This window comes from Burkholderia sp. WSM2230, from assembly GCF_000472445.1.
In the GTDB taxonomy this organism is placed as follows: Bacteria; Pseudomonadota; Gammaproteobacteria; order Burkholderiales; family Burkholderiaceae; genus Paraburkholderia.
In genome coordinates, this window is record NZ_AXAJ01000003.1 from 115,344 (window position 1) to 346,029 (window position 230,686).

186 protein-coding genes and 6 pseudogenes (2 of these 192 only partly in view) are annotated in these 230,686 nt (G+C 63.9%); 117 read left to right on the top strand and 75 right to left on the bottom strand.

What is annotated here, in order from left to right; genetic code table 11:
* Both A3AC_RS0108940 and A3AC_RS0108945 read left to right on the top strand, forming a co-directional pair.
* A protein-coding gene (locus A3AC_RS0108940; RefSeq protein WP_035474958.1) for a YncE family protein crosses the window boundary here: on the top strand, positions 1–447 show its 3' end. Its footprint begins 765 nt before the window's first position; the window shows 447 of its 1,212 coding nt (coding positions 766–1,212); the start codon falls outside the window, past its left edge; its stop codon occupies positions 445–447.
* Positions 448–492: 45 nt separating this feature from the next.
* Positions 493–1,695: a hypothetical protein gene (locus A3AC_RS0108945; RefSeq protein WP_232231916.1), complete on the top strand. Its 1,203-nt coding sequence runs from the start codon at positions 493–495 to the stop codon at positions 1,693–1,695.
* Between the two features lie 200 nt (positions 1,696–1,895).
* Here the strand turns inward: A3AC_RS0108945 and A3AC_RS0108950 are convergent, their stop codons facing one another.
* Both A3AC_RS0108950 and A3AC_RS0108955 read right to left on the bottom strand, forming a co-directional pair.
* Entirely contained in the window at positions 1,896–2,999 is a 1,104-nt protein-coding gene (locus A3AC_RS0108950) for an extracellular catalytic domain type 1 short-chain-length polyhydroxyalkanoate depolymerase (RefSeq protein ID WP_025598444.1), read from the bottom strand.
* Between the two features lie 33 nt (positions 3,000–3,032).
* Positions 3,033–3,449 carry a CopG family transcriptional regulator gene (locus A3AC_RS0108955; protein ID WP_025598445.1) on the bottom strand — a complete coding sequence of 139 codons (417 nt, stop codon included), beginning with the start codon at positions 3,447–3,449 and terminating at the stop codon, positions 3,033–3,035.
* A 254-nt stretch (positions 3,450–3,703) separates the two neighbouring features.
* Here A3AC_RS0108955 and A3AC_RS0108960 point away from each other — a divergent pair, with 254 nt between their 5' ends.
* Complete coding sequence (locus A3AC_RS0108960) at positions 3,704–6,106, top strand: two-partner secretion domain-containing protein (protein ID WP_025598446.1); 2,403 nt, start codon at positions 3,704–3,706, stop codon at positions 6,104–6,106.
* 217 nt (positions 6,107–6,323) lie between these two features.
* Here the strand turns inward: A3AC_RS0108960 and A3AC_RS0108965 are convergent, their stop codons facing one another.
* Positions 6,324–8,192: an alkaline phosphatase family protein gene (locus A3AC_RS0108965; RefSeq protein WP_232231921.1), complete on the bottom strand. Its 1,869-nt coding sequence runs from the start codon at positions 8,190–8,192 to the stop codon at positions 6,324–6,326.
* 481 nt (positions 8,193–8,673) lie between these two features.
* A complete protein-coding gene (locus A3AC_RS0108970; RefSeq protein WP_025598449.1) occupies positions 8,674–8,958 on the bottom strand; it encodes a DUF4148 domain-containing protein in 285 nt (94 codons plus the stop codon).
* A gap of 300 nt (positions 8,959–9,258) precedes the next feature.
* Between A3AC_RS0108970 and A3AC_RS0108975 the strand changes: the two genes are divergently transcribed.
* The 3 genes from A3AC_RS0108975 to A3AC_RS29120 all read left to right on the top strand — a co-directional run bounded on the left by A3AC_RS0108975 (position 9,259) and on the right by A3AC_RS29120 (position 15,237).
* Complete coding sequence (locus tag A3AC_RS0108975; RefSeq protein ID WP_025598450.1) at positions 9,259–12,501, top strand: efflux RND transporter permease subunit; 3,243 nt, start codon at positions 9,259–9,261, stop codon at positions 12,499–12,501.
* 31 nt (positions 12,502–12,532) lie between these two features.
* A complete protein-coding gene (locus tag A3AC_RS29115; protein ID WP_051361602.1) occupies positions 12,533–13,729 on the top strand; it encodes an efflux RND transporter periplasmic adaptor subunit in 1,197 nt (398 codons plus the stop codon).
* A 62-nt stretch (positions 13,730–13,791) separates the two neighbouring features.
* Positions 13,792–15,237 (top strand): efflux transporter outer membrane subunit, encoded by a 1,446-nt coding sequence (locus A3AC_RS29120; RefSeq protein WP_035474988.1) that lies wholly within the window; start codon positions 13,792–13,794, stop codon positions 15,235–15,237.
* On the opposite strand, the gene A3AC_RS0108990 is transcribed toward A3AC_RS29120, so the two are convergent.
* The 4 genes from A3AC_RS0108990 to A3AC_RS0109005 all read right to left on the bottom strand — a co-directional run bounded on the left by A3AC_RS0108990 (position 15,212) and on the right by A3AC_RS0109005 (position 19,934).
* Entirely contained in the window at positions 15,212–16,699 is a 1,488-nt protein-coding gene (locus A3AC_RS0108990; RefSeq protein WP_025598451.1) for a heavy metal sensor histidine kinase, read from the bottom strand. The genes A3AC_RS29120 and A3AC_RS0108990 overlap by 26 nt on opposite strands.
* Positions 16,699–17,376, bottom strand: coding sequence for a heavy metal response regulator transcription factor (locus A3AC_RS0108995; RefSeq protein ID WP_025598452.1), 678 nt, complete (start codon positions 17,374–17,376; stop codon positions 16,699–16,701). Before A3AC_RS0108995 ends, A3AC_RS0108990 begins: the two co-directional genes overlap by 1 nt.
* Before the next feature lie 180 nt (positions 17,377–17,556).
* Entirely contained in the window at positions 17,557–18,996 is a 1,440-nt protein-coding gene (locus tag A3AC_RS0109000; RefSeq protein ID WP_025598454.1) for an aldehyde dehydrogenase family protein, read from the bottom strand.
* Entirely contained in the window at positions 18,993–19,934 is a 942-nt protein-coding gene (locus A3AC_RS0109005) for a LysR family transcriptional regulator (RefSeq protein WP_025598455.1), read from the bottom strand. The genes A3AC_RS0109000 and A3AC_RS0109005 overlap by 4 nt, the downstream gene beginning before the upstream one ends.
* Positions 19,935–20,224: 290 nt before the next feature.
* On the opposite strand from A3AC_RS0109005, the gene A3AC_RS0109010 reads away from it, so the two are divergent.
* The 10 genes from A3AC_RS0109010 to A3AC_RS0109055 all read left to right on the top strand — a co-directional run bounded on the left by A3AC_RS0109010 (position 20,225) and on the right by A3AC_RS0109055 (position 33,139).
* Positions 20,225–21,718 (top strand): UbiD family decarboxylase, encoded by a 1,494-nt coding sequence (locus A3AC_RS0109010; protein WP_025598457.1) that lies wholly within the window; start codon positions 20,225–20,227, stop codon positions 21,716–21,718.
* Positions 21,711–22,334, top strand: a complete 624-nt coding sequence (locus A3AC_RS0109015) for a UbiX family flavin prenyltransferase (RefSeq protein WP_025598458.1) — start codon at positions 21,711–21,713, stop codon at positions 22,332–22,334. The genes A3AC_RS0109010 and A3AC_RS0109015 overlap by 8 nt, the downstream gene beginning before the upstream one ends.
* Positions 22,331–25,360, top strand: a complete 3,030-nt coding sequence (locus tag A3AC_RS0109020) for a xanthine dehydrogenase family protein molybdopterin-binding subunit (RefSeq protein ID WP_025598459.1) — start codon at positions 22,331–22,333, stop codon at positions 25,358–25,360. Before A3AC_RS0109015 ends, A3AC_RS0109020 begins: the two co-directional genes overlap by 4 nt.
* Positions 25,357–26,178, top strand: a complete 822-nt coding sequence (locus A3AC_RS0109025) for an FAD binding domain-containing protein (protein WP_025598460.1) — start codon at positions 25,357–25,359, stop codon at positions 26,176–26,178. Before A3AC_RS0109020 ends, A3AC_RS0109025 begins: the two co-directional genes overlap by 4 nt.
* Positions 26,151–26,717 carry a (2Fe-2S)-binding protein gene (locus A3AC_RS0109030; protein WP_051361603.1) on the top strand — a complete coding sequence of 189 codons (567 nt, stop codon included), beginning with the start codon at positions 26,151–26,153 and terminating at the stop codon, positions 26,715–26,717. Before A3AC_RS0109025 ends, A3AC_RS0109030 begins: the two co-directional genes overlap by 28 nt.
* Positions 26,710–28,272: an AMP-binding protein gene (locus A3AC_RS0109035; RefSeq protein WP_025598463.1), complete on the top strand. Its 1,563-nt coding sequence runs from the start codon at positions 26,710–26,712 to the stop codon at positions 28,270–28,272. Before A3AC_RS0109030 ends, A3AC_RS0109035 begins: the two co-directional genes overlap by 8 nt.
* Before the next feature lie 6 nt (positions 28,273–28,278).
* On the top strand, positions 28,279–29,085 hold the full coding sequence (locus A3AC_RS0109040; RefSeq protein WP_025598464.1) for an enoyl-CoA hydratase/isomerase family protein: 807 nt from the start codon (positions 28,279–28,281) through the stop codon (positions 29,083–29,085).
* A gap of 33 nt (positions 29,086–29,118) precedes the next feature.
* A complete protein-coding gene (locus A3AC_RS0109045) occupies positions 29,119–30,885 on the top strand; it encodes a GMC family oxidoreductase (protein ID WP_025598465.1) in 1,767 nt (588 codons plus the stop codon).
* 97 nt (positions 30,886–30,982) lie between these two features.
* Positions 30,983–32,359 carry an MFS transporter gene (locus tag A3AC_RS0109050; protein ID WP_025598466.1) on the top strand — a complete coding sequence of 459 codons (1,377 nt, stop codon included), beginning with the start codon at positions 30,983–30,985 and terminating at the stop codon, positions 32,357–32,359.
* A gap of 75 nt (positions 32,360–32,434) precedes the next feature.
* Entirely contained in the window at positions 32,435–33,139 is a 705-nt protein-coding gene (locus A3AC_RS0109055) for a sterol desaturase family protein (RefSeq protein WP_025598467.1), read from the top strand.
* Positions 33,140–33,143: 4 nt separating this feature from the next.
* On the opposite strand, the gene A3AC_RS0109060 is transcribed toward A3AC_RS0109055, so the two are convergent.
* From A3AC_RS0109060 to A3AC_RS0109095, 8 genes are all read right to left on the bottom strand, one after another.
* Positions 33,144–34,055 carry a LysR family transcriptional regulator gene (locus A3AC_RS0109060; RefSeq protein WP_025598468.1) on the bottom strand — a complete coding sequence of 304 codons (912 nt, stop codon included), beginning with the start codon at positions 34,053–34,055 and terminating at the stop codon, positions 33,144–33,146.
* A gap of 117 nt (positions 34,056–34,172) precedes the next feature.
* Complete coding sequence (locus A3AC_RS0109065; protein WP_025598469.1) at positions 34,173–34,634, bottom strand: MEKHLA domain-containing protein; 462 nt, start codon at positions 34,632–34,634, stop codon at positions 34,173–34,175.
* Between the two features lie 29 nt (positions 34,635–34,663).
* A complete protein-coding gene (locus tag A3AC_RS0109070; protein WP_025598470.1) occupies positions 34,664–35,083 on the bottom strand; it encodes a cupin domain-containing protein in 420 nt (139 codons plus the stop codon).
* A gap of 1,160 nt (positions 35,084–36,243) precedes the next feature.
* The gene (locus tag A3AC_RS0109075; protein ID WP_025598471.1) at positions 36,244–37,029 is read right to left on the bottom strand and encodes an alpha/beta hydrolase; all 786 of its coding nucleotides are present in this window, start codon (positions 37,027–37,029) and stop codon (positions 36,244–36,246) included.
* A gap of 431 nt (positions 37,030–37,460) precedes the next feature.
* Positions 37,461–39,566 carry a haloacid dehalogenase gene (locus tag A3AC_RS0109080; protein ID WP_025598472.1) on the bottom strand — a complete coding sequence of 702 codons (2,106 nt, stop codon included), beginning with the start codon at positions 39,564–39,566 and terminating at the stop codon, positions 37,461–37,463.
* A 182-nt stretch (positions 39,567–39,748) separates the two neighbouring features.
* The gene (locus A3AC_RS0109085) at positions 39,749–40,831 is read right to left on the bottom strand and encodes a glycosyltransferase family 2 protein (RefSeq protein ID WP_025598474.1); all 1,083 of its coding nucleotides are present in this window, start codon (positions 40,829–40,831) and stop codon (positions 39,749–39,751) included.
* A gap of 177 nt (positions 40,832–41,008) precedes the next feature.
* Positions 41,009–42,013 carry a glycosyltransferase family A protein gene (locus tag A3AC_RS0109090; protein ID WP_025598475.1) on the bottom strand — a complete coding sequence of 335 codons (1,005 nt, stop codon included), beginning with the start codon at positions 42,011–42,013 and terminating at the stop codon, positions 41,009–41,011.
* Positions 42,014–42,063: 50 nt separating this feature from the next.
* Positions 42,064–43,107, bottom strand: coding sequence for a glycosyltransferase family 2 protein (locus A3AC_RS0109095; RefSeq protein ID WP_025598476.1), 1,044 nt, complete (start codon positions 43,105–43,107; stop codon positions 42,064–42,066).
* A gap of 717 nt (positions 43,108–43,824) precedes the next feature.
* Between A3AC_RS0109095 and A3AC_RS0109100 the strand changes: the two genes are divergently transcribed.
* The gene (locus tag A3AC_RS0109100; protein ID WP_025598477.1) at positions 43,825–44,301 is read left to right on the top strand and encodes a hypothetical protein; all 477 of its coding nucleotides are present in this window, start codon (positions 43,825–43,827) and stop codon (positions 44,299–44,301) included.
* Positions 44,302–44,406: 105 nt separating this feature from the next.
* On the opposite strand, the gene A3AC_RS0109105 is transcribed toward A3AC_RS0109100, so the two are convergent.
* The 3 genes and pseudogenes from A3AC_RS0109105 to A3AC_RS0109115 all read right to left on the bottom strand — a co-directional run.
* Entirely contained in the window at positions 44,407–44,823 is a 417-nt protein-coding gene (locus A3AC_RS0109105) for an organic hydroperoxide resistance protein (RefSeq protein ID WP_025598478.1), read from the bottom strand.
* Positions 44,824–45,002: 179 nt separating this feature from the next.
* On the bottom strand, positions 45,003–46,346 hold the full coding sequence (locus tag A3AC_RS0109110; protein ID WP_025598479.1) for an epoxide hydrolase family protein: 1,344 nt from the start codon (positions 46,344–46,346) through the stop codon (positions 45,003–45,005).
* Positions 46,347–46,487: 141 nt separating this feature from the next.
* Positions 46,488–46,835: pseudogene (locus tag A3AC_RS0109115) on the bottom strand (SDR family NAD(P)-dependent oxidoreductase); the annotation flags it as partial.
* Between the two features lie 121 nt (positions 46,836–46,956).
* On the opposite strand from A3AC_RS0109115, the pseudogene A3AC_RS30960 reads away from it, so the two are divergent.
* Positions 46,957–47,071, top strand: a pseudogene (locus tag A3AC_RS30960) (GlxA family transcriptional regulator); the annotation flags it as partial.
* Positions 47,072–47,131: 60 nt separating this feature from the next.
* Here the strand turns inward: A3AC_RS30960 and A3AC_RS0109120 are convergent.
* Positions 47,132–47,560, bottom strand: a complete 429-nt coding sequence (locus tag A3AC_RS0109120) for a hypothetical protein (protein WP_232231917.1) — start codon at positions 47,558–47,560, stop codon at positions 47,132–47,134.
* An 81-nt stretch (positions 47,561–47,641) separates the two neighbouring features.
* Between A3AC_RS0109120 and imuA the strand changes: the two genes are divergently transcribed.
* From imuA to A3AC_RS0109135, 3 genes are read left to right on the top strand one after another with little or no spacing between them, the layout of a single operon-like run.
* The gene (imuA, locus tag A3AC_RS0109125) at positions 47,642–48,349 is read left to right on the top strand and encodes a translesion DNA synthesis-associated protein ImuA (RefSeq protein WP_025598482.1); all 708 of its coding nucleotides are present in this window, start codon (positions 47,642–47,644) and stop codon (positions 48,347–48,349) included.
* Positions 48,279–49,760: a Y-family DNA polymerase gene (locus A3AC_RS0109130; protein ID WP_198017979.1), complete on the top strand. Its 1,482-nt coding sequence runs from the start codon at positions 48,279–48,281 to the stop codon at positions 49,758–49,760. The genes imuA and A3AC_RS0109130 overlap by 71 nt, the downstream gene beginning before the upstream one ends.
* A gap of 6 nt (positions 49,761–49,766) precedes the next feature.
* Entirely contained in the window at positions 49,767–52,916 is a 3,150-nt protein-coding gene (locus tag A3AC_RS0109135) for an error-prone DNA polymerase (RefSeq protein WP_025598485.1), read from the top strand.
* A 71-nt stretch (positions 52,917–52,987) separates the two neighbouring features.
* On the opposite strand, the gene A3AC_RS29880 is transcribed toward A3AC_RS0109135, so the two are convergent.
* Entirely contained in the window at positions 52,988–53,203 is a 216-nt protein-coding gene (locus tag A3AC_RS29880) for a hypothetical protein (RefSeq protein ID WP_025598486.1), read from the bottom strand.
* Positions 53,204–53,460: 257 nt separating this feature from the next.
* Between A3AC_RS29880 and A3AC_RS0109145 the strand changes: the two genes are divergently transcribed.
* The gene (locus A3AC_RS0109145) at positions 53,461–53,733 is read left to right on the top strand and encodes a hypothetical protein (protein WP_025598487.1); all 273 of its coding nucleotides are present in this window, start codon (positions 53,461–53,463) and stop codon (positions 53,731–53,733) included.
* Between the two features lie 39 nt (positions 53,734–53,772).
* On the opposite strand, the gene A3AC_RS0109150 is transcribed toward A3AC_RS0109145, so the two are convergent.
* Positions 53,773–54,225 (bottom strand): DUF3597 domain-containing protein, encoded by a 453-nt coding sequence (locus A3AC_RS0109150; RefSeq protein ID WP_025598488.1) that lies wholly within the window; start codon positions 54,223–54,225, stop codon positions 53,773–53,775.
* Between the two features lie 189 nt (positions 54,226–54,414).
* Here A3AC_RS0109150 and A3AC_RS0109155 point away from each other — a divergent pair, with 189 nt between their 5' ends.
* Positions 54,415–54,690: a DUF883 family protein gene (locus A3AC_RS0109155; RefSeq protein WP_025598489.1), complete on the top strand. Its 276-nt coding sequence runs from the start codon at positions 54,415–54,417 to the stop codon at positions 54,688–54,690.
* A gap of 120 nt (positions 54,691–54,810) precedes the next feature.
* Here A3AC_RS0109155 and A3AC_RS0109160 read toward each other — a convergent pair whose 3' ends face one another.
* The 3 genes from A3AC_RS0109160 to A3AC_RS0109170 form a co-directional block, all read right to left on the bottom strand.
* Positions 54,811–55,284 carry a PRC-barrel domain-containing protein gene (locus A3AC_RS0109160; RefSeq protein ID WP_025598490.1) on the bottom strand — a complete coding sequence of 158 codons (474 nt, stop codon included), beginning with the start codon at positions 55,282–55,284 and terminating at the stop codon, positions 54,811–54,813.
* A 200-nt stretch (positions 55,285–55,484) separates the two neighbouring features.
* Positions 55,485–55,865 carry a fluoride efflux transporter CrcB gene (crcB, locus tag A3AC_RS0109165; protein WP_025598491.1) on the bottom strand — a complete coding sequence of 127 codons (381 nt, stop codon included), beginning with the start codon at positions 55,863–55,865 and terminating at the stop codon, positions 55,485–55,487.
* Positions 55,866–56,136: 271 nt separating this feature from the next.
* A complete protein-coding gene (locus A3AC_RS0109170) occupies positions 56,137–57,339 on the bottom strand; it encodes an ammonium transporter (RefSeq protein ID WP_025598492.1) in 1,203 nt (400 codons plus the stop codon).
* Between the two features lie 403 nt (positions 57,340–57,742).
* Between A3AC_RS0109170 and A3AC_RS0109175 the strand changes: the two genes are divergently transcribed.
* Positions 57,743–59,458, top strand: a complete 1,716-nt coding sequence (locus A3AC_RS0109175) for a sensor histidine kinase (RefSeq protein WP_025598494.1) — start codon at positions 57,743–57,745, stop codon at positions 59,456–59,458.
* Positions 59,459–59,527: 69 nt separating this feature from the next.
* Here A3AC_RS0109175 and A3AC_RS0109180 read toward each other — a convergent pair whose 3' ends face one another.
* Positions 59,528–59,854, bottom strand: a complete 327-nt coding sequence (locus A3AC_RS0109180) for a hypothetical protein (protein ID WP_025598495.1) — start codon at positions 59,852–59,854, stop codon at positions 59,528–59,530.
* Between the two features lie 116 nt (positions 59,855–59,970).
* Positions 59,971–60,552, bottom strand: coding sequence for a DJ-1/PfpI family protein (locus A3AC_RS0109185; RefSeq protein WP_025598496.1), 582 nt, complete (start codon positions 60,550–60,552; stop codon positions 59,971–59,973).
* A gap of 211 nt (positions 60,553–60,763) precedes the next feature.
* On the opposite strand from A3AC_RS0109185, the gene A3AC_RS0109190 reads away from it, so the two are divergent.
* The 4 genes and pseudogenes from A3AC_RS0109190 (at position 60,764) to A3AC_RS0109205 (ending at position 65,473) form a co-directional block, all read left to right on the top strand.
* Positions 60,764–61,240, top strand: a complete 477-nt coding sequence (locus A3AC_RS0109190; protein WP_025598497.1) for a hypothetical protein — start codon at positions 60,764–60,766, stop codon at positions 61,238–61,240.
* Positions 61,241–61,361: 121 nt separating this feature from the next.
* Positions 61,362–61,817 (top strand): Rrf2 family transcriptional regulator, encoded by a 456-nt coding sequence (locus A3AC_RS0109195; RefSeq protein WP_025598499.1) that lies wholly within the window; start codon positions 61,362–61,364, stop codon positions 61,815–61,817.
* A gap of 153 nt (positions 61,818–61,970) precedes the next feature.
* Positions 61,971–62,618: pseudogene (locus tag A3AC_RS29125) on the top strand (NAD(P)-dependent oxidoreductase).
* 185 nt (positions 62,619–62,803) lie between these two features.
* Positions 62,804–65,473 carry a mechanosensitive ion channel family protein gene (locus tag A3AC_RS0109205; protein WP_025598500.1) on the top strand — a complete coding sequence of 890 codons (2,670 nt, stop codon included), beginning with the start codon at positions 62,804–62,806 and terminating at the stop codon, positions 65,471–65,473.
* 68 nt (positions 65,474–65,541) lie between these two features.
* On the opposite strand, the gene A3AC_RS0109210 is transcribed toward A3AC_RS0109205, so the two are convergent.
* Positions 65,542–66,174 (bottom strand): cysteine dioxygenase, encoded by a 633-nt coding sequence (locus A3AC_RS0109210; protein ID WP_025598501.1) that lies wholly within the window; start codon positions 66,172–66,174, stop codon positions 65,542–65,544.
* 129 nt (positions 66,175–66,303) lie between these two features.
* On the opposite strand from A3AC_RS0109210, the gene A3AC_RS0109215 reads away from it, so the two are divergent.
* Both A3AC_RS0109215 and A3AC_RS0109220 read left to right on the top strand, forming a co-directional pair.
* A complete protein-coding gene (locus tag A3AC_RS0109215) occupies positions 66,304–66,771 on the top strand; it encodes an Lrp/AsnC family transcriptional regulator (protein WP_025598502.1) in 468 nt (155 codons plus the stop codon).
* Positions 66,772–66,898: 127 nt separating this feature from the next.
* Entirely contained in the window at positions 66,899–67,126 is a 228-nt protein-coding gene (locus A3AC_RS0109220) for a hypothetical protein (protein WP_025598503.1), read from the top strand.
* Positions 67,127–67,230: 104 nt separating this feature from the next.
* On the opposite strand, the gene A3AC_RS0109225 is transcribed toward A3AC_RS0109220, so the two are convergent.
* A complete protein-coding gene (locus A3AC_RS0109225) occupies positions 67,231–69,699 on the bottom strand; it encodes an FUSC family protein (protein ID WP_025598504.1) in 2,469 nt (822 codons plus the stop codon).
* Between the two features lie 224 nt (positions 69,700–69,923).
* Between A3AC_RS0109225 and recC the strand changes: the two genes are divergently transcribed.
* Genes recC through A3AC_RS0109240 form a run of 3 tightly spaced genes read left to right on the top strand, consistent with a single transcriptional unit; the run spans position 69,924 to position 79,416 of the window.
* Positions 69,924–73,301: an exodeoxyribonuclease V subunit gamma gene (recC, locus tag A3AC_RS0109230; protein WP_025598505.1), complete on the top strand. Its 3,378-nt coding sequence runs from the start codon at positions 69,924–69,926 to the stop codon at positions 73,299–73,301.
* Entirely contained in the window at positions 73,298–76,996 is a 3,699-nt protein-coding gene (gene recB / locus A3AC_RS0109235) for an exodeoxyribonuclease V subunit beta (protein ID WP_025598506.1), read from the top strand. Before recC ends, recB begins: the two co-directional genes overlap by 4 nt.
* Positions 76,993–79,416 carry an AAA family ATPase gene (locus tag A3AC_RS0109240; protein WP_025598507.1) on the top strand — a complete coding sequence of 808 codons (2,424 nt, stop codon included), beginning with the start codon at positions 76,993–76,995 and terminating at the stop codon, positions 79,414–79,416. Before recB ends, A3AC_RS0109240 begins: the two co-directional genes overlap by 4 nt.
* Positions 79,417–79,611: 195 nt before the next feature.
* Here A3AC_RS0109240 and A3AC_RS0109245 read toward each other — a convergent pair whose 3' ends face one another.
* Positions 79,612–80,253, bottom strand: coding sequence for a VC0807 family protein (locus A3AC_RS0109245; RefSeq protein WP_025598508.1), 642 nt, complete (start codon positions 80,251–80,253; stop codon positions 79,612–79,614).
* A 129-nt stretch (positions 80,254–80,382) separates the two neighbouring features.
* Here A3AC_RS0109245 and arfB point away from each other — a divergent pair, with 129 nt between their 5' ends.
* On the top strand, positions 80,383–80,787 hold the full coding sequence (gene arfB / locus A3AC_RS0109250) for an alternative ribosome rescue aminoacyl-tRNA hydrolase ArfB (protein WP_025598509.1): 405 nt from the start codon (positions 80,383–80,385) through the stop codon (positions 80,785–80,787).
* Here the strand turns inward: arfB and A3AC_RS0109255 are convergent.
* Entirely contained in the window at positions 80,784–82,118 is a 1,335-nt protein-coding gene (locus tag A3AC_RS0109255) for an EAL domain-containing protein (RefSeq protein ID WP_232231918.1), read from the bottom strand. The two genes, arfB and A3AC_RS0109255, sit on opposite strands and share 4 nt — an antisense overlap.
* Positions 82,119–82,668: 550 nt before the next feature.
* On the opposite strand from A3AC_RS0109255, the gene A3AC_RS0109260 reads away from it, so the two are divergent.
* Complete coding sequence (locus tag A3AC_RS0109260; protein ID WP_025598511.1) at positions 82,669–82,959, top strand: putative quinol monooxygenase; 291 nt, start codon at positions 82,669–82,671, stop codon at positions 82,957–82,959.
* Positions 82,960–83,131: 172 nt separating this feature from the next.
* Here the strand turns inward: A3AC_RS0109260 and A3AC_RS0109265 are convergent, their stop codons facing one another.
* The 3 genes from A3AC_RS0109265 to A3AC_RS0109275 all read right to left on the bottom strand — a co-directional run bounded on the left by A3AC_RS0109265 (position 83,132) and on the right by A3AC_RS0109275 (position 84,847).
* Entirely contained in the window at positions 83,132–83,389 is a 258-nt protein-coding gene (locus A3AC_RS0109265; protein WP_013339576.1) for a hypothetical protein, read from the bottom strand.
* A gap of 234 nt (positions 83,390–83,623) precedes the next feature.
* On the bottom strand, positions 83,624–83,869 hold the full coding sequence (locus A3AC_RS0109270; protein WP_025598512.1) for a hypothetical protein: 246 nt from the start codon (positions 83,867–83,869) through the stop codon (positions 83,624–83,626).
* 258 nt (positions 83,870–84,127) lie between these two features.
* Complete coding sequence (locus A3AC_RS0109275; RefSeq protein ID WP_198017980.1) at positions 84,128–84,847, bottom strand: YdcF family protein; 720 nt, start codon at positions 84,845–84,847, stop codon at positions 84,128–84,130.
* A 267-nt stretch (positions 84,848–85,114) separates the two neighbouring features.
* Here A3AC_RS0109275 and A3AC_RS0109280 point away from each other — a divergent pair, with 267 nt between their 5' ends.
* The gene (locus A3AC_RS0109280; protein WP_025598514.1) at positions 85,115–85,438 is read left to right on the top strand and encodes a hypothetical protein; all 324 of its coding nucleotides are present in this window, start codon (positions 85,115–85,117) and stop codon (positions 85,436–85,438) included.
* A gap of 284 nt (positions 85,439–85,722) precedes the next feature.
* Here the strand turns inward: A3AC_RS0109280 and A3AC_RS0109285 are convergent, their stop codons facing one another.
* Positions 85,723–85,977: a hypothetical protein gene (locus A3AC_RS0109285; RefSeq protein ID WP_025598515.1), complete on the bottom strand. Its 255-nt coding sequence runs from the start codon at positions 85,975–85,977 to the stop codon at positions 85,723–85,725.
* Positions 85,978–86,283: 306 nt separating this feature from the next.
* Positions 86,284–86,679: pseudogene (locus A3AC_RS0109290) on the bottom strand (transposase); the annotation flags it as partial.
* Positions 86,680–87,086: 407 nt separating this feature from the next.
* Between A3AC_RS0109290 and A3AC_RS0109295 the strand changes: the two are divergent.
* From A3AC_RS0109295 to truB, 9 genes are all read left to right on the top strand, one after another.
* Complete coding sequence (locus tag A3AC_RS0109295) at positions 87,087–87,989, top strand: LysR family transcriptional regulator (RefSeq protein WP_025598516.1); 903 nt, start codon at positions 87,087–87,089, stop codon at positions 87,987–87,989.
* Between the two features lie 203 nt (positions 87,990–88,192).
* The gene (locus A3AC_RS0109300; protein WP_025598517.1) at positions 88,193–89,419 is read left to right on the top strand and encodes a pyridoxal phosphate-dependent aminotransferase; all 1,227 of its coding nucleotides are present in this window, start codon (positions 88,193–88,195) and stop codon (positions 89,417–89,419) included.
* A gap of 351 nt (positions 89,420–89,770) precedes the next feature.
* The gene (scpB, locus tag A3AC_RS0109305; RefSeq protein WP_025598518.1) at positions 89,771–90,880 is read left to right on the top strand and encodes an SMC-Scp complex subunit ScpB; all 1,110 of its coding nucleotides are present in this window, start codon (positions 89,771–89,773) and stop codon (positions 90,878–90,880) included.
* Between the two features lie 64 nt (positions 90,881–90,944).
* Entirely contained in the window at positions 90,945–92,792 is a 1,848-nt protein-coding gene (rluB, locus tag A3AC_RS0109310; protein ID WP_025598519.1) for a 23S rRNA pseudouridine(2605) synthase RluB, read from the top strand.
* Positions 92,793–93,301: 509 nt separating this feature from the next.
* The gene (gene rimP / locus A3AC_RS0109315) at positions 93,302–93,760 is read left to right on the top strand and encodes a ribosome maturation factor RimP (protein ID WP_006052964.1); all 459 of its coding nucleotides are present in this window, start codon (positions 93,302–93,304) and stop codon (positions 93,758–93,760) included.
* Positions 93,757–95,232, top strand: a complete 1,476-nt coding sequence (nusA, locus tag A3AC_RS0109320) for a transcription termination factor NusA (RefSeq protein ID WP_025598520.1) — start codon at positions 93,757–93,759, stop codon at positions 95,230–95,232. Before rimP ends, nusA begins: the two co-directional genes overlap by 4 nt.
* Before the next feature lie 94 nt (positions 95,233–95,326).
* Positions 95,327–98,269 (top strand): translation initiation factor IF-2, encoded by a 2,943-nt coding sequence (gene infB, locus A3AC_RS0109325; RefSeq protein WP_025598521.1) that lies wholly within the window; start codon positions 95,327–95,329, stop codon positions 98,267–98,269.
* 173 nt (positions 98,270–98,442) lie between these two features.
* Positions 98,443–98,808, top strand: a complete 366-nt coding sequence (rbfA, locus tag A3AC_RS0109330) for a 30S ribosome-binding factor RbfA (protein ID WP_025598522.1) — start codon at positions 98,443–98,445, stop codon at positions 98,806–98,808.
* Positions 98,809–98,909: 101 nt separating this feature from the next.
* On the top strand, positions 98,910–99,848 hold the full coding sequence (gene truB / locus A3AC_RS0109340; RefSeq protein WP_025598523.1) for a tRNA pseudouridine(55) synthase TruB: 939 nt from the start codon (positions 98,910–98,912) through the stop codon (positions 99,846–99,848).
* 159 nt (positions 99,849–100,007) lie between these two features.
* Here the strand turns inward: truB and A3AC_RS0109345 are convergent.
* From A3AC_RS0109345 to A3AC_RS0109360, 4 genes and pseudogenes are all read right to left on the bottom strand, one after another.
* Positions 100,008–101,579, bottom strand: a pseudogene (locus A3AC_RS0109345) (DHA2 family efflux MFS transporter permease subunit); the annotation flags it as partial.
* 22 nt (positions 101,580–101,601) lie between these two features.
* Entirely contained in the window at positions 101,602–102,858 is a 1,257-nt protein-coding gene (locus A3AC_RS0109350; protein WP_025598525.1) for an EmrA/EmrK family multidrug efflux transporter periplasmic adaptor subunit, read from the bottom strand.
* 90 nt (positions 102,859–102,948) lie between these two features.
* On the bottom strand, positions 102,949–104,481 hold the full coding sequence (locus A3AC_RS0109355) for an efflux transporter outer membrane subunit (RefSeq protein ID WP_025598526.1): 1,533 nt from the start codon (positions 104,479–104,481) through the stop codon (positions 102,949–102,951).
* A 49-nt stretch (positions 104,482–104,530) separates the two neighbouring features.
* Positions 104,531–105,046 (bottom strand): MarR family winged helix-turn-helix transcriptional regulator, encoded by a 516-nt coding sequence (locus A3AC_RS0109360; protein WP_025598527.1) that lies wholly within the window; start codon positions 105,044–105,046, stop codon positions 104,531–104,533.
* A gap of 357 nt (positions 105,047–105,403) precedes the next feature.
* Between A3AC_RS0109360 and typA the strand changes: the two genes are divergently transcribed.
* The 6 genes from typA to A3AC_RS0109390 all read left to right on the top strand — a co-directional run bounded on the left by typA (position 105,404) and on the right by A3AC_RS0109390 (position 115,349).
* Positions 105,404–107,230 carry a translational GTPase TypA gene (gene typA / locus A3AC_RS0109365; RefSeq protein WP_013588059.1) on the top strand — a complete coding sequence of 609 codons (1,827 nt, stop codon included), beginning with the start codon at positions 105,404–105,406 and terminating at the stop codon, positions 107,228–107,230.
* Between the two features lie 422 nt (positions 107,231–107,652).
* Positions 107,653–110,514: a 2-oxoglutarate dehydrogenase E1 component gene (locus A3AC_RS0109370; protein ID WP_025598528.1), complete on the top strand. Its 2,862-nt coding sequence runs from the start codon at positions 107,653–107,655 to the stop codon at positions 110,512–110,514.
* Positions 110,515–110,659: 145 nt separating this feature from the next.
* Positions 110,660–111,943, top strand: coding sequence for a 2-oxoglutarate dehydrogenase complex dihydrolipoyllysine-residue succinyltransferase (gene odhB, locus A3AC_RS0109375; RefSeq protein WP_025598529.1), 1,284 nt, complete (start codon positions 110,660–110,662; stop codon positions 111,941–111,943).
* A gap of 152 nt (positions 111,944–112,095) precedes the next feature.
* Positions 112,096–113,526 carry a dihydrolipoyl dehydrogenase gene (gene lpdA, locus A3AC_RS0109380; RefSeq protein WP_025598530.1) on the top strand — a complete coding sequence of 477 codons (1,431 nt, stop codon included), beginning with the start codon at positions 112,096–112,098 and terminating at the stop codon, positions 113,524–113,526.
* Between the two features lie 91 nt (positions 113,527–113,617).
* A complete protein-coding gene (gene zapE / locus A3AC_RS0109385) occupies positions 113,618–114,715 on the top strand; it encodes a cell division protein ZapE (RefSeq protein ID WP_025598532.1) in 1,098 nt (365 codons plus the stop codon).
* A gap of 178 nt (positions 114,716–114,893) precedes the next feature.
* A complete protein-coding gene (locus A3AC_RS0109390; protein WP_025598533.1) occupies positions 114,894–115,349 on the top strand; it encodes a transposase in 456 nt (151 codons plus the stop codon).
* A gap of 98 nt (positions 115,350–115,447) precedes the next feature.
* Here the strand turns inward: A3AC_RS0109390 and A3AC_RS0109395 are convergent, their stop codons facing one another.
* The 4 genes from A3AC_RS0109395 to A3AC_RS0109410 all read right to left on the bottom strand — a co-directional run bounded on the left by A3AC_RS0109395 (position 115,448) and on the right by A3AC_RS0109410 (position 121,359).
* The gene (locus tag A3AC_RS0109395; RefSeq protein WP_025598534.1) at positions 115,448–115,933 is read right to left on the bottom strand and encodes a DUF2147 domain-containing protein; all 486 of its coding nucleotides are present in this window, start codon (positions 115,931–115,933) and stop codon (positions 115,448–115,450) included.
* A 271-nt stretch (positions 115,934–116,204) separates the two neighbouring features.
* A complete protein-coding gene (locus A3AC_RS0109400) occupies positions 116,205–117,911 on the bottom strand; it encodes a ShlB/FhaC/HecB family hemolysin secretion/activation protein (RefSeq protein WP_025598535.1) in 1,707 nt (568 codons plus the stop codon).
* Between the two features lie 295 nt (positions 117,912–118,206).
* Entirely contained in the window at positions 118,207–119,589 is a 1,383-nt protein-coding gene (locus A3AC_RS0109405; RefSeq protein WP_025598536.1) for a collagen-like triple helix repeat-containing protein, read from the bottom strand.
* A gap of 264 nt (positions 119,590–119,853) precedes the next feature.
* Complete coding sequence (locus tag A3AC_RS0109410) at positions 119,854–121,359, bottom strand: collagen-like triple helix repeat-containing protein (protein ID WP_025598537.1); 1,506 nt, start codon at positions 121,357–121,359, stop codon at positions 119,854–119,856.
* 648 nt (positions 121,360–122,007) lie between these two features.
* On the opposite strand from A3AC_RS0109410, the gene A3AC_RS0109415 reads away from it, so the two are divergent.
* The 14 genes from A3AC_RS0109415 (at position 122,008) to A3AC_RS0109480 (ending at position 136,234) form a co-directional block, all read left to right on the top strand.
* On the top strand, positions 122,008–122,184 hold the full coding sequence (locus A3AC_RS0109415) for a Flp family type IVb pilin (RefSeq protein WP_025598538.1): 177 nt from the start codon (positions 122,008–122,010) through the stop codon (positions 122,182–122,184).
* 174 nt (positions 122,185–122,358) lie between these two features.
* Complete coding sequence (locus A3AC_RS0109420) at positions 122,359–122,829, top strand: prepilin peptidase (RefSeq protein ID WP_084515429.1); 471 nt, start codon at positions 122,359–122,361, stop codon at positions 122,827–122,829.
* Positions 122,826–123,269 carry a TadE/TadG family type IV pilus assembly protein gene (locus tag A3AC_RS0109425; RefSeq protein WP_025598540.1) on the top strand — a complete coding sequence of 148 codons (444 nt, stop codon included), beginning with the start codon at positions 122,826–122,828 and terminating at the stop codon, positions 123,267–123,269. The genes A3AC_RS0109420 and A3AC_RS0109425 overlap by 4 nt, the downstream gene beginning before the upstream one ends.
* A gap of 91 nt (positions 123,270–123,360) precedes the next feature.
* Positions 123,361–124,311, top strand: coding sequence for a Flp pilus assembly protein CpaB (cpaB, locus tag A3AC_RS0109430; RefSeq protein ID WP_025598541.1), 951 nt, complete (start codon positions 123,361–123,363; stop codon positions 124,309–124,311).
* A gap of 40 nt (positions 124,312–124,351) precedes the next feature.
* Positions 124,352–125,806, top strand: coding sequence for a type II and III secretion system protein family protein (locus A3AC_RS0109435; RefSeq protein WP_025598542.1), 1,455 nt, complete (start codon positions 124,352–124,354; stop codon positions 125,804–125,806).
* Between the two features lie 144 nt (positions 125,807–125,950).
* Positions 125,951–127,192, top strand: a complete 1,242-nt coding sequence (locus A3AC_RS0109440) for a fimbrial protein (RefSeq protein WP_025598543.1) — start codon at positions 125,951–125,953, stop codon at positions 127,190–127,192.
* A 3-nt stretch (positions 127,193–127,195) separates the two neighbouring features.
* Entirely contained in the window at positions 127,196–128,563 is a 1,368-nt protein-coding gene (locus tag A3AC_RS0109445) for a CpaF family protein (RefSeq protein WP_025598544.1), read from the top strand.
* Positions 128,556–129,707 (top strand): type II secretion system F family protein, encoded by a 1,152-nt coding sequence (locus A3AC_RS0109450; RefSeq protein ID WP_025598545.1) that lies wholly within the window; start codon positions 128,556–128,558, stop codon positions 129,705–129,707. Before A3AC_RS0109445 ends, A3AC_RS0109450 begins: the two co-directional genes overlap by 8 nt.
* Before the next feature lie 2 nt (positions 129,708–129,709).
* Positions 129,710–130,999: a type II secretion system F family protein gene (locus A3AC_RS0109455; RefSeq protein WP_025598546.1), complete on the top strand. Its 1,290-nt coding sequence runs from the start codon at positions 129,710–129,712 to the stop codon at positions 130,997–130,999.
* A gap of 10 nt (positions 131,000–131,009) precedes the next feature.
* Entirely contained in the window at positions 131,010–131,870 is an 861-nt protein-coding gene (locus A3AC_RS0109460; protein WP_025598547.1) for a pilus assembly protein, read from the top strand.
* Between the two features lie 26 nt (positions 131,871–131,896).
* Positions 131,897–132,250, top strand: a complete 354-nt coding sequence (locus A3AC_RS0109465; protein WP_025598548.1) for a DUF3613 domain-containing protein — start codon at positions 131,897–131,899, stop codon at positions 132,248–132,250.
* Positions 132,251–132,299: 49 nt separating this feature from the next.
* Positions 132,300–134,060, top strand: a complete 1,761-nt coding sequence (locus tag A3AC_RS0109470) for a TadG family pilus assembly protein (protein ID WP_232231919.1) — start codon at positions 132,300–132,302, stop codon at positions 134,058–134,060.
* 10 nt (positions 134,061–134,070) lie between these two features.
* Complete coding sequence (locus tag A3AC_RS0109475; RefSeq protein WP_025598550.1) at positions 134,071–135,462, top strand: sigma 54-interacting transcriptional regulator; 1,392 nt, start codon at positions 134,071–134,073, stop codon at positions 135,460–135,462.
* A gap of 49 nt (positions 135,463–135,511) precedes the next feature.
* Positions 135,512–136,234: a DUF2968 domain-containing protein gene (locus tag A3AC_RS0109480; protein ID WP_025598551.1), complete on the top strand. Its 723-nt coding sequence runs from the start codon at positions 135,512–135,514 to the stop codon at positions 136,232–136,234.
* Between the two features lie 158 nt (positions 136,235–136,392).
* On the opposite strand, the gene A3AC_RS0109485 is transcribed toward A3AC_RS0109480, so the two are convergent.
* Positions 136,393–136,602 carry a hypothetical protein gene (locus A3AC_RS0109485; RefSeq protein WP_025598552.1) on the bottom strand — a complete coding sequence of 70 codons (210 nt, stop codon included), beginning with the start codon at positions 136,600–136,602 and terminating at the stop codon, positions 136,393–136,395.
* A gap of 402 nt (positions 136,603–137,004) precedes the next feature.
* On the opposite strand from A3AC_RS0109485, the gene A3AC_RS0109490 reads away from it, so the two are divergent.
* Positions 137,005–137,229 carry a hypothetical protein gene (locus A3AC_RS0109490; protein WP_025598553.1) on the top strand — a complete coding sequence of 75 codons (225 nt, stop codon included), beginning with the start codon at positions 137,005–137,007 and terminating at the stop codon, positions 137,227–137,229.
* Between the two features lie 38 nt (positions 137,230–137,267).
* Here the strand turns inward: A3AC_RS0109490 and hfq are convergent, their stop codons facing one another.
* Positions 137,268–137,750 carry an RNA chaperone Hfq gene (gene hfq / locus A3AC_RS0109495; protein ID WP_025598554.1) on the bottom strand — a complete coding sequence of 161 codons (483 nt, stop codon included), beginning with the start codon at positions 137,748–137,750 and terminating at the stop codon, positions 137,268–137,270.
* A gap of 318 nt (positions 137,751–138,068) precedes the next feature.
* Between hfq and A3AC_RS30640 the strand changes: the two genes are divergently transcribed.
* The 5 genes from A3AC_RS30640 (at position 138,069) to A3AC_RS0109520 (ending at position 141,818) form a co-directional block, all read left to right on the top strand.
* Positions 138,069–138,221, top strand: a complete 153-nt coding sequence (locus tag A3AC_RS30640) for a hypothetical protein (protein ID WP_198017981.1) — start codon at positions 138,069–138,071, stop codon at positions 138,219–138,221.
* Positions 138,222–138,236: 15 nt separating this feature from the next.
* Positions 138,237–138,788 (top strand): RNA polymerase sigma factor, encoded by a 552-nt coding sequence (locus A3AC_RS0109505; protein WP_025598555.1) that lies wholly within the window; start codon positions 138,237–138,239, stop codon positions 138,786–138,788.
* Positions 138,785–139,654, top strand: coding sequence for an anti-sigma factor family protein (locus tag A3AC_RS0109510; RefSeq protein WP_025598556.1), 870 nt, complete (start codon positions 138,785–138,787; stop codon positions 139,652–139,654). The genes A3AC_RS0109505 and A3AC_RS0109510 overlap by 4 nt, the downstream gene beginning before the upstream one ends.
* A 46-nt stretch (positions 139,655–139,700) precedes the next feature.
* A complete protein-coding gene (locus tag A3AC_RS0109515) occupies positions 139,701–141,278 on the top strand; it encodes an FAD-binding protein (RefSeq protein ID WP_025598557.1) in 1,578 nt (525 codons plus the stop codon).
* A 141-nt stretch (positions 141,279–141,419) separates the two neighbouring features.
* Positions 141,420–141,818 (top strand): hypothetical protein, encoded by a 399-nt coding sequence (locus A3AC_RS0109520; protein ID WP_025598558.1) that lies wholly within the window; start codon positions 141,420–141,422, stop codon positions 141,816–141,818.
* Here the strand turns inward: A3AC_RS0109520 and A3AC_RS0109525 are convergent, their stop codons facing one another.
* The 8 genes from A3AC_RS0109525 to A3AC_RS0109560 form a co-directional block, all read right to left on the bottom strand.
* Complete coding sequence (locus A3AC_RS0109525; protein WP_442856487.1) at positions 141,819–142,847, bottom strand: DUF1571 domain-containing protein; 1,029 nt, start codon at positions 142,845–142,847, stop codon at positions 141,819–141,821.
* Between the two features lie 109 nt (positions 142,848–142,956).
* Positions 142,957–144,762, bottom strand: a complete 1,806-nt coding sequence (locus A3AC_RS0109530; RefSeq protein WP_025598560.1) for an AMP-binding protein — start codon at positions 144,760–144,762, stop codon at positions 142,957–142,959.
* A 111-nt stretch (positions 144,763–144,873) separates the two neighbouring features.
* Positions 144,874–146,175 carry an acetyl-CoA C-acetyltransferase gene (locus A3AC_RS0109535; protein WP_025598562.1) on the bottom strand — a complete coding sequence of 434 codons (1,302 nt, stop codon included), beginning with the start codon at positions 146,173–146,175 and terminating at the stop codon, positions 144,874–144,876.
* 23 nt (positions 146,176–146,198) lie between these two features.
* Positions 146,199–147,134: a MaoC/PaaZ C-terminal domain-containing protein gene (locus tag A3AC_RS0109540; RefSeq protein WP_025598563.1), complete on the bottom strand. Its 936-nt coding sequence runs from the start codon at positions 147,132–147,134 to the stop codon at positions 146,199–146,201.
* Between the two features lie 2 nt (positions 147,135–147,136).
* The gene (locus tag A3AC_RS0109545) at positions 147,137–148,579 is read right to left on the bottom strand and encodes a 3-oxoacyl-ACP reductase (protein WP_025598564.1); all 1,443 of its coding nucleotides are present in this window, start codon (positions 148,577–148,579) and stop codon (positions 147,137–147,139) included.
* Positions 148,580–148,697: 118 nt separating this feature from the next.
* Entirely contained in the window at positions 148,698–151,196 is a 2,499-nt protein-coding gene (locus A3AC_RS0109550; RefSeq protein WP_025598566.1) for an acyl-CoA dehydrogenase, read from the bottom strand.
* A gap of 65 nt (positions 151,197–151,261) precedes the next feature.
* Positions 151,262–152,089 (bottom strand): TetR/AcrR family transcriptional regulator, encoded by an 828-nt coding sequence (locus A3AC_RS0109555; protein WP_025598567.1) that lies wholly within the window; start codon positions 152,087–152,089, stop codon positions 151,262–151,264.
* Between the two features lie 372 nt (positions 152,090–152,461).
* Positions 152,462–153,697: an MFS transporter gene (locus A3AC_RS0109560; protein ID WP_025598568.1), complete on the bottom strand. Its 1,236-nt coding sequence runs from the start codon at positions 153,695–153,697 to the stop codon at positions 152,462–152,464.
* A gap of 401 nt (positions 153,698–154,098) precedes the next feature.
* Between A3AC_RS0109560 and A3AC_RS0109565 the strand changes: the two genes are divergently transcribed.
* Positions 154,099–155,295: a hybrid sensor histidine kinase/response regulator gene (locus A3AC_RS0109565; protein WP_025598569.1), complete on the top strand. Its 1,197-nt coding sequence runs from the start codon at positions 154,099–154,101 to the stop codon at positions 155,293–155,295.
* Positions 155,296–155,324: 29 nt separating this feature from the next.
* On the opposite strand, the gene A3AC_RS0109570 is transcribed toward A3AC_RS0109565, so the two are convergent.
* Both A3AC_RS0109570 and A3AC_RS0109575 read right to left on the bottom strand, forming a co-directional pair.
* On the bottom strand, positions 155,325–158,000 hold the full coding sequence (locus A3AC_RS0109570; RefSeq protein WP_025598570.1) for an ATP-binding response regulator: 2,676 nt from the start codon (positions 157,998–158,000) through the stop codon (positions 155,325–155,327).
* Between the two features lie 28 nt (positions 158,001–158,028).
* Complete coding sequence (locus tag A3AC_RS0109575) at positions 158,029–159,243, bottom strand: hypothetical protein (protein ID WP_025598572.1); 1,215 nt, start codon at positions 159,241–159,243, stop codon at positions 158,029–158,031.
* A 278-nt stretch (positions 159,244–159,521) separates the two neighbouring features.
* On the opposite strand from A3AC_RS0109575, the gene A3AC_RS0109580 reads away from it, so the two are divergent.
* The 3 genes from A3AC_RS0109580 to A3AC_RS0109590 all read left to right on the top strand — a co-directional run bounded on the left by A3AC_RS0109580 (position 159,522) and on the right by A3AC_RS0109590 (position 161,685).
* Complete coding sequence (locus A3AC_RS0109580) at positions 159,522–160,115, top strand: cytochrome b/b6 domain-containing protein (protein ID WP_025598573.1); 594 nt, start codon at positions 159,522–159,524, stop codon at positions 160,113–160,115.
* A gap of 2 nt (positions 160,116–160,117) precedes the next feature.
* Entirely contained in the window at positions 160,118–160,909 is a 792-nt protein-coding gene (locus tag A3AC_RS0109585) for a molybdopterin-dependent oxidoreductase (RefSeq protein ID WP_025598575.1), read from the top strand.
* Positions 160,910–161,070: 161 nt separating this feature from the next.
* The gene (locus A3AC_RS0109590; protein WP_025598577.1) at positions 161,071–161,685 is read left to right on the top strand and encodes a hypothetical protein; all 615 of its coding nucleotides are present in this window, start codon (positions 161,071–161,073) and stop codon (positions 161,683–161,685) included.
* Here the strand turns inward: A3AC_RS0109590 and A3AC_RS30965 are convergent.
* A pseudogene (locus A3AC_RS30965) lies at positions 161,683–161,851 on the bottom strand (EamA family transporter); the annotation flags it as partial. The gene A3AC_RS0109590 and the pseudogene A3AC_RS30965 overlap by 3 nt on opposite strands.
* A gap of 206 nt (positions 161,852–162,057) precedes the next feature.
* Between A3AC_RS30965 and A3AC_RS0109595 the strand changes: the two are divergent.
* Positions 162,058–163,626 (top strand): methyl-accepting chemotaxis protein, encoded by a 1,569-nt coding sequence (locus A3AC_RS0109595; RefSeq protein ID WP_025598578.1) that lies wholly within the window; start codon positions 162,058–162,060, stop codon positions 163,624–163,626.
* A gap of 50 nt (positions 163,627–163,676) precedes the next feature.
* Here A3AC_RS0109595 and A3AC_RS0109600 read toward each other — a convergent pair whose 3' ends face one another.
* Entirely contained in the window at positions 163,677–164,180 is a 504-nt protein-coding gene (locus A3AC_RS0109600; protein WP_025598579.1) for a low affinity iron permease family protein, read from the bottom strand.
* A 235-nt stretch (positions 164,181–164,415) separates the two neighbouring features.
* Here A3AC_RS0109600 and A3AC_RS0109605 point away from each other — a divergent pair, with 235 nt between their 5' ends.
* The 12 genes from A3AC_RS0109605 to A3AC_RS0109660 all read left to right on the top strand — a co-directional run bounded on the left by A3AC_RS0109605 (position 164,416) and on the right by A3AC_RS0109660 (position 175,994).
* The gene (locus A3AC_RS0109605) at positions 164,416–165,276 is read left to right on the top strand and encodes a class I SAM-dependent methyltransferase (RefSeq protein WP_025598580.1); all 861 of its coding nucleotides are present in this window, start codon (positions 164,416–164,418) and stop codon (positions 165,274–165,276) included.
* A 327-nt stretch (positions 165,277–165,603) separates the two neighbouring features.
* Positions 165,604–166,209, top strand: a complete 606-nt coding sequence (locus A3AC_RS0109610; protein ID WP_025598581.1) for a 2'-5' RNA ligase family protein — start codon at positions 165,604–165,606, stop codon at positions 166,207–166,209.
* Between the two features lie 360 nt (positions 166,210–166,569).
* Positions 166,570–167,016 (top strand): DnaJ family domain-containing protein, encoded by a 447-nt coding sequence (locus A3AC_RS0109615; RefSeq protein WP_025598582.1) that lies wholly within the window; start codon positions 166,570–166,572, stop codon positions 167,014–167,016.
* Between the two features lie 266 nt (positions 167,017–167,282).
* Entirely contained in the window at positions 167,283–167,861 is a 579-nt protein-coding gene (gene tadA / locus A3AC_RS0109620) for a tRNA adenosine(34) deaminase TadA (RefSeq protein ID WP_156924596.1), read from the top strand.
* A gap of 49 nt (positions 167,862–167,910) precedes the next feature.
* The gene (ldcA, locus tag A3AC_RS0109625; RefSeq protein WP_025598584.1) at positions 167,911–168,837 is read left to right on the top strand and encodes a muramoyltetrapeptide carboxypeptidase; all 927 of its coding nucleotides are present in this window, start codon (positions 167,911–167,913) and stop codon (positions 168,835–168,837) included.
* Positions 168,838–169,146: 309 nt separating this feature from the next.
* A complete protein-coding gene (locus A3AC_RS0109630) occupies positions 169,147–169,995 on the top strand; it encodes a GntR family transcriptional regulator (protein WP_025598585.1) in 849 nt (282 codons plus the stop codon).
* Positions 169,996–170,351: 356 nt separating this feature from the next.
* A complete protein-coding gene (locus A3AC_RS0109635; protein ID WP_025598586.1) occupies positions 170,352–171,833 on the top strand; it encodes an NCS1 family nucleobase:cation symporter-1 in 1,482 nt (493 codons plus the stop codon).
* A 62-nt stretch (positions 171,834–171,895) separates the two neighbouring features.
* A complete protein-coding gene (locus A3AC_RS0109640) occupies positions 171,896–172,723 on the top strand; it encodes an aspartate/glutamate racemase family protein (protein ID WP_025598588.1) in 828 nt (275 codons plus the stop codon).
* Positions 172,724–172,916: 193 nt separating this feature from the next.
* Complete coding sequence (gene puuE / locus A3AC_RS0109645; RefSeq protein ID WP_025598589.1) at positions 172,917–173,867, top strand: allantoinase PuuE; 951 nt, start codon at positions 172,917–172,919, stop codon at positions 173,865–173,867.
* Positions 173,864–174,385, top strand: coding sequence for a 2-oxo-4-hydroxy-4-carboxy-5-ureidoimidazoline decarboxylase (gene uraD, locus A3AC_RS0109650; RefSeq protein ID WP_025598590.1), 522 nt, complete (start codon positions 173,864–173,866; stop codon positions 174,383–174,385). The genes puuE and uraD overlap by 4 nt, the downstream gene beginning before the upstream one ends.
* 86 nt (positions 174,386–174,471) lie before the next feature.
* Entirely contained in the window at positions 174,472–175,485 is a 1,014-nt protein-coding gene (gene alc, locus A3AC_RS0109655) for an allantoicase (protein ID WP_025598592.1), read from the top strand.
* Positions 175,482–175,994 carry an ureidoglycolate lyase gene (locus tag A3AC_RS0109660; protein ID WP_025598593.1) on the top strand — a complete coding sequence of 171 codons (513 nt, stop codon included), beginning with the start codon at positions 175,482–175,484 and terminating at the stop codon, positions 175,992–175,994. Before alc ends, A3AC_RS0109660 begins: the two co-directional genes overlap by 4 nt.
* Positions 175,995–176,471: 477 nt before the next feature.
* Here the strand turns inward: A3AC_RS0109660 and A3AC_RS0109665 are convergent, their stop codons facing one another.
* Together A3AC_RS0109665 and uraH are read right to left on the bottom strand one after the other, a co-directional pair.
* Positions 176,472–177,665, bottom strand: a complete 1,194-nt coding sequence (locus tag A3AC_RS0109665; RefSeq protein ID WP_025598594.1) for a urate hydroxylase PuuD — start codon at positions 177,663–177,665, stop codon at positions 176,472–176,474.
* Between the two features lie 231 nt (positions 177,666–177,896).
* Positions 177,897–178,250, bottom strand: a complete 354-nt coding sequence (uraH, locus tag A3AC_RS0109675) for a hydroxyisourate hydrolase (protein WP_025598595.1) — start codon at positions 178,248–178,250, stop codon at positions 177,897–177,899.
* A gap of 276 nt (positions 178,251–178,526) precedes the next feature.
* Between uraH and A3AC_RS0109680 the strand changes: the two genes are divergently transcribed.
* Complete coding sequence (locus A3AC_RS0109680; RefSeq protein WP_025598596.1) at positions 178,527–178,742, top strand: hypothetical protein; 216 nt, start codon at positions 178,527–178,529, stop codon at positions 178,740–178,742.
* Between the two features lie 62 nt (positions 178,743–178,804).
* Positions 178,805–180,202, top strand: coding sequence for an 8-oxoguanine deaminase (locus A3AC_RS0109685; protein ID WP_025598597.1), 1,398 nt, complete (start codon positions 178,805–178,807; stop codon positions 180,200–180,202).
* Between the two features lie 78 nt (positions 180,203–180,280).
* Here A3AC_RS0109685 and A3AC_RS0109690 read toward each other — a convergent pair whose 3' ends face one another.
* Positions 180,281–181,213, bottom strand: coding sequence for a LysR substrate-binding domain-containing protein (locus tag A3AC_RS0109690; protein ID WP_025598598.1), 933 nt, complete (start codon positions 181,211–181,213; stop codon positions 180,281–180,283).
* Between the two features lie 249 nt (positions 181,214–181,462).
* On the opposite strand from A3AC_RS0109690, the gene A3AC_RS0109695 reads away from it, so the two are divergent.
* The 4 genes from A3AC_RS0109695 (at position 181,463) to A3AC_RS0109710 (ending at position 186,390) form a co-directional block, all read left to right on the top strand.
* A complete protein-coding gene (locus A3AC_RS0109695; RefSeq protein ID WP_025598599.1) occupies positions 181,463–183,079 on the top strand; it encodes an ABC transporter ATP-binding protein in 1,617 nt (538 codons plus the stop codon).
* 73 nt (positions 183,080–183,152) lie between these two features.
* Complete coding sequence (locus tag A3AC_RS0109700; RefSeq protein WP_025598600.1) at positions 183,153–184,259, top strand: ABC transporter permease; 1,107 nt, start codon at positions 183,153–183,155, stop codon at positions 184,257–184,259.
* Positions 184,260–184,297: 38 nt separating this feature from the next.
* The gene (locus tag A3AC_RS0109705) at positions 184,298–185,227 is read left to right on the top strand and encodes an ABC transporter permease (protein ID WP_025598601.1); all 930 of its coding nucleotides are present in this window, start codon (positions 184,298–184,300) and stop codon (positions 185,225–185,227) included.
* Between the two features lie 56 nt (positions 185,228–185,283).
* Positions 185,284–186,390, top strand: a complete 1,107-nt coding sequence (locus tag A3AC_RS0109710; RefSeq protein ID WP_025598602.1) for a BMP family ABC transporter substrate-binding protein — start codon at positions 185,284–185,286, stop codon at positions 186,388–186,390.
* Between the two features lie 136 nt (positions 186,391–186,526).
* Here A3AC_RS0109710 and A3AC_RS0109715 read toward each other — a convergent pair whose 3' ends face one another.
* A complete protein-coding gene (locus A3AC_RS0109715) occupies positions 186,527–186,736 on the bottom strand; it encodes a dodecin (protein WP_025598604.1) in 210 nt (69 codons plus the stop codon).
* A 272-nt stretch (positions 186,737–187,008) separates the two neighbouring features.
* Between A3AC_RS0109715 and A3AC_RS0109720 the strand changes: the two genes are divergently transcribed.
* The 12 genes from A3AC_RS0109720 (at position 187,009) to A3AC_RS30370 (ending at position 199,980) form a co-directional block, all read left to right on the top strand.
* Complete coding sequence (locus A3AC_RS0109720; RefSeq protein WP_035474970.1) at positions 187,009–188,187, top strand: NAD(P)-dependent oxidoreductase; 1,179 nt, start codon at positions 187,009–187,011, stop codon at positions 188,185–188,187.
* 171 nt (positions 188,188–188,358) lie between these two features.
* A complete protein-coding gene (locus tag A3AC_RS0109725) occupies positions 188,359–189,951 on the top strand; it encodes an ABC-F family ATPase (protein WP_025598606.1) in 1,593 nt (530 codons plus the stop codon).
* A 394-nt stretch (positions 189,952–190,345) separates the two neighbouring features.
* A complete protein-coding gene (locus A3AC_RS0109730) occupies positions 190,346–191,227 on the top strand; it encodes a ParA family protein (protein WP_025598607.1) in 882 nt (293 codons plus the stop codon).
* Positions 191,228–191,718: 491 nt separating this feature from the next.
* A complete protein-coding gene (locus A3AC_RS0109735) occupies positions 191,719–192,417 on the top strand; it encodes a hypothetical protein (protein WP_025598609.1) in 699 nt (232 codons plus the stop codon).
* A 957-nt stretch (positions 192,418–193,374) separates the two neighbouring features.
* On the top strand, positions 193,375–193,998 hold the full coding sequence (locus tag A3AC_RS0109740; RefSeq protein WP_025598610.1) for a recombinase family protein: 624 nt from the start codon (positions 193,375–193,377) through the stop codon (positions 193,996–193,998).
* A gap of 106 nt (positions 193,999–194,104) precedes the next feature.
* Positions 194,105–194,683, top strand: a complete 579-nt coding sequence (locus tag A3AC_RS0109745) for a hypothetical protein (RefSeq protein ID WP_025598611.1) — start codon at positions 194,105–194,107, stop codon at positions 194,681–194,683.
* A gap of 491 nt (positions 194,684–195,174) precedes the next feature.
* Positions 195,175–196,092: a hypothetical protein gene (locus A3AC_RS0109750; RefSeq protein ID WP_025598612.1), complete on the top strand. Its 918-nt coding sequence runs from the start codon at positions 195,175–195,177 to the stop codon at positions 196,090–196,092.
* A 177-nt stretch (positions 196,093–196,269) separates the two neighbouring features.
* The gene (locus tag A3AC_RS30365) at positions 196,270–196,476 is read left to right on the top strand and encodes a hypothetical protein (protein WP_156924591.1); all 207 of its coding nucleotides are present in this window, start codon (positions 196,270–196,272) and stop codon (positions 196,474–196,476) included.
* Positions 196,477–196,506: 30 nt separating this feature from the next.
* The gene (locus A3AC_RS0109760) at positions 196,507–196,701 is read left to right on the top strand and encodes a hypothetical protein (RefSeq protein WP_025598615.1); all 195 of its coding nucleotides are present in this window, start codon (positions 196,507–196,509) and stop codon (positions 196,699–196,701) included.
* A 360-nt stretch (positions 196,702–197,061) separates the two neighbouring features.
* Positions 197,062–197,631 carry a hypothetical protein gene (locus A3AC_RS0109765; protein WP_025598616.1) on the top strand — a complete coding sequence of 190 codons (570 nt, stop codon included), beginning with the start codon at positions 197,062–197,064 and terminating at the stop codon, positions 197,629–197,631.
* Positions 197,632–197,655: 24 nt separating this feature from the next.
* Positions 197,656–199,782 (top strand): hypothetical protein, encoded by a 2,127-nt coding sequence (locus A3AC_RS29130; RefSeq protein ID WP_051361604.1) that lies wholly within the window; start codon positions 197,656–197,658, stop codon positions 199,780–199,782.
* Between the two features lie 27 nt (positions 199,783–199,809).
* On the top strand, positions 199,810–199,980 hold the full coding sequence (locus A3AC_RS30370) for a hypothetical protein (RefSeq protein WP_156924592.1): 171 nt from the start codon (positions 199,810–199,812) through the stop codon (positions 199,978–199,980).
* Between the two features lie 61 nt (positions 199,981–200,041).
* Here the strand turns inward: A3AC_RS30370 and A3AC_RS0109775 are convergent, their stop codons facing one another.
* Positions 200,042–201,079 carry an integrase gene (locus A3AC_RS0109775; protein WP_025598618.1) on the bottom strand — a complete coding sequence of 346 codons (1,038 nt, stop codon included), beginning with the start codon at positions 201,077–201,079 and terminating at the stop codon, positions 200,042–200,044.
* Between the two features lie 514 nt (positions 201,080–201,593).
* The gene (locus A3AC_RS0109785; protein ID WP_025598620.1) at positions 201,594–202,544 is read right to left on the bottom strand and encodes a site-specific integrase; all 951 of its coding nucleotides are present in this window, start codon (positions 202,542–202,544) and stop codon (positions 201,594–201,596) included.
* Positions 202,545–202,577: 33 nt separating this feature from the next.
* Here A3AC_RS0109785 and A3AC_RS31165 point away from each other — a divergent pair, with 33 nt between their 5' ends.
* The 4 genes from A3AC_RS31165 to A3AC_RS0109805 all read left to right on the top strand — a co-directional run bounded on the left by A3AC_RS31165 (position 202,578) and on the right by A3AC_RS0109805 (position 206,349).
* Entirely contained in the window at positions 202,578–202,712 is a 135-nt protein-coding gene (locus A3AC_RS31165) for an ABC transporter ATPase (protein ID WP_025598622.1), read from the top strand.
* A gap of 163 nt (positions 202,713–202,875) precedes the next feature.
* On the top strand, positions 202,876–204,300 hold the full coding sequence (locus A3AC_RS0109795) for an aldehyde dehydrogenase family protein (RefSeq protein WP_025598623.1): 1,425 nt from the start codon (positions 202,876–202,878) through the stop codon (positions 204,298–204,300).
* Between the two features lie 129 nt (positions 204,301–204,429).
* The gene (locus A3AC_RS0109800) at positions 204,430–205,620 is read left to right on the top strand and encodes an NAD(P)H-dependent flavin oxidoreductase (RefSeq protein WP_025598625.1); all 1,191 of its coding nucleotides are present in this window, start codon (positions 204,430–204,432) and stop codon (positions 205,618–205,620) included.
* Between the two features lie 72 nt (positions 205,621–205,692).
* Positions 205,693–206,349 carry an OmpW/AlkL family protein gene (locus A3AC_RS0109805; protein WP_025598627.1) on the top strand — a complete coding sequence of 219 codons (657 nt, stop codon included), beginning with the start codon at positions 205,693–205,695 and terminating at the stop codon, positions 206,347–206,349.
* 67 nt (positions 206,350–206,416) lie between these two features.
* Here A3AC_RS0109805 and A3AC_RS0109810 read toward each other — a convergent pair whose 3' ends face one another.
* The 3 genes from A3AC_RS0109810 to A3AC_RS0109820 all read right to left on the bottom strand — a co-directional run bounded on the left by A3AC_RS0109810 (position 206,417) and on the right by A3AC_RS0109820 (position 209,724).
* Positions 206,417–206,620, bottom strand: coding sequence for a DUF1289 domain-containing protein (locus A3AC_RS0109810; RefSeq protein ID WP_025598629.1), 204 nt, complete (start codon positions 206,618–206,620; stop codon positions 206,417–206,419).
* 131 nt (positions 206,621–206,751) lie between these two features.
* Positions 206,752–208,128 carry a phospholipase A gene (locus A3AC_RS0109815; protein ID WP_025598631.1) on the bottom strand — a complete coding sequence of 459 codons (1,377 nt, stop codon included), beginning with the start codon at positions 208,126–208,128 and terminating at the stop codon, positions 206,752–206,754.
* A 300-nt stretch (positions 208,129–208,428) separates the two neighbouring features.
* Positions 208,429–209,724 (bottom strand): Nramp family divalent metal transporter, encoded by a 1,296-nt coding sequence (locus A3AC_RS0109820; protein WP_025598632.1) that lies wholly within the window; start codon positions 209,722–209,724, stop codon positions 208,429–208,431.
* An 890-nt stretch (positions 209,725–210,614) separates the two neighbouring features.
* Here A3AC_RS0109820 and A3AC_RS0109830 point away from each other — a divergent pair.
* The 4 genes from A3AC_RS0109830 (at position 210,615) to A3AC_RS0109845 (ending at position 214,716) form a co-directional block, all read left to right on the top strand.
* Complete coding sequence (locus tag A3AC_RS0109830; protein ID WP_025598633.1) at positions 210,615–211,715, top strand: polyamine ABC transporter substrate-binding protein; 1,101 nt, start codon at positions 210,615–210,617, stop codon at positions 211,713–211,715.
* Between the two features lie 93 nt (positions 211,716–211,808).
* Positions 211,809–212,975, top strand: coding sequence for an ABC transporter ATP-binding protein (locus tag A3AC_RS0109835; RefSeq protein ID WP_025598634.1), 1,167 nt, complete (start codon positions 211,809–211,811; stop codon positions 212,973–212,975).
* Positions 212,972–213,901 carry an ABC transporter permease subunit gene (locus A3AC_RS0109840; protein ID WP_025598635.1) on the top strand — a complete coding sequence of 310 codons (930 nt, stop codon included), beginning with the start codon at positions 212,972–212,974 and terminating at the stop codon, positions 213,899–213,901. The genes A3AC_RS0109835 and A3AC_RS0109840 overlap by 4 nt, the downstream gene beginning before the upstream one ends.
* Complete coding sequence (locus tag A3AC_RS0109845; protein WP_025598636.1) at positions 213,901–214,716, top strand: ABC transporter permease subunit; 816 nt, start codon at positions 213,901–213,903, stop codon at positions 214,714–214,716. The genes A3AC_RS0109840 and A3AC_RS0109845 overlap by 1 nt, the downstream gene beginning before the upstream one ends.
* Positions 214,717–214,747: 31 nt before the next feature.
* Here the strand turns inward: A3AC_RS0109845 and A3AC_RS0109850 are convergent, their stop codons facing one another.
* From A3AC_RS0109850 to A3AC_RS0109865, 3 genes are all read right to left on the bottom strand, one after another.
* Complete coding sequence (locus tag A3AC_RS0109850; protein WP_025598637.1) at positions 214,748–216,151, bottom strand: methyl-accepting chemotaxis protein; 1,404 nt, start codon at positions 216,149–216,151, stop codon at positions 214,748–214,750.
* Positions 216,152–216,501: 350 nt separating this feature from the next.
* Positions 216,502–217,518, bottom strand: coding sequence for an alpha/beta fold hydrolase (locus tag A3AC_RS0109860; protein WP_025598638.1), 1,017 nt, complete (start codon positions 217,516–217,518; stop codon positions 216,502–216,504).
* Positions 217,519–217,576: 58 nt separating this feature from the next.
* Entirely contained in the window at positions 217,577–219,076 is a 1,500-nt protein-coding gene (locus tag A3AC_RS0109865; protein WP_025598640.1) for a flavin-containing monooxygenase, read from the bottom strand.
* 225 nt (positions 219,077–219,301) lie between these two features.
* Between A3AC_RS0109865 and A3AC_RS0109870 the strand changes: the two genes are divergently transcribed.
* Positions 219,302–219,991, top strand: coding sequence for a TetR family transcriptional regulator (locus tag A3AC_RS0109870; RefSeq protein WP_025598641.1), 690 nt, complete (start codon positions 219,302–219,304; stop codon positions 219,989–219,991).
* 106 nt (positions 219,992–220,097) lie between these two features.
* On the opposite strand, the gene A3AC_RS0109875 is transcribed toward A3AC_RS0109870, so the two are convergent.
* The 3 genes from A3AC_RS0109875 to A3AC_RS0109890 all read right to left on the bottom strand — a co-directional run bounded on the left by A3AC_RS0109875 (position 220,098) and on the right by A3AC_RS0109890 (position 223,290).
* The gene (locus tag A3AC_RS0109875) at positions 220,098–221,312 is read right to left on the bottom strand and encodes a tetratricopeptide repeat protein (protein WP_025598643.1); all 1,215 of its coding nucleotides are present in this window, start codon (positions 221,310–221,312) and stop codon (positions 220,098–220,100) included.
* A 157-nt stretch (positions 221,313–221,469) separates the two neighbouring features.
* Positions 221,470–222,150 (bottom strand): PspA/IM30 family protein, encoded by a 681-nt coding sequence (locus A3AC_RS0109880; RefSeq protein ID WP_025598644.1) that lies wholly within the window; start codon positions 222,148–222,150, stop codon positions 221,470–221,472.
* Positions 222,151–222,597: 447 nt separating this feature from the next.
* The gene (locus tag A3AC_RS0109890) at positions 222,598–223,290 is read right to left on the bottom strand and encodes a plasmid mobilization protein (protein WP_025598645.1); all 693 of its coding nucleotides are present in this window, start codon (positions 223,288–223,290) and stop codon (positions 222,598–222,600) included.
* 507 nt (positions 223,291–223,797) lie between these two features.
* Here A3AC_RS0109890 and A3AC_RS0109895 point away from each other — a divergent pair.
* Both A3AC_RS0109895 and A3AC_RS0109900 read left to right on the top strand, forming a co-directional pair.
* Positions 223,798–226,299: a penicillin-binding protein 1A gene (locus A3AC_RS0109895; protein ID WP_025598646.1), complete on the top strand. Its 2,502-nt coding sequence runs from the start codon at positions 223,798–223,800 to the stop codon at positions 226,297–226,299.
* Between the two features lie 329 nt (positions 226,300–226,628).
* A complete protein-coding gene (locus A3AC_RS0109900; protein ID WP_025598648.1) occupies positions 226,629–227,507 on the top strand; it encodes a lipid A biosynthesis lauroyl acyltransferase in 879 nt (292 codons plus the stop codon).
* 482 nt (positions 227,508–227,989) lie between these two features.
* Here A3AC_RS0109900 and A3AC_RS0109905 read toward each other — a convergent pair whose 3' ends face one another.
* Positions 227,990–229,531 (bottom strand): efflux transporter outer membrane subunit, encoded by a 1,542-nt coding sequence (locus A3AC_RS0109905; RefSeq protein WP_025598649.1) that lies wholly within the window; start codon positions 229,529–229,531, stop codon positions 227,990–227,992.
* Positions 229,532–229,533: 2 nt separating this feature from the next.
* Positions 229,534–230,686: the end of an efflux RND transporter permease subunit gene (locus A3AC_RS0109910; protein WP_025598651.1), read on the bottom strand. The gene runs 1,976 nt beyond the window's last position; 1,153 of the gene's 3,129 nt are visible here — the last part of the coding sequence; the start codon falls outside the window, past its right edge; it ends in the stop codon at positions 229,534–229,536.

Sequence of the window (230,686 nt, forward strand, 5' to 3'; positions counted from 1 at the left end):
CTCGCTCTCGGGCCGGGTACCGACATCGCTGTGGGTTGCAGGGAGGCGACTACGGGTGCGCCGCTGCTGCTGCAGATCTTCAACCGGACGAGCGGCGCGCTGGTCGCCTCGCTCAATGCGGGCGGCGGAGACCAACTCGAATATGACGCCCCGACCAACCGGTATTACAACGCAGCGAGCCGCTGGACAGCATCTGGCAATGCGTCGGCAAATGGAGCGTGCACGGCGGCCTCGCCTTGCACGCCGGTGCTAACGATCATTGATGCCGGTACGCGAAGCGTCGTGACCCGTTTGAATACCGGCAACAACGCACATTCGGTCGCAATCGATCCGGCAACGGGGCTCGTTTTTGTTCCCTACTCGTCCGCCACCGCGCCGGCCGGGTGCCCCAGCTGTGCGGCTAACGGTTTCGTCAACGGTGGAGTGTCGGTGTTTGCCGCGCGATAACCCGGCGTCGTCCGCATCGGCTCCTGCGGTCCTCCCGTCCCGCGCATGTTATCTATCGCACGGTTGTTGGCAGACGAACGGCCTAATGTTTCTCCGCACAGCGCCTCGGTTACTTCGCGACGCATTGTAAAACTACAACAACGTGGGGGAACAACAATGAAGACCTATCTCGTGATACTTGCCGCCGCTTCACTGGCTGCTTGCGGCGGCGGCGGCGGCAGCAGCACGTCAGCCGCGTCAGCTGCTCCGACAACCAGCCAGGCCTGCTCAGGCGGTCCGTACACAACGGACGCCACAAAAGTTTGCACGGATGCGGGCGGTCATCTCGTCACGGCATATGTGTACGCAATGCCTACGACCGTGATCCCGGATGGGACCATCATCTCCTCTGACACTACCTGGGCGCCTGGAGGATCGCCGTACCTTATCGCAGGCAAGGTACAGATCGCCAAGGGCGTCACCCTGACGGTCCCGGACAACACTATCGTTGAAGCGCTTAGACGGGTGCCTTGCAAGGCCGATTGCATCGGTACACCGCCAACTACGGGCATTATCAATGTAGCCGGCACGCTCGCTGTTGGCGGCACCAACACCACGCAGTTGCTGGGCGTGACGGTCAGCAACATTAGCCCCGATACCAGCGGCGGCACCGTCAACATTCAGCATACGGTGCTTCAGGACGCGTTTATCCAACTGAGTCGCGATGCCTCGTTTTCGATGACCTACAGCCAGGCTTTGCATCTGAATGTTTCGCCGATTGTCCGCGCCGGCGTCACCACCTATGAGGCGGGCACTAACGGCTATCCTAGCTTCAGGAATTCGACAATCAAGTACAACTCGTTCATCGATTCAGCGTCTTTTGCATTCGACCCATCCGTAGTTATGCAGAACAATCTGTTCGTCAACATGGTTGATCCACTGGTGCTGATCAACGACTTCCCGACGAACGGGCAAGCGCCGGCGGGCATCGCGCGAAACAATTCATTCCTCTTCAAGAAGGATTCGCCCAATCCGAATCGCATGGTGATCGAGTCGCACGGTACGTACGATGCGTCCGCGGTGCACACGTTGGACTTCTCGAACAACTTCTGGGGCGTGACAGACAACACGACGATCCAGTCGCGCATCCAGGACAGCACGAACACGAGCAATCCGCGGCTGCCTAATGTGATCAACTATGCACCGCCCGCAACGGCGGCTGATCCAGCCACGCCGGCCGATCCGCAAATCGGTACGCCGAACATATAGGCGAGAGCGCGTCAAGGCCGCACATCGCAGAGGAATACTGCGGTTGCGGCCGCGCACAGGTGAGGCGCGAAGCGGCGAGGGGCAGGCATGGCTGGCGATAAAGGTCACAGATCCACGACATCGCGAGTGGCTCGTGCCGATGTCGGGAGAAGGCCATGCATCGCGTGGCCTCCGGAGACCGCAGCGCAGCGCCTGGACGCTCAGTGACGACGCGGATGCTCAAGGAAAAACCGCACCATCTCCGCACTGGCGTTGGGGCCGGATGGATCGGTATAGCTGCCGCTTGAAGAGCCCCCGGCCCACGCATGAGGCGCGCCGTGGATGATCCATAGTTCGGCATCTATCCCGTCTCGTGACGTCATGTGTTGGACCGTATGCTTGCGCGCGTGGCCACTAGCGCCCGACGCACGAGCGCGTGTCGCTTCACTCGCGCAGAATCCGTGTACCAATCCGTTGGCGTTGGCAGGGTGCACTGTCGCATCCGCATCGCCGTGAAAGACGATGAGCGGGCATTGAGACGCCTGTCCGCCGTGAGTGTCCGCCCGGCCAGGTTTCTGCGCTCTCGATCTGCCCTTGCCGCCGCGCATCGCCGCCAGCGCGGATGGCAAGTCGTGCGCGCATCCGACGGGCAGGCCCGAATGGACACCCGCTGCTGCGTACAGATCGGGATAGGCTTGCGCTACGATCGCCGCCATCGCGCCGCCGGCCGAAAGACCCGCCACGAAGACGCGCTTCGGATCGACGTTGTAATTTGCCATGACGTCGCGCGTGATGCCCGCGATCAGCGACGGCTCACCCTGGTCGCGCTGCTGATCGGCAGGCCTGAACCAGTTCCAGCATTTCGAGGCATTTGCGCCTTGGGGCTGGGTCGGATAAGCGACGATAAAGCGGTGCGTTTCCGCGAGTGCGTTCATCCGCGTGCCGGCTGCGAAATCGTCGGCGTCCTGCGTGCAGCCGTGCAGCATGACGATGAGGGGCAGGGGATCACCGCGATAATGACTCGGGACGTAGACCTTGTAATTACGCTGGCCCGCGGCGTTGACGTAGCGCCGCATGCTGAAGTGCCCGCGATCCTGCACATCCGGTTCGCTCTGCGCCGTATGGGCATGATGCGGGCGTTGCAGAAGGTCGGCGACGCGCGTTGTCGTCGTGTTGTCATGCCGGTCTGCATACACGGCTGCCACGTCCGTCGGCTCACCACGCATGGCGCGCTTGACGATCTGCGCGGCCGCAGCGGGGTCGTTGTTGCGAAAGAGTGCGAACGCCTCTTTCATCGAATCCAGAAAGCCTTCGTTAAGTTTCATGTTTTTTCCGTTAGCGGGAAAGAGTCAGGGGCGTCAGCGGATTCGATCCGCCAGCGCCGCCTTGACCGCCGGTGAAGCATGGAGCGCGCCTCGAACCAGAATCGAGTCGATCGCTGCCAGCGCAAGCTCGGGTGAGACGTCCGTGGCAATGCTTGCCAATCCCAGCACCTGAATTCGGAGCCGCTGATTTGCCGCGCGCGCTGCCTCAAGGTCCTGTTTCGAGAAATGCTGAAGACCCAGTACCAACTCACGGCGCGTCACTGTTTCTTTAACGGCCGGAGCATGAATCGACAGCTGATTGCGGATGGCGGTACGGATCAGATCAGTGCGGTTCGAGTAAAAGCCCTCTTCAACCAGCAGATCGATTTGCCCCAGGTCGACTGGGCCAAGGTTGATCGTTATTTTCTCGGTCTCGCTGCCTCGTGAGCGATCCGGCACTTCTTTCGCCATGTGGGAATATCCTCCGCTTGCCATCCATATGGATGGTTATAGGCTGTTTTTCTGTCGGTGTCAACGCATCCCGCGGTAATGATCCTCGCAGACGAGAACCGCGGTTGTGCTCCGGTAAGAAGGCGGAAAACGCAGAAGGATCGGCATGCGTCCGCGACCTCAATGGCTATTCTTCAGACGTCGCGACCAACGCCTGCCCGGTCGGTTTTGCGGGTCGTGGCAGCCATTCTGCGACTGCGCGGAAAGGGGGATGTATGAAACTTTCCAGATCAACTCGGTCCGCGCGACGCACATTGCGTCGTCGAGAGTCGAACGGAACCTTCTGGCTCGTTATTGGCATTTCGCTTACGGGCCTCTGCTTTGCGCATGCGACGCTTGCGGCGGGCCCACTTCCACAAGGCGGCACATACGTGGCCGGCATGGGCGCGATAGCAAGCCAGGGCAACGGCCTCCTGATCACGCAACCGGGTTCGACGCGCGGCGTGATCGACTGGAACAGCTTTTCGATCGGCAGGAACAACAGCGTCACGTTCGACAACGGCTCGGGCGCCACGCTGAACCGCGTGACCGGCGGCTCGCCGTCCGCGATCTTCGGCAGGCTAAGTGCAACGGGCAGCCTGTACGTGATCAATCCGCAAGGCATTGTCGTGGGGCCATCAGGCGTGATCAGCACGGGTGGCCGCTTTGTCGCGTCCACGCTCGACGTCTGTAACTGCGCGTTCATGCGGGGCGGTGACACACTCACGCTGTCGGGCGGCTCGGACGCAAGCGTGATCAACCTCGGCAGGATCAGCTCGAGCGGCGGCGACGTCTTCCTGATTGCACGGCGCACCGTCATCAACGCGGGCGCCGTCGCTGCACCCAACGGTACGGCAGAACTGGCCGCCGGCGCAAAGATCCTGTTGCAGGACTCGAACAGCAGCAGGCAGGTATTCGTGCAGACCGGCAGTCAGGGCAGCGTTGTCAACAGAGGGCAGATCGAGGCGGCGCAAATCAGCTTGCAAGCTGTCGATGGGAACGTCTACGCGCTTGCTGGCGGCGGCACGCGCATCCGCGCGACGGGCACGGCGAATCGGGAAGGTCATGTGTGGCTCGTCGCCGATGGTGGGCGTGTCGCGCAGTACGGCAGGATCGACGCAAGCAACGCGGACGGCAGCGGCGGAACCGTCGATACGCAAGCGGCACAACTGGCGTTCGGCGAGCATGCAGCGGTTCACGCAGGCCAATGGAATCTTTCGACGCCCACCTTCACGATCGATGACGCCGCGGCCCGCGCGTTGCAGCGCAGCCTGAATGCAGGCACCTCGGTCGATGTGACCACGACGGGCGCCAACGGCGCGACGGGCGACCTGGGCGTCGCGTCGCGCCTGAACTGGAGCGGTTCGGCTTCGCTTACGCTCGCCGCCTATCACAACGTCTTGCTGACGACGGGCACGACCGTCGCGAACAACGGCGTGGGCAGTCTGACCTTGCGCGCCGACGCATCCGGCATCGACAACGGCGGCAGCGTCATCAACAACGGCACCATCGACTGGTCGAAAAGTACTGGCACCGTCAGCGCACTTTACGATATGAACGGCAGTTACAGCCCCGGCACGCTGGCGGGCAATCCGGCCTGGAGCGCACCACTGTACAGCGGACTTGTGGAGCAGATAACTGCCTACCAGCTCGTCAATTCGATCGCGGACCTGCAGAACGTCGCGAACAATCTCGCAGGCATCTATGCGCTCGGCAAGGATATCGACGCAAGCGCGACGAGTACTTCGGTCTCCTTCGTTTCGATCGGCAGCGCGAGCGCGCCTTTCACCGGGCAACTGGATGGCATGGGCCATGTCATCGACCAGTTTAATCAACGTGACCAGAGCTCGTCTTCGCTTGCGGCCGGACTATTTGGCGTGATCGGTCCCGCGGGGGTCATTCGCAATGTGGGCATGACGAACGCCAGTGTCGCGACGAATGTCTATTTTCCGGCCGGAATACCCTTCGGAATACTGGCCGGGCAAAACCAGGGCTTGATTACATATGCTCATACCAGTGGCTCCCGGAGCGCCGGCTCGTTTGAGGGTGCGGCGGTCGGAGGTCTGGTGGGGCGCAACGATGGTCTGATCGAGCGCTCGTCGAGCAGTGCGGTGCTCAGCAACGGTGGTTTGCTCGGCGGACTCGTCGGCGCTAATTTCGGCACCATCAGCCAATCGTATATAAACGGGGACGTCGGTCCGAATGTGCATGGTAACGGGGGTGGCCTCGTGGGCCACAACGGGGGAACCGTGTCACAGTCGTACGCGACTGGTTCGACCTTCGGCCTTTTTTCGGCTGGTGGACTGGTTTACTCGAATGGCGGCGTGATCGAGCAGTCGTTCGCCTCCGGCCCGGTTCAAGGCCCCTCGTATCAAGGTCCGGCTTACGGCACTTATGGCGCAATCGCAGCGTCCAACGGCGGGACCATCGCAACCAACGTCTACTGGAACAAAGAGACAACGACACGAACGGTAAGCACAGGGGCTGGTACGCAACTGCCCGCGGCGAACGGCCTGACAACCGCGCAGATGAGCAACCCGGCCAGCTTCGACGCATCGTGGGACTTCAGTGCGACGGGGGCGTGGGTCATACCGGCGGGCGCGACTCACCCGATTCTCCGCTGGCAACTGGCGCAATAGAAGCTGTAGACAACTGGGGCGCGCACGCACAAATGGCTGCGCCGCCGCGCGTCGCCTTGCCTTGCCGCGCTCGCGTCGGACAACTGCCACAGCCTCAAAGAGTCGGCGAGCTGATGTCCGACGCGTGAGCGGAGTAGACGCGGAGTGGACCTTGCGGTCCTGATCGCGTCTGCTCCACCTCGCGCGACGATATGCGTTTGGGCTGCCTGGGGCGTCGTTAGAAAGGCCACCAGCCTTTGCCACCGCTGTCCCCGTCGTTGTCGCCGGGCCGTCGCCTGTCGCCGTCATGATCGCCAGCCTGCCGCCGCTGGAAGTCGAAGAGGTCGAAAAGATCGCCGATGGCCGGCGCATTGACTGGTACATACGGCTGGTCGCTGCGCTGGACAGGATTGGGCAGATTGTCCCGGCTGCGGCCGGTAATCGGCGGCAGGCCCCAGTTGCGCTCGATGAACTTCACCAACGAAGCGTGATCGGCGTAGCCATGCGAAATGCGCCCTCCAGCGGAATACTTTGACACCGCGATCAGTGGAATGCGCGAGCCATCGCCGAAGAAGTCGATGGGCTGAATGTAGCCAGAATCATAGTAGCCGCCTCCCTCGTCGGTGGTGATGAAGATCGCCGTACTGGCCCACAACTTCGGATCGCTCTTCACGGCATCCACGAGCTTCCTGACAAATGCCTCGTACAGACCAAACTTCGAGGACGTCGGATGCCCGTCAAGTAGTCCGCCTGGCTTCACGAACGATACCGCGGGCAGATTGCCGGAACTGATGTCAGCATACAGGTCCGGCAAGTCCGCAAGGTGCGTCTCGCGGACCTGCTGATTCGTCATGATCGACGTCTCATACAGAAACGGATTGCAGATGTTGCAATAGACGCTTTTCGACGGATCGCTGACGAAGCTGCGCCAGCCTTCGCCGTAGTATTTCCACGGGATACTGCGATCGAGCAGCGTGTCGCCGATGGTGCGCACCGGTGAGGGCGGGATCGTGAACGGCGACTTTGTCCTGTCGAGCACCGTACCATCGCCGTTGTAGCCAGGGTTGTAGTTGTTGAGCAGGTAGTAATGCGTAGGTGCACAGTTCGGCTTCGGGCTGTACGGCAGCGATTTCAGATATTGGCGGATCGGGCCGACACCGGGCTGGCTCGGATCCGAACAGTTGCTGTAGCTGCCGCCCGAGTAGCCGTCCTGCGTGTACCAGTTGTTGGTGCCAGCCAATGGGTTGGGGTTTTCGATCTGGTCCGATGGCGGCGTTGCCGCGTGGCCGTTGCCGTCGGTGTAGTAGTAGGCATCGGCCGCGCCGATCATGATGCTGTTCGCCCCGGTGCCGCCCATCACCGGTTGATGGTAGTTGTCGCTCATTGCGTACTGCTGAGCCAACTGGGTGAAGTACGGCATATCGCCGTTATTTACGTTGTAGAAGCCGAGCGCGTTCGAGCCTTCGCCAGTGGTCTGGTCGGTGAAAGGTGCAGGTTGCGGCTTGCCGTTGCTGCCCGCGCCGATGCTGGTTTCGACCCATGCAAAGAGATCGCCCAGACAACCGCTCGGATTCTGGCGGCTCGCATGGGCCACTGCACAATCCGACTGCTGCCACGCCTGATAGAAGCGGTGCACCGGACCGCCCATGTACGCATCATAGAGAGGCGGCTGCAGCAGGTAGGGGCCGTTTAGCAGCGAGTTGTAGTTGGCCACTCGCGAATCCTTGACGCCCGTCGGCAGCCCGGACGCGCCGGTCAGCAACTGGTCGATGTCGGATGCCTCGAGCGCTCCGCCTTCAATCTGCGCGGCCGCATTGTGCGAGGCGAAAGGGGGCGGGTTCGTGTCGCTGGCCGCGGTGGACGTTCCGCCCGTATTCGGTGCGGGCAACGTTCCGTACGCGGTCTTGTTCGAAGGGGCGATCGAGAATTCCGCAGGTCCGATAAGTTGTCCTTCGTATTGCTGCGCCTTCTTGAAGTTCGGGCCAGGCGAGCCGTCTGCATTCACGATGCCTTGCGAAAGCAGGTTCCATACCGATTGCCCATTCTTCGGTTTGTACGTGCCGAACACGTGATCGAACGTGCGGTTTTCACCCACGACCACGATCACATGTTTGATGGGAGTACGCGTGTCGGAATCGTGGTCATCGCCGGCTGCGGCAACCGCTGCGGGCAGCGTTGCAAATGCAAGTGCGGCTGCTCCTGCACAGGCAGCCAGAGAAAGTCTTAAGTACGCCTTATTGCATCGTTGTGACATGTGGGGAACCTGCATCTTCCGTCTCCTTACCGTTGGTTACAACGATGGGACCTTACGGGGCGTCCATGAACAATGCGCGTCGGCGGAATTACAGTTGCCTGTCGTGACACGGCCCGTACCGGTTTGAGCGGGAGGCCCGACAGTCAGTCACTAACATTTGTCCGGAAACGGCGAGCCACAAGCAACCGGCGTGATGGTTTGCCGCTATTCATACTGGCGGTCGGCCTGGAAGACGTCTACATGCAGGCCAACCGGGCTCGCACTTGCGTGGACGGGTTTTCTTCTCGTGCATGAAACCCGCCACGCGCGAGCGTGCGGACCAGCTTTACATGCATCACTCAGAAGCTGCGCTCGACCCAACCGGCTTGGCGGCCGACGCAACTGCGCCGCCGGAGCCGTTCTGATGCTGGATTGCGTAGATTTCCTTGTTGCGGGCAATCGTTGCATCGGAAGGCGGATAGTCGTTCCTGGGCGCCGGCACGAGCCCCTCGGCTTGCGCCTGCTCCAATTGCGCACGCACGTCGGCACGCGTCAGCGCCGGCGTGGTGGTCTGTGCGAAAGCGCTTGCACCGAAAACCAGGCCGAGCGCGGTGACTGCAACAGAGGTCAGCAACTTCATGGTGTCTCTCCAGAACGTTTATAAAAGGGCGGATGGGGGTCCACGTGCTTCATTCTGGTGATTCGACCTGTCCCGACTCTGACCAGCGGATTACCGTTCGGTTATCTCTTCTCGAGTGCAGTGGCTGTCCTGCACCTCCCACGTGTTTCGGCTGTTGAAGCAGATAACCGACTTGTAATGTGCAGGACCGGAAGCAGTAAGCACCGTGTCCGCATACTTTCGCCGAACACTGGCCTTGCAGTGCGTGAGCCCGCGACCCATGCACTGGGCACTTCTCTGCCTTTCTATCGGGAATTCGTTATGTGGATTGTCAGGCTCGCCCTGCGGCGACCGTATACGTTCGTCGTGCTCGCCGTATTGATCCTGATTGTCGGGCCGATGTCGATCATGCGCACGCCCACCGACATCTTTCCGAACATCGATATTCCAGTAGTCAGCATCGTCTGGACGTTTAACGGCTTCTCCGCGCAGGACATGGCGAGCCGTATCACGTCGAGCTACGAGCGCGCGCTCACGTCCGACGTCGACGACATCGAGCACATCGAGTCGCAGTCGCTGAACGGCGTGTCGGTCGTGAAGATATTTTTTCATCAGGGCGCGGACATCAATCGCGCGATTGCTGAGGCGGCGTCAAACTCAGCGTCGATCCTACGTATTCTGCCGCCGGGCACACTGCCGCCGAACATCATCACGTACAACGCGTCGACGGTTCCGATTCTGCAGCTTGGGCTGTCGAGCCCCACGTTGTCCGAGCAGCAGCTGTACGACCTCGGCAACAGCTTCATCCGCACGCAGCTTGCGACGGTGCAGGGCGCATCGGTGCCGTTGCCGTTCGGCGGCAAGGTGCGGCAGATCATGGTGGACATCGATCCGCGTGCGCTGCAGGCCAAAGGGCTTGCACCGATCGACGTTGTCAACGCGGTCAACGCGCAAAACCTGATCCTGCCGGGCGGCACCGCGAAGATCGGCACGCGCGAATACAACGTGCAGATGAACGGCAGCACCGATACCGTCGCCGCTTTGAACGACCTGCCGGTGAAGACCGCGGGCGGCAGCGTGATCTATGTACGCGACGTGGCGCACGTGCGCGACGGCTACGCTCCGCAGACCAATATCGTGCGCAGCGACGGCAAGCGTGCTGCTTTGTTGACTGTCGAGAAATCGGGCAACACCTCGACGCTCACCATCATTCAGCAAGTGAAGGCGATGCTGCCGAAGATCGCGGCCGGATTGCCGAGCGCGCTGCATATCACGGCGCTGTCGGACCAGTCCGTGTTCGTCAAGTCCGCGATCATGGGTGTGGCGCGCGAGGCGGTGATCGCCGCGTGCCTGACCGCGGTGATGATCCTGCTGTTTCTGGGCAGCTGGCGCGCAACGCTGATCATTGCGGTGTCGATTCCGCTCGCGGTGCTGACCTCGCTGATCGCACTGTCGGCGCTGGGGCAGACCATCAACATCATGACGCTCGGCGGGCTCGCGCTCGCCGTCGGCATTCTGGTCGACGACGCCACTGTCGCGATCGAGAACATCACGCATCACCTCGAGAACGGCGAGTCGCTGCACGACGCCATTCTGACCGGCTCGGGCGAGATCGCCGTGCCGACGTTCGTGTCGACGCTGTCCATCTGCATTGTGTTCGTGCCGATGTTCATGCTGTCCGGCGTCGCACGTTATTTATTTGTGCCGCTCGCGGAAGCGGTGGTCTTCGCGATGTGCGCGTCGTATTTCTTCTCGCGCACGCTGGTGCCGACGCTCGCGATGTACCTGATGCGCGCGCGCAGCGGGGAGCCTGCGACAGGCTCCGGGCCGCTCGCGCGCCTCGTGCGTTTCCAGGCGGCATTCGAATCGCGCTTCGAGCGTCTGCGTGAGCGCTATCGCGCCGCCCTTGCTCGTGGGATCGACCGGCCGGGGCGCTTCATCGCGGGCTTTCTGATCGTGTGCATGGCGTCCGCCTCGTTGCTCGCGTTCGCCGGCCGCGACTTCTTTCCGTCAGTCGACACCGGCGAGATCCGGCTTCATCTGCGCGCACCGACCGGCACGCGAATCGAGGAAACCGCGCGAATCACGGACCAAGTCGAAGCGCGCATCCGCAGCGTGATTCCGCCGAAGCAGATCACCACCATCCTCGACAACATCGGCGTGCCGGTGAGCGGCATCAATCTGACCTACGACTCGTCGGACCCGATCGGCACGGAAGACGCGGACGTGATGATCACGCTCGCCTCGGGACACAGGCCAACCGCGCAATACGTGGCCGCGCTGCGTGACGAGCTCACGCGTGCGTTTCCGGGCGTGACGTTCTCGTTCCTGCCGGCCGACATCGTGAGTCAGATCCTGAACTTCGGCTTGCCCGCGCCGATCGACATCCAGATCGTCGGCAACCGGCTCGCCGCGAACCGCGTCGTTGCGGACCGTCTGCTCGCGAAACTGCGCGGCGTGCGCGGGCTCGTCGACGCGCGCATCCAGCAGCCCGGCGACGAACCCGCGATCAACGTGAATGTCGATCGCACCCGCGCGATACAGGCAGGTCTGCAGCAGCGCGACGTTTCGCAGAACCTGCTGATTGCGCTCTCCGGCAGTTCGCAAACATCGCCGAACTTCTGGATGGACCCGCACAACGGCGTGAGCTATCCGCTGATGACGATGATGCCGCAGTACGACGTCGGTTCGCTGCAGTCGCTTGCCAACGTGCCGGTCGCGCCGGGCGCTGCCGCGCCGGCCGCGAAGAGCGCCGCCGCTAATGTGTCGGCAGGTCCGCAGCCGCAGAATCTGCTCGGCGCGCTTGGCACGCTTTCGCGCGGCAACCAGGAAGCGGTAGTCTCGCACTACAACGTGCAGCCCGTGCTCGACATTTTCGCGTCGGCGCAGGGTAGGGACCTTGGCGGTGTGGCCACCGACGTGACGAAGCTCGTCGACGAGGCGCGCACGCAATTGCCGCCTGGCGCTTCGATCGTCGTACGCGGCCAGGTGCAGGCGATGCAGGATTCGTTCTCCGGCCTGGCCGGCGGTCTGGTGTTCGCGATCGCGCTGGTGTATCTGCTGATGGTCGTGAACTTCCAGTCGTGGCTCGATCCGCTGATCATCATCAGCGGTTTGCCGGGCTCGCTCGCGGGCATTGCGTGGATGCTGTTCGCGACCAATACGCGGCTCAGTGTGCCGGCGTTGACGGGCACGATCCTCTGCATCGGCATTGCGACCGCGAACAGCATTCTGGTGATCAACGCGGCGCGCGAGCTGCATCGCGGCGGCATGCCGCCGCTGCGGGCAGCGCTCGAAGCGGGCTTCAGCCGCTTCCGCCCGGTCGTGATGACCGCGCTCGCAATGCTGATCGGAATGCTGCCGATGGCGCTTGGCCTCGGCGACGGCGGCGAACAGAACGCGCCGCTCGGCCGTGCGGTGATCGGCGGGCTCGCGTTCGGCACGATCTCGACGCTGCTGTTCGTGCCGGTTGTTTACGGCATCGCGCATGCGACGCTCGAGCGACGCCGCGCGGCACGCGGCCGCCGGACTGATGCCGCCGATACCACTGCCTCCGCCCCCTGATTTCGATTCCGACTTCGATGAGAACTCGCTCATGACCGATTCATCCACTCCGCCGGATTCCGTCGACAACGGCGCGCGCCGCGTTGCGCCGCGCCGTCACGCGATGCCGTTCGTTGTCGCGGCACTGGCGCTCGCGCTGCTTGCAGCAGGCATCGCGCCGCGATTGCATGCGAGCGCCGCGCTCGCGCGGCAGGCCGCCGCGCAAACCGCGGTGAGCGTATCGGTGATCGCGCCGCAGCCGGCGCCAGCCGTGCAGGAGCTGCTGCTTCCCGGTGCAGTGACGCCGTTCGCCGACGCGTCGATCTACGCACGCACGAGTGGCTATCTCGCGCACTGGAGCACCGACATCGGCGCGCATGTGAAGGCCGGCGAAACGCTCGCCGTGATCGATGCGCCGGACCTCGACGCGCAATATCGCCAGGTGCGCGCAGACGAGGCGACCGCACAGGCCAACTTCGACTACGCGAAGGCGACCGCGCAGCGCTGGCAGGACATGCTGAAAACGCAGTCAGTCGCGCAGCAGGACGCGGACACGAAAATGAACGACATGGAAGCACGCCGCGCGATGCTCGCGTCCGCACACGCAAACGCCGCGCATCTGCGCGAACTGGTCTCGTACGAGAAGATCGTCGCGCCATTCGACGGGATCGTCACCGCGCGCAACGTCGATGTCGGCGCGCTCGTGACCGCGGGCGGGACGCCCGGCGCGGCGGGCATGTCCGGCGAGCTGTTCCACGTCGAGCAGACCGGCACGCTGCGCGTGTTCGTCGACGTGCCAGAGGACGATGCGCCATACGTGACGGCATCCACGGGCGTCTATCTGACGGCGCCTCAGTACCCTGGCCGGCAAATAGCGGGGCGTGTCGCGCGCACGACCGGCGCGATCGACCCGGCGAGCCGGACCCTGCGCGTGGAAGTCGACGTCGACAATCCCGACGGCGCGCTGATGCCCGGCGCCTACGTGCAGGTGCATTTGCAGTTGCGTGCGGCCTCCGTGGCGCTCGACGTGCCCGTCAGTACGCTGATGTTCCGTCCCGGCGGCACGATGGTCGCGGTCGTCGATGCGAGCGGCCGCGCTGCGCTGAAAACCGTGCACCTCGGCCGCGACTTCGGCACGCGTGTCGAGATCACGTCGGGCCTCGCGACCACGGACCGGGTCATCGACAATCCGGGCGATTCGCTAGGCGCGGGCCAGCCGGTCAGCATCGTTTCGGGAGGACACAACTGATGTCGCGACCAGTGCTTTCCGCTTCGAGTGGTCCGCATATACCTCGCGTGAAACCGCTTGCCATGACCGCGCTGGCTGTCGCCATGCTGTCGGCCTGCACGACGCTGCCGGCCTACCATGCGCCGTCGGCCGAGGTGCCGGCGCATTACGCGGGTGCGCCGCTTGCCGCTGCGGCGAACTGGGCGCCGGCGGCGCCCGCGGACGGCACGCCGCGTGGCTCCTGGTGGACAGTATTCGACGATCCGGAGTTGAACCGCCTGGAAGCGCGCGTCGACATTTCGAACCAGACCGTCGGCAAGGCAGTCGCGCAGTTGCAGCAGGCGCGCGCGATGGTGGACTACCAGCGCGCAGGCTTTTTTCCGACCGTCACCGCGGGCCTTGCGGCGGACCGTTTTCGTACGTCGCAGAACGTGCAGGGCCGCTCGCTCGCGGGCAAGACCGTGCCCGACTATACGGCGGGGCTGACGGCGACCTGGGAGCCGGATCTGTTCGGCCGCGTGCGTGATGCGACGCAAGCCGCGCGTGCCAGCGCGCAGGCGAGCGCCGCCGATCTCGAAGCGGTGCGTCTGTCGGTCAGTGCGGATCTCGCGCTGGACTACTTCGCGTTGCGTGCGCTCGACAGGCAGAAGCAGTTGCTCGACCGTACCGTCACTGCTTATGCGGCGGCACTGCAACTGCTGCAGCAGCAGTTGCGCGACGGCGCGATCGACGCGTCCGCGGTCGCTCAGGCGACCACGCAGCTTGAATCCACACGCACGCAGGACAGCGACATCGACGTATCTCGCGACCAGTTGCAGCACGCGATCGCCACGCTGGTCGGCGAACCCGCGTCGACATTCTCGCTGCCGCCGCGCGTCGCTTCGTCGGCATCGTCGACGCTGCCCGCGATTCCCGCAGGGCTGCCTTCGCAACTGCTCGAACGGCGGCCCGACATAGCCGCCGCCGAGCGGCGCGTGGCCGCGGCCAACGCACAGATCGGCGAAGCGCATGCGGCGTTCTTTCCGGATCTGCTGCTCTCGGCGAGCGCGGGACTGGAGAGTACGTTTTTCAGCCCCTGGCTCACAGCGCCTGGTCTCTTCTGGTCGCTCGGCCCGCAACTGGCAGGCACATTGTTCGACGGCGGCCGCCGCAAAGCGACGCTGCGCAGCGCTACCGCGCAGTACGACGGGACCGTGGCGGATTACCGGCAATCGGTGCTGCTCGCGTTACAGCAGGTCGAGGACAACCTGTCCGCGCTGCGCACGCTCGCGGACGAAGCGGTCAGCCAGCACCGCGCGAGCGCCGCGGCGGACCTGTCGCTACGCCTCACGACGAACCGCTATCAGGCCGGCGCTGTCAGTTATCTGGACGTCGTCACCGCGCAGACCATTGCGCTCACGAACGAACGCAATGACGAGCAGATCGACGCTCGCCGTTTCGCCGCGAGCGTAGCGCTGCTAAAGGCGCTGGGCGGACCGTGGAGCGAGCCTGCTGCGGGGCCGGTCAGCCGCCCGGAAAGCTCAGGATGAAGCGGGTGCCGGATGCGTCGCTCGCGGCGCGCACCGTGCCGTTGTGCAGTTCCATGATGGTCCGCACGATTGCAAGGCCGAGCCCGGCCGAACCCGTTGCTTCGCGCGTGGCGCCCGATGGGCGAAGCGTGCTGCGCGACGGGTCGACACGGTAGAAACGATCGAAGATCCGTTCGAGATGTTCGGGCGCGACCGGCTCGCCCTCGTTTGCGACGACGATCTGCATTCGCCGCTCGCCTGCCTGCGCGTCGAGGGTGATGCGTCCGCGCGGCGGTGTATAACGGATCGCGTTCACCAGCAGATTGTTGACCGCGCGGCGGAACAGTTCGAGGTCGGCCGTCAGCATCCCGTGGCCGGTGACCTTCACCGTCACGTTCGCTTCGTCGGCGACGCCTTCGAAGTATTCGGCGATGTGCGTGAGCTCCTGCACGACATCGAAGCTGCGCATGTGCTTGACGAATTGCGGATGCTCGGCGCGCGCGAGAAACAGCACGTTTTCGATCATTCTCGACAACCGGTCGCACTCTTCGAGGTTCGATGCGAGGAGCGCCTCGTATTCTTCAAGGGAGCGCGGCCGCGCGAGTGCGACTTCGGTCGCGCCGCGCATGTTGCCAAGCGGTGTGCGCATGTCGTGCGCCAGATCTGCGGTGAAGCGCGACTGGCGCTGGAAGCCATCTTCCATGCGCTGCAGCATCGCGTTGAGCGACGCGACCAGCGTTTCAAGCTCGAGCGGCACGTGCGCGACCGATATGCGCGTGTGCAGCCGGTCGACGGTGACGCTGCCCGCGCTCGCGGCGATGTCGCGCAGCGGCCGCAGCGCCGCGCGGATCAGCAGATAGCCAAGCATGAACGCGAGCACGACGCCGGCAGCACCGGCCAGATGAAGCTTGTCGCGGTAGCGGTCGAGCAACAGCCAGCGGTCGGTCATGTTCCGCGCGATCAGCAGGTTCGCGATCTCGCCATTGCGCAGCTGAGCTGCGGCGACAATGCCGCGTATCGGTGCGCCGGCGCTGTCGCGCCAGTCGGCGATCGACGCCTCGGTGATGCGGGCGCCCGCCGGCACCGGCGCCACGCGGGGCAACGGCGCGGCGCCCGCTGCGGACAGGCCCGCGGCCGCTGAACCAGCTGAGCTCGCTGAAGCAGCGGACCCGGTGGGCGCGTTCGCGAGATTGTGCGAGATCAGTACATTGCCTTGCCGGTCGGTGACTACCATCGACATCGCCTCGTTGCCGAGCACTGTGCTCACCAGGCGGTCGCCGTGTTCGCGTATGCCGCCCAGTGCCTCAAGTTCTTCCGCGAGCCGCCTCGCGTGGCGCGTGGCGAGCACGATGTCGAGATCGTCCTGGGCCTTGATCTGATGGTCCAGCGCCAGATACACAAAACTGCCTACCAGCGCGAACACCGCGAGCGTCGTACCGCCGAAGGCAAGAGCAAGCGTGGCGGTCAGCGACCGGCCGCGCATCAGGCGACGTCCTTTACGTCGAGCACATAGCCTACCCCGCGCACCGTGTGGATCAGTTTGACGGGGAAATCGTCGTCGATCTTCGTGCGCAACCGCCGGATTGCAACTTCGACGACATTGGTGTCGCTGTCGAAGTTCATGTCCCACACATACGACGCGATCTGTGTGCGGCTCATCACTTCGCCGTGACGACGTGCGAGCAGTTGCAGCAGCGAGAATTCGCGGGGCGTCAGATCGATGCGCGTGGTACCACGCTTGACGCGCCGCCGGTTCACGTCAATCTCGAGGTCGCCGACGTTAATCAGCTCGCTCTCGCGCGGTGGCCCGCGACGCGCTAGCGTGCGCACACGCGCGAGCAGTTCGACGAACGCGAACGGTTTGACGAGGTAGTCGTCCGCGCCGAGTTCGAGGCCGCGTACCCGGTCGCTGACGTCGTCCCGGGCCGTCAGGAAGAGCACCGGTGTAGTGCGGGTGCTACGCAGCGTCTTGACGACAGTCCAGCCGTCCATGCCGGGCAGCATCACGTCGAGCACGATTACGTCGTATTGTTCTTCCTGCGCGAGGATCAGCCCTTGGGGGCCGTCGTTCGCGACGTCGACCGCATAGCCTGATTCCTCAAGGCCCTTTTTGAGGTACGCCCCGGTCTTTACCTCGTCTTCGACGATCAGGATTCGCATCATTGGGCTCCCGGCCAGAGTGATTTTCGAATCATACCGATCCGCGATCCGGCACGTGATTACAATCCGGTAATCTTGCCTTCGAGGCCGGACGTCTCTGTACGCGTTCCCGGTCCGGCGCCGGCTGTGCCGGCGTCATTACGTTGGACAGCAGACGGAGTTCCCCGTCCGCTCACCCCCTCATCGCAGCGGTGTCACGCCATCGGCGACGCCTGCCGGCATGCAGATGTGCTTGATTTCCGTGAAGTCGGCGAGCGCATCGTAACCATGCAAACGCCCGAGCCCGCTCTGCCGGTAGCCGCCCGTCTCCGCTTCCGCGAACAGCTTGTTGTGATCGTTGATCCACACCGTCCCGTTGCGCAGCGCTCGCGCGGTGCGCCACGCCCGCGCGCCGTCGTGCGTCCACACGCTGGCGGACAGTCCGAAGACCGTATCGTTGGCCTTTTTAAACGCTTCCTGCTCGCTTTCGAAAACTTCGAGCGTGACGAACGGCCCGAAAATCTCGTCCTGACAGAAGAACGCTTTCGGATCGCTGTGTTCGACAAGCGTCGGCGACAGAAACGCATGGCCGGAGCCCGCGCCGCGCAGCAATACGCGGTCTGCCATGTCGCACGCGCGATTGATGGTGCGCTCGACGGCATCGCGCGTCGAAGCGTCGATGAGCGCCCCAATATCCGTCGTTGGATCGATGCCCGGCCCGACCTTCAGCTTAGCCAGCGCCCCCGCAAGGTACTCGCGCATTTGCGCGGCACGTGACGCATGAACCAGCACGCGGCGTGCGGCCGTACATTGCTGCCCCGAGATGATCGTCGCGGCTCGCGCGAGGCGCGGTGCGATGGTCGCGATATCGGCATCGTCAAATACCACGCAGCAGGACTTGCCGCCAAGTTCGAGCGACAGCTTCTTCATGCTGTCAGCCGCCGCGGCCATGATCTTCTTGCCTGTCGCCGTCGATCCCGTGAAGCTGACCACATCCACGCCGTGCGAATCGGCCAGCCGCTGGCTCACGGCGTGTCCTTGCTCGTTGACGAGATTCACCGCGCCCTTGGGCAGCGCCGTGTGCTCGAAGCAGCGCAGCATCGCGGCGGTCAGCAGCGATGTCTGTGCGGCGGGCTTCACGACCGCCGTGCAGCCCGCAGCGAGCGCGGGCGAAAGCGAGCGCACCAGCAGCACCGCCGGCGCGTTCCACGGCACGATGATCGCGGCGACGCCCGCGGCTTCGCGCAGCATCGCCGAAATGGTGCCCGGCTCCGGCTCCAGCACATGACCGGCGATATGCCGCGCGAGGCCCGCGTAATAACGCACTTCGGAAATCGCGGCCGCTATCTCTGCGCGCGACTGTGCAATCGCCTTGCCGTTCTCGCGTGTGAGCAGCGTCGCGAGCGTTTCGCGTTCGTTGTCGAGCGCCGCCGCCCAGCCGAGCAGCACGTCCTGACGCAGACGTGCGTCCTGCGCCCACGTAGTGCGGTCGAACACATGGCGCGCGGCCGCTATGGCGGTATCGGCCTCGGGCGCGCCGCCGTCGGCGAAGCGGCCGATGGCCTCGCCTGTGGCGGGATCGATGCTGTCGAGGGTAGGCGTGCCTGTCCATTCGCCGGCAATCCAGTGCGATGCATTCATGTGGAGCGGTCCTTTAAAGAATGGGATGGTTCGTTCGACGAAATATTCGACGCTTGATGTAGCTCGTCGCCGATGATGGCGATCAGCGCTTCGGCCGCGGCGCTCAACGGCCTTCGCGGATGGCTCACACAGACGATATGCCGCACGATGCGCGGCGCGAGAATCGGGCACGCGCGCAAAGTGCCATGCCGCGCCGCGCGCTCGACCACGATGCGCGGCAGGATCGTCGCAAAACGCGTGTTTTCGACAAGCTTCAGGATGGTCGAGAGGACGTCGATTTCAAAGCGCGGCGCGAGCAGCACGTCTTCATGCTGCGCAGCACTGTCGAGCACGCCGCGCAGGCCATGGCGCTTGGTCGGCAGCACCAGTTCAAGCTCGGGCAGCTGCGCGAGTTCAATGGCGTGCGGCAGATCGGGGCCGTGCGCGGCGCTGGTTGCGAGCACCATCTCTTCGTCGAGCAGCGCGCGGGAGTCGAGCGACAGACGCGCACGCGGCTTGTTGATGATCGCCGCATCCAGCTGACCGCCCGCCACCCAGTCGATGAAAGTTGCGCTGTAGCCGTCGGCGACCGTGACTTCGACATCGGGATATTGCGCATGAAAGCGCGAGAGTGAATCCGCGAGCACGCTTTCCGTGACGGACGCAATCAGCCCGATGTTGACGTGTCCCGTCACGACTTCGTCGCGCTGAACGAGTTGCTGCCGCGCGTGTGCGAGGTCGCGCGTGATCGGCAGAAACAGGCGGTACATCAGCCGCCCGGCCGCGGTCGGCGCCATGCCGTGCGCGCCGCGCTCAAAGAGCTGCTGATTCAATTCGTCCTCGAGCTTCGCGATCTGCATGCTGAGCGCGGGCTGCACGATATTCAGGCGCTTTGCCGCCCGCGTCACCGAGCCGTCCTCGAACAGCGCGATGAAGTACTGGATTTGCTTGAGGTCCATCTCGCCCTTTTTCGTATCAGCAGCACTAATAGCTGCCCACAGCGATATCACGGTCGACGCTGCGTGCCTGTTGCGCGCCGTTGCCGCGTACGGCCGCCCATGCACGCTGCGAGACCGGTCTATTGATACGCAACTATCAGAAAGCTGTCATTGGGGCTAACACCGATATAAGAGCGAATGATCTGCCGCATCAAAAAACGGTATTAGAAGTTATGGCGCGATCTCGTTACGCTTCAGCCATCGCTCGCTACCGCGTCACTTAGCGAGGCACAGCAAAGATGGAGACGTCGATGAATATTCGCGATGCCGCAAAGCACGGCATTTCCTCATTGTCGTGGGCCCCTGAAAGCCCGGACGCAGGCTCGCTCTCACTGCGCGACTGGCTCGCGCATCTCGCGAAGACGGGACGCCTCGCGACCATCGAGAAGCCGGTTGCGCTCGAACACGAACTCGCAGCTGTCGCGAAGCGACTCGACGGCACGCAGGCGGCGTTTTTCACGCGCCCCGGCGGCCATGCGGTTCCTGTCGTGAGCGGATTCATGTCGAAGCGGGGCTGGATTGCGGAAGCGATGGGCGTCGACGAAGCCGCTTTGCTCGCACGTTTTTCCGCCGCTGCCGCCGAGCCGCTAGCGTCGAAACTCGTTGCGCGCGAGGACGCGCCGTGCCAGCAAGTGGTACATACGAGCGGAATCGATTTGCACGCGCTTCTGCCTATTCCCACGCACAGCGAGCATGACAACGGCCCATACATCACCGCGGGTCTCGTGATTGCGCGCAACCCGCGCACCGGCGTGCAGAACGTGTCGATCAACCGCATACAGGTGCATGGTCGCGATCGCATGGCGATTCTGCTGCTGCCGCGCCATCTGTACGCGTTCCAGCGCAGCGCCGAGGAAGCGGGCGATGCGCTCGACGTGGCCGTCGCGATTGGCGTCGATCCGCTGACGATGCTCGCCTCGCAAGCGATCACACCGATCGACAACGACGAGCTCGAAATCGCCGGCGCGCTGCACGGCGCGCCGCTGCCGGTCGCGCAATGCGTGACGAGCGGTGTGCATGTGCCCGCGTTCGCGGAGATCGTCATAGAAGGGCGCATTTTGCCGAACGTGCGCGAGCCGGAAGGTCCGTTCGGCGAGTTCCCGAAGTACTACAGCGCGAAAGAAGCCCGCGAAGTGATAGAAGTTACGGCGGTGACGCATCGGCGCAACCCGATTTTTCATACGATCGTGCCGGCCGAAATGGAGCATCTGCTGCTCGGAGCGATTCCGCGCGAAGCGACGCTCCTTGCGCATCTGCAGCGTAGCCATCCGGCGGTGAACGACGTGCATCTGTCGGTGGGCGGCGTGTGCCGCTATCACCTGTGGGTGCAGTTCGACAAGAAACGCGAAGGCGAAGCGAAGAACGTGATTCTGTGCGCGTTCGGCGCGCACTACGACATCAAGCAGGTCGTCGTGGTGGACATGGACGTGAACGTGCACGATCCAGCGGAAATCGAATGGGCGATCGCGACGCGCTTCCAGGCCGACCGCGATCTGGTCGTCATCGCGGGCGCGCAAGGCTCGCCGCTCGATCCCTCGACCACGGTCGGCCAACCGGACGACGCCCCCCCGCATCTGCAAGGCGTCAGCGCGAAGATGGGACTCGACGCGACGCGCCCGGTCGTCTATCCAGCGCATGTGTTCACACGCGTGCGCATCCCGGGTCAGGACACGGCAAATCTGACCGCGCTCGTTGCCGCTGACAACAGCGCGCTCGACGCCTACCTGGCGCGCGATCATGGCTGAGCGGAACAAGCGCATCGTCGTGGGCATATCGGGCGCAAGCGGCGCGGTCATCGGCGTGCGGCTCCTCGCTGCGCTGCGGCGCCTCGGCACACACGAGACGCATCTGATCGTGTCTGCGTCGGGTGCGGTGACGGCGGCGCAGGAGCTCGGCATCGCGCGCGGCGACGTCGATCGACTCGCGGACGTCGTGCATAACGTGCGTGATATCGGCGCGGCTGTGGCGAGCGGTTCGTTCCTCAGCGAAGGCATGGTGATTGCGCCGTGTTCGATGAAAACACTCGCCGGTGTCGCGAACGGCTTTGCGGACAATCTGCTGACCCGCGCCGCCGACGTGATGCTCAAGGAGCGCCGCCGCCTCGTGCTGGTCGCGCGCGAGACGCCGCTCAATCTCGCGCATCTGCGCAACATGACGCTGGCGACCGAAATGGGCGCCATCGTCATGCCGCCGGTGCCGGCGTTCTATGCGCATCCAAAGACCATCGACGATGTCGTCGATCACACAGTCGGGCGCATTCTGGATCTGTTCGGTATGGAGCACGGCGAGATTGCGCGTCGCTGGAGCGGTCTCGCCGTCGAATTCGGCGGCCGCGGTGAAGATCAAGGAGTGACGCCATGAACCAGCGCGAAAGCGGATTTGCGGATCTCAACGCGCGCGTGGCCGACGGCGATGCCGCTACGCCGCAGCCCTACGTTGGCCGGCCCATGCAGCGCCTCGAAGACCCCGCGATTCTCACGGGCCGCGGCCGCTACAGCGACGATATCGCCGTGAAGCCAGGCACGCTGCACGCAGCGATTCTGCGCTCGCCACATGCGCATGCGGAACTCGTGTCCATCGATACGGACGCAGCATCGAAGCTGCACGGCGTGCGCGGCGTGCTCACGCGCGACGATTTACCCGCGTGGTCGCGACCGTTCGTCGTCGGCGTGAAGTCACCCATGGAGCAGTGGGCGCTCGCGATGGACCGCGTGCGCTACGTCGGCGAGCCGGTCGCGGTCGTAATGGCGGAATCGCGCGCGCTAGCGGAAGACGCGCTCGAACTCATCAAGGTCGAATACGCGATGCTCGATCCGGTCACGTCCATCGAACAGTCTGTGCGAGACGATGCGCCGGTGTTGCACGAGCGCGTCGGCAGCAACGTAATCAGCGATCGGCATTTCCGTTATGGCGAACCGGAAGACGCGTTCGAAAACGCGCCGCATCGCGTGAAGCTCGTCGCGCACTATCCGCGCAATACGTGCGCGCCGATCGAATGCGGCGTGGTGATCGCCGAGTATCTGTCGGGCGACGAAGGCTATGACGTCACCTCCAATTTCATGGGACCGTTCTCGCTGCATGCCGTCATGGCGATGGCGCTCAACGTTCCCGCGAACCGTCTGCGTCATAAGGCCCCGCGCGATTCCGGCGGCAGCTTCGGCGTCAAGCAGGCGGTGTTTCCCTACGTCGTGCTGATGTGCCTCGCGTCGCGCAAGGCCGGCGCGCCGGTGAAGTGGGTCGAGGACCGGCTGGAACACCTGAGCGCGGCGACTTCGGCGACCGCGCGTCTTTCGACCATCGAAGCGGCCGTTGAAAGCGATGGCCGCATCGTCGCGCTTTCCTATGACCAACTCGAAGACGTCGGCGGCTACGTGCGCGCGCCCGAACCCGCGACCTTCTACCGGATGCACGGCTGCCTGACGGGCGCATATGCCATTGCTAATCTCGTCGTGCGCAACCGCGTCGTGCTGACGAACAAGACGCCGACCGGACTCGTACGCGGCTTCGGCGGACCGCAGGTCTACTTCGCGCTGGAACGGCTCATTCAGCGTATCGCCGTCGAACTGAATCTCGATGTGCTCGATGTATACCGCCGCAACTTTGTTCCCGCCGATGCCTTTCCGTATCGCGCGACGGCGGGCGCGCTGCTCGACTCCGGCAACTATCAGGAAGCGCTGCGCCGCGCGATGATCGAAGGCGGCTACGACGAACTCGTCGCGCGGCGCGATGCGGCCCGCAAGGCTGGGCGTCTTTATGGCATCGGCTTCGCGGCGATCGTGGAGCCGTCGGTTTCGAACATGGGATACATCACGACTGTGATGCCGCCCGACGCCCGCAAGAAAGCCGGGCCGAAGAACGGCGCGATCGCCAGCGCGACAGTGAGCGTCGATCTGCTCGGCGGCGTGGTCGTCACCATCGCGTCGACGCCGGCGGGCCAGGGCCACATGACGGTGTGCGCGCAGGTCGTCGCAGATGTGCTCGGGCTCGACCCGAAGGACATCGTCGTCAACGTCGAATTCGATACGCACAAGGATGCGTGGTCCGTCGCGGCGGGAAATTATTCGAGCCGATTCGCGGGCGCGGTGGCCGGCACGGTGCATCTGGCCGCGACCCGCGTGCGCGACAAGCTCGCACGCATTCTCGCGAAGCAGTTCGGATGCGCGCCCGGCGACGTGCGCTTCGAAGGCGCGCGCGTTTTTCCGAACGGAGCCGAAGACCGCGCGTTGCCGTTCGCGCGCGCCGCGAGCAATGCGCCGCACTGGGCGCCCGCGCTGTTACCGGAAGGCGAGGAGCCGGGTCTGCGCGAGAGCGTTTTCTGGTCGCCGCCGCACATGGACGCTCCCGACGAGCAGGATCGCATCAACACGTCGGCGGCGTATGGCTTCGCGTTCGACATGTGCGCCGTCGAAGTAGATCGCGTGACGGGGCGCGTGCGCATCGACCGTTACGTGACGACGCACGACGCCGGCACGCTGCTCAATCCCGCACTTGCCGATGGCCAGATTCGCGGCGCGTTCGCCCAAGGCGTCGGCGCGGCGCTGATGGAAGAGTTCCGCTACGGCGCGGACGGCAGCTTCCAGTCCGGCACGCTCGCCGACTATCTGATGCCGACGACCTGCGAAGTGCCCGATCCGGTAATCGTGCATCTGGAGACGCCGTCGCCCTTCACACCGCTCGGCGCGAAAGGGCTTGGCGAAGGCAACAACATGAGCACGCCGCCGTGCATCGCGAATGCGGTGGCCGATGCCCTCGGCGTCGACGATATTCGCCTGCCGCTCACGCCGCCCAAAGTGATGGCGCTGATCGGCATCGACGATCCCGAACCGTCGCGGCCCGAACTGCGCGAAGCACCGGCTGCGAAGCCGGCGGCGCCGGGCGGCAAGGCGCTGACGGCGCGCGGCACGGTCGATCTGCCCGCGACGCCCGAGGCAGTCTTCGGCGTGCTGCTCAACCCCAAGGCGCTCGCGAAGGTGATCCCCGGCTGCCATGCGCTCGAGGAGACCGCGCGGAACCAGTATCGCGCGGACGTGACGGTGGGCGTCGGCATGATCAAGGCGCGTTTCGAGGCGCGCATCGGCTTGTCGGAGATCGACGCGCCGCGCCGGCTGCGGCTCGCGGGTGCGGGCATTTCGCCGCTCGGCAGCGCGCGCGGCAACGGTCTCGTCGAACTGACGCCACAGGGAACCGGCACGCGCCTCACTTACGACTATGAGGCGCAGGTGTCTGGCAAGGTGGCGGCAGTGGGCGGACGCATGCTCGAAGGCGCGGCAAAGGTCGTGTTGAAGCAATTGTTCGAATCGCTCGGACGGCAGGCGGCGGGCCAGCCCGTTCAAGAGCGAAAGTCGTGGATCGCCCGGCTTCCCGGCCGTTTCTGGAGGCAAACATGAAGCCCGCTCCGTTCGATTACTTGCGCGCGATGACGACGCAAGACGCACTCGACGCCCTCGCGCAAACCGGCGACGACGCGCGCGTGCTGGCAGGCGGTCAATCGCTGATGGCGGTGCTCAACATGCGGCTCGCGCAGCCGCGCGTGCTGGTCGATATCTCGCGCACGGCCGAACTCGACGCCGTGCGCGTGGATGACAAAGCGGGCCAGCTTGTCGTGAGCGCGGCGGCGACGCAGGGCAGCGTTGAATGGCGTTCCACGCTGCGCGACGAAGTGCCGATGCTCGCGATGGCGTTCCCGCATATCTCGCATTTTCAGATCCGCAATCGCGGGACGGTGTGTGGCTCCGTCGCGCATGCGGACCCGAGCGCAGAACTGCCGCTCGTGCTGGCCGCGCTCGGCGGCGACGTGATGCTGCGCTCGAAAAAGAAGCGCCGCACGCTCGTCGCGCAGGACTTTTTTCAAGGAATGCTGATGACCGCACGCGAGCCGGACGAACTCGTGGAAGCGGTGCGCTTTCCGCTCAGGAAGCCCGGCGAGCGCTATGCGTTCACCGAGTTCTCGGTGCGGCACGGCGATTTCGCGATCGTTGCGTGCGCGGCGGTGGTGACCCAGGAGTCGATCCGTATCGCGGTCGGCGGCGTCGCGGACCGGCCGGTGGCGGAAAGCTGGCCGCGTCTGACAGGCGACGATCTGCGCGGCGCATTGAACGACCTCAGCTGGAAACTGAACGCCCAGGACGACGCGCACATCAGCGCGAAATATCGACGCAATCTCGTCCGGCAACTGGGATGGCGCGTGATAGAGGAGGCTACGTGAGCAGCAACATATCGGAGAACATCATGCGGCAGGGGGAGCAGCGGCGCATCACGCTGACGCTCAACGGCCGCGAACGCAGCGGCCATTGCGAGCTGCGCGAACTGCTGTCGGATTTCATCCGTCACGAACTGGGCGCGACCGGCACGCATGTCGGCTGCGAGCATGGCGTGTGCGGCGCATGCACGGTGCAGGTGGATGGCGTCGCGGCGCGCTCATGCCTGATGCTCGCGGTGCAGGCCGAGGGGCGGCGCATCGACACAGTGGAAGGTCTTGCGCCCGAGCAGACGCTCGGCGATTTGCAGCAGGCGTTCCAGCGCCATCACGCGCTGCAATGCGGCTTTTGCACGGCGGGCATTCTGATGTCGTGCGCGGACTATCTGCAACGCGTGCCGAACCCGACCGAGGAACAGGTGCGCGACATGCTGTCGGGCCATATCTGCCGCTGTACCGGCTACACGCCGATCGTCACGGCCGTGCTCGATGTCGCAGCGCGTCGTCAGGCCGAGGCTCGCGGCGAGAAGGAGGCCGGACATGCTTGATCTCGGCCGCACGTTTGTGCAAAGCGTCGAGCGCAGCCCGAACGCGCTGGCGCTCGTCGATGGCGAGCTGCAACTGACGTATGCGCAGTGGCATCGCATGATTCTGAATGTCGCCGATGCCCTTCGCGAACTCGGACTGCAACGCGGCGACCGGTTGCTCGTCGTGTTGCAAAACCGCTGGGAAATGGCCACGGTGCACTGGGCGGGGCAATTCTCGGGCATCGTGATCGTGCCGCTGAACTGGCGCGCGAAGCCGGACGAGCTCGAGTACTGCGTGACGGATGCGGGTGTGAAGGCGATAGTCTACGAACCCGTTTGCGCCGATGCCGTCGTGAAAAGCGCCGCCGCGCAGCATGTGCCGCGCATCGGTCTGGACGACGCTGCGGGCCGCACGATCGCCTTCGACGCGCTGTTAGTCGAAGGCGAACGGGCGCACACCGGCGAGACCACTCACGCCAGCGCCGACGATATCTCGCTGATCCTCTACACATCCGGCACGACGGGCAAGCCGAAGGGTGTGCCGCGCCGCCATCGGCATGAACGCGCGGGCGCGCTTGCGCACGTCGCGCAGAACCTGTACCGCCGCGGCGAACGCACGCTCGGCGTCATGCCGCTTTATCACACGATGGGCGTGCGCTCGCTGCTTTCGATGGCGCTCGTCGACGGCGTGTTCGTCTGCGTGCGTCGCTGGAACGCGAAACTCGCGCTCGAATCCATCGCGAAGTATCGGCTCACGTGCCTCTATCTCGTGCCGACGCTTTATCACGATCTGCTGGCGGACAGCGCGTTCGCCAACACCGATACTTCGTCGGTCAGAAAGCTGGGTTTCGCCGGTGCGCCGATGAACGATGGTTTGCTCAAGCGCCTGTCGGCAGCGTTCAAGCCGGAACTCTTCGTCAACCACTACGGTTCGTCCGAGGTGTACACGGTCAGCATCGATCAGGACGCGACGCGCAAGCCGGGCAGCGCCGGGCGCGCGGGACTGAACACGCGGCTGCGCGTCGTGAAGCTCGACGCCGTGTCGCCCGATGACATCGCACCGGCCGGCGAGGAAGGCCAGATCATTGCGGACCTGCTCGGCGACGAGGCATTCGAAGGCTACTGGAACCGCCCGGACGCGAACGCGAAGTCGCTGCGCGAGGGCTGGTATTTCACCGGCGACACGGGCTATTTCGACCGCGACGGCGATTTGTACGTGACCGGCCGCGTCGACGACATGATCATCAGCGGCGGCGAAAACATCTCGCCGGTGGATATCGAATCGGTGCTCTCGCTGCATCCGGCCGTCGATGAAGTCGCGGTTGCGGGCGTGAAGGACGAGCGCTGGGGCCAGCGCGTGGTCGCGTTCATCAAGCGCCGCGATTACGTCGACGCCGAGGCGCTCGACGCCTGGTGCCGCCAGTCCGATCTCGTCAATTTCAAGCGCCCGCGCGACTACGTGTTCGTCGACGATATTCCGAAGTCCCCGGTCGGCAAGATTCTGCGCCGCAAGCTATCTGCGGGCGAGTACTCATCCGACGGTAACGCTCAACCTGCACAGACCACAAAGGAGTAACCCGATATGAGCGATTTGAACCATCGCGGCCAGACGCTGCTGCAAGACCTCGACGGCTTCTCGGTCGAGATCGACGCCGAACGCGAGCGCGCCGACATTATCCTGCATCGGCCGCCGTTCAATGTCATTTCGATGCACGCGCGCGACCAGTTGCGCACCGTCTTCGAAGCGCTGGACGACGACGAGCGCGTGCGCGTGATCGTGGTGCGCGCGACGGGCGAGCACTTTTCGAGTGGCGGTGACATCAAGGGCTTTCTGGAAGCTTCGCCGGAGCACGTGTCGAAGCTCGCGTGGAATATCGCGGCGCCCGCCCGTTGCTCCAAGCCGGTGATCGCGGCCAATCGCGGCTTCTGCTTCGGCGTGGGGTTCGAGCTGTCGCTCGCTTGCGATTTCCGCATCGTCACCGACACGACCTTCTACGCGCTGCCGGAGCAGAAGCTCGGGCAGATTCCCGGCTCGGGCGGCTCGGCGCGTCTTCAGGCGATGGTCGGCATCGGCCGGACCAAGGACATCGTGATGCGCTCGCGCCGCATTCCGGGCAAACAGGCTTACGAGTGGGGCATCGCGGTCGACTGCGTGGCCGACACGGAACTGGAAACCGCCACCGACGCGCTCGTCGACGAACTGCGCGTGTTTTCGCCGCTCGCGCAGCGCACGGCGAAGAAGCTGCTGAACGATTCGGAAGACGCGCCGCTTTCCATTGCTATTGAACTGGAAGGGCATTGCTATAGCCGGCTGCGCAGCTCTGACGATTTTCGCGAAGGCGTCGAGGCTTTCCATGGCAAGCGCAAGCCGGTGTTTCGCGGAAGTTGATAAGCAGCATCACAAAACAACAGGAGACAGAGGATGGAGCGCTTCGATTACGTGATCGTAGGCGGCGGCTCGGCGGGATGCGTGTTGGCGCATCGGCTGTCGGCCGTGGCGTCGCTGCGCGTCGCGCTGATCGAAGCAGGCGCCGATACGCCGCCGGGCGCGGTGCCTGCAGTCATTCTCGACAGCTATCCGATGCCCGTCTTCTGTGGCGACACTTATATCTGGCCGGACCTGAAGGCGAAAGCCACCAGGGACGCCGCGCCGCGTGTCTACGAGCAAGGCCGCGTGATGGGCGGCGGGTCGAGCATCAACGTGCAGTCGGCTAATCGGGGCCTGCCGCGCGACTACGACGAGTGGGCCGCGAACGGCGCCGATGGCTGGGCATGGCGCGACGTACTGCCGTACTTTCGCAAGCTCGAACGCGACGTCAACTTTCCAGGCGGCGAACTGCACGGCAGCGACGGCCCGGTACCGATTCGCCGCATCATGCCGAACGACTGGCCTCCATTCTGCGATGCGTTCGCGAAGGGCCTGCGCGCAAACGGCGTCGCGCAATTGCAGGATCAGAACGGCGAGTTCGGCGACGGCTTTTTCCCCGGCGCGTTCTCGAATATCGACGACAAGCGCGTGTCCACAGCCATCGCCTATCTTGACGAAGCCACGCGCAAGCGCCCGAATCTCACGGTGTATTCGAATCTTCGCGTCGAGCGGATCGTGATGGTAGGGGCGGCGGCGCGCGGCGTGATCGCAGTGGCGCAAAGCGGCGAGCGCGTGGGTTTCGAAGCGGGCGAAGTCGTGCTGAGCGCGGGCGCGCTTCAGTCGCCCGCGCTACTGATGCGCGCCGGAATCGGCGACGCGCGCGACCTCGCGGCGCTCGGCATCGCGTGTACGGTGGATCGGCCGGGCGTCGGGCGCAATCTGCAGGATCACCCGTCACTCACGTTCTGTCATTTTCTCGAACCGCGCTTTCGCATGCCGCTCGCGCAGCGCCGCGCCAGCATGATGGCCGCGCGCATGAGTTCGGGCGTCGCGGGCTGCGACGAGTCGGACCTGTATCTGTCGAGCGCGACCCGCGCGGCTTGGCACAAGCTGGGCAACCGGCTCGGCCTTTTCTTCCTGTGGTGCAACCGGCCGTACTCGCGCGGCCGCGTGCAGCTCGTATCCGCCGATACCGCCGCTGCGCCGCGCATCGACCTGAATCTGCTCGACGACGAACGCGATCTGCAACGGCTCGCCGCCGGCGTGCGGAGGCTGGCGCGCGTGGTCGAGGCGTCGGGGCTCGGGCGCGATTCGCGCGATTTTTTTCCAGCGGCGTTTTCTCCGCGCGTCAAGGCGTTGAGCCGGGTCGGCGAGCGCAACGCGCTTCTTACTGCGATGCTCGGCACGCTGCTCGACACGCCCGCGCCGCTGCGTCGTTTGCTGATCGACCGCTTTTTCACGCGCGGGTTGAATATGGCCGCGCTTCTCGCTGACGATCGCGCGCTTGCAGATTTCATCTGCGCGAACGTGTTCGGCGTGTGGCATGCGAGCGGCACGTGCCGCATGGGCGGTGCGCACGATCGCGACGCCGTCACGGATGCCGAAGGGCGCGTGCATGGCGCGCGGGGACTGCGCGTGGTCGATGCATCGCTGATGCCCAGACTGCCATCGGCCAATACGAACATACCGACCATCATGATCGCCGAGAAGATCGCCGACGCGATGGTCGCCGCGCGACGCGCGAGCGTGGCATCGGGCACATCGAGCGCCTGCAGCGCCTCGAGTGCCTCCGATCCGCCGCCGCTCGCCGCCGCGCACTGACGATTTTTTTAACCTCGACAAGAGCACGCAAAAGATCAACGTGCCTACGACACCGGCGCGCTCGTAAGACGGCCCGGTGACATACAAGGAGATTGAAATGTCCGTAGCAGCGCAAGAAGGCGTCGCCGCGCTTCCCGTCAACCAGCGGCAAGTCATGGGTGCAGTCCTGGCCTCGTGCATGGGTTGGGCGCTCGATCTGTTCGATCTGTTCGTCCTGTTGTACGTCGCGCCCGTAGTTGGGCGTCTGTTCTTCCCATCCCAACACGCGATGCTTTCGCTCGCGGCGGTCTACGCGTCCTTCGCGGTGACGCTGTTGATGCGCCCGCTCGGTTCCGCGCTTTTCGGCTCCTACGCGGACCGTCATGGCCGCAAAGGGGCGATGATCATCGCGGTCGTGGGCGTCGGCCTCTCGACGGCGGCCTTCGGCGTGCTGCCGACCGTCGCGCAGGTGGGCCTCGTTGCGCCGATCGTGTTTCTCCTGCTGCGGCTCGTGCAGGGCGTATTCGTCGGCGGCGTGGTGGCGTCCACGCATACCATCGGCACGGAGTCGGTCGCGCCCAAGTATCGCGGCGCGGTGTCGGGGCTGATCGGCGGTGGCGGCGCGGGCTTTGGCGCATTGCTCGCGTCGCTCACGTATCTCGCGATGTCGGCGCTTTTCCCCGGCGATCTTTTCGACGTCTGGGGCTGGCGCTGCATGTTCTTCACCGGCATCCTGAGTTCGGTGCTCGGCCTCTTCGTATTCAATAGCCTCGAAGAATCGCCGCTCTGGAAGAAGCTCGCCGCCGAGAAGGCCGCCAGGGCCGCCGCGCAGGTCAGGAGCGGCAAGGTCGAAGTGGTGCGCTCGCCGGTCCGGACGCTGTTTTCGCGGGACTATCGCAAGGTGCTGTTCGTGAACCTGCTGCTGACCATCGGCGGCGGCAGCGGCTATTACCTCACGTCGGGCTATCTGCCGACCTTCCTCAAGGTCGTGAGCCACGCGCCCAACGGCGCGGCCGCCGCCATCCTGATGATCTGCAGCGTGGCGGTGGTCGTCGCCTCCGTGGCGGCGGGGCATCTGAGCACGTTCATCGGACGCAAGAGCGCGTTTTTGTGGCTCGGCATCATCCGGCTGATCGCGCTGCCCGCGCTCTTCGTGCTGCTGCCGGGCGCCCAGAGCATCACGATGGTCGGCGTGTATGCGGTGCTGCTTTCCGCGCTCGGCAGCGCGGGCTATGCGCCGATCCTGATCTTCCTGAACGAGCGCTTTCCAACTGCGATCCGCGCGACCGGTACAGGTCTTTCATGGAACATCGGCTTCGCCATCGGCGGGATGATGCCGACTTTCGTCTCGCTCGTCGCGAAGGATGCGAGCCAGTTGCCGTCGACGCTCGCGATTTTCGTTGGCGCGATCAGCGTGATCTTCCTGATTGGCGCGTTCGTCGTGCCCGAGACGCTCGGCAAGCTCGAAAACGGAGCGACGGGCAATCCGTCCTGAAGCATGCAAGCATCGGCGGGCGCGCTGAAGAGCGCGCCCGCGCAGTGTCCGATACAAAAATGGAGACGCTTCATCATGAAGTATGACGACGACGTTCGCGCGCGATCCTACAAGTTTCGCGACGAATATGTGCAGGCGACGCCGTGGTGGTATCGCGGAGAGATGCATCTCGGTTTCACGCTCATTTTCACCACGGCGGTGATCGTCTATTGCGCCGCGCAGCTTCATGCGCCGACGTTCGCGGAATGGCTCGCGGTCGTGCCGCTCTTTCTGTTCGGCAACTGGGCGGAGTGGGCCGCGCACCGCTATGTGCTGCATCGGCCGACCCGATATTTCAGCATGATCTACAAGCGCCATTGCGCGGTTCATCACCGCTTTTTCACGCATGTGACGCTGGAGTACAAGGGCCACAGGCATTGGCGCGCGTTGCTGTTTCCGCCGTTTGCGCCCGTCGCATTCGTGCTCGCGGCCACGCCGCTCGCGCTGGTGATCGGCTTTGCGTTCTCACGTAACGCTGGCTATATCGCGCTTCTGACAATGGCCGCGTACTATCTGATGTACGAAGGGCTGCACACACTTTCGCATGTGACCGACAGCCCGTTTCTCGACCGCGTGCCGCTCATCAACACGGTCCGGCGCCTGCACGTCTCGCATCACGATCCCGAACTCATGGCGACGCAGAACTTCAACCTCACGTTCCCGATCTGCGACACGCTGTTCGGCACGCGCAGCGATGCGTCGCGCAGCGCGCGTGAGCCGATGAGCCCGAGCGGCGGTTGAGTTTTCACCAAGCCCGTGCGCCAGTGGTCACGCGACGAATCTCCTCGGTGATGATCGCGATCAGCGCTTGCGAGGCCGGCCCGATGGGCCGCTTGGGATGCGTGACCTGGATGATGTGACGAACGATGGGCGGCGAGACGATCGTGCGCGCCTCCAGCAGACCTTCGTCCACCTTCGCCTGCACCACGACGCGCGGCAGGATGGTCGCGATACTGCTCTGCTCGACGAACTGCACGATAGTGCTGAGCAGATCGATCTCGAACTTCGGCTGAATGACGACGTCGGCGGCCATCAGAGCGGCATCGAGCGCGCCGCGCAGACCGTTGCGGCGCGTGGGGAGTACAAACTCGATACCGGACTGCGTGACGAGATCGATCGTCTCCGGCAGATCCGGCCCGTGAGTCGCGCTCGTCACCAGCACCATTTCTTCCACGAGCAGCGGCTCCACGTCGAGCGTGAGCCGCCCCCGCGGCTTGTTGATGATCGCGGCATCGAGCCGGCCCGCTTCGACGGCGTCGATGAGTTGCGCGCTGAAGCCGTCCGCGACGGACACTTCGACTTGCGGAAAAAGGGCGTCGAACCGCGCGAGCGATTCGGGCAGCACGCTTTGCGCTTCCGACGACACCATCCCGAGCGACACGCGCCCGGTCACGATGACATCGCGCCGGCTCAGATGCTCGCGGGCGTGTTCGATGTCGCGCATGATCGGCGTGTAGAGGCGGTACATGAGCCGCGCTGCTTCGGTCGGGGCCATGCCGTGCGGGCCGCGCGCGAAGAGCGTCTGCCGCACTTCGGTTTCGAGCTTCGAAATCTGCATGCTGAGCGCGGGCTGCGCGATGTTCAGCCGCTTGGCCGCGCGGGTCACGGTGCCCTCCTCGAAGAGAGCGATGAAATACTGGATCTGCTTCAGTTCCATAGGGCGGCGCTCAGGCGGAAGGATCGGCTGTCGGTTCAAAGCAGATATCGTAACGCCGGGCCGACCGCGCGGGGCGAGTCGCGCTGAAGCAGGGGCCCACACCCGAGACCTCACAACTTAGGACTCGAGGTCGCGCGATTCGGGAATCATGGCCGCCTGGCCACGATGCGTGCCTTTGTCGTCGTAAAGCTGCCAGACCGTCGCGTTCTCGATCCAGAAGCGTTTGCCGGACTTCGTCACCCGGATTCCGCGATAGCCCTGGACGTAGCCATCTCGTTCGACCTGCTGCAGAAACGCTTGCCGTTCGTCGCGGTTCGGTGCGTCGGCCGACAGCCTGGACGGCAGTCCGACGATCTCGTCCCACGCGTACTCGAAGCGTCGCTGCGCGGCGCGATTGCCGTAGACGAAGAGCGGATCGGGCGACGTGTCGTGAGCCAGAACGGCGAATGGTGCCTCGTCGTAGAGCCAGCGGGCAGCATTACCGATGCCAGAACCCACCGGTACAAGCGGGCGTTTTAGCAGGCGCTCGTAGCTGCTGGCGAGCAGTTGGAAGAATGCAGGATCGGTGCTCGGGTGCATTGTTAAAGGCTCTGTGTTGTGCAGTTCTTTCAGGGGTGGATCGAATCCAGGTGTGGGAGCAGCGTCACGCTTTCCTGCTCGTTGGCATCCGTGCGCGCAATGACACTCACGCAGTTTTCGCAATCGCTCGGATTGTAGGGCACGTGCGGCATGTTAGCCGGAATGTAGAGGAATTCGCCGGCATTCACGAACGCATGTCGCTCCAGCTCCTCGCCGAACCAGACCCCCGAGCGCCCGCTCATCACGTAGATGGCCGTTTCGTGGGCGACATGCTTGTGAGCCTTGGCGCGCGCGAGCGGCGGGAGGGTCGCGAGCTGCATGTGGATGCCCGTTGCGCCAACGCTATCGGCGGAAACGCCGGGCTCGTACAACAGTGCCTGCTTGCCCTGATAACTGTCACCGGGGCGCACCACCTGGCAAGTGGGGTTGGCTTGTTTGCTGGACGGCATGGATTCTTCTCCTTGCTGCGTTTTAAGGACGCCTCTCGCCGCATAAAGTCGGGAGGGGCGAGGCTTACGGGTCAGATAAAACGCTTGCGTGCGCGACCTTATTCCGCCAAGGCTTATCGGCACTCTTCACTCGGCTTGCTTCATTCCCACTGTCGGGGATATGGCTCCTGATCGTTATCCGGCGCGGCGGTGTGCCATCGTGAGGGCGATCGGCGCAAGTTGCGTCGCGTAATGCCGCACAAAGCGATCGCGACAATCAACAGGAAGGCGACAAAGTACAAGAGAGCTGTGAACACGATCGGTCCAGAAAATAAAGAGGAGTCGAACTGCGTTATTGGAACGGGAACGCCTCGGACGTTGGCCTTGAAACGCTCATTCGTCGCGACCAAGCCATGGATTCATTTGGCTATGTCGTTGGACAATGGCATGCAGACGCGCGCGAGTGAACGTACCTGTAGACGATGCAGGCGGTGTATTGGAGTCCGAATTGCCGCCACGCGCGGCGAGACCGACTGCCGAAACTGCTGCAATCGAAAGCGCGGTTGCAAGTGTACGCATGTTTATTCCTGAGTTAGATGAACTGCATTTCAGTGCCGGACGACAGGACTGGCATCGCACGGGGCTTCAGTAGTGTTCTGAACGAGCACGAGAACCCACCGCGGCGTCGGGCGTCAATGTGCTCGCGACGGTCGCGTCCTCAGTTCGTGATTGCCTACACAGAACGCTCCGTCTTTTGTGTTTATTCCGAGCACAACAGCAAATGCTCAGCCGTCGCTTTCCAGCCGAAGGCACAGAGAGTCCGTACACATCTGTGGGATGCCGGACCTCGGGGCATCACGTGAGTGAAAAATTGGCGGGCTGCGGATCGCAGGAATCGTTGGAACAGAAAGAACCGCGGAAGTACTTTTAAAGAAACGTCGCCTTACTTGAGTACATATCAGTAAGGATGTCGAATTGATTTAATCGATTTTGCTATGTTCACGAAGGCGCCGATGCAAGTGGCGTTTGAGTGCGTCACCTGCAACCTGTCCGCTTCCTGTGCGGGCGATTCTCGTCATTGCGCGCGCCGTAGCCTCGTCCGCATGTCGGGAGCAACGGATGCCGCTGTTGGAGCGAAATGAGAGCGGCCTCCCATGCGTGCTGCGGTCACACGCAACCGGTTATTGGGCCGGACGTCCCGCCGCCGTGAGAATGAGGTTTGCGACCTCTTCAGGATGGGAGAGAAGCGAAACATGACTCGAAGCGATATCGACCGTATGGGCTTTCATCCGGTTTGCCATGAACCGCTCGAGATCGGGATTGATGGTCCGATCTTCGGTCGATACGGCGTACCACGTCGGCTTGTCATGCCATGCAGCGATCGTCGTTTTTGCTGAGGTGATCGCCTTGCCCATCGGCTGCTGTACTGCATAGTACGCTTGCGCTTGCGCAGCGGGCAGGTCGCCCGCGAAGTCCTTCACAAATGCACTTTCAGAGAGCTTTCCGTACCCGTCGGAAGACCACTGCAGCCCGGCTGCGGCGGGCGCGGCGGGGAACTTGTGGGTTAGTGCAGGATAGTCCTCGCCAGCCTCCGGCGCGCGTGCCGCGATGTAGACGAGCCCCGTAACCTTGGGGTCGTCACCGGCCTGACTGATTACCATGCCTCCATACGAGTGCGCTACAAGCACCGTGGGGCCATCTTGCTGGGCCAATGCCCGCTTCACGGCATCGACGTCTGCGTCGAGCGATGTGGTCGGGTTCTGCACCGACGTCACATGCAGGCCCGCGGCCTGCAGTAGAGGAATCACTTTCTCCCAACTCGAACCGTCGGCATATAAGCCATGCACCAGCACGACATTGGTCACGGGCGCCGGGTGCGTCGCTGGGCTGGATTGCGCCCACGCCGCATTTCCGGTCGACATGATGGACAGGATGACGAGAGCACCGCTAAACAGGCGAAAATTCATTTAAATCTCCTTGTTGATGAATGAAAGGTCCGGTTGCACTCAGGCAAACAACGACAGGATCCGGTTATTCCACCAGGCATGTGAAAAAAGACCGGCGCGTCGATGCGGCAGGACAATGCCCAACAGGAGAAATGGGCTGTAGGGATGTGGCGTGATGGGACCATCAGGCCGTCGCATGTTTTGCTGATGGAATGCGATGCGTGGATTGTCGGGGAACGGCGATAGGGTAGCCCGACCAGCGCCTGCAACGCTGTCCGAACGTCGGGGAGGGCGGGCTGTGGCTCTGTATCACATCTCAGTGGATGCGGAAACCGGCGACTCTTATACTTGACGCGGATGTCAACAGGGAAACATCTGCGTCGGCTAAACCACACCCGCTCAAAATGATTCCGTCCGCCCGGTACGTTGTCGCCCTGGCCGTCAACGTGGCACTACCCGCCGTTACGGGTCATCAGGCGCGTGCGCAACCATCTCGCCACGCCAAGACTACCCAGCATCATGCCGGCTCCAAGAGGAGGGACCGCCCGAACCACGCTTGCCTCAGGCCATTCAGAAATCAGAGGTTTCCCGTCCCGGTCTCCGAGTCTCGATATCCACTCCCGGGCACTGAGGGGCAGGGCAGGCGCGACCTCCTCGAACACTCTATGCAACTGATCACTCGCATGCGGAAAGGAGCCTAGCGCACTCGCTTCACTCCTGGAGGGCGAGCCTATCACCAGTCTGGTTACGATGGCCGCTGCCTGCGTCACCCCTTGCAAGGAATCCAGTATGTCGATACCGGCCTCGGTGAGAACCGCCAACACATCGTCGACATAGGCATTGATCACATCGTGTTGAAGTTTCAGGCCCCATGCCAGCGCCTGCGGATTGTCCTGAGTGAGGAGTTCCGGATAGACAAGGCCGTCGGCAGCACGTTTGTAACCAGTCGTCGTGCCGTGGTCCGCCGCGCAAAGGGCCTCGAATATCGGCCCTCGAACGAACGGCCGTATAGGCTCGGCAACGGACTCGCTCAGATAATCGTCGAGGCTGCCGCAGTTCTCCGGGCGACGATAAAGCCCGAAGTAAAAGCCCGACAGGCGCTGGTCGAAATTGGCTTCGCGGCTGCACGCGACCTTCGCCAGCGACCGCTGCAGATTTCCGCGCCATCCGATATCGACGACACCGATGTTCCCGTCGGCGAGGAATCCTTTCTGATCCAGATAGTCGAGCAGTAGTTGTCGCGCCGATGAGGCGGTTGTATTGATGAGATTGCCCACTTCATCGTCTGTCTGGATCTGCTGGATCAATTGTTGCATTTCCGAGGAGTTCATTGGGCTATGCGGGGAACGAATACGAAGGCGTTCCTGCAAGCGGGCGATGACCGGATGATCGATACCCAGGTTGAATTTTTCAAATACCTCAGACAGCGAAATGCCACTCGTAAGGCCCAAATGATTCAGATCGCTCTCAGATACGTTGAAGAGCGCAGGCAAGTGAAGCGATTGGCGGGATACATGAAGATAGTGCAAATCGATCTGCATTCCATATGAATCCACTATCTTCTTCGCAATGGATAAGAGAATCTGGCCGTCACGCGCGAGAAAGAATAACTGATCGATTTTCCTGTGTCGGGCCTGTTTCAGGATCCACACCACGAACGCAAGGAGCAACGGGCCCGTGAAACCTGACGATATTCCGGCAAGCGCCTGGTCATGGCCGGTGACCGCCTTGAAACGCAGACGCGCCGAGCGCGCGCTTCCCGACAGAGCAGATCTGAGCAGCGGCGGCTCGATCGCACCCTTGCCGAGTTCTCGCTCCAATCGAGTGGGCGACCCGATGAAGAACGGTGCTGCGCGACCGCCTGCGCGCCGCGCTTGAAACACGTCTGAAAATGCGCTGTCGCCAACATGGAGATGACCTACGCAACCGCCTTTCGCAATTGAAAAGAGAGACCCGGTCCTCTTCGCACAACCCCTTTCACATGAAATGAACAGTTCGGCGCGGTTCACCCGCACGCCGCAACCGCGAAGCATGGTTTCCAGATCTTGCGCAGAAAAGTAGGTATCCGAAATAATTGCCGTTCTTCCCAAAGCCGAGAAGCGATTGAAAGTCTCGACCATACCGGCTATGGGTCGCAGCAAGCGCTTCTCGAGCCCGACTTCGATGGCCTGCGCCGCCGCGAGAAATTCACGAGGCAAGTCCGCCGACGCTGCAATTTCCGTGTAGATATCATTGAGCGTCACTTCACGCTCAATTCGCGCCTTGCGTGCCCTGGCTTCCGCCGATTGCCGAATGAACAGCCATTCGTCGGGCTCAACGAGCGAGCCGAATTCGCGTTGCAGTCGATACCCCGTGAGCAGGAACATATCGGATGGCCTCTGCAAAGGCCTGGTTATCAAGGTATCGAAGACGTCAAAGGACACTAAACCATTGCCGGTCCATATCTCTTTCGCATCCACCTCTTGCAGGCGTGGTGTAGCTGCAAAAAACTGCTGGATGCCAGCTGACACGAATCGTTGGTTAAAAATCCGTTCGAGCGCAAGGTTCGTCGCATTCATCAGTTTCTTCCGCCTTTCGAAAAGGAGAGGGTTTTCGCCGACGCCGCTGTCATACCGCCTCATTTCGCATTGCCAGGTTGCTTACCGTTGTAATTTCGGTCGCTACCGGGACTTCCGTGAAAGCTTGCGGCCGATTATTCGGGCGATGGAGCACACGTCTATGCGCTGTCGCGGCACTTCGTTCATAGCCCGAATGTTTTGGCGCGGCGCTTGTTTCTGAATAAGAGTACGGAAAACCGCTTCTTGAAGAATTGCATCGCACAACCCAGAACGCGAGGATGATCGATTACGTGCCTGACGGCTGTCACAAAGCGCCTTTCACGAACCGCCTCGGTCACATCGACCCAATGAAGCGAGGCCTTGAGCGATCGATGGCGGCGCGCGCACGCGGCGGCCAAGCTTCCAGAAAGTGCGTACGACGTGCGGAAACACGTATTAGCGTCGAGCATGCCTCGTAGCGCCTGCCGATCCGCTGACCTGTTGGTGGAGAGCGAACCACCACGCCGCCGGTAGTGGTAACCCATAGCCGGATAGACGCCTATTTGTGCATCGTGCCTGGCCAGCAAACGCAACAGCAGATCGAAGTCTTCGCCGGAACGAAGTCGCTCGTCATACCGAAGCCCCTCCACCAGTGCGGCGTTGATCATAGGCTTGAGATAGGCGAGGCGTGGCGCCCGGACAAGCGAAACGGCATCGAAAGTTCTGAACCTTTCAAGGCCAAGCAGCGAATGTCCAGTGAGCGAGCCGTTCTCGTCCATGATGAGCAAATCATCCGCTACCACGCCTGCGCCGTACGTTTGCGCGTTTTCCAGCAACGACTTCAGGCGTCCTTCCTCGAAGAGGTCGTCGCTGTCGAGGAATGTGATCCAGCGCCCCCGCGCGCGCGCCAGCGCAGAATTGCGCGCAGCCGATGGCCCCGCGTTGGACGACGACGTGAGGAGCACAATCCGGGAGTCGTTATCGGCAAACGCGCGGACGATTTCCACACTAGCGTCAGTGGAAGCATCGTCCGCAACGATCAGTTCCCAGTCTTTCAGGCTCTGTCTCTGGACAGACTGAATGGCTTCGCCGATCCAATGTTCGCCGTTGAAATTTGCCATTACGACAGTGACAGATGGTTGCGCCGCATGATCCGACATCTTCGCGGCGCGCTCTTCGGTATGGGCGCAATCGCTCACGGGTCCCACCAGGGACGGGTCTTGGCCCGTTACGCACTCGTTGCCGTACGACAAGCCGACGGTTGACTTTGATTGATGATGCTGCATTTCTGCGCCGTTCAAAGTTAAAGAAGCCTGCTAGTGGATAGAGGAATGCTCAGAGTCGGTTGCCTTCGTTGTACGCGAGTCTGGCGTCCTCGGCGTGATATCGAGTCGAAGCCATTGAACCTGCCGGATCGGGCAACGACTCTTGTCATTGCTACGAATGCAACATGGATCTCTTTCCTAACGGGCGGTACGACGAGCTAGCGGATTGCAGATATAGCGAACCGCGTAGTCTGCGATAGGTGAATACGGAACAAGACATAGGCTGGAAAGCACGAGCGTTCCCACCTTTTTCTTCAGACTCCAGAAGGGATTCGCCACGATCGCATGCAGATACCGGTGAGAATCCCTTAACATCCAGTGCCATCGGGTCATTAACGGCGCGTGATAGACATTCGAATAGAAATAGGCCCTTTCATACGCGAAGTCATGGAAGTCGGCCGGCAATTGCATTCCCAGGCGGCGCAATGCCAGTTCGCGGAGGGTTAGCCAACGGGACGTGAATGCTTTGGGTGCCTTTCCAGTTTGATCGGAGTTGGCAAATGACACGTCTCGCCCTGCTCCAGCAGATATCCGGTATCCGCCGAGCGACAATGGGATGCTCGATACGGGTCCGACCAGGGCCGCCCCATAGATTGCATAAAAGTCCGCGCCATATCGGTCCTTTAGCGTTTCCGGCACAGGAAAGATCTTCCTGAGCGCACTGACGCTATATGCGTTTCCAGACGCAGGCGGTGACGGGTAGAGCCACCCGTCCAGCAGAAGCTTGCGACAGTCACCGTCAATTCGGGAGTGGGGCACATAAGCGCCCATACGCTCGCTCATGTGGTCAATGACGTCTAGCCGGAACTGCACTTTTGCCAGGTTATCGCTGGCAAAGCGCTGCATCACTTCTGTCACGGCGCCCTGATAGAGCAGGTCATCAGCGTCGAGGAACAGCACGTAGTCGGTTTTAGCCAGATGAAGCCCCAGATTGTAGGCGGACACCTGTCCGCCGTTGTCTTTGAAAACGGACGTGATGCGGTTGCCGTAGCCTTCGATGATTGCACGCGACCCGTCTGTCGACCCGTCGTCGATCACCATGACGTGAGTGCTCATGTAGTCCTGCGCGAGCGCCGAATCGATGGCCTCTGCCAGAAACTGTTCGTAGTTATGGTTGCAGATTACAACCGTCATTTCCTTCATGGTCACTCACGCGCAGGAATAGAAAGTGCCCTGATGGACTGCGAAATATTTCATATGAATCGGCGACGAATGAGCGTGCTGGCGATGTTCTTCGGCGCGAGCAAGGTGGCAATGCTCCATCCAGCGATGAGACACCGGAAGACGGGGCGCTCGAAACTTGCGCGGAAGGGAATGGAGAAGGCATCTCGCAGGGCCCGGACCCGGCTGTCGCCGGGCAGCGGATGTTGTCCCGGTGTGAGCCGCAAAGAGGCAACCCGCAATTGAAGCAAGTGGGGCGCAAAGAACAGGGTGCTAAGCGGCGGCGCCGGCCGGCCGGTCATTGCGCAGGCCTTGCAGGCGGCGCTGTGACGCTTGAGCGCACGCGCGATCTCGCGGCCGAAGTTGCTGGTGCTCGCACTCATGGCGCTATCATTTGAGCCATGCATGCGATAAAGCACCAAAGGCGCGGCGATCGTCTCCACGTCGCCCATGAAGGGGGCCATGGCGATGCAGGTTGAATCCGTGAATGAATCGTAAGTCCCATCCAGTGGAAAGATTTTTTCCAGGAAGCTGCGGGCGTAGGCGTTTCCCGAGCCCGGCGGCGTAGGATATTCGGAAGTCTCATAAGCCCAGTGACGGATGGCCTCGGAGGACAGTCCTGGTGGAATCTTTGGAATTACGTTTCGGATCTTGGGGACTACGTTTTGTATCGGACGGCCCTGAGCGTCGACGCGCTCCATCAATACCTGCACCTTGCTGAGACCGGTTCGCCATACCGAGGCAATAGAGCGCAGCGCGCCGGGTACCAGAACATCGTCAGCATCGAGGAAGATGACGATGTCGCCCGCGCTTCGCTCAAAGCCCACGTTGTTGGCTTCCCGCTGGCCACCGTTCTCCTTGAATATGGCGGTGATCTTTTCGCCAAACGAATGGATGACTTCCGCCGAGTCGTCCGTCGAACCATCATCCACGACGATGATCTCGAGGTTACGCCAGTCTTGCGTCAGGGCGCTTTCAATGGCCTGACGAATAAAACGCCCGTAATTGTAGTTGGCTATGACGATCGAAAAAAACAGATCTTCATTTGCTACACGTCCGCTGCGTCCTATGTTCATCTACTACCTCCGGCTTCTCTCATCAACCAGGCGCCCTGGAACCAGCGGGCATGCGCTGCACCGGCCAGCAGCCGCGAAGAAACGGCTGATATTGCCGTCACGGTCCGCGGCTTGCAGTGCGCTATGGATTAGTAGTTCACCTGATCGAATGTAGGGTAGCCGTTTAGTTGATCAGGTACTTGCGGCCTAAAATCGGTCGATAAAGGCGCAAAATGTTGAACAGCCGCACATTCCGCCGGGCAGTTTCTTAATCTGCGAAGGAAAATCGTCGATGAGCGCGCGATATCGTAATAAGAAAGTGGCGTGCCGCGATTACATAGGACTTGGGCATGGGAACCGCTTGCGCGATACGCTATTTGCGAAGCAAATCTCACAGCGCGCAAATATTCCATTTACGCGAAGTGCGAAGGTGCTCGCTATTAAATGAGTGGCCATCTCATACAGCACCGCGTGTCGAATCTCTTCAGTAGTCCAACAAATATCTGCTATCGGCGGCCTCGATCCGGTGGTCTCGCCCGTTGTCATTTTCCTCATACAAGAAGGGGCGCGAGGCGCGTCGTTTTCGCACTGGCATGGCACCAACGTTCTGCTTATTTGTCTGTGCCGTTTGGAATCTCCTAATATGTATTCGCCCAGAAGCTCTCCGGCAAGTCGATCGAAAAAACTCGGTTCTGCGGACGATCGACGACGTGGCGGGCCAACACCTGGAGTTAATTGATGAAAGTTGCTTTTTACAAGGGAACGCGCCCGGGCCTCTCCGGGATATTCAACCGGTTAATCCGTTGGCGTACGAACAGTCCTTATTCGCATTGTGAACTCGTCGTCGCTCCGATCGATGACGCGCATCTGTGTGCATCGTCGTCGCTCGAGGATGGGGGCGTGCGCTTCATCGTCACCAACCTGGATCCGGCGCGATGGGATGTCGTTGGGTCCGCGATCGGTGCTGTGACGGAGCGTGCCGCAATAGAGTGGTTCAACGATCACCTCGGCGAGCCGTACGACCTCGCGGCCGTGTTCGGTTTCCTGTCGCGCCGGCGTCATCGTGAGGGCCATTGGCACTGTTCGGAATCGATCGGCGCCGCGCTGGGTATTCCTGAGCCGTGGCGTTTCGATCCCGCCACGCTGCACGCGGCGCTTTGTTCCGATCCGGCGCAATCGCCGCCCGATGACATGCCGCCGCTAGCGCCGGCCTGATCTCGAGCTGTCTTTCCTTTGGGATTGTGTCGATCGCTATTCGCTCGCGCGCAGCGAGTGGAACTCGGACGTCAGGCAGAAGTTTGGCCGCCCGCGTCGCCGCATTCAGACCACACTGATAACCACGTCGATGTTCCCGCGCGTCGCCTTCGAGTACGGGCAGGTTTCGTGCGCGGCGCGCGTGAGCGCCTCGGCGACTTCGCGCTCCACGCCGGGCAGGCTGACGTTGAGCCGAGCCTGCAAGAAGTAAGCGCCATCGGTCGTGCACAGATCGACTTCGGCGTCGACGGCCGTATCGGCGGGCAGCGCGACTTTCATCTTCGCTGCGGCCAATCCCATGGCGCCGATGAAACAGGCGGACCAGCCGGCGGCGAACATCTGCTCCGGATTCGTCCCGCCGCCCGTCGCTCCGGGAGTAGATAGCCTGAGGTCGAGGCGCCCGTCGGAACTGCGCGATGCGCCGTCGCGTCCGCCCGTGGTATGGGTCTTGCCGGTGTACAGCACTTTGTCGATCCGAGTCATGATGAAGTCCTTGCCGTGGCGGCTCAGTGATGGAAACAGGTCGAAAGAGGATCGCGGGCAGCGAGCCGCGTACCGACTGCGATCCCAATGCGAGATGCTTCAGGTGAGGAAGGTGTTGAAATGAGAACCCTGAATCCGGCTACTGGCACGCATTCGTGCGGCAGCAGCCGGCGGGAACCTCATAGTTGTGGGCGCAACGGTCGGAACGCCGCGCGAAGTTCTTCGGCGAAGAGTTGAGGTTGCTCCCATGCTGCGAAGTGGCCGCCCTTATCGACCTCGTGGAAATACGTGAGCTTGGGATAACTGCGCTCGGTCCAGCTCCGCGGCGCCCGATAGATTTCGCCGGGAAAGACGGTCACGGCAACCGGCACCGAAATCTCGGCGGTTCTCTGCTCCACGGCGTTGAAGTTATTGTTGTTGTTCTCCCAGTAGAGCCGCGCCGACGAGGTCGAACTGTTCGTGACCCAGTACAGCGTGATGTCGTCGAGCATCTGATCCTTGGTGAGGGAGCGCTCCGGGTCGCCGCCGCTGTAGGTCCAGGCCGCGAATTTGTCGTACATCCAGGCTGCCTGCCCCGCGGGCGAATCAGCCAGACTGTAGCCCTCGGTTTGCGGGCGGGTGACCATCATCGCGGCATAGCCGCCGCCCTTTTTGTACAGATTGGCGAGCGATTGGTACGCTGTCTTTTCCTCACTCGACAGCCCGGCCGGCGCCGGTTCGCCATTGTTGAGCGCCTTCGCGACCTCGGGCGGCACCGTCGCGGGCATATTCACGTGAATGCCCAGGAGGCCCGCGGGAGCCTGACGCCCCATCGCATCCGCCACTACCGAGCCCCAATCGCCGCCTTGGGACACATACTGCTTATATCCAAGACGTTTCATGAGCACGTCCCACGCCCGTCCGATGTGGTCGGGATCCCAGCCGGTGCCGGTCGGTTTGCCGGAGAAACCGTAGCCGGGCATTGCGGGAATGACGACATCGAAGGCGTCCTCCGCGCGGCCACCATAGGCTGTAGGATCGGTGAGCGGGCCGATGGCCTTCTCGATTTCCAGCGGCGAGCCAGGCCAGCCGTGAGTGATGAGCAGCGGCAACGCGTTCGGGTTGCGGGATTTCACGTGGATGAACTGGATATCGACGCCGTCGATCGTGGTCACGTACATCGGCAGGGCGTTCAGTCTTGCCTCTGTCTTGCGCCAGTTGTAGCCCGTGCCCCAGTACTGCACCAGGGTCTGGATCTTCGCCTCTTGCACACCCTGGCTTTGATCTGCGACCGTCTCCTTGTCGGGCCACCGCGTCGCCGCGATGCGACGGCGCAGGTCGACGAGTGTTGCGTCAGGAACGTGAACGTGAAATGGGCGGATCGAGTCGTCTTCAACCACAACGCCTGGTTTCGCGGAAGGCTGATCCACGACCGAAGCGGCTTGAGCATGACTGAAGGCGGAGCCCAGAGAAAGGGCGAGTGCGCTGACGACCGAATAAGCAAACAGGCTGCGCCGGCTATGCGCGATCGAAACTATGGACATGGTGATGCTCCGTTGAGTACTAAAGAGCAGCCTTGGGGCGTTCACGGTTATGTGGACCGGCTGCGTTAGCGTGTCGGTGCCGCTCTATTCGAGCGTTCGTTTCTATGCGTCCTGGACGTTGGGTTGGTGCTTGGCCGTATCGGTGACGTTCAGGTCGAGCAGCCGCGTCATGGCTTCGACATCGCTGTCGAGCAACGGCGTATGCGTGCCGACTCCTGCGTGGTTCACGAGCAGCGTGACACTGGCGTCTTCCTTCAGCTTCGTTTCAACTCTGGCGCGTGAAGTCGGATCGTTGAGATCGGCGTCGATGATCTCGACGGACCGGCCCGTTTCGTTGGCGATGCGCCCGGCCAGGCTGACGAGCCTCTCGCGGCTGTGCGCAACAAGGATCAGATCGTAGCCACGTTTTGCGAGCCGTTCAGCATAGACAGCGCCGATGCCCGTGGACGCACCCGTAATGAGCGCGGTGCCCTGATGTGCCTGCATCATCATGTACTCCTGTCGAATGTTCACTTGTGATTGCGTGAACCTATTGTGGTCCGCATCAGCAGCGACTCAAATGACGTATAGAGTCATGATTTCAGACATGCGGTTTCGGAACGTGCGTGGCCGCAGCCGCCATCCGTTGGAAGTGGTTGCGAAAAGAGACGCGGTTTCGCGATCGGCGGCATATGCGCGAAGCGTTCATGCGCGGTTTTGGCCTACTGCTGCGGGAAGTGCGGAAGCACGGTCCTCCAGTTTCGGCTTGGTTCGACAGGCGTAGCCGTGATACTTCTGCGATTGCGTCAGCGCATAACCTGAACGGCTGCTGCACGGCCTGTCACACGAAGAACGTTGCCTTCCGGTGTGATTTGCCGCGGAATCTCGGACATGTCCGGTTCGTCTTTAGGCAAGTGCTTTAGCACCTTGCCTTGCTTTGCGACGAGCCCTGGTGCCGTGGCCGAAGTACGCCGCGAATTCACCGGCCTTGCACGCAGAACCACGTGCCGCCGGACTGCGAGCTTGTGCGCGTTACCGGCCTTATGCGGGGCCGTTGCGCGCGCCTCGGGCGGATTCCAGATTTCCGAGTAGGTGGCAGGCCCGCGAGCCCCGCCAGCCCCGAAGGCGGCCGGCGCAAGCGCTGCCGTCAATAACGACGCAAGTCCAAGCTTTCTCACGAACGCTGCCATTTCCGGCATGGCCTGGCCGACAGGCTTGCGCACACGCATGTTCATTGTTCGCTCCCGAAAAAAGTGCCTGTTCGCCGTAAGGAAAATCCGTGTAGGATACTGTACATCCATACAGGTTTTCTCGCAATGACATCCGCCATGCCGTCCCCCGAAGCGATACACCCGTCCCTGTGGCGGGCGTCGCAGCTCGCCCGGGGCCGCGGGCGGGTAGTGGATACGGGCTACCCGGCGCTGTCGGCCGAATTGCCCGGCGGAGGCTGGCCGCTGGGGGCGCTGGTGGACCTGCTGGTGCAGCAACCGGGCGTGGGCGAACTGCGGCTGCTGCGGCCCGCGCTCAGTGTGGCAGGCAGCCGGCCCATTGCATTCGTGCAGCCGCCGCATGTACCGGACGGACTCGGCCTCAGTTATATCGGCCTGTCGCTGGACCAGTTGCTGCGCGTGAAGGCGCAGAAAAGCGCGGATGCGCTGTGGTCCGCGGAACAGATTCTTCGTGCCGGCAGCTGCGGCGCGCTGATCTTATGGGCGCAGTACGCGCAGGCTTCGGCGCTGCGGCGTCTGCATCTGGCGGCGCAGTCGTCTGAGACGCTGTTCGTCATGGTGCGGCCACTCGCGAGCGCACAAGACGCGTCGCCGGCGCTGTTGCGGCTCGCGCTCAAACCATCGGCCGACGGTTTGACCGTCGACATCGTGAAACGACGAGGGCCCTCGCGCACGGAGCCCCTGGCGATTGCCCTTCAACCCACCCCTGTTCTGCTGTCACGACATGCGCGTCTTTCTCGCCGTTCACCTGCCGAAGTTGCCGCTCGAAGTATTCAGACCGAAGTGGTCGCCTGAGCCTCTCCACGGCAGTGTCGTGCTGGAGAAGGACAAGGTCGTCATCGCGGACAGCGTCGCGCGCGCGGCAGGCGTGCGGCTCGGCATGAAGCGCGGCGGCGTGCTGACGCTTTCGCCTGAAACGGAGATGCACGAGCGCGACTTCGCCCGCGAGCAGTCGGCGCAACGCGAAGTCGGCATAGCGTTGATGCGCTTTTCGCCCGACGTCGCGCTGCTCGATGAAGCGACCGTTATTGTTGAAGTCGGCGCGAGCCTGCGCCTCTTTGGCGGCCTGCTGGCCTTGTGCCGTGAGGCGAAGGCGGTGCTCGCCACGCTCGGCCTCACGGCTCGCGTGAGCGCCGCGCCGACCGGCCAGGGCGCCTGGCTGCTGGCCCGGTATGCGAAGGGGCGCGCCGCGCGCCGCCTGCTGAAGCTGTCCACGCTCGAACAGCGGCTTGCCGGTCTGCCCATGCTCGCGGTCCCCGAGGTGCGCGAGTTCGCCGACTGGTTCGCGGGGCTCGGTTGCGAAACCATTGCCGACATCCGCCGCTTGCCGCGCGCCGGCTTGCAGCGGCGCTGCGGCGAGCACCTGCTCGATTCGCTCGATCGCGCGTTCGGCACCGCGCCGGAACTCTTCGACTGGCTCGAACTGCCGCCCACGTTTTCTGCGCGCATCGAGATGCCCGACCGGCTCGAACATGCGGACGGCGCAGTGTTCGGCGCGCATCGGCTTATCGTGCAGCTGTGCGGGTGGCTATGCGCGAAACAGCTCGCGCTCACCGCAATACGCCTGTCGCTCGAGCATGAGCGGGGGCGCGACGCGATCGAGCCGACCACCATCGACATTGCACTCGGCGAGCCCACGTGGCGCGAAGAGCATCTGGTGAGGCTCGTGAGGGAGCGGCTCAATCGCGTCGAGCTCACCGCGCCGGTGATTGCACTGCGTTTGGACGCATCCAGGGTCGAGTCGGCGGTACCAGCGTCCGACATGCTTTTTCCCGAGCCCGGCGGCTCGAAGGAAGACCACGCGCGGCTGCTGGAGTTGCTGGTCGCGCGGCTCGGCGAAGAGAACGTGTTGCGGCCAGCGCCGAGCGCGGACCATCGCCCGGAAATCGCCAACTCATGGGTGCCCGTCACGCAACCGGTGAAGCCTGCCGTCGTCCCGGAAGGCTTGCCGCGGCCCACGTGGATGCTGGAGCAGCCGGTGCGCCTGCTGATGCGCCAGCACCGTCCGTTCTATGGCTCGCCGCTGCGCATGGTGTCGCCGGGCGAGCGCATCGAGGCCGGCTGGTTCGATGGCGAACTGGTCACGCGCGACTACTTCGTCGCCCAGGCCGACGACCAGAGCTGCTACTGGATTTACCGCGAACGCGTGAGCAGCCGCGACGCCGAAGAAGAGCCGCGCTGGTTCCTGCATGGCCTGTTCGGATGAAGCACCATGGACACCACCTTCAGCATGCTGCCGGCATACGCCGAGCTTTTCTGCCTCTCCAATTTCTCGTTTCTGCGCGGCGCGTCGCACGCGGAGGAACTGGCCGAGCGCGCCGCGCAACTCGGCTACTCGGCGCTCGCCATTACCGACGAATGCTCGCTTGCCGGCGTCGTGCGGGCGCATGTCGCGGCGAAAGAGGCGAAGCTGCCGTTTATCGTCGGCTCGTACTTTCGTCTGGTGAACGCGGACGGCTCGCCGGCATTCGGGCTCATCCTGCTCGCGAAGAATCGCGACGGGTATGGCAACCTGTCCGAGCTCATTACGCTTGCACGCACGCGTGCGCCGAAGGGCGAATACCGGCTCACGCCGCAGGACCTGTCGCGGCCGGACAGGGACTACCGGCACCTGCTGGGCGTGCCGGATTGCCTCGCGATTCTGGTGCCGAACTTCCCCGCGAAGGAGGAGGTGCTCGATGCGCAGGTCGAATGGCTGGACGAAACGTTTCCAGGACGCGCGTGGGTGGGACTCGTGCTGCATCAGCGGGCCATGGACGACATGCACCGCGGCGCGGTCGAGTTCATTGCGCGCAATCGCGAAGTGCCGGTGGTCGCACTCGGCGAAGTGCTCATGCATGTGCGTTCCAGAAAGCCGCTGCAGGACACGATAACCGCCATCCGCGTCGGCAAGCCGGTTCATGAGTGCGGCTACGACCTCGCGCCGAATGCCGAGCAGCATCTGCGCTCGCGGCTGCGGCTCGCCAATCTGTATTCACCGGAGGCGCTTGCCGCCACCGTCGATATCGCCGCGCGCTGCACGTTCTCTCTCGACGAACTGCGCTACGAGTATCCGGACGAACTGGTGCCGCCTGGCTTCACGCCAACCGCCTACCTGCGGCAGGAGACGTACATCGGCGCCCAGCGGCGCTTTCCGTCGGGCATTCCGCCTCATGTGCAGGAGCAGATCGAGCACGAACTCGAACTCATTGCCGACCTGCAGTACGAGCCGTACTTTCTGACGGTCTACGACCTGGTCCGCTTCGCGCGCAGCCAGCACATTCTGTGTCAGGGGCGTGGCTCGGCGGCCAATTCCGCGGTCTGCTACTGCCTCGGTGTGACGGAAGTGGACCCCGCGCGCGGCAACATGCTGTTCGAGCGCTTCATCTCGAAGGAGCGCGGCGAGCCGCCGGACATCGACGTCGACTTCGAGCATCAGCGGCGCGAAGAGGTCATTCAGTACATCTACCGCAAGTACGGACGCGACCGCGCGGCCATCGCCGCAGCCGTGTCGACGTATCGCGCGCGAGGTGTGCTGCGCGAAACGGGCAAGGCGCTCGGCGTGGACCTGCAGATTGTCGATGCGGTCGCAAAGTCGCACCACTGGTTCGATAACAGCGCGGACCTGCTCAAGCGTTTCGAGGAATGCGGGCTGAATCCGCAAACTCCGCTCATCCGCGCGTGGGCCACGCTGGCCACGCAGCTGTATGGCTTTCCGCGGCATCTGTCGCAGCACTCGGGAGGCTTTGTCATCAGCCGGGGCAAGCTCACGCGGCTCGTGCCGGTTGAGAATGCCGCGATGCCGGAGCGCAGCGTCATCCAGTGGGACAAGGACGACCTCGAATCGCTGGGGCTGCTCAAGGTCGACGTGCTTGCGCTCGGCATGCTGTCGGCCATCCGCCGCACGCTCGACCTCGTGTCGGAGCAGCGCGGCGAGCGCTTCGAGATGCAGGACATTCCCGCGGAAGACGATGCGACCTACGACATGATTTCGGCCGCCGACACGGTGGGCGTCTTCCAGATCGAATCGCGCGCACAGATGTCGATGCTGCCGCGCATGCGGCCGCGCGTCTTCTACGACCTGGTGATCGAAGTGGCCATCGTGCGGCCGGGTCCGATTCAGGGCGGGGCGGTTCATCCCTATCTGCGTCGTCGCCAGGGCTTCGAGCCGGTCACTTTTCCGAGCGACGATTTGAAGACCGCACTGGGCCGCACGCTCGGCGTGCCGATTTTCCAGGAGCAGGTGATGCAGGTCGCGATTCTCGCCGCCGGCTTCACGGCGGGCGAGGCCGATCAGTTGCGGCGCGCGATGGCCGCGTGGAAGCGCAAGGGCGGTCTCGGAAAATACTATGACCGCATCGTGATCGGGATGCAGGAGCGCGGCTATGACCTTGCGTTTGCCGAGGCCATCTTCGAGCAGATAAAAGGCTTCGGCGAGTATGGCTTTCCGGAGAGTCACGCGGCGAGTTTCGCGCTGCTCGTGTACGCGAGCAGCTGGCTCAAGTGTCACGAGCCTGAGGCCTTTCTCGCTGCAATGCTCAACAGCCAGCCCATGGGCTTCTATTCGCCCTCGCAACTGGTACAGGATGCGCAGCGGCACGGCGTGAAGGTGCTGCCGGTCGATGTGACAATCAGTGGATGGAATTCGTCCCTGGAACGCAGGGCGGGCGAGGAGCGACCCGCGGTCCGCCTGGGTCTGTCGCTGCTGCGGGGCATGAAGGAAGGCACAGCCGAGCGGATTGAAAACGCGCGCGCTGTGCGGCCGTTCGCCAGCGTGAAAGACCTCGCGCGCCGCGCGGCGCTCGACCGGCGGGATCTGCATATTCTCGCTGACGCCAATGCGCTGGCTTCGCTTGCGGGCAACCGGCGCGAGGCGCTGTGGCAGTCGGTGGCCGCGGTGCCCGAGAAGGACATGCTGGCCGTCGCCGCCGTCGAGGATGAAACGCCGGAACTCGGCGCGCCGACCGAGGCGCATGACATCGTGGCCGATTACCGCTCGGTGGGGCTCACGCTTGGCCGCCATCCGCTGGAACTATTGCGTCCGCAATTGCTGGCAAACCGGCTGATGCCGGCATCGACGCTGCGCACGTACCGCGACGGCCGGCTCGCGCGAGGCTGCGGCCTCGTCACCGTGCGTCAGCGGCCCGGCACGGCGAAGGGGGTCATCTTCATCACGCTCGAAGACGAAACGGGCAACGTGAACGTCATCATCTGGCCGAGCCTGCTCGAGAAGCAGCGCAAGGAAGCGCTCAGCGCGTCGCTGCTGGCGGTCTACGGAGTCTGGCAGTGTCAGGGCGAAGTGCGGCACCTGGTGGCGCAGCGGCTCGTCGATATGTCGCATCTTCTGGGCGGCTTGCAGGCTGTCAGCAGGAATTTCTGCTGACGTTTGTCCGTGATGGGTCAAAGCCACGCGATACCAATGCCGCGTTGCGGGCAAGCGCAGCGCAAGTCGAATCATGGACTGGCGATGGTTCGTGACAGCACGGTCTGCAGGTCTACCAACGGTATCGCAGTCGCCGTGACGGCCACCGATTCCGATTGCGGCAGTAGCCCGGCAAGCGCCGCAGCTCCAGTCGCGCACAGAATGAAGAGACAAAGCGCGCCGATGAAAACGATGCCGGCTTTATACGTTGGCTTCGTACCGTGGAAATGTGCAAAGTGCCGCATCATGGCTGTCTCCTGGTGACGCAGCTAACATTTGCAACTACTGTGCCGACGGCGACCCATCGGCGCCGATGCCTGCCGGCGCCTGCAAAGCCTTGCCGCACGGGCATTGAACGGCAGCAGTGGCAGCGCAACCGCAAAGCAATGTCGGATCGGTCCGAACAGGTCACCGCGTTGTGCCCGTCGAATGCCAACACTCATTGGGCCCGCTTCACTTGCGCTAGACTGGCTTGACGAGCTTGAACAACCGGAAGGAGACCTGGATGATACGCAAGACGCTCAATGCCTCGCAGCTCCAGCAGGAGGTGAGCCGGCGAATTCATCGACTGCAGGAAATCGTCGAGGATGGCGTGAAGATTCGTGTGCCGCGGCCACAGTTGCAGGAAGCCGACAAGACAGGCTGCAACTGGAGCATGACCCACTTCGGCAACGCGGTCGGGTTCGAGCGCGATATCGAGCGCGTGCTCACGGCCGTGCGCGCCGAATACAATCTCACGACCGAAGTGAAGAGCAGCGGCAATCCTTTCGAGGATTGATCACCGCTGCCGGTAGGCGCAAGCGATTGCGCCCGCGCATCAGCTCTTCAGATCGTCGGGCACCTTGCCGCCATTCTCCGCGAGCTTCTGCATCACCTGCTTGTGCAGCCATATGTTCATTGCAGCCGAGTCTTCGGTGCTGCCGGTGTAATGCAGTTCGGACGCGAGTTCCTTGCGCGCCGTGAGGCTGCTGTCGAGACCGAGCAGTTTCATCAGGTCGACGATGGACGTCCGCCAGTTCAACTTTTCGCCGCTGCTTTCCTGCATTTTCGTCAGGACCGCTTCGACGTCGACCGGGGGCATTGGCGTGACGGGCGGCTGCGAATTGCCGGCTGCCGTGGTGGATGGCGTGGCCGGCGCGCCTGCTGGCGCTGTCGCGCTGCCGGGCGCCGCGGTGGCCGGGGCGGCCGCGCCGGCCGTCGAGCCGGAGCCTGTATTGGCGGGATGGTCGTGCGGGAAAATCTTGTTGAGAATGCTTGAAAAAATGCTCATGTGTCGCTCCTCGTTGGCGTCGGCCAATGCGGCCGGCGTTTCGGGTGCGCAATGCGCGTGCCTGTGCCGTGAGCCTCACAAGGGCCGCCGTCAAAGAAAGATCGTCATCCTAATTAACGAGTTCGGCTCTTCGCGCGGCACACTGTTTGCTCGATCTTGTCCACTCAACGGAAAGAGAGGGAGGTTCAAATGGCCGAGTCTTATCAATCCACCAGTTCCGCCTCGGATCCCGCGCGCGAAGAGAGCCTCGCGGGCAGGCCCAACGGCAGCGAAGAACTGCGCGCGCGCAGCTCGATGAAGCTGTCGGAACTGAAGGACAAGCTTGCCGGGGCGCAAGATGTGGTCAAGACGAAATACCGCGTCGTGTCCGAATCGACCGATGATTTCGTTCACGACAGTCCGTGGAAGGCGGTGACGATGGCGCTGATCGGCGGGCTCATCATCGGTATGCTGGCAGCCCGCTAGCGCAAGCTTGGCAGCTGCAGAAAAGCGTTCCCGCATCGGCCTCATGCAATCCACGCCACCGCATTGCAACGCGGTGGCGTGGACAGTCAGACGCCGGCTATTGCACGAGCGTCACGTGCCTTAGTGCTCGCTCGGCCGGATCGCGGGATCTTCCTCGACGATGTCGCGCGTGGCCGACCAATACGGCTGCCGGTTGTAGTAGCTATAGGTCGATTCGCCCCAGACCGGATCGGCCATCGAAGGCCAGTGATCCTTGTCGAAGCCGGGGTCGTCCTTCAGCCGCTGCGCCGTAATGTCGACGAAGAAGCACTTCTGGTCCGTGTCAAGAGTCAGCGCACTCCACGGAATGGCGTGCAGGTTCGCGCCCATCCCGAGGAAACCGCCTTCTGAGAGCACGGCATAGGCGATGCGTCCGTTGCGGACGTCGAGCATGATGTCGGAAATCTTGCCGACATGTTCACCGTCCGAAGACATCACCTTGGTGCCGTCGAGCGTGGCCGCGGCCATGACTTCTGGTCCCGGGCCTTCGCCGATGCCGCCGCCGACAATCCTGGCTCCGCCTTGAGTAGCGCCTTGCGGGTTGATTGAGCCCATCTTCCACCTCCTTGAACGAAAAGGGTGCGTTTTAAGGTGTGCAAGCGCTGTGCCCGCGAGGCGCCGCACGGCTTGCGGCGCGCTCGCAGAAGGGCACCGCGGGGGACAGCAGGACGGGCGAAAGCGGAAGTGAAAGCGCCGATGAAAGCGGGTGCAAAGCAGCCACGACGGCGGAACGTCCCGGGCCTTCGAACACCCGCTTAACGCGAGATAAGCGCGACCGTGGCGATCCCGAGAATCGTCATCAGCAGGCTCGCGCCGACGTGAATCGCGACTTCGCCGGCCGCCCAGCCGAGGCGGCCGTCCTGCAGATGCTGCACGACTTCGGCGGAAAACGTGGAGAAGGTGGACAGTCCGCCCATCATGCCGGTGATTACGAAGAGCCGCCATTCCGGCGCGATTTGCGGCGCACGCGCAAAGCCGGCAACGGCCACGCCGATCACATAGCCGGCAATCACATTGGCGGCGAAGGTGCCGAGCGGCAACGACGGGAACAGCGCGTTCAGACGAAGGCCGAGAAACCAGCGAAACAGCGAGCCGAGCGCGCCGCCTACAGCGATCGCGAATATGGACCAATACATGAGCGGAGCCTGGCGAAAACCGGGGCCAACAAGCCGGGCTGAGCGGGTACACGCGATGCCGCCTCCGCGCAGATCGGCGAAGCAGGCATTATCAGCACGAGGCGGTTAATGGGTTAACGGACGGGTTAACGGACGGGTTCACGGACGCTGCTGGCGAAGCCGGCAGAGCCCACTGGAGAATGCCGTCTCAGCGCGCAAGTCTAACATTCGCGGCTCCATGGGGACAGGTCAGACGGAGCCGCGCAGCGCATTCGCGCCGGCCGGGCGGCGCTCAGCCGAGGCTTTCGCGCTCCGGCGTCGCGGAAATCCTGTGGATCGACAGATCGGCGCCGTTGTATTCGTCTTCCTGGTCGAGCCGCAGGCCCACCGTCAGGCGAATCGCGCCATACACGAGCGCGCCGCCGAGCGTGGCCACGACAATTCCGCCGAGCGTGCCGAGCACCTGTGCGCCGAACGACACGCCGCCCATGCCGCCGAGCGCGCGCAAGCCGAAGATGCCCGCCGCGATGCCGCCCCACGCTCCGCACAGACCATGCAGCGGCCAGACGCCGAGCACGTCGTCGATACGCCAGCGGTTCTGCACGCAGGTGAACATATAGACGAACAGCACGCCGGCAATGCCGCCCGTGACCAGCGCGCCGAGCGGGTGCATCAGGTCCGAACCGGCGCACACCGCGACCAGCCCGGCGAGCGGGCCGTTGTACGTGAAGCCGGGGTCGTTACGTCCCGCGAGCCAGGCGGTGAGCGTGCCGCCGACCATCGCCATCAGCGAATTGACGGCGACGAGGCCGCTGATCTTGTCGACGCTCTGCGCGCTCATCACGTTAAAGCCGAACCAGCCGACCGCCAGGACCCATGCGCCGAGCGCGAGAAACGGAATATTGGACGGCGGATGCGCGGCTATGCCGCCGTCGCGGTGATAGCGGCCGTGCCGCGCGCCGAGCAGCAGCACCGCAGGCAGCGCGACCCAGCCGCCGAACGCGTGCACGACGACCGAGCCCGCGAAGTCGTGGAACGGCGCGCCGAACGTCTGGGCGATCCACGCCTGCACCCCGAAGCGCTCATTCCACGCGATGCCTTCGAAGAACGGATAGACGAAGCCGACCAGCACGAAGGTCGCGAAAAGCTGCGGATTGAACTTGGAGCGCTCGGCTATGCCGCCAGAGACGATCGCGGGAATCGCAGCCGCGAACGTCAGCAGGAAAAAGAAGCGCACGAGCGCATAGCCGTTGTGCGCTGCGAGCGTCCCGGCGTTGTCGAAGAACTGCACGCCGTACGCGATCGTGTAGCCGATGAAGAAATAGGCGATCGTCGAGACCGAGAAGTCCACCAGAATCTTCACCAGCGCGTTCACCTGGTTCTTCTTGCGCACGGTGCCCAGCTCGAGAAACGCGAATCCCGCGTGCATGGCGAGCACCATCGCGGCCCCGAGCAGAAGAAAGAGCGTATCGGTGCCGGTTTTCAAGCTTTCCATCGATTGTTTCCGCTTATGCCAAAAAGTCGGGCATCGAATGCAAGAAGCGGGCCAAAACGGTGCTGAAAGCGCGCCGACAGTGCGAAGCCGCACTGGAATGGGATCGTTGCGAACCTGCGCGGCCCCGGTTGGAGCGCGGGCGCACCGCGACGACCCATTCGAAGCACAAATAATGTGCGGAAATGTCCCGATTTGGTTCCTATGATCCACGGTGGGTCGAAAGTTTTCGTCGTGCTTACGGGATAAACAGCGTACACATGCGCCCGAGCGCATGACCCGCGGTCTGCGCGAGCCCGGGTGGCCGGATGCCCCGGTCATGGCGCGACCCTTTGTTTCCGAAGCAAACGCCGACATAATGTCCCGTCCCGAGCACCCTGCCGGCCCCTCTCTCCAATGCGCACGCATGCGACTTACCACTAAAGGCCTGCTGCTGATCGCGATTCCGGCGGTCTTCGAACTGGCGCTTCTGTCCGGCCTGGTGAAGGCGCAGTCCGACGCCGCCGAGGCTGAGCGCCGGGCCGTGCATGGCCAGGAGGTGCTGCGCCAGACCACCGCGATTCTCGATCCGGTGCTCAGCGAATCGGTCGCGCTGCGCGGCGCGGTGCTCGCCGATGACAACCGCTTCTTTACGCCGCTGTCGGTGTGGGTCGACGTCGACCGGCGCATCGATCAGCTCGCGGAACTCGTGTCGGACAGCCCGGCCCAGGTCGAGCGCGTCGTGCAGGTGCGTCAGTCGGTGCAGGCTTATCGGCAATGGTCCGACCGCATCCAGGACTTGCTGCGCTCGGGGCGCCGCAACGACATCGTCGTGCGCTTTCGCGAACTTGCCCAAAGCGACGTGCTCGACCGGTTTCGTCAGCAGGTGGCCGCCTTCCAGGCGGAAGAGCGGCGTCTCGAAACTCAGCGCGCCAATGCCGCCGATGCCGCGCGCGAGCGGCAAGAGATGCTCGTCGTCGCCGCCGTGGTCGGTTCACTGCTGTTCGTGGCGCTGGCCGTGTGGCTGTTCATGCGCGGTCTGCGCGGCCGGCTGGCGCTGCTGTCGGACAATGCCGGCCGCCTCGCCGGCAACGAGCCGCTCGCGCCCATTGGGCCGGGTCACGACGAGATCGCGCGGCTCGATCTGACCTTGCATGAGACCAGCCGGCGCCTGCTCGAAGCGGAGCGCATCCAGGCACGCTTCCAGGCGGACCTTGCCCGCCGCGCGGACGAGCTTTCGCGCATCAACGAGACGCTGCGGCAGCAGACGCAGGAAAACGAGATGTTCATTTACAGTGTGTCGCACGATCTGCGCGTGCCGCTCGTCAATCTGCAAGGCTTTTCGAAGGAACTGATCCGCGCCTGCGACGAACTGCGCGCGGCCGTCGGCAACTCGTCGATCGACGAGAAGACGCGGCAGCGCATCGCCCGGGTCGTCGACGAGGACATTGGTGAAGCGCTGCATTATCTGCAGACGGCGGTGTTGCGCGCCTCGCATATCATCGACGCGTTGTTGCGGCTGTCGCGCATCGGCCGCGTCGAATACCGGCATCAGAAAGTCGAGGTGCGCGATATCGTGCCGCGCGTGGTCGATGCGATGCAGGGCTCGATCCGCGCGCGGCGTGCGCAGGTGCAGGTGGGCGATTTGCCGGCCGTGTGGGGCGATGCCACCGCGCTCGAACAGGTGTTCGCGAATCTGATCGGCAATGCCGTCAATTATCTCGACCCGTCGCGCGAAGGCCGGATCGAGATCGGCACGACGCCCGCGCCGCCGGGTGTGCAGTCGCTGCGGATCTTTTACGTGCGCGACAACGGGCTTGGCATTCCGGCCATCGCCTTGCCGCGGCTATTCAACGCGTTTCAGAGACTGCACGGCTCGGCGGCCGCGGGTGAAGGCATCGGCCTCGCGCTCGTGCGGCGGGTGGTCGAGCGGCATGGCGGGCGGGTGTGGGCGGAGTCGGTGGAAGGCGTGGGTACGACGTTCTATCTGTCGCTGCCCGAGGCCGGCGCACGTCCGACGGCGGGGGGGGAGGCGCGTGAGACGCGTGAGACGCGCGAAGGGCGTGACGCGGCGGGGGTGGCTTCCGTAGCAGCCAACGATCAGGCGATGGACAAGCCGCGAAATCTGCGGATGTGGCCGTGAGGAAACGCTGAGAGGATCGAGGAGATCAATCAGCATCAAGCGGCATCAAGCAGCATCAAGCAGCGCCGCTCAGCACGAGGCAAAGAGACGTCGCGACTTCAGCAACCGCCGGCCGCGAACCGACCAGTAGCACCCGCACGCCAGCAGAATGCCGACGACCACCAGCACTTCGGCAAGCGTGGGCCGCACGCCGAGCAGGCCGTCGAGGGCGAACACGCAGCGCGCGACGATCAGCAACGCTGCCCACACCGAGCAGGCCGCCTGCACCAGCATGCGCGTGCCGGCAATGCGCCGCGCGCGGTTTTCGCGGCACCACCCGGCCGGTGTGCGTGCGCAGCGAAAGGCGATTGCCGTTAACGTGACGGCGAGAATGACGATCCAGTCGATCAGTTCCATCGAAAAGCGCTCCCAAGTCAGCCCGTGACTATAGGAAGGCCCCCCGGCGTGAACCATAGGACGACTCTCAAATGCCGCGCGCGCCCGCCATGGCCGCGCGCGGCGTTTGCACTGGCTCAAAGTTCGATGCGCGTGCCCAGCAGAACGAGGAACTGACGTAGCCATTCCGGATGAGCGGGCCAGGCCGGCGCGGTCACGAAGTTGCCGTCCGTGATCGCGGCGTCGACGGGAATGTCGGCGTAGTCGCCGCCGGCCAGCTTCACTTCCGGCGCGCAGGCCGGATAGGCGGAAATGCGCTTGCCGCGAATCACGTCGGCGGCGGCGAGCAGTTGCGCGGCGTGACAGATGGCCGCGACCGGTTTGCCGGCTTCCGCGAACTGCCGCACGATGTCGATCACTTTCGGATTGAGCCGCAGATACTCGGGCGCGCGCCCGCCGGCGATGGCGAGCGCATCGTACTGGCGCGGATCGACATCGTCGAACGATGCGTTCAGCGCGAACAGATGGCCCGGCTTCTCGGTATAGGTCTGATCGCCCTCGAAATCATGAATCGCGGTCTTGATCCGCTCGCCGGCTTTCCTGTCGGGGCACACCGCGTCGACCACGTGTCCGACTGCCTGCAGCGCCTGAAACGGCACCATCGTTTCGTAATCCTCGGCAAAATCGCCGGTGAGAAACAGAATCTTTTTTGCCGCCATCGTATGTCTCCGGTTGATCAAGGGAACACTGCGAACGCTCGTTGCGTGCGGCCAGTCTACCGCACAAGTTTTGACAGAACCGCGACTTCCCGCGGCCCGGCGGCCCCGTCGATTTATCTGGCATGAGTCCGTTGCGCGACATGCAGCGGCAACAGCGTATGATGAGCGCGTTTTCGTCAGCAAGGCCGCGTTGCGCGGTCCAAATACACATATGACTTCATCCATTCTTGCGCCGATGCTGCGCCGTGCCGCCGTGGTCCTCTTCGTATTCGGCGGACTCGCGGCCTGTCAGAAGAACGACGCTTCGGCAGGGCAGGTTGCCGGCAAGCTCAACGACGCGGCGCAGGCCGCGGCCCAGAAGCTCGATCAGGCCGCGAGCTACGTCGGCCAGAAGGTCGACGAGACCAGTTCGGCCGCGCAGAAAAATATTGAATCGGCTTCGGCGCCGTCGGTCACGATCGATCCGAATGCGCTCGCCTCGAGCGCGCAGGCGAACCTGCAGAACGCCGCCAGCGCGGCTCAGACGCAGCTCGGCAAGGCCGCGTCGCTGACCGGCCAGAGCCTTGAAAACGCGGGGCGCAAGCTGCAGCAATGGTCCGCGCAAAGCACGGCTTCGTCGACGAGCGCGGGCGCTTCGTCGTCCGGATCGAGCTACGGCGGCGATGCACAAAAGCAGATGGACAAGTGAGAGGCATCAGTGCGTTGAACGGCCTGCGTTTGATCAAGGCAAGGGCGCACGCGCAGGCGTTTGACAGTGCGATTAAATGTAATTACTATGGTTACACATTGTCGTTGCAGGGCGGGTTGTCGTGAACACCAGTAGCCGGTTTGCATTCGCGGTGCATGTGCTCGCGCTGCTGTCTTTGCAGGAGGGCGCGCCACTTTCGTCGGAAATGATCGCGGGCAGCGTGAATACCAATCCTGCGCTGATCCGGCGGCTATTGACCATGCTTGCCGAGGCCGGCTTGACGACCTCGCAACTCGGCGCGGGCGGCGGCGCGTTGCTTGCCCGCGCGCCCGAGCAGATTTCGCTGCTCGACGTGTACCGCGCAGTGGACGATGCGCAGTTGTTCGCGCTTCATCGCGAGGAGCCGAATCCGGCGTGCATGGTGGGGCGCAACATCCAGGTCGTGCTGCGCGGAATCATCGACGAAGCGCAGCAGGCCATGGAGGCGTCGCTCGCTCAACGCACGCTAGCCGACGCGACCGCGGATCTGCGGCGCGCCGAACGCGCCAGGGAGCGCAAGCGGCGGCCGCACGCGTGACGAGCGCTTTGGCAAAGAAAGCGCTTGCTTCGAGTTTCAATGAGGTACCGGCAAGCAACATCTGCAATGACGCACGGGGGTACACACCCCTCTTTTTTTGGGCATATATGTAATCATGACAGTTACATATCAAACACTCACAGGAGCAGCGAAATGAGCAAACAGTTGAAGATCGCATTGTTCGGCGCGACCGGCATGATCGGTTCGCGAATCGCGGCCGAAGCCGCCCGTCGCGGGCATTAGGTGACGGCGCTTGCGCGCAACCCGGAGCGCGTGCCCGCCGATGAGCCGAACCTCAAAGCCGTGCAGGCCGATCTGCTCGACGCGGCGAGCGTCGGCGCCGCAGTGCGCGGTCACGACGTGGTGGCGAGCGCCTACGCGCCCCCGCATGACAATGTCGGCGTGCTCGAGAAGGCCACGCGCGCGCTCGTCGAAGGCGTGCGTGCAGCGGGCTTGAAGCGGCTGGCAGTGGTCGGCGGCGCGGGCTCGCTGGAAGTTGCGCCGGGCCAGCAGCTGGTCGATACCGAAGGTTTTCCGCAAGCCTACAAGGCCGTCGCACTTGCTCATCGGGACGCGCTCGGCTATTACCGCGGCGTCGCCGATCTCGACTGGACGTTCTTTTCGCCGGCCGCGATCATTGCCCCCGGCGAGCGCACCGATAAGTTCCGCACCGGCACGAACTCGCTCATCGTCGATGCAGAGGGCAACAGCCGCATTTCCGCCGAAGATTACGCAATCGCCTTCGTCGACGAACTGGAGCAGGGCCGTTTCATTCGGCAAATCGCGACTGTCGCTTATTGACGGCGCGGGCCTTTGGGCGCTGCGTGGGGGCGCCGTGCTAAGCGCTGCAGCGCGATCAGCGGCTTGCGCCGCGTGGGCCGCACACATGACTTCATGCAAGCGCCCTAACAATCCGTTACGCATGTCCGGTTGCCAGCGCGCAAACAGAGGCTACACTGGCGGCTCCCGTTTTCTTACGGATTGCCATGCAGTCATGCCCCTTGCGGCGTGAAATCGAGGCTGCGCCGTCAAACGGCGGGCCACGTTCGATTCACGCTGCATTTCCTCGTCTTCTGGCTTACATCGGATGGTTGCTGTGTAGCGGCGGCCGCTCGCGCGCGCCCGGCGCGCGCAGGTTGAGCGCCTCGCTGGCAGGCACCTGCGTCGCGCTCGCCATGCTCGCGGTCGGCGCCAGTCTGCCCACCGGCGCGCAGGCCGCCGGCAGCGGCGGCACGAGCACCGGCACCAGCACCAGCACGCCGGTCATTCCTGCGCTGCAAAGCCTGATCAACAGCGCGACCGTCGCGCCCGCGTCGCAGGCGTCCGGCGCGTCGGCTGCGGACGCCGCTTCGGCGCCGTCGCCGGCCAGCCAGGCCGAAATCGCGCGTTCGCTCGACAGCGTGATCGCCACCCTCGACAACGACCGCCAGCGCACCGCGCTCGTCGCCCAACTGAAAAAACTGCGCGACGTCTCGCGAACCGTCGGTCCGCTCGCGCCTGCGCCCGCGCAGCCGAGCCCCGGCCTGCTCGGCGCGATTGCCTCGGGCATCGCTTCGTTCGAATCCGACATGCACGAAGGCCGCACGCCCGTGCGCTACTGGGGCGGGCGTTTCAACGCGGCGGGCAACGAGCTTTACACGATCATCTCCGGCCAGGGCCACGAGAGCCTCGGCCGCATTCTCCTGTCGATGTTCGCGATGCTCGCCGGCTGGGGCGCATGCGCCGCCGCGCTCATCTATCTGCAGCACCGGCTGTACCGGCGACTCGGCATCGTGATTGGGCTGAACCCGAATCCGACCACCCGCGAACTGCTGGTCTTCGCGCTGCGGCGCGTGGGCCCGTGGATCATCGCGTTCGTCGCCGCGCTGCTGTTCGTGCGCGCCATGCCCGATGCGCTTGGCCGCACGCTCGGCATGGTGGTCGCCTATGCGATTGTTGCGGGCGCGGTGTTTTCGGCCATCTGCCTGATCATGTTTTCGCTGTTCGGCTCCGGGCACCGGCGCATCGCGGTGCGTCTGCTCATCGATCACGCGCGGCGCCTGCTGTTCGCGGTCGGCGTGTTCGGCGCGCTTGGCGACGCCGCCGTCAACTACGACGTCGCGCATCAACTCGGCACCAATCTGGCCGCGCTGATTTCGACGGCTTCCAACATGACGGCCGCCGTGCTCGCCGGCTACTTCGCGCTCGCGTTCCGCCGGCCCGTCGCGCATCTGATCCGCAACCGGCCCTACGAGCAGCGCAACGATCACAAGGCCGCGACCGAGGCCTTCGAAGTGCTCGCCGCGCTCTGGCACGTGCCGGTTCTGGTGCTGGCGACAGCCTCGGTGGTCGCCACGCTTGGCGGCTCGGGTTCCAGCGAAAACGTGCTGCAAATCTCGGTGGTGACCGCGCTGTTGCTGGTGCTCGCGTTTTTCCTCTCGGCAATCGTGCTGCGCATGACGCGGCCGCGCAGCCCGCGCGCGCGGCGCCGCTCGCCGTATCTGACGCGCCTGCTGCGATTTTGCGGCACCTTGCTGACGCTCTTCATCTGGCTGTTTTTCTTCGAACTGGCGGCGCGTTTGTGGGGCGTGTCGCTTGCCGCGGTCGTCGAAGAAAATGTCGCCGCGCGCGGTGTCGCACATGCGGTGACGGCGATCGTCGCCACCGTGTTCATTGCTTGGCTGCTGTGGATTCTCGTCGACACGGCGATTACCGAGGCGCTCAATCCCGGCAGCGCGCGCAACAAGTCGCGCAATCCGAGCACGCGGGCGCGCACCATGCTGCCGCTCGTGCGCAACGTGCTGCTCGTCAGCATCATGACGATTGCCAGCATCGTCACGGCGGCGAACCTCGGCATCAACGTGACGCCGCTGCTCGCGGGCGCCGGCGTGATCGGTCTTGCCATCGGCTTTGGCGCGCAGTCGCTCGTGACCGATCTGATTACGGGGCTTTTCATCATCATCGAAGACACCATTTCAGTGGGCGACTGGATCGACGTGGACGGCGGCCACGCGGGCACGGTCGAGCATCTGTCGATCCGCACAGTGCGGCTGCGCGACGGTCAAGGCGCGATTCACGCTATTCCGTTTTCGCAGATCAAGATCGTCAAGAACCTCTCGCGCGACTTTGCCTACGCCGTGTTCGAGGTGCGCATGTCGTTTTCAACCGACGTCGACCAGATCACCCAGATGATTCGCGAAGTGGGCGCCGACCTGATGGCCGACTTCCGTTACCGGCGCGAAATGCTCGGCCCAATCGAAGTGTGGGGTCTAGACCGTTTCGATCCGAACTGGATGGTCGTCAAAGGGCAGATCAAGACGCGGCCGCTGCAGCAATGGAGCGTGGCGCGCGCGTTCAATTTGCGGCTCAAGCGCAAGATGGACGAAGCCGGCATCGAGATTCCGGTGCCGCAGATGCGCTTGTACACGTCATCGAAGGACAGCGAGGGACAGCCCTGGCACGGCGAAGACATGCCGGAAGCCGCGGGGCATGAACATGGCCACGAGCACGACGCTGCGCGCCCGCACGTGGAGAAAGCGTTGCCGATGCGCGGCGCGCATGCGCCTGCCGTGGTGGCGCGAGATGTGTCGCATGAACCGCGGCCGGCGCCGCCGGCCACCGCGCAGACCGCGCCGATTCCGCCGCAGGTTCCGACGGCAGGCGAGGGCAAGAGCTGATTATTCCGGCGAGGGCGGAGTTCGAAAGGCGCGGAGTTTCGCGCAGCCCTATGCCGGCCGGGCTACGCTCAGACGAGCGCGGGCGCGACGCGCACCACGTCGTTCACATGGCTGCCGATGCGCGCGCCAGGCACGCCGTAAATATGCAATGACACGGCGGGTGCATCGCTGCAATTTCCCAGCCGATGAATGCTGCCGCGGCCGCTTCGCACGAACGACACCGCGCCGGCCTTGCGCGCCTGCGTGCGCGCGACGCTTGCGCACTGCTGCGAGTCGTTCCATTCGAAAACTGTTTCGCTCAGCGTGCCGTCTATCACCGCGTAGCCGCACCACGTGTGATGCGCATGCACGGGGCTTGCCTGATGCGGCAGCCAGATGAGTGCGGCGATTGCATAGCGGCCTTGCGGATCGGCGGCAAGCAGATGACGGCGGTAGTTTTCAGCGGCTCCCTCACGCTGCCCGGGCGTCAACAGCGCGGCGTCGGCGGCGGCTTCCTGGAGCGCGACGCGCATGCTGCGCGCGAAGAAGCTCGAATGTGAAGGATCGGGAAGATGGGCGCAGGCTTCGAACATGGCATCGAGCGCGTTGCGCAGGCGGGCGAGCGGCGCGTGGCCGTCGGATCGCGGCGGTGCGTCGTGCACAGCGCAAGCCTGTGTGAACGGTTCAGGCAAGCGTGCGGAGGAATCGAGGTTGTGATCCACGGTAGTTGGGTGGCATGACTGCCGCGTTTTTCAGGTCCGGAAGTTATACCGTTTTGTCCGGAGAAAGAGTTTCCATATAATTCCCCCGTCAATCTGAAAAGTAGAATAATTTGCTAAAGGGGTGAGACGATGGGAATGGATATCATCGACCGCAAGTTGCTGGAGTTGTTGCAGGAAGACGCGACCATGCCGATTGCCGAACTGGCGCAGCGCGTGAATCTGTCGCAAACGCCATGCTGGAAGCGGCTGCAGCGTCTGAAGGAGACCGGCGTGATCCGCGCGCAAGTGGCGTTGTGCGACGCGCGCAAGCTGGGAGTGGGCACGACGGTGTTCGTCGCCGTGCGTACCAATCAGCACACACAGGCGTGGGCGCAAACCTTCACGCAGGCGGTACAGGACATTCCCGAAGTGGTCGAGGTCTACCGGATGAGCGGCGAGACCGATTATCTGCTGCGCGTGGTGGTGTCTGACATCGACGACTATGACCGCGTGTACAAACAGTTGATCGCGGCCGTGCCGCTGTACGACGTGAGTTCGAGCTTCGCGATGGAGCAGATCAAGTATTCGACGGCGCTGCCGGTGCGATATAGCGTGTGAGCGTTGCTAGGCCCACGCACTCACGCCGTCCACCTCTGCGCACTGCAAGGCGAGTGCAAGGCGTCCCGGCGTAGAATGCCGCCTTCTCCGCTATCTTCCGCGATTGTCTCGCGGTCCGAGCCGTCTCATGAATAAACCGCCGCGCAAGAAAAACCCGACCTTGGGCATCGCCGTATTCATTGTCGTCGCGGTACTGCTGGTCATCGCCACGCTGTTCTACAACGCGATCAAGGAAAAGCGCGAGTTCGACAGTGAGAACGCACCCGCCGTGTCCATTTCATCCGGCGCGGCGGCGGCCACGGCGACGAGCGCGGCGGCTACGGCAGCGAAACCCGCAAGCGGCACGGCACAGTAGGCCGGTGGAGGTCATCGTGCATGACCGCCGGTAGTGTGGACGCGATACATGCGGCGCAATGCGCCACGATGTGACGTGCGCCCGCTCGATGCGCGCGGGCCGCGTCACTCATCGGGCAGCCGAATCACGCTCGCGTCCTTGCGAATCAGCGCCGCTGCGGCAAGCATCTGCTTGCATTGATGTGCAAGCAGCTTGATGTCGTGCACCGCATCGGCGGAGTAGTCCTGCGATTTTTCCGCCTCGACCACCATAGTGTCGAGCTCGCGCGTGAGCACTTTGATCTGCTCGGCCTGGTCGGCGGGCGGCGCCGTGCCTGCCTCCGCTTCCGTGAGGTTGTCGCGCACGAGGCTCAGCGCGCGTTGCAGGGGCTGCAGCGACACGCTGTCGGCCTGTTGCGCGGACGTGCGCAAGAGCGGCGCGGCCGCCGTGATTTGCGACGCGAGCACATGGCTGCGCACGAGCAAACCGTTGAGCTCGGGCACGAACTTCTGCGCTGATTTCGGTTCGAGCATCATCCGCTGAAAGGCCTGGCCGAGGTTCGCGAATGCGACGTGCACATTCTTGCGCGCAAGACGGTAACGATAATCGCGATCGAGCGCCGTCGCGGCTGCCGCGGCCGCCGCGGAGGCGCCGGCGACGGGCTTGGCCGTGGGGTTGCTGATGGTGGTGACAGCCGTGCTGGCCACGGTGTTTGCCGTTGCACTTTCCGCTGCGTTCGCCGTTGCGGTTGCAGCACCCATCGGCCTGCTCGCCGCAGCCAACGCCGGCCTGCCGAAGTCGACTGCCGGATCCGCCATTGCCGCGACCGGGGCCCGCGCGCCCGCCTCGGTCACCGTAGCGACCACAGCCGCCGCCGGTTTGCCGCTCCACCACCAGCTCGCTTCAAGGAACTGCCTCGTCGCGCTGATCACGTTGTTGACGAGCTTGCCCATCAACCGATATTCCCAGTACGGGAACAGGTGGCTCGCGGCAATCGCAATCGCGCAGCCGACCACGGTGTCGATTGCGCGTTCGCCGATGATCCGCATGCTGCCCGGCGCGAGCAGGTGGAACATCAGCAGCACATACGACGATGTGAACACCACGCTCGCGGCGTAGTTGAAGAGCAGCAGACTGTAGCTCATCACCATCGACGCGAACATCACCACCAGCAGGATGTGCGGCTCCTTCACGAAGATCATCAGCGCGATGCTCGCTGTACAGCCGATCAACGTGCCGACGATCCGCTGCCCGTTGCGCTGCTTGGTGAGCGAGTAGCCGGGCTTCAGGATGATGACCGTGGTCATCACGATCCAGTACGCGTTGGTGAGCGGCAGCAGGCGGCCGAGCCAGAAGCCGACCGCCACCGCGATCGTCACGCGCAATGCGTGACGGAAGCTCGGCGAGGCCATCGTGAGGTTCGAGAAAATCTGGCCGAACGGCACGCGGCGGCTCGAGACGAAGCGGTTCAGCGCCTGGTCGAGGCGCAGTTCGGTTTCTGTCGTGCGCGGATCGCTTGAGAGACTCTTGCGCATCTTGTCGATCAGACGCGTCGCGCTCCAGATGCGGCGGAACGTGGACGACACCGCCGAATACGCCTCCGGATTCTTCGCCGGCAACTCCTGCTTGCGCATCAGTTCGATCTCGAACTCGATGGCGCGCAGCTCGGCTTTCACGTTCACGCGCGCGCGCGGCGCGTGGTTCTGCAGAACGGCAAGCCCGATTTCCTCCAGGTCGGCGGCGGCCTTGCGGATCAGGTCGCGGTAGAACACCAGCAGGTCCGTGCCGCCAAAGGTGTTGCGCACGAGCGGGTAGTCGGTATGCGCGCCCACGAACAACTCATGCAGATCGACGGTGTTGATGAACAGATTGAACAGCATCGCGCGACGTGGCTCGAGCTTGCCGCTCTTCAGCTTGGGCAGATTGCGCAGCACGATGTCGCGTGCCGCGTCCTGCCGGTCGACCGCGGCGATCTGCTTGTCGACGAGATTGCGATAACACTCGTCGAGATCGTTATCGAGGTCGTAAAAGGCGGCGCGCGCGAGCAGATAGTCGGCGCAGGCAAAGACGCTTTCGGCCAGCGCCTGCTGCTCGATGCGATGCATCATCCAGCGGCTCACGGCCGTGGACCAGTACGTGTACCAGAGACCGCCCACCAGTATCCACGACGCATTGACGAGCGCCTGCACCGGCGTGAAGTGCTCCTCCAGCGTCATGATCATCATGAAGAGCGTGGCGAAGCTGATCTGGGGCCAGCGGTTGCCGTACACGACGATCAACGAAAGCAGGAACGTGAGCGGCACGACGGTGCACCACAGCGCCACCGGATTCACGGTAGCAAGGCCGGTGGCGAGCGCGGACAGAAAACCGATCACCGAGCACGCCAGCATCTCGTTGTGCTTGTGCTTGAGCGGACCCGGCATGTCGACGACGCAGGCGCCGAGCGCGCCCGTCGCAATCGTGAAGCCGAGCTCGCGATTGTGAAACACGATCAGGCACAGCACCGCTGGTAAGGACACGCCGACCGCGATGCGCAGGCCGCCATAAAAATACTGGCTGTAAAGGAATTTTTTTATTTCGACCGAATAGCGCATCGACTGCCTGTTTTCATTCACTGACAAAAAGCGGTTGAAGGCACCACCTCGCGGACAGCCGCAAAACTGCCGACGAGTCTAACTGATTTTGTGTCTGATCTGACCTCGTCCATTCGGCCAGGTTCTGCGCCGCGAGCGGCTTTGTTATGCTGTCGCTTCAATGTCTGCCGCGGCTCGCGCATTTGTCGCGAACGCGGCAAAGCCACACCGCCTTGCCGGAACCCATGCTTCAGATCTTCTACTCGAACCGCTATGAAACGCTTGTCGGCGCGCTGCTCGACGACCTCGCGCAAGCGCCGTCCGACCCATGGACCGCGCAGCCCGTGATCGTCCCGAGCGCCGCCGTGCGGCGGCGGCTCGAGCTGGACATTGCCGCGCGCCTGGGCGTCTGCGCGAACGTCAGCTTCGGCTATCTCGCGCAATGGCTGTGGGCGCAAATCGGCGGCGTGATCGAGGTGCCGCGGCATTCGCCGTTCGCGCCGGATCGGCTCGTGTGGCGTTGTTATCGCCTGCTAGGCAGCGAAGACCCGGCATTGCCGTGGAATGCGTCGCCGCGTCTTCGTACCTATCTGGATGCGGCCGATCCGTCGATGCGCTATGAACTCGCGCGACGCGTGGCAACCGTGCTCGACCACTATCTGACCTATCGCCCGGAATGGCTGCTGCAATGGCAAAAGGGCGGTTCCATTTTCGCGAGCGGCGCTGCGGACGACACAGGCCCGCGCCTCGTCGGCGCAAGCGAGGCCGCGCGCGAGGACGAACGTTGGCAGGCGGCGCTGTGGCGCGCCGTGCTCGCCGAACTCGCTGGCGACGCACGAACGCCCGAGACCGCGCTGCCGCCTGCCTACCGTTTTCTCGACGAAGTCGCCAGGCTCGACCTCGACGCAATTGCAAAAGCGAATTGGCCGGAAGCCGTGAGCGTGTTCGCGCTGCCCACCATGCCGCCGTTGCACGTTGCCTTGCTGCGTGCATTGTCGCGTTGGGTCGACGTGCGACTGTATGTGATGAACCCGTGCCGCGAATTCTGGTTCGACGTGGTGAGCGAAGGCCGCAAGGAGGCGCTCGACGCGGCCGGTCAGCTCGACTATCAGGAAGTGGGTCATCCGCTGCTTGCGGAATGGGGCCGTCAAACCCAGGCGCAGTTGCATATGCTGCATGAGCTAACCGAAAGCGCGGCCTCGCGCGAAACGGGTGAGTTCACGGAGAATCCGGAGCCGAGCTGGCTCGGCGCCGTGCAGAACAGCATTCTGGATCTGCGTTCGGAAACCGGGAGAGATGAATCGCCGTATGAGCACGGCATTGAAGTTCATGTGTGTCATAGCCTCTCACGGCAGCTTGAAGTGCTGCACGATCGGCTGCTTGGCTGGTTCGACGAATTGGACGATCTGCAGCCGTCCGACGTGCTGGTTGCCGTGTCCGATCTCGCCGCCGCGGGCCCGCTGATCGACGCGGTATTCGGCACGACGCCAGCCGGCGACACGCGCCGCATTCCGTATCGGATTACCGGCTTGCCGCCTTCGCAGGCCAATCCGGTCGCACGTCTCCTGCTCGACTGGCTCGCGTTGCCCGAGCGCAGCGTCGGCGCGCCGGATCTGATCGAATGGCTGCGCGTTGACGCGGTTGCGGTGCGTTACGGTATCGACGCCGGTTCGCTCGAAGCGGCGCAGGAATGGCTCGCGGCGGCCGGCGCGCGGCGCGGGCTGTCGCCTGAAGAGCCGAGCGGCGAGCACGTGCCGGTGGCGCGTCACACGTTCGCCGATGCGCTGACCCGCTTATACCTGGGCTATGCGATGCCCGAAGGCGGCGAGCCGGTGGACGCGTGGCTGCCGGTGGAGGGCGCTGACGGCTCGGGCGCCGAACTGCTCGGCCGCCTGTCGCGTTTCGTTGATGATATCGACAGCTTTGCCACGCGTTGCGCGAACGAACAGACCCCGGCGGAGTGGGTTCAGTTGCTGCTTGAAACGCTCGCGCAGTGTTTCGACGGCGGCGTGGAGTTCGCCGAGTCGCTCGCCGCCGTGCGCGACGCGATCGACAAGATGGGCGATGCGATGCACGCCGGCGCGCACGAGGTGACGATGCCCGCCGCGGTCGTGCGCGGCGCGCTCGCAGAAGCGCTCGACGATCCGGCGCGCGGCGGCGTGCCTTGGGGCAGCGTTACCTTTTCGTCGCTGACGAGTCTGCGCGGCTTGCCGTACCGCATTGTCTGTCTGCTCGGCATGGACGACGGCGTGTTGCCGAGCCTTGCACGTGCCGACGAATTCGATCTGATGGCCGCCTTCGGCAAGGCCGGCGACAGGCAGCGCCGCGACGACGAGCGCAATCTCTTTCTCGATCTGCTGCTTGCCGCGCGCAGCCGTCTCTTTATCGCTTATACGGGCCGCAGCATTCGCGACAATGCGCCGTTGCCGCCGGCCGCGCTCGTCGACGAGCTGCTCGACTATCTGGCGCAGGTGTCGGCGGGCGAGGGCGCGAGTCCCGCGCAAGTCGAGCACGCGCGCCGTGCGTTCATTGTCGATCACCCGCTGCAGGCGTTCGCGTCCGAGTACTTCGGCGCGCAGCCCGAGCTTTTCACGTACGACGCCGATCGCGCCGAGCTCGCCACCTTGCTGGCCGCGCCGCAGCAGAAAAGCGCCGCGCCGTTCTTCGACCAGCCATTGCCACCTGAGGATGCCGCGCCCGTCGCGTTCGACGATTTCGTGCGCTTCTGGCGTCATCCGGCGCGCGCGCTGCTGCGTGATCGCTTGGGCATTGTGTTGTCCGACGCGCAAGCCGAGTTGCTCGACACCGAGCCATTCGAACTCGACTATGCGGGCCGCGATGCCTTGGCCGAGCGTCTCCTGCCGGTGCTGCTCGATGCGCATAGCGAAGACGGCGATCTCACGTTCGACCGGGTGCGGCGCGTGGCCGAGGCGAGTCCCGAATTGCCCGGCGGCGCGACCGGCGCCGTGTGGCGCGCGCGCGAACTGGGCGCGTTGCGGCAACTCGCTGATAGCGTGCGCCGCGAGGTGGCTTCGGGTGTCGAGCGGCTGCCGTTCGTGCTCGACGTCGCGGCGCGCTGGCCGGATCGCGCCGACCTTGCGGGCGAGCTGTTCGGCGCTCACGACAAGGCGCTTCGCGAAGCTGCAGAAGCGCCGCTGCAACTCCACGGCACGTTGAATCTGTTGACCGAAACCGGACAAGTGATCTTTCGCTACGCCAAACCTGCCGCGCGCGATTACCTCTCTGCCTGGCTCGCGCATCTGGCCTATTGCGCGGCGCTGCCGGACGGCCCGCGCCGCACTGTCTGGCACGGCAGCGGCGAGAGCTTCGAGCTCGCGCCGGTCGCAGCGCCGCTCGACGAACTGGCGCCGCTCGTCGCGCTCTTTAAGGCAGGCCGCAGACTGCCGCTGCGCTTTTTCCCGAGGAGCGCGTGGGCGAAAGTGAGCGAGAGCGACTCGGCGGCACAGGGCGTGTGGATCAACGACCGCGTGCGCGGCGAATCCGACGACCCGGCGCTGCGCATTGCGCTGCGAGGCACGCCGCTCACACTCGACGAACCGTTCGGCAGCCTCGCGTCGATCGTGTTCAAGCCGTTGATGCAGCATTTGCGGAGCGCGTCATGAGCGCGTTGCATCGTCATGCGTCGGTGGCCGAAGAGCTCGACGTCTTCGCGTGTTCGCTCAACGGCGTCAATCAGATCGAGGCGTCGGCGGGAACCGGCAAGACCTGGAACATCTGCGCGCTCTACGTGCGCCTGCTGCTCGAAAAGAACCTGAACGCCGATCAGATTCTCGTCGTGACTTTTACCAAGGCCGCGACTGCCGAGCTGCACGAGCGCATTCGCGGCCGGCTTGCCGAACTGCATCGCGCAATCGAAACGGACGACGACGGCGGCGATCCGTTCATCCGCCGGCTCTTCGAGACGACGCTTGCGCCCGAGCGCGACATCGACCGTGAGGCCGCGCTGAAGGTCGTGCGCCGGGCGCTGCGCACCTTCGACCAGGCGGCGATTCACACGATCCACGCGTTCTGCCAGCGCGCGCTTCAGGAGGCGCCGTTCGCGGCCGCGATGCCATTCGCGTTCGAAATGGAAGCCGACGACGCCGCGTTGCGCTTCGAAATGGCCGCCGATTTCTGGCGCGAGCAGGTCGAGCCCGTCGCGCATGCGCATCCTGCATTCGCCGCGTGGCTGGTGGCGAAGCGCGCGGGCCCCGCGTCGCTCGACGAACAACTCGCGCGGCGCCTGAAGAAGCCATTGGCCCAACTGCGCTGGGGAAACACCGGCGCCGAGGCAAGCGTCGATCCGCAAGGCACTTTCGATGCGGCCTGCGAGCTGTGGCATGCGGAGCGCGATGCGATCGTGGGCCTGCTCGCCGAGGCGCAGGACCGCTTGAGCAAGACGACGCACAAGCCGGACCACGTGAGCGCCGCGATTGCAGCGTGGGCCGAGTACTTCGCACAAGGCGACTGCCATGCGCCGCCGCCGCGGGCCGCACTCAAGCTGACGGCCTCCGCGCTAAAGAAGGCCACGCGCGTCAAGTTCGATCCGCCTGAGCACGCATTTTTCGAGCACGCCGAAGCGCTGGCCGCGGCCGTCGTCGCGGCGGAAGCGGCGCAACGCGCGCGCTGGCTCGCGCTGATGCAGATCTGGCTCGACTACGCGCCCGCTGAACTGGTGGCGCGCAAGCGCACGCGCCGCGTCGTTTCATTCGACGATCTGCTCGCGAACCTTTATCGGGCTCTTGCCGCGCATCCGTGGTTGGCCGAGGCATTGCGCACGCGTTATCCCGCGGCCTTGATCGACGAGTTCCAGGACACGGACCCTCTGCAGTTCGCGATCTTCAGCCGCATTTTCGCGCCAGCGGGGCCGCTCTTTCTGGTGGGCGATCCGAAGCAGGCCATCTACAGTTTTCGCGCGGCCGATCTGCACACCTATCTGGCGGCGCGCGAGTCGGCCTCGGCGCGCTATACGCTCGCCGTCAATCAGCGCTCGACGGCGCCAATCGTCGAGGCTTGCAACCGCGTCTTCCAGGCGAATCCGCAGGCCTTCGTGCTGGATGGGCTCGACTATCAGCCGGTGCGTGCCGGCGAGCGGCGCAGGCCGCCTTTCTCCGATCCCGATGCAGGCGAGGGCGATTTCCGCATCTGGCTGTTGCCGCCCGGCGAGAATGCACTGACCAAGCGCGAGGCTCAACGCGAAGCGAGCGAAGCGTGCGCGGCCGAGATCGTGCGGCTCTTGCGCGGCGCGCGGGAAGGCACGGTAGCGATCGGCGACGCGCCGCTCGCGCCCGGCAATATCGCGGTGCTCGTGCAAACGCACAAGCAGGGCAGTCTCATCAAAAGGGTGTTGGCGGCGTGGGGTGTCGGCAGTGTGGAGCTGGCGCAGGCCTCCGTGTTTGCAACGCCCGACGCCGAGCAGATCGAGCGCGTGCTCGCCGCCGTCGATACGCCCGGCGACCTGCGCCGTTTGCGCGCCGCGCTCGCGACTGACTGGCTCGGGCTCGACGCTGCCGCGCTCTGGCGTCTGGAACAGGTTGCCGACGCGCCCGCTGTCGCCAACGACCCCGCGCACGCGGCCGACGCAATGGGCTGGGTCGAGCGGTTCTCGCGCTACCGCACGCTCTGGCACGAACGCGGCTTTGCCGTCATGTGGCGCACGCTGATGCGCGAGCTGCGCGTCGCGCAACGGCTCGTCGCCGCGCCGGACGGCGAGCGGCGTCTCACCAATGTCAATCATCTCGCCGAGCTGGTGCAGGCGCGCGCGGCCACGCAGCCGGGCATCGCGCCGACCTTGCGCTGGCTTGCCGCGCAGCGTGCCCAGGGCGGCGGTGAAGAAGCGCAGTTGCGGCTCGAGTCCGACCGCAACCTCGTGCAGATCGTCACCGTGCACAAGTCGAAGGGTCTCGAATACGCTGTCGTGTTCTGTCCGTTCCTCAACGATGGCGGGTTGCGCGAGCCGCCATCGTCGGGTTTGCCGGACGCGCGCGAGTATCACGATCCGGGCGGCGACGCAGTCCTGCACTACGGCTGCGACGACGAAGAGGCGGAGCGCGCGGCGCGTCATGCCGCGCGCGAGCAGGCGGCCGAGCGGGCGCGGCTTGTGTACGTGGCGCTGACGCGCGCGGTGTACCGCTGTTATCTGGTAGCGGGCACCTATCTGTCGTCGCGCTCGACGAAGGAGTCGCGGCGCAGCGTGTTGAACTGGCTGGTGGCCGGCAGTGGGCATGACTTCGACGGCTGGCTCGCCGATCCGCCGGACGAAGCCGGGTTGTCCGCGCGCTGGCGGGCGCTCGCGGGTGGACCGATCGCATTGCAGCCGCTGCCCAAGGTGGAGCGCCGCACGCCGCTCGAAAGCATGCTGGAAAGCGGCGCGCAGAAACGCGCCCGGACCAGTCGTCGGCCACTGCGCGATCAGTGGCGTATGGCGAGCTTTAGTGGACTGATCGCCGCAGGCAGCAAGGCCGAGGAAGGTCAGGCGGCGCTCGAGGAAGTGCGCCCGGATCACGACGAACTGGCTGATGCTGTCGCCGCAACGCCACCGCTGGTGTTGGCGCCTGTGGCGCAGACTTCGTCGCTCGCCGCAGACGACATTCTCGGTTTCCCGCGCGGAGCCGCTGCGGGCGAATGCCTGCATCGAATGTTCGAACTGGCGGACTTCAGCAATCCAGGGAGCTGGCCGGACGCGATCCACGGTGCGTTGCGCGAGCGCCCCGCGCCGGCGTCGCCCGAGCTTGCCCCGCGTTTGCCGGCGATGATGCACAAGCTGCTGGCCGATGTGGTCGACACAGAGCTCGTGCCCGGCATGACGCTCAGGCAACTCGATCCACGGCGGCGTCTGAACGAGCTGGAGTTTCTGTTCGCCGCTCCATCGCTCGATTTCGCCGCGCTGCGCGAGTTGCTGGCCGAGCACGGCTATCCGGACGTCGCGCTGGAGCCGGGGGTGCTGCGCGGTTTCGTCAAAGGATTCATCGACATGATCGTCGAGCACGACGGACGTTTCTGGATCGTCGACTGGAAGTCGAACCATCTGGGCGATACGGCGCAAGATTACGCCGCCGCGCCGCTCGAAGCGGCGATGGCGAGCCACGCATATCACCTGCAGGCGCTGCTTTATACCGTGGCACTGCATCGCTACCTGAAGACCCGCGTGCGCGATTACTCGTACGAGACGCATATTGGCGGATATCTGTATCTTTTCGTGCGCGGCGTGCGTCCGCAATGGCGCGACGCCTTGGGTCCGGCCGGCGTGCATGCGAGACGGCCCGCATTCGAGCTCGTGGCATTGCTCGACGCGGCCATGATCGGAGGCGGCGTATGAGCCCGGTCGATCAAGGCGCAGGAGTATCGTTGCAACTGGAGGACATCGGCGTCAATCTGCCCGCGCCGGCTGACTTCAGCATTGCGCTCGCGGAAGGTTTCGCGCGCCGCATCGGCGCGTTGGCGCGACGCGGCGGGGCCTCAGGCGAGGCAGTGAAGTGGGCGGCGCGCGCGGCTTTCGCGGCGAGCCGCGCGACGGCGGAAGGGCACGTGTGTGTGCCGCTTGGGGCGCTTGCGCAACGTTTCGAGGCGTCTGCCGCCGAAGTGCGCGCGGCTTTGTTCGCGAGCGGTATGGCGAGCGATGGCACGCGCGGCACGGCGGTTTTGCGGCCGCTCGTGATCGACGGGCAGGGGCGCTTGTATCTCGCCCGTTACTACGATTACGAGCGGCGTCTTGCGAGGGCGCTGGTCGGCCATGCGGGGGCGAGTGCGGTTCAGGGCTTATCGGATGTGGCGGCCATGCGGCGGAGCGGCAACGCCAACGCCAACGCCAACGCCAACGCCAACGCCAACGCCAACGCCAACGCCAACGCCAACGCCAACGCCAACGCCGACGCCGACGCCGACGCCGACGCCGACGCCGAGGCCGACGCCGACGCCGACGCCGACGCCGACGCCGACGCCGACAGCAGCGCGAGCGCCAGTCTCAAAGAGAGCGCCACCGCCAGCACCACACGAACCCTCCACCAGCGCCTGCTACGCTACTTCGGTCCTCCCGCGGACGACGAAGTCGACTGGCAGCGCGTGGCCGCCGTGATGGCGCTGTCCGGACGGCTCACCATTGTCAGCGGCGGTCCAGGCACAGGCAAGACGACCACGGTGGTCGGCGTGCTGGCGTGCCTGCTCGATGCGCGTGCCGATCTGCGAATCGCGCTCGCTGCGCCCACTGGCAAGGCGGCGCAGCGCATGCAGGAAGCGTTGCTCGCGCGCGCCGGCGCTCTGCCGCCCGAGCTCGCCGCGCGTCTGCCGCAGACTTCCTACACGTTGCATCGTCTGCTCGGCTCGGGGCCCGGCGGGCGTTTCCGGCATCATCGCGACAATCCGTTGCCCTACGACGTCATCGTGATCGACGAAGCGTCGATGATCGACGTCGCGATGGCTGCTCATCTGCTCGACGCAATCGCGCCGCACACGCGGCTCGTGATGCTCGGCGACAAGGACCAGCTCGCGGCAGTGGAAGCCGGTGCCGTGTTCGCCGAGTTGAGCGCGCGTCCGGCGTTCAGCGCGCAGGGTGTGAAGCGGATTGCCGGGGCTTTGGGGATCGACGAAGCGCGCCTGACGCAGTCGCTGCCGCAAGCCGCGGATAACCTCGGCGCACAGCCGGAGCACTTCGCGCAAGGCGACGACGCAGCCCATCACGCACCGTATGTTTCCAATGGCCCGCCTGACGACCTGTTCGCCGAACCCGATCCGGCGGGAGGCTCAGAGGAACCGCATAACGCAGGCCTTTTCGGCGCCGATGACGCAGCCGACCTCTTCGGCGCGGATGCCACAACCGACAGGGCCAGCGCGAGCGCTCCGCCCGTGCCGTTAGTCCATCGGCGGACCGGTGAGAGGACCGACCAGCGTACCGACCAGCCGAGCCCCCAGCCGCAAAGCCCACTCGCCGATTGCGTCGTCTGGCTCGAGCGCAACTATCGCTTCGGGCTGGAATCGCCGATCGGCCGCTTGTCGCTGGCGATCCGTAACGGCGCGGCGAGCGCCGCACTCGATGTGCTGCTCGCCGACGCGACACAGCATGCCGCCTCGCTTCAAGAAGACACGCACGCAACGCTGCACGAGCGCACCGTCGAGCGCCTGGCCGCCGGTTTCGCGCCGTATGCGAATGCGCTGGCCGCCGCGCTGGCTGAAGCCACGCCGGACCCATCGCCACTGTTCGACGCGCTCAATCGTTTTCGGGTTCTGTGTGCGACCCGCTCCGGCGCGCGCGGCGTCGATCAATTGAACGCGTTGATGGCGACGCAAGTGCGGCGCGCGGCAGGTGTCACGCTCGCGGTCGGGGCGCAGTGGTTCCCCGGGCGGCCCATCATGGTCACGCGCAATGATTATGCGTTGGGGCTGTTCAATGGCGATATCGGCATTGCGTTGCCTGGCGCGGACGGCGCGCTGCGGGTGCATTTCCGCACCGGCGACGGCGGTTTGCGGGCGGTGTCACCGGCCGCTCTGCCGCCGCACGACACCGCGTTTGCGCTGACGGTTCACAAGTCGCAAGGCTCGGAATTCGAGCACGCTGTGTTGATGCTGCCGCCCGCATTCAGCAGGGTGCTGTCGCGTGAACTGGTTTACACGGCGATCACGCGCGCTCGCGAGCGCGTCGAGATTATCGGGGCGCGCGCCGTGCTGGCTCAGGCAATCGCGACGCCGACCCGTCGCGACTCAGGTCTCGCCGCGAGAATCGCGGAGGCGGCGGGCGGCCACTAGCGGTGCGATGTGCTATTGGTATCGAAGGGCAGGCGGCACCGCGCGATTCGGGTCTGGCTGTGAGAATCGCGGAGGCAGCGCGCTGTCACTAGCGGTGTGTGCGTTTATCGAAGGCGAAGCGCCGCAATGCGTCAGATGCAGAGTCGGCTTCGGCGGCCCGAAGTTCCAGGTCGATCCAGTCGCGAGCGCGCCGCGTCAGTTGGCGCCATGCGCCGTCTCCAGCGGCGCCTCTGCGCGGCTACGCACGGTCTGTCGATAGCGCAGCGTCCAGAGCGCCATCGCTCCATAAATGCCGTAGCCGATAAAAGGCGATACCGCGAGAAACCGCTCGATCGGCCAATCGAGTGCCAGCCAGGCGCGCAGCGCCGTCTCGCCGGTCAGCCCGACGCCCCAGACAAGGGTCATCAGCCGCATACTGCTGGCCACCGCGGGCCGCTCGCGCCATAGCGTTTCAAAGCGTTGCGCGCCGCCTTCCATTTCGCGGGCGACGGTCGCGCGCGCAAGGTAGAAGATCAGCGGCCGGCGCAGTCCGAGCGACAGCAGGAAGGCGACGCCAACCGCTCCCGACACGAGCGACTCCCGCAGCAGCAGCATGCGCGGACTGCCGCCCAGTGCCATCGCGCCAATCGAGAGGACGATGCCCGCGACCACCATCATGCTGAGCGCGTCGACGCGGCGAAACCGGGCGAGTTCGACGAGGCTCCACGCGAGCGGCGGCGCGGCAGAGGCAAGCAGCGCGCCCGTCTCGCCGAGATGCGGCAGCGTCAGCCGATAGGCGAGCCAGGGCAACACAAAATTGACGGCTATTTCGACCACCAGACCGGGACGAAGCTTCATGAAAATATCCGCCGGAACAGAAAGAACCGAGTATCGACGATTGCGCGGCGCCGCATCAACTCGCATGCCGCTTTTCACGCGCGCCACGACACGCCGCGCCATCGCACCGCCATATACACTGGCAGCACCATGACATCCCGCTATTCCATTCCGCTGAACGAAGTCGAACTGACCGCGGTGCGCGCGCAAGGCGCTGGAGGTCAGAACGTCAACAAGGTATCGAGCGCTATTCAGTTGCGCTTCGACGTGCGCGCTTCGTCGTTGCCGGACGTGCTGAAAATGCGTCTGCTGGCGTTATCCGACCGCCGCATTACGCGCGAAGGCGTGGTGGTCATCAAGGCTCAGGAGCATCGCACTCAGGACTTGAACCGCGCGGCGGCGCTCGCGCGGCTCGACGAACTGGTGGAAAGCGTCAGCGTGACGCGCAAGCCACGCGTTGCGACGCGGCCGACGCGCGCATCGAATATGCGGCGTCTCGAAGGCAAGTCACGCCGCAGTGAGATCAAGTCGGGCCGCGCTCGGGTCGACGATTAGCATGGCCGTCCACCGGCGCGCGCTGCGTGGCCAGGTCCGGCTGGCTGGGTCGGCCCGGCGGGCACGAAGTCTACGCACAGCACGTGCGTGTTGCCGTCGCGCTCGAACGCGAGCGCCGCGGTGTAGCAGTCGTCGCCATCCGCGAGCGAGTAATGCGGGCCCATCATGGCGACGCGGCCGCGTGCGGCTAGCGCGTGCTTCAGATAAGCGCGCCGTGACCAGTTGCTGCGCGCGGCGCTCGTGATCGGCGCGAGCCGCTGCGCAAGCGCCGGCACCGAGGCGGCCGTGACAGATGCCTGGGTCTGTTGACCATGCTCGTCGGTAATGAAAACGCGGCGTGCTTCCGTCAGATGCCAGACTTTTTGCGCCGCCTGCTCCAGATCGCCTGTCACCTGATATGCGTGCGCGGCGGCCGCGACCGCTTCGGCGAAGCCTTCGAATCCGAGCTGCTTGTGGCGCGCGTGCGCAAGCTCGTAGTCGGCGAACTTGCCCCACATCGACTCGATCTGGGCGGGCACGCTCGCAATCGCCGCCTCGATCGAACCGTTCGGCTGGCCGAGCCAGAACCCCTGAACGAAATCGACGTCGGCCTGCATCAGGATCATCAGTTCTTCATCCGTTTCGACGCCTTCGGCGAGCACCAGCGTGCCCGACTGATGCAGCATGGCGATCAGGTGGCCGATCATCGAATCGTCGCCTTCGCGCTTGCCGGCGCGCGCGACGAGCGACCGGTCGAGCTTGACGATATCCGGACGGAAGCGCCACACGCGGTCGAAATTCGAGAAGCCGGTGCCAAAGTCGTCGATCGCAATCAGGAAGTCCCGCGGCTGCGACGCGGCCAGCATGCTCGCGACGGCGGACTCGTCGTCGGCGGGCTGCTCCAGCACCTCGATCACGATGCGCTCCTGCGGCAAGCCGAAATGCGCGGAAAGCTCGTCGATGAAAGTCCGTTGCGGCCAGCCGGTTTCGAACACCTGTGGTCGCGTGTTCAGAAAGAGCCAGCCGCTGGCAATGCCTTGCTCCATGAAGTTCGCGACGTGCAGGCAACGTGCGATGCGGTCGAGCTCGCGGGCGTCCGCAGCCGAGCGTGTGCCGGAGAACAGCACTTCGGGCGAGACCGGCAAACCGACCGGATCGAACGCGCGCAGCAGTGCCTCGTAACCCACCACGCACTGATGCGTGACCGAAAGCACCGGCTGAAACACGCTGTGCAGCGTGAGCGCACGCCACGTCGCGCTCCAGCCGGACTCGTCCCGGACGAGGTGCGGCAGCAGGCCGCTCAGACTCAGTTCGCTGACGGATGGCATAAAGGCAGGCATGAGAGCGGACATGGCGGCATCGCGGCAATCGGGTGACGGGGCGCGCACGCGACTTCGGCGCACGGCGGATGCGCAACGGAATACTCAACCGGACCGCCCGCACGGCGAACCGGATCGAACCCTGGAACGCGGAGAGCGGTGCCAGCCATGCGGGACTCCGGCGGAGTGGTCAAAGTGAGTCTAGCAGCTTGCGATTTGCATGAATGTGCGGGTTGTCACAGAGGCGCGGAGCCGCGGTGCCACGCATGAAACTGCGTTGCGGCGGGCAGATGACGCAGCGTGCCGTCTCGCGTTGGACTCGCCGGCGCTTGCTGCGATGCCCGCTTGAATCGATCCGCGCCGATCGCGACAGGTCGCCATCGGGGTATCTGTAAGCTTGCATGAGCCGAGCGTATCAGGGCGGCTCGTGAATGCCCGCCAAACTCCAGGCGGCGACGGTGCTCAGACGTTAGCCGCGTCTGCCTGAGGGGCGCGGCACCGGGCGCCACGGCGGGCGCGCGCGTGCCTGCAGGATCGGCGGGCAGTGGGTATGCTGCTGCTTTTCGCAAAACGGAGAGGAAGGATGGCGGAAATCGCGGTGGTCGCAATTTCAGTAGCAAAACCAGGCTGCGAGGAGCAGTTGCGCGAGGCGCTCGAAGGCATTGTCGGGCCGACGCGCAACGAGCAGGGCGCGCTTCAGTACGATCTGCACCGCGACGTGCAGGAGCCGCGCCGGTTCGTGTTCTTCGAGCGCTGGACCAGTCACGGGGCGCTGGCGGCTCACGCGAAATCCGCCCACATCACGGCGTATAAGCAGGCGGTGGCAGATTGGGTCGAACACGCGGAGATTCGGGTCGTGTCGAAAATTCTGTAGGACTTTCGCGGGCGCCCTGGAAGGCGCCTCGGCGTTGGGCGCGTTCCGGTGCGACGAGGGCGGCGCCTGGCTAGCGCGATTTGGGCGGCGCTAGCCGCGTGCTAGCGTGATTGGCGCGGGCGCGCCGCTCGTCGCTCGTCGCTCGCGCCACGGGGCGCTGCGGCCGCCGGCGTCAATGTGCGGCTTGTGGTACGTCCAGAATCAGAATGATGGTCCAGTCAGCGTCGCCATCGTGATGATACTGGCGCTCCGCGACGATGAACGGCTGCTGCTTGCCGTCGGGCCCGAGAAACAGCACGTCGCCTTCCATCGGCAGGCATTCGACGGGCGGCAGCGCAAGAAACGCTTCCTGACCGCCGCGCGGCATCAGTTTTTCGATTTTGCGGGATGCTGCTTCGGTCCATTCGATATCTAGCTGGATGTTGCTCATGCTTTCCTCCGCACCAGGGTGCGCACGGGTTAGGGGTTCCGGCGGGGTGCCGGCCGGTGCGCGACTTTAGCATACCGGGCAACGCGCGCCGGCCGCTCCATTGGACAATAAAAAAGCCGGAACCGGCGCTACCGGCTTCGGCTTTTCCCCTGCATGGCGATGCCGGGGCGTTGAGGCGGGGCGCGGCAAACGCTCGACCGGGCGCTCTGCCGGCACGGCCCGGACTGCGTGCGCTTACGAACTCGAGGCGTCGGCCTTCGCACCCTTCTTGTGATGACGCGGCGAGCCTTTGTGATGCTTCATCGGCTCGGCAGGTGCGGTTTCCATGGTTTGCTGGCGGTTTTGCAAATCTTGCGCGCGTTGCTCGACGTCGGCGGCTCGCGCAGGGTCGGTACTCATGGTGACGCCGCTTTCCTGCGCAAACGCTGCGCCGGTCACGGCACCCAGAGAGATCAGAATCGCGAGGGACACTTTCTTCATTGCTACCTCCGCAGAGTGGTTGTGGACCCGAGTACTTGTCTGTCCATTCGGAAAGACACCGCATTCTAGCCAGCAATATCCGCTCCAGCAGATGGTTTGTAACGGCGCGTGCAATTGCTTACATCCTGTTACGAATAGCCTATGCGCGGCGCTTAGAGATGCGCGCGAAGCTGCGCACAGGCGTGCAAGGCGGGCACTTTTGTCCGTCAGATTCATTCGCATGGCTAAGCAAATCGACCGCCGCCCGCTCGTCTCGTTTCAGAACAGCCCGATGGCGCTATACACATGGTATTGCGCGATGCCGATCAGTTCATGCAACGCGATTTCCGCGTTCGCCAGGTTCGAATAACGCGGCAATATGCCGAGGCGCGCGCGGCGTGCTCCGGAGATCAGCGGCTGCGGCTCGAGGCCGAAATGGCGGAAATCGAGCAATGCGCGCGGCATGTGATACGCGGATGTGACCAGTATCAAGGAATCGTAACGTGACTGGCCGACAATAGCAGACACGTTGCGCGCGTTCTCGTACGTGGTGAGACTCTGGTTTTCCAGCACGATGTCCGAGCGCGGCACCTGTGCGCGCAGCAGGTACGGCAGATAGGTGTCGGCTTCAGTCGCGGGGTGACGCTGCGGATTACCGCCGCTGACAATCACGCTGCATACCGTCGCGCTACGCTTGCATGCTGCGTAGTTTTGCGCGCTGACTGCAATGCGCGCGAGCACCTCGCGCGGCGGCACGAGCACTCTGTCGCGGTTGTACACGGTGCCGCCGCCGAGCAGGATGATTGCCGTGCGCGGTGCGAACCTGGTCGGCGCACTGGTTTGCGCCTGTGGCTGGGCAAGGCTCAATAGCGGGGCGGTGAGCCAGCCGGCCGAAAGCAGCCAGAAAAGGGCGATTGTGCAGTAGAGGAGAGGCCGTCGAGCGCGCTTGCATATCACGATTGCTGCAAAAAAAAGCGCCAATAAAGTGAATAGAATCAATTTAGATGGGGTAACGTATGTCTTTCGGGATTAAATCTTCGAGCCTGCTATCGCGCCGCAGCGGTTGCATCGTCGGCTCGCAGGCAGAACGCTAACATGCCGTTCTTACGGGGGTCCCGAAACATTAGACCAGGCAGCACCTGGTGGAATTCGGCCGTATGCTCACGGCCAGCTTCCAGCCACGGGCGGGTGCCAGGCGCGTCGCTAGTGGCGCGGTGACGTGTTGGCATCAGATGTGTCATAGCTGCACTTTAAGAAAGAAGTGAGATGACCACGTATTCCAACGAAGCGGTACTCGAAGCGCTGCGGCGGGCGCAATATCGTCAGGTGCCATGGGCGAGACGCCCCGGCGTTTTTCAATATCTTCGCGCGCTCGGCCTGATGGACACCGTTCGACAACGTACCGTCGCGCCGGCGCCGGGCTTTCATGCCCCTGTCGACATAGCCGTGCTGACCGACCGCGGCCGTGCGGAGTTCGCGCGGCTCTCACACGACGAAGGCCTCCTTACGTGGACCGCGCAGCGCATGTGCGACTATGTCCTCGTAGCGGCCGAGACACACTCCGACGCATCGTTCGAAGCGCGCACCTAGCGGCGCCGCGTTTCGCTGATCGGCACCAATCCCGCCTGCAGTTCGCACAAGGCCTGCGGGCCTTGTCTGCCGAAACGGGCGAAAAAAAGCCCGTGTCACGAGGATACGGGCGTACCGGAATTACTGCTGCCACGCTGTGCTAATGGCGTTAAGTCAGACCGATGCGGGGAGCGGTGGTTCCCGGAGATTTGCTTTGTCTTTTTGCGAATTCGTGCCGGCGCGGAAACGAGGACTGAGGGCCGAGGGCACTGAGCATATGCTATCGGAACAGCAGCTTATAGCGCTTAACGGCGCCGCGACGGATCGTCATGCGGCGTTTCAGGCCGCGTGCGCACATTGCTGGCAATGTCACCGCGCAAATCGCCACGCGGCGCGGGCGGCGTAAAGTCGCGACCGCGCTGTGCGCTTTGCTGCCATGCTTCGACCGAGGCCGTGCGATCGGGCCGCCAGTTCCAGCCTTGGGGACGCTGCTGCGCAAGCGCCGGTGCGGCCATTGATGAAAGCACAATGCCGCACAGAAGCAGTGACATTGGTTTCATGCTGAGCTCCCGTCCAAGCCCCCCGGACACATCAGGCCTGTTTGCATACGTATAAGGTATGCGCGGGCGCGAAAGCACGCTGTAAGTAATAGTAAATGGATGTTTCACCCGCAACTCACGGGCGCGAGGAGCGTCTCAGGCAGCGCCAGTGAGGGAAAGCACTCAGGACCGGCTGTCCCACGCGAGCCCGTCACGGCTCTCGCGAAAACCATCCACCGTCGGAAGAAACACCGCCGGGCGGGCGCCGGGCGGGTCCAGATAAGCGCCGGGCGCCCGCAGGCGCCCGGAGAAACACGATGCTACTCAGGCCATCTTGACCGGCGCACGCCACGATTCCGGATTGGTCCAGAACGCGCCGCGCAGACGGTCACGGCTCGGCGGTGCCGGCGGTTTTGCGGCGGTCGCGCCAATACGCCCGCGCAGCGAAATTTCGCGGCCGCTCGTGCCGAGTCGCTTCACAATTTCCGCGAGCGTGCCGTCGGCTTGCCACTCGTCGAAACGGCGGCGGCAGGTCGGCGGCGACGGATAGCGGCCCGGCAGCTTGGACCAGCCTTCGCCTGTCGACAGCACCCACAGCACGGCGTTGACGACCGCACGCGCTTCCACGCGCGGCCGACCGCGACGCTCGCTCCGTGCTGGCTCCGCACAGAACAACGCCTCGACCAGCGCCCACTCGTTGTCTCTCAAATCGTCGAACAGCATCATGTTTCACCTCAGCGAAGCTAACTCCGGTGCGCTGCCCCGCGCCGCGCACTCTCCACGCACTCGATAGGCGAGTGCCAAGGGGGTCGGGTTTGCCACGGTCTGATTGCAGTCAGAAGTCATGGCGCCGACCCTGTGAGCGTCTCAATGCAGGATGTGTGCCAAGTTGAATCCGACCGCCTCGAAGCCCCGTCGCAGCGGGCCAGCGCGGGCGCTAGCTAGGGCCGTATGAGAATCCAAAAAACCTATCTCGCAAATCGGGACAATCACCAATCTTGTGCAGTCAGGCCCGCGCGGCGTGCGTTTGCGCCTTCTTGCTGCATTGCAGCGAGTGCATCGAAAGCGGCTGAGCTCGTTTATCCCCGCGTACAATGCGCATCAAAACAAGCTATTGATGAGTGCTGTAAATGAACGTGACATTGCGCCAGCTAAGGGTTTTTATCGAGGTCGCGCGCCAGCAGAGCTTCAGCCGCGCGGGCGAGCAAGTCGGGCTGACGCAATCGGCGGTGAGCCGTTGCGTGCGCGAACTGGAAGGCGAGATCGGCCTCAAGCTGATCGACCGCACGACGCGCGAGGTGCAACTGACGGACGTCGGCGGCAATCTGGTCTCCAGCGTGTCGCGTCTCCTGGGCGATCTGGACGACGCCTTGCGCGAGATTCGCGAGATCGGCGAACAGCGCCGCGGACGGGTGATGGTGGCCGCAAGTCCGACGGTCGCGTGCCGGCTGATGCCGCGCGTGCTGGCGTCGTGCGGGGAGCGCTTTCCGCACGTCACGCTCGGGCTGCGCGACGACGTGCAGAGCGACGTGGTGCGCAAGGTGAGATCCGGTGAGGTGGATTTCGGTGTGATCATCGGACCGTTCGCCAGCGATGATCTGTTGAGCGAATCGCTGATGACCGACTCGTTCTGCCTCGTGTCGCGCAGCGATCATGCGCTCGCTGGACGCACCGAGGTCGGCTGGGCCGACCTGGAAGGCGAGCAACTGGTGATGCTCGATTACGCGTCGGGCAGCCGGCCGATCATTGACGCCGTGATGCACGAACACGGCGTCAACGCCACGGTGGTGCAGGAGCTCGGGCATTCGGCGACCGTCTTCGGCCTCGTCGAGGCGGGCATCGGCGTGAGCGTGCTGCCGTGGCTCGCCTTGCCGTTGCCGGCCGGCGCCGCGCTGGCCGCGCGACCGCTGGTGCCGCGCGCCGAACGCACGGTCGAACTGGTGCGGCGGCGTGACCGCTCGCTGTCGCCGGCGGCAGAGGCGGTGTGGGACCTGATCCGGGAATTGCCGGCGCGGGCGGAAGATCTGCTGTGAGTGGGTGATGGCGCGGCTGCGAACCGGTGGCAAGCAAGCGAGTATCGATCCAACGCAGCCGACGCCTCGCCGGTCATCGCCGCTTGCGCGGCTCGACGTTTCCTCCTCCGACGCTGGGCTAAACTTCCCGCTGCGCTTGCTGACGGCCTGTGCCCGGTTGCAGCGCACCAGCCTGACCTCAAACATTTCACCTGGAAGCCTTGATGAGCGAACCGGAACTTTCCGTGCCCTCCATCCCCAACGCGCGCGACGCGGTGCGCGCGCTGCGTCCGTCGCAGATTCGCGAGGTGGCCAACGCCGGCTTCGGCGTCGCGGACGTGCTGCCGTTCTGGTTCGGCGAATCGGACCGCGTGACGCCGGCCTTCATTCGCGACGCCGCGAGCGCCGCGCTACAGGCGGGCGCGACGTTCTACACGCACAACCTGGGCGTTGCGCCATTGCGGGCGGCGCTCGCCGATTATGTGAGCGGACTGCACGGCGCCACGTCCCCGGACCATATCGCGGTGACGAGCGCGGGCGTCAACGCGCTGATGCTCGCGGCGCAACTCGTGGTGGGAGCGGGCGACCGGGTGGTGGCCGTCACGCCGCTGTGGCCGAATCTCGTCGAGATTCCGAAAATTCTCGGCGCGCATGTGCAAACCGTCTCACTCGACTACGGCGGACAGGGTTGGCAACTGAATGTCGAGTGCTTGCTGGCCGCGCTCACGCCCGACACGAAGATGCTGCTCGTCAATTCGCCGAATAATCCGACCGGCTGGGTGATGAACCGCGAGCAGCAGACCGCGGTGCTCGCGCATTGCCGGCGGCACGGCATCTGGATCGTCGCTGACGAAGTCTATGAGCGCCTCTACTACCCCGACCAAACGCCCGCCAACGACGGCGGGGCGCCCAGCCGCACTGCGCCGTCGTTTCTCGACCTGGCCTCGCGTGACGAACGGGTCATCTGCGTGAACTCGTTTTCCAAAGCGTGGCTGATGACCGGCTGGCGCCTCGGTTGGATCGTCGCGCCGGAGCGCCTGATGGATGACCTGGGCAAGCTGGTCGAGTACAACACTTCGTGCGCGCCGGCCTTCGTGCAGCAGGCGGGGATTGCCGCCGTCCGGGAGGGCGAGCCCTTCACGCAGGAACTGGTGCGCGACCTGAAGGCGTCCCGCGACCATCTGGTGCGGACGTTGTCTGCGGTGCCGGGCGTCGACGTGAAGGCGCCCCAGGGCGCGATGTATCTGTTTTTTTCGATGGAGGGCGCGTCGCGCAGCCTCGAACTGTGCAAGGCGATGGTGCGCGAGGTCGGCCTGGGCGTCGCACCCGGCAGCGCGTTCGGTCCAGAGGGCGAGGGCTTTTTGCGCTGGTGTTACGCGTGCGACATCGCGCGCCTGGACGCCGGCGTGGAGCGCCTGAAGCGGTTCCTCGCACAGCATGGCGGCCGCTAGCGCGACGCACGAAGGACGGGCGGGAACCGCGCCGGCGCCCGCGCGCGTTTGACAGATGCACTGGTGTCTTTGCAGCGCGCGCCGGGCCAACTGTTGCGGCAATGCGCCTGGCATGTTGTCCGGCGCCTCGCTTTACGCACCGGATGTTTTTGCGTAATATGGCGCTCAGTCACGCGATTCCTGTCCGGAATATCGCTGCTCCGTCCGGCTGGGTTTGGCTCGATAGTCTGTTTCGCCTCCCCCCGGTGCGTGCTCCCATCAATATGACCGATCAGAATCGGGCGAGCGCGTCTTCAGTTCCACATCGTCTGTTTGATCCGGTTCTTTGACCACAGGGTCTGACCTAGCTGCATGAATACCCAAGAGGCGAAGATCGTCCTCGAGACAGCCTTGATCTGCGCGCAGGAGCCGTTAAAGCTCGGCGATTTGCGCAAGCTCTTTGCCGACGGCGTGTCGGCAGACACCGTTAGGACTCTGCTCGAAGACCTCAAACAGGACTGGTCGGGGCGCGGTGTGGAGTTGGTCGGGCTGGCGTCGGGCTGGCGGTTTCAAAGCAAGCCCGCGATGCGTTCGTATCTGGATCGGCTGCATCCGGAAAAACCGCCGAAATACTCGCGCGCGGTGCTCGAAACGCTCGCGATCATTGCTTACCGGCAACCGGTCACGCGGGGCGATATCGAAGAGATTCGCGGCGTCACCGTGAACACGCAGGTCGTGAAGCAGCTCGAGGATCGCGGCTGGATCGAAGTCATCGGCCATCGCGATGTGCCGGGGCGGCCTGCGTTGTACGCGACCACGCGTCAGTTTCTCGACGACCTCGGTTTGCGCGCGCTGGACGAATTGCCGCCGCTCGCCGACCCGTCGGCGCAGCTGAACGCGGACCTGCTCGGACAGCACGCAATTGAATTTGCCGACGCCGAGGGTGGCGAGACACCGGCATCGAATGAAGAGAGTGAGCAGAGCGCGCCCGAACAGCCGGGCATGACCGGCGCAGAAGCGACAACCGGCGCGCGGCTGGCGGCAGGAACGGAAATCGCTGGCGAAGAAACCGAGGGCCAGTCGGCGCAGCAGCATGCTGGCGGCGCGCAAGCGGGCGCCGCGGCCGACAGTGGCGGGAATCCAGAAACGGCTGCGCATCCGGCCATCCGGCCGCATCCGGAAGCAGTAGAGCAAGCGGAGCAGTCGGAACCCACCGAAGCCTCCCGCGAGAGCGGCACCGAAGCGGCGAACGTTGCACCGCTGCCCGGCGCTGTGCAATCCGAAGCGGATCGCGATCTGGGCGCTGCGGCCGATGCGGCCGAACCCGCACCATCCGCGCACGATTCGGGCGTGCTCCGCGACGCGGAGCAAACGGCCGGATCGAACCCGACCAGGGCGGCGCACGACGACGAAGATCGTCGCGATGCCGCACAGGACGCAGGCATTCTGACTGACGACGAAGCCGAGTCGCGCAGCGCCTGACGTAACCGAACATTTTTTGCCGCGCCTGCAAGGGGCGCGCGCGACCTGACATTTTGAGGTTGTTTTGACACATACCCACGACACCGAGTCGTCCGAATCCGAGCGCGCCGTGCCGTCGGCGCGCGCTGACGAAACGCGCACCACGCAAGCGTCGGCAGGCGAGGGCGAGCGCCCGGCGCAGACCACGGAGGCAGACGGCGACGACCGTCCGCGTCGCGGCCTGCGTCGCGGACCGCGCAGCCTGATTGCCCGGCGCCGCGCCGGCGCCAAGACGAAGGCCGCCGAAGGCGCGCCTGGCCAGGCCGCGCCGGTCGCGGCCGAGGCTCCGCCGGACGGCGAAGCCGCGGCGCAAACGCGCCCGCCGCGCAAGGAGGCAGGTGCGAAGGGTCAGGGGTCGCGGCGCAATGCCGGCGGTGCTAAACGTGAAGGTCAGCGTGACGGCCAGCGCGAGGGCACGCCGCGTGAAGGCGCTGCTCGCGAAGGTCAGCGCGAGCGGCAGCCGCGCGCCGGCGCTCAGCGTCAGAATCGCCGTGGCGGCGAGGCGCCCGCGGCCACCGTCGACACGGCTCAGGACGATCTGTTCTCGTACGTCACGTCGCCTGCCTTCGACGCGGATAACAGCGCGACGGGCGGCGTACGCGCGCCGATGCTGCGCCGTGGCAAGCCGGCCGCGCCCAAGCGCGTGCTTTCCGCCGACGACGACGCGCCCAAGCTTCACAAGGTGCTGGCCGAAGCCGGCATGGGTTCGCGCCGCGACATGGAAGAGCTGATCGTCGCCGGCCGCGTGTCGGTGAACGGCGAGCCGGCCCACATCGGCCAGCGCATCATGCCGACCGACCAGGTCCGCATCAATGGCAAGCCGGTCAAGCGCAAGCTCGCCAACAAGCCTCCGCGCGTGCTGCTGTATCACAAGCCGACGGGCGAGATCGTCAGTCATGCCGATCCGGAAGGCCGGCCGTCGGTGTTCGACAAGCTGCCGCCTATGAAAACGGCCAAGTGGCTCGCGGTCGGCCGCCTCGACTTCAATACCGAAGGTCTGCTGATGCTGACCACCTCCGGCGATCTGGCCAACCGTTTCATGCATCCGCGCTACAGCGTCGAGCGCGAATACGCGGTGCGCGTGGTCGGCGAACTCGCTGAAGGCATGCGTCAGAAGCTGCTGAACGGCGTCGAACTCGACGACGGTCCCGCCAATTTCCTGCGCATCCGCGACGGCGGCGGCGAGGGCACCAATCACTGGTATCACGTCGCGCTGGCCGAAGGGCGCAACCGCGAAGTGCGCCGCATGTTCGAAGCCGCCGGCCTGATGGTGAGCCGTCTGATCCGAACGCGGCACGGCCCGATCTCGCTACCCAAGGGCCTGAAACGCGGTCGCTGGGAAGAGCTCGAGGACAACCAGGTGCGCGCGCTGATGGCGTCCGTGGGCCTGAAGGCGCCGAGCGAGGAGCGCGGCGGCCGCAGTGCTGCGCCTGAGCGCAAGCAGCCCGATCCTATGCAGACGTCGATGGGCTTTATCAGCCGCGAACCGGTTCTGATGTCGCATCACCGCTTTGAACAGCAGCCGCGCGGGCAAGGCCGGCGCGGTGCGGCGGGCGGCGGCTTCGGCGGCGGCGCGGGCGCGGGTTTCGGCGGCGGCTACGGCAATCGCGGCACTGGCCGCAGCGCGGGCGGGTTCGGCGGCACGAGCGGTCCGCGCGGCGCACGCGACGTCGACGGCAATCGCGCGCCTTCGGGCAGCGGCAATCGCGCGGCGGGCGGCGGCAAGCGCCCCGCCGGCAACGGTCCGACTGCAGGCGGCGGCAATCGCGCGCCGGGTGGCCAGCGTGGCAACGGCAACCGCGCGGGCGGCGGCAATGCCGGCGGTGCAAACCGTAGTGGCGGCGCGCCTCGCGGCCGCTCCCGCGGGCGCTGATCGCAGGCACGGCGGGTCGCGGCCGCTCTGCTTGGAGCGCAGCCGTGGCAGTCGCCGTCGAGCGGTCAATCGAAATGGGCGCCGCACCCGAGAGGCACATTTGCACGCCGCCAGGCACCTGCTAGTGCGGCGTCGGAAGGCAGGGCGGGCGCAAGTCGGGCCGGATTGCGCGGCGCCATCTTGCAAAGTCCGGCAAGCGCCGCCATATCGTCGAAAGATTGCCATGAAATCAGGCGGAAATGCGCTTGGCGCGGCGCTCTGCGGTTTGCGTTTGTCCTGAAAAATGGCTACAATCGCGGAGTCGCTGGGCGTGCGGCTTTTCATGTGCGGCTCAGGTGCGACCACCGGTAATAAGATGATGGGCGTTTAGCCCATTTTTTTTTGCCGCTCAGTTCATCGTGGTTCGGCATCTCGGGTAGCACGAACGTGCGCCGGCCAGGCGCGCGGCCCGCATTGGTTGTTTGCAGAACAAGCGGCAGGCTCGCTGCGCGAACATCTAAGAGGGCACTGTGCAACTGACGGAACTGATTGAAACCACGGTCGTGGGACTCGGCTACGAGCTCGTCGATCTCGAGCGCACCGGGCGCGGCATGCTGTGTATCTATATCGACCAGCCGGCCGGCATCGCGATCGAAGACTGCGAGAAAGTCACGCGTCAGCTCCAGCACGTACTGACGGTCGAAAATATCGATTATGAGCGGCTCGAAGTATCGTCGCCGGGCCTCGACCGTCCGCTGAAAAAACTGGCGGATTTTGAACGCTTCGCAGGCAGCGAGGCGGTAATCACATTGAAAAAGCCATTGGACGGACGGAAATCGTACCGGGGTATTTTGCATGCCCCGCAAGGCGAGACCATCGGTCTGGAATTTGAAGGGAAGGAAGGCGCCGCGATGCTCGATTTCACGCTCGCGGACATGGACAAAGCACGCCTCGTTCCGAAAGTTGACTTTAGGAGCCGCAAACAATGAGTCGCGAAGTGTTGATGCTGGTGGATGCGCTGGCACGCGAGAAGAATGTCGACAAAGACGTGGTATTTGCCGCGCTCGAAGCGGCTCTCGCTTCGGCCTCCAAGAAACTCTTCGACGAAGACGCGGACATCCGCGTCCATATCGACCGTGAAAGCGGCGAGCACGAAACGTTTCGCCGCTGGAAAGTAGTGCCGGACGAAGCCGGCCTGCAGGAGCCGGATCAGGAAATCCTGCTGTTCGAAGCACGCGAGCAGAAGCCGGATATCCAGATCGACGAATACATCGAAGAACCGGTGCCGTCCATCGAATTCGGCCGTATCGGCGCGCAGGCCGCCAAGCAGGTGATCCTGCAGAAGGTGCGCGACGCCGAGCGCGAGCAGATCCTGAACGACTTTCTGGAGCGCGGCGAGCACATCATGACCGGCTCGGTGAAGCGTCTCGACAAGGGCAACTTCATCGTCGAAACCGGTCGGGTCGAAGCGCTGCTGCGCCGCGATCAGCTGATTCCGAAGGAAAACCTGCGCGTGGGCGACCGCGTGCGCGCCTATATCGCGAAGGTCGATCGCACCGCGCGCGGTCCGCAGATCGAGCTGTCGCGTACGGCGCCCGAATTCCTGATGAAGCTGTTCGAAATGGAAGTGCCGGAAATCGAACAGGGCCTGCTCGAAATCAAGGCGGCGGCGCGCGATCCGGGCGTGCGCGCGAAGATCGGCGTGGTCGCTTACGACAAGCGCATCGACCCGATCGGCACCTGCGTCGGTATCCGCGGCTCGCGTGTGCAGGCGGTGCGTAATGAGCTCGGTGGCGAAAACGTCGACATCGTGCTATGGTCGGAGGATCCCGCCCAGTTCGTGATCGGCGCGCTCGCGCCGGCAGCCGTCCAGTCGATCGTCGTCGACGAAGAGAAGCATTCGATGGACGTCGTCGTGGACGAAAACGAACTGGCGGTCGCGATCGGCCGCAGCGGCCAGAACGTGCGTCTTGCCAGCGAACTCACCGGCTGGCAGATCAACATCATGACGCCGGACGAATCTGCGCAAAAACAGAATCAGGAACGCGGTGTTCTGCGCGACCTGTTCATGGCGCGTCTCGATGTCGACGAAGAAGTGGCCGACATCCTGATCGACGAAGGCTTCACGAGCCTCGAAGAGATCGCTTATGTGCCGCTGAACGAAATGCTCGAGATCGAGGCGTTCGACGAAGACACCGTCCACGAACTGCGCAATCGCGCGCGCGACGCGTTGTTGACGATGGCGATCGCGAACGAAGAAAAGGTCGAAAATGTAGCGCTCGACCTGAAGAGCCTGGACGGCATGGACGCCGACCTGCTCGCGAAACTGGCCGAACATCAGATCCAGACGCGCGACGAACTCGCCGAGCTGGCCGTGGATGAACTGGTCGAGATGACCGGAATGGAAGAGGATGCCGCTAAGGCGTTGATCATGAAAGCACGTGAACACTGGTTCCAGTGAGAAATGACCATGGCGCACTAAATTGAACGCGGCCGTCAGGCCGCATGACCCGATGCTAACCGCAAGGAATCGGTCCTTGCATTAAGAGGAATGAATGGCGAGTAACAACGTAGCCCAATTTGCCGCGGAACTGAAAATGCCTGCAGGCGTGCTGCTCGAGCAGCTGCAGGCGGCCGGCGTCACCAAAGCGAGCGAAGCCGACGCCTTGTCCGAAACGGACAAGGCGCGTCTGCTCGACCACTTGCGCAAGTCGCACGGCTCGACTGATGCGGACAAGCGCAAGATCACGTTGACGAAACGGCATACGTCGGAGATCAAGCAGTCCGATGCGACGGGCAAGGCTCGCACCATTCAGGTCGAGGTGCGCAAAAAGCGCACTTTCGTCCGCCGCGACGAAACATCCGCTGAAGGCGGAGAAGCATCGAATCATGTGGCCGAAAGCACGGACGCCGAGGAGCTCGAACTCCAGCGCCGTGAAGAGGAAGCTCGTCACGAAGCCGAACTGCTCGAGAAGCAGGCTCAGGAACTGAAGGCGCGCCAGGAGCAACTGGAGCGCGAAGAGGCCGAGCGCCAGGCGCGCGAGCAGGCCGCGGAAGCCGAGCGTCGCCGTGCTGAAGAAGAGGCGGCGAAGAAGCGCGCGGCCGAGGCGGCAGCTCGTGAGAAGGCGCAGCAGGCAACGCAAGCTGCGAAGGTTGAGGCGGCGCCTGCCAAGGCGGCCGAACCGGCCGTCGCTAAAGACACCGAACAGGACGACGAGCGCGCCGCGGCAGAACGCGCGGCTCAGCGCGAAGCGGCGAAGAAGGCGGAAGACGCTGCGCGTCAGGCTGCCGAGAAGGCACGTGCCGAGCAGGAAGAAATCGCGAAGCGCCGTGCCGCGGCGGAAGCCGAAGCGCGCGCGATCCGCGAAATGATGAGCACGCCGCGCAAGGCACAGGTGAAGGCGCCCGAACCGGCGCCGAAGCCCGCCGAGCCGGCCAAGGCCGCAGAAGCCAAGGGCACGCTCCACAAGCCGGCGCGTCCGGCCGGTGAAGCAGCGCGTCCGGCTGCGGGCGCTGCGCGCAAGCCGGCGGCAGCGGCTCCGGCCGCCACGACCACGCCGTCTGCCGGCGACAAAAAGAAGCCGGGCGGCAAGGGCGGCTGGCAGGACGACGCAGCCAAGCGCCGCGGCATCAAGACGCGCGGCGATACGAGCGGCGGCGTCGACCGTGGCTGGCGCGGCGGCCCGAAGGGTCGCGGCAAGCATCAGGACCAGAACACCACGTTCCAGGCGCCGACCGAACCGATCGTGCGCGAAGTGCATGTGCCGGAAACCATCACGGTCGCCGATCTGGCGCACAAGATGGCGGTGAAGGCATCGGAAGTCATCAAGTCGATGATGAAGCTCGGCCAGATGGTCACGATCAACCAGATGCTGGACCAGGAAACGGCGATGATCATCGTCGAGGAACTGGGCCATCACGCGGTTGCGGCCAAGCTGGACGACCCGGAAGCCATGCTGGTGGAAGGCGAAGCGTCGGATGCGGAAGCTCTGCCGCGTCCGCCGGTCGTCACCGTCATGGGTCACGTCGACCACGGCAAGACGTCGCTCCTCGACTACATCCGCCGCGCGAAGGTTGCAGCGGGCGAAGCAGGCGGCATCACGCAGCATATCGGCGCTTACCACGTCGAAACGCCGCGTGGCGTGATCACGTTCCTCGACACGCCGGGCCACGAGGCCTTCACGGCCATGCGTGCCCGCGGTGCGAAGGCAACGGACATCGTGATTCTGGTGGTTGCAGCCGACGACGGCGTGATGCCGCAAACGAAGGAAGCGATCGCCCACGCGAAGGCCGGCGGTGTGCCGCTCGTCGTCGCGATCAACAAGATCGACAAGCCGGAAGCCAACCCGGAGCGCGTCAAGCAGGAACTGGTTGCGGAAGGCGTCGTGCCGGAAGAGTACGGCGGCGATTCGCCGTTCGTGCCGGTGTCGGCAAAGACTGGCTCGGGCATCGACGATCTGCTGGAAAACGTGCTGCTGCAAGCCGAAGTGCTAGAACTCAAGGCACCGGTCGAAGCGCCGGCCAAGGGTCTCGTCATTGAAGCGAAGCTCGACAAGGGCAAGGGCCCGGTCGCGACCATCCTGGTCCAGTCCGGTACGCTGAATCGCGGCGACGTGGTGCTGGCAGGCAGCGCTTACGGCCGCGTGCGAGCCATGCTGGACGAAACCGGCAAGCCGACCAGGTCGGCGGGTCCGTCGATTCCGGTCGAAATCCAGGGTCTGTCGGAAGTGCCGCAGGCTGGCGAAGAAGTCATCGTCATGCCGGACGAGCGCAAGGCGCGTGAAGTCGCGCTGTTCCGCCAGGGCAAGTTCCGCGACGTCAAGCTCGCCAAGCAGCAGGCCGCGAAGCTCGAGAACATGCTGGAGCAGATGGGCGAGGGCGAAGTGCAGTACATGCCGCTCATCGTCAAGGCCGACGTGCAAGGTTCGCAGGAAGCGCTGGTGCAGTCGCTGCTCAAGCTCTCCACCGACGAAGTGCGCGTGCAGATCGTGCACGGCGCCGTGGGCGGCATCAGCGAGTCCGACGTCAACCTGGCAACGGCTTCGAAGGCGGTCATCATCGGCTTCAACACGCGGGCGGATGCGCAGGCTCGCAAGCTGGCGGAAGCCAACGGCGTGGACATTCGCTACTACAACATCATCTACGACGCAGTGGATGAGGTGAAGGCCGCGATGTCGGGCATGCTGGCTCCCGAGAAGCGCGAAGTCGTGACGGGTACGGTAGAAGTGCGCCAGGTGTTCAAGGTGCCGAAGATCGGCGCGGTGGCCGGCTGTATGGTCACGGACGGTTTCGTCAAGCGCTCGTCGTCGGTGCGCGTGCTGCGCAACAACGTCGTCATCTTCACGGGTGAGCTCGATTCGCTCAAGCGCTTCAAGGACGACGTGAAGGAAGTCCGTCAGGGCTTCGAGTGCGGTATGTCGATCAAGAACTTCAACGACATCGTCGAAGGCGATCAGTTCGAAGTCTTCGAGGTCACCGAAGTCGCGCGTACGCTGTAAGTCACGCGGCAAGGTTCCAGGGGCGGAGCGGGCATCAACGCCCGCTCCGCCCGTTGTTTTTGGGCCTGCCGCTTCGCGCAACCCTTGCGGTTGCGCTGCGCGAATGCCGCGCGTTCTGTCGCCGCGGTTCCGCGAACCATTTTTGCATCCGCCACAGCGGATCACACAACACCATGCCTAAAAAACGTACTTCACCCAATCGCAATGTGCAAATCGCGGATCAGATCCAGCGCGATCTGTCGGAACTGCTGCGCGAGGTCAAGGACCCGCGCATCGGTATCGTCACGATTCAGAGCGTCGAACTGACGCCGGACTACGCACACGCAAAGGTCTACTTCACGACGCTGACCGGCGATCCGCAGCAGACGCTCGCGGCGCTCACGCACGCGGCCGGCCACCTGCACAACCAGTTGTTCAAGCGCCTCCATATTCACACGGTGCCGACGCTGCATTTCCATTACGACAAGACGATCGAGCGCGCCGTCGAGATGTCGCGTCTGATTGACGAAGCGAACGCCAGCCGCGCGAAAGAAGATTAAACGCCCGGCTGCGCCGCACGGCGTAACATGCCGCGTGCCGCAACGGCCGGGCGCAGCGCGCCCGATGCCGTTCCGGCTTCCATGGAAAACCGTTTTCCGACATGACCGCACCTCAACGCCCCCGCGTGCCGCGCCGCGCGCTTGACGGCGTGCTGCTGCTCGACAAGCCGCTTGGTCTATCGAGCAACGACGCACTGATTCGCGCGAAGCGCCTCTATCTGGCGAAAAAGGCGGGCCACACCGGCACGCTGGATCCGCTTGCCACCGGCCTGCTGCCGCTCTGTTTCGGCGAGGCCACCAAGTTTTCGCAAGATCTGCTCGAAGCCGACAAGACCTATGAGGCCACCATGCGCCTCGGCATTCGCACGACCACGGGCGACGCCGAAGGCGAGCCGGTAGACACGCGCGCGGTGACCTGCGACGAAGCCGCGGTGCGGGCGGTGCTGCCCGCATTTCTCGGCGACATCGTTCAGATTCCGCCGATGTATTCGGCGCTCAAGCGCGACGGCAAGCCGCTCTACGAATATGCACGCGCCGGCCAGACCGTCGAGCGCCAAGGGCGAGAGGTCACGATCCATTCGCTGGAACTGCTTGCTTGCGCGCTGCCGGATGTGACGTTTCGCGTCACCTGCAGTAAGGGCACGTATGTGCGCACGCTCGCCGAGGACATCGGCGAGGCGTTGGGCTGCGGGGCGCATCTGGTGGCCTTGCGGCGCACCGGCGTCGGCGCGCTGACGCTGGAGCATTCGGTGACGCTCGACGCGTTGTCGGACGCGGCCGAAAGCGAGCGCGATGCGTGGCTGCAACCGGTCGACGCTTTGCTGTCGACGTTTCCGTCGGTGCATCTCGACGACGACGCGACGCGCCGCTTTCTGCACGGTCAGCGCCTGAAGCTTTCCGAACTCAACATGAGCAATGAAGCGATGAGTGCGTCGCGCGTGAGAGTGTACGCGGCGGTGCAGGGGCGCCTGCTTGGCGTCGCGAAGTGCGGGGAAGGAGTGCTGGCTCCAGAACGGCTGGTTGTCACCGCAGCCGGTTAGCAGTGTCCCGCAGCGGATCTGGCAAGTCGCGCACCTCACACTTCGCGCGGTTAGACGACTGCTAGAGAACGGCTAGCGCCGAAACGAGAAAAAAGGCGGGGCCGCCCACAAGCGGTCCCGCCTTTTCATCATCCAGCTACGCGCGACTGGAACGCGAAATCAATGCGCCGCCGCGGCAGCGGCACCGGCGTCGCCACCGGCTTTCTCTGGCTTCGTGATCCAGATCAGCGCAATCAGCGCGACAAAGATGCCAGCCGACACGAAGAACAGGTCGTTCACGCCCAACTGCGCGGCCTGCTGCGTGGCCATCGAATTGAAGAGTCCATACGCTTGCGGTTGACTGAAGCCCGCGGCGCCCATTTGCCGGATCGACTGATCGAATACCGGGTTGTAGGCGTTGGCGCGCTCGGTCAGTTGCGCATGGTGCATGATCGTGCGATGGTCCCACGCCGTCTGAAAGATTGACGTGCCGATGCCGCCGCACATGATCCGCACGAAGTTCGACAGGCCCGAGGCCGCTGGAATCCGGTTGCCAGGCAGGCCCGACAGCGTGATCGACACGAGCGGAATGAAGAAACCGGCCATGCCGATGCCCTGAATCAGCGTGGGCAGCAGCAGGGAGTAGGTATCGACGCCGGTGGTATAGCGCGAGCGCATCCAGAAACACAGTGCGAAGACGAGGAACGACAACGTCGCAATGTAGCGTGGGTCGGTGCGCGGCAAGACCTTGCCCGTGATCGGCGACAGCAGCACGGCGAAGAGTCCGACGGGTGCCATCACGAGGCCGGCTTCAGTGGCCGTGTAGCCGATATCGGTTTGCAGCCACAGCGGCAGCAGTACGAGATTGCCGAAGTACAGACCGTAGCCGATCGACAGCGCGATCGTGCCGCCCGTGAAGTTGCGCTTGCTGAAGAGCGAGAGATCGACCACCGGATGCTCGGCCGTCAATTCCCACACGATGAAAAACGCCAGCGCGATCACCGCAACCAACGCCAGCACGACAATCGTGGTGGACGAAAACCAGTCGAGGTCCTTGCCCTTGTCGAGCATGACCTGCAACGAGCCGACCCAGACGATCAGCAGACCGAGCCCCACGCCGTCGATGGGCGCCTTTTTGACGACGGAATCGCGGTTGCGGAAGATCATCCACGTGGCCGCCGCGGCGATCGCGCCGACGGGGATGTTGACGTAGAAGATCCACGGCCACGAGATGTTGTCCGAAATCCAGCCGCCGAGAATCGGGCCCGCGACCGGCGCGATCAACGTGGTCATCGCCCACATGGAGAGCGCCATCGGCGCCTTGGCGCGCGGATAGCTGGCGAGCAACAGCGTTTGCGAGAGCGGAATCATCGGGCCCGCCACCGCGCCTTGCAGCACGCGCGAGGCGAGCAGGAAGGGCAGCGTCGGTGCGAGCCCGCACATCCACGACGAGATCACGAACAGCACGATCGACGCCATGAAAAGCCGCACCTGACCGATGCGATCGGTGAGCCAGCCAGTCAGCGGCACCGAGATCGCGTTGGCGACCGCGAACGACGTGATCACCCATGTGCCCTGATCGGACGACACGCCGAGGTCGCCGGAAATGGACGGAATCGACACGTTCGCGATCGACGTGTCCAAAACGTTCATGAAAACGGCGAGCGACACCGCGATGGTGCCGATCACCAGTTGCGCGCCCTCGAGCGGCGGATGCGGGAGTTGCGCCTGAGCCTGAGCCATGCAAAAAGCCTTGTGTGAGTCGCCGCGTGGCTTACATCAGCTTGGCAGCTGCGGGCTTGCTGGTGCCAGACTGCGCGGCTTTTTGCGTGCCGGCGTTCGGACCTGCGTTTTCCGCGATGATGCGGGCGATTTCGGCATCGGCCTGGTCGCCGTACTTCGCGAACACGTTCGTCTGGTACACGGTGTTCTGCGCCTCGCCCAGCTTGCCGCCGTTTTCGTCCTTGATGCTGACGTCGGCTTGCATCGAGAGACCGATACGCAGCGGATGCTTCTCGAGTTCCTGCGGATCGAGCGCGATCCGCACCGGCAGGCGCTGCACCACCTTGATCCAGTTGCCGGTCGCATTCTGTGCCGGCAACAGCGAGAACGCCGAACCCGTGCCCGCCGAGAAACCGACCACCGTGCCGTGATAGACCACCGACGAGCCGTAGACGTCGGCCGTCAGCTCGACCGGCTGGCCGATGCGCATGTGCTTGAGCTGGACTTCCTTGAAGTTGGCGTCGACCCACACTCCGCCAAGCGGCACGATCGCCATCAGCGGGGTGCCCGGCGACACGCGCTGGCCGACCTGCACCGAGCGCTTCGCGACGTAGCCGGTAACGGGCGCGGGGAGCGTGTTGCGCGCATTGTTCAGATACGCGTCGCGGACTTTCGCTGCTGCGGACTGCACGTTCGGGTGGTTCGCGATGGTGGTGTTCGCCGTCAGCGCGCGGTTCGACGCGAGTTGCTGCTGGGCGGCTTCCACTGCGGCCTGCGCGCTCTTCACGGCGTCGCGGGCGTGCGAGATTTCTTCCTGCGACACGGCTCCGGTCTGCGCCACCGTCAGGCGGCGCTTCAGGTCGTCCTGCGCGCGCGACAGATCGGCCTGGCGCTGCGCGACCTGGGCCTGGTACTGATTGTCGTCGGCGAAGAGGCCGCGCACCTGGCGCACCGTCTGCGCGAGATTCGCTTCCGCCTGTTCGAGCGCGACGCGGGCGTCGGCCGGGTCCAGCACGACGAGCGGGTCGCCGGCCTTGACGGTCTGGGTGTCGTCGGCGTTGACCGCGACGACCGTGCCGGTGACCTGCGGCGTGATCTGCACGACGTTGCCGTTCACGTAGGCGTCGTCGGTGTCTTCGTGAAAGCGCGCCACGAGGAAGTAGTACAGGCCATAGGCGATGGCCGCGATGAGGATCACGATGACGAGCAGCGTCATCATGCGCTTGCGTCTGCCGTTGTTGGCCGGTTGTGCCGGCTTGTTCGGCTGTGCCGGTTGGTTCGTAGCCGCAGGCTGCTGGGGGGTGCTCATTGATGTGCTCCGGGTTCTCTCAAACGTCGTCGTTTATTCAAATGTTCGTGCGTGCTGGGTTGCAGTCAGTGCCGTTGCGCTTCACGCCGCTCACTTTGCTGCCGTGGTCGCCGCCGGTGCCGCACTGGCCGCGGCGGCCGGCGCCGCGGACCGTTCGTCAGCCGGCACCACGAGGCCCGTCTGGGTCGCGTCGAAACCGCCGCCGAGCGCCTTGACAAGGCCGATCTGCAGATCGCGGCGGCGCATCTTCAGGGTGGTGACACTCTGTTCGGCTGCGAGGCGGTTCTGGTCGGCGGTCAGCACCTGCAATTGCGGCGACAGACCCGCCTTGTAGCGGATCACGGCGAGCTGGTAAGCCTTCGTGGAGGCGTCGAGCGCGCGCTGGGCGTCGCCCGATTGCTGATCAATCGAGCGGATCGACGAGACTTGCGTCGCCACGTCCGACAAGGCATTGATCAGCGTCTGGTTGTAATTTGCGACGTCGAGGTCGAAGTCGGCGTAACGGCCCTTCAATTGCGAGCGCAGGGCGCCGGCGTCGAAGATCGGCAGATGGATCGCCGGACCGAACTGCATCTGGCGGCTGCCCGCCTTAAGAAAGCGGCCCCAGCCGAATGCGTCGAAGCCGAAGCCCGCCGCGAGGTTCACATCGGGGAAAAACTCGGCCTTTGCTTCCTTCACGTCGTGCATGGCCGCTTCGACCTGCCAGCGGGCAGCCACGATATCGGCGCGGCGCGCGACGAGGTCGGCGGGCAGATTGTCGGGCAGCGCCACTGCGCCGCCCACGCCCAGCGCCGGCTGCGCGATCTGCAGGCCGCGGTCCGGACCCTTGCCGAGCAGCGCACCTAACTGATAGCGCACCACGGTGATCTGACCGTCGAGGTCGGTCAGGTTCGACTGGCTCGTCGCGATATTGCCGGTCGCGGTCTGGCGTTCGACGTTGGTGTCGAGACCGGCGGCGACGCGGCCGTTCGTGATGCGGCCAATCTCCTGGCGGTTCTCGATCTCGCGCGCGGCGATGTCGCGCAACGCGTACAACTGCGCGAGCTGGTTGTAGGTGCTCGCCACCGACGCCGCGAGTGTCACGCGCGCCTGTTGCATGTCCGCCTCAGCCGCCTTTTCCTGCGACACGGCCTGACCTAAGCGCTGACGGTTCTTGCCCCACAGGTCGAGATCCCACGAGGCGCTCGCGAGCACGTTGTTCTCGCTATACCATGTGCCGCCATACGGGGGCGGGTAGAGCGCGTTGCCGGAAAAGAGCTCGCGCGTCCAGGAATAGCTGCCGTTGACTTTCGGGTAGAGCGCCGAGCGCGAGCTTTCAATATAGGACGACGCTTTCGCGAGGCGCGCCTGCGCCTGCGCGATCGACGGGTTGCCTTCCAGCGCTTCGGCAATCAGCTTCGGCAGTTGCGGATCGCCGAACTGGTTGGCCCAGTCGAGCGACGGCCACTGGCCGGCCTGACCCGCCAGACTTTGCGTGGACTCGTACTGCGCCGGCGACGAGATCTGCTTGTCGCTCTTGACGCCGAAGTAGTTCGCGCACCCCGCGAGGGCGAGCGCTGCCACCGCGGCGGCGACAGCGGCCCGGCCGGAAAGCGCGGGCGCGGACAGGGAAAGGGATTTCATCGCTCGACTCTTTGAGTGGAATGTAATGATGGACGCTGCAAGCAATTTGTCAGGACTTGCCGTCGAAATTACTTGCCGAATCACGGGTGAGGGCCGTGCATTCGCCTGAATTGATCAACACCCGCCGGAGCATGCTTTTCAGAAAACCCACTTCCTCCGGCGTGAAGCCGGCGAGCAGGCTGTCTAGCACGCTCATGAAAATCTTCGGCATTTTTGCCGCTATTGCGTGGCCTTCCGGCGTGAGCGCGAGCCGCACGGCGCGCCGGTCCTCATTGCTGCGCACGCGCGTAAGCAGGCCACGCTTTTCCAGCCGGTCGATCAGACGCGTGACGGCGCTTGCGTCGATGCCGTATTCGCGCGCCAGTTCAGCAGCCAGCAGGCATTTGCCGCTCGCCACCATGAACAGGATGCTGCCCTGCTGGCTGGTGATGCCGAGTTCCGCCATGCTGCGCTGGGTGACCAGGTTCGACATGGTGGATTTCACGCGCGAGAGCAGGTAGCCGACGCTTTCGCCAAGCTGGTACTCGCTGATCTCCGGCGCGGGTGTTGAGGACGGCTCCGTCATGATTCTCGTGCGAATGCAATGGTTGACTAGGCACGATTATAAGAGTTGGATGATTGACGCGGCAAGCGTTATTACAGCTTAGGCAAGGAATATTCCGCGCTCAAGGAGGAATCGGCGCGTTTTCACGTAGGCCTCGCGGACGCTGGCTGTCAGCTTTGTCGCGCTGATGGCGATGCGGGAGGGCGTTCGCTATCGGGGAATACCAGAAAGCGTCACTGTTCAGTGCTATAATGTTGGGTTCCCAAAAGTGCGCTTTGGGCTTGTCGTAAATTTGTCCTCGTATTGCTCTGGTAGAAGGGTGAGCGGCATGGGTAAGCGGCATGAGCAAGCGGCGCACTCAACTGTCTCCAGGTTCCTATGACCCGCGCCCTACGCAACATCGCCATCATTGCCCACGTCGACCACGGCAAGACCACGCTCGTCGACCAGCTTCTTCGCCAGACCGCCACGTTCCGCGACAACCAGCAGGTTGCCGAGCGCGTGATGGACTCGAACGACATCGAAAAAGAACGCGGCATCACGATCCTTTCGAAGAACTGCGCGGTCGAATACGAAGGCACGCACATCAACATCGTCGACACCCCGGGTCACGCGGACTTCGGCGGCGAAGTGGAGCGCGTGCTGTCCATGGTCGACTCCGTGCTGCTGCTCGTCGACGCTGTCGAAGGCCCGATGCCGCAAACCCGCTTCGTCACCAAGAAGGCGCTCGCGCTCGGGCTGAAGCCGATCGTCGTGGTCAACAAGGTCGACCGTCCGGGCGCGCGCGTGGACTGGGTGATCAACCAGACGTTCGACCTGTTCGACAAGCTCGGCGCGACCGACGAACAGCTCGACTTCCCGATCGTCTACGCGTCGGGCCTGAACGGCTACGCGGGCCTCACGCCCGACGTGCGCGAAGGCGACATGCGTCCGCTCTTCGAGGCTGTGCTCAAGCACGTGCCGGTGCGCGCGGCCGACCCCGAAGGTCCGCTGCAATTGCAGATCACCTCGCTCGACTACTCGTCGTATGTCGGCCGTATCGGCGTGGGCCGTATCACGCGCGGCCGCATCAAGCCGGGCATGGCCGTCGCCGTGCGTTCGGGTCCGGACGGCGCGATCCTGAACCGCAAGATCAACCAGGTGCTGTCGTTCAAGGGCCTCGAGCGCGTGCAGGTCGACTCGGCTGAAGCCGGCGACATCGTGCTGATCAACGGTATCGAGGAAATCGGCATTGGCGTGACCATCTGCTCGCCGGAACAGCCGGAAGCGTTGCCCATGATCACCGTCGACGAACCGACGCTGACCATGAACTTCCTCGTCAATTCGTCGCCGCTCGCCGGCCGCGAAGGCAAGTTCGTCACGAGCCGTCAGATTCGTGACCGCCTGATGAAGGAACTGAACCACAACGTCGCGCTGCGCGTGAAAGACACGGGCGACGAAACGACCTTCGAAGTGGCAGGCCGCGGCGAGCTGCACCTCACCATTCTGGTCGAGAACATGCGTCGCGAAGGCTACGAGCTGGCCGTGTCGCGTCCGCGCGTGGTGATGCAGGAAATCGACGGCGTGAAGCACGAGCCGTACGAAAACCTCACCGTCGACATGGAAGACGCACACCAGGGCGGCGTGATGGAAGAACTCGGCCGCCGCAAGGGCGAAATGCTCGACATGGCGTCGGACGGCCGGGGCCGCACGCGCCTCGAATACCGCATTTCGGCGCGCGGCCTGATCGGCTTCCAGTCGGAATTCCTCACGCTCACGCGCGGTACGGGCCTGATGAGCCATACGTTCGACTCGTATCAGCCGGTCAAGGAAGGCGCGGTCGGCGAGCGCCGCAACGGCGTGCTGATCTCGCAGGACGACGGCGCAGCAGTCGCTTACGCGCTGTGGAAGTTGCAGGATCGCGGCCGTATGTTCGTCTCGCCGGGCGACGCGCTGTATGAAGGCATGATTATCGGCATTCACAGCCGCGACAACGATCTCGTCGTGAACCCCATCAAGGGCAAGCAGCTCACCAACGTGCGCGCCTCGGGCACCGACGAAGCCGTGCGCCTCGTGCCGCCTGTGCAGTTGTCGCTGGAATACGCGGTCGAATTCATCGACGACGACGAGCTCGTCGAAGTCACGCCGCAATCCATTCGTCTGCGCAAGCGTTATCTGAAAGAGCACGAGCGCCGTGCCGCGAGCCGCAAGGGCGCGGTGGACTAAGTAGCGCGCGCCGGCTGCGGCGTCTTTGCTGTCGCTGTTCGCCGGAAGTCATGTGAAGCCACCTGAGGCCACCTGAGGCCACCAGAAGCCACCTTCGGGTGGCTTTTTTATTTTCGCGCATGCGCATAACGTTATCGGCATTTGGCGAGGGTTCGCTGCCGGTTTATGCACGTTTGTTCCCGTTAATCGCAGAAGACTGTTGCGTATTACGACAATCGTCGCGAAAGCCTGTCGCTGCGGGCTTGGGCGGCAATTCGTCTGCTATCTGGACTATCCGTTCTGTGATATGCTCCCCGGGTGCAAGTTTTAGGTCCTTCCAAGCAAGACTTGATTCGCGCAATCCGCTAAACGGTCAGGCCGTGTCGCGGAAGGTTCTGTAACCCGCTATTTCTCGAGAAACTCGAAGAAAGGTGAGCGTAAAAATGATGAAGCAATTCCAGTCGAACTCTTATCTGTTCGGCGGCAATGCTCCGTACGTAGAAGAAATGTACGAAGCATATCTCGACAACCCGGCGTCAGTGCCCGAGAACTGGCGCAGCTATTTCGACGCGTTGCAGAACGTTCCTGCATCGGACGGCAGCAATGCCAACGACGTGGCCCACGGCCCGATCGTCGAATCGTTTGCGCAACGGGCCAAGGCCAATGCCTTCATCCCGCGCACCGCAACCGGCGGCGAAGACCTCGCTACCGCGCGAAAGCAAGTCTATGTGCAGTCCCTCATCGGCGCATATCGCTTCCTCGGCTCGCAATGGGCCAATCTCGATCCTCTGAAGCGCCGCGAACGTCCCGCTATTCCCGAACTCGAACCTGCGTTCTACGACTTCACCGAAGCCGACATGGACCAGGAGTACAGCGCCACGAATCTGTATTTCGGATTCGAAAAGGCATCGCTGCGCGAGATCGTGAAGGCGTTGCGCGACACGTACTGCGGCACGATCGGCGCCGAGTACATGTACATCAGCGACCCGGAACAGAAGCGCTGGTGGAAGGAAAAGCTGGAATCGATCCGCTCCACGCCGAACTTCTCGAACGAGAAGAAAAAGCACATCCTGAATCGCCTGACGGCCGCTGAGGGCCTCGAGCGCTTCCTGCATACCAAGTACGTCGGCCAGAAGCGCTTCTCGCTGGAAGGCGGCGAAAGCTTCATTGCGTCGATGGACGAAGTCGTGCGTCACGGCGGCGCACGCGGCGTGCAGGAAATCGTCATCGGCATGGCTCACCGTGGCCGTCTGAACGTGCTGGTCAATACGCTCGGCAAAATGCCGGCTGACCTGTTCGCCGAATTCGAAGGCAAGCACGTCGACGACCTGCCGGCCGGCGACGTCAAGTACCACAAGGGCTTCTCGTCGGACGTCTCGACCGAAGGCGGCCCGGTTCACCTGTCGCTCGCGTTCAACCCGTCGCACCTCGAAATCGTCAACCCGGTGGTCGAAGGTTCGGCGAAGGCGCGTATGGATCGCCGCGGCGACGAGAACGGCCAGCAGGTGTTGCCGGTGCAGATTCACGGCGACGCGGCTTTTGCCGGCCAGGGCGTCGTGATGGAAACGCTGAACCTCGCGCAAACGCGCGGTTACGGCACGCACGGCACGCTGCATATCGTCATCAACAACCAGATCGGTTTCACGACGTCGGACCCGCGCGACTCCCGCTCCACGTTGTACTGCTCGGACGTCGTCAAGATGATCGAGGCGCCGGTGCTGCACGTGAACGGCGACGACCCCGAGGCTGTCGTTCTGGCCACGCAACTGGCTATCGACTTCCGGATGCAGTTCCACAAGGACGTCGTGGTCGACATCGTCTGCTTCCGTAAGCTCGGTCACAACGAGCAGGACACGCCGGCTGTCACGCAGCCGCTGATGTACAAGACCATCGCCAAGCACCCCGGCACACGCGCGCTGTATGCGGAAAAGCTGGTGCAGCAAGGCGTGATCACGGCTGAAGACGCGGACGAGTACGTCAAGGCGTACCGCAAGGCCATGGACGAAGGCCATCACACGGTCGACCCGGTGCTCTCGAACTACAAGAGCAAGTACGCGGTGGACTGGGTGCCGTTCCTGAACCGCAAGTGGACCGACGCAGCCGACACGGCCGTGCCGCTGGCGGAACTGAAGCGCCTTGCCGAGCGCATCACCACGATCCCGGAAAACTTCAAGGTTCACCCGCTCGTCGAGCGCGTGATCAACGACCGTCGCGCCATGGGCCGCGGCGAAGCGAAGCTCGACTGGGGCATGGGCGAGCATCTCGCGTTCGCGTCGCTGGTCGCATCCGGCTATGCCGTGCGTCTGACCGGTCAGGACTCGGGCCGCGGCACGTTCACACACCGTCACGCGGTGCTGCACGATCAGAACCGCGAGCGCTGGAACGACGGCACATATGTGCCGCTGCAGAACATCGCCGAAGGTCAGGCGAAGTTCACGGTGATCGACTCCGTGCTGTCGGAAGAAGCAGTGCTTGGCTTCGAATACGGCTACTCGACCGCTGAACCGAACACGTTCGTCGCGTGGGAAGCGCAGTTCGGCGACTTCGTGAACGGCGCGCAAGTCGTGATCGACCAGTTCATCTCGTCGGGCGAAGTGAAGTGGGGCCGCGTGTCCGGCCTGACCATGCTGCTCCCGCACGGCTACGAAGGCCAGGGTCCGGAGCACTCGTCGGCGCGTATCGAGCGTTTCCTGCAACTGTGCGCAGACCACAACATGCAGGTCGTTCAGCCGACCACGCCGGCGCAGATTTTCCACCTGCTGCGCCGTCAGATGATCCGCCTGTTCCGCAAGCCGCTGATCGTCGCTACGCCGAAATCGCTGCTGCGTCACAAGGAAGCGGTGTCGGATCTGTCGGAACTGGCGAAGGGTTCGTTCCAGCCGGTGCTCGGCGAAGTGGACGAAAGCATCGACGCGAAGAAGGTCAAGCGCGTGCTGGTGTGCTCGGGCCGCGTGTACTACGACCTCGTCGCGCATCGCCGCGAAGCGAAGTCGAACGACGTCGCCATCATCCGTATCGAACAGCTGTATCCGTTCGCGCACAAGCAGTTCGAAACGGAAATGAAGAAATACGACAACGCGACGGAAGTGGTGTGGGTGCAGGACGAGCCGCAGAACCAGGGCCCGTGGTTCTACATCGAGCATCATCTGAAGGAAGGCATGAAGGAAGGACAGAAGCTGGCGTACAGCGGCCGTCCGGCTTCGGCTTCGCCGGCAGTGGGCTACTACGCGAAGCACTACGAGCAGCAGAAGGCGCTGGTCGAAGGCGCTTTCGGCCGCCTCAAGAGCGCGTCGATCGCTAAATAAAGAGATGAGACGAACCGGGAAAGCGCAGTGCGCTTTCCCGTGCCGCGTTGTTTAACCCTTCTTCGAGTTGAAGTGCGGCACGCAGGGTTCGCAGGCGGTCGTCGTTCACCGCGCCGTCACCCGATACGTATTCAGGATATTCATAATGGCTATTGTTGAAGTCAAGGTTCCCCAGCTGTCCGAGTCGGTCTCGGAAGCCACCATGCTGCAGTGGAAGAAGAAGCCCGGCGAGGCTGTCGCTCAAGACGAAATTCTCATCGAAATCGAGACCGACAAGGTCGTGCTCGAAGTGCCGGCACCCTCGGCCGGCGTGCTCGCGCAAGTCATCGCGAACGACGGCGACACCGTCACGGCTGATCAGGTGATCGCCAAGATCGACACCGAAGGCACCGCAGGCGCCGCCGCTGTCGAAGCCGAAGTGAAGCCCGCGCCTGTCGCCGCTCCGGCGCCGGCACCGGCTACTGCGCCGGCCGCACAAGCCGCATCCGCAACGGCTGCGAACACCGCTGCTTCGCCGGCTGCCGGCAAGCTGATGGCGGAGAAGGGCTTGGCCGCTGGCGACGTCGCCGGCACGGGCCGCGACGGCCGCATCACCAAGGGCGACGTGCTGACCGCCGGCGCGCCCGCCGCGAAGACCGCTGCGCCCGCACCGGCTGCCGCGCCGAAGGCCGCGAAGCCTTCGCTGCCGGACGTCAAGGCGCCCGCATCGGCCGACCAATGGCTGAAGGACCGCCCGGAACAACGCGTGCCGATGTCGCGTCTGCGCGCGCGTATCGCCGAGCGTCTGCTCGAGTCGCAGCAGACCAACGCCATCCTGACCACGTTCAACGAAGTGAACATGGCTCCGGTCATGGACCTGCGCAACAAGTACAAGGACAAATTCGAAAAGGAACATGGCGTGAAGCTCGGCTTCATGTCGTTCTTCGTGAAGGCGGCTGTGCACGCGCTGAAGAAGTTCCCGCTCGTGAACGCGTCCATCGACGGTAACGACATCGTCTATCACGGCTACTTCGACATCGGTATCGCTGTCGGTTCGCCGCGCGGTCTGGTGGTGCCGATCCTGCGCAATGCGGATCAGCTGAGCCTCGCCGAGATCGAGAAGAAGATCGCCGAGTTCGGTCAGAAGGCCAAGGACGGCAAGCTGTCCATCGAAGAAATGACGGGTGGTACGTTCTCGATCTCGAATGGCGGCGTGTTCGGCTCGATGCTGTCGACGCCGATCATCAACCCGCCGCAGTCCGCGATTCTCGGCGTGCACGCCACGAAGGAACGCGCCGTGGTCGAAAACGGCCAGATCGTGATCCGCCCGATGAACTATCTGGCGCTCTCGTACGACCACCGGATCATCGACGGCCGCGAAGCCGTGCTGTCGCTCGTCGCCATGAAAGACGCGCTGGAAGATCCGGCGCGTCTGCTGCTCGACCTGTAATCACCGGTCCGGCCCGCGCCGGCTTGCAAAAACGCAAGCCGGCGCCACTTGCAGATCTCAGGCAAGTTTCACGTCTTTTGCATTCCGCAGTACATAGAACGAGACGCGCCACGAAGCGTGGCCGCGCCGTTCCGTCATCAAAAAGGATTGTCATGTCCAAAGAATTTGACGTCGTCGTGATCGGCGCGGGCCCTGGCGGTTATATCGCCGCGATTCGCGCAGCGCAGCTCGGCAAGACCGTCGCATGTATCGAAAAATGGAAGAATCCGGCCGGCGCGCTGAAGCTCGGCGGCACCTGCCTGAACGTGGGTTGCATTCCGTCGAAGGCGCTGCTCGCGTCGTCGGAAGAGTTTGAAAACGCGTCGCATCACCTCGCCGACCACGGCATTTCCGTGGAGAACGTGAAGGTCGACATTTCGAAGATGATGGCCCGCAAGGACGGCATCGTCGAAAAGATGACGAAGGGTATCGAATTCCTGTTCCGCAAGAACAAGATCACGTGGCTCAAAGGTCACGGCAAGTTCACCGGCAAGACGGACGCCGGCGTGCAGATCGAAGTGAGCGGCGAGGGCGAAACTGAAGTCGTCACGGCGAAGAACGTGATCATCGCCACGGGTTCGAAGGCGCGTCATCTGCCGAACATTCCGGTCGACAACAAGATCGTCGCCGACAACGAAGGCGCGCTCGCTTTCGACACGGCACCGAAGAAGCTCGCCGTGATCGGCGCGGGCGTGATCGGTCTGGAACTCGGGTCGGTGTGGCGCCGTCTGGGCGCGGAAGTGACCGTGCTCGAAGCGCTGCCGGAATTCCTCGGCGCGGCTGACCAGGCACTTTCGAAAGAAGCGGCCAAGCAGTTCAAGAAGCAGGGCCTCGACATCCACGTTGGCGTGAAGGTCGGCGAAGTGACGACCACGGACAACAGCGTCACCATCAACTACACGGACAAAGACGGCAACGCGCAGAAGCTCGAAGCGGATCGCCTGATCGTGTCGATCGGCCGCGTGCCGAACACGGACAACCTGGGTCTCGAAGCGATTGGTTTGAAGGCGAACGAACGCGGCTTCATCGACGTGGATGATCATTGCGCGACCGCCGTGCCAAACGTGTACGCGATCGGCGACGTGGTGCGCGGCCCGATGCTTGCGCACAAGGCCGAAGACGAAGGCGTGCTGGTTGCCGAAATTATCGACGGTCAGAAGCCGCATATCGACTACAACTGCATTCCGTGGGTAATCTACACTGAGCCGGAAATCGCATGGGTCGGCAAGACCGAGCAGCAACTGAAGGCGGAAGGCCGCGAGGTCAAGACCGGCCAGTTCCCGTTCATGGCTAATGGCCGCGCACTCGGCATCAACAAGGCGGATGGTTTCGTCAAGATGATTGCCGACGCGAAGACCGACGAACTGCTCGGCGTGCACATCATCGCGGCAAACGCTTCGGACCTGATCGCGGAAGCCGTGGTGGCAATGGAATTCAAGGCGGCGTCGGAAGACATCGGCCGTATTTGCCATCCGCACCCGTCGCTGTCGGAAGTCATGCGTGAAGCGGCACTCGCCGTGGACAAGCGCGCGCTCAACATGTAACTGCGCGCACGCCTGACTGAACGCACTGGCAATTCGGCATCACAAGGCGGGCGGGTTTATTCCCTCCCGCCTTTCTTTTTGCAGCAACACAATGAACGTCACCGAATACTACGAAAAAGAACTGCAGACGCGGGGTTATCAATCCGACCCGGCGCAACGCGCGGCGGTCGACCGTCTGCAGCGGTGCTACGAGGAGTGGGTCGAGTACAAGGCGCGCCGCTCGAACGCGTTCAAGAAGCTTATCAATCACCCCGACCAGCCGCGCGGCGTCTACATGTGGGGCGGCGTGGGGCGCGGCAAAAGCTTCCTGATGGACAGCTTCTACATGATCGTGCCGGTGCAGCGCAAAACACGGCTGCATTTCCACGAGTTCATGCGCGAGGTGCATCGTGAACTGGAAGAGCTGAAAGGCCAGGCCGACCCGCTCGACGAACTCGCGCGCCGCGTGGCGAAGCGTTACCGGCTGATCTGTTTCGACGAATTCCACGTATCCGATATTGCCGACGCGATGATCCTGTACCGCCTGCTCGACAAGCTGTTCGAAAACGGCGTGCAGTTCGTGATGACGTCCAACTACGACCCGGACACGCTGTACCCGGACGGCCTGCACCGCGACCGCATGCTGCCTGCCATCGAGCTGATCAAGGAGAAGCTCGACGTGATCAACGTGGACGCGGGCATCGACTACCGGCAACGCACGCTGGCGCAGGTCGAGGTCTATCACACGCCGCTCGGCGCGGCCGCCGACAAGGCGCTGCGCGACGCGTTCGCGCGTCTCGCCGCCGTGCCTGACGAAAGCCCCATCCTGCACATCGAAAAGCGCGAGTTGAAAGCGCTGCGCAAGGCCGACGGCGTTGTCTGGTTCGATTTCGCGACATTGTGCGGCGGCCCGCGTTCCCAGAACGATTATCTCGAACTCGCGAGCCGTTTCCACGCGGTGATTCTGTCCGCGGTGCCGCAGATGTCGGCGCGCATGGCGTCGGAGGCGCGCCGCTTCACGTGGTTGATCGACGTGTTTTACGACCACAAGGTGAAGCTGCTCATGTCCGCCGCGGTGCCGCCCGAGCAACTCTATGTGGACGGCCCGATGGCCAACGAATTCACGCGCACGGTGTCGCGCATCGTCGAGATGCAGAGCAAGGAGTATCTCGATGCGCCGCGCCGGATCGTCGATACGTCGCTCACCTGAGGAGCGTGGCTCGTCGGCGGACTCCGAAAAAGACCGCCGGCGGCGCTTTTGCGATAGGTCGCTGCGCCTGCGCCTAGCGGACTAGGCCGAAAGGCGTATTTTCAGGATTCGGATTGCTCCGATGTTTTGGCTGTGGGTGACTGGCTATCTTTGTCGGGTATCTGACAAAGGAGAAACCATGAACCCCTATCGCGACATCAACGACGAAGAGTGGCAACGCATCGCGCCGTTGCTGCCCGAATTGCGCCCGCGTTCTGAATTGCGCGGCCGCCCGCTGGCCAACACGCGGTCGGTGCTCAACGGCGTATTGTGGGTGATGTACAGCGGCGCCACCTGGTCCGCCATGCCGCGCAAATACCCGTCGTATCAAACCTGTCATCGCCGCTTCAAGGCGTGGTACGAATCCGGTGTGCTCAAACGCGTGATGGAGCAACTATTCGGCGCCGCGAGCGAGGAGCTCTGCGCAATGATGGAAGCCCGCATGCGCACGCATCCGGCCGCGGAATCCAAACCCGTGGTGGCCGCAGAGAAGGCGCCGGCTCCTGCGGCCCCCGCGGTTTATAGCCCGCCACCGGCCAAGCCTTTGTCGTCGTCTCCGTTTGTTTTCACGTCGCCTTTCAAACACGCTGCATGACGATTCGAATCACGCAACATCGAGTAGAAAAAACGGCCGAACGATTCTATCGTCGGCCGTTTCTTTTTTAGTCGAGCGAGTGCTGCCCGCGCGCGTGCCTATTGTTGACGAACCCACGTTTGCGAGCGTCCCAGCAGCGACACTCCAATATATCCACGCACGACCAGTTTGTTCCCGCCGTCTTCAAGGTGCATCTTGCACTTGTAGAGCTTGCCGTTTTCCGGGTCGAGAATCTGCCCGTGATCCCAGGCATCGCCGTCCTTCTTCATGTCGTTGATGATCGTCATGCCGAGAATCGGCTGGTCCTTGCGCGCGTCGGTGCAGGCGGTACAGCGGCGGTCCGGCTGGTCGTTCGGGCCGAGCCCCTTGATCACCTTGCCGCTCAGCGTGCCATTGCCGTCCTGTGCGATCTGCACGAGCGCCTTGGGCTGACCGGTATGATCGTCGATGGTCTGCCAGGTGCCTACCGGGGTGTCGGCCTGCGCCATCGCGGTGACGGCGCTCGCGAGCAGCACGCCGGCAAGCGCGGCATGTTTCGCTGTACGAAGCGCGAGAGTGCGGGCGTGCTGAGTGAATTGCATCATTGTCTTCCTCCTTGAACAAAAGACGGCGCGATCATGGTCGCGCAGCGTTATTGGCATCGCGTGAGGCGTTCGCCTTGCGATGTCGCGTGATGCCTTGAGGTCTCCTGACGCCCCGCACACCGGGTCCGGTTCGCGGCTCTGGCGTGGCCGCGTGATCGATGCAGAATACGTGAAGTACACGGGAAAGTGCGCGCTCGGTTTGATAGTGGAACCTCTAATCGGCTGCGGCACCCTGCGGCACCTTGCGGCAGCGCAGCCTGCCTGGCGCAGCTCAGTTCAACTGATAGGAAAACGTGGCATTGATACGCGGACTGCGCGACGCGCTTTCGACCGGAGCATCGCCAACCGCCTTTGCCACCGACAGATCGAGGCTGTAATACTTCGCGTCGCTGATGCGAAAGCCGAACGCAATCGACGCTAGCCGCGACGGCGCCGGCGTTCCCGCATGCAGATAGACGCGCGCCATATCGAACGAAATGTACGGCGTGAATGTGCGCAGATACGTGAAGCCCGGCGTGAACGCGCGGTTGATCTCGAACATCGCGCCCCAGCCCGAATCGCCGGACGCTTCGCCCGGCTGATAGCCCTGCGCGAAGCGCTGGGCGCCGAAGGCAATCTGCTCGGAGGTCGGCAGCGAGACGGCGCTGTACTGTCCCGTCAGCGAGATGGCTGTGCCGATCTTGAAGGGCCACTCGTTGGTTTGCGAAAAGCTGGCACCGGTGCGGACGAAGTTGATCGAAGCCGGATTGTTGACGCTCGTGCCGGGCAAGTTCGAATCGCCGGCCTTCGACGCGCCCAGAATGTCGAAGGCCTTCGCCACATTGAAGCTCGCGCGGCGCACCTGGCCGGTTTGCACGCTCGTGTAGTCGGCTTGCAACTGCATCACGCGCACTTGCGAACGCAGGCCGATCTGCGCGCCCGTCTGTTGATTGTGATAGCGGTCCTCGTCATGCGATGCATAAATCGACGCCGTGCCGATCACGCTCTGCGTATTGCTCAAGAGAATCGGATAGGCCAGCGAGCCGCCAATCTTGTCGTTGATCACCGTGCGCTCGATATACGACGGCAAGCCCGGATTGTTGACCGGATTGCCGCGATAGTGCGACGCATCGAGCTTCGAAATGAGGCCATTGCTGCCGATGGGGACCGTCGCATGCGCGGCCAGGTAGGTTACGTTGTCGCGACCTTTCGGCAGCAGCGCCGATACGCTCAGTTGTTCGCCGAGCGCAGTGAGGCCGTTCTCGGTCGCGCTCAGCAAGCCTTGCACGCCGGGATGATTGAAGTCGATGCCCGTACTGACATCGAAAGGCTTGCGGTCCACGTTGAGCTCCAGCGTGGTCGCGCCATCCGTGTTCTGCGGCGGCGGAACGTTCGCGGCGACTTTCACGCCGGGCAATAGTCCGAGCACGTTGATATAACGCTCGAAGGTCGCGCGCCGCAGCGGCCGGTCCGCGGTGATGTGATCGGCGATCGCGCGGATTTTGTCTTCCACTGCACCGGCCTTGCCGGTCACCTTGACGGCAGACACGTAGCCTTCCACCACCGTCACGCGCACGACGCCGTCCTCGAATGTCTGTGCCGGGATGAATGCAAACGAGAGGGCGAAGCCGCGCTCCTGGTAGAGTTTCGTCACGCCGTTGGCCACCTCGATCAGATCGCCGATGGTCGTGTCCTTGCCGACGAGCGGCGTGAAGCGCTGCGCGACCTCGTCGAAGGGGATGGACTTGACGCCTTCGACCTGCACGCGCGTCGGCGTGAGATGACGCGCTAGCAGTTGCTGGAGTTGAGGCGCTTGTGGTGCGACCTGCACCGTCACGTTCGGGCCTTTGTCCGGCGCCTTGATCTGCGGCAGCGAATCCAGTGGATTGCCGCCGGCCACCGCGGCCGGACGCGATTGCGCGTGTGCCGGCGCTGGCATTGCGCTCGTGGCGAGCGCCGCAAGCATGAACGTCCAGGTGCTGCCGTACCCGAGTTTCATCGGATTGTCCTCGTATGCCGTTTTGTTCTGCGAGCGTCTGTCGTTGCGCGGCATGGCCTTGCCGCCGGACGGCGCCCGATTTATGTATGGCCGGACGGATGATGCCGTCCCGCCAGTATTACGTCATCTGGTGCGCGAAGCTTGAATGCGGTGCGAAAGAGGGCGCACGCGCCGCGCCGCGCTGTCTACCCGGAGGATGCCGCGCAACACGCAGCATCGCGCGAGGGCACAGCTCAAAACGGTGAGGTCGTCTCAAGCGATGCGATGCGCGTCGCGTCAATACCGTCTATGCGGACTACTTACGACTCACCGGCACAAGGCCGCCCAGTAGTGTGGTAAGCCCGCCCGTCGGATTGCTGGAGGCACTCGTCGAACTGGTGGAGGCACTCGAGCCGGCGGCGCCGCTCAACGTGCCCGTCAGTTGCCCAACGAGCGCGGTCACAGGCCCGAGCGCCTGAGCGCCGCCCGAGCCGCCCGCTGTACCGCCTGCACCGCCGGACAGCGCTCCGGTCACAGACTGCAGCGACGAAAGCGGGCTCGCGCCACTGCCCGTACCGCCGAGCGCCGAGGTCAGCGACCCGAGCGGTGTGCCGCTCACGCCGGAGCCGACACCGGCGAGAGGCGTGCCGCCGAGCAGCGTCGACACCGAGCCGAGCGGATTGCCGCCGAGCCCGAGACTGGCCAGCGTGCTTTGCAGCGGGCCGAACGGGCTGCTGTTCGAAGGTGGTCCGTCGGCAATGCTGAAATTCGTGCTGCCGACGAGGCTGGTGATCAGCCCTGGAATCGGCAGCACGCCGTTCGGGCCGTTCGGATTGACGAGGCCGCCCGCGTTCGTCACCGTGTTGCCGAGCGAGCCGATCAGCGCACCGGCATCGGCGCCAAGCGGGTTGCCGCTTGCCGAGCCCACCTGCGAGCCGGCGGAGCCGAGCGCGCCGCCAAGCTGCGCCAGCAGACCGCCGACCGGCGCGCCGAGGCCGGTCTGCGTGCCGACAGCCTGAGTGACGAGACCCGCTGTGACGACGATCGGCGTGATCGCGGTGCTGAGCGGCTGCGTAAGCTGTTGAACCGGGGCCGAGCCGAGCGTATTGCCGAGCGTCGCGCCACCCGCGTTGAGCGCGCTGGCGGTGGTCGACAGCGCTCCGGCCAACGGCTTCGTGACCGGCGACAGCGGCGCCAGATTGCCGCTGCCCAAGCCGTCTACAGCGGTGCTCAGGCCTTGCACGACGCCGCTCGTCGAGCTCACCACCGAGCCGACGCCCGCGACCGTGGTGCCGACGGGGTTCTGCGTCGTCCCGATCTGACCGACGCCGCTGCTGACCGCATTGGCGAGCGAGTTGAGCGTGCTGCTCGTGCCCGACACCGCGTCGCCGAGACCTTGCGTGACTTGCGGGCTCAAGCCGGGAATGGTCTGCGCGGCGATCACCGCGCCTAAGTCGTTGGTCGTCTTCGCGGCGCCCGTGACGGCGCCCGAGGTGCCGGTGGTGGTGGTCGTGGTGCCGCCGTTGCCGGTCGATCCGGAGCCGCTGCCGCTGCCGGTACTCGATGTCGGCGGCGAGCTGACAGTGCTGCCGCCGCACGCGGCGAGCAGGCCGGCGACGGCCACGGCGATCAACGGCGTGCGCAGCGACAAGAAGGCCGTCGCGGCGGGATGGCGGTTCAACAGGCGGGGTGTGGACATGTGTGCTCCTCAATGCCTTCTGGCAATCGTGTTTGCTGCTGGAGCGCGCCGTCTCTTTTGTGATGCGGCGGCGCGCCGTGTTCGTGGACCTATCAGAACGCAGCATTCAAACCAGGCCTGAAGGCCCGAATTGAACGCCGCTGTCGGGGTCGCGCACCGGGATAGCGTCGAAGTGCGTCTGGATGTGCGTCGTCTTCGGACCATCGCGTGAAGCGTCGCGCGGCGCGTGCCTCGTTGCGTGTTTCCCGGCGTGCGCGGCCGCGCCTACTTCTTCGACAATCCGCCGAGCAGGCCGCCGACCAGCGACGTCACCGGCGCGAGCGGATTACTGGTCGTGCCATTGCCCGAACTGGCCGTAAGCGACACGCCTGTAGGCGCCGTGCTCATCGCGCCCGAGGTTGCCGCTGCTGTCGTCGCCGTGACGCCGGCGAGCGCGCCGGTCACCGTCGAGAGCACGCCCGCGACAGGGGCAAGCGGGCTGCTGCTGCCGCCGGCAGCGCCGCTGAGCCCGCTCGTCACACTCGACAGCGCAGCGGTGACGGGCGCAAGCGGGCTCGTACCACCCGACGCACCGCCGACGGCGCCGGTCAAGCCGCCAAGCGCGCCGGTCACCGGAGCGAGCGGCCCGCTGCTGGTGCCGCCGGTAAGTCCAGCTAGCACACCGGTAACCGGCGCAAGCGGTCCGCTGGCCGTTGCACCTGTGAGGCCGCCGAGCGCGCTCGTTAGCGGCGCGAGCGGATTGCCGCCCGTGCCGCCCGTCACCAGTCCGCCGACGGAGGCCAGAGTGGTGCCGGTGTCCGTCACAGTGCGTCCAAGCCCGGTCGTGGCGGGATTGCCACCGGTCGTTGCGAGCAGCGTCCCGGCCTGCGCGAGTCCACCGCCGAGCGTCGACAGGAGTGTGTTGACCGGCACACCGAGCCCCGTCGTAGTGCCGACTGTCTGCGTGGTCGATGCAACCATCGACGTGATCGGCGTGATCGCGGTGCTGAGTGTTTGCGTGACTTGCTGGACCGGGCCGGTCGAAAGAGCCGTGCCGAGCATGCTGCCCCCGTTCACCACCGCGCCGCCGAGAGTCGTGACTGCGCCGCCGAGCGGCGTCGTGATCGCCGACAACGGAGCGAGCGGCCCGCTGCCGAGGCTGGTCACGAGGCTGCCTGTGTCCGTCACCGCACCTCCCACATGTCCGACCACACCCCCAAGGCTCGACACGGTGGTGCCGATCGCATTGCCGCCAGTGCCGAGCTGGCCGAGGCCTTGCGTAACGCCGCTACCGAGCGTCGAGACCGCCGCCCCGACTTCCTGCACGATGCCGCCCGCGGCCTGAGTGGTTTGCGTGCTGACGCCAGGCAGCGTCTGCGAGCCGATCACCGTGCCGACGCCCGCGACAGTCGAGCCCACGTCGCCGATCACGCCACCCGTGTTGCCCACCACCGTGCCGATCGCATTGGCCACCGGCGTCGTGGCGGGATCGGTGCCGGGGTCCGTGTGCGTGTCCGGGTTGGTATTCGTGTTGGTGTCCGTATTGGAATTGCTGCCCGAACCGGCCGAGCCCATCGAGCCGCTGCCGCTTGCCGTCGACAACGTGCCGCCTGCCGAACCGCTGCCCTTGCTGCCGGTGCCCGAGCTGAGGCTGCCGGAGCCTCCGCAGGCGCCGAGCGAAAGCAGCGCTGCCACGCCGGCCGCGATCAGCGTGGTGCGCAGCGCGAGGCTGGCCGTCTTGCCCGTGCGCGTGGTGTGGATGTTGTTGGTGTTGATCGTTTGAATATTCATGTCGCCCTCGCATCGCATGTGTTGTGTGGTGCTGCCGCGGCTATCTCTGCAGGACCCATGCCATTTCCGCTGATCAATAACGGGGATTTTCGAGTGCGTGCCGTAACGCCTTGTCGAATAAGGCATTGCAGGATTTGATGAAGTGCGCGCTAAATCAGGAATTGTCAAAAAAGCGAGCGCCTCGGCGCATTGCCGATGACTGCGTAACGTAACGGGCCGCATACGCCGTTACGGAATCCTCCGTAACGCGGGCGCGCCCAGCGGACTCGCCGCATCAAACGCGGGCACTTGAAAAAATAATTAGTGCATCGATTCAAAGTTATGGTTAATACTATGTGCTGCAACGCACGAACAGCCGTTAATCTATGTGCATGAGAAGAACTCGCGCACACAGGTCCGCGGGCAAAGCACAATTGCTCAAATAAGATTGTTCGGCTATAAAAACGCCAGAGTTGCGCGGAATCACGAGGGAGGTGGGTTATCGAACAGACATCTCATACACATCCGTTTCATTGAGGACGGCCGCAACCGGAGCCGCTACGACGCGACAGGTCGCGCCGGGAACGAGAGACCAACGGTGCGGGGCGCGTAGCACTTCCGAGCCGGGCGGCATTAGAAAGTCGAATAAATCGAAGATCGAGGGTAAGAATGAAAAAGTTCGCCACAAGCTTCCTGAGAGATAACCGGGGCGTTACCGCACTGGAATATGGCCTGATCGCGGGCCTGATCGTCGTTGTTATTGGCTCGACCGTGCAGGGGCTGGGAACACAGCTCAATACTGCATTTCAGACGGTCGCCGGGCTTTTGCCTGCCATCAGCAAATAATGCAATGTGGGTCCCGGCCGGCACGGCGTAAGGCGTTATTAATTTAGCGCCCCAGGCTTTTATTTGCTGGCGGGGTCTTGCGTGATAGGCGCACCCGGATTGCGATTGCAATCCGGGTGGATTTATGCGCCCGTCAGATCTGCTATGCAAGCATCGGTCGCACTTCTCTTATTCATGGTCTGGTGTGCGTGTATCGCTATTAGCGATTGCCGCAGCCGGCATATTTCCAATGCACTTGTCGTTATTGGTTTGATAGCCGCATTTTTGTGCGCTTTATTTGACATTTGCCCCTTCGGTGTATCCGCGGCTCAGGCGGCGGCCGGTGCGGCTGTCGGCCTCGTCGCGCTATTGCCGTTCTTCGCGCTGGGCGTGATGGGCGCCGCGGACGTCAAGGTATTCGCGGTGCTCGGCGCGTGGTGCGGCATGCATGCGCTGCCGGGCTTGTGGGCAGTGGCGAGCGTCGTCGCCGGGCTGCACGCGCTGTGGGTGCTCGCCGCGGCGCGCACACGCGTGGCCGCGTTGTGGAGACGCCGCGCGCCGACCTTCGAACTGGCAGGCCGGCGCGCTACGCCGTTTGCCGCGTGTCTCACCGTGCCGTTGATGGTGTGGCTCGCCGCCCAGGTCCTTGCCGGAGGCGCCCGATGACCATGCGCTCACAACGCGGCGCCACTGCAATCGAATTCGCGCTCGTGTTCCCGCTTTTCTTCTGCGTGTTCTATGCGATCGTGACCTTCAGTCTGATCTTCGTCGCGCAGCAGAGCCTCACGCTGGCCAGCGAGGAGGGCGCGCGCGCCGCGCTCAACTACCAGAAGGCGAACGACGTCGCCGCCGCAATCAACCTGCGCGCCGCCGCCGCGTGCACCACGGCAACCAGCATGGTCGCGCAGATGATCAGCACCGCCGCCTGCCAGACCGTGCCCGCCGCGTGCAGCTATCAACCCGCCATGACCTGCATTGCAGTGACTCTGACCTACGACTACGCGGCGCATCCGCTGATTCCGAACCTGCCGCTGCTCGGACTCGTGCTGCCCGCCAATCTGACCAGTACCGCCACGGTGCAACTCAATCCGGTGAACATACTTTGATCTCCGCACACGCTCTCGCCATGTCAAGCCTCGTTGGTTCACCCACGCAGCGCGGCCGCGTGGTCGCGCGCGCTTCGTGGCGCGGGCCGTCATGCTGAAGTTCACCCGCATTGCCGCCGGCTTGCTCATCGCCCTCGCGCTGCTGCTCGGCATCTTTGCCGTGACGCTGTTGCGCCGGCCGGCTCCCGCGCCCGTCGCGTCCGTGAAACAGGTGGTGTTTCCGGTGGTGGTGGCGACGCGCGTGCTGCCCGCAGGCAAGCCGATCGCCGCCGACGCGCTGCGCGTGCAGCCGTTGCCGATCAACCCGAATGGCGCGTTCGCCGATCCGTCCTTGGTCGCCGGGCGCGTGCCCGCCGCCGACATCGGCGCCGAAGCACCGGTGCTCGAGGAGCAACTGTCGTCGGGACTGGCCGAGCGGATCGAGCCCGGCGAGCGCGCGGTGGCGGTACGCGTCGAGGAATCGAATGCGGTTGGCAACCGCTTGCGTCCGGGCAATTTCGTCGATGTGTTCTTCACGCTCAAGCGCGACGGCAACATGGGCAGCGGCGGCGAGATCGAACACACCCAGGCGCGTCTTCTAATGTCGAAAGTGCGCGTGCTCGCATTCGGCAACGCGACTTCCGCCGGCGACACGTCGGGCGATCCGAACGGCATGGTGAGGACAGCGGTGCTCGCCGTGCCGGTTGCCGACGTTGACCGCCTGACGCTCGCCGAGAGTTCTGGACGGCTCGTGTTCGCGCTGCGCAATCCGAAGGATCCCGAAGTAATCGACGCCGGCGCCTTCGCGCCGCTGCCGGCCGTATTGAAGACATCGACCCAAACGGGCGGCGGTGTGCTACCCGGCGATTCGACCCGCGCGGCGGCGGGCGTATCGCTCGACGCATTGTCGGGCGGCACGGGCAACGCCGCGCCGCGCGCGCCGGTGGCGCCGCGTCTTGCGCCGCCCGCGAGCCGGGTCGCGAGCCGGCTTGCAAGTAGTGCGGGGGCGGCTAACGGCATCGAAGTGATACGGGGTGGGCGCGCCGAAACGGTCGCCCGATAGCGGTTTCAGGGAGCGTGCGGCCACGCGCGTCCATAAAAAAATGAACAAACGCATTTTCGAGTACGGAATGACTGCGCTGCTGTGCGGCTCGTCGATGGTGGCGTCGCCGGCGAGCTTCGCCGCGGGCGGTGCGGAGCAGCTCGACATCGTCGTCGGCTCACAGCAGTCGCTCGCGAGCGGCCATACGCTGCGGCGTGTCGCGATTGGCGACCCGGGCGTCGCGGACGTGCTCATCATCAAGGGCGAACAAACGGGCGGCGTGCTGCTGATCGGCAAGTCGCCGGGCAGCACCAACGTGATGTTGTGGGAGCAGGGCAAGGACGCGCCGCTGTCGTATGTGGTGAACGTCAGCTCGCCTGCCGCGAAGAGCCTGCTTGGGCCGGGCACGCCGTCGGTCAGGGTACTGGGCGACACCGCTCTGATTTCGGGCGTCGCGCCGACAATGGAAGCGCACCAGCGGGCCGTGGCGGCCGCCGGGATCGAGGCGCGTCAGCGAGCGACTCCTGGCAACGCGGCCAACGGCGCCGCGCCAGGCGCGGCGGGCGGCAGAGGCGGCGCCGCTTCGGGCATGAGCGGCGCGGCCGGCACCGACGCAGCGAACGGCGGCGCCGCACAGATCTACGACACTTCGACGGTCGCGACGCGCTCGGTCGTCCAGGTCGACGTGCGCGTGGTGGAGTTCAGCCGCACGGTGCTCAAGCAAGTGGGCCTGAACATCCTGAAGCAGAACAACGGTTTCACGTTTGGCTCGTTCGCACCGTCCGCGCTGACCTCGGCGAACTATGGTCCGACGCCTTCCTTCAACTCCGTGGCGCCGATTTCATCGGCGTTCAATCTGGTGTTCAACTCGGCCACGCACGGACTGTTCGCCGATCTGAGCCTGATGGAAAGCAACAATCTCGCGCGGATTCTCGCGGAGCCGACGCTTGTCGCGCTGTCCGGTCAGAGCGCGAGCTTTCTGGCCGGCGGCGAGATTCCTGTGCCGATTCCTCAGGGTCTCGGCACCACGTCGATCGAATACAAGCCCTACGGCGTGGGCCTCACGCTTACGCCGACGGTGCTCAGCCCGCAGCGCATTGCCTTGAAGGTGGCGCCGGAGGCAAGCCAGCTCGACTTCGCCAACGCGGTGACGATCAGCGGCGTGTCGGTGCCGGCGATCACCACGCGCCGCACCGACACGACAGTCGAGCTCGGCGACGGCGAGAGCTTCGTGATAGGCGGACTGATCGATCGAGAAACCATTTCCAACGTGGCCAAGGTGCCGCTGCTCGGCGACCTGCCTGTGATCGGCGCGTTTTTCAAGCAGCTCAACTATCAGCAGAACGACAAGGAACTGGTGATTATCGTCACGCCGCATCTGGTGTCGCCGCTTGCCAGGGGCGCGACCTTGCCGGCCACGCCGGGCGAGCAGTCCGAGCAGCGCAACGCGCCGGTGTGGCGCTCGTTGCTCGGCGGCGTGGCGGCGCGCGACGCGGCGCCGGGGTTTTCCAGATGAACGCGAGCAGCCAACGGACGGGCCGCCGTGTGTACAGGCGTGATCGCCGCGAGGCCCGCACGCTTTTCTCGCAGTCATGGCGCGGCGGGCAATGCAAGGCAAAGGCGCACGGTTTTGCGCCGATGCCGCAAGAGGATGGGCACGATGAACGCAAGAACGCACTCATTGACTGAGCGGGCCGTCACCGACTATTTCATGTTCGCGTCGCTCGCCGACGAACATGTGCACTGGCTGTCGGAGACGCTGCTGGCCGCCGGCGCGGTGGAAGCGGTCACGCTCGACCCGTCAATGCTCACGCAGCGTATCGCCACGCTGAATCCGTCGCTTGTCTTCGTGGACTTTTCGGGCGGCCGCGGCGCGGCGGCGAGCGCGGCGACGAGCGCCGTGCGCGCGCAGTATCCGGGGCTGCAGATCGTCGCGATCGGTTCGCTCGCGGAACCCGAGAGCGCGCTCGCCGCATTGCGCGCGGGCGTGCGCGACTTCATCGACCTGTCGGCGCCCGCCGCCGACGCGCTGCGCATCACGCAGCAGGTGCTCGACAATCTGGTCGAGCCGGTGAGCCGCCATGGCCGCGTGACCGCGCTGCTCGGCGCGCGCGTCGGCATGGGCGTGAGCACGCTCGCGACCAATCTGGCGGTCATGCTGCAACGGCGCGACGCGCAGCAGGGCCGACAGGCGGCCTTGCTCGATCTCGGTTTGCCGGCGGGCGACGGCCTGCTGATGCTCAACACGCGCAGCGACTTTCATTTCGTCGAAGCCGTGCGCAACCTGCGGCGGTTCGACCAGACGTTCGTGCACACCGCGCTGTCGCATCACGCGAGCGGCCTCGCGTTCACGACACTGCCGCCGGATCTCGCGGACATGCGCGAGATTTCGTATTCGTCGTCAATCGGTTTGTTGAACCGGCTGCGTGCATTTTTCGACCAGCAGATCGTCGATCTCGGTGGCTTCTCGAACATGGAGTTCATCGCCCACGTGGTGCGCGCTTCCGACGAAGCGTGGCTTGTCTGCGATCAGGGCGTCGCCTCCATCGTGTCGGCAGTCGGCGTGCTGGAGGCATTGCGCGAGGCGGGCGCGGACACTGCCAACGTCAGGCTCATCGTCAACAGGTTCGACGCGGAGCTGGGGCTTGCTGCCGCGCAGATCGCGGAGCGCCTCGACATCCCGCTACTCGCGAGCTTGCCCGAGCGGCGCGTCTCGCTCGCGCAGACGGCGAACCAGGGCTTGCTGCTCGCCGAGGCCGCGGCGCGCGACCCGTATGTGCGTGCGCTCGAGCCGCTGATCGAGCGGCTCGCGGGCCCCGCGCACGCCAGCGCACCGGTTCGCGGCAAGTCAGCATTGGGCGCGCTCAGACGCTTCCTTCCCACTTCCTCCAGACGGTCATAGACGATGGCAAAAGAGATCGAATTCGCCGACAACGCGCCGTCGTTCGCGCAAAGCCAGCAGTTCCAGGACATCAAGAATGCCGCGCACGAACATCTGCTCACGCGCATCGAGGAACTGGGTTCGGAGTTCGGCCGCTGGTCGCGTAACGCGATCAATCAGTTCGTCGATCTGGAAATGGACAGCTTCGTGCGGCTGCGGCGCATTCCGATCAACGAGGCCGAGGTGCGTGCGATCGCCGACGCGTTGACCAAAGAGCTCGCGGGCTTCGGCCCGATCGAGGATCTGCTGAACGACACGGCCGTCGAAGACATTCTCATCAATGGTTACAACGACGTGTACGTGTCGCGCCACGGCATTCTCACGAAGATACCGGTGCGCTTCGCCGACAACGCGCACCTGCTGCGGATCGTGCGGCGCATACTCGCGCCGATCGGCCGGCGCCTCGACGAATCGAATCCGATGGTCGATGCACGCCTGCCCAACGGCGGACGCGTCAACGTGGTGATCGAGCCGCTGTCGATAGACGGTCCCATCGTCTCGATCCGCAAGTTCCGCAAGGACCCGCTGCGCCCCGACGACCTGCTCGGCAACGGCACCTACAGTGCCGAAATCGGCGCGCTGCTCGAAGCCGCGGTCGAGGCGCGCTGCAACGTGCTGGTGTCGGGTGGAACGAGTTCGGGCAAGACCTCGCTGCTCAATGCGCTGGCGTTTCACATTCCCGAGCCCGAGCGCGTCGTGACGATCGAGGACACGGCGGAGCTCTCGCTGAACCATCCGCATGTGGTGCGGCTCGAAAGCCGCCCGGGCGGTTTCGACGGCGCCGGCGTCGTGACGATTCGCGACCTGCTGCGCAATACGCTGCGCATGCGCCCGGACCGCATCATCGTGGGTGAGGTGCGCGGCGGCGAAGTGCTCGAAATGCTGCAGGCGATGAACACGGGCCACGACGGCTCCATGGGCACGGTCCACGCAAGCTCGCCGCGCGAGTGCTTGTACCGGCTCGAAATGCTTGCGGGGTTCGCGGGCTTCCAGGGCACCGAGTCAAGCCTGCGCCGCCAGATCGCCAATGCGATCGACTTCATCGTGCAGATTGGGCGGCTTTCAAATGGCCGGCGCCGCATTCTGTCGATCACCGAAGTGACGGGCCTGTCCGATAACATCATCGCGACCCAGGAGCTCTATCGCTATGAGCCGGTGCTGTCGGCGGACGGCGAAGAGCTCGATCAATGGGTGTCGCTCGGCATTCATCCGCACTCGCCGAAGCTCGCGCGCTTCCGTCAGCCGCTTGGTGGCGTGGGTGGTTTGGGGGATGGCGGTTTCGGCGGCGGGTTTGGAAGCGGCGGTGCCTTCGGCGGCGGCTTCAATGTCTAGCGCAGCATTGATCTTTGCCGCGCTCGCGCTGCTTTGCGCGGCGCTTGCGCTGCTGATCCTGCAGCGCGCCGCGCAACGCAACGAACAGGCGAGCGCCGAGCGCTTCATCGACAGCCGCATGAGCGTCGCGCACAGCGCGGCGCCGGGGGCGGCGGCTTCGTCGATGGGCGCCGCAATCGGCGCAATCGGCGCAATCGACGCAATGGCGGGCGCTGCGGGCTCCGCTGCCGCCGGCATAGCAGCAAGCGGGTCACGCGGGGCGTCGGGCTTCGTTGCGTCTGCGGGCACGGCCGCGGGATCGGCGTCCGCTGCCGCGCGCCGGGCCGCGCCTGGCGTCGCGCTCGCGCCGCAAGCGCCGGCCGCCGACGCGGGCATGCATGCGCATCTGCGTTATCTGGCCGCACGCGCGCGCTACGCATTTGCCGCGACGCTCAACCGGGCCGGGCTGCGCGATGCGCGCGCGTCGCTTGCGGCGGTCGCGGCTATCGTCGCCATCTTGTGCCTCGTGGCAGCCAGCCAGGGCGGGCCGCTCGCCGCGGCTGTCACGCTCTCCGGCTGCGCCGTGTTTCTCTACTTCGTGATGTCGATGCGGGCAAGCCGCCGCCGTCAGGCGATCGTGCGGCAACTGCCGTCGTTTCTCGACGGCATCGTGCGTCTGATCACGCTCGGCAACAGCGTGCCCGCCGCGTTCCAGGCGTCGCTGCAAACCACCGAGGCGCCGCTGCGCGAATGTCTGGAGCATGTTTCGCGGATGCTGAGATCGGGCGTCGAAATAGACCGCGCGCTCTCGCACGTCGCCGTGCTGTACGGCGCGCGCGAACTCGAACTGGTGGGCGCGGTGCTGCGGCTCTCGGTGAAGTACGGTGGCCGCGCCGACGTGATGCTCGACCGCATGTCGTCGTTCATGCGCGATCTCGAGCAGGCCGAGCGCGAGCTTGTCGCGATGTCGTCGGAAACGCGGCTCTCGTCGTGGGTGCTCGGCATGTTGCCCATCGGCATAGGCGGCTTTCTGATTCTGACGAACCCGCGCTATTTCGGCTCGATGTGGTTCGACCCGGGCGGCCGGCAGATTCTGTACCTCGCGTTCGCGCTGCAACTGACAGGCGCGTATCTGCTGTACCGGCTTGCCCGGTTGAAGGCCTGACCATGCAGCCGAATCAGCTCTTCGCACTTGCGCTCGTTCTGGCAGCCACAGGATCGCTGCTGCTCGCGGGTCTGCTGCTCGGGCGTCTTGCAGCCGCGCGCCGCAGCGCGCGCACGCTGGCTCACGCACTCGACGAACGCGCGCTGCAAAGCGCGGTGGCCGCGAGTGCGCGCGGCGGGCCGGGCGGTGATGCGACGGACGCGGTCCATGCGCCGAATCCCGCAGGCGGGGTCAATGGGGTAAGTGCGGTACGTGCGGCACTGGGCGCGCAGACGCGACGCGCGGCACAGGGGACGCGTACGGCGCACGCGGCACATGCGCCACACGGGGCGCAGGGTTCACACGCGTCACATGTGTCACACGCGGCGCATGCAGCACATGCAGCACATGCAGCACATGCGGCCAGTGCGCCACACGCAGCAAGTGCAGCCAAAGCCCCCCATACACCGGCCACGTGGAATTCGCCGCACGCGTCATCCTCACGCGGCGCGGCGCCCAACGTCATACGCGCCCGCGGCATCAAAGGCATTCTTGAACGATGCGCGAACGCCGGCACCCGCTGGCTCGACACGCCGGTGGGGCGGCAGGTCGTCGCCAAGGAGGACCGGCGGCTCCTCGAACAGTGCGGTTTTGTCGATGCGCGCGCTCGCGGACTGTTCCTGATCGCGCGCATCGCCGGCGCCGTCGTACTGCCGCTCGTCGCGGGCGCACTCGCGCACGCGCATGCGGATGGTCCGCGCTATGTGCTGGTGGTGATCGTCGCTTTCGTATGCGGTGTGATGGCGCCGAAGGTAGTGTTGCGCCGGCGCGCGGCCGCGCGCCGCGGCGCGGTCGTCGACGAACTGCCGATGCTCGTCGACCTGTTGCGGCTCCTGCAGGGCGTGGGCCTGTCGCTCGATCAAAGTCTGCAGGTGATGGTCAACGATTTCCGCGGCGTCCTGCCGGTGCTGTCGAGCGAACTCGAAATCGCGCAGCGTCAGTTCGCCGCCGGACGCACGCGCGAGCAGTCGCTGTCGCGGCTTGCGTCGAGCTTCGGCAACGAGGACCTGCGCGCGGTCGTGCGCCTGCTGATTCAGGTGGACCGGCACGGCGGCGCGGTGCAGGAACCGCTCAAGCAGTTCGGCGACCGGCTGCGCGAAACGCGCCGCGCGATGCTGCGCGAACGGATCGGCCGCATGGCGGTGAAGATGACCGGCGTGATGATCCTGACACTGCTTCCCGCGCTGATGATCGTCACCGCGGGGCCGGGCGTGTTGTCGGTGTCGCACTCGCTCAAGTCGATGCATCGCTAAGGAAACAGCAATGAGATTGATCAAGACACCGAAATATGTTGCGCACGCGACGCGTTGCGCCTGTGCGGCATGGGCGCTCGCCTTGCTCGGCGCGTGCGCGTCGCAGCAGTCCGGCTACGGCGTCGGCCCGCAGGCCGAGCGCCAGGCGTTGCTCGCGCAGGCCAACCGCGATCCGGCGCCCGACACGCCGGGCATGTATCTAGGCCTGATCGACCGGATGCAGTCGCAGGGGCTTTACTTCGCGTCGCTCGCGCATATCGACGCGTACGAAAAGCAGTACGGCGTCTCGCCCGATTCGATTCTGCTGCGCGCGGACGCGCTGCGCATGACCGATCAGCCCGACGCCAGCGCGTCAGCCTATAGAGAGTTGCTGCAGACGCCGCTGGCGGCACGCGGTCATCGCGGGCTGGGCTTGATCGCGGGCGGGCAGGGCGACTTCGCCGGCGCGGCGAGCGAACTGGAACAGGCGGCGCTCTTTGCGCCCACGGATGCGACAGTGCTGTCCGACCTCGGTTACGCGCGCCTGCGTGCGGGCGACGTCGTCGGCGCGCGCGTGCCGTTGATGAAAGCGGCCGAACTTGACCCGGCCAATCTGAAGATCGTCAGCAATATCGCGCTTTTTCTGCTTGCTAACGGACAGGCGAGCGAGGCACAGGCGCTGATGAACCAGCAGAAGCTCACACTCGACGTGCGCGCGGCGATCCGCAGCGACGCGGCGAAAATCGCAGCCGCCGCGCGCAGTGGCGCACACGCGGGCTCGACCGGCATGTCCGGTGCGCAGAGTCTGCTGGCTGCGCCCGCGAGAACGGTTGCGAGCGCGCACGGCACGACCGAGCCGGCGCCGCGTCTCTTGCAACGGTTCGCACAATAACAGGCGGCGCGGCCGCGGAGGGTAGCGTGGAAAATAACCAGAGAGTCCAGACACGGCGACGCTTCGCCGCGCGCGCGTTGCTGCTTGCGCTCGCGGCGGGCGCAACCGTCCAGGCGTGCGCCCAGTCAGCGCCGAGCGGCGAGCCGCCGGTCGAACGCAGCGAGGTCGGGCATTCGACCGCGGCATGGCTCGCGCTCCAGCGCAGCAATGCGCAAGCCGCAGCCGCCCAGCCGATGCCCGGCGAAGAGGCCGGGCTCGCCTATCGGCGCTACATGCAGTCGTTCAAATCGCGGATTCCCGATCTGTATGGGTCGGCGCTCAATCAGGGCAGCGGCAGCGGCCAGGGTGCGGGCTTGACAGGGCAATTGCCGCAGAACTGACATGCGATCAAGCGATCCCGTCCGCCGCCATTCCATATGGCCTCGCTCGATGTGCATGCATCGTCGCGGCACGCTCGCCGTCGCCGCGCGCCGGCAGCATGGCGCGGTTGCGTTGCTCGCGGCGGTGTGGGTGAGCCTCGCGGTGATCGCGCTCGGCGCGGTCGATATTGGCCACTTCTATTACGCGCGCCGCGATCTCCAGCGTACCGCCGATCTCGCCGCCGCAGCGGGCGTGCAGCTTATCGGCAGCGCGGGCGGCTGTGCGGCGGCCGCGAACTCCGCGCAACTGAACGCGAGCGCCAACGGTCTGCCAGACGACGGCACCGTCCAGTCGACTTGCGGACGATGGGACCCGTCGGCCAATGCGGGCCAGTCGTATTTCGCGGCGTCCGGCTCGCCGATCAATGCATTGCAGGTGGTGGTGAGCCGGCCGGTGCCGTTTCTGTTTCTGATCGGCCAGACGCGCGAGCTGAGCGCAAGCGCCGTCGCGCAGGCCACCAATGTTCGCGCGTTCTCGCTGAGCACGTCGATTGCGAGCCTGTCCGGCGGTTTGCTCAACGGACTATTGAACGCCTTGCTCGGCAGCAATGTGAATCTCGATGTCGGCTCTTATCAAGGGCTCGCCACCGCGCAGGTCAAGCTGTCGGATCTGGCCGCCGCATTGGGCGTCGCGTCGATGTCGCAATTACTGCAGACACAGGTGACGGTGGCGCAACTCGCGACCGCCATGGCGACCGCGCTCGGCCAGGGCAACGCAGCGAGCGCGAGCGTGAGCAGCGGGCTGAACACGATTGCCAACGCATCGACGGGATCGACCAAGGTCAACCTCGGCGACACCACCGGCACCAGCGGCTTGCTGGCGATCGGGCTCGCCAATCCGGAGGCGGCGGCCTCCGCCACCATCAACGCGCTCGACGCGCTGATGATCGCCGCCGAGATCGCGCACGGCAGTTCGGCGGTGAATCTCGGCACCGCGCTCAATATGAGCCCGGTCGCAAACGTGACGGCGCAAGCGCGGATTCTCAAGCCGCCCGTGATCGCGATCGGCGAGGCCGGCACCTATCCGGACGGCACGCCGCGTACGAGCGCGCATTCGGCTTCGGTGCAGGTTTATCTGAATGTACAACTCGTCAACGTAAATGTGGGACTTGGCTCGGGCTTTCCTTCGCTCGTCAACGTGAGCCTTCTGAATCTGCCCATATATCTCGAAGTTGCGCCCGGTACCGCCGACTTGCAGACCACCCAGTGTTCGACGCAGAAGGCCACGAGCTACAGCTGGATCTCGGTGACGCCGGGCCTCCTGTCGCTGTGCGTGGGCGGCGACGCGTCCAGCAACCTGTCGAACTCGACGGCGCCCACGACCTGCTCGAAGCCCGCGTCCTTGACCTCGGTGAGCGTGCCGCTGCTGAGCGCCAGCGTGATCGACGTCAGCGTCGGAACCAGCTCGCCGGCAAACGGCATGAATCTCAGCATGCAGCCCGCGCCCAGCGTGCTGCGCTTTAACAACGTTACCGGCGACAGCGACGACTATCAGAGCACGAGCACCAACGCCCTCGGTTCGGCCACGAGCGGCCTCTTGAGCCAGCTCGCCAGCGGGCTCGCGGGCTCCATCCACGCCACCGCGCTGGGCGTCGACATCACCGTCCTCGCCGCGCCGCTTGCCGGCGCGCTCGCGGGCCTGCTCACGCCCGTGCTCAATTCGCTCGACCTGCTGCTCGTGCCGCTCCTGCAACTGCTCGGTGTGCAGCTCGGCGTCAGCACGGTTCACGACCTCGGACTTGCCTGCGGTCAGGCACAACTGGTTTATTGATTCGGCGACCATGAGAACCACCACCAAAATCGAGGAACTCGATATCTATGTCTGGGAGGGCAAGGCCGACATCGTCGACCGGGTCGCGCGCTGCATGGCAAGCTTTGACGTCGAGGTGATCCGTGCCGACGATATCGCCATCTCGCCGGAGCGGACCGCGGAGCGGCCATCGCTTGCGATCATCAGCGTTTCGGTGATCGACAGCGGCGCGCTGATCGTGCGCGACTGGCAGGCCGCGCACGGCATTCCTGTCGTGTGGGTCGGCGCCGCGCCGCGCGACCACGATCCGTCCATGTACCCGGCCGAGTATTCGCACATTCTGCCGCTCGACTTCACCTGCGCCGAGTTGCGCGGCATGGTGACGAAGCTCGTGCTGCAGATGCGCGCGCACAGCGCGAAGACGCACGAGTCCGACGCGATGATCGCGAACTCGGAGTGCATGCAGGCGCTGCTGCACGAAGTCGACACCTTCGCCGACTGCGACACGAGCGTGCTGGTGCATGGCGAGACCGGCGTCGGCAAGGAGCGCATCGCGCAGTTGCTGCACGAAAAGCATAGCCGCTACGGCCAGGGCCCGTTCGTCGCGGTCAATTGCGGCGCGATTCCGGATGGCCTCTTCGAGTCGCTTTTTTTCGGCCACTCGAAGGGCTCGTTCACCGGCGCCGTCGTTGCGCACAAAGGCTACTTCGAGCAGGCCGACGGCGGCACGCTCTTTCTCGACGAAATCGGCGATCTGCCGCTTTATCAGCAGGTCAAGCTGTTGCGCGTGCTCGAAGACAGCGCCGTCACGCGAATCGGCTCCGCGACGCCCGTCAAGCTCGACTTCCGGCTGGTGGCCGCGACCAACAGGCATCTGCCGCAACTCGTGAAGGACGGCACGTTTCGCGCGGACCTGTACTACCGGCTGGCGGTGATCGAGCTGAAGATTCCGTCGCTGGAGGAGCGGGGCGCGGTCGACAAGATCGCGATCTTCAAGGCGTTCATCGCGCAGGTGGTGGGCGCGGAGCGGCTCGCCAGCCTGCCGGACCTGCCGTACTGGCTCGCGGACGCCGTCGCCGATACGTATTTTCCCGGCAACGTGCGCGAGTTGCGCAACCTCGCGGAACGGATTGGCGTGACGGTGCGCCAGATTGGCGCTTGGGACGCCGCGCGCCTGCAGCGTCTGCTCGCGCTTGCCCGCAGCGCGCAGCCGGTGCCGGCGGAAAGCGCAGCGGAGGTGCTCGTGGACCGCAGCAAATGGGACATGGCCGAGCGCAACCGCGTGATCGCCGCGCTCGACGCCAACAACTGGCGGCGTCAGGACACGGCGCTCTACCTGGGCATCAGCCGCAAGGTGCTGTGGGAGAAAATGCGTAAGTACCAAATTTTCGACGAAGAGCCCGAAACCCGCGAAAGTGAGTAATAATGAGACGATTGGGAACTAAAACAAAAACTGTCGAAGCAGGAATTACATGGACCACAAGTCGAAACTACGACAGATCGCCATGGCTGCGATCATGGCGTTGGGGGTAGCACAAGGCGCATGCGCACAGGCCCAGCCTGATAACAGCGGAACATCTGGTGTCGTTTCCCAGCCGGGTGCGACAGTCGCGCTGCCGTCCGCGCCGCTGCCGGCGCAAACGCAAGTGCAGACCTCCGCGCTCACGCCTGAGGAGGCGAAGCAATCCGCTGCCGGGAACGTCGCGGAATTGCAGCAGATGATCAAGGGCTCCGACCTGAGCGAGCTGCGCACCACTTACAACGGCAGTTACGGCGCGAGCCTGCTGTTCCACGGCAAGGAAATGACGTACTACGTCGCGCTCTTCCAGCAGAAGAACTTCTGGCGTGTGATCAAGACACAGGACGCGGCGCGCGCGGAAATGATCTACCGCGATTTCGCGCGCCAGACCGTGCAACTCTCGGACGTGGAAATTCGCCGCACGCAACTCGAGGCGCAAAAGGCGTTCACCGAACGCATGATCGCGCTGTCGCAAAGCCGTGCGAATCGTCTGCAGGCTGACCTGGACGTCGCGCGTCAGCAGCAGACCATCGTGGCGAATCAGCAGCAACAAACCCGTGCCGAAGCCGTGGCGCTCGCCCAGCAAAAATCTGCGGCGCAGGAGCAACTGCGTGCGGCCCAGCGCCAGGTGCGCGAACTGCAACGGCAACTGGAAAGCGGCTTGCCTGTGCATTGAGCTGGCGGTGCGATTGCTTGACGTGAGCCGGGTGCAGCGCTGTTCCAGGCGAGCGGCGGCTCACCGATGGTCAGGCGCTGCTCGAGCCGCATGACTCTTTCCGCGCAGACTGCACGCACCATTCCTTCACGGCATGCGCGCCTGGTGCCTGCGGCGCGCTAGCGCCGCTTCTTTTCTCCCACCGGCTGCGATTGCGGCTGCGATTGCGGTTCGGACGCGCGATGCCCGTCATGCTCATGGACGGCAATCGGATCGCTCGCAGGGAAGCTTTCTTCCAGCGCCTCGTCAAGACGGCTCTCTGTGGAGTCGAGCGCCCGGTCCGGCTGCTTTGCGGCGGACGGCGGTGCGCTGTGCTTCTTGCTTGTCATGGCGGCCTCCCTATAGACACAATCGACGGATTCAGCATAGCGCAAACACGTCGCGGGCGACATTGGCCGGATGGGATAGGACGCGCGCATGCATCAACCGCTAAGGGGCAAACCGGCCCGCGACTTCTGACCGGCGCGCAAGCGTGAAACCGGCCAGGCGCGGATCGAAGCGCCAGCGCAAACCGGCGCGCGGCACCCGCCGCCCAACGATCGAATCAGCAAGAACTTGAAACGCTGCCTCGCCGGCTCGTTTTCAGTGTGTCGCGGCAATGCGGTGCCGAAAACAAACAATCACCGACCGGTCGCGTGGACCGGTCCGGCAGACCGCCGGCGACGCATCTGCAAAGTCCGGCGTCGGGAGGGGCGCGAACTCAATCGACGAACAACAAGGCAGCGAACACCATGAACAGGAAGCCCGTGCGCGCGAAGCGTTTCAACGCTTCACACGTGGTGGAAGCAGAATTGGACCATCTGGATTGGGCAACGAGGCAGCCGGCGCAACGGATGCTCGACGCCGGCTACTGGCGGCGCCGGCTGTTGGCGGTCAAGTGCAAGTTCGAGCTGTCGGAACAGCAGGTGGCGAGGGTGGAGAAAATTCTGCAGCGGCTCGGTCCTCTACAGGAGTGACCGGTGCCGCGGCGACTGCCTATTGCTTGAATTACTGCTTACTCGTGGCCGCCGTTGCCGTTGCCACCATGATTGCCATGGTTGCCGCCGTCGCCGCCCGTACCGAACAGACGCCGCCGCCGCGTCACGACCACCGGCGCATCTGACGCGCCGCTGCGCTCCGGCGCGGACCGCTCGGACGGCGCACCGTACGATTCGCGCGGCTCACGTGGTTCACGCGGTTCGCGATGCTCGCGGGGTTCGCGCGAGCCGTGCGGCCCGCGGGTAGTGTGTTCGCCATGCGACGGACGGCCGGCGCGGGGAGCCGGACGGGTCCCGGTGTCGAGCTGGATCGTCGAGATGGCGCGCTTGTAGATGCCCTGCAGGCCGACGGGCGTGCGCAGCATCACCAGATATTGGTCGAACGACTCGATGCAACCCGTCAGGCGAATGCCGTTGACGAGGTAGATCTCAACGCGCTTTCGTTCTTTGCGCGCAGCGTTCATGAAGTCGTTTTGCGGATGCGATTCTGCGGAAGCCATGGACAATTCAGGTTAGAAAGACGGTTGTTCGCCGCGATTCTACCCTGTGTGGGGGCAGAACGCGTCGGCGGGCGAACTGGGTCCACTATAACGGCTTGCGCTGACATAAGCACCTGGTAACTATTGGCTGTAACGTTGAGTTACCAAATCAGTCGATCAATGGCCGGCTTCTTCCGCCAGGCCGGGTGCTTGCCGACGAGAATGGCGGAAAAAGCTGACAGTGCGCGCAACGTCGGAATAAATCACCGGGCCGTTGCGTTAAGACAGGGACGGCACGGCACAGCTGAACCCGCAGCTCCGGCCCACATGGAGACTCATATGAAATCGACCCGCATCCTCGGCATGATCCTCATGCTGTTCACACTCGCATTGGGCTCGCTCGCCACGAGCGCCTGCTCGTCCGCGACCGACGGCGGCGCCTCCAGCACCAGCGGCTCGAGCGGCGGCAGCGGCAGTAGCGGCGGCTACTGAGCATTTGCCCGCCGGGTGAGTTTCGAAGCCGAAGTCATCTCGTGGCTCCCGCAGCTGCGCCGCTACGCGCGCGCGCTGACGGGTGACCGCGCCTGGGCCGACGACCTCGTGCAGGATACGGCGGAGCGCGCGCTCGCGCGCTGGGCGGCGTTCAGGCCGAACAGCAACCTGCGCGCATGGTTGCTCACCATCTTGCGGCATCTTTATATCGATCAGCTGCGCGGCCGCCGCGAAATCGCCGTCGATGAAGAAAGCGCGCCCTGGCGCAATCTCGAAGCGCCGCAACGCGAGGTGGACGGCCTCGTGCTGCGCGATCTGCAGCGCGCGCTGTATTGCCTGCCGCTCGAACAGCGCGAGGTGCTGCTGCTCGTCTGCGTGGAGGAACTGACTTATCAGGAGACGTCGAAGGCGCTCGGCGTGCCGGTGGGCACGGTGATGTCGCGCCTGTCGCGCGGCCGCGAGCATCTGCGTGGGCTGCTGGAAGGGCCTGCAAAAGAGCCCGCAACCGGGACCACCCAGGGGCCGGCGCGCAAGCCGCCGTTGAAAGTAGTGAGAAATCCGCGATGAATAACGACCACGATTCCAGCATGCCCGACGGGGTGGACCTGCGAGCGCTGTCGGCGTTCGTCGACGGCGAGGTCACCGATGGCGAGCGCGAGCGCATCGCCGCGCTGCTGGCGGAACATCCGCAAGCCGCCGCGCGCGTGGCCTCGTGGCGCGCGCAGAAGGCCGCGCTGCGCGCGTTGTGCGGCGCGCCGCTGCAACGCGGCACAGCGCACAATTCCCAGAGTCACACGGACTTGCCCAGCCACGAAGCACCCGATGCCGCCGACGATCCCACCGTCATCGTGCTGCGTCCGCGTACGCCATGGTGGCGGCGCGTGGGCCTCGCCGCCTGCTGGCTTGCCGTGGGCGCCGGGCTGGCGCTCGCGCTCGGCCCGCTCGCTCCGCGTTTGACCGGCGGCGCGTGGAACGGGCTCGGCGCGCGGGCGCCCAGTTTCGCCGAACGCGCGGACATCGCGTATGCGGTCTACACGCCCGAGCGGCGTCATCCGGTGGAAGTGGCGGCGAGCGAGGAAGAGCATCTGATCAACTGGCTATCGAAGCGCCTGAACCGGCCGCTTTCGGTGCCGTCGTTGCAGGAATACGGTTATTCGCTGGTGGGCGGGCGCCTCCTGCCCGGCGAGACGGGGCCCGCCGCGCAGTTCATGTATGAGAACCGCAGCGGCGCGCGCCTGACGCTGTATGTGACCGGCATCGCGCGCGACGAAAACGCGTTCCGCCTCTTGCGCGACGGCAACCGGCGCACCTTCTACTGGATCAGCGACGGCATGGGCTACGCGTTGTCGGGACCGATCGCGGAAGGCAAGCTGCGCGCAATTGCCGTCGACGTATGCAGCGCGCTCGGCGGCAAGCCGGAAGCGTGGCAGTAGCGCGGCGCACAATCGTGCCGCGCACGCCGCCGCAAAGGAGGAGCCCTTGAGCCGCAACCTGCCGCCGAAGCTTTCCGCCGCGCAGTTCGACGCGGCGCTTGCCGCATGGCGCGCGATTGTCGGCGCGCAGCATGTCGTCAGTTCGGCGGCAGGACTCTCCGCCTATCTCGATCCGTTCGCGCCCGGCGAGCATGAGGCGTTTGCGGCGAGCGCGGCGCTGCTGCCCGCATCCGTCGATGAAATTCGCGCCGTGCTGCGCGTGGCCAATCAATACCGGATTCCGCTGTGGACCGTTTCGACCGGGCGCAACTTCGCGTACGGCGGCGCGGCGCCGCGTCTGACCGGCTCGGTGGTGCTCGATCTGCAACGGATGAACCGCATCATCGAGGTCAACGAGACGCTCGCGTATGCGCTCGTCGAGCCGGGCGTGAGTTACTTCGATCTGCACGCGTACCTGCGCGAGCAGGGCCACCGGCTGTGGGTCGATCCGCCGGCGGCGGGCTGGGGCAGCGTGGTCGGCAATACGCTCGAACGCGGCTTCGGCTATACGCCCTACGGCGATCATGCGGCCACGCAATGCGGGATGGAAGTGATACTCGCGAATGGCGACGTGCTGCGCACCGGCATGGGCGGGATCGACACGAGCACCGCATGGCAGCTTTATAAGCCGGGTTACGGGCCGTCGTTCGACGCGATGTTCATGCAGTCCAACTACGGCATCGTCACGAAGCTTGGCGTGTGGCTGATGCCGGCACCGCCCGCGTATCTGCTCGGTGAAATCCAGTTCCGCCATGAGACGGATCTCGAAGCCATCGTCGACATATTGCGGCCGCTGCGGCTCGACGAAACGATCCGCAATCACGCGGTGATTGAAGGCGGCTTGCGCCGCGCAGCCGGGTTGTCGGCGCGCGCGCAATGGTACGACGGCCCTGGCGCGATGCCCGAGGGTGCGGTGAGCACGATGCTCGACAAGCTGAACGTCGGCCGCTGGAACCTGCATTTCGCGCTGTACGGCACGCCGGAGCTGATCGATGCGCGCTATGCAATCGTGCAGCGCGCGTTCGCACGCGTGCGCGATGCGCGCATCTACGCAAAACGTTATTCAGGCGATGCCGAGCCGACCGCGGGCGGCGACCGCAATCTTGCCGGCATCCCGGCTATGAACGCGTTTCGCATGCTCGACTGGCGCGGCGGCGCCGGCGCGCACGTCGATTTCTCGCCGGTATGTCCCGCGACGGGTCGCGATGCGCTGCGCCAATACTTCATGGTGAAGGCGCGCGCCGCCGAATACGGCTTCGACTACTACGGCGGCTTCACGGCGGGGGTGCGCCATCTGCATCACATTTTTGCGGCCATCTTCGATCGTGACGACGCGAGCCAGGTCGAGGCGGCCGGCGCCCTGCTGCGTTCGCTGATGAGCGACGCGCGCGCGGCCGGCTACGGCGAATATCGCGCGCATCTCGCGTATATGGATTTTGCCGCCGCGCAGTACAGTTTCAACGACGGCGCCTTGCTGCGGCTTTCGGAAACGATCAAGGACGCGCTCGACCCGAACGGTATTCTTGCGCCGGGCAAACAAGGCATCTGGCCGGCGGCGTGGCGCGACCGGCGCGGCTATACGTGAGGGCAAGCGGCGCGGCTATGCGTGAGCGAGGTCGACACGCATGCGGCATGAACCTGGCCGCGTGAACCTGACCGCTTCAACCCGACCACACGAAATCAAACCGCACGACCCAAACCGCACGAACTCGCCCGGAGAACGAACATGGACCGGCGCACTTTCATGATGACGAGTGCATGGCTTTCCACCACCGCAGGCTGCGTGTGGCCCTGGCTCGCGCATGCCGCGGCGCGCGGCGACACCTTCGCGATTGCCGACTCGACGTTAGCAGCAAGCGCCGCGTTTTCCCGCTATGCCGCTGCGATGAACCTGCCCACCTTCGAAACCGGCGACGACGTCGGTCTTCTCTGGCACACCACGCTGCTTCCGCTGCTACATGCCTCGGCAGATGCAGGTCCGGCTCCGTGGCTGATAGGCGTCACGCGCGCGTCCGATTACTTCGTGCTGAAAGAACTCGCCACTCGCGCGACTCATCGGCTCGAGCATAGCCATGAACAGGCCGCGCAGTCCGCTCACGTGAGTTTCGTGCTCGCGCCGCGCTAGCTAGAACCTGTAGTCCCTGTTTTTCGGGTCGAATGTGGAGTCGTCGAACGTTTCAGGCGTGATGGTTTCGAAGACGATCTTCTCGAAGATGCGGCCGTCGTTGTCATAAGATTCGACGGTGCGGAAATACGGATGCCGCAAATCGAGCCCCAGCGTTTCCTTCTTCGCGTAGAACTGGGGCTGGCCGGTCGGCGATTCGAAGGTGAAGGCGACCACGCGCACGCCGTCGATGGTCTTCACGTCGATTTGCACCGAGCGCGGCAAGCCCGCCTCGATAAATTTCCTGCCCTCGGCGAGGTATTGCTGCGCGATATATTCGGTGCCGAGATCGCGCACCTGATGGTTCGATTGCGAACGCGCGAGGGCGCCGTTCAACGAGGTCCATAGCGGCATGACGTTCATGATGCCGCCCAGGTGACCGTACATTTCGTCGGTGCGCCTGGACTCGTCGTAGATGATCTCCTGGCCCGCGTGCGCGCCGTCGGGCAGCCACTTTGCGTAAATGCGCAGCGGATCGTGCGCGACGCGCACCAGCATGTGGTCGGGCTTGTCGGGCCACTGGCCGCGAATGCGCTCGGCGCGCGACATCGTGAACTCATACGACGCGTATCCGTTCGGGCCTTCCTTGATATAGCGCGGCAGCGCAAGCGGATCGAGCGACTTGAAGAGCGCGACCAGTTGCGCGTCGTCGAGCGCTTCGAGCGCGCCGCTATTCTGCGCGGCGCGCAGCCATTTGACCTGCTGATCCAGCGTCAGCTTGCCGACCTGCGAGGCAGGCGTGGAAGGGGCCTTGACCGCGCTCGCCGTTTCGAGCGGCGGCGGCTTGTCGTCGTTTTGCGCGAAGACGGGCGAAGCGCCGAGGCTCAGCGCCGCCCAGGCGATCAGCGCGGCAAGCGGCAATGAGCGAGGCCGCGCTGCGCCCGGTCGCGCTGCGCCGTTCCGCGCGACGTCAGAACGCGCTACGTCCAGCCCCAACTCGCTGCGCTCATCCCGCGACGCACGTTCAGCGGCTTTCGCGCTCAACTGCATCGACCACAACAGGCGCACGCGCAAGCGCAGCCGCAGCCATGCGAACAGGCAATGCGTCATCGAACTCTCCCGAAAGGTGGCGCACGTCCTCACGCAAGCGCCTTGCCTGTCAGGCAGACTTTTGCTTCGCGAGTTCCTCATCGCGCAGTGCGCGGCGCAGAATCTTGCCGACGTTGGTTTGCGGCAACTCGTCGCGAAACTCAACCATCTTCGGCACCTTGTAGCCCGTCAGATTCTTGCGGCAATGAGCGATCACCTGCTCGGCCGTCAGCGACGGATTGCGCTTGACGACGAACACTTTCACGCGCTCGCCCTGCGCCTCGTCGGGCACACCGATTGCAGCGACTTCGCGCACGTCGGGATGCGCCGCGATCACGTCCTCGATCTCGTTCGGATACACGTTGAAGCCCGACACCAGGATCATGTCCTTCTTGCGGTCGATGAGGCGAATGAAGCCGCGCGAATCCATCACGCCGATGTCGCCGGTCGCGAGCCAGCCTTCGTCGTCGATAGCCTTGGCGGTTTCCTCCGGGCGGTTCCAGTAGCCCTTCATGACCTGCGGTCCCTTCACGCACAGTTCGCCCGGCTCACCGATGTCCGCCCAACTGCCGTCGTCCTTGCGAAAGCGCACTTGCGTGGACGGGGCGGGCAGGCCAATCGAGCCTTCGAAGTCGCGCAGGTTCGAAATGTCGACGGGATTCATCGAGACGATCGGCGAGCATTCGGTCAAGCCATAGCCTTCGATAATGGGCTTACCCGTCACCGCCTTGAAGCGCTCGGCCACCGAGCGTTGCGTCGCCATGCCGCCCGCCATCGCGAGCTTGAGGCCGGAGAAATCGCGCCTGCAGAACTCTTCGTTCTCGAGAAACGCGTTGTACAGCGTGTTGACCGCCGTCATGCCGGTGAACTTCTCGTGGCGGATGATCATCATCACGCGCTTCATATCGCGCGGATTCGCGATGAGGATGTTGCGCCCGCCTAGTCCCATGAAGATCAGTGCGTTCACCGTGAGCGAATAGATGTGATAAAGCGGCAACGGCGTGAGCACCGTTTCCACTTCGCCGCTCAATTGACCTTCGGCCCACGCCTTCGCCTGCAGCAGATTCGCGATGATGTTGCGATGCGTGAGCATCGCGCCCTTCGCGACGCCGGTCGTTCCTCCGGTGTACTGAAGAAACGCAATGTCGTGATGCGTCAGCCGCACCGGCGTGAGAGGCCGCGCATAGCCGACGGCGAGCGCCTTCAGCAGCGGCACCGCTTGCGGCAGATGGTAAGCGGGCACCATCTTCTTCACATGGCGCAGCATGAAATTGAGCAGACGTCCCTTCACATTGAGACCGTCGGCGAGCAGGTCACCGAGTCCCGTGACGATTACGTTCTGCACCTTGGTGCCCGGCAGCGCATCCTGCACGGTCTTCGCAAAGTTCTCGAACACGATGATGGTTTGCGCGCCGCTGTCCTTCAACTGATGCGCGAGCTCGCGCACCGTATAGAGCGGATTGACGTTCACCACCACGGCACCCGCTTTGAGCACGCCGAAAAGCGACACCGGGTATTGGAACGTATTCGGCAGCATGATTGCGACGCGCTCGCCGGGTTTTACGCCGATGCTCTGCAGATACGCCGCGAACGCAGTCGCCTTGCGGCCGAGTTCAGCATACGTCATGCTCGCGCCGACGCTAACGTACGCGACGCGCTCGCGGAACTTTGCGATGCATTCGTCGAAGAAATGAACAATCGACTCGTATTGGCCGACATCGATTTCATGCGGCACGCCCGCGGGATACGACGCGTACCAGATGCCGTCGGTGTTCGGCGCGCGCTGTGCATGCTGCACATGCTGCGAGAGTTCGGCGCGCCCGCCTGCCTGATTCGCAGCGGCGGGCGAGGGCGAGGCTTGAGTGGGCTCGGTCATCGGTCGTCTCCTGAAGCCGGGGCTTCATGTGTTGGTGTACTGGATGTGCGTGATTCTGTTGCTTATGCGTGTCACGGTTCATGTCTCGCCGTGGCGTTCGCGCTATAACGATTAGCGCTCCAGAACAGCGACAACGCCCTGGCCGCCCGCCGCGCAGATCGAGATCAGGCCGCGCGCGGTGCCCGCAGGTTTATCGAGCTGCGCCAGCATCTTCGCGAGACCCGCGACGATGCGCCCGCCCGTCGCCGCAAACGGATGACCCGTCGCGAGCGAGCCGCCGTTCACGTTGAGCCGGGTGCGATCTATCGCGCCAAGCGGCCCTTCGAGGCCGAGCTGCGTGCGGCAGTATTCGTCATCCTGCCACGCCGCGAGCGTGCACAACACTTGAGCCGCGAACGCTTCGTGGATCTCGTAGAAATCGAAGTCCTGCAATGTCAGTCCGGCTCGCGCGAGCATGCGCGGCACGGCGTAGGCAGGCGCCATCAGCAGGCCTTCTTTCTTGTCGAAGAAGTCGACTGCTGCGGTTTCCGACCAGCTCAGATACGCCAGCACCGGCAGCCTGCGGCGCGCGGCCCAGTCTTCGCTTGCAAGCAGCACGGTGGACGCGCCGTCGGTAAGCGGCGTCGAATTGCCGGCGGTCAGCGTTCCGGCGTCGCGGTCGAAAGCGGGCTTCAACGAAGCGAGCTTTTCGAGCGTCAGGTCCTCGCGCAGGTTGTTATCGCGCGTGAGGCCGCGATACGGCGTCATCAGATCGTTGACGAAGCCGCGCGCGTACGCTTCCGCGAGCTTGCGGTGGCTGTCGTAGGCGAGCACGTCCTGCGCTTCGCGCGAAATGTTCCAGCGCTTGGCCATCAATTCGCAATGCTCGCCCATGGAAAGACCCGTGCGCGGCTCGCCGTTGCGCGGCAACAGCGGCTTGAACAACATGCCGGGCCGCAGCTTCGCCAGCGCGCCGACGCGCTGGCCGGTGCTCCTGCCGCGATTCGCCTCGAGCAATATCTTGCGCATGTTTTCGTTCACGCCGATGGGCGCATCCGATGTCGTATCCACACCGCCCGCGATGCCCACGTCGATCTGTCCCAACGCAATCTTGCTGGCGACCAGTATCGTCGCTTCGAGCCCGGTGCCGCATGCCTGTTGAACATCGTACGCGGGTGTTTCCTTCGCCAGTGTGGTGGACAGCACGGATTCGCGCGTGAGGTTGAAGTCGCGCGAATGCTTGATGACGGCGCCCGCCGCGACTTCGCCGAGGCGTTCGCCATGCAGCGCATAGCGGTCGATCAGTCCTTGCAGTGTGAAGGTCAGCATGTCCTCATTCGACGCGGTCGCATACGCCGTGTTCGAGCGTGCAAACGGAATGCGGTTGCCGCCGATAATCGCGACGCGGCGCACAGCTGGCAGAGGATGAGGCATGCGTGGCTCCTTGTAGTCTTCGTTCATTGCAGCCTCCATTGCATGCGGCCGCGCAAATGCGGCTTCTCTCCGGCGATGTCGCGCACCTCGATATCGCGTTCGATCAGCGAAGACGACGCGCTCCAGAGCGACGCTTCGCCGGGCAGCAGCATCGGCAGCTTGAACTCGGCGCTGAGCGTGGCTTCGGCAAGCGGCTTCGGCGGCTGCAATGACGATGCCGCGCGCGCGAGCGTCCACATGCCGTGCGCGATCGCACGCGGAAAGCCGAATGCCTTCGCGGACAGCGCGCTCAGATGAATCGGGTTGTAGTCGCCGGACACGCTCGCATAGTCGCGGCCGAGCTGCGGCGCGAGTTGCCAGCGTGCGATGCGTTGCAACGCGGCGGTATCGACCTGCAGCGGATCGAGCTGCCCGCCGCTCGCCGGCACGCCGCGTTTCAGATAGACGCTGTCGCCGTCCCACACGGCTTCGCCGCGCCGGTAGACGCGCGTGTGCAGCAGGAACGCCTGGCCCTTGTCGTGGCGCAGGAGCGCACCGAACTCCACTTCGACGCGAAGCAGATCCTGGTAGGCGAGCGGCCGGCGCAGGCGCACGTGATTGGCAAGGTGCAGCAAGCCGACCGCGGGCCACGGAAAGGCCGGATCCGTCAGCATCAGAAGATGCAACGGAAACGCGAGCAGATGCGGATAGGTAAGCGGCACGCCGTGCTCGGGAATGAAGCCGCACACGCGCGCATAGCGCCACGCCGGCCCCGGCTCGAGCGCGACGGCCGGGCGCACCAGTCGCAGTGCGGGCAAGTGCGCCGGACGTCCGCGCTTGACGACGCCCGACAGCGCGCGTGCATAGAGTCGCGCGGGCGTCGGCAAGGTTTCCACGACCACCGTCTTCGGCCGCACTGTTTCGTGCCGCATGAGATTTGACGCACGATTGCCGCCGAACGGATCTCCCGGTTCTTCCATGCTCAGGCTCCGATCAGGCTTTGCCCGCACACGCGCACCACCTGGCCGCTGATGCCGGCCGATCCCGGATGCGCGAGCCACGCGATAGTCTGGGCGACGTCGACCGGCTGCCCGCCCTGGCTGAGCGAATTCATGCGGCGGCCGGCCTCGCGAAGCGTGAACGGCATTTTGGCGGTCATCTGCGTTTCGATGAAGCCCGGCGCGACCGCGTTGATCGTGATGCCGCGCGCGCGCAACGCCGGTGCCATGCTTTGCACTCGGCCGATCACGCCGGCTTTGGAAGTGGCGTAGTTGGTCTGGCCGAGATTGCCCGCAATGCCGCTGATCGACGAGACGCCGATGATGCGTCCGCCGTCGCGCAGAATGCCTGCCGCGAGCAACGCTTCGTCGATGCGTTCCTGGGCGGACAGGTTGATGTCGATCACGCTCTGCCAGGCGGCGGCCGTCATCTTCGCGATGGTCTTGTCTTTGGTGATGCCGGCGTTATGCACGATGATGTCCACGCCCTGATCGTCGAGCGCGGCGGCAATTTGCGTGGGCGCTTCAGGCGCGGCGATGTCGAAGGCGAGCGACGTGCCGTTCAGCTGACGCATGGTGGCTTCGAGCGCGTCGCGCGCCGACGGAATGTCGATGCCGATCACCTGCGCGCCCTGCGCGGCGAGCACGCCCGCGATAGCCGCGCCGATGCCGCGGGCTGCGCCCGTCACCAGCGCGCGCCGGTTCGCGAGCGGCGCTTTCCAGTCGAAGAGCGCTGAGCTGCCGTCATTCGCGAAAGCGCCCGCGATGCTCGAGCCGGGAGCATCGGCGGAAATCTGCACGACCTGACCCGACACATACGCCGAGCGCGGCGACAGGAAGAAGCGCAGCGTGGCCTCCATCCGATGCTCGGCGCCAACGCCCACATACACGAGATTGGCCGTTATGCCGCGCCGCGCCTCCTTGCCGAGTGAGCGCGTGAGGCCTTCGAGCGCGCGCTGCGCGGTCCATTGCCGCGGGTTCGAGCAGTCGTGCGGCGGCCGCCCGAGCACCACGATGCGCCCGCACTTCCCGAGCGAGCGCAGCGTGTCGTGGAAGAACGCATGCAGCGGTTCCATCTGGCTACTGTCTTCCATACCGCTAGCGTCGAAGATCAAGGCGGCAAGGCGCGCGGCCGGGCCGGCCTCCGCGGGTTCGAAGCGCCCCGTCATCAAACCGTGGCGATGCGCGAGCGGCATCCACAAGCCGGCGCTTTCGTGCGCGACACTGGTCACGCCGATGCTCGCCACCAGATTCGCGAGCGCATCCAGCAACTGCGGCTCGCGCGCCGCGCCGATCGCGATCAGTCCGCCGAACTCCGGCTGGTCCGCGCGATAGCGGCGCAGCACCTCGGGCTTAGGCAGGCCCAGCGAACGCGCGAGCCGCGCGCCGAACGGCGAATTGACGAAGTTCAGGTAAGAGTCGTTCATATTGTTCATTGCTCGGCCGGGCGCGCCCGCATGTTCGTCAGTGTGCACCGGCTTTCGCACATCGGCGTGTTTCAAAGCAAGGTTTTTTGATGGTGCAAGCGCATGAGGAGCGGTCCTCTTACAACGCCACTTCCAGAGCCTTTTCGAGCGCCTCGCTGCGGCGTTGCAGATTGGCGAGCATGTCGAAGTCGGCGGGGAAATCGTCGACCTTCACGACCTGTGCCGCATAGCGTGCGTAGTCGTCGAGTACGCGCCGCTCGTCGGCGTCGATCAGACCTTGCTGCAGCGCGGTGTCGGCCCATGCGGACAGTTGCTCGACGCTTTGCGGCATCGGCTCGAGGCGCCGCTCCTTCACGGCTTCGCGCAGTTTCTGTTCGATCTGCGTGAAGCGCGGGTTCAACTCGAACACGAGCTCGCCGTAGCCGAGCGCGTCGACGTCGGGATGCGGCACATACGAGTCGGATACCAGCCGGTCGCGCGCGGCGCCAGGCGTTTGCATCAGCTCGGCAATCTCGCTGCTCAGGCGGTCCGACGGTTCGCGGTGACGCAAGCCGAACGGAAAAGCCAGCAGACGTACGACACCGGCGGCGAAGCGGTTGGGATAGTTCGCGAGCACGCTGTCGAGCGCGTGTTGCGCGCGATACAGCGAGTCTTCGACGCCCCAGCGCACCAGCGGCAGATCGTCCTGCTGGCGGCCTTCGTCCTCGAAACGCTTGAGCGTGGCGGAGACCAGATAGAGTTGCGAGAGCACGTCGCCAAGGCGCGCCGAAATCCGTTCGCGGCGTTTCAGATCGCCGCCGAGCACGAACATGGAGACGTCCGCGAGCAGCGCGAACACGGTGGCCATGCGCGTGGCCGCGCGATAGTACGCATGGAGCGGGGCGTGCGCGGCGCGCGGAGTCGCGATCAAGACGCCGCCGGTGATGCCGTACACGAAGCTGCGTACCGCGTTGGAAAGCGTAAAGCCGAGGTGTCCGAAGAACGCGTCGTCGAAATCGCGCAGCGCCTGTGCGCGGTCCGCTTCGCGCGTCGCGCTCATTTCCTTCAGGAGGTACGGATGACAACGGATCGCGCCCTGGCCGAAGATGATCAGGCAGCGCGTGAGAATGTTCGCGCCTTCCACGGTGATCGCAATAGGCACCTGCTGATAGGCGCGCGCGAGAAAGTTCGACGGCCCCATGCAGATGCCCTTGCCGGCGGCCACGTCCATTGCGTCGTTGATCACCATGCGGGCGCGCTCGGTAATGTGATACTTCGCAATTGCCGAAATCACCGAGGGCTTCTCGCCGAGGTCCACCGCATGCGCCGAGAGGCGGCGCGCGGCGTCCATCACATAGAGATTGCCGCCCATGCGGCCGAGCGCTTCCTGCACGCCCTCGAACTTGCCGATGGCCGTGCGGAACTGACGGCGTACGGCGGCATACGCGCCCGTGCCGCGCACGGCGATCTTTGCCATGCCGACATTCGACGACGGCAGCGAGATCGCGCGGCCGGCCGCGAGACATTCCATCAGCATGCGCCAGCCGTTGCCCACTTGCGCGCGTCCGCCGATCACCCAGTCGAGCGGAATGAACACGTCCTTGCCGGAGTTCGGGCCGTTCTGGAACACCGCGTTCAGCGGCCAGTGACGCCGGCCGATGTTCACACCCGGATGATCGGTCGGAATCAATGCGCAGGTGATGCCGGGTTCGTCATTCGAGCCGAGCAGATGGTCGGGATCGAGCGCGCGAAAGGCGAGGCCGAGCACGGTCGCAACCGGCCCGAGCGTGATATAGCGCTTGTCCCACGTGACGCGAAAGCCGAGCACCTCGCGGCCCCCGAACATGCCCTTGCAGACGATGCCGACGTCCGGAATCGCGGCGGCGTCCGAACCGGCGTAGGGGCTCGTCAGCGCGAAGCAGGGGATTTCTTCGCCGCGCGCGAGACGCGGCAGATAGTGGTTCTTCTGTTCGTCGGTGCCGTAATGCATCAGCAGTTCGGCTGGGCCGAGCGAATTGGGCACCATCACGGAGACGGCTGCGGCGGAGCAGCGCGTGGCCAGTTTCATGATGACCTGCGAATGCGCGTAAGCGGAGAACTGCTTGCCGCCGTACTGCTTCGGAATGATCATGCCGAGAAAGCCGCGTTCCTTGATGAACTGCCACGCCTGCGGCGACAGGTCCTGCCAGACCATGGTGGTTTCCCAGTCGTTCGCGAAATCGCATAACTGCTCGCATTCGTTGTCGAGGAACGACTGCTCTTCGGCGCTCAAGGTCGCGGGACCGTAGCCGAGCAGCGTGTCCCAATGCGGGCGGCCGGAGAAGAGTTGCGCGTCCCACCAGACGGTGCCTGCCTCGATCGCGTCGCGTTCGGTCGGCGACATCTCCGGCAAGATCTTGCGGAATGTGTCGAGCACCGGCTTTGCGAGCCAGGCGCGCCGCAATGGCTTCACGGCGAGCACCAGGGCGGGCAGCACCAGCACGATGGCGAGCAGCGCGGTTGCCGCCGCGCCCGCCGCTCCGCTCGCGCGCACCGCCGCGACCCACACGATCATGAAGGCCAGCCACGCGAGCGCACGCGCCTGAAAGTACACGAGCGCAAGCGCACCCACGGCCAGCAGCAAGACGAACCACGACATGAGGTTTCCTCCCGGTTTCGATGATGCGTGCGAACGCATCCACGGCGCGTGGACGGGTCGCGTTTTTATTGATGTTGTGCGAGCGGGGTTGCGTCGGTTGGCGCTTCATGAGCGGCATCGCCCGCTGTGCGACGCGCACTTTCCGAGGAACCGCCGAAGCCCGAGGCCGCGTCTGCACACGCGTCTTTGTCCGTCGCGTCGCCGAGCACGGCCGCGAACATGGCCAGTTGCGACGCATCGGGCAGCGGCGCCTTGAGCGCGGCGACCATCAGCGAGGCGAGGCGGGCGATCAGCTGCAGGTCATTCATCGTTTTGCCCTGCGAGAACTCCGCGATCAGGCTCTCGGTGTCGGCGCCCGCGAGCACGCCCGACAACGCGCCGATTGCGAAGTGCAGGCGCCAGCCCAATTCCTCGCGTGGCAGATGCGGCAGCGCGCGCTGGAACGCATCGAAAAAACGCACGGCGACCGACGCATAATGCGCGTTCAGAAAGTCGCGAATGAATGCCGACGGGTCCGTGTACGCGCGGCCCAGCAAGCGCAGGAACGCCTTGCCGCCGACGCGCGGATCGCGCGAGAGCCGCAGCGCCGGAATGAACATCGCGCCGAGCACGTGCTCGCAGGTCAGCCGCTCGCCGAGCATCTGGTCGAAGCGGTCGAGCAGCTTGACCCGCTCTTCGTTGAGGCGGTCGAGTCGGCGCGACAGCATCGAGTGAATCAGCGATTCCTTGCTGCCGAAGTGATAGTTGACCGCCGCGAGATTGACTTCGGCGCGCGAAGTGATCTGCCGCAGCGACATGGCCTCATATCCGCAATCGATGAAGAGCGTCTCAGCGGCGTCGAGGATGCGTGACTTCGTATCGCCGGCGTGCCGGCTCGTTGTGCGACCTGCCATGTTGCGTCTCCCAGTTGCCGGGCGCCCGGCCCGCAAACAGGCGATTCAAATGTTGATTTGAAACAGCCGTTTTTTTCAGGATAAGAAGGATGGTGAAGGTGAGCAAGGGTTGGTTGTCGATTAACTCCTCTAGGGGACCTGAAGCCTGGCGCACAATTCGCGCGTGCAAAAACAGCGTGTCAAAACAAAAAGGCCGTTCCGACGAATCGGAACGGCCTCGTATGAATGATGTCTGGTTTGGCCCTGCGCTCATGCGCTTGTGTAAGTCGGCATGGTCTTCATGCCGCGGCGGTTCTGGCCGCCTTTGCGCTTATTGTGCCCGATAACCGCGCGGCGAAACAGCTGTTTGCTTCAAACGCCTGAAGCTCTCCTTTAAACGGGGCGGCTTTGCACGTGTTCGCCGACGTGCGCCGCCGACTGCGTCATGTCGATGCCGCGGCGCTCGCGGCTAAACGGAATCAGCGCGCAGATCACGAGCGCGACGACGCCGATCACGACCGCCATCACTAGCGCATAGTTGTTGCCGTGCGCTTCGGCGGCGCTCGCCTGCAGCGGCCCGTTCACGGACGCGATCAGATTGCCCAGCTGATACACGAGACCCGGAAACGTCGCGCGGATTTCATCGGGCGAGATCTCGTTCAGGTGGACCGGAATCACGCCCCACGCGCCCTGCACGGAGATCTGCATCAGGAACGCACCCACCGCGAGCAGTACCGGCGTGCTCGAAAAAGCCCATAGCGGCAGCACCGGCAACGCGATCAGCGCGGAAATGAAAATGGCGCGCTTGCGCCCGATCTTCTCCGACAACATGCCGAAAAAGAGCCCGCCGCAGATCGCGCCGATGTTCAGCGTGATGGTGATGAGCGACACCGTATGGGCGTCGAACTGATGCTGCACGCGCAGGAAAGTCGGGTACAGGTCCTGGGACCCGTGCGAGAAGAAGTTGAACGCGGTCATCAGCACGATCGCGTAGAGCGACAGCTTGACGTTCTGCTTCAAGGTGGCGACGAGGCCGGGACGCGCCTGCTTCTCGAGCGTTCTGAAGGCCGGCGACTCCGGCACATGCGCGCGGATGTACAGCACCAGCAGCGCGGGCAGTACGCCGACGAAGAACATGCCGCGCCAGCCGATGTATTGATAGAACACACCGAACACCACCGACGCGAGCAGGTAGCCGCTCGGATAGCCGGCTTGCAGCAGGCCCGACACGATGCCGCGCGATTTGGGCGGCACCGTCTCCATGGTCAGGGCGCCGCCTACGCCCCATTCGCCGCCCATCGCAATGCCGAAGAGCGCGCGCAACACGAGCAGCGTGGCAAGGTTCGGCGAGAAGCCCGAGAGCAGTTCGAGCAGCGAGAAGCACGCGATGTTGACCATCAACGTAGGCCGGCGGCCGTAGCGGTCCGCGAGCCAGCCGAAAATCAGCGCGCCGAGCGGACGCATCATCAGCGTCAACATAATGCCGAATGCGACTTCAGGGATTTTCGTATTGAATTCGGCCGCAATATCTTTCAATACGAACACCATCAGAAAGAAATCGAATGCGTCGAGTGTCCAGCCAAGATAGGCGGCGATCGTGACGTTTCTCTGTTCCCGTGTCCAGCTCATGTGTTTACTCTCCTCGTGTCTGCTCAGCCTTCAATAAGCCGCGTGCGATACAAAAGTGCCGGCACGCCCGTCCGGCGACGTTTTGAGCGCGAGTGTACGCCCACCTTTAAGCGGCTGCAGGAATCAGCGCAGCGTGATCAGTGTTAATCCCTGGAGCAAATGGCGTGCTGAATGCGCCGCTAAAGCAGGATGTCGGTTTAATGTAATGTTTGTATTGGCAATGTTTGCTAAAGCGTTTGCACTATGTAATGAAAATGCACTGCCTCAAGCTGTCGGATCCGGTCGAAATGACTTCGCCATTTTGCGTAGTCGTGCCGGCTTTTCCGGTTTACCGCAGCCGAACGGTAGAATGCAATCGACCCCCACTGTCCGCATCCGCGAATGGATGAGCCGGAAACGCGATGAGCGAAACCACACAAGCTGCAACCCAGGCTGCAACCCAGGCCACCGTGCCAGCGCCGTTCTCGGTCCTCTTCGTCGATGACGATGAAATGTCGCGCAACCACTTCGCGCGGGCCGTCCGAGACGATTACCGCGTGCACCTCGCGCGCGACGCGGATGAAGCGATGGCGCTGCTGCATGACCTGGGTCCGGAAATCGCAGTGCTCATCACCGACTTTCGCATGCCGGGCCGAGACGGCGGCCATCTGCTGCGCGAAGTGGCGAACCTGTATCCGCAGATCGTGCGCATTCTCGTGACCGCGTATGCCGACAAGGACATGCTGCTGCAAACCTTCAATACGGCCGACCTGTACCGCATACTCGAAAAGCCGCTTCGCGTGGAGTCGGTGCGCGACGTGCTGAGGCAGGCGGTGGCGCGCTACGCTGAACGGGAAACGCGCCAGCAGCGGCTGCTCGCCATGGACGAGACCCTCGCGTTCCTCGCTCACGAACTGAATACGCCGCTGGCCGCAATCTCGCTCTTTGCGCGCTCGGTCGAAAACGACGTCGCGCAGGAATACGATCCGCAGCGTCAGCGGGAGATCGGTCTTGCGGCGACCTCCATGCTCAATAACGCGCAGTACTGCCTGACGCTGATCTCGTCGTTCTGGGCGACGGTGCACAAGAGCGGCGGACAGCCGCCGGCGCCGGGCAGCGCGGCGCGCGAAGTGAAGGCGACGCGTCTGATCGCGACCCTGCTCGATTCGTATCCGTTTGCCGGAGCGCAGCGCGAATGGGTGGAGCTCGAAGTGCGCGGCGATTTCGTCGTTCACGCCATGCCCAATTGCGTCGCGCTGGTCCTCTCTTCACTGATCTCGAATGCGTTGCGCGCGCTCGAAGCTTGCCAGGCGCCTTCGCTGCGCATCGAGGTGACGAGCGAACCGGAACCGGCAATTTGCCTGCACGACAATGGGCCGGGTATCGAACCGGAGATCAAGGCGCGTCTACTGCTCGATCCGGTGACGACGCACGCCGGCCGTGGCGGCCACGGCATGGGCATGATTTTCTGCAACCGCATCATGCAGTCGTTCGGTGGCGGCCTGCGCATCGAATCGACGTTAGGCGAGGGCACCACCGTGACGATGCGTTTTCCCGCGCCAAGAGGCCGCTTGCACGACAGCGCCGGCGAACCGGCACCGGACAGCCGCGCCGCCTGAGCGCGGCGCCACGAGCCGAAGGCTTTTCCTTAATGCTCGCGCATTGCGAGCCCGCTCGTGCTTGCCGATGCCGGCTCGCCCGGTGGTCGCTGCGGTCCCGGCCGGTCTGCTCGCGCGCTCGCGGACTCGAAATAGCGATACAGCGCTTCGGTCGAGCGCTCGCCGAGCTCGCCGATCCGTTCCAGCCAGTCAGGCTCGGTGGGCCAAGTGCCTTCCAGTGTGCGCGGATAGATCTGCCGCGTGAATTCGTGCAGCGCTCTTGCGCCGAGGTTTCCGCTCGCGCCGAGCAGCAGATGCAGCGCGCCGTGCGCGGCGTCGAGGTCGCCCGCCGCGGCGTGCGCACGTAGCTGCGCAATCAGCGCGCGGAGCTGCTCGATGCCGCCGGCGAACGATTCGTCGACGAGGCCCAGCGCGGCCAGTTCTTCGAGGTGGTGTGTGTCGAGCAAATCGCTTTGCCCGGCCATGACGGTCGGCTCGGTGTCGCCGGCCGGGTGCAGCTGCGCCGCCAACGCAGCGGGACCGGCTGACGCCGACGGGCCAGACGCCGACCCCGACACCAGCCCCGGCGCGGGCCGCGCCGTGCCCGCTGTGCCGCCGTCGGCACTGTCGCCGTGCTGCGCGAACTGCCTTGTCAGGCACGCATACAACGAGCCGACCTGCACGGGCTTGACCAGCACCTCGTTCATGCCCACGCTCAGGCATGCCTGCACCGAGCCGATATCCGCCTGGCTCGTCAACGCGATGACCGGCACGCCGGCATAGGCATCGGTGCGCGCGCGAATCGCCGCCGCCGTGTCGAGGCCGCCCATGCCAGGCATGTTCATGTCCACCACGATCGCGTCGATGGCGAGCCCTTCGTCGAGCCGCTCGAGCACCGCCTGTCCATGTTCGGCTTCGACGACGCTTGCTCCGAAGCGCTCCAGATACGCTTTGGCGACGAGCCGGCTGTAGGTGTCGTCGTCGGCGACGAGAATCGACTTGCCGGAGAAGTCGTCGAAGCGCTGGTTCAGATGGCGCCGGTTGCCGTTCTCGAAGAGCGCCTGCAGCGACGCCAACAGTTCCATCACGCTGCACGACTTGCTGATCATGTCGTCCATGCCGGCGCGCCGCGCCAGCACTCGCGCGACGTTGCCCGGCTCTGACGTGTAGGCGGCGACGAGCACGTTCGAGTTCGGATGATCGCGGTCGGCGCGCAACTGCTCCGTGGCCGTATAGCCGTCGAGCACGGGCATGTTGAGGTCCATCAGCACGAGGTCATAAGCTGTTGCCTCGCGCAACATTGTCAATGCGACCAGGCCGTTTTCCGCCTCGCTCACCTCGGCGCCCACCCTGGACAGGGTGCGCCGCGTGCGCGCGCGCTGCGCGGCGTCGTCATCGGCGAGAAGAATGCGTTTGCCGTTGAGCAAGGCCGTGGCACGCTCGAGCACCGCGCGCTCGTGCGCGGCCACCTCGCTTTCGGTGACGGGCGGAAACTGCAGCGTGAACTGTGTGAACTTGCCCGGCTCCGACTTGCACGAGATGCTGCCGCCGAACGCGCGCATCGCGCGCTGACAGTAGGCGAGCCCGAGTCCCGTACCGGCCGAGTTTCCCGCGGTTCGAAACGGTTCGAACAGATGCGGCAGAATCTCCGGCGCGATGCCGCTGCCCGTATCGCGCACAGCGACCGAGTGCCGGTCCACGGTGAGCGTGAGCGTTGCCGAAGCAAGCGGCGCAATGTGATGCAGCGCGTTCTTGATCAGGTTGAAGAGGGTGAACAGGTAGACCGTTTCGTCGACCTTGAAGGTGAAATCTTCCAGCACCACGAGGCGGACCTTGCCGCGTTCCTTTTTATCTGCGAAGCCGTATTCGTCGAGCGCCTTGCGCGTGGTTGCCGCTGCGCTCAGATAGGAGAGCGAGTCCGAGCGGATCTGTTTCGCGCTGACTTCGTCGAGCGTCATGGCGATCACCCGCAGGCCGCGCTCGATCGACAACTGTCCGTGCGCGAGATGCCGGTACAGCAGGGCCGGGCCCGCGCCCGACAGCGCGGGCGCGCGTCCCGCTCCGGTAAGGGCGGGCAGCGTTTCTTCGACGCGATCGAGCACGTGCTTTAACTGGCTGAGCGGGTTGCGCATTTCATGCGCGATGGAACCGGCGAGCGCCTGCAGCGCGCGGTTTTTCTCGACGAAGATGCGGCCCTTGCTGATCGCATGCGCGAACGCCATGCTGCACAACACGACGACCGGCAGCACCGCGAGGTCCGACTGATTCGCGGTGCTGAGCACAATGGGAGCCGGCGCGCTGGCTACCGCAGCCAGCGCGCCGGAGAGCATGCCGATGCCGATACAGCCCATCAGCAGGAAGGGATTGTCGATGCACAACGCCATGATGAAAATCATCATGACCTCGGTCATCATCCACATGGTGGAGAACGAATTTCTGATCGCGAGGAACGTGCACACGAACGGCAGCACGTAGATCAGACACACATGCCAGTAAATCAGCAGGTACGCGTTGAACCGTTTCGGCCAGCGCGCCTGGAAGATCAATGGAATACAGATGATCGCCGCGCTCAGGCGCAATGGCAGGTTGTCGTACGGCTGCGGCAGGATGTAAGTCCACACCAGATAATAGACGGGGTGGCACACGAGGCCGAGTACGCCTCCCCATCGGATTGCAAACCGGCTTCGTTCCAGCACGTCCTGCATGCTTTCGCGCGGTATGATCATCTGGCCTCCAGTGACATTGACGACCCGGTCAATTCATATTTGCGGTCACGCCCAGATCGAGGTTGATCGCCGAGCCGTCCTTGCCGTGAAAAGGTCCGACCGAGAATCCGTACTTTTTCAACAGGCCGTGAGTATAGGACACGGACCATACGGGCGGGCTGCCGATGATGAAGTCGGAAGCGATACCTTCCTGCCAGGCGGCATAGCCCTCGGCGAAACAGGTATAGCAGTCGCGCGTGCTCGGCAGCCTGAACGGGAAGCGTGAATCGAGGCCGGCCGGCCCGCGTGCGAAACATTCAATATATAGCGTATGTCCGCGAGACGCGAGTTCCGCCTCCACGCTCGCGGCGCGCGGATGCGAGTCGTCGATCCAGAAGCGCGCCCGCTTCAGATCGGCGGCGGTGAGATAAGGCACGCTGGTGCTGCTCGCGAGGATCGCGCCGTCGAACTGCGGCAAGGGCTTGTCGGGGCTGAAGGTATGAATCGACACCCTGGTGTGGCCGAGCAGGTCGGCCGCCATCAGCTCCCGCGCCTGGTCCGCCAGCAGGTTGACCTTGTCCGGCAAGTCGATCAGCACCAGTTCGCGCGGCGTTTCCTTATAGAGCAGGTACTTTGCCACCGTCGTGCCGAGCCGTCCCGCCGCGCCGAAGAGCGCGAGCTTCATGTTGCCGAATTCGATATCAAGCTCATTGCAGCAGTGAATCGCCCAGTCTTTCAGCATGGCCGCGGTCGCCGCGTGGCCCGTGGTGATGTAGGGCGGCCTGGTCTGCCGCGGCAGCGCCCCATAGTTGCACGCGTACGGCGTGGAGGCGCCCATTGCGACCATGTTCAGTCCGGCCTGCTTCGCCAGTTCCAGCGCGGGGAAAAATTGCGTTTCGCGAAACCGCTTGATGCCGCGCGGGCTGCCGAGCCAAAGCTCGAGCGGCACCGGGCATGCAATGTTTGCGCCGATCATCTGCGAGCCCAGATAGATCGGCGAGGCAATGAACGGGCTGGTGCGCCAGAGTTCTTCCTCGAATGACTCGTTTCTGGTCTTTACGTTGTGAAAGGAGAAAGAAAGCGTATCCCAGTCCGTAGCGTGAAAGAGAAAGCCGATCCCACCCTGGCCCGCCGGCAGACTGTCGCGAATCTGCTCCGGATGGATCATGTGCCTGAGTGTCAGCGGCGCACCGGCGGGGTGCAGCCTCGGAGTGCTGCGCCCGTCGTCGCCGGTCGATCGTTCGTTGTAAAGAGACGTTCCCATTTTGGTTTTTCCTTTGGTCCTTTAGTTGACCCGCGCTGCGAGTCAGCGCGGCTTCGCCAGCCGGCATTGGCCGGCGATCCATCAACTCTAGAGAAATCCAATAGTTTTTGTCCGTGTGTTCGTCCGCATCGTCCGCCGGCTGGCGGATAGGGGCTGGTAGGGACATGTAGGAGCCCGCGGCAGAAATAATTCTTCACGTAATGGAATAACTGCCCGGCGGGACATGTTTGCGCCCATGACAGTGCCGATTTCTCGCAGCTATCCACCACGAGGCCGCCTTGACTTACACGACGATTCAACCCGCCTGGGTCCGCATCTCACACTGGGTCAACGCGCTCGCCGTCATGCTGATGGTGACGAGCGGCTGGCAGATCTACAACGCATCGCCGATCTTCGCGGGCTGGCGGTTTCCATCCGCGATCACGCTGGGCGGCTGGCTGGGCGGCGCGTTGCAATGGCACTTCGCGGTCATGTGGATGCTGGTCGCGAACTTCATCGTCTATGTCGGGCTCAATCTTGCTTCGGGCCGCTTGCAGCGAAAACTCCTGCCCGTGAGCTTGCGCTCGCTTGCGAGCGACCTCGCCGCCGCACTGCGCGGCAAGCTCGGGCACGAGGACCTGTCGCGCTATAACGCGGTGCAGAAGTTCGCCTATCTCGTAGTGATCGCAGATATCGCGCTTGTGATCGTGTCGGGGCTCGCCATCTGGAAGTCCGTGCAGTTCCCACTGCTGCGCACGCTGATGGGCGGCTACGACAACGCGCGAGTCGTGCATTTCGCGGCGATGAGCGTGCTGGTCGCATTCTTCGCCGTGCATCTGGCGATGGTCGCGCTCGTGCCGCGCTCGCTTCTCGTGATGATCCGGGGGCGTTGATCATGAGCCTTCGCAACAGATCGGGAAAACTCAGTGCGTTCGCCGCGACTCACGCAGAGACCATCATCAAGGACGCCCGCAGCGAGCTGAAAGATCCGGCGCGTCGCCTCCTCGGCAAGCGCATTCTCACGCTCGGCGGAATCGTGCTGCTGTCGGGCTGCGATCTCTCGAACGACAAATCCGTGAACGCGATGCTGCGCAAGATGTCCTCGTTCAACGACGACGTGCAGGCGCTGCTTTTCAATCCGGGCAAGCTCGCGCCGACTTACGCGGAGTCGATGATCACGCGGCCGTTTCCCTTCAACGCGTTCTACGATATCGACGAGGTGCCCGAGGTCGACGCCGCGAGCTACCGGCTGCAGGTGAGCGGCCTCGCGAACGGCAAGCGCGTGTGGACGCTCGACGAACTACGCGCGCTGCCGCAGGAAAGCCAGATCACGCGGCATATCTGCATTGAAGGATGGAGCGCGATTGGCCGCTGGGACGGTGTGCGCTTTGCCGAGTTCCTCAAGCGCGCCGGCGCCGATATGACCGCGAAATACGTGTCGCTGCATTGCGCGGACAACTACTGGACCAGTATCGACATGCCGACCGCGCTGCATCCGCAGACGCAGCTTACGCTCGGTTACGACGGCGCGACGCTGCCGCCGAAGTACGGCTTCCCGATGAAGCTGCGCATGCCCACCAAGCTCGGTTACAAGAACCCGAAGCATATCGTCGCGATCAGCGTGACCAACGACTATCCCGGTGGTTACTGGGAGAACCAGGGCTACAACTGGTTTGGCGGTTCGTGATTGCCGGCTTCCGTTGGGCCGTTCAGGCCTTGTAGTGTGGCTTTCCAGTGTCGTTTCTCATTTCCGCTTTGCAGTTCCCGCTTTGTAGTCCCTGCTTTGCAGTCCGCGTTTTGCAGTCCGCAGTTGTGGTCTTATAACCGTTTCTCATGGAGCGTTCATTCATGTCTATTCGCCTGAAACTCGGCATCACACTTGCGACGCTGGCTTTTGCCGGCGCCGCGCTCGCACAGACGCCCGCCGCCAAACCGTCGCGCATTCGCGGCGACATCGTTTCGCTGGACGGCGACGTGCTGAAGGTGCATCGCCGCAGTGGCGACACGGTGTCGATCGAATTGAAGCCAGCGGTTGCCGTGTCGGCGGTCAAGTCGATGCAGCTGTCCGATATCAAGCCGGGCTCGTTCGTCGGCACCGCCGCGACCACCGGTACCGACGGCAAGCTCACAGCAACGGAAGTCGTGGTATTCCCCGAAGCCGCGCGCGGCACGGGCGAGGGCCACTATAGCTGGGACCTCGGCCCCAACAGCACGATGACCAACGCGAACGTCGACACCGTGGTTCAGGGCACGAGCGGCCGGAATCTGAAGCTCTCGTACAAGGGCGGCAGCAACGAGGTGACGGTCCCGCCCAACGTGCCCATCGTGACCTTCGCGCCGGCTGCGCGTTCGGATCTCACGCCGGGCAAGAAGGTGTTCGTCGTTGCAACGGCGGCGTCGCAGGGCGCGTATGTCGCTCAGCGCGTGGTGGTCGAAAAGGATGGCGTGGCCCCGCCGATGTAAGGAGGCAAGGCCGCGTCCTGCGACGAACAGAACCGGCATCGGCCAGTAGAACAAAAACATCCACGCGGTAAAGGCGCACGCCGATGCCGCCTATCACTCTGTACAGTGCGATGGTCGCGTCGGAGGTGAACACGCCTGGCCCACCCCCGCGCGGCACGCGCCCGCTCGCCGCGCGATGGCGGTGATGCCTGGCGTGTGTCGCAATCGTCATAATCCACGTCGTATTGCCGCAACTGCGCGCACGCGTGCCTGCCGTAAAGCTGTGAGTCGGTTTCCAATCCGTCATTCCTATCACAGCCCGATCTTTGCTATCCGGAGGAGCGAACCTGGCAAAGCAGCCCCTGTGGCCGCTGCCCGCCCGGTCTCAAGCCCATGCGCAGACACATCACCATCCGCGGCGGATTGGCCGCGACGATCGCCGGTTACACGCTGCTGCTGATGCTGGTCATCGTGGCCGGCATCGCCGGGCTTTACGACAGCAGCAACGCGCTGCGCGATATGTACCAGGACGACACCGCGTCGCTGCTGCATCTGAAGACGAGCTCCGAGCGTCTTCTGCAACTGCGCGGCGGCCTCGGCGAAACGGAGCAGATCATCAGCGCGGGCAAGCCGGCTAAGGACGCCATCACGCAACTGCATGTGCTGCTCGATGCGAGCAACCGCGAGCTCGAAGCTTACCGGGCGCTGCATGTGCCCGACAGCATCGAAAAGCCGCTCGTCGACGCAATGACCGCAAAGCGTCAGCGCCTCTTTGCGCAGGTGTTCCAACTGGCACTCAGGCAGCTCGACGACGACAACCTCGTCGACTTCCTCGCGACGCAGCGCGAAGCGCCCGCCGCGCTGTTTGCCGACTATCAGGCCGCGCTCACGGCGCTCGAGGACTATCAGGTGGAACGCCAGAAAGCGCGTTTCCAGCATGCCGAGGCCCGTTTTCGCGTGATGCTGTGGGCGCTGGGAATAACCGGCGGCATCGCGTTATGTATCGGCGTGCTCGCGCAGCGCACGCTCGCGCGCGCCATCGTGCAGCCGATCAACATGGCGGTCGATCATTTTGGCCGCATCGCGGGCGGCGATCTGACGGGCGCAATCGCGGTGCAGCGCAATAACGAAATGGGTTATCTGCTGGATGCGCTCAAAGGCATGCAGAACAGCCTCGTGCAGACGGTCCAGAAAGTGCGCGCGAGTACCGAGGCGATCGTGCAGGACGCGCGCGCGATTGCGGGCGGCAGTGTCGATCTGTCGGCGCGCACGGAGCAACACGCGGCCTCGCTGCAGCAGGCGGCCGCGAGCATGGAGCAGTTGACCGCCACCGTCCGCCAGAACGCCGACAATGCGCGCCGCGCCGTCGAACTTGCGACCGGCGCCTCCGAGATTGCGTCGCGCGGCGGGCAGGTGGTCAATCAGGTGGTGGCGACCATGGACGCTATCTCCGGAAGCTCAAACCGCATCGTCGGAATCGTGGGCGTGATCGAGGGCATCGCGTTTCAGACCAACATCCTGGCGTTGAACGCAGCTGTCGAAGCGGCCCGTGCGGGCGAGCAGGGACGCGGTTTCGCGGTGGTCGCCTCCGAGGTGCGCAACCTCGCGCAGCGCTCGGCGGCGGCAGCGCGTGAGATCAACGAGCTGATCGGCGACTCGACCGTCAAGGTCAACGACGGCAGCACGCTCGTCGCGCACGCCGGCGCGACAATGCAAGAAGTGGTGGATGCGGTGCGGCGCGTGAGCGCCATCATGACCGAGATCAGTCTCGCCTCGAGCGAGCAGACCGCAGGCATCGAGCTCGTCAACACGAGCGTCACGCAGATGGAAGAAGTGACGCAGCACAACTCGGCGCTCGTCGAGGAAGCGTCGGCTGCCGCGGTGTCGCTCGAACAGCAGAGCCGCGAGCTGAACGACGCAGTGGCCGTGTTCCGTTTGAAAGAAGACCGGGCGGCTGCCTGAAGCGACGCGGCAGAGGCGCGGCCGCGCCTCGCTTTATCGTGAAGCCCGCGCTAGTTTTTCCGTTCGGGCCTGGTTGGCTCGTCATGCGCCTGCTTGCCGCCGCGCTTCTTGTCGTCTTGTCGCTGGTCGTCTTCTATATCGCGATGGTCGACGAACGGCGAATCGGTATCGCTGCCACCTTCGCGCAGCGCCGTGCGCGCGTCCTTCGCGAGGTTTTCGTAGTGTTTGCGAAAACGCGTCAAGTCCTTTTCCTCGAGTTCCTCGAGATCGAGCAGCGCATTATGCGCGCCTTCCAGCGCGCGGATCAGTTCGTCGAGCTTGATCTGCATTGCGGCGGTGTCGCGGTTTTGCGTGTTCTGAATCAGGAAAACCATCAGGAACGTGACGATCGTCGTCGACGTGTTGATCACGAGCTGCCATGTGTCGCTATAGTGAAAGAACGGTCCGGTAACGGCCCATACGACTACGAGCGAGACGGCGATGACAAAGGTGCCGGGGCGGCCGGTCATCGTGGACAGATAGCTCGCGAAGTTCGAAAACCATTTGCTGCTCATGGCGGTCTCCCTGTTGGGTCGGGGTTGGCTTATACGATGATCGTATAGCGACGCTGCGGTATTCGCTCGTGCGGACGGGGACTGGCGCTGAATGCGGCGGCTATGCCGATGCTATTCTTTATGACTGTTGCGTTGGGCGCCTGGTGGTCTGCGTCTGGCGCTTGGCGGGCGCGAACGCAGCGCCGCAACGACGCATTCCCGTATCCCGTGACACGAGCAAGGAGGAAGGGCGCTCATGAACGAAGAGCGAGAACCGGCACCTGACAGCACGGCGGCGCGCGTCGCCCTGTGGCGTGCGCTCCACACCGAGGCCGACGCCGCGCCGCATGTCTTCGAAGATTCGATCGGTCTGCAACTGCTGGCTCCCGGCGACGACTGGCGTCAGCGCGGTGACATGGATCCGCAGTTCACGCGTGCGTTTCGCGCGTCGATCGTGGCTCGCGCTCGGTTCATCGAAGATCTGCTGGCCGAACAGGCCGCGCGCGGCATCGATCAGTACGTGATTCTTGGCGCGGGCCTCGACAGTTTTGCGCAGCGCAGGCCGGAGCTTGCTTCGCGCCTCGCCGTGTTCGAGATCGACCAGCCGGCGCCGCAGGCGTGGAAGCGTCAGCGGCTGATCGAACTGGGTTTTGGCATTCCGCCCTGGCTGCGTTTCGTGCCGGTCGATTTCGAGGCCGGCGAGGCGTGGCGCGACCGGCTGATGGCGGAAGGCTTTAACAGCAGCAAGCCGGCAATGGTGGTCTCCACTGGCGTGAGCATGTATCTGACACGCGACGCAAACGCGGCCACGCTGCGCGAAGTCGCGGCCTTCGCGCGCGGATCGATATTTGCGATGACCTTCCTCCTGCCATTGGAAATGGCCGGGCCCGAGGTGCGCCCCGGCCTCGAAATGGCGGAGAAGGGCGCGCGCGCAAGCGGCACGCCGTTCCTCAGTTTCTTCACGCCGACGGACATGCTCGCCCTTGCTCGCGAAGCCGGCTTCGTGCATGCCCGGCATGTTTCGGCGGCCGATCTCACGCAGCGCTACTTCGCGGATAGAACCGACGGCTTGCGCCCGCCGAACAATGCCGAGGAGTTGCTCGTAGCCAGCACCTGACCATGTCACCAAGGCACGCCGCGATGCATCTTGCACGCCTTCCTCACTTTACCGCGTTGGTCAGATAAAGCTGCTCGCGCGCGAGCCCGGCGCGCGCGATGGCGCTGTCCAGCAGTTGTCCGCTTCGACAGAAATTGACAATTCCACGTTGCCACCAATACTGTATGGATGTACAGTATTCTACGTAGGCAGTCGGCAAGCGCAAGTGTTTTTTGAAAGTTGGCAATGCGGCTTTCCAATGCGCTTTGAAGCGAGCCCATGGCCGCGGGCCAGCCCATCGTGAGGGAGGATACGTGTAGATGCCGCCGTTCATCATGCAGGAGCGAAATGCCTGAACAACTGTGGTTGCCCGGGCTGGAAGCGCCGCCAACCCCGACAGACGGTCTTTTTTTTGCTGTCCTTCCGGACTCCAATACGGCGGCTGGCATTGCAAAGCTCGCGCAGCGGCTTTGCGGGGAAGCGCGCGCTCGCGGCAAGCCGCTCGCCCCCGGTCGTTTGCACGTCACGTTGCGGCATCTCGGCAATTTCGCGGGCGGGTTGCCGCAGGCGCACGTACAGGCGGCGATGCAGGCCGCGGCGTCGATCCGCATGGCGCCGTTCACCGTCGAATTCGATACGGTCGCGAGCTTCGCTTCCAAACCGCGGCCGGGGCCTCTCGTTCTGACCGGGAGTGATGGCGTCGTCGGTCTGCATACGCTCCATGATGCGCTGCAGGGCGCGCTGCGGGACTGCGGCATCGGGAGTCGTCCGGGTTCCACGGCAGTCGCTTTTACGCCGCATGTGACGTTGGCTTACGGGTTGCCATGGGTCGCCGCGAGCCCGGTCGAGCCGGTTGGCTGGAACGTGCGCGAGTTCGCGCTGATACACAGTTTGCTGGGACGTACCAGGCATCTCGTGCTCGCGCGCTGGCCGCTTGAAGGTGCGGAGCCATAGCGCACGGTGCGGGGGTTTTCGGGCTTTCACGCTTGCTGTCATAGAGGCGCGCGAGAGAAACCGTACGCAGATCCGGCAACGAGCGGTGAGCCGCCCCGGTCTTCGTCAGCCGCACCCGTGTGGCTCCCGCCGAGGCCAATGTGGAGCACTCGCAATCGGACCGCGAGGCGAACCGGGCGCACTGCGTCTACGGCGCTGGGTGCGAATCGACCGCACGCTTTACGCGTGCACGCGGCCGGCAAGCGTCCATACGCTGCGGCTATGCTGAATCCGCTAAGCCGGCGGAACAGCGGACCCTGCCCGAGGAGCCCTCGTGCGCTCCCTGATAGAATGCATGGGCCGCAACGTAGTGGATTGCAGATGAGATTGCTTGATGCGTTAGTCGAACAGCGTATTGCCGCCGCAGCCGCGCGCGGCGAGCTCGACGATTTGCCCGGCGCGGGCGCGCCGCTTTGCCTGGACGACGATGCACTTGTCCCGGAAGAAGTGCGCGTTGCTAACCGGATCCTGAAAAATGCGGGCTTTGTGCCACCTGCGCTGGAGCAACTGCGCGCCTTGCGCGACCTCCAGGCCGAGCTCAATGCCGTGAGCGACAAGGCCACCCGGTGCCGCCTCCAGGCGCGCATGCTGGCGCTCGATATGGCGCTGGAATCGCTGCGCGGCAGCGCTTTGGTGCTGCCGCATGAATATTGCCGGCGGATTGCCGAACGACTATCCGAGCGCGCTTCGAACGGGGCAACGGCTGTCGCGGATGGCGCCGACCAGGCGGCGTCCGGTGCGGAGCATGGCGCCGCGAGGCCGCAGTGAGCGAGCCTGTTACCCCGTGCCGCGTGCCGCTGGCCGACGCTGATCGGACCGAGGCCGGCACAGTGCCGGCTGTGCCGCGTGCTACGGCGGGTGGCGCTGACTTCGTCGTCGGTGACCCGGGGGTCGGGACGGCAGAGCTGAGTCCGGCCGCAACCGGCCCCGCCGCAACAGCGCACAGCGACGCAGCGCACAGCGAAGCAGCGCATACCGCAACAGCGCACAGCGACGCAGCGCCCACCACAGCAGCGGACACCGAAGCAGCGGACATCGAAGCACCGCGCACCGAAGCACCGCCCACCGAAGCACCGCCCACCGCGACCGTCAGCGAGCGCGATCTCCGTTTCATGGCGCTCGCTCAGGCCGCCGCCGAAGACGCGCGCGCTGCTGGCGAAGTGCCCGTCGGCGCGGTGCTCGTGCGCGGTGACCAAGTCATTGCAAAAGGTTTCAACCATCCGATCAGTGCGCACGATCCTTCGGCGCACGCGGAGATGGTCGCATTGCGCGCCGCGGCGCAGGCGGTCGAGAACTATCGCTTGCCGGGCTGCGAACTGTATGTGACGCTCGAGCCCTGTCTGATGTGTGCCGGCGCGATCATGCACGCACGCATTGCCCGCGTCGTGTTCGGCGCACGCGACCCGAAAACTGGCGCTTGCGGCAGCGTCGTCGACGCGTTCGCGAACCCGCAACTGAATCACCACACCGAGGTAACCGGCGGCGTGCTCGAAAGCGAATGCGGCGCCGCGCTCAAATCGTTCTTCGCCGAGCGGCGCCGCGCCAGCCGCGACGCGCGGACTGCGGCGCGCGCGGGCGTCGGTGCCCAAAGCGACCCGGGCGAGCCGCTCTGAGCGGCCACTACGCCGCAAACTTCTCCTAACAACACAACAGCTCCCGCCGATGACCGTCCACCGCACCTTCGATCTGATTGCGCCGTCCGGCTACCCGCACGACGCCGAAGTGCTGAATCGCGCGTTGCAGCGGCTGCGCACGCAAGGGCATCGCGTGGAAGGCGTGGAGACGACGCGGCGTCGTTATCAGCGCTTCGCCGGTACCGACGGCGAGCGCGCGGCGGACCTGAACCGGCTCGCGGATGCATCGCGCCCGTTGCCCGATATCGTGCTGGCCGTGCGCGGCGGTTACGGCGCGATGCGCATCCTGCACGGCCTCGACTACGATGGGCTGCAACGCCGCTTGACGGGGCAGCCCGTCGCGCTCGTCGGTCACAGCGACTTCACGGCGGTCCAACTGGCGCTGCTCGCGCGCGCCGGCCTCAAAACGTTCAGCGGTCCGATGCTGATGAGCGACTTCGGCGCCGAACACGTCAGCGAATTCACGATGCATCACTTCTGGTCGGCGTTGACACAGCCGACCGTGACGATCACGCGCAACGTGCCGCAAGCACAAGCCGTGGACGTCTCCGGCACCTTGTGGGGCGGCAATCTGGCTATCCTTGCGTCGCTCGTCGGCACGCCATATATGCCGCCGGTGGAGGGCGGGGTGCTATTCGTGGAAGACGTCAACGAGCAGCCGTTTCGCATCGAGCGGATGCTTTATCAACTACATCTGTCGGGTATTCTCGATCAGCAGCAGGCGCTCGTGCTTGGCGATTTCTCGGGCGGCAAGCAGTTCGACTACGACAACGGCTACGACCTGCAGGCCATGATCGAGCAGATGAGGTCGGTGATCGGCATTCCGATCGTCACCGGCTTGCAGTTCGGCCACGTGCCGGACATGTTGACGCTGCCAGTCGGAGCCGACGCCCACCTTGTCGCGGACGCCAACGGGTTCAGGCTGACCTTATCCGACTATCCGTGCCTGCGCTGAAGGCCGGTCATGTAAGCGGGCTTCGGCCCGTTTTTTTATAGTCGGCCACGCAACTAACTGCCGGCATCCGAACCGCCGCGCGTCGCCAGAAAGAAAGCGAAGGCGCGGCGATTTTGTCGACAAAATCGGCCAGCGGCAGGTGGCAGTCGTCGTATCGATTCCTGTAGCTTAGCCAAGCCCAGCAAGGCTTCCCGCGCAATGACTGCCCCCATGCCACGCCTCGCCGCGAGAATTGTCGCCAATGCCAACAAAAATTGTTGACAATCTTTATGTCCGTCCTATTATGACCAACATACCGAGATGCAGATCATGTCCGACATCGACCCCACCAGCGTAAATAGTTCGAAGCCCGAAGCAATTGCCGAGCGCATCCGCGCCGCGATTCTCGAGCATCGGCTCGCGCCGGGAGCGAAACTGACAGAAGCACAATTGTGCGAAGTATTTGCGGTTAAACGCGGGCCGATCCGGCAGGCGCTGGCGCAACTCGCGACGGACCGTCTGGTCGATCTGGAGCCGAACCGCGGTGCGTTCGTCGCAAGTCCGTCGCTTCAGGAAGTCCACGAGGTGTTCGAGATGCGCCGCATCATCGAACTCGCCGTCGTCGAGAAGGTTTGCAGCGGTCACGGCATGCGCCGGCTAAAGAGCATCGGCAGCATGATCGGCCGCGAACGCAAGGCGTTCGAGACGCGCGACTTTTCGTCGTGGATTCGTTTGTCAGGCGAGTTCCATACGGAGCTGGCCCAGCTCACCGGCAACACCGTGCTGTGCGATTGCCTGAACGGACTGGTGGCGCGCTCAACGTTGATTTCGGCTTTGTACGAATCGCTTGGCCGCAGTCCGTGCTCATTCGAGGATCACGAAGCGATTCTCGCCGCGCTCGACGCAGGCGATGCAAAAGAGGCGGCGGCATTGATGTCGCGCCATCTGCAAAGCGTCGAGTTGAAGATGCTGGAGCGGCCCGCGCGCGGCGCAGCCGATCTGCATGAGGTATTCGGCGCGCTCAATGGCGTGACAAGCGGTGCAACGAACGCTGCAACAAGCGGCGCAAAGAGCAGCGCGATAAGTAGCGCAATAAGCGGCGCAATAAGCAGCGCCGGCAGAGCACCATCCGAAGAGTCATCCACGAAGCTATCCAAACGCAAGTCCGCGCCAGGCTGAGGCACGCGGCCGGCGCGCGCCCGTTGCTGGTGCGTGCCGCACTGAACTGAACCGAATCAAGCGAGCGTTGCAAGGCAGCCCGGCGCGGGCACTGCCGGCTGGCGCACGCACGTCCGTCGCTCAGCTAACGGGCGGGAGCAGCAGTAGCGCCATTGCCGGAGATCCGCGGAAGACCGGCAATGCGATAACCACAAGTACTTCTAGTACGGAGACAACCGCGGCGGGGCCATGACGGCAGTTCGAGCCTCTTTGCGTTCGCGCGGGCGGCAGGCGCGACGCGCAGCAAAGCCGCAACTGGCATGGCCAATGCAATGCCCTTCGATTCTCAATCGACGGTCCCATCACAAGGAGGAATCATGGCTCAGTTCAGTGCAGCGCCCGGCAGTTCCGCAATCCCCCCTTATGCAGACGGCGACGCATCCGGCGACACCACGCTCCCGGCCGGCTACAGCAAGCGCTTATACAACGAGGACCTCGCGCCGTTGCGTCACCAGACATGGGGCGCCTATAACATCTTCGCGTTCTGGATGTCGGACGTGCACAGCGTGGGCGGCTATGTGTTCGCCGGGAGTCTCTTCGCGCTCGGCCTGACGAGCTGGCAGGTGCTGATCGCGCTGCTCGTCGGTATCACGATTGTCAACGTGCTGTGCAACCTCATCGCAAAGCCGAGCCAGGCGAACGGCGTGCCGTATCCGGTGGCGTGCCGCGCGACCTTCGGCGTGCTCGGCGCCAATATTCCCGCGGTGATTCGCGGCCTGATCGCGGTGGCTTGGTACGGGATTCAGACGTATCTCGCTTCGAGCGCGCTCGTGATCGTCGTGTTGAAGTTCGTTCCGCAACTGCTGCCGTATGCGGACGTTCATCGCCACGGTTTCATGGGGCTGTCGACGCTCGGCTGGTGCGGCTTCATGCTGCTGTGGGTGTTGCAGGCACTGGTGTTCTGGCATGGCATGGAGACCATCAAGAAGTTCATCGACTTCGCGGGTCCGGCGGTTTATGTCGTGATGTTCATTCTGGCCGGCTACATGGTGTATCGCGCGGGTTGGCGCAACATCGGCATCAATCTGGGAGGCGTCAAGTATCACGGCATGGAGGTGCTGCCGGTGATGATCACGGCGACCTCGCTCGTCGTGTCGTACTTCTCCGGGCCGATGCTGAATTTCGGCGACTTTTCCCGCTACGGCAAGAGCTTTCGCAGCGTCCAGCGCGGCAATTTCTGGGGACTGTCGGTCAACTTCCTCGCGTTCTCGCTCGTGACGGTGATCACCACGGCGGCCACGCTGCCGGTGTTCGGCCAGTTGATCACCGACCCCGTCGAAACGGTGGGCCGCATCGACTATCCGACCGCGGTGATTCTCGGCGCGCTGACCTTCACGATCGCGACGATCGGCATCAACATCGTCGCGAACTTCGTGTCGCCGGCCTTCGACTTCTCGAACGTCGCTCCGCGGCTCATCAGCTGGCGCGCGGGCGGCATGCTGGCCGCGGTGGCGTCGATCTTCATCACGCCGTGGAATCTGTTCAACAACCCGGCCGTGATTCACTACACGCTGGACGTGCTCGGCAGCTTCATCGGACCTTTGTACGGAATCCTGATCGTCGATTACTACCTCGTGAAGCGTCAGAAAGTCGTGCTCGACGATCTGTACAGCGTGGCGCCCACGGGTTCGTACTGGTATCGCAACGGCGTCAACTATCTGGCCGTTGCGGCACTGTTGCCAGCCGCGCTTATCGCCGTGCTGTGCGTGATGGTGCCGTCGCTCGACGGTATGGCGAACTTCTCGTGGTTCATCGGCGCGGGCCTGGGGGCGCTGTTCTATCGCGTGCTGGCGCGCTGAGCGTCGGTAGATGAAAGCGGCAGTGCCAGTGCACTGCCGATGCAGGCGAAACAGGAGACGAAATGCGCATCAAACTGATCAACCCGAACACGACCCAGCGCATGACCGATGCAATGGGCCGCTGCGCACGCGAAATCGCGGCGCCGGGCACAGAGGTCATCGCGGTGAGTCCGACAATGGGGCCGCCATCCATCGAAGGCTATTACGACGAAGCGCTCGCGACGCCCGGTCTTCTCGCCGAAGTCATGTCAGGCGAGCGCGAGGGCTGCGACGGCTACGTGATCGCGTGTTTCGGCGACCCTGGCCTTTACGCGGCGCGCGAGCTCGCGCGCGGGCCGGTGATCGGCATCGCGGAGGCGGCCATGCACGCGGCGAGCGTGCTGGCGCCGGGCTTTTCAGTGGTGACGACGCTGGCGCGCACCTGCGGCATGGCGTGGCATCTCGCCGAACGCTATGGCATGCGGCGCTTTTGCCGCAACGTGCGCGCGACCGACGTCGCAGTGCTCGATCTCGACAAGCCGGGCTCGGCGGCGCGTCGCATCATTCTCGATGAATGCCGGCGGGCGCTGGCCGAGGACGGGTCGGAGGCGATCGTGCTCGGCTGTGCGGGCATGGCGGAGCTGTGCGCGGAGATCGAGGACGCGCTTGGCGCGCCAGTGATCGAAGGCGTGACGGCTGCCGTCAAGTGGACTGAGGCGCTTGTCGCACTTCGGCTTTCGACAGCCAAGCGCGGCGACTATGCGCGGCCGCTGCCCAAGCGCTACGACGGTGCCCTCGAATCGTTCAGTCCGTCGGCAGTGGACCCGAACCCGTTGCCGCCGCGCGTGATCGATGCCGGCTCGCTGCGGGTAAACACCAGCGAAGCCGAGCCGCACATACATTCAGTCTGACACGCACTATCTGCCCGGGTGTATGGGCGCGTCCCGGTGTTTTCGCTACACTGGGTCAACTCGGCGCGGGCTGCCCGACGTGCTTTCCGCAGCGCTCGCGCAGATCGCCGCAGCGGCGCCAGGCCTGCCTTCGGCAGGTCCTGCACCGCGCCTTGCGAGCACACACGTATTGCCACCACGCATTCGTCAAATCATGCCACTCGACTCCAGCTATCCACGTGATCTGATCGGCTACGGCCGCCACCCGGTGCAGGCCAACTGGCCAGGGCGAGCGCGCGTCGCCGTGCAATTCGTCCTCAACTATGAGGAGGGCGGTGAAAATTGTGTACTGCACGGCGATCCCGGCTCGGAGCAGTTTCTGTCGGAGATTGTCGGCGCGGCAGCCTATCCGGCTCGTCACATGAGCATGGAGTCAATCTACGAGTATGGTTCGCGCGCCGGCGTGTGGCGCATTCTGCGCGAATTCGAAAAGCGCGGCTTGCCGCTCACCGTATTCGGCGTGGGCATGGCGATCGAACGGCACCCCGAGCTCGCGCGTGCGTTCGTCGAACTCGGTCACGAGATCGCATGTCACGGCTATCGCTGGATTCACTATCAGGACGTCCCGCCGGAAAAAGAAGCCGAGCATATGCGGCTCGGCATGCAGGCCATAGAACGTGTCACGGGCGAGCGTCCGCTTGGCTGGTACACCGGTCGCGACAGTCCGAACACGCACCGGCTCGTCGCGGAATATGGCGGGTTTATGTACGACTCCGATTACTACGGCGACGACCTGCCGTTCTGGATGGACGTCGAAGTCACCGGTGGTTCGACGGTGCCGCAACTGATCGTGCCGTACACGCTCGACACCAACGACATGCGTTTCGCGAGCCCGCAGGGCTTTAACACAGCGGACCATTTCTTCACGTACCTGCGCGACGCGTTCGACGTGCTGTACGAAGAAGGCGACGAAGCGCCGAAGATGCTGTCGGTCGGCATGCACTGCCGGCTGCTCGGACGCCCGGGGCGCTTCCGCGCACTGCAGCGTTTTCTCGACCATATCGAACAGCATGATCGCGTATGGGTGACGCGGCGCGTCGACATCGCGCGGCACTGGCGCGAACATCATCCCTATCAGCAAAACAACCGCGAGGCGGCGGCATGAAGGCGATGCACTACACACTGGATCAACTCAACAGCATTTCGACCGACGCATTCGTCGCGGCGCTTTCGGGCATCTTCGAGCATTCGCCGTGGGTCGCGGAAATGGCGGCGCATGAGCGGCCGTTTGCGAGCATCGACGACTTGCATCGCAAGATGTCGAACATCGTGGAGACGGCGGGCGAAGAGAAGCAGCTTGCGTTGATCAATGCGCACCCGGAACTTGCCGGCAAGGCGGCGGTGCGCGGCGAACTCACCGCGGAATCGACGCGTGAGCAAAGCGGCGCGGGCCTTTCGCAATGCACGCAGGAAGAGTTCGACAAGCTGCTGGCACTGAACACCGCATATCGCGAGAAGTTCGGCTTTCCGTTCATTCTCGCGGTGCGCGGCTACGACCGTCACGGCATCATCGCGAACTTCGAGGCGCGCGTGAACAACAGCCGCGCCGACGAACTGCGCGCGAGCCTCGATCAAATCTACCGTATCGCACGTTTCCGGCTCGAAGACCTGATCAGCGTGTGACGAACGCATGATCGCTGCTGTGCTCCGACTCAGCGGCTCTTCGCCGGAACGTTTTTTAGCACACACAAACATCAAGGAAGACAAAGATGGCACTCCCGATTCTCGACCCCAACGCTCCCGAATTCACGCGCCGCTACGTGAATCTGGCGGACCCGCGCCTGGGCGCGCAGGCGCTCGAGGCCAGCGACGAATTCTTCGCACCGAAGGAGCGCATGCTGAACCCGGAGCCGGCCGTCTTCATTCCCGGCAAGTACGACGAGCACGGCAAGTGGATGGACGGCTGGGAAACGCGCCGCAAGCGCGTGACCGGCTACGACTGGTGCATCGTCAAGCTCGCGCGTCCGGGCGTGATCAAGGGACTCGATCTCGACACGAGCCACTTCACGGGTAATTTCCCGCCGGCCGCTTCGGTCGAAGCGGCGCGCGTGGTGGACGGCGTGCCGAACCTGTCGACGCAATGGACCGAGATCGTGCCGTCGACCACCTTGCAGGGCAACAGCCACCACTACCTGGAAGTGGGCGACGCTACTGCCTACACGCACTTGCGCGTGAACATCTATCCGGATGGCGGTATCGCGCGGCTGCGCGTGTACGGTCAGCCGCAAGTCGACTGGGCCGGCGCGAGCCGTACCGAACAGTTCGATCTGGCCGCGATGGAAAACGGCGCATACCTCGTCGCCGCTAATAACCAGCACTTCGGCGCGGCTTCGACCATTCTGATGCCGGGCCGCGGTGTGAACATGGGCGACGGCTGGGAAACGCGGCGCCGTCGCGAGCCCGGCAACGACTGGGCGATCGTCGCGCTGGCGCAGCCGGGCGTGATTACGAAGATCGAAGTGGACACCGCACACTTCAAGGGCAACTATCCGGACCGCTGCTCGATTCAGGCCGCCTACGTGACGGGCGGCACCGACAGCTCGCTGGTCACGCAGGCGATGTTCTGGCCGGTGCTGCTCGGCGAGCAGAAGCTGCAAATGGACAAGCAGCATTACTTCGAAAGCGAGATCGCCGCGCTCGGCCCGGTCACGCACGTGCGCTTTAACATCATTCCGGACGGCGGCGTATCGCGCCTGCGTCTGTGGGGCACGCTCGCATCATGAAGACGCTCGCCATCGAACCATTGACCAGGGAAGCGTTCGCCGTGTTCGGTGACGTGATCGAGCTCGAGGGCGCGAAGCAGATTCCGATCAATCTCGGCACGACGATCCGTTATCACGATCTCGCGAAAGTGGACGTCAGCGACGAGAACGGCCGCACGCTCGTTAATCTGTTTCGCGGGCAGCCGCGTACGCTGCCGTTCGAGGTGAAGATGCTCGAGCGTCATCCGCTTGGCAGCCAGGCATTCGTGCCGCTGAACGACAAGCCGTATCTCGTGGTGGTGGCGCCCGCGGGCGAGCTCGACGAATCGAAGATCCGCGCATTCGTCACGAGCGGCTGGCAGGGCGTCAATTACGCGAAGGGCGTGTGGCACCATCCGCTGATCGCGTTGGGGGAAGTGAGCGACTTCATCGTCGTCGATCGCGGCGGGGAAGGGCTCAATCTCAACGAGCAGGATCTCGCCGAGCCGCTGTGGTTGACTGAGGATGCGTTGAGCGCGGTGGCGATATAGCTTCTGTGCTCAGGTGTTAGTGACGAGCAAGTTTGATCTTGAAGGGCCCGCAGCAGGGTGATGCTGCGGGCTCTTTGCTTTTCCCGCGGTCGTCATTTGCGTTCTGGGTCGCGGGCAATGGCCATGGTGCCAGGCGCACGGAGATGTGCCGACGCAGTCATGGACGTGACCATGGCCTTTGCCGCGCTTCTTGCAGTGCACGCACGACGAACTTCGAGCCGCGGCACGTGGCGTGAAGCTGTGGAACTGGCGCACGCGTGCCAGCATGCAGTGTGGGTCGTGCGCGCCGTCGCGCCAGGTCCATCAAAATGCGTTGATCAAATACCGGCATCAGACGCGAAGCGGTGAGCATGAGACCGCAATCAAAACAGCGCGGAGGACAATCAGCCAAAAAAAAGCGGACTTCCCGCTTTCGCGAAAAGCCCGCTTCCTGACACTGACCGACACCGGGCACACAGACGCCCGGCTACACCTAAATCACTTTGCCGCGCCGCCCTCGAACCACGCGGCGATTTTCATCCGCTCCTCGTCGGTCATATGGGTGACGTTGCCGAGCGGCATCGCCTTGAGCGTCACCGCCTGCTGATAGATGCGCTGTGCGTTCTGCGAAATTTCATCCGGCGTGTCGAGCAGCACGCCGGCGGGGGCGCTGCCCATCATCGTCGGATGCGCGGAGTGGCATGCCGCGCAGCGCTGTTGCAGCACGGGCGCGATGTCGGCCACTTTCACCGTGGGCGCATTCGCTGCTTGCGCCTGCGCTACCATGGGCTTGGGCATCGTCCAGAAGAGGGCGCCGAACATCAGCGCGATGCCGACGAGCGGCAAATACCACAGCACCTGGCCGCGATGGCGCATCACGAAAAACTGACGGATCAGCGCGCCAGCCAGCATGATCACGACAAGCACGGCCCAGTTGTACGGATGCGTGTACGTCATCGCGTAGTGATTGGATAGCATCGCGAACACCACCGGCAACGTGAAGTACGTGTTGTGCACGGAACGCTGCTTGCCGCGCTTGCCGTAGATGGGGTTCGGCGTGTCGCCCTTGAGCATCGCGTCGACCATCTTGCGCTGGCCGGGAATGATCACGAAAAACACGTTGGCCGACATGATCGTCGCGAGCATCGCGCCCATGATCAGATAGGCCGCGCGCCCCGTGAAGATATGACAAGCGAGCCACGCCGCGATCAGCACATACACGCCGACGCAGATGCCGAGCACCCTGTCCTTGTTGCCGAGCATCCGGCACAGCGAGTCATACACGATCCAGCCCGCGGCGAGAAAGCCGAGCGCCGACGCGACCGCCACCACCGGGCCCATGTCGAGCACATTTTTGTCGATCAGATACGTGGACGGCGAAAACAGATACAGCACCGTGAAGAGGCCGAAGCCCGACAGCCACGTGGTGTACGACGGCCACTTCGACCAGTGCAGGTCGTCGGGCATTTCGGGCGGCGCGACGGTGTACTTCTGCATGTTGTAAAAGCCGCCGCCGTGCACATGCCAGAGTTCGCCGAACACGCCGCGTCTGCGCTGGTTCGGGTCCTGCGGCGGTTTCAGGCTGTTGTCGAGCGCGACGAAATAGAACGACTCGCCGATCCACGCAATGGCGGCGATGACGTGGAACCAGCGAATCGCGAGATTCAACCAGTCGGTGATAAAGCCTTCCATGAAACTCCTCCACTTCTGATTCATTGTTCGCGCGGCGGCGTTTGTGCGTCGCGCATCCGCTTGACGGATGGTGCGAACAGGACGCCGCTGCGCGGACTGCAGGATGAAAGACGCGGTGCGTTCAGTTCGCGCGACGTCGTTTGTTTGCGTTTTTGTTGGGGCTCTTGTGTCGAGAGCGCGTGTGCCATGGCTACCAATCAGCAGCCAATGACGAGCACATCGAGCCGCGCATCAACTGCCGCGATACGTGCTGTACGACCACGGCGACACGAGCAGCGGCACGTGGTAGTGCGCCCCTGCGTCGGCGATACCGAAGCGCAACACCACGCGATCCACGAAACGCGGCTCGGGCACCTTCGTGCCGATCGACGCGAAGTAGTCGCCCGCGCCGAAGACCAGTTCGTATTCGCCGGCGACGAACGCGTCGCCTTGTAGCAGCGGCTCGTCGCAGCGGCCGTCGTCATTCGTGAGGGTGGTTTTCAGCGCGCGGCGCGTCTCGCCCGAAAGCGCGAAGAGTTCGACCTTGATGCCCGCGCCGGGACGGCCGTTCGCGGTATCGAGCACATGGGTAGTGAGCTTTCCCATTCGCAATTTTCCTTGTGTGTTTGCGAGGTTTCGGCGGCAGCCCGATCCAGATACGTTTGCGGCGGATCGAGGCTCCACGTCAGTGGCTACATACCCGTCGGCGAATTGAAGCGAGCGCCGTGGGAGCCATTGTAAAAACTTGTTCTGTCGAGCGCGCGCGCGATAAGAAAGATAATAGCTGGCGCATGAAGGACAGTGCGCTGAAAGCCGCAGCGAGTTCGGTGCCGCGACGCTTTGCACGCATACGATCCCCGTTGGATCGTACCGGCGTCAAAAATGACCCACTATATCGGCAGCCTGAAGTTGGTTATCGCAAACGCGCGAGTTGCCAGCCTTATTTTGGCCGCTGAAGGTTACGCCTGTGCGCCGCAGCAATACGACGCCCGGGTGGATAGCGCGGGCTTCGCGCGGCACACGTCCCGAAGACGGCGCATGACGCTGGGTAACCGGGCCAACGGCGTTCGACGGGACGCGGCGGCGCGGGCGACCTGACCCACGCGCCGTCACATCGCGTTCGGACGACTTTGCACGGAAGCAATCAGGCGGAGAAACGGATGACGATGGAACACGCGGCACAAACAATCAGCAAGCCAGCCAGAACCATGCTGGTGAAACACGCAGACATGCTCGTCACGATGGACGACGCCCGGCGCGAACTGCGCGACGGCGGCCTGTATATCGAGGACAACCGCATCGTCGCGGTCGGACCCACGGCGCAGCTGCCTTCAAGCGCCGACGAGGTGCTCGACATGCGCGGGCAACTGGTGATTCCGGGGCTCGTGAATACGCATCACCACATGTACCAGAGCCTCACGCGCGCGATGCCGGCCGCGCAGAACGCCGAGCTGTTCGGCTGGCTCACGAGTCTCTACAAGGTGTGGGCCAACCTCACGCCGGAGATGATCGAAGTGTCGACGCTGACCGCGATGGCCGAACTATTGCTCTCCGGATGCACGACCTCGAGCGATCATCTGTATATCTATCCGAACGGCAGCCGGCTCGACGACAGCATCGCGGCCGCACGCCGCATCGGCATGCGCTTTCACGCGGCGCGCGGCAGCATGAGCGTGGGACGCAAAGACGGCGGCCTGCCGCCTGACTCGGTGGTGGAGCGCGAGGCGGACATTCTGAAGGACACGCAGCGCCTGATCGAGACGTATCACGACGAAGGCCGTTACGCGATGCTGCGCGTGGTCGTCGCGCCGTGCTCGCCGTTTTCGGTGAGCCGCGATCTGATGCGCGAATCGGCGGCGCTGGCGCGACAGTACGGCGTGTCGCTGCATACGCATCTCGCTGAGAACGCCAACGACATCGCCTACAGCCGCGAAAAGTTCGGCATGACGCCCGCGCAATACGCGGAAGACCTCGGCTGGGTGGGCCGCGACGTATGGCATGCACACTGCGTGCAACTCGACGACGCCGGCATCGAGCTGTTCGCGCGCACCGGCACGGGCGTCGCGCATTGTCCGTGCTCTAACATGCGGCTCGCGTCGGGCATCGCGCCCGTCAGGCGGATGCGGCTCGCGGGTGTGCCGGTTGGGCTCGGCGTGGACGGTTCGGCGTCCAACGACGGCGCGCAGATGGTCGCCGAAGTGCGCCAGGCGTTGCTGTTGCAGCGAGTCGGCTTTGGACCGGATGCAATGACCGCGCGCGAAGCACTGGAGATCGCCACGCTAGGCGGCGCGCAGGTGCTCAATCGCGACGACATCGGCGCGCTCGCGCCGGGCATGGCGGCGGACTTCGTGTCGTTCGATCTGCGTCAGCCGCTCTTTGCCGGCGCATTGCACGACCCGGTTGCGGCGCTGGTGTTCTGCGCGCCGTCGCACGTGAGCCATAGCGTGATCGGCGGCAAAGTGGTGGTGAAGGACGGACAGCTGACGACGTTGGAACTCGCGCCGGTCATCGAGCGGCACAACCGGCTCGCGAAAGCGCTTTACGAAGCGGCGGCGTGACATGAAGCGCGTGCCCGGCGGCGATCGGGCATGCCATTGCGCACGCATGCGCTGGCGGCTACACGCGCCGCCGACACGTCAAGGCTTGTCGATCAACGTTCGGGTCGCTTCGGCGACGAGGCTGCGCAGCCAGCGCACCTCGTCGGAATAGTGCACGCGCTCGTGCCAGAGCTGGTAGTACTGCATCGGCGGAAAGTCGAGCGGCGCGGGCACCACGGTGAGCGGCAGAAATTTGGCGTAGTAATCCGCGAAAAGACGCGTCGTCGTGAAGATCAGATCGGACTTGATCAGCACGTAGGGCGCCAGATTGAAGTACGGCAGCGTGACGACCACGTGGCGTTTCAGGCGTTCGCGCGCGAGGTGCACGTCGATCGCGCCGCGCTGGCCGACCGAATACGGGGTGGGGGCCAGATGCGGGGCGTTCAGGTACTGGTCCAGCGTGAGGCCGCCGCGCCTGGCGAACGGATGCGTGTTGCTCATCAGGCAGACGATCTGGTCGACGAACAGGTTCGACAGATGCAGCTGCTCCGGCGGCTCCGGCCAGTTGCCGACGACGATGTCGAGCTTGCCGTCTTCGAGCGCCAGTTCGTAGTCGAACGCGGGGCCGAGCGAATGAAATTCGAGCGTCGCGTTGGGCGCCGCCTGGCGAAAGCGCTCGACCACCGTCGGCACGAACAGCACGTTCAGATAATCGGGGCAGCCGATCCGGTAGCAGCGAATGGAGGTCGCCGGGTCGAAATTGTGCTGCTGGAACTTGATGCGTTCGATTTCCCGCAGCGCGTTCTGCACCGGTTCGAGCAGGCGCAGGCCGTATTCGGTCGGCACCATGCCCGATTTGCCGCGCACCAGCAACGGGTCGCCGGTAATGTCGCGCAAACGGCGCAGCGCGGCGCTAATGGCGGGCTGCGACTGATTCAGTTTGACGGCCGCGCGCGTGACGCTGCGCTCCATCAACAAGGTGTGCAAGACGCGTAAAAGATAGGTATCGATCGCCTCGCGTTGCTGACTCATGACTTCTCCGAAATATATGTTCTGGCTGATCGACTGGGCACTGGGGTATATGCGTTTTAATATGAACGAAAAGGCGCGTCAAGCGAGACATACCCGCAGAGCGTGCTGTGGCGGGGCTTTGCGCGAATTTTGTCGGCTCGACTGAGCGGTTCGAATTAGGTATTGTCATCCGGTTGTGGTGACGGATCGCCCCGCGGCCGCGCGGGCGAGACACTCGCAACAGGCTTCACTGACGCACTACGGAATCACATGAGCAACTCTTCTTCTTATAGCGACGGCGCCGCTGCGCAGCCCGAACGTGCGGCGAAATCCGGCCCGGACGAAGCGGCGCCCCGGCTGGTGCTCAAGGGCATCACCAAGCAGTATCCCGCTGTGCGAGCCAACGACGACGTCACGCTGATCGTCGCGCCGGGCGAGATTCACGCCGTGCTCGGCGAAAACGGCGCCGGCAAGAGCACGCTGATGAAGATCATCTACGGCGCGGTGCGGCCGGATGCTGGGGAAATCCATTGGGAGGGCGAGGCGCTCGAGATCGCGAGCCCGGCCGCGGCGCGCAAGCTCGGCATCGGCATGGTGTTCCAGCACTTTTCGCTGTTCGAGACGCTCACGGTCGGCGAAAACATTGCGCTTGCGCTCGACGAACCGTTCGATCTGAAGGCGCTCGCAAAACGCATCCGCGAAGTCTCCGCGGATTACGGCCTCGACATCGACCCGCAGCGTCACGTGCATAGCCTGACGGTTGGGGAGCGTCAGCGCGTGGAGATCGTGCGTTGCCTGTTGCAGAACCCGCGTCTTCTGATCATGGACGAGCCCACTTCCGTGCTCACGCCGCAGGCGGTCCGCAAGCTGTTCGCGACGCTCAAGCGGCTCGCCGCCGAAGGCTGCAGCATTCTCTACATCAGTCACAAGCTCGATGAAATCCAGGAACTGTGCGACACCGCGACGGTGATGCGTGGCGGCCGCGTGACGGGCCACGTCAAGCCGAAAGAGGAAACGCACGCGTCGCTCGCGCAATTGATGGTCGGCCATTCGCTGCCCGACTACACGCGCCGCGCGCACAATCCGGGCGACGTGCTGCTCGAGGTCAAAGCGTTGTCGGTCGCGAGCGACGACCCGTTCGGCACCTCGCTCGACAACGTCTCGTTTGCCGTGCATGCCGGCGAGATTTTCGGCATTGCCGGCGTGTCGGGCAATGGCCAGGCGGAGCTGCTGTCGGCACTGTCGGGCGAGAAGCGGGGCATGCGCATGGACGCCGTCACTATCTGCGGTAAGCACGCCGGACGTCTCGGCGCGGGCGCACGGCGCGCGCTTGGCTTCGGCTTCGTGCCGGAAGAGCGGCTTGGCCGCGGCGCCGTGCCCGCGATGACGCTCTCCGAAAACGCGCTTCTCACTGCTCATCGGCAGAAGATGGTGAGCTCGGGGTGGATCAGGGCGGGCGCCATGCGCGCGTTCGCCAAGCGCTGCATCGAAGCCTTCGACGTGCGTTGCGGCGGTTCGGAAGCGCTCGCGCAGAGCCTTTCTGGCGGCAATCTGCAGAAGTACATCGTGGGCCGCGAGATTCTGCAGGCACCGAAGGTGCTGGTGGTCGCGCAGCCCACATGGGGCGTCGACGTCGGCGCGGCGGCGTTCATTCGCCAGCAGTTGCTCGACCTGTCGGCGCGCGGCGTCGCGATCCTCGTGATTTCTGAGGAACTGGAAGAACTCTTCGACATTTGCGACCGCATCGCGGTGCTCGCGGGCGGCCGGCTTTCGCCGGTGCGTGCGACGGGCGCGACCAACGCCGAGGAAATCGGCCGCTGGATGGCAGGCCTCTTCGGCGGGCGCGAGGGCGCGGCGCCTTCAGCGGGGCATCCGGCGCACGTTTGATCGGCGCCTGCCACGCGACGCTTATCAGAACCTCAGCCAGAATCCGACAATATCCACGCTAACCACGCTACCCATGATTCTTCCGTACCGACTCGAAGCGCGCACTACGCCCTCGCGCGCCATGCAGCTCGCCGTGCCGCTGATCGCCGCGTTGCTGACGCTCGCCATCGGTTTTGTGATCTTTGGTCTCGTCGGCCGCGATCCGCTGCAGGCGATGCACGCGTTTTTCATCGAACCGCTCTCCAGCGTGAATGGCTGGTCGGAGCTTTTGCTGAAGGCGTCGCCTCTGTGCCTGATTGGCCTCGGCCTTGCGATCGGCTATCGCGCGAACGTATGGAACATCGGGGCGGAAGGGCAGATGCTGCTCGGCGGCATTGCGGCGAGCGGCGTCGCGATCTATTTCGATCAGGCCAGCGGCTGGTGGATTCTGCCGCTGATGATGCTCGCCGGTGTGATCGGCGGCATGCTGTGGGCGGCGATTCCCGCGCTGCTCAAAAGCCGCTTCAATACCAACGAAATTCTCGTGAGCCTGATGCTCACGTACGTCGCGACGCAACTGCTCATTTATCTCGTGAGCGGGCCGTGGCGCGATCCGCAGGGCATGAACTTTCCGCTCTCGGAGATGTTCAGCGGCGACGCGCTTTACCCGACGCTCTACGGCGACTGGCGTTGGAAATGGCTGCGCGGCACGCGGCTGAACGCATCGGTGTTCATCACGCTCATCGCGATTCCGCTCGTGTGGCTGTTCATGCGCAAGAGCTTCGCCGGTTACCGGATGAACGTCGGCGGTCTCGCGCCGCTCGCCGCGCGCTACGCGGGTTTCTCCGACAGGAAAACCATCTGGATGTCGCTCCTCATCAGCGGCGGCCTCGCGGGTCTCGCCGGCATGGGCGAGATCGCCGGACCGATCGGCCAGTTGCAGGCGACGTGGTCGCCGGGGTACGGCTTCACGGCGATTATCGTGGTGTTCGTCGGACGGCTGCATCCGGTCGGCATCGTGCTCGCAAGTTTGCTGATGGCGTTGCTGTACCTGGGCGGCGAAGCGGTGCAGACCTCGATGCAACTGCCGCAGGCGCTCTCCGGCGTATTCCAGGGGCTCCTGCTGTTTTGCCTGCTCGGCGCCGACCTGTTCGTGAATTACCGCGTGCGCCGGCGCTCCGTCGCCGCGCAAGCTCACTGATCCGTCTACCGTTTCACTACTTACTGTCGCCGCATTTCATGGATATTCAACAAGCCAGCGCGCTCACTTCGAGTGCTGTCACCGCCGCCATTCCGTTGATGTTCGCGGGCGCGGGCGAACTCGTCGCCGAAAAGTCGGGCGTGCTCAATCTCGGCGTGGAGGGCATGATGCTGATGGGCGCGGTGACCGGCTACGCGGTCACCGCGATTACCGGCAGCCCGTGGCTCGGCGTGCTGGCCGCGATCGGCGCCGGTCTCGCCATGTCGCTGCTGTTCGCGTTTCTCACGCTGACCATGCTCGCCAACCAGGTCGCGACAGGCCTTTCGCTGACCATCTTCGGCATTGGTCTTTCCGCGTATGTCGGCAAGCCGTACACGTCGGCGGCAGTGCGCGCCAGCATCGACACGTGGACCATTCCCGGTCTCTCGAAGATTCCGGTGCTCGGGCCCGCGCTTTTCAGTCTCACGCCGCTCGATTACCTCGCGTTCCTGATGTTCGCGGTGATCGGCTGGTTTCTGTATCGCACGCGCGCCGGACTCGTGTTGCGCTCGGTCGGCGAATCGCCGCAGGTTGCGCATTCAGTCGGCTTTCCGGTGGTCGGCGTGCGCTATGGCGCGGTCGCGTTCGGCGGCGGCATGGCGGGCCTTGCAGGCGGTTATTACTCGATCGTCAATCTGCACCTGTGGCAGGAACAGCTCACCTCGGGCCGCGGCTGGATCGCGCTCGCGCTTGTCGTGTTCGCGACATGGCGGCCGGGGCGCCTTTTGATCGGCGCGCTGCTGTTCGGCGCGGTGACGGGCCTTCAGTTCTACGCGCAGGCGATCGGCGTGCCCGTCCCGACGCAATTCCTCGCGATGCTGCCGTACGTCGCGACGGTCGTCGTGCTGGTGCTCATCTCGCGCAACCCGAACACGATTCGCCTGAATGCGCCAGCATCGCTCGGCAAGCCGTTTTTCTCGGCGGGCTGACGCGACGCATTCATGGCCACACGTTTTAATGACTGGATCACACGACAGGAGAAAACATGAAGAAAAGAAATCTGCTCACCGCTTTTGCGTGGGGCGCCGCCTCGCTCGCGCTGGCTGCGGCCGTCACAGCACCGCTCGCGGAATCGGCGCAAGCGGCGGACGCGCCAGGCGTCGCGTTCGTCTATCTCGGCAATCCGGGCGATGCCGGCTGGACCTTCGCGCACGACCAGGGCTCGAAGGAAGCGGAAACAAAGTTCGGCAACAAGATCAGGATCACGCGCATCGAAAATGTGCCGGAATCCGCGGACTCCGAGCGCGTGTTTCGCGATCTGGCCAACAAGGGCAACAAGATCATCATCGGTTCGAGCTTCGGCTATCAGGACTTCGAACTGAAAGTTGCGAAGGATTTCCCGGACACTGTCTTTCTGCATGCAACCGGCTACAAGAAGGCGCCGAACTTCGGGACCTACGACGTGCGCATGTATCAGGGCGCGTATCTGGCCGGCGTCGCCGCGGGCTATGTGACGAAGACAAACACGCTCGGCTTTGTCGCGTCCGTGCCGATTCCGGAAGTGGTGCGCAACATCAACGCCTACACGCTCGGCGCGCGTTCGGTGAATCCGAAGGTGCATACCAAGGTCATCTGGATCAATAGCTGGTTCGATCCGGGCAAGGAGAAGCAGGCCGCCGAAACGCTGATCGGTCAGGGCGCCGACGTGCTGTTGCAGAACACCGACTCGAGCGCGACGCTCGCCACCGCGTCCGAGAAGCATGTGCATGCATTCGGCTGGGACTCCGACATGAAGAAGTTCGGGCCGAGCGCGCATCTGGGCTCGGTGGTCGCGCATTGGGGCGTGTACTACAACGCGGCCATCCAGCAGGTGCTGGACGGCAAGTGGAAAAACGATCCGGTGTGGTGGGGCATTCCGCAGAAGGCGGTCGATCTGGAAGATCTGAATACTTCGGCGATTCCGGCTGACGCGCAGAAGAAAGTCGCCGCGAAGCGCGACGAGCTGGCGGGCGGCAAGTGGGATGTGTTCGCCGGTCCGATCAAGGATCAATCCGGCGCCGTGAAGGTGCCGGCCGGCAAGACGTTGACGGATCCGGAACTGCAGCGCCTGAACTGGTATGTGGAAGGCGTCGACGGTTCGCTGCCGAAATAAGCGCGTGAGCGCGTGAGCGTTGGCGGGCCGCAACGCTTCCCGCCGGCATGGAGAAAGAGCTGCATCCGCTCGCTGTGGATCGCAGCTCTTTTTGTCTGATCGCGCCGATGCTGCTTCGCCCGGCGCGCGGGCCGCGTCAATCGTCGATGCGCAGGCCGACCTTGATCGTCACCTGCCAGTAGGCGACGCGGTCGTTTTCGATCTGGCCCCGCGTTTCCGTCACTTCGAACCAGTGCAGATTGCGCAGCGTCCTGGATGCCTTGGCGATCGCGGTGCTGATCGCGTCGTCGATCGATTTGGTCGATGAGCCGGTCAGTTCGATCTGCTTGTAGACGTGGTCTGACATGAAGTCTCTCCTTTGATCTTCGTTGGCGTTCACAAAGTATAGGTAACGTGGGCGCGTGCACATGGCCGCCGCATGAGCGGTGCTGCCGCACGTCGCATGCCCGGTATGCCTGCTATGCCTGCTATGCCTGCTATGCCCGCTATGCCGGGTATGCCGGGTATGCCGGGTATGCCGGGTATGCCGGGTATGCCGGGTATGCCGGGTATGCCGGGCGCGGCGCCGCGCCGTTATGATGTTCGTCCGATGCAATCTGAACGTGACGAGGTTCGAAAGTGGAAATAGGCTTTTGCGGTCCGGGGCTGATGGGCGCGCCGATGATCCGGCATCTGCTGCGCGCGGGGCATACGGTGCTGGTGTGGAATCGCACGCGGGCCAAGGCCGAGGCGCTGACGGCGGATGGCGCGAAGGTGGTCGATACGCCGCGCGAACTCGCGGGCCGCTGCGACGTGGTGCTGCTGTGTCTCGCGGACGCGGCCGCGGTTGAGGAAACCGTGTTCGGCCCGGCGGGGCTGCTCGCGGCCGGCGCTGCTGCGGATGCCGGTGCCGGCGTGACGCATGAGCCGCGCCGGGTTCGCTGGATTGTCGATCACTCCAGCATTCCGCCGGCGGCGACGCGCGAGTTCGCGCAGCGGGCGGTGGAGGTGGCGCGGGGTCGGGCTGCTGACGCAATTGCGGGCGATGGAGCGGCGAAGGCGACGGAAGCGGCGGCAGCAGGAGCGGCAGGAGTAGCAGGAGCGGCAGGAGCGGCAGGAGCAGCAGGAGCGGCAGGAGCGGCAGGAGCGGCAGGAGCGGCAGGAGCGGCAGGAGTAGCAGGAGTAGCAGGAGTAGCAGGAGTAGCAGGAGTAGCAGGAGTAGCAGGAGTAGCAGGAGTAGCACGAGCAGCAGGCCCGGCGACCACACCAAGCCTCGGCTGGATCGACGCTCCCGTATCAGGTGGCGTCGGAGGCGCCCAGGCCGGCACACTCGCCGTCATGACTGGCGGCGCGGCGGCCGACGTCGAGGCCGTCAGGCCCCTGCTCAGCGCCTACGCCGCGCGCGTCACGCATATGGGCGAGGTCGGCGCGGGGCAAACCGCCAAGCTCTGCAATCAGACGATCGTCACCGCGACCATCGCGGCGATCGCCGAGGCGGTGAGCCTCGCCACGCGCAGCGGCATCGACGCTGCGAAGCTGCCCAAAGCGCTCGCCGGCGGCTGGGCCGACTCCGTGCTGCTGCAAACCTTTGTACCGCGCATGACGCAAGGCGGCTTCGCGCCGATCGGCGCGTTGCGCACGTTCCAGAAGGACGTCGACACCGTCGCCGCGACGGCCTACGAGACCGGCACGCCGATGCCGGTTTCGTCGACGGTCCAGCAGTTACTGCGGCTCGGCGCAGCGATGGGGCTCGCCGAGGCGGACTTTTCGGCGTTCATCGACATCCTGCAGACGCCGCGCGGCGCCGCCAGCCGGTAGCGCGCGGCGCGCGGGTCGATTCCCGCCGGGTCAATTCCCGCCGGGTCAATTCCCGCCGGGTCAATTCCCGCCGGGTCAATTCCCGCCGGGTTACATTCCCGCCGGGTCAGTTTCCGATAACCTGCTAAAATATTGGGTTTTTCGCCGATATCACATTCAAAGGGACGCGCCGTGCTGTCTACTGCCAACATCACCATGCAATTCGGGCCAAAGCCCCTCTTCGAGAACATCTCGGTCAAATTCGGGGAAGGGAACCGCTATGGCCTGATCGGTGCGAACGGCTGCGGTAAATCCACGTTCATGAAGATCCTCGGTGGCGACCTTGAGCCGAGCTCGGGCAACGTCATGCTCGAGCCCAACGTGCGCCTCGGCAAGCTGCGCCAGGACCAGTTCGCGTATGAAGACGTGCGCGTGCTCGACGTGGTCATGATGGGCCACACCGAAATGTGGGCCGCGATGACCGAGCGCGACGCCATCTACGCGAATCCCGACGCGACCGACGACGACTACATGCACGCCGCCGAGCTCGAAGCCAAGTTCGCGGAATACGACGGCTACACCGCCGAAGCGCGCGCCGGCGAACTGCTGCTCGGCATCGGCATCGCGATTGAAGATCACAACGGCCCGATGAGCAACGTCGCGCCGGGCTGGAAGCTGCGCGTGCTGCTCGCGCAGGCGCTGTTCTCCAAGCCGGACGTGCTGCTGCTCGACGAACCGACCAACAACCTCGACATCAACTCGATCCGTTGGCTGGAAGACGTGCTCAACCAGTACAACTCGACGATGATCATCATCTCGCACGACCGCCACTTCCTGAACCAGGTCTGCACGCACATGGCCGACATGGACTACGGTACGCTGAAGGTCTATCCGGGCAACTACGACGACTACATGCTCGCGAGCACCCAGGCGCGCGAGCGCCAGCAGGCCGCCAACGCCAAGGCGAAAGAACGCGTGGCCGACCTGCAGGACTTCGTGCGCCGCTTCTCGGCGAACAAGTCGAAGGCGCGCCAGGCCACCAGCCGTCTGAAAATGATCGACAAGATCAAGATTGAGGAATTCAAGCCGTCGTCGCGGCAGAATCCGTTTATCCGCTTCGAATTCGAGAAGAAGCTGCACAACATCGCGGTGGTCGCGGACAGCATCTCCAAGAAGTATGAGCGCACCATCTTCAACAACTTCAGCATCAGCGTGCAGCCGGGCGAGCGTATTGCGATCATCGGCGAGAACGGCGCGGGCAAGACCACGCTGCTGCGCTCGCTGCTCGGCAATCTGCAACTCGACCACGGCACCGTGAAGTGGGCCGAGAACGCGAACATCGGCTACATGCCGCAAGACACATACGAAGAGTTTCCCGACGACGTCACGTTGATGGAATGGATCGACGCCTACCGCAAGGAAGGTGACGACGAGCAGATGGTGCGAGGCACGCTCGGCCGGCTGCTCTTCAATGCCGACGACATCCGCAAGTCGGTGAAGGTGCTGTCGGGCGGCGAGAAGGGCCGCATGATCTGGGGCAAGCTGATGCTCGGCCGCCACAACGTGCTGATGATGGACGAGCCGACCAACCACATGGACATGGAATCCATCGAGTCGCTGCAAATCGCGCTCGATAAATTCGAAGGCACGCTGATTTTCGTCTCGCACGACCGCGAGTTCGTGAGCGGCCTGGCCAACCGCATCATCGAAGTGAAAACGGATGGCACGCTGAACGACTTCGGCGGCAATTACGAGGACTTTCTGGCGAGCCAGGGCGTGCAGTAACTGTCCCAGAACACCCATTCATGTCGCCCTATTGTCCCACGGATTTGTCCCATTGGGACAATGGCTGATTTGGCAACGGCGGGTCGTTGCAACACAGATGCCGAAATAGCGCTATAAGACGACACCGGAGGGCGCAGTCATGAGCGCGGACGGTCGGCGGGGCATCGGGCTTTGGAAGTACATGAGATTACGTCGCACGCTCACGACATCCTATGGTTGGGAGGGCCTTACGGTGCATTGCAGATGACGCGGTGATTTTGATACCGCGTAGCACTGTTGCCCTACCTGCAGGACGCCCGCGCGCCAACCATTTGACGCATAATTTCGCGGTTGACGGAATGACAGGGGGCAGCATTCCAACTCATAAGAAGGAAAGGGACGCGAGGACGAATCAATGGCTACAAAAAATCAACAGAAGCTGGCTCCGGTCGTTGCGACGATCAACATGAAGGGCGGGGTAGGTAAGACCACGATCACGGCCCATGTGCTAAGAGTGTTGTATCTTCGCTTGAAGAAGCGTGTACTGCTAATCGACTTTGACCCGCAGTTCAACCTCACTCAGACTGTGATTCCTCAAGATCGCTACGAAAAGTTGAAGCACGAGGGGCGTACCATTCTTTCAGTGATGGAACCCAAGGGCGTCGCGTCACTCTTCACCGTTGCTTCTGGCCATGCTCAGCCACCAAAAGTTGACGAGGTTACCGTTACCCTAAAGCGGACGATGACCAGCAGCTTCGTCCTCGACCTGGTGCCCGGCGATTTCGGCTTGGTTAAGTATTCGCTCATCCATGACGAGCAGGCGTTGGCCCCGATTAGAAAACGGTTCCTTGATTTCATTTCTGCTTGTCAGAAAGAATACGACCTGATCTGCATAGATTGCAATCCGAGTTCATCATTCATGACTCTTTGTGCAATAACGGCTGCTTCGCATCTTTTGGTGCCCGTTAGGCCGGACCGCTATTCGATCTTGGGCCTTGAGTTGCTGGATGAGTTTGTCTCTGGGATGAATAATCTTGCTAAGCCGCCGGAAACAATCATTCTTCTTAACGGAATTCCCACGCGTAATTATGATCCAACTGTTGAGAATGCCTTGAGAAGTAGCGCCAAGTTCGGATCGCGGACGTTATCCAATTACTTGACGACAACCAAATTGCTGGAAGCGAATCCAAGTTACACCGGATTCGCCACGGATAGAAGGGTAGCGCACAAGGCCAAGCTAACTAATAGTATTGTGCGAGTGGTCGATGAACTTGGACAAGTACTGGGTCTTTTATGAATAAATTGATCAGTCGATTTTGCCTATTATTAGCCGGTTCGGATCTTAGCGAAAGTGAGATCGCTCGATTGTTCAATGAATTGCGTAATCGCGGTCTTACGCAAATCATGGAGGAGGTGAGTTACCTTCGCTCGGTCGCGGATAAGAGAAGTCTGAATAGGGCAGAAAATGAGGAGCTTTTCTCCTCGCCTACGGTAAGTGCCGATCATTCGAGTGCTGCCGGTAGGATAGTTGCGCTATTGCGGGACGAGGCACACATGAGTACTCGTGAGGCTGTGGAGGAACTGTCGCTTGCTCTCTTGGAGAAGTTTCCGGATCTACGGAAAAACGATGCGCTGCCACAATTATCGAAGAAGTCGTTCGACGTTTGGCTTGAGAAATTAGCTCGCATTGTCCCGCCTCGGGAGTTACTCCATCTTGCTACCGTTATTAGAAATAGACGGGTTCATCAAGTGTCAAAAGACTGGACTCTTAAAGGATAGGTCATTGGCATGCACCAGAATCAGATTGAAAAGCTCTTGGAAGCCACTGTTGGTTTTGGCAAATCAAATGGAGTCGCGCTAAGTCAATCATTGGAGGAGAAGGCCCTCTTTCTGATTCGATGGGTTGAATTTCTCGCGGTCGCCAAAAAGACTGGGTGCGCCGATGAGCTTTTGGAAGGCGTAATGTGTGCGGTCCGAGAAACCGCCGCATGTATCGCTTTAGGATTGGCGCGCCCCGCATTGTTCTCGCTGCGCGCCCAGATAGATTTGCTCTTAACGTGGATTTATTTCAAAGATCATCCGATCGAATGGAGGCAAGTCAACGCTTCGGGCGAGGGCTTCAAACTCAAGACCGAAATTCTTAAGTATCTGACGGAGATGTACCCATCGTTCGGAATGAGATTCGGGATTTTGAAGCAGGTTAGGGCGAGGAGAGAGGAGGACCCTTACCGTCTGCTTTCCGCGCACATCCACGCCCAGACCACCGCAGTGATGCCGAATGTGGTGAATCTCACCGACGCTATCGCACCCCAAAAGACGCTAGAAGAATGCGTTGAAATCGAATTCGAAGTATGCGAATACCTCAACGATGTTCTCGCGAGTGCATTCCTAGAAGACCATCACAAATTCCCCGATGAGATACGGCGCGGTATTTTAGACCGAATGGCCACCGCCGCACAAAAGGCCACATTGTTCGCCGGTGTCTAAGACTGCAAAGGCGGGCGAGATTTAGGCTGCGCACATCAGACAGTTTCCACTATCCTTCTACGCTTGGCCTGCTTAAAGCAATCGACGGGGACGCACCGACCTAATTTCGCTGCGCCTATTCGTGAGCGCTTACGCCGCCAACATGTGCCCGCGCTCCCCCGTAGGCGTGCTCGGCGCATCCTTCCAGCCAGCGAGGGGCCACGGTGCCGGGTCTAACTACATTTCAGGACGGCAGGTCTGCCCAAATTTCGGCTAGGCATTCGGTTGATCGACTAATGGGGAATCGCTTCCCGCCAACGTCGATGATCCACATACGTGCCCACGGCTTCGGTAGTCCTTGCGACGGTTGAATAACGGTCATGTGCTTCTCCAGCACAACGGTGTTTGGAGCGCTTGGCGCAAGTATTAGATGAGCATGACCCGGAACAAATCTCTCTGAACGCTCGGCTCCGTCCGCCGCTTCTCCTGACAGCATAACGAGGTAGACCGGATCGCGGCCCACATTGCGTACTGTCACCTTAAGGCGGGGCGCGTAAACACCAGGAACAACTTCGCAGGTGGCTTTCACTTTCGTTTGGACGCCGCGGTTTGACAAAAACAGCGAAACGATGACTGCGCCGCACGTACCAATGGCCGATGCAATCTGTGCCCAATCCACGAGCGTGGTTGGAAGGAAGGTAGACATGTGTACCGGGATGTTGGCCAAAAGCGCAACATTACTAAACGCCAAGCGATGCCGCAATTGTCATCGGGACCAATAGTCGTTAGAACCGGACTCATCCTCGAAACGCTCTCTGCCCGCATTTCCTGACAACGCATGCGAGCAGAATCGACGCCACCGGTACTAGAAGGGCATACCTGAACCGACCTCATTGAATCGGTACTGAAAATACCGCTTGTAGTACCTCATGAGTACCGGTACTATCACATGACCTTAACAGTACCGGAGCGGTCGAGATGATGATTCGAGCGTACATGCGGGCGTCCACTGACGAGCAGGACGCGAAGCGAGCTAAGGGCGCATTGCAGACGTTCGCCAAGGAGCACGGTGTGCGGGTGGCCTCGTGGTATTGGGAAAACGAGAGCGGTGCCAGCCTACAGCGTCCCGAGTTGTTCCGGCTGCTGTCGGACTGCGAACAGGGCGACGTACTGCTACTGGAGCAGGTTGACCGGCTATCACGCCTGAATGCTAGCGACTGGGCCAAGCTGCGCGGCGACATCTCGGCGCACGGTGTGCGCGTTGTAGCACTTGACCTGCCGACTTCGTACGCAGCACTGAGGGCGGGCAGCGCCGATGACTTCACGGCTCGGATGCTGGACGCGATCAACGGCATGTTGCTCGACATGTTGGCCGCGATTGCGCGTAAGGACTATGAAGACAGGCGCAGACGACAGGCCGAGGGCATCGCGAAGGCCAAAGCTACACCGGGCAAGTACAGGGGCCGCGCTGTGGACACAGAGAAGCGGGAGGCGATCCGCAAGGCGCTCGATAAGGGGCTGTCATGGCAGTGGATACAGACCAACCTCGAATGCTCGCGGGCGACGATTGCAGCAGTCTCGAAGGAGATGAACAGCAAGTAGGCGCTGGCACCGCACACCGCAGTAACCCGGTTGACTCTTGGCAGGGACCGACCGGGCAACCATCCAACACGCGGGCCAGCGCGCCTGCACATTATCGCAGACCATCATGAACCAGAACATTGCACTAAACATCGAAGCCAGTCACACCGCTGCCGACATCGGGACCGACGATCTCCACGATGAGGCATACAACGAAGGAGCGTTCTACGCGGAGACGGATTGGCAGCACTGCCGCAAGCGTCCGGGCTTCCTGTGGGGGCCGGAAAGCATGGCCGAGCACTGCGCCGTGGTATGGGCCGACATCGTTACGAACATCTGCCCGGAGTGGAATACAGATCATGCACGGCTCTCGTTCTTGATCGGCTATGAGGATCGCGCTACCGAGCTTGCGGACGCGGGTGAGGCCGGATACGAGGCGCTGGCAGAGGCCGGAACCGTGGCCGATACAGACGGCTGGATTCTCCAGTGCGAGCCGTGGACGGCGAACGCCAGCGACAGTGAGAAGGGGCTGCGTGCTATCCGGGCGGCATGGGCGGGCGCTGCGGCATGGCAGGCACGCGCCGATTCGACGGCAGCCGAGGGTGACAGGCACCGCGCCGAGGAGGCGCTGATCCGGGCGGAAGCGGCGGGCGACTACATGCTTGACGGCCAGTACGTTTCTGGACACGTGACGCGCGCCCACTGAGCGGCGGCGAGTTGGTCGCTGGTAGCCGGAATAGGCCCGCCGCTGTGCGGGCTTTGTGCTTTCTGGGCGCAATGAATCCCATTTTGGACGACTCGGCAGACACAGAACCGGCGGACTGTGGGTATGGGAGTCAAGTACGCTGGACTCTCCGGATACGAGACCGCGTTGCAGTACCGTACGCGTTGCTAGGCGTCTCATAAGCCGCCGCAGGAGTCCGGGCAGCCGACCTCTACCCGCACAGCTTTAACAGGCGATCTGGCTGCACGCTTCCGCTATTAACTGCATACACCTTAAGTAATAGCGGGAAGTGCACGCAGTAAAACACCCACGCAGCACACATTATCCTTTTGCGTCAAGTACATAGGCGCAATCTGGCCTACCTCGTTGCGTGCGACCGCGCGTGCAGCCAGCACGCATCCTAGCCGTGGTCACAGCGACCGCAGAGCTACCCGACCGGGCATCGCGCCCACCAACTAATAGGGATTGAAGTAATGGAAAACAAAGAAACGCCCGTCCGCGTGGACGCTCGGGCCGAACTAGACGAGACGCTGGCACGGCTGGACTCGGGCTTGATCTCGAATGCTGATGCCGCAAGCGAGGCACGCAAATGGGCGCACAACATCGAGAAAGAACGCTACGCCGCAGAGATTCGGGAGGTGATGACGGATTACCGGGCACTGGAAGAACGCCTCAAACGCATCGGCGAGAGGTACCCCGACTTCGGTGCGCCGCTGGTTCTCTCCAAGCTGGCAGTACGGCCCAATCCGGGCAAAGCGTACTGGCAAGCACGTCGGAATGTGCTGATGGCTCTGTTCGAAGATCAACGCACCGGCAAGCTGGAGTACGCGAAGCTGCGCACTGCGTACATGCGGGAAGCCGAGCTCAATGCTGGCTACCTTGGCACCTTGCCGGACGACATCTGGTATTCGACCTTCGGCACGAAGACACAGGCCGTAGCAGACCGGCTGCTGATGCAGAACAGCATGGTCCAGATCGACGCCCACGGAAAGCCAGCCGAAAAGTTGGACACGCTAGCCAAGCTGTACCGCCGCATTGTCGAGCAACGCAGCGGCAAGCCGCAGCCAAAGAACCGAGCAGCATCCTGCGGCAAAACATTCAGTGGCGAAGGCCGCGTTGAGTTCATGCCCGGCAGTCGCGTCAATTGGTTCGGCACCATCGTGAAGTGGCGGAAGGACCGAGGCACCCTGCGCTGCATGGTTTCGACCGCGAAGGGGCGCGAGAACATCAACATCCTGAAGGCGTTGGGCGACAAGCCATTCAACGTATCAGAGGCGACTGTATTGCGGTGGATTGCCAACGCAGAAGCGCAAATCGCAGCGGCGGAATACTCCGCACTCGCCGCGCAGCGAGACGAGAACGAGCGAACGATGGGATGGCGCGAACTTTGACACCGTCTCCTAGATCATCGCGTGCCAACGCAAAGGAGCAACAATGAGCACACAACCGAAGTACATCGCAATCTTGAACAGAGAACGCACCGCGAAGCTGTACAGACGGCGCGGCATCGTGCAGCCGCAGCGCTTGTCGGATGAGGCAATCCGGGAATTCCCAAAGCGGAGTGCAGCATGAGCCGCGACCATCGCCGTAAGCGCGAGCCCATCGCAATCATGCAGGCTCGTCAGCGCGCGGACCTTGACCGCGTTTGGAATGCCGCTATCCAACGCCGTCCCGGTTCATCCACCTTGCAGCGTGATCCCGAACATCTGCGTCGCATTCAAGAGGCCCGCGAGGCCGAGGCCGAACTTGATCTAGACCACCTTCTTACCCACTGACGCCCGCAGGGGCGTCCTACGGAGAACAGCATGAAGACCATCGCACACCCACTGGAACATAACGCCGCAGCGCGCGCCTATTACGAATCGCTCACCAAGCGCGCATCTCGCGGCGGTGTGTGCATCTGGCGCGAAGTCGTCGAGCAATGTCACGGCAGCTTACCAACGTGGGCCGCGCGCAAGCAGCGCGCCCGCGAGAAGGCGGCAATGAAGCAGCCCGCATAATTGGCTAACTGGCCGACCCGAAAGCGCATCCGCTCGGCGCTCACCAATCATTGAATCAGAGCCTTGAAATGCGACAACTCTCACACGAAACTATAAGGAGAACAAATCATAGAAGGTGGCGCATACATCGTTACACGCAAGGGAGATCGCACGGAAGCAACGCGCGCATTCGGCAGCAGACTGCCGAGTTCGGCGTTACCCGCTTCCACGCCTTCCTTCGTGATGGCACCCGTTACCTCGGTGCAGAGCATCCACGTTGCGTCAGGCGCGAGCGACTGACAGCGAAACGTCGATGCATTGCATGGGAGCGCCAACGCAGGCACCGCGCGAAGCACCTCAAGCGCATCGCAGAGGCAAGCTGTGAAACCCAAGGGCGCACGTAACGCACGCGCACGGAACCTTTGGCAAGTCGCACCATACGCGTCGAAGCTGACGCGCGCGCACCGCGCCGCAGCGCGTGCAGATCATGTCTTTGCGCAAGCATTGCGCGAGCAGACCATCTACCCGCAGCGAATCGACGCGCTGATCTCTGGCCGTACATGGTTCAACGGCAAGGAGTGCACAAAGTGCGGCGGTGCTCGGAGGCGCGTGTATGACGTTGCTTGCTATGACTGTAATCAGATCGGTCGCGGATTCAAAACGGATGCCAAGGGCCGGTGCGTTGCCCTGCCTCCTGCGAAGCTGTCGCGCGATGGCTGGCTGTCTCGCAACGATGAACGCAGGCGTGAGATGGCTGGCGAATACATCGAGTACCGCAGCGGTGAATGGTCGGCGCGTCAGTATCCGACTGGACGCCTCAGTGTGCAGTGCCTTCGTCACCACATCGACAACCCGGACTTTCGCACGGTCCCCGGCTCGCGGGTCTTTCAACTTTGCGAACAGCATCACGACCTCTTGGCCTTGCTGCGGCTGGCGGGATGGTCGATCTAACCAGCAGACAACAGGAACTCAGACATGGGTATCAGTTTCAGCCTAGACAGTGATGGCGGCGTCGTCATTCAGCAGGGCCAAGCATCGGGCGGAAGCTCCACCACCTTTAACGGCGGTGTGAGCGGCGGCTCGCAGTCCAGCGGCAACATCGCGCAGGGCGGTACAGACATCAACGCGTTCGCCAACGCCGAGCGCGCGCAGGGTGTGTTCGGTTCGGGCATCAGCCTCGACAGCTTTAACAAGCTGACGCAGGGCATGATCCAGCCGTACATCGACCGTGCGAAGAAGGAGCAGTACGCCGAAGGTATGGCACAGGCGGCGCAGGGCAAGTCGCTTATCGAGATCGAGAACGACCAGCCGTGGTACACGAAGATTTACGGCCCCGATGCGACGGTGCAGGGCGCGCAGATGTTCAACGTCAACGCGGCGATGAACGATGCGCAGACCAGCTTCATGCAGGCCATGCCGCAGTTGCGTGAGAAGTCGCCAGATCAGGTGCGCGCCTACCTCGTGAACAAGATGTCTCAGGTGCAGTCAACCGGCGATCAGTTCACCGATGCGATGGTGCAGCAGAAGCTCGCGGAGCAGCTTCCGCAGATGCTCGACCATCACATGCAGCAGTACGTGCAGTACACGCAGGAGCAGAACTACCTCGGCTTCACGAACATGGGTACTAGCGCAGCGCGCGCCTTGCAGGCCACGCTGGCCGCGAGCCCGGATAACTCGGACGAGGACATCAGCAAGGCACACGCGGCGTACACGGCGAACCTCGTCAAGCCTGACAACATGACGACGGAGAGCTATCAGCGGGCGCTCAAGGACATCACGGTGTCCAACGCCATGAACGGCAACTGGCAGGCAGTTCGGGCTATCAAGCAGATGCCTGAGTTCAACCAGCTTGACCCGCAGATTCGCGCGGAATTGGACGACAAGATTCCTCTGCTCGAAGCGCAGGCAGCAGCGAAGAACCCGGCGTACGCGCAGTCGCTCGACACTGCCGCCACGCTGGAGTTTGCCATGACCAAAGGTGGCGGTGCTTTCCCAACGACGCCAGCAGGCCATGCAGCCGCGATGCAGAAAATGGAGGACATCAACGCGCAGTACCGCACTCAATGGGGCGACGCCACCGTGCCGTTCCCGCCGTCCAAGCAGCGTGCGGTGCTTGAGCAGATGGACGCGAACAACCAGCGGCAGTATCTCGCTGCCCTGAAAGCGCAACTGAAGCAGTTGAACTATAACCAAGCTGCGGTGATGGTGCAGACGAAGTGGGCGGCAGACCGCCCGGAAGACTTGAAAGGCATTCCGATCCCTGAGGGCGCGCAGGTGACGGCGCTGAATGCGCTGTATCAGGACGCGGTGAAGTCAGGCCCGGATAGCCCGCAGGCGCAGACCTTTTGGGTGCATGCCTCGGCTAACGCGCGTGATAAGGACATGCGCCCGCCGATGCTTCAGGGCTACATCGATTCGACTCTCGGCAGCTTCTTCGACGGCGCAGGACCGGCCACGCCACAACAGATGAACGTGGTGGACATGGCTCAGAAGCTCCGTAGCGGACCCGGTGGCGTCGATGCCGTGAAATCCTATTTCGGAGATCACGCGGAGGCCATGCTGGCGATTCTCGACAGCGGTGCAGTGCTTTCCGACCCGCAGCAGTTCGACATGATCCGCACGCAGTGGCAGCGCGGGAGGCTCGCCATGCCCTCGGCGCAGGACAAGAACGATGCGCTCGACGACGTGACGCGGCAGGACACCGCGTGGTGGAACCCGTTCCGCAAGGGCAACCTCTCGGGATGGGACATCAGCGACGGCGCGAAGCAGAACCTCGCGCAGCAGGTGGCACCGCTCATGGCGCAGAAGATGCGCGCCTTCGGTCTATCGCAGGACGACGCAGCGCGCGCGGCGTACACGCAGGTGCTTGGCAATGCGGACCTCGTTCCCGGCGCTATCGTGCCAGAGGACCGGGGCAAGTGGGGCAAGGGTCAGGGCTGGATGGACTACGTGGGTAAGGTGCCCGGTGCAGTGGCGAGCCAGAACTCGGCGCTGTATCAGGAGACGATGCGCTCGTACATCAACGACCTCGCCACGGATGCAGTCAAGGCGCAGCCGAACGTGGACATGAAGAACTTCAACGCGTCCGACTACTCGGTGTAGTACGGCACGTACTTAGGCGGCGGCTTGATGCAACTGTATCTCACGAAGTCTGACGGCGCGTGGTTGCCCGTCACCATGAAGGCCGACGAGTTCGGCAAGCGCATCGCAACTGCGGTGCAATCACACAGCTACGGGGCCAATGGCTCCAAAGCTCCTCAAGGTATGCCCGAGAAGAACGCCTTCGGTTGGGGATACTAAGCGCAGTGCGGTAGCGGCTTCACACGAGGCTGCTACCTCAACTGCATTTAGCGCCGATGCATCAATTGAGCTTGCGTGCCAGATCAGCAACGTGCAAATGGGTGTACCGCCGCAGCACGCGCACATCTTGATGTCCGGTAATGCTGGCTACCTCCATCACCGTCAGGCCCTTCTCGAATAGCCGCGAGGTCGCCTCATGGCGAAGATCGTGGAAGCGGAAGTCGGTGATGGCGGCTCGCTCGACCGCACGCCTGAAGGCCAGTTTCAATGCGTTCGGCGTCAGACCGGGAAAGACGCTGCCTTTTGGCTCAGCGCCAGTTATTGAGGTCGGACGAAGTGCTGAAAGCGCCGCTATTGCTGTTTGGGACAACGGGACAGCGCGACCTTTGCCGGTCTTCGTGCGCGTGAGCTGAATCGACCGTTTCAACAGGTGTACTCGTTCCCATTCAAGCCCGACGATTTCGCTGCGACGCATTGCGGTCTCCAGCGCAAGAACGATGATCGGGCACACGTACGGGTTCTTGGTGGTCGCACATGCACGCATTAACGCCGCTTCTTCGATGGGCAACAGGCGGCGTTCACGCGACTGCCCCTGTGGTGGCCGTCGAACGCGCTGGAACGGATTTACCTCGAAGTTCGCTTCCCACTCACGCCGAGCTATTTCCAGCACATGCCCGAGCAGGTTCATGTCCCGGTTGACCGTTGCACCGGTAACTTGCTTCATCCGTTCGTCGCGCCATTCAGCGACGCGGGCGGCAGTCAAGCCTTCGAGAGGACATGCCGCAAGAGACTGTTTAAGAAGGCCGCGCAGGCGGATAGCTTCTTCGCCTGCGGCGACCTTTTGTGGACTCACTTCCTCAAGGTAGCGGCGCATCAAATCACCAAACACGCGGAATTGGGCCGCAGACTGGGACGCTATGCGGTTTCGCTCTTCCAGTGTGCGTGCGGCAGCGACCCGGGCTGCGATGACTGCTTCTTGCTCCGCTATCCACGCTTCGGCTTCTTCGCGTTTCGGGAATGTGCGCGAGAGAACAGGAAATCCCTTGCGTCGAATCTTGGCTGTGTATCTACCGTTACAACGCTTCTGAATGGTTCCCATACCTGCCTCCAATTTAAAGGGTAAGCGCAGGTGTAGGCGGTCCGTGCCCCGACGACTCAGCGGAGACAGTTTGGCACGAGTCGGGGTACCACAGCGTAGAATACCCGCATCGCGCACCTTATAGCAGGCACGACATGGACATTCTCCAAGTAAGAGCGGATCTGGTTCAACTTCGAGCCGAGAGAATGCGGGTATTGGCAGATGTTCAGAGAACCAACAGGCAGCAGCGATGGCTGATTCCGTTAGTGACAGCATCCGCATGGCTGGCTCTTGGCACTGGGCTTGCCGCAGTCGTTGTGCAGTTTGCCAAGCTGTTCGTGCACTGAAAGATTGACGTGATCGGACCGGAGCAGCCCTGCTGTACACTGAACGCGTCGGTATCTAACGGGGGCATCATGGGCTTTCCGCAAGAATTGCCAGAGGATCAGGAACCGCCATGCCGTGGCTGTGTCCCGCCCGGTGGATTACCGGATGACGAAACGGACGCCGACGACACGGACGGCTGACTTCCTCCTCAGTCGAGCTTCTTGGCGAGGTCTTCTGCGCGCAGATGCGTGTAGCGCTGTAGATGCTTCAGATTCTTGTGCCCGGTGATCGTCGCAACTTCCATCACGTTCAATCCCTTTTCGAATAGTCGGCTCGCAGCCTCATGGCGCAAGTCATGAAAGTGCAGGTTTCCTAGCCCGCACTGCTCCCGCACGCGGCTGAACGCATACTTCATGGCGGATTGCGTGAGTTTGAAGACTCGGCCCTTCTGCGGCGGGGAGCACCACGCCAGGGCTTCCACGGCGCGTTTCGAAAGCGGCACTTTTCGAGCCGTCCCGTTCTTTGTCATTGGAAGCAGCGCGGTGCGAGCTTCCAAGTCGATGTTCTCCCATCGCAGCTTCGCTATCTCGCCCTGACGCATGGCCGTCTCGATGGCGAGGATAATGGCCGGAGCTATCTCCCGGTTGAAGTCGATTGCCTTCTCGATCAATCGCTCGTCGTCACCCGCTAGCAGCCGCACCTCTCGCGGCAAGGGCAGCTTAGGTCTACGCAGTCCGCGTACGGGGTTCGCAGACAGTCCCATGTCCCATTCATCAATAGCCACCTTGCATACCGAGGAGATTGCATCGAGTTCGCGGCCAACGGTGCTTCCGAGGACTTCCGTCAGTCGCCGGTCGCGCCATTCCGCAAGATGCGGCTTGCCGAACGCGGCCACCGGCACGGCGCACAGAGCCTTCTCCTTCCTGAGCATCCGTTGCAGAACCCGCCGCTCCCATTCTCCCGATCTACGTTGCGGAGCCACCTGTGCGACGTATTTCCTGAAGAGATCACCGACCGTCGGCCCGGTGTCGGCCTTCTCATGTTCCGCCGCCCATCGGATCGCTTCTTTCTCGGTCGAGAATGTCGCGGACAGTTGCGGTTGGCCCTTGCGACGAATCTTTACCTGCCATTTTGTCCCACGCACGCTGATTGAGGCCATTCGTGTTCTCCAAGTGATTGATTTTGAACATGAATGGGCGTCGTCTCGCACGACCGCGAGTTCGTGAGCGGCCTGGCCAACCGCATCATCGAAGTGAAGACGGATGGCACGCTGAATGACTTCGGCGGCAATTACGAGGACTTTCTGGCGAGCCAGGGCGTGCAGTAAAGCCCGCTGGCCGGAGCAGATCCGGTTCACGAAACGCAAAGCCCGCTTCTCCGAGGCGGGCTTTTTTCATGGTGCCGGCCTCGCACGCGCCCGAGGCACCCGAGCCGTTGCCCCACGCTGGTTAGAATAGAACAACCAACATCCGAAGCAGGGGCCGATCATCATGAAGACCTACGACAAACTCTATATCGACGGCAAATGGATCGCGCCGTGCGGCACCGGCACGATCGACGTGATCGACTCCGGCACCGAGCAGGTCATGGGACGCATTCCCGAAGGCGTCGAGGCCGACGCCGAAAGCGCAATCGCGGCCGCGCGCGTGGCCTTCGACGGCTGGGCCGCGACGCCCGCCGCGGAGCGCGGCGATTATCTGGAGCGCATTGCGGCGAACCTGAAAGCACGCACCGACGAACTGGCCGGGTTGATCGCAGGCGAAGTCGGCATGCCGGTGAAGCTCGCGCGCGCGATTCAGGTGGGCAGTCCCGTCTACAACTGGAGCGCGTACGCGGAACTCGCAAAGAGCTTCGAGTTCGAGAAGCGCGTCGGCAATTCGCTCGTCGTGCGCGAGCCGGTCGGCGTGGTCGCAGCAATCACGCCGTGGAACTACCCGCTCAATCAGATCACGCTGAAGGTCGCGGCGGCGCTCGCGGCTGGTTGCACGGTAGTGCTCAAGCCATCCGAGATCGCGCCGCTCAATGCGTTCGTGCTGGCCGAGGCGATTCACGAAGCCGGGCTGCCCGCCGGCGTGTTCAATCTCGTGAGCGGTTATGGGCCGGTGGTCGGTGAAGTGCTGGCGAGCCATCCATCGGTCGATATGGTGTCGTTCACGGGCTCGACTCGCGCGGGCAAGCGCGTGTCCGAGCTGGCGTCGGCGACTATCAAGCGTGTCGCGCTCGAACTGGGCGGCAAGTCGGCGTCCGTCATTCTCGACGACGCCGATTTCGCCGCCGCCGTCAAAGGCACGGTCAGCGCATGCTTTCTGAACTCGGGGCAGACCTGCTCCGCGCACACGCGCATGCTGGTGCCCGAGGCGCGCTACGACGAAGCCCGCTCGCTTGCGAAACAGGCGGCCGAAAGCTATGCCCCTGGCGATCCGCGCGATGAAAAAACGCGTCTCGGACCGCTCGCGTCCGCCGCGCAGCAAGCGCGCGTGCAGCAGTACATCGCGAAGGGCATCGAGGAGGGTGCCGAACTGGTGACGGGCGGCGCGGGACTGCCCGGCGGCGTGTCGAAAGGCTTCTTCGTCAAGCCGACGGTGTTCGGCCGCGTCCATCCGAAGGCGACGATCGCGCAAGAGGAAATCTTCGGCCCGGTGCTGTCCATTCTGACCTACAAAGACGAAGAGGAAGCGATTCGGATTGCCAACGATTCGCCATACGGACTCGGCGGCGCGGTGTGGGCGGGCAGCGACGAGCGCGCACGCGGCGTCGCGCGCCGCATGCGCACGGGCCAGGTGGACATCAACGGCGGCGCGTGGAATATGGCGGCGCCGTTCGGCGGCTTCAAGCAATCGGGCTTTGGACGCGAGAACGGCGTCTATGGCCTCGAGGAATATCTCGAGTTCAAGTCGATGCAATTCAAAGTCTGATAAGGATGACCGGCGTCAACCTTCACGCAGATGCGGCGAGCCCATTCGCGCGCAGCTTGATCTGACGCAACTCCGGCCGCGCCCGACGGACGATTATCCACGCTTCGATAATCGTCCGTCGGGTACGTCATGCTTCACTCTCATTCGTTCTCTCCGCTAGTCATCCGCGGCCGCTCGTTACTGCCGATCGTGCAGGGCGGCATGGGCGTCGGCATTTCGGCGCACCGTCTCGCCGGCAGCGTTGCGCGCGAGGGCGCGCTCGGCACCATCGCGAGCATCGACCTGCGCCATCACCATCCTGACCTCGTCGAACTCTGCCGGCAGTCGCCCGACCGCGCCACGCTCGAACAGGCGAACCTCACGGCGCTCGCGCGCGAAATCCAGGCGGCAAAGAAGCTCAGCGAAGGCCGCGGCATGATCGCCGTCAACGTGATGAAGGCGGTCAGCGCGCAGGCGGATTATGTGCGCGTCGCCTGCGAAAGCGGCGCCGACGCCATTGTGATGGGCGCAGGCCTGCCGCTTGATCTGCCGGAGATGACGCAAGGCCACGACATTGCGCTGATCCCAATCCTGTCGGACAGCCGTGGCGTCGCGCTCGTGCTGAAGAAGTGGATGAAGAAGGGCCGCTTGCCCGACGCGGTGGTGATCGAGCATCCGGCGCATGCCGGCGGCCATCTCGGCGTCACGAACATCGCCGACATGAACGATCAGCGCTTTGACTTCATGCGCATCCTCGAGGAACTGGAGGCCGTGTTTGCCTCGCTCGGGCTCGATCGCAAAGAGGTGCCGCTGGTCCTCGCGGGCGGTATCAATAGCCATGAGGCCGTGCGCGCGCTGCTGAACGCAGGCGCGAGCGGTGTGCAGCTCGGCACGCCGTTCGCCGTGACCGAGGAAGGCGACGCGCATCCGAACTTCAAGCGCGTTCTGGCTGAGGCCGCGCCGGAAGACATCGTCGAGTTCGTCAGCGTGACCGGCTTGCCCGCGCGCGCCGTGAAAACGCCGTGGCTCACGCGCTATCTGCGCCACGAGGCGCGTATTCGCGAGAAGGTCGGCGCGCTCAGACATGCGTGCCCGACCGCGCTCGAGTGCCTGAGCGTATGCGGCTTGCGCGACGGCGTCGAGAAGTTCGGACATTTCTGCATCGACACGCGGCTTGCCGCGGCGTTGCGCGGCGACGTGGCGAACGGGCTGTTTTTCCGCGGCAAGGAAGCGCTGCCGTTCGGCTCGGCGATTCGCAGCGTGCACGACCTGATCGAACTGCTGCTGACCGGCGTGGCGCGACCGGCTGTCGCAGGACGTTGGGCGTTTTCGCTCGGTTGATGCGAGTCAAACTGTCGCGCGGCCTAAGCTTCGACAATCCCCGCACATCATCAATAAACGGGGAAGGGAAAAATGAAACTCTCGCTCAGTAACACGATCAGGGCCGCCGCAATTGCATCGGCGCTGCTTTGCGGGGCCGCGCTGAGCGCGCCTGCACATGCTGCCGCCGAAGACTCGATGAGCGGCATCCACGCCGGCGACGTGCTGGTGCGTCTGCGCGCAATCAGCATCATGCCGAGCGTCTCGACGACGGGAACGCTGTCGACACTGAACACGGACGTGAACAACGCGACGGTGCCGGAGCTCGATCTGACCTACATGATTCGCGACAATCTCGGCGTCGAACTGATTCTCGGCACTTCGCGCCATCAGCTCACGTCGAGCATCGGCGGGTTGGGCGGCGTGAACGTCCTGCCGCCCACGTTGCTGCTGCAATACCACTTCAATCACGCCGGGCGCGTGCGTCCCTATGTCGGCGCGGGCATGAACTACACGCTGTTCTACAACAATGGGCTGCACGCCGGCGCTCAGCCGGTGTCGATCCGCAATCACAGCTTCGGTCCGGCGCTGCAGGCAGGCGTGGACGTGCAGGTGACAAAGACGCTGTTCGTCAATGCGGACATCAAGAAAATCTGGATGCACACGGACGCATCGCTCGGCGGGCAGGCGCTCGGCCGCGTGAGCATCGATCCGGTGGTGGTGGGGCTTGGCGTCGGCATGCGCTTCTGAGCAGTGACCCGGCGCATGGAGTAAGCGGCTTCGCAGGGGTGTCCGAGCGGACGCCCTTGCAATTCGCTCAAAGCTTGTCGTTCTGAAAGCGCATGGCAGTGCCTTCCTGCTCGATGCGCGTCCACACGGCGCGCTTTTCTTCGTCGCTCAGGAACACCCAGTTCGACACCTCGCCGGCCGTGCGGCCGCAGCCTTTGCAGACCTCGTCGAAAAGTGTCGAGCACACGCCAATGCATGGGCTGTCGGGAAGAGCGTGGAGATTGGAAGCCATCTTGAACCTTGCAGCAGAAAAGCGGAGTGCCGCTATGTTAACCGATACGCGGCGCGAGCCTGCTCGAGTCTCGAGTCTCGAGTCTCGGGTCGGGCGGCGAGGCCGGCCGCGCTGCTACGCGCCCGGCGGTTTCATCGCGCAATGCTGTAGCCGATCCGCGCCATCCAGTGCTGACGGTTGTTGTAGTCGAGCAGGTCCTCGCCGTAGCCGTTGAAATAGCCGATCCACAGATAGCCGCCCCACGCGCTGCCGAGCAGCTTCGCGAGCGGATAGGTCAATTGCGTGTCGACGCTGCCGTACCAGTGCTTCGTGCCTTTGCGCAGCGTGGTCGCCAGTTGCCAGCCGTCCGGGCTGCCGTATTTGACGAGCAGGTCCACATAGCCCCGATAATCCGCAATGTCGGGGTTGTTTTTTTTGCCGAGATAGTAGTAGATCTTCGGCGACACCGTCAGATGATTCGCTGTCAGATCGCCGAATTCCCACGTCGGGCGGATAAACGGCATGTTGATGCTGCGCGAATCGTTTCCTCCCTTGCCGTTCGATTCATGCGCAATGCCGGCCGCGAAACCCATCCGCGTAAAGAACGGACTGCGCCAGCCGGTGTCCGGCACGTAGTAGAACAGCTGCGGCGAGTATGTCGTGTCGCGGAACGGCCGCGAGTCGGCGGAAAGATCCCATACCGATGTCTGCGTGTACGCGAAGTACAGGTTGTCCGTGAAGGCTTTGGAGCGCAGGTCGTCCGGGATGCGCAGGCGATACTTGAAGCTCAGCTGCAACCGCGCATTGGTGTCGCCGTTGTGGCCGGCGGCGATATACATCGGCTCGTAATAGGAGACGTGCGCGAGGACGCCGCGTCCGGTCGTCAACAACGAGTCTCCGGGCGGCGCGATCGCGTCGCCCGACGGACCGTCGAGCGCGGCCGCCGTCGCAGCGGCCTGCGCGGGCGTGCTGGCCTTGCTCTCGCTGCGCTCGGCCTGAGCGATCGCATCCTGTTCGGGGCCGCGATTGATCACGACGAGCGCCGGCGAAGCGTCGAAGCCAACTGGGTCGATGCGTACTTCGCCGCGCGCCGATTCCGGCCAGGGCGTGGTGAAGCGCACCTTGCGGAACTGGCCCGGCCGCAGACGCAGCGTGTCGGGCACGCCCGCTTCGCGCGCGAGTTCCAGCGGCCGCGGAGATTGCTCGCCGCCGCTCAGATTCACGCGCAAGGTCTGGGGCACGGTGACGGTCAGAGGAACCGCGTCGTCGGCGGAATAGAGCAGGGTGATCTGCAGCGGCTCATTGGCCGCGGCGATGCGCGCGGGCTGCAGCATGGCGACCGTGGCGGCTGCCTCGCCGGAGACCGCGCACAAGGCCAGTACCGCAACGGCGCGTGCGAGCTTGCTGCGGTTCCGGTTCCGGTTCCGGTTCCGGTAGCCGGGCGGGCGGCGCTGCGTCGTGGACGTACGATGGGTGAAGCAATCGAAAGTAGCGGTAAGGAACGCGAGGCAGAAAGCAGCAAGAGGCATGGGCTATCGTCCAGGAGCGAGGGCTGCGAGGCAAACGGCGCGACGCGTGTCGGGTGAAGTTATGCACGATGCATCGCATCGCATTGCCTCGCCGTCTTGGGGGCGAGACGCTTGCAGATGCAAAACTCGGTGGCGGAGAATGGCCGCCGCGACTCCGCGCGCAGCCATGTAGATCACGGCAGCAGGTGGCGGCGCAGCAGCGCTCAGTCGCGCGGCGCAAACTTCGAGACTAAAAGAATATTTACAAGTTCACTGCAACCGCAGCCGAAACCGTAGCAGCGGTCGCTTGAGCCGGCCGCCTCAATCGCCGAATGCGACCTGCCACAGCAGCGCGCCGTTGAGCATGATGATGAAACTTGCGGACATCCACGCCAGCACCAGCGGCACGCCGTGCACGCGCCAGTCGCGCATCAGGCGGGCGTCGGACGCATAGCGGATCAGCGGCACTACGGCGAGCGGCAATTGCAGACTCAGCACCACCTGGCTTGCGACCAGCAACTGATTCGAGCCTTCCTGGCCGAACATCGTCACGGCTACGAGGGCCGGTCCGATCGCGAGTGCGCGCGTGAGCAGCGCGCGCTTCCAGCGCGGCAGCCGCAATTGCAGAAAGCCTTCCATTACCGCCTGGCCCGCCAGCGTGCCCGTCACGGTCGCGCTCAGGCCGCAGGCGAGCAGTGCCGCTGCGAACAGAATGCCGGCCCAGCGTGTGCCGACGAGCGGCGCGATCAGACGATGCGCGTCCGCGAGATCCGTGACGTCGCGGTGACCGCTCGAATAGAACACAGCCGCCGCGACGATCAGCAGTGCGGCATTGATCACGAAAGCAAAGAGAAGCGAGCCGATGGTGTCGATATTGACAACGTGCAACGCGGCCCGGATCTGCGCGTCGCTGCTGTCGGGCGCATGGTGCTTGACGAGCGACGAGTGCAGATAGAGATTGTGCGGCATTACCGTCGCGCCGACGATGCCCGCCGCGAGCCATAGCATGCCCGCATTGCGCAGCAGTGCCGGGCTCGGCGCGGTGCCGGCCAGCGCGGCATGCCAGTCGGGCCGCGCGAGCGCCAGTTCGATCACGAAGCACAGACCGACGAAACCGATCAGCGACGCGATCACCGCTTCCAGCTTGCGGCCGCCTTTCTGCTGGAGCGCGAGCAGCGCGAACGTGCATACCGCCGACATCAGCACGCCCACGGTCAGCGAGACGCTCAGCAGCAGTTGCAGCGCGACGGCGCTACCGACCACCTCGGCGACGTCGCAGGCGATGATCGCGACCTCGCTGGTGAGCCACAGAAAGATCGTGCGGCGGGGCCCGGAGCGCTCGCGGCAGACCTGCGCGAGGTCGCGCCCTGTCACGACGCCGAGCCGTGACGACAGCCATTGCAGCAGCATCGCCATCAGGCTGGAAAGCACCACCATGCCGAGCAGCTTGTAGCCGTAGCCGGCGCCCGCGCCGAGCGCCGTCGCCCAATTGCCGGGATCGATATAGCCGACGGCGATCAGCGCACCCGCGCCGACGAACGAGAACCAGTGCGCCGGTCCTCCTTCGGGTAGACGCCGACGGCGGTTTGGGCGCAGCGCGAACGGATTGGTGTTCATGGGTGCCTGAGGTCAAAGACTGCCTGATTCCGCAAGGCCTGTGCCCGGCGGAGGGGCGGCAGCCGTGAGTCGCGGGGACGTGGGCAGATGGTATGCGCTGTGTTTTCGCTGGGCGGGGGCGGGCGGCCAGGTACGAGCTGGGCGACCAAGCCACGCCGACAGCGACCGAGCCGACGGAGCCGACGGAGCCGACGGAGCTGGCCGAGCTGGCCGAGCTGACCGAGCTGACCGAGCCGCACCGACACTGACCGAGCCGCACCGACACCGACCGACACCGACCGACACCGACCGGCACCGACCGACACCGACCGACACCGACCGACATGGGAACCGAGCCCGCGCCCCCGTCACCGGTGGGCGGTTGTCAGCTATTGTGCTCCGTCGCCGGGCATCGTGTTGGCTTGGGACGTCGGCTTGTGGCTTGCTCGAAGCGCGCTTGATGCGTTCTCGAGGCCTGCCTGACCCCTGTTTGAATCCTGCTCGAAGCCCGCTCAAAGCGCGAATGGACCCTGCATGGGAACCCCGCGCAAAGCCAGACCGTTCAGCGCACAGCCTGGCTCGCCCACCCCAACACACAGTCAACCACACCGCCAACCCCGAACCCCGGCCAGGCAGCCGGCGCCGTCGCTCATCACCGCCCCGTCATCGTCCTGCTTCCCGGGGGTTTTTTTCAGGTAGACACGCGCCCATAACCCGCTAAAATTGCGCCCATTTTCCGCCTGCGCGGCTTACGCTGTACCGTTTGCGCGACACTGCGGCATTTTTTTTGGACCGCGCAATAATTGATGGTAGTTTTCGGGTTTTTCAGGGGAGCCGCAAGCGCAGCATCGGCGCTGCGTCGCGGCGTGCGTGAGGACGGCCGGCTCGGACCGGTCAGATCGGAGAACGGGATGAAAAGACGGGTAGTGGGGCAAGTGGCTGCGCTGGTCTTGTGCGCGGCGCCGTGGCTGACGGCGGCAGCGAAAGATACACAGCTCAACGTGTATAACTGGTCCGATTACATCGCCAAGGACACCATTCCGAACTTCACCAAGCAGTCCGGCGTCCAGGTCAAGTACGACAACTACGACAGCGACGACACCCTGCAAGCCAAGCTTCTGACAGGCAATTCGGGTTACGACATCGTCGTGCCGACCAGCAATTACGCCGGCAAGCAGATCGCCGCGGGCATTTTCGCCCCGCTCGACAAATCGAAGCTGCCCAACCTCAAGTATCTCGATCCGTCGCTGATGGCGCTCGTCGCCGGCGCCGATCCGGGCAACAAGTTCACGGTGCCCTGGGCATACGGCACGACCGGGCTCGGCTACAACGTCACCAAGGCCCAGCAGATTCTCGGCAAGAACGTGCCGCTCGATAACTGGGACATCCTCTTCAAGCCGGAAAACATTTCGAAGCTGAAGGCCTGCGGCGTGTCCGTGCTCGACGCGCCGGACCAGATGTTCGCCGCCGCGCTGCATTACATCGGCAAGGATCCGATGAGCACGAACCCGGCCGACTACCGCGCCGCGCTCGCCATGCTGAAGAAAATCCGTCCGTATATCACGCAGTTCAACTCGTCGGGCTATATCAACGATCTGGTCGGTGGCGACGTCTGCTTCGCCTACGGCTGGTCGGGCGACGTCGTGATTGCGAAGCATCGCGCGATTGAGGCGAAGAAACCCTACAAGATCGAGTACTACATTCCGAAGGGCGGTGCGCCGGTGTGGTTCGACGTGATGGCGATTCCGAAGGACGCGAAGAACAAGGAAGCCGCGCTCGAGTGGATCAACTACATCGAAACGCCGCAAGTGCACGCCGCGATCACCAACGCCGTTTACTACCCGAGCGCGAACCTCGAAGCGCGCAAATACGTGGACAAGGACGTCGCGAACGATCCGGCCGTGTACCCGCCGCCTGAAGTCATCAAGACGCTGTTCCTGTTGAAGCCGCTGCCGGCCGAAGTACAGCGGCTGCAGACGCGGCTGTGGACCGAGTTCAAGTCCGGCCGCTGACCCGCGGCTACAGTGAACGGGTCGGCATCATCAAGAAGCCCTCGGTTGTTCACCGGGGGCTTTGTTCGTCAAACGCCGGAGTAAAGCATTGTGATGAGTAGTGAGCAGTCGGGCGCGCTCGACCGGACGGCCGGGCCGTCCGCCGTCGGCAACGCCGCGATCAACGACGCAGCCGGGAATTTCGTGCAGGTCGTCGACGTCGTGAAGAAGTTTGGCGAGACCGTGGCCGTGAAAGGGGTCAATCTGTCGGTGAAGAAGGGCGAGCTGTTCGCGCTGCTCGGCAGTTCCGGCTGCGGCAAGTCGACGTTGCTGCGCATGCTCGCCGGGCTCGAGAGCGTGAGCTCGGGCAAGATCCTGATCGACGGCGAAGATCTGGCGCAACTGCCGCCGTATCGCCGGCCGGTCAACATGATGTTCCAGTCATATGCGCTCTTTCCGCATATGACGGTGGAGTCGAACGTCGCGTTCGGTCTGAAGCAGGAGGGCGTGCCGAAGACCGAACTGAAGGAGCGCGTGCAGACCGCGCTCGAACTCGTGCAGATGGCCCGCTTCGCGAAGCGCAAGCCGCATCAGCTCTCCGGCGGCCAGCAGCAGCGTGTCGCGCTGGCGCGTTCGCTGGTCAAGCGGCCGAAACTGTTGCTGCTCGACGAACCAATGTCCGCGCTCGACAAGCAGATCCGCCAGCGCACGCAGATCGAACTCGTGAACATTCTCGACAAGGTCGGCGTGACCTGCATCATGGTCACGCACGATCAGGAAGAAGCGATGACCATGGCGAGCCGCCTCGCCGTCATGAGCGAAGGCGAGATCGTGCAGCTCGGCACGCCGCACGAAGTCTACGAGTATCCGAACAGCCGTTTCTCGGCGGAATTCATCGGCTCGACAAATCTGTTCGAAGGTCATACTGTCGAGGACGAACCCGACCACGTCTTTATCGAAACGCCGGATCTCACCTGCCGCCTGTATGTGAGCCACGGCATTACCGGCCCGCTCGGCATGCCGGTGACAATCTCGGTGCGGCCGGAGCGCATCGCGCTCACGCGCAAGCCGCCCGAAGGCGCGTTCAACTGGGGCAAGGGCGTGGTCTCCAATATCGCGTACATGGGCGGCTACTCGCTGTATCACGTGAAGCTCGAGGGCGGCAAGACCGTGATCGCCAACGTGACGAGCCTCGCGCTCACGGAAATCGATCCGCCCACGTGGGGCGACGAGGTGTACGTGCGCTGGAGCGCATCGGCCGGTGTGGTGCTGACGTCATGAAGCGCCAGTTCAACGCTGTTCTTAACTGGCCGGTGCGGCGCTTCAATCTGACCGGCCGCACCGCGGTGGTGGCCGGTCCCTTCGTCTGGCTGCTGCTGTTTTTTCTGGTGCCGTTTCTGCTGGTCGTCAAGATCAGCTTTGCCGATTTGCAGCTCGGCATTCCGCCATACACGGAACTCACGAATTTCGCCGACGGCGCGCTCAATATCAAGCTCGATCTGTCGCATTACGCGTTTCTCGTGACGGACAGCCTTTATTTCGCGACGTATGTGAATTCCGTCGTGGTGGCGGCGATTTCCACGCTGCTGTGCCTGCTGATCGGTTATCCGATGGCGTATTACATCGCGCGCTCGAATCCGGCGCGCCGTAATCTGCTGATGATGGCCGTCATGCTGCCGTTCTGGACGTCTTTCCTGATTCGCGTGTACGCGTGGATCGGCATTCTGAAAAACAACGGGCTGCTGAATAACTTTCTGATGTCGATCGGCCTGATTCATTCGCCAATCGAGCTGTATCACACGAATACGGCTGTTTATATCGGCATGGTGTATTCATACCTGCCGTTTCTCGTGATGCCGTTGTACGCGCATCTCGTGAAAATGGACATGACCTTGCTGGAAGCCGCTTACGACCTCGGCGCGAGGCCGTGGAAAGCGTTCTGGCACATCACCTTGCCACTTTCGAAGAACGGCATTATCGCCGGTTGTCTGCTGGTATTCATCCCCGCGGTGGGCGAGTACGTGATTCCGGAATTGCTTGGCGGCGCGAATACGCTGATGATCGGCCGCGTGATGTGGAATGAGTTTTTCGATAATGCCGACTGGCCGATGGCATCGGCTGTGACGTGCGCGATGGTATTGCTGCTGTTGGTGCCGATGGCGTTTTTCCAGTACGCGCAGGCCAAGGCGATGGAGGAGCGACGCTGATGAAGCCGAACCGGTTCTTGCAGTTCACCGCATTGGCGTTGGGCTTTCTGTTTCTGTATGTGCCGATCATCAGCCTGATCGTCTATTCGTTCAACGAATCGCAACTCGTCACGGTATGGACGCGTTTTTCCACGCGCTGGTATGCGGCCTTGCTACACGACGACGAGCTGATTGCAGCAGCATGGCTCTCGCTGAGAGTGGCGGTGCTGACGGCGTTTGCGTCGGTGATTATCGGCACGTGGGCGGGTTTCGTGCTCGCGCGCATGGGGCGTTTTCGCGGCTTCACGCTTTACACCGGCATGATCAACGCGCCGCTCGTGATTCCCGAGGTGATTCAGGGCATATCGCTGCTGCTGCTATTCATCGAAATGGCGAAGTGGCTCGGCTGGCCGGCGGGGCGCGGCATTTTCACGATCTGGATCGGGCACGTCATGCTGTGCATTTCATACGTGGCGATTATCGTGCAGTCGCGTGTGAAGGAACTGCATCCTTCGCTGGAGGAAGCGGCGCTCGATCTCGGCGCGACGCCTGTGCGGGTGTTTTTCTCGATTACCTTGCCGTTGATTTCTCAGGCGCTGGTGTCGGGGTGGCTGTTGTCTTTTACGCTTTCCATCGACGATCTGGTTTTGTCCGCGTTCCTGTCGGGGCCGGGCTCCACGACGTTGCCGCTGGTGGTTTTCTCGCGCGTCAGATTGGGGCTGAATCCCGAGATGAATGCGTTGGCAACCTTGTTCATCGCGGTGGTGACCGTTGGCGTCGTGGCGGTCAATTATTTTATGCAGCGCGCGGAAAAGAGGAGGGTGGGGCTCGCATAAGTTTGTCGCGCCCCAAGGGTTCAGGTAACAACTAAACCCGATACCCAATCCTCACGCCGCCCCAATGCCGCCCCTGCACGAACACCGGGGCGGACGCATCCTTCATCAACACAAACTCGCCGCCGCCCATATCGCGCCGATAGGTCTGCAGCAGAAACTTCTTCGTATGCGAGCCAGCCGCAAGTCCGGTGCGGTCATTGAAAATGCGCCGGTTCCGGCAATTGGCCATATTCCATACGACGTCGTCGCGCTGAGGTAAAGAGAACTTCAGATTGTGCGTCGGCAGATAACCGCGCACGTCGATTGCCGCGCAGAACGCGACTCGTGGATCGAGATCGAGTAAGGGCTCCTGAATCGCCGGCAAGACGCGATCGGTAAAAGCCGTAAAGCGCGTCATGAATTGCTGAGGATTGCTGCCCTGCACGGGCACGTAGTGTTGATCAAAGAGATCGTCGAGCGAAATCTCGCCGCGCGCGACCGCCGCCTCGAACACCTTGCTCACGGCTGTGGCCGCGTCCTGCACGGCTTCGATAAAGCGTGTGTCGGTCGTCTCCACGCCTGCCGCCGCCGTCAGTTCGATCAGGGTTTCGGACACGCCGAGCAGATTGCCGAGCCGATCTTTCGCCTGCACGAAGTTTTCGCTGGAGTCTTCGACGCCGCTCGCCATTTCCAGTACCTGCGCCTCCAGTCCGCCGCACTGTGTCTCGATCTCGCCGGTGAGCGCGGCGATCTGTTCCGCCTCGTTGTTCAGATGCGCGATCGCGTCTCCCGTCGAATGCACGACGTCGCCGATCTTGCGCGTGCCTTCGCGCACGCGATGCGCTCGCTCGGTATTCACCGAGCCTTCGTTGATCAGCTGCTCGGTCTGCTGCGTGAGCTGCGCGAGCGTGGTCTCGATCTGGCCGGTCGCCTGCGCGGTTTTCGCCGACAGGTTCTTCACCTCGGCCGCCACCACCGCGAAACTGCGGCCCGACTCGCCGGCGCGCGCTGCTTCGATCGCGGCATTCAGCGCGAGCAGATGCGTTTGCCGCGCGATCAGCGAGATTTCCTCGGAGACGCGGCTGACATGCGCAAGCGCGCTGCGCAAAGCGCCGATCTGGTTTTCGATCACCGTCACGCCTTCCACCAGGCCGTGGATGTCGGCGAGCGACGCCTCCAGCGTCTGTTGCGACTCCTGCACGCCGGTCGCCGCGTGCGCCGATACATCGCGCATACCGCGCGCTGCAGTCGCTATGCGATGATTGCCCGCGAGCGTCTGCGCGGCGGACTCGCGCAGCGCCCGGCACACCTGCGCCTGATGCTGCACGCGCGCGGCGACCTCGTCGACGTGGCCCGACACATCGCAGATTTCGATACCCAGTTTGCCCGCCTGCGCGGCAATATCGCCGACCACTCCTTGCGAGCGGGCCGGCCGGCGAAAGCTGAAACGCGACATGGACGTCTCCTTGACCTTGATGACGCTGGCGACGCTGCCGCCTACGCGCTGATCGCGCGAGAACACAGCGTCTTCTCGATGCGTTTACGGCTGGCTTTCGGCCGACTTGATACGGGGTATCCCGCAGTCGTTATCATGTGCGCTGCGGCGGCGCGGCACTTTCGCTCTTCGGCAACAGCGCCGCCGCTGTTCCTCACCAACTGTAACGATGATCGATTCCTTCGCGCGCGTTTCGGGCTGGCAACAGCTCTATCACCTTTGGCAACTGCTCGTCATGCTCTGCCAGTTTCTCTGGGGCTTGCTGCGCTTTCTCGGCGGCGGCGGTTAGACATTCGCACCACCACCCACTATCACGCTGGCGTGCGGCGTGTGTTTTCATCCGGCGAGCGCAGGGCCGCGGCGTGTTCGCGGTCCATGCCGAGAAAAGCGCGCAGATCCGCCAGCACGCGCTCGGGCGCTTCCTCCATCGGAATGTGCCCAAGGCCCGGATACATCACCGACTTCGCGCCTGGAATGCGCCCGGCGAATTCGGCCGCGTGCGTGGTGGGAATCCAGCGGTCTTTGTCGCCCCACAACACGAGCGTCGGGACTGCCAATGTGGTCAGCACGCTGGTATCGAGCTCGGCGAAGTCGAGCGTGGGCACCATTTTGCCAATCGCAGCGCGCGTGCCTTCGCCGTGGAAAAACTCGATGTAGCGCCGCAGCGTGAGCGCGTCGAGTTTGCGTGGATCGCCGTACACGTTGCGCACCGCGCTCCTGATGATCGCCTCGGGCAGACAGCGCGGCGAACTTGCGCGCACCAGCGCGCTGTTGAAAAGGCCGATGTAGACAGGCAGCCGCATCGGAAAACCCGCGGAGTCGATCAGCACGAGCCGCTCGACAGCCTCGCGATGCCGTACCGCGTAGTCCCACGAAATCAGCCCGCCGAGCGAATTGCCAATGAAAGTCGCGCGCGTAATGCCGAGTGCCTGCAAAAAGGTGTCGATGAAACGCCGGTAGGTCGGCAGGTTCATCGTTTCGATCGCGCCTGTGCTGGAGCGCAGCGGGCCCGTGACGCCGAACGGCGGCAGGTCGAGACGGATCACACGGTATGCGCGCTTCAGTTCATCCGCGACACGGTTCCAGGTGTGCAGCGAAGATGCAAACCCATGAATCATCACGATGACGTCGCCGCTGCCCTCGTCCACATAATGCACGTCGGCGCCCATGATGCCGATGAACTTCGAGCCGCTTTGGGTGTAGCGCTGCCGCAATTCGTCGCGCGGCACGCTTGTGATCCCGAGGCGGGCGGCGAGCGAGCGGGGCGGCAGCGGAGCGGTGCAACTGGATGCGGATGAATTCGACGACTGCGGTTCGATGCTTGCCATTTTCCGTCTCCCTTTTTATTTGAATCGGACTTGCAACCCGACCTCGCCGTCTCACGCATCAAGGCAGGAAGCGATAGTCGCCTGGGCGCGCGCGGCGCGTCCGTTTGCGAAAGTTGAACGAGAATCCGGGCCACTGCGTGGTCACTTTGCCGCTGCTTGTCTGATACCAGCTATGGCAGCCGCTCGCCCACACCGAGCGCCGCATGTTCTGTTGCAGGCGCGCGTTGTAGTCGCGTTGCACGTCGGGCTGCAGGTTCATCGTGCGAGCGTTGCGTCGGCGCAGCGCGCGCAGGCAATCGGCGATGTACTGCACTTGCGACTCGATCATGTAGATCATCGAGTTGTGGCCGAGAAACGTGTTGGGGCCGACCATCATGAAGTAGTTCGGGAAGTCCGCGATGCTCGTACCGAGATACGCTTGCGGTCCGTCGCGCAGCCACAGCGCACCGAGGTCCGCGCCGCCTACGCCTGTTACGTCGAATGGCGGGCCGACATCGTTGAACTGAAAGCCCGTGCCGCAAATGATCGCATCCACACGACGATGCACACCGTCCTGCGTGACGATGCCGTCCGCGACGATTTCGCGGATGCCCGTCGTAATCACATTCACGTTGGGTTCGATGAGCGCGCGATAGTAGTTGCTCGACAGCAGCACCCGCTTGCAGCCGAGGCGATAGTTCGGCGTGAGCTTCGCGCGCAGCTCCGTGTCCTTGACGCGCCGCTCGAGGTAGCTGAGGCACAACTTCATCGGCCGCTTCATGAATTCCGGATTCCTCACGAATCCAATGGCCTGTAATTCGAGCTTCCAGTAGATCGCGCTGCGCACGAAGCGCTGCGTAAAGGGCAGGTGCTCGAAAAGCCAGCGCGCACGCCTGCCGATGCGCTTGTCGGGCTTCGGCATGATCCACGGCGCCGTGCGCTGGAACAGAGAGAGTTGCGCGACGTGCGGCTGGATTTCCGGCACGAACTGGATCGCGCTCGCGCCGGTGCCGATCACCGCGACGTGCTTGCCCTCGAGCGGATACCCATGGTCCCAGCGCGCGGAATGAAAGAGCTTGCCTTCGAAGCGATCGATTCCCGCGATTCGCGGCATCGCCGGGCGCGACAGGCCGCCGCTCGCGGCGATCAGCACGTCGGCCTCGATGTGCTCGCGCGTGCCGCCCGCGTCGAGTTCGATGTTCCACACATGACGCGCTTCGTCAAAGCGCGCGGCCACCACGCGCGCATTGCAGCGCACGTAACGGTCCACGCCGTATTTGCGCGCGCAATGCTTCAGGTAGGCGAGAATCTCCGCCTGGCCGCTGAACACGCGCGACCACGCGGGGTTGGGTTCGAAAGAAAACGAATAGAGATGCGAGGGCACGTCGCACCCGGCGCCCGGATAGGTGTTGTCGCGCCACGTGCCGCCGATATCCGCGGCGGCTTCGTAGATCGTGAACGACGTGATGCCCATTTTTTGCAGCCGCACAGCCATGCCGATGCCGGAAAAGCCGCTGCCCACGATCGCAATGCGCGGCGCGATGGCTTGTGTGAATGCGGCGGATGAAGCGGATGTCACGTCGGTCTCCGGCAGGAAATGTTTGTGCGCTGTCTTTGTGCGTGGCCTTCGTGTGCTGGCTTTGTATGCTCCGGCCCGCGCGGCAGCCAGCGGCATGTCCGTCGACGGTGGCCGCTCGAACGTAACGCGCAGGGTAGACAACTGTACACCTCGCGTCAAGATCGTTTAGAGTACGCCTATTAAACGCGCGCCCCGCGCGGTGATTCAAAGCCCACCATCAAGGCCATGAAATCCCTATTGGAAGCGGCGCCGCAATCGCATAACGACAGCGCGGCCGCGCAGGAATTGCCCGCCGGCAAGCGCAAACTGATTGACGCCGCGCTACGCCTGACCGCGGGCGGACGCAGCTTCGCCAGCCTCGGTCTGCGCGAACTCGCGCGCGAAGCGGGGCTGAATCCGAACACGTTCTATCGTCATTTCGACACGCTCGACGATCTCGCGCGCGAGGCCGTCGAATCGGTCAGCCGCCGCTTGCGGCCCATGCTGCGCCGCGAGCGCTGGCTTGCCGCGCACGACGAACCGCACAGCGTGCCGAGGCGCGCATGCGTCGCGTTCTTCATGTTTGCGCTGGAAAACCGCGAGGCGTTTCTGAGCGCGTTAGCGGAATATCACGGCACGTCGCCGGCGTTGCGCGAAGCTGTGCGCGCGACGCTTCACGCGGTGTCGGCGGAAATGGCGGATGACGTCGTGCAATTGCAGCTCATGCCGACACTCGCGCGCGATGTGGTCGATGAAGTATGCACGCAGGTTGTGCTGCAACTGTTTCATCTTTCCGCCGAGTATCTCGATGCCGGCGCCGCGCGGCGTGAGGCGCTCGTCGCCTATGCGGAGCGTTTCATCGTGAGGCTGTTTGCGGGCTCGGTGCTGCTCGCGCAACATCAGGAAGAGCGGGCGTCTGTATCGCGGCGGGCGTGAAGCGGCGGGACACGCAGTTGAAAACGAAACAGGCTCCGCGAAGGAGCCTGTTTCATGTCGATGCGAATGCGGTTTATGCCGTGACTTGCACGCAAGCTGCAAGAACTCAGGTGTCGTCGCTCCAGCCGCCGGAATCGTCGTTGCTGCCCATGTCGATGCCGCCGCTGTTGTCGCTCCAGTCGTTCGAGCCCTGGCCGAAGTCGAGGCCGCCGCCGCTGTTGCCACCATTATCGCCGCCATTGTCGCCACCGTTACCGCGCCGGCGCGCTTCATCGTCGACGATCACGTCGCGCTCCACTACGCGCTCGCGTCCGGAGTTCAGCGCTTCGCCAAGCAGCACGCCAGTCAGCAGCCCGCCCATGCCGCCGCCGAAACCGCCGCCTTGCTGCACGACGACGGGTGGCTGCTGCTGATACGGTCCTTGCTGCGGGTAAGGCGCTTGCGGCGGATTGCCGAAGCGCTCGGCTTCGCGTGCATAGGGCGACTGCTCGCTGCCGGCCGCGGACGCCGCGTTCGGGTCGGCCCGGCCTTCGGCACGCGCGCGCAAACTGCCAATGCGCTGTTCGAGTTCATCGAGCTGATACGGCGGGACCGGATTCTTGCTGTTCGACAACGCTTCGACAAGCGTGCGCAACTGGTCTTCGGTGGCTTCCACTTCCTTTTCCAGCGCCTCGTGGCCCGGCGCCGTGGAGAGCTTCACGTCGAGTTTCAGCGAACGCACGGTGTTGAGCAATTCCGTCGCGCGTTTGAGCTGCACGCGACGCTCGTCGTCGGCGCGAGTGTCGTCCTGCTTGCGGGCACGCCGCAAGGTCCAGCGCAACACCAGCGCGATCACGCCCACGAGAATGAGAATGCCGACCCACATGCCGATGCCCGGACCGTGGCGCTCAGCCGCGCGCGGGACGATTGCGGATGGTTGCTGCACGGCCGGTGCGTTCTGCTGGGCGAACGGGTTGTCGGCACGGCTCGTCGATCTGGCTCCGGCATTGCCCGAGCGTTCGGCGTCCCGGCGAATGCGCGCTTCGGTTTGGGCGAAGCGCGTGGGGTCGGTAAAACGGATTTGCGGGTCGAGCGTCCTCGCCTGTTGAAGCTGGGCGAGCGCGTCGCCATAGCGGCCTTCGCGGTCGAGCACCTGGCTGTACAGGTAGTGCGCGCGCGCATTGTTCGGATGCGCCTGCAGCACTTCGGACAAGCCGGCGTCGGCCTGCTGCCAGTTGCCTTGCGACATCGCGGATTCGATCTGCTGGACCGTGGGTACGGCAAACGCCGCCGTCGAAACGAGCATCAGCGAGACCAATGCGCTTGCGATAAGTTTTTTCATTTGCGGACCGGGCGCGACGCGCCCGTCTCCTTCAGTCGATTGCGGCGGTCCGGCGATCCGGCGATCCGGCCATCCGGCGATCCGGGGGGCCGATGAGCTGGACGCTGCCGCAGCATGTCCATCATCACCGGCTCGCCGTCATGCATGCCTGACGCAACTACTGGGCCGGCGTATTGAGCTGCTTTTTCAATGCTTCCAGACGGTCTTCGACCGACGGGCCGCGGTTCAGATCCGCGAGCTTGTCGTCGAGCGCCTTGCCGCTTTTGACGTCCGCGGAATTCAGGCGTGCGTCCGAGCGTGCATTCGAAAGCGCGACCTTGTCCTCGAGCTTCTGGAAGTCCTCAGAGAGATTCTTCCCGCCGATGCCGCCGAGCGCAGTTGCCGCCACGTCTTTAGCTTCGGCGATCTGCTGCTTCGCTTGCAGAATGTTGGAGCGCGCGTTGAGGTCGTTGCGACGGGCCCGCATGTCCTCGATCTGGCTCTTCAATTGCGCAACCGACGGCTCGAGCGTGGCGAGTTCCTTCGTCAGCGCATCGCGTTCGGCCTCGGCCGTGGCTTGTGCGCCGAGCGCTTGACGCGCGAGCGCTTCGTCGCCGGCTTGCAGCGCACGTTTCGCGCCGTCTTCGTATTTCTTCGCCTTGTCGGCGGCAACGTCGCGCTTGCTTTGCTGTGTGGCCACCTGCGCCTGAATTTCGATCAACGAATTTTCGGCCTTGCCGATGCTCTCGTCGAGTTCGCGCACGATCTGGCGCGAGTCGCGCGACGGGTCTTGCACGGAGTCGGCCGCGTCGTTCAGGAGACCTTTTAGCGTGCGCGAAATGCTGTCAAAAAGCGACATGAAAACCTCCAAAGAATGGTGTCGGCGCTGAATAATTCCCGCGCATCCAACTGCTTGCCATTGCTACTTTACGCCGCCACGCGACGAGCCGCGCAGCGTTCGGACCGGAGGTCGGGGCGCGCGCGCCGAATGCAATAGCACGAGCGCAAATTGTCCGGTTCGTTCATGCAGCGCGTGACGAAGTGGGGAAGTCTGCAACGATGAATACGCTGGACAGTCCCTTCAGCAGCTCGCGGATATTACACCACGGGCTCTCTTAAAATGCGCTTAAAGGGCGCGATGCGCGAGCACGCCCAGTGTGAGAGCGGCGAGTGTCGCCGGCGTGAATTGCGCGGAATGCAAGAGCGTGCGAATGGCCGGACGACGCATGCGGCTGCGCCTCGCTCATCGGCCTCGCGCATTGATTGGGCTTGCCGATCGGCTTTGCCTGCTGCCTGTTGCCTATCGCTATGCGAAGCGGCCGCCCTCGGTGCCGAGGTCGCCTTGCGGGTCATCGTCGTCGCGTGCGGTGTCGAGGCGAGGGCGCTTGAATACGCTCTTCACGTGCGTCTGCGTGCTTACCGCAGCGGGCTGTGGATTGTCGCTCGCGGCCGCGCGGGCTGCGGCGATTCGCGCGACGGCCTCGGCGGTCGCGACAGCGTCGGGATCCACTTCAGTGGTAAGCGCGGCAAGCACATCCGCGGGCAGCAGCGGGGCAGGTGCCGAAGCGGCCGGCATGCTGTCGGCCGGCGTTTTGCCGGACGGCACCGTCGACTGGCGCGCCGCGCGGCTCGCCGCAGTTAATGGCGCTCCGTCCGCATTGGCATCGGCATTGGCATTGGCATTGACAGTGGCATCGGCAAGCCCGTTCACCTCGCCGCCCGCGCGCGTTCGCAGCGCTGCGGGCAGCGCTGCGCGCTCACGCGCCGTATCTTTCGCGACGCGCTGCAGCGCCGCGTCGAGGGCATCGGGCGCGCGCGGCGCATTGAGCCGGTCGACGATGCTCGCCGCTTTTACCTGCTCGCCCGTCGCGTCGAAACTCAGCACGGCGCGCCGCATGAGCTCGCTGACGCTGACGCCTAGCTGGTCGGCTGCAGCGGCAATCGCGCGTTTCTGCGCGGGCGTGACGAATACGACGATGCGTTCGCTGGGCTTTGTCATGATCGGCTCGCATACTTGTTGGCGTGGCGCTTCGCGGCGCGCATCGGCGTGCGCCCAATCCATCATATGACGAGTTGCGCCGATGGGAAACGGGCGCGTCGTGAAAATGCCGTGACATCAACGGCTTGTCGCGTTTTTTGTGGGCTTGTCCACAGGCCTTTCAACATTTTCTGTTGATAACTCCGGCAGTGTGCGCAAGCGCATCGAAAGCTTGCCGAAACTACCCACGCGCGCGCCGCGAGGCTTTGCGCGAAGGGAACTCTTACAAAAAAACTGCGTTGGGCGCCGCTTGATTTCTTTAAAATGCGCTGTTACGTTGCGCCGGATACTGTCCTGGCTGCGCCGTGGCGACTCGCCGGGGGCAAAGGGTCGCGCGGCGGTTTGCGTTCCGGACAACGCCCGCTCAGTATTCATCCGCGTCTCATGCGCGAGAACAAGGCGGTGACTCAGGGCGTTGACTCACGCTGTTGAGTCGAGCGGTTGAGTCACGCGCCCACTATTCCAGTCATGCCAATCATCAAACCACCGCATTCTTCGCATTCTCCCGCCGGTCAAGACCGGGACTCCTACCGCCGCACCCAGGGACGCAACGCCGCTTCGCGCGACGCCGACGAAGCCGGCCGCTCCGTCGGCGCGACCATCGCGATCTGGTTTGCGAGCCTCGTTGCGATCGTCGCGGTGGTGGGCGCGCTGATTGTCGGCTATGCGCTCGTCGTAATGGGGCCGCAACTGCCTTCGCTCGAGGCGCTCACCGACTATCGCCCGAAGGTGCCGCTGCGCGTCTACACGGCGGACCACGTGCTGATCGGCGAATTCGGCGAGGAACGGCGCAGCCTCGTGCGCTTTCAGGACATTCCCGACCAGATGAAAAAAGCGGTGCTCGCCATCGAGGACTACCGCTTCTACGAGCATGGCGGCGTCGACTTTGTCGGTATTCTGCGCGCGGGTTTCGCGGACCTCGCGCACGGCGGCGCCTCGCAGGGCGCGAGCACGATCACGATGCAGGTCGCGCGCAACTTTTTCCTGTCGAGTGAGAAGACCTACACGCGCAAGATCTACGAAATGTTGCTGGCGTACAAGATCGAACGCGCGCTGACGAAAGACCAGATTCTCGAGCTGTACATGAACCAGATCTATCTGGGCGAGCGCGCTTATGGTTTCGCGGCGGCCGCGCGCGTGTACTTCGGCAAGGATCTGAAAGACATCACGCTGGCCCAGGCCGCGATGCTCGCGGGCCTGCCAAAAGCGCCGTCCGCGTACAACCCGGTGGTGAATCCGAAGCGCGCGAAGATTCGTCAGGAATACATTCTGAGGCGCATGCTCGAGCTCCGCTACATCAGCCAGGAGCAGTACGATCAGGCGGTGAAGGAAGAGATTCACACGCGCAATCCGGGCAACGAGTACAGCGTGCACGCGGAGTACATCGCCGAAATGGTTCGCCAGATGATGTACGCGCAATACAAGGACGAGACGTACACGCGCGGCCTGAATGTGACGACCACGATCGATTCGGCGGATCAGGACGCCGCGTATCGCGCAGTGCGCAAGGGCGTGATGGATTACGAACGGCGCCACGGTTATCGCGGGCCGGAAGGTTTCGTGCAACTGCCGGCGCCTGGCGACGACCGCGATCAGGCTATCGACGACGCGCTCACCGATCATCCGGACAATGGCGAGATCATTGCTGCGGTGGTCACGGACGCGGGTCCGAAGCAGGTGAAGGCGCAACTGGTCGACGGCACGCAGGTGACGGTCAGCGGCGAGGGGCTGCGGTTTGTAGCGAGTGCGCTGAGCGCGCGCGCGGCGGCGGCGACGAAGATCAAGCCGGGCTCGATCGTGCGCGTGATGAGCGACGACAAAGGCAACTGGCAGATCACGCAGCTTCCGCAAGTGGAAGGCGCGCTCGTGTCGCTCACGCCGCAGGACGGCGCGATTCGCGCGCTGGTGGGCGGCTTCGACTTCAACAAGAACAAGTTCAATCACGTGACGCAGGCATGGCGTCAGCCCGGTTCCAGCTTCAAGCCGTTCATCTATTCGGCGGCGCTCGACAAGGGGCTCGGACCGGCCACGATCATCAACGACGCGCCGCTCTATTTCCCGTCGAGCACGCCTGGCGGCGACGCGTGGGAGCCGAAGGACGACGACCAGCCGGACGGCCCGATGCCGATGCGTCTCGCGTTGCAGAAGTCGAAGAACCTCGTGTCGATTCGCATCCTGTCGTATATCGGCACGAAGTACGCACAGGACTTCGTCACGCAGCGCTTCGGTTTCGACGCCGACAAGACCCCGCCGTATCTGCCGATGGCGCTTGGCGCGGGGCTCGTCACGCCGTTGCAGTCGGCGGGCGCGTATTCGGTGTTCGCGAACGGCGGCTATCGCATCAACCCGTATCTGATCAGCGAGGTGACCGACGCGCGCGGCGAGCCGCTTTCCAGGGCGCAGCCGCTCACCGCGGGCCGCGACGCGCCGCGCACGCTCGAGCCGCGCAACGCGTACATCATGAACAGCCTGCTGCATTCGGTCGCGACGGCCGGCACCGGCGCGGGCACCAACGTGCTGCATCGCTCGGACCTGCAGGGCAAGACCGGTACCACCAACGACGCGAAAGACGGCTGGTTCGCCGGTTATCAGCAGTCGCTCGTGGCGGTCGCGTGGATGGGTTACGACCAGCCGAAGACGCTCGGCAGCCGCGAATTCGGCGCGCAGCTCGCGCTGCCGATCTGGGTCGAGTACATGCAGCGCGCGTTGCGCGGCGTGCCGCAAAGCGAGCCGGCGCAGCCTGACGGCGTGACGACCGTCGACGGTGAACTGTTCTATACGGACATGACGCCGGGCAATGGGTTTGTCGCGAGCATCGGGCTGGATTCGGCGAATCCGACCGCGGGTGTGAACGATGCGGTGGGCGGCGTCGGGCCTGCCGGCATGACGCCGCCGACGGTGCCGCCGCCGAGCGTGTCGTCGAATGAGAAGAAGCAGATCATGGATCTGTTCGAGTCGAATAAGCCCTGATTGCGGGACCGCGTGCAGCGCCTGTCGGTTGCACGCGCATTCGTCTGTAAGGGCGGCAATCTGTCGGTCGCTCCAGAGATTCTGCGTGCGGCATTCGCACTGTGTTTTAATCACGCCTGCCGTGCTTAATCGGGGTCCGTCAGGACGTTGGATGCGTTAGCTCGTTTCCATCTCTCGCATGGCTCGCGTCTTGCGGCGAGCAAGACGTCACTATCCCCTAAGCGCGTCCGCAGCCCGGTTGGACGCGCGCACATGCCAGGCCAACGCCGGCGGCAAAGAGGCCGCGGCACCCGGTCTATTCCGCCTCCAGCATCCACCGGGTTCCCGCATTGAAAAGTCGAATTCTCATCTGCCTGATGACGGGGCTGCTACGCGCTTTCGCATGGTTGCCCTACGGGCTCGTCGCGCGGATCGGCACCGGCATCGGCGCGTTGCTGTACCGGATTCCGAGCACGCGCCGGCGGGTGGTGCACACCAACCTCCAATTGTGTTTTCCGGACATGAGCGACGAAGCGCGCGAGCGTCTGGCGCGCGCTCATTTCTGTCACGTGATTCGCAGCTACGTCGAGCGCGGGCCGCAATGGTTCGGCAATGCGCAAGCGCTTGCACGTCTTGTAGAAGTGGAAAGCGCGATCGACCTCGCCGATGTGCATGCACAACCGACGATCTTCGTCGGCTTCCATTTTGTCGGCATCGAGGCCGGCTGCATGATGTACTCGACGAGGCATCCAGTGGTATCGCTCTATACGCCCATGTCGAACCTGTTGCTCGATGCGATGGCGAGGCGGCAGCGCGGACGCTTCGGCACCGAGATGATTCCACGCAGCGACAGCGTGCGGCGCGCGTTGCGTGCGTTGAGAGAGGGCACGCCGGTCATGCTCGCGGCCGACATGGATTTCGGTCTGCGAGACTCCGTTTTCGTGCCGTTTTTCGGCGTGCCGGCCTGCACGCTGACCTCGGTTTCGCGGATGGCGCGGGCGGCCAATGCGCGGGTCGTGCCGTTCGTAACCGAGGTGCTGCCGGATTACCGCGGATACAAGCTGAGCATCTTCGAGCCGCTAGCCGATTTTCCATCGAACGATGTGACGGCGGATGCGCGGCGCATCACTGCGTTTCTCGAGACGCAGGTACGTCGGATTCCTGATCAATATTATTGGGTGCATAAGCGCTTCAAGAACCGGCCTGAGGGGGAGGCGGGGGTTTATTGAGGCGGCGCGGTGCGGCACCTTGGCGCGCTCACGTACTTGGGCGTGGTAATCAGTTTCGTGTCATCCTCATCGGTTATCAGCAATGGCACGCCTTTGGTCATCACTCGCGTTTCCTGTTCGCGGCGTGAAAACAGTGGCACTTGCGGTTCGTGCAGGAGCCTGGGCTTGTGCCGGTGTATTGGAAGTATTTTTGTGGTGCGTTGACGCTTCGTGAGCTAACTGAAAACGAAAAAGCGTTTATTCGTGGAATCGCGTCCCGGCTCGCGCCTGCGGACAGTGAGAGGCTTTTGACTGACCTGGACAGCGCGCCTGCAGAGCCGGAACTTGAAGACGGATCTCTTGTTCTTTTCCACCTTACCGGCTACGAGCGACCCGTCCATATTGGGCAGCACACTTTCCCTTTCGAGGGGAGCATGAGGGATGCGGATGGTGCGGCGGTCGCCGGACCGAATCCCGCCGGGCACGCCGGAAACCGCAGCCCATCAATTCGCATTACCAGGTTTCGCTTCAATTCCACGCGACGACACTTCTGCCCCCGCCTCCACCGGCGGTTCCCCCATCGCCTGAAACAGCGCCGCCGTATCCGCGAGCCGCGCGCTCGTGTAGCGGATCTCATCGAGCTGCGCATTGCGAAACTGCTGCTCGCTAGCGCGCGCCGACGCTATAGGAACAGCGCCGAGCCGATAGCGCCCCGATGTTTCATCGAAAATACCTTGCGCCGAGCGCGCCGCCGTATTCGCGGCGTCCAGCGCCTGCGCGTCGTGTTCGAGCGCAGCGAGTGTATCGGCGACGTTCTGGAACGCGGCGAGCACCGTCTGCTTGTATTGGGACACCGTGGCCTCGTATGTGTTCATGGCCGCGCGGCGCTGCGCCACGAGCGCGCCGCCATGAAAGAGGGGCTGCGAAAGCGACGCGCCGATGCTCCAGATCGCGCCCGCGCCCGACAGCGCGACCGGCCAGCTAAAGCCGCCTTGTCCCATCGACGCGCTCAGCGACAGGCTCGGGTACATCTGCGCAGTCGCCACGCCGACATCGGCGGCCGCGGCTTTCAGGGCCGCGTCGGCGGCCTGAATGTCGGGCCGCGCTCGCAATAGTTCGCTCGGCACCACGACCGGCACCTGCTGCGGGAGATGCAAGCTTGCGAGTTCGAGGTCGTCGGGTGCGGCGTCCGGCGTGCGGCCGAGCAGCACGGCGAGCGCGTGGCGCGTGGTCTGCCATTGCTGCCTGAGCCCGGGCAGACTCGCCGACAGGCTCGCCGCGCTTTGTTGCGCGCTCAACTGATCGGCGTGCGAAACGGCGCCGAGCGCGTAGCGCCGTGCGGTGTCGCTAGCCTGATCGTTCGCGAGCGTCACGAGCCTCTCTGTTGTGCCGATCTGCGCGCGCAACGCGGCGCTCGTAATCGCGGCGCTCACGATGTTGGCGGCGAGCGCGCGCCGCGCAGCATCCAGTTGATATGCCTGTACGTTCACGCGCGCGGCCAGCGCGGCGTCGGCAAGACGCGCGGCGCCGAACAGGTCGATTGTGTAATGAGCCTGCAATTGGCCGACAAAGATGTTGTAGAGGAAAGTGTTCGAGCCGATCTCGGGAATCGCCAGCGCGCGGTTGCGCGTGACCTGGCCGCCGGCGTCGATGGTCGGCAGCATCGAACTGCCGATCTGCGCGCGCAATTGTTCGCGCGCGGCAGCGAGCGTTTTTTCGGTTGCGGCGAGCGTCGGGCTATTGCGCAGCCCTTCGTCGACGAGCGCGTTCAGCGCATCGGATTGATACAGCTTCCACCATTCGGGCACCGGCTTCGCGCCCACCATGAATTGCTGGCCGACGCCTTGTGCGGCGACCGTTTCCGCTGGCTGGGCCGCGCTGCCGTAGTGAACGGGCTGCGGCATCGCCGGCGGCTCACCGTTCGGACCGAACGAACAGGCGCCAAGCGTCAACGTGGATGCGGCCAGCGCGCCGCGCCACGCGCGGCGTGTCGGCGCGAGCAGCATGGCGCGGCGGACAAAGCGGGAATCTGCGAAGTGGCTCATGCTCAATTCCCCGTGTGTGCCGTGCCCGAGCCCGACGGCGTTTGCGGCTCGCGCTCGTCGTTGCGCACGCGGAACGACATTGCGTAGAGCGCCGGCAGATAGAACAAGGTGAGAACGGTCGCGCTCGTGATGCCGCCCATCAGCGCCGTGGCCATCGGCCCGAAAAAGTTCGAGCGCAACAGCGGAATCAGCGCGAGCACGGCCGCCGCGGCGGTCAGCGTGATCGGCCGGAAGCGCCGCACGGTGGCGCCGACAATCGCGTCGAAACGCTTGTGCCCGGAGGCAATATCCTGCTCGATCTGGTCGACCAGGATCACCGAGTTACGCATGATGATGCCGAACATCGCGATCACGCCGAGCATCGCGACAAAGCCGAACGGCTGGCCGAACAACAGCAGCGTGAAGACGACGCCGATCAGTCCGAGCGGCGCGGTCAGCACCACCATCAGCACGCGTGCGAAGCTCTGCAACTGGATCATCAGCAGCGTGAGCACGGCGATGATCATGATCGGCATTTGCGCATTGATCGACGTCTGGCCCTTGCCGCTTTCTTCCACTGAACCGCCGATCTGAATCCGGTAGCCGACCGGCAGGCTCGCGCGAATCGGCGCGAGCGCGCGGTCCACAGCATGTGTGACGTCGATGCCTTGCGCCCCCGGCGCGACATCCGACTGCACGGTGATGGTCGGCTGGCGGTCGCGTTCCCAAATCACGCCGTACTCGAGGTCGTTGCGCAGGCGCCCAAGCGTGCCGAGCGGCACGGCGCCGTTCGGTGTGGGCATGGCGAGCGTGACCAGCTTCGCCGGGTCCACGCGCTCCGCCTTCGGCGCGCGCAGGTCGACGCTGATCAGCTTGTCGCGCTCGCGGTATTGCGTGACTGTATAGCCGGAGAGCGTCATCGCGAGGAAGCTCGAAATGTCGTCGGAGCTCACGCCGAGTTCGCGCGCCTTTTTCTGGTCCACCTCGAAGCGGACCGACCGTTCGGCCGGTTCGTCCCAGTCGAACTGCACGTTGCGCGTGCCGGGGTCGGCGCGCAGCGTCGCAGCGACACGTTCGGCAATCGAGCGCACCGTCGCAATATCGTCGCCGCTCACGCGGAACTGGACCGGATAGCCGACGGGCGGTCCGTTTTCGAGGCGCGACAGGCGCGTGCGG

Coding starts and splice junctions, on each gene's coding strand:
- A3AC_RS0108945 (WP_232231916.1), top strand. CDS start 493: ATGTTATCTATCGCACGGTTGTTGGCAGACGAACGGCCTAATGTTTCT.
- A3AC_RS0108950 (WP_025598444.1), bottom strand. CDS start 2,999: ATGAAACTTAACGAAGGCTTTCTGGATTCGATGAAAGAGGCGTTCGCA.
- A3AC_RS0108955 (WP_025598445.1), bottom strand. CDS start 3,449: ATGGCGAAAGAAGTGCCGGATCGCTCACGAGGCAGCGAGACCGAGAAA.
- A3AC_RS0108960 (WP_025598446.1), top strand. CDS start 3,704: ATGAAACTTTCCAGATCAACTCGGTCCGCGCGACGCACATTGCGTCGT.
- A3AC_RS0108970 (WP_025598449.1), bottom strand. CDS start 8,958: ATGAAGTTGCTGACCTCTGTTGCAGTCACCGCGCTCGGCCTGGTTTTC.
- A3AC_RS0108975 (WP_025598450.1), top strand. CDS start 9,259: ATGTGGATTGTCAGGCTCGCCCTGCGGCGACCGTATACGTTCGTCGTG.
- A3AC_RS29115 (WP_051361602.1), top strand. CDS start 12,533: ATGACCGATTCATCCACTCCGCCGGATTCCGTCGACAACGGCGCGCGC.
- A3AC_RS29120 (WP_035474988.1), top strand. CDS start 13,792: ATGACCGCGCTGGCTGTCGCCATGCTGTCGGCCTGCACGACGCTGCCG.
- A3AC_RS0108990 (WP_025598451.1), bottom strand. CDS start 16,699: ATGCGCGGCCGGTCGCTGACCGCCACGCTTGCTCTTGCCTTCGGCGGT.
- A3AC_RS0108995 (WP_025598452.1), bottom strand. CDS start 17,376: ATGCGAATCCTGATCGTCGAAGACGAGGTAAAGACCGGGGCGTACCTC.
- A3AC_RS0109000 (WP_025598454.1), bottom strand. CDS start 18,996: ATGAATGCATCGCACTGGATTGCCGGCGAATGGACAGGCACGCCTACC.
- A3AC_RS0109005 (WP_025598455.1), bottom strand. CDS start 19,934: ATGGACCTCAAGCAAATCCAGTACTTCATCGCGCTGTTCGAGGACGGC.
- A3AC_RS0109010 (WP_025598457.1), top strand. CDS start 20,225: ATGAATATTCGCGATGCCGCAAAGCACGGCATTTCCTCATTGTCGTGG.
- A3AC_RS0109015 (WP_025598458.1), top strand. CDS start 21,711: ATGGCTGAGCGGAACAAGCGCATCGTCGTGGGCATATCGGGCGCAAGC.
- A3AC_RS0109020 (WP_025598459.1), top strand. CDS start 22,331: ATGAACCAGCGCGAAAGCGGATTTGCGGATCTCAACGCGCGCGTGGCC.
- A3AC_RS0109025 (WP_025598460.1), top strand. CDS start 25,357: ATGAAGCCCGCTCCGTTCGATTACTTGCGCGCGATGACGACGCAAGAC.
- A3AC_RS0109030 (WP_051361603.1), top strand. CDS start 26,151: ATGGCGCGTGATAGAGGAGGCTACGTGAGCAGCAACATATCGGAGAAC.
- A3AC_RS0109035 (WP_025598463.1), top strand. CDS start 26,710: ATGCTTGATCTCGGCCGCACGTTTGTGCAAAGCGTCGAGCGCAGCCCG.
- A3AC_RS0109040 (WP_025598464.1), top strand. CDS start 28,279: ATGAGCGATTTGAACCATCGCGGCCAGACGCTGCTGCAAGACCTCGAC.
- A3AC_RS0109045 (WP_025598465.1), top strand. CDS start 29,119: ATGGAGCGCTTCGATTACGTGATCGTAGGCGGCGGCTCGGCGGGATGC.
- A3AC_RS0109050 (WP_025598466.1), top strand. CDS start 30,983: ATGTCCGTAGCAGCGCAAGAAGGCGTCGCCGCGCTTCCCGTCAACCAG.
- A3AC_RS0109055 (WP_025598467.1), top strand. CDS start 32,435: ATGAAGTATGACGACGACGTTCGCGCGCGATCCTACAAGTTTCGCGAC.
- A3AC_RS0109060 (WP_025598468.1), bottom strand. CDS start 34,055: ATGGAACTGAAGCAGATCCAGTATTTCATCGCTCTCTTCGAGGAGGGC.
- A3AC_RS0109065 (WP_025598469.1), bottom strand. CDS start 34,634: ATGCACCCGAGCACCGATCCTGCATTCTTCCAACTGCTCGCCAGCAGC.
- A3AC_RS0109070 (WP_025598470.1), bottom strand. CDS start 35,083: ATGCCGTCCAGCAAACAAGCCAACCCCACTTGCCAGGTGGTGCGCCCC.
- A3AC_RS0109075 (WP_025598471.1), bottom strand. CDS start 37,029: ATGAATTTTCGCCTGTTTAGCGGTGCTCTCGTCATCCTGTCCATCATG.
- A3AC_RS0109080 (WP_025598472.1), bottom strand. CDS start 39,566: ATGAATGCGACGAACCTTGCGCTCGAACGGATTTTTAACCAACGATTC.
- A3AC_RS0109085 (WP_025598474.1), bottom strand. CDS start 40,831: ATGCAGCATCATCAATCAAAGTCAACCGTCGGCTTGTCGTACGGCAAC.
- A3AC_RS0109090 (WP_025598475.1), bottom strand. CDS start 42,013: ATGAAGGAAATGACGGTTGTAATCTGCAACCATAACTACGAACAGTTT.
- A3AC_RS0109095 (WP_025598476.1), bottom strand. CDS start 43,107: ATGAACATAGGACGCAGCGGACGTGTAGCAAATGAAGATCTGTTTTTT.
- A3AC_RS0109100 (WP_025598477.1), top strand. CDS start 43,825: ATGAAAGTTGCTTTTTACAAGGGAACGCGCCCGGGCCTCTCCGGGATA.
- A3AC_RS0109105 (WP_025598478.1), bottom strand. CDS start 44,823: ATGACTCGGATCGACAAAGTGCTGTACACCGGCAAGACCCATACCACG.
- A3AC_RS0109110 (WP_025598479.1), bottom strand. CDS start 46,346: ATGTCCATAGTTTCGATCGCGCATAGCCGGCGCAGCCTGTTTGCTTAT.
- A3AC_RS0109120 (WP_232231917.1), bottom strand. CDS start 47,560: ATGAACATGCGTGTGCGCAAGCCTGTCGGCCAGGCCATGCCGGAAATG.
- imuA (WP_025598482.1), top strand. CDS start 47,642: ATGACATCCGCCATGCCGTCCCCCGAAGCGATACACCCGTCCCTGTGG.
- A3AC_RS0109130 (WP_198017979.1), top strand. CDS start 48,279: ATGCGCGTCTTTCTCGCCGTTCACCTGCCGAAGTTGCCGCTCGAAGTA.
- A3AC_RS0109135 (WP_025598485.1), top strand. CDS start 49,767: ATGGACACCACCTTCAGCATGCTGCCGGCATACGCCGAGCTTTTCTGC.
- A3AC_RS29880 (WP_025598486.1), bottom strand. CDS start 53,203: ATGATGCGGCACTTTGCACATTTCCACGGTACGAAGCCAACGTATAAA.
- A3AC_RS0109145 (WP_025598487.1), top strand. CDS start 53,461: ATGATACGCAAGACGCTCAATGCCTCGCAGCTCCAGCAGGAGGTGAGC.
- A3AC_RS0109150 (WP_025598488.1), bottom strand. CDS start 54,225: ATGAGCATTTTTTCAAGCATTCTCAACAAGATTTTCCCGCACGACCAT.
- A3AC_RS0109155 (WP_025598489.1), top strand. CDS start 54,415: ATGGCCGAGTCTTATCAATCCACCAGTTCCGCCTCGGATCCCGCGCGC.
- A3AC_RS0109160 (WP_025598490.1), bottom strand. CDS start 55,284: ATGGGCTCAATCAACCCGCAAGGCGCTACTCAAGGCGGAGCCAGGATT.
- crcB (WP_025598491.1), bottom strand. CDS start 55,865: ATGTATTGGTCCATATTCGCGATCGCTGTAGGCGGCGCGCTCGGCTCG.
- A3AC_RS0109170 (WP_025598492.1), bottom strand. CDS start 57,339: ATGGAAAGCTTGAAAACCGGCACCGATACGCTCTTTCTTCTGCTCGGG.
- A3AC_RS0109175 (WP_025598494.1), top strand. CDS start 57,743: ATGCGACTTACCACTAAAGGCCTGCTGCTGATCGCGATTCCGGCGGTC.
- A3AC_RS0109180 (WP_025598495.1), bottom strand. CDS start 59,854: ATGGAACTGATCGACTGGATCGTCATTCTCGCCGTCACGTTAACGGCA.
- A3AC_RS0109185 (WP_025598496.1), bottom strand. CDS start 60,552: ATGGCGGCAAAAAAGATTCTGTTTCTCACCGGCGATTTTGCCGAGGAT.
- A3AC_RS0109190 (WP_025598497.1), top strand. CDS start 60,764: ATGACTTCATCCATTCTTGCGCCGATGCTGCGCCGTGCCGCCGTGGTC.
- A3AC_RS0109205 (WP_025598500.1), top strand. CDS start 62,804: ATGCAGTCATGCCCCTTGCGGCGTGAAATCGAGGCTGCGCCGTCAAAC.
- A3AC_RS0109215 (WP_025598502.1), top strand. CDS start 66,304: ATGGGAATGGATATCATCGACCGCAAGTTGCTGGAGTTGTTGCAGGAA.
- A3AC_RS0109220 (WP_025598503.1), top strand. CDS start 66,899: ATGAATAAACCGCCGCGCAAGAAAAACCCGACCTTGGGCATCGCCGTA.
- A3AC_RS0109225 (WP_025598504.1), bottom strand. CDS start 69,699: ATGCGCTATTCGGTCGAAATAAAAAAATTCCTTTACAGCCAGTATTTT.
- recC (WP_025598505.1), top strand. CDS start 69,924: ATGCTTCAGATCTTCTACTCGAACCGCTATGAAACGCTTGTCGGCGCG.
- recB (WP_025598506.1), top strand. CDS start 73,298: ATGAGCGCGTTGCATCGTCATGCGTCGGTGGCCGAAGAGCTCGACGTC.
- A3AC_RS0109240 (WP_025598507.1), top strand. CDS start 76,993: ATGAGCCCGGTCGATCAAGGCGCAGGAGTATCGTTGCAACTGGAGGAC.
- A3AC_RS0109245 (WP_025598508.1), bottom strand. CDS start 80,253: ATGAAGCTTCGTCCCGGTCTGGTGGTCGAAATAGCCGTCAATTTTGTG.
- arfB (WP_025598509.1), top strand. CDS start 80,383: ATGACATCCCGCTATTCCATTCCGCTGAACGAAGTCGAACTGACCGCG.
- A3AC_RS0109255 (WP_232231918.1), bottom strand. CDS start 82,118: ATGTCCGCTCTCATGCCTGCCTTTATGCCATCCGTCAGCGAACTGAGT.
- A3AC_RS0109260 (WP_025598511.1), top strand. CDS start 82,669: ATGGCGGAAATCGCGGTGGTCGCAATTTCAGTAGCAAAACCAGGCTGC.
- A3AC_RS0109265 (WP_013339576.1), bottom strand. CDS start 83,389: ATGAGCAACATCCAGCTAGATATCGAATGGACCGAAGCAGCATCCCGC.
- A3AC_RS0109270 (WP_025598512.1), bottom strand. CDS start 83,869: ATGAAGAAAGTGTCCCTCGCGATTCTGATCTCTCTGGGTGCCGTGACC.
- A3AC_RS0109280 (WP_025598514.1), top strand. CDS start 85,115: ATGACCACGTATTCCAACGAAGCGGTACTCGAAGCGCTGCGGCGGGCG.
- A3AC_RS0109285 (WP_025598515.1), bottom strand. CDS start 85,977: ATGAAACCAATGTCACTGCTTCTGTGCGGCATTGTGCTTTCATCAATG.
- A3AC_RS0109295 (WP_025598516.1), top strand. CDS start 87,087: ATGAACGTGACATTGCGCCAGCTAAGGGTTTTTATCGAGGTCGCGCGC.
- A3AC_RS0109300 (WP_025598517.1), top strand. CDS start 88,193: ATGAGCGAACCGGAACTTTCCGTGCCCTCCATCCCCAACGCGCGCGAC.
- scpB (WP_025598518.1), top strand. CDS start 89,771: ATGAATACCCAAGAGGCGAAGATCGTCCTCGAGACAGCCTTGATCTGC.
- nusA (WP_025598520.1), top strand. CDS start 93,757: ATGAGTCGCGAAGTGTTGATGCTGGTGGATGCGCTGGCACGCGAGAAG.
- infB (WP_025598521.1), top strand. CDS start 95,327: ATGGCGAGTAACAACGTAGCCCAATTTGCCGCGGAACTGAAAATGCCT.
- rbfA (WP_025598522.1), top strand. CDS start 98,443: ATGCCTAAAAAACGTACTTCACCCAATCGCAATGTGCAAATCGCGGAT.
- truB (WP_025598523.1), top strand. CDS start 98,910: ATGACCGCACCTCAACGCCCCCGCGTGCCGCGCCGCGCGCTTGACGGC.
- A3AC_RS0109350 (WP_025598525.1), bottom strand. CDS start 102,858: ATGAGCACCCCCCAGCAGCCTGCGGCTACGAACCAACCGGCACAGCCG.
- A3AC_RS0109355 (WP_025598526.1), bottom strand. CDS start 104,481: ATGAAATCCCTTTCCCTGTCCGCGCCCGCGCTTTCCGGCCGGGCCGCT.
- A3AC_RS0109360 (WP_025598527.1), bottom strand. CDS start 105,046: ATGACGGAGCCGTCCTCAACACCCGCGCCGGAGATCAGCGAGTACCAG.
- typA (WP_013588059.1), top strand. CDS start 105,404: ATGACCCGCGCCCTACGCAACATCGCCATCATTGCCCACGTCGACCAC.
- A3AC_RS0109370 (WP_025598528.1), top strand. CDS start 107,653: ATGATGAAGCAATTCCAGTCGAACTCTTATCTGTTCGGCGGCAATGCT.
- odhB (WP_025598529.1), top strand. CDS start 110,660: ATGGCTATTGTTGAAGTCAAGGTTCCCCAGCTGTCCGAGTCGGTCTCG.
- lpdA (WP_025598530.1), top strand. CDS start 112,096: ATGTCCAAAGAATTTGACGTCGTCGTGATCGGCGCGGGCCCTGGCGGT.
- zapE (WP_025598532.1), top strand. CDS start 113,618: ATGAACGTCACCGAATACTACGAAAAAGAACTGCAGACGCGGGGTTAT.
- A3AC_RS0109390 (WP_025598533.1), top strand. CDS start 114,894: ATGAACCCCTATCGCGACATCAACGACGAAGAGTGGCAACGCATCGCG.
- A3AC_RS0109395 (WP_025598534.1), bottom strand. CDS start 115,933: ATGATGCAATTCACTCAGCACGCCCGCACTCTCGCGCTTCGTACAGCG.
- A3AC_RS0109400 (WP_025598535.1), bottom strand. CDS start 117,911: ATGAAACTCGGGTACGGCAGCACCTGGACGTTCATGCTTGCGGCGCTC.
- A3AC_RS0109405 (WP_025598536.1), bottom strand. CDS start 119,589: ATGTCCACACCCCGCCTGTTGAACCGCCATCCCGCCGCGACGGCCTTC.
- A3AC_RS0109410 (WP_025598537.1), bottom strand. CDS start 121,359: ATGAATATTCAAACGATCAACACCAACAACATCCACACCACGCGCACG.
- A3AC_RS0109415 (WP_025598538.1), top strand. CDS start 122,008: ATGAAAAAGTTCGCCACAAGCTTCCTGAGAGATAACCGGGGCGTTACC.
- A3AC_RS0109420 (WP_084515429.1), top strand. CDS start 122,359: ATGGTCTGGTGTGCGTGTATCGCTATTAGCGATTGCCGCAGCCGGCAT.
- A3AC_RS0109425 (WP_025598540.1), top strand. CDS start 122,826: ATGACCATGCGCTCACAACGCGGCGCCACTGCAATCGAATTCGCGCTC.
- cpaB (WP_025598541.1), top strand. CDS start 123,361: ATGCTGAAGTTCACCCGCATTGCCGCCGGCTTGCTCATCGCCCTCGCG.
- A3AC_RS0109435 (WP_025598542.1), top strand. CDS start 124,352: ATGAACAAACGCATTTTCGAGTACGGAATGACTGCGCTGCTGTGCGGC.
- A3AC_RS0109440 (WP_025598543.1), top strand. CDS start 125,951: ATGAACGCAAGAACGCACTCATTGACTGAGCGGGCCGTCACCGACTAT.
- A3AC_RS0109445 (WP_025598544.1), top strand. CDS start 127,196: ATGGCAAAAGAGATCGAATTCGCCGACAACGCGCCGTCGTTCGCGCAA.
- A3AC_RS0109450 (WP_025598545.1), top strand. CDS start 128,556: ATGTCTAGCGCAGCATTGATCTTTGCCGCGCTCGCGCTGCTTTGCGCG.
- A3AC_RS0109455 (WP_025598546.1), top strand. CDS start 129,710: ATGCAGCCGAATCAGCTCTTCGCACTTGCGCTCGTTCTGGCAGCCACA.
- A3AC_RS0109460 (WP_025598547.1), top strand. CDS start 131,010: ATGAGATTGATCAAGACACCGAAATATGTTGCGCACGCGACGCGTTGC.
- A3AC_RS0109470 (WP_232231919.1), top strand. CDS start 132,300: ATGTGCATGCATCGTCGCGGCACGCTCGCCGTCGCCGCGCGCCGGCAG.
- A3AC_RS0109475 (WP_025598550.1), top strand. CDS start 134,071: ATGAGAACCACCACCAAAATCGAGGAACTCGATATCTATGTCTGGGAG.
- A3AC_RS0109480 (WP_025598551.1), top strand. CDS start 135,512: ATGGACCACAAGTCGAAACTACGACAGATCGCCATGGCTGCGATCATG.
- A3AC_RS0109485 (WP_025598552.1), bottom strand. CDS start 136,602: ATGACAAGCAAGAAGCACAGCGCACCGCCGTCCGCCGCAAAGCAGCCG.
- A3AC_RS0109490 (WP_025598553.1), top strand. CDS start 137,005: ATGAACAGGAAGCCCGTGCGCGCGAAGCGTTTCAACGCTTCACACGTG.
- hfq (WP_025598554.1), bottom strand. CDS start 137,750: ATGGCTTCCGCAGAATCGCATCCGCAAAACGACTTCATGAACGCTGCG.
- A3AC_RS30640 (WP_198017981.1), top strand. CDS start 138,069: ATGAAATCGACCCGCATCCTCGGCATGATCCTCATGCTGTTCACACTC.
- A3AC_RS0109510 (WP_025598556.1), top strand. CDS start 138,785: ATGAATAACGACCACGATTCCAGCATGCCCGACGGGGTGGACCTGCGA.
- A3AC_RS0109520 (WP_025598558.1), top strand. CDS start 141,420: ATGGACCGGCGCACTTTCATGATGACGAGTGCATGGCTTTCCACCACC.
- A3AC_RS0109525 (WP_442856487.1), bottom strand. CDS start 142,847: ATGCAGTTGAGCGCGAAAGCCGCTGAACGTGCGTCGCGGGATGAGCGC.
- A3AC_RS0109530 (WP_025598560.1), bottom strand. CDS start 144,762: ATGACCGAGCCCACTCAAGCCTCGCCCTCGCCCGCCGCTGCGAATCAG.
- A3AC_RS0109535 (WP_025598562.1), bottom strand. CDS start 146,175: ATGCCTCATCCTCTGCCAGCTGTGCGCCGCGTCGCGATTATCGGCGGC.
- A3AC_RS0109540 (WP_025598563.1), bottom strand. CDS start 147,134: ATGGAAGAACCGGGAGATCCGTTCGGCGGCAATCGTGCGTCAAATCTC.
- A3AC_RS0109545 (WP_025598564.1), bottom strand. CDS start 148,579: ATGAACGACTCTTACCTGAACTTCGTCAATTCGCCGTTCGGCGCGCGG.
- A3AC_RS0109550 (WP_025598566.1), bottom strand. CDS start 151,196: ATGTCGTGGTTCGTCTTGCTGCTGGCCGTGGGTGCGCTTGCGCTCGTG.
- A3AC_RS0109555 (WP_025598567.1), bottom strand. CDS start 152,089: ATGGCAGGTCGCACAACGAGCCGGCACGCCGGCGATACGAAGTCACGC.
- A3AC_RS0109560 (WP_025598568.1), bottom strand. CDS start 153,697: ATGAGCTGGACACGGGAACAGAGAAACGTCACGATCGCCGCCTATCTT.
- A3AC_RS0109565 (WP_025598569.1), top strand. CDS start 154,099: ATGAGCGAAACCACACAAGCTGCAACCCAGGCTGCAACCCAGGCCACC.
- A3AC_RS0109570 (WP_025598570.1), bottom strand. CDS start 158,000: ATGATCATACCGCGCGAAAGCATGCAGGACGTGCTGGAACGAAGCCGG.
- A3AC_RS0109575 (WP_025598572.1), bottom strand. CDS start 159,243: ATGGGAACGTCTCTTTACAACGAACGATCGACCGGCGACGACGGGCGC.
- A3AC_RS0109585 (WP_025598575.1), top strand. CDS start 160,118: ATGAGCCTTCGCAACAGATCGGGAAAACTCAGTGCGTTCGCCGCGACT.
- A3AC_RS0109590 (WP_025598577.1), top strand. CDS start 161,071: ATGTCTATTCGCCTGAAACTCGGCATCACACTTGCGACGCTGGCTTTT.
- A3AC_RS0109595 (WP_025598578.1), top strand. CDS start 162,058: ATGCGCAGACACATCACCATCCGCGGCGGATTGGCCGCGACGATCGCC.
- A3AC_RS0109600 (WP_025598579.1), bottom strand. CDS start 164,180: ATGAGCAGCAAATGGTTTTCGAACTTCGCGAGCTATCTGTCCACGATG.
- A3AC_RS0109605 (WP_025598580.1), top strand. CDS start 164,416: ATGAACGAAGAGCGAGAACCGGCACCTGACAGCACGGCGGCGCGCGTC.
- A3AC_RS0109610 (WP_025598581.1), top strand. CDS start 165,604: ATGCCTGAACAACTGTGGTTGCCCGGGCTGGAAGCGCCGCCAACCCCG.
- A3AC_RS0109615 (WP_025598582.1), top strand. CDS start 166,570: ATGAGATTGCTTGATGCGTTAGTCGAACAGCGTATTGCCGCCGCAGCC.
- ldcA (WP_025598584.1), top strand. CDS start 167,911: ATGACCGTCCACCGCACCTTCGATCTGATTGCGCCGTCCGGCTACCCG.
- A3AC_RS0109630 (WP_025598585.1), top strand. CDS start 169,147: ATGTCCGACATCGACCCCACCAGCGTAAATAGTTCGAAGCCCGAAGCA.
- A3AC_RS0109635 (WP_025598586.1), top strand. CDS start 170,352: ATGGCTCAGTTCAGTGCAGCGCCCGGCAGTTCCGCAATCCCCCCTTAT.
- A3AC_RS0109640 (WP_025598588.1), top strand. CDS start 171,896: ATGCGCATCAAACTGATCAACCCGAACACGACCCAGCGCATGACCGAT.
- puuE (WP_025598589.1), top strand. CDS start 172,917: ATGCCACTCGACTCCAGCTATCCACGTGATCTGATCGGCTACGGCCGC.
- uraD (WP_025598590.1), top strand. CDS start 173,864: ATGAAGGCGATGCACTACACACTGGATCAACTCAACAGCATTTCGACC.
- alc (WP_025598592.1), top strand. CDS start 174,472: ATGGCACTCCCGATTCTCGACCCCAACGCTCCCGAATTCACGCGCCGC.
- A3AC_RS0109660 (WP_025598593.1), top strand. CDS start 175,482: ATGAAGACGCTCGCCATCGAACCATTGACCAGGGAAGCGTTCGCCGTG.
- A3AC_RS0109665 (WP_025598594.1), bottom strand. CDS start 177,665: ATGGAAGGCTTTATCACCGACTGGTTGAATCTCGCGATTCGCTGGTTC.
- uraH (WP_025598595.1), bottom strand. CDS start 178,250: ATGGGAAAGCTCACTACCCATGTGCTCGATACCGCGAACGGCCGTCCC.
- A3AC_RS0109680 (WP_025598596.1), top strand. CDS start 178,527: ATGACCCACTATATCGGCAGCCTGAAGTTGGTTATCGCAAACGCGCGA.
- A3AC_RS0109685 (WP_025598597.1), top strand. CDS start 178,805: ATGACGATGGAACACGCGGCACAAACAATCAGCAAGCCAGCCAGAACC.
- A3AC_RS0109690 (WP_025598598.1), bottom strand. CDS start 181,213: ATGAGTCAGCAACGCGAGGCGATCGATACCTATCTTTTACGCGTCTTG.
- A3AC_RS0109695 (WP_025598599.1), top strand. CDS start 181,463: ATGAGCAACTCTTCTTCTTATAGCGACGGCGCCGCTGCGCAGCCCGAA.
- A3AC_RS0109700 (WP_025598600.1), top strand. CDS start 183,153: ATGATTCTTCCGTACCGACTCGAAGCGCGCACTACGCCCTCGCGCGCC.
- A3AC_RS0109705 (WP_025598601.1), top strand. CDS start 184,298: ATGGATATTCAACAAGCCAGCGCGCTCACTTCGAGTGCTGTCACCGCC.
- A3AC_RS0109710 (WP_025598602.1), top strand. CDS start 185,284: ATGAAGAAAAGAAATCTGCTCACCGCTTTTGCGTGGGGCGCCGCCTCG.
- A3AC_RS0109715 (WP_025598604.1), bottom strand. CDS start 186,736: ATGTCAGACCACGTCTACAAGCAGATCGAACTGACCGGCTCATCGACC.
- A3AC_RS0109730 (WP_025598607.1), top strand. CDS start 190,346: ATGGCTACAAAAAATCAACAGAAGCTGGCTCCGGTCGTTGCGACGATC.
- A3AC_RS0109735 (WP_025598609.1), top strand. CDS start 191,719: ATGCACCAGAATCAGATTGAAAAGCTCTTGGAAGCCACTGTTGGTTTT.
- A3AC_RS0109740 (WP_025598610.1), top strand. CDS start 193,375: ATGATGATTCGAGCGTACATGCGGGCGTCCACTGACGAGCAGGACGCG.
- A3AC_RS0109745 (WP_025598611.1), top strand. CDS start 194,105: ATGAACCAGAACATTGCACTAAACATCGAAGCCAGTCACACCGCTGCC.
- A3AC_RS0109750 (WP_025598612.1), top strand. CDS start 195,175: ATGGAAAACAAAGAAACGCCCGTCCGCGTGGACGCTCGGGCCGAACTA.
- A3AC_RS30365 (WP_156924591.1), top strand. CDS start 196,270: ATGAGCCGCGACCATCGCCGTAAGCGCGAGCCCATCGCAATCATGCAG.
- A3AC_RS0109760 (WP_025598615.1), top strand. CDS start 196,507: ATGAAGACCATCGCACACCCACTGGAACATAACGCCGCAGCGCGCGCC.
- A3AC_RS29130 (WP_051361604.1), top strand. CDS start 197,656: ATGGGTATCAGTTTCAGCCTAGACAGTGATGGCGGCGTCGTCATTCAG.
- A3AC_RS30370 (WP_156924592.1), top strand. CDS start 199,810: ATGCAACTGTATCTCACGAAGTCTGACGGCGCGTGGTTGCCCGTCACC.
- A3AC_RS0109775 (WP_025598618.1), bottom strand. CDS start 201,079: ATGGGAACCATTCAGAAGCGTTGTAACGGTAGATACACAGCCAAGATT.
- A3AC_RS0109785 (WP_025598620.1), bottom strand. CDS start 202,544: ATGGCCTCAATCAGCGTGCGTGGGACAAAATGGCAGGTAAAGATTCGT.
- A3AC_RS31165 (WP_025598622.1), top strand. CDS start 202,578: ATGGGCGTCGTCTCGCACGACCGCGAGTTCGTGAGCGGCCTGGCCAAC.
- A3AC_RS0109795 (WP_025598623.1), top strand. CDS start 202,876: ATGAAGACCTACGACAAACTCTATATCGACGGCAAATGGATCGCGCCG.
- A3AC_RS0109800 (WP_025598625.1), top strand. CDS start 204,430: ATGCTTCACTCTCATTCGTTCTCTCCGCTAGTCATCCGCGGCCGCTCG.
- A3AC_RS0109805 (WP_025598627.1), top strand. CDS start 205,693: ATGAAACTCTCGCTCAGTAACACGATCAGGGCCGCCGCAATTGCATCG.
- A3AC_RS0109810 (WP_025598629.1), bottom strand. CDS start 206,620: ATGGCTTCCAATCTCCACGCTCTTCCCGACAGCCCATGCATTGGCGTG.
- A3AC_RS0109815 (WP_025598631.1), bottom strand. CDS start 208,128: ATGCCTCTTGCTGCTTTCTGCCTCGCGTTCCTTACCGCTACTTTCGAT.
- A3AC_RS0109820 (WP_025598632.1), bottom strand. CDS start 209,724: ATGAACACCAATCCGTTCGCGCTGCGCCCAAACCGCCGTCGGCGTCTA.
- A3AC_RS0109830 (WP_025598633.1), top strand. CDS start 210,615: ATGAAAAGACGGGTAGTGGGGCAAGTGGCTGCGCTGGTCTTGTGCGCG.
- A3AC_RS0109835 (WP_025598634.1), top strand. CDS start 211,809: ATGAGTAGTGAGCAGTCGGGCGCGCTCGACCGGACGGCCGGGCCGTCC.
- A3AC_RS0109840 (WP_025598635.1), top strand. CDS start 212,972: ATGAAGCGCCAGTTCAACGCTGTTCTTAACTGGCCGGTGCGGCGCTTC.
- A3AC_RS0109845 (WP_025598636.1), top strand. CDS start 213,901: ATGAAGCCGAACCGGTTCTTGCAGTTCACCGCATTGGCGTTGGGCTTT.
- A3AC_RS0109850 (WP_025598637.1), bottom strand. CDS start 216,151: ATGTCGCGTTTCAGCTTTCGCCGGCCGGCCCGCTCGCAAGGAGTGGTC.
- A3AC_RS0109860 (WP_025598638.1), bottom strand. CDS start 217,518: ATGGCAAGCATCGAACCGCAGTCGTCGAATTCATCCGCATCCAGTTGC.
- A3AC_RS0109870 (WP_025598641.1), top strand. CDS start 219,302: ATGAAATCCCTATTGGAAGCGGCGCCGCAATCGCATAACGACAGCGCG.
- A3AC_RS0109875 (WP_025598643.1), bottom strand. CDS start 221,312: ATGAAAAAACTTATCGCAAGCGCATTGGTCTCGCTGATGCTCGTTTCG.
- A3AC_RS0109880 (WP_025598644.1), bottom strand. CDS start 222,150: ATGTCGCTTTTTGACAGCATTTCGCGCACGCTAAAAGGTCTCCTGAAC.
- A3AC_RS0109890 (WP_025598645.1), bottom strand. CDS start 223,290: ATGACAAAGCCCAGCGAACGCATCGTCGTATTCGTCACGCCCGCGCAG.
- A3AC_RS0109895 (WP_025598646.1), top strand. CDS start 223,798: ATGCCAATCATCAAACCACCGCATTCTTCGCATTCTCCCGCCGGTCAA.
- A3AC_RS0109905 (WP_025598649.1), bottom strand. CDS start 229,531: ATGAGCCACTTCGCAGATTCCCGCTTTGTCCGCCGCGCCATGCTGCTC.